This is a genomic window from Lentisalinibacter sediminis, from assembly GCF_040706615.1.
Taxonomy (GTDB): domain Bacteria; phylum Pseudomonadota; class Gammaproteobacteria; order Steroidobacterales; family Woeseiaceae; genus Lentisalinibacter; species Lentisalinibacter sediminis.
This window is the reverse complement of record NZ_JAPDRF010000001.1, coordinates 1-228,266: the sequence shown is the minus strand read 5'-3', so window position 1 is coordinate 228,266 and position 228,266 is coordinate 1. Positions and strand designations below refer to the sequence as shown.

Annotated in this window: 217 protein-coding genes, 2 tRNA genes and 3 pseudogenes (1 of these 222 running past the window's edge); 81 read left to right on the top strand and 141 right to left on the bottom strand. The window is 65.7% G+C overall.

The features are described from left to right. Positions 1 to 90 carry the 5' end (the start) of a lipoprotein-releasing ABC transporter permease subunit gene (locus tag ACJMKX_RS01110; protein WP_405220156.1) on the bottom strand. 1,179 nt of this gene lie to the left of the window's left edge, so the window shows 90 of its 1,269 coding nt (coding positions 1-90); the start codon lies at positions 88 to 90; its stop codon lies off the left edge, out of view. 11 nt (positions 91 to 101) lie between these two features. Next, positions 102 to 836, bottom strand: a complete 735-nt coding sequence (gene sfsA / locus ACJMKX_RS01105) for a DNA/RNA nuclease SfsA (protein ID WP_405220154.1) — start codon at positions 834 to 836, stop codon at positions 102 to 104. 105 nt (positions 837 to 941) lie between these two features. On the opposite strand from sfsA, the gene ACJMKX_RS01100 reads away from it, so the two are divergent. From ACJMKX_RS01100 to ACJMKX_RS01090, 3 genes are all read left to right on the top strand, one after another. After that, entirely contained in the window at positions 942 to 1,241 is a 300-nt protein-coding gene (locus ACJMKX_RS01100; RefSeq protein ID WP_405220152.1) for a hypothetical protein, read from the top strand. Positions 1,242 to 1,386: 145 nt separating this feature from the next. After that, positions 1,387 to 4,830: a transcription-repair coupling factor gene (gene mfd, locus ACJMKX_RS01095; RefSeq protein ID WP_405220150.1), complete on the top strand. Its 3,444-nt coding sequence runs from the start codon at positions 1,387 to 1,389 to the stop codon at positions 4,828 to 4,830. 4 nt (positions 4,831 to 4,834) lie between these two features. Continuing rightward, the gene (locus ACJMKX_RS01090; RefSeq protein ID WP_405220148.1) at positions 4,835 to 5,758 is read left to right on the top strand and encodes a CsiV family protein; all 924 of its coding nucleotides are present in this window, start codon (positions 4,835 to 4,837) and stop codon (positions 5,756 to 5,758) included. 5 nt (positions 5,759 to 5,763) lie between these two features. Here ACJMKX_RS01090 and ACJMKX_RS01085 read toward each other — a convergent pair whose 3' ends face one another. From ACJMKX_RS01085 to ACJMKX_RS00960, 26 genes are all read right to left on the bottom strand, one after another. After that, entirely contained in the window at positions 5,764 to 6,651 is an 888-nt protein-coding gene (locus ACJMKX_RS01085; RefSeq protein WP_405220146.1) for a diguanylate cyclase domain-containing protein, read from the bottom strand. A gap of 6 nt (positions 6,652 to 6,657) precedes the next feature. Further along, on the bottom strand, positions 6,658 to 7,461 hold the full coding sequence (locus ACJMKX_RS01080; protein ID WP_405220144.1) for an S-methyl-5'-thioinosine phosphorylase: 804 nt from the start codon (positions 7,459 to 7,461) through the stop codon (positions 6,658 to 6,660). After that, complete coding sequence (locus ACJMKX_RS01075) at positions 7,461 to 8,030, bottom strand: hypoxanthine-guanine phosphoribosyltransferase (protein WP_405220142.1); 570 nt, start codon at positions 8,028 to 8,030, stop codon at positions 7,461 to 7,463. The genes ACJMKX_RS01080 and ACJMKX_RS01075 overlap by 1 nt, the downstream gene beginning before the upstream one ends. After that, positions 8,023 to 9,066 (bottom strand): beta-N-acetylhexosaminidase, encoded by a 1,044-nt coding sequence (gene nagZ, locus ACJMKX_RS01070; RefSeq protein ID WP_405220140.1) that lies wholly within the window; start codon positions 9,064 to 9,066, stop codon positions 8,023 to 8,025. The genes ACJMKX_RS01075 and nagZ overlap by 8 nt, the downstream gene beginning before the upstream one ends. An 82-nt stretch (positions 9,067 to 9,148) precedes the next feature. Continuing rightward, positions 9,149 to 10,474, bottom strand: coding sequence for a 23S rRNA (uracil(1939)-C(5))-methyltransferase RlmD (gene rlmD / locus ACJMKX_RS01065; protein WP_405220138.1), 1,326 nt, complete (start codon positions 10,472 to 10,474; stop codon positions 9,149 to 9,151). A 22-nt stretch (positions 10,475 to 10,496) separates the two neighbouring features. Beyond that, the gene (locus ACJMKX_RS01060; RefSeq protein WP_405220136.1) at positions 10,497 to 11,279 is read right to left on the bottom strand and encodes a 3'-5' exonuclease; all 783 of its coding nucleotides are present in this window, start codon (positions 11,277 to 11,279) and stop codon (positions 10,497 to 10,499) included. Positions 11,280 to 11,291: 12 nt separating this feature from the next. Then, entirely contained in the window at positions 11,292 to 11,702 is a 411-nt protein-coding gene (gene acpS / locus ACJMKX_RS01055; RefSeq protein WP_405220134.1) for a holo-ACP synthase, read from the bottom strand. Continuing rightward, complete coding sequence (pdxJ, locus tag ACJMKX_RS01050) at positions 11,699 to 12,430, bottom strand: pyridoxine 5'-phosphate synthase (RefSeq protein WP_405220133.1); 732 nt, start codon at positions 12,428 to 12,430, stop codon at positions 11,699 to 11,701. The genes acpS and pdxJ overlap by 4 nt, the downstream gene beginning before the upstream one ends. Before the next feature lie 48 nt (positions 12,431 to 12,478). Further along, positions 12,479 to 13,228, bottom strand: a complete 750-nt coding sequence (gene recO / locus ACJMKX_RS01045) for a DNA repair protein RecO (RefSeq protein WP_405220131.1) — start codon at positions 13,226 to 13,228, stop codon at positions 12,479 to 12,481. Beyond that, positions 13,225 to 14,133, bottom strand: coding sequence for a GTPase Era (gene era, locus ACJMKX_RS01040; RefSeq protein ID WP_405220130.1), 909 nt, complete (start codon positions 14,131 to 14,133; stop codon positions 13,225 to 13,227). The genes recO and era overlap by 4 nt, the downstream gene beginning before the upstream one ends. A 6-nt stretch (positions 14,134 to 14,139) precedes the next feature. Beyond that, complete coding sequence (gene rnc, locus ACJMKX_RS01035; protein WP_405220128.1) at positions 14,140 to 14,826, bottom strand: ribonuclease III; 687 nt, start codon at positions 14,824 to 14,826, stop codon at positions 14,140 to 14,142. 42 nt (positions 14,827 to 14,868) lie between these two features. Then, complete coding sequence (locus ACJMKX_RS01030) at positions 14,869 to 15,258, bottom strand: DUF4845 domain-containing protein (protein WP_405220127.1); 390 nt, start codon at positions 15,256 to 15,258, stop codon at positions 14,869 to 14,871. 74 nt (positions 15,259 to 15,332) lie between these two features. Continuing rightward, complete coding sequence (gene lepB, locus ACJMKX_RS01025; RefSeq protein WP_405220125.1) at positions 15,333 to 16,100, bottom strand: signal peptidase I; 768 nt, start codon at positions 16,098 to 16,100, stop codon at positions 15,333 to 15,335. Between the two features lie 27 nt (positions 16,101 to 16,127). Continuing rightward, positions 16,128 to 17,918: a translation elongation factor 4 gene (gene lepA, locus ACJMKX_RS01020; RefSeq protein ID WP_405220123.1), complete on the bottom strand. Its 1,791-nt coding sequence runs from the start codon at positions 17,916 to 17,918 to the stop codon at positions 16,128 to 16,130. Between the two features lie 92 nt (positions 17,919 to 18,010). Beyond that, entirely contained in the window at positions 18,011 to 18,292 is a 282-nt protein-coding gene (locus ACJMKX_RS01015) for a glutaredoxin family protein (RefSeq protein WP_405220121.1), read from the bottom strand. Beyond that, the gene (locus tag ACJMKX_RS01010; RefSeq protein ID WP_405220119.1) at positions 18,285 to 18,755 is read right to left on the bottom strand and encodes a SoxR reducing system RseC family protein; all 471 of its coding nucleotides are present in this window, start codon (positions 18,753 to 18,755) and stop codon (positions 18,285 to 18,287) included. Before ACJMKX_RS01010 ends, ACJMKX_RS01015 begins: the two co-directional genes overlap by 8 nt. Then, complete coding sequence (locus tag ACJMKX_RS01005) at positions 18,748 to 19,725, bottom strand: MucB/RseB C-terminal domain-containing protein (protein ID WP_405220117.1); 978 nt, start codon at positions 19,723 to 19,725, stop codon at positions 18,748 to 18,750. Before ACJMKX_RS01005 ends, ACJMKX_RS01010 begins: the two co-directional genes overlap by 8 nt. A gap of 7 nt (positions 19,726 to 19,732) precedes the next feature. Beyond that, positions 19,733 to 20,395: a sigma-E factor negative regulatory protein gene (locus tag ACJMKX_RS01000; protein ID WP_405220115.1), complete on the bottom strand. Its 663-nt coding sequence runs from the start codon at positions 20,393 to 20,395 to the stop codon at positions 19,733 to 19,735. 60 nt (positions 20,396 to 20,455) lie between these two features. Beyond that, on the bottom strand, positions 20,456 to 21,031 hold the full coding sequence (gene rpoE / locus ACJMKX_RS00995) for an RNA polymerase sigma factor RpoE (protein ID WP_405220113.1): 576 nt from the start codon (positions 21,029 to 21,031) through the stop codon (positions 20,456 to 20,458). A gap of 196 nt (positions 21,032 to 21,227) precedes the next feature. Beyond that, positions 21,228 to 21,689, bottom strand: coding sequence for a hypothetical protein (locus ACJMKX_RS00990; protein WP_405220111.1), 462 nt, complete (start codon positions 21,687 to 21,689; stop codon positions 21,228 to 21,230). Then, positions 21,646 to 21,897, bottom strand: coding sequence for an FAD assembly factor SdhE (locus ACJMKX_RS00985; RefSeq protein WP_405220109.1), 252 nt, complete (start codon positions 21,895 to 21,897; stop codon positions 21,646 to 21,648). The genes ACJMKX_RS00990 and ACJMKX_RS00985 overlap by 44 nt, the downstream gene beginning before the upstream one ends. A gap of 13 nt (positions 21,898 to 21,910) precedes the next feature. Further along, on the bottom strand, positions 21,911 to 22,693 hold the full coding sequence (locus tag ACJMKX_RS00980) for a succinate dehydrogenase iron-sulfur subunit (protein WP_405220107.1): 783 nt from the start codon (positions 22,691 to 22,693) through the stop codon (positions 21,911 to 21,913). A 49-nt stretch (positions 22,694 to 22,742) separates the two neighbouring features. Continuing rightward, complete coding sequence (gene sdhA, locus ACJMKX_RS00975; RefSeq protein WP_405220105.1) at positions 22,743 to 24,530, bottom strand: succinate dehydrogenase flavoprotein subunit; 1,788 nt, start codon at positions 24,528 to 24,530, stop codon at positions 22,743 to 22,745. Continuing rightward, on the bottom strand, positions 24,527 to 24,910 hold the full coding sequence (gene sdhD, locus ACJMKX_RS00970) for a succinate dehydrogenase, hydrophobic membrane anchor protein (protein WP_405220103.1): 384 nt from the start codon (positions 24,908 to 24,910) through the stop codon (positions 24,527 to 24,529). Before sdhD ends, sdhA begins: the two co-directional genes overlap by 4 nt. Before the next feature lie 13 nt (positions 24,911 to 24,923). Beyond that, positions 24,924 to 25,313, bottom strand: coding sequence for a succinate dehydrogenase, cytochrome b556 subunit (sdhC, locus tag ACJMKX_RS00965; protein ID WP_405220101.1), 390 nt, complete (start codon positions 25,311 to 25,313; stop codon positions 24,924 to 24,926). A 157-nt stretch (positions 25,314 to 25,470) separates the two neighbouring features. Beyond that, the gene (locus tag ACJMKX_RS00960; RefSeq protein WP_405220100.1) at positions 25,471 to 25,644 is read right to left on the bottom strand and encodes a DUF1674 domain-containing protein; all 174 of its coding nucleotides are present in this window, start codon (positions 25,642 to 25,644) and stop codon (positions 25,471 to 25,473) included. A 118-nt stretch (positions 25,645 to 25,762) separates the two neighbouring features. Here ACJMKX_RS00960 and ygfZ point away from each other — a divergent pair, with 118 nt between their 5' ends. After that, the gene (ygfZ, locus tag ACJMKX_RS00955) at positions 25,763 to 26,635 is read left to right on the top strand and encodes a CAF17-like 4Fe-4S cluster assembly/insertion protein YgfZ (protein ID WP_405220099.1); all 873 of its coding nucleotides are present in this window, start codon (positions 25,763 to 25,765) and stop codon (positions 26,633 to 26,635) included. On the opposite strand, the gene lysS is transcribed toward ygfZ, so the two are convergent. The 4 genes from lysS to ACJMKX_RS00935 all read right to left on the bottom strand — a co-directional run bounded on the left by lysS (position 26,605) and on the right by ACJMKX_RS00935 (position 32,007). Beyond that, the gene (gene lysS / locus ACJMKX_RS00950; protein ID WP_405220097.1) at positions 26,605 to 28,182 is read right to left on the bottom strand and encodes a lysine--tRNA ligase; all 1,578 of its coding nucleotides are present in this window, start codon (positions 28,180 to 28,182) and stop codon (positions 26,605 to 26,607) included. The two genes, ygfZ and lysS, sit on opposite strands and share 31 nt — an antisense overlap. Before the next feature lie 34 nt (positions 28,183 to 28,216). Beyond that, positions 28,217 to 29,312, bottom strand: a protein-coding gene (gene prfB / locus ACJMKX_RS00945) for a peptide chain release factor 2 (RefSeq protein ID WP_405220095.1) whose coding sequence is annotated in 2 segments (ribosomal slippage) — positions 28,217 to 29,239 and positions 29,241 to 29,312 — 1,095 coding nt in all. Because the reading frame shifts where the segments join, the coding sequence is not laid out codon by codon here. Positions 29,313 to 29,368: 56 nt separating this feature from the next. After that, the gene (recJ, locus tag ACJMKX_RS00940) at positions 29,369 to 31,090 is read right to left on the bottom strand and encodes a single-stranded-DNA-specific exonuclease RecJ (protein ID WP_405220093.1); all 1,722 of its coding nucleotides are present in this window, start codon (positions 31,088 to 31,090) and stop codon (positions 29,369 to 29,371) included. Then, positions 31,087 to 32,007 carry a hypothetical protein gene (locus ACJMKX_RS00935; RefSeq protein WP_405220091.1) on the bottom strand — a complete coding sequence of 307 codons (921 nt, stop codon included), beginning with the start codon at positions 32,005 to 32,007 and terminating at the stop codon, positions 31,087 to 31,089. Before ACJMKX_RS00935 ends, recJ begins: the two co-directional genes overlap by 4 nt. A 150-nt stretch (positions 32,008 to 32,157) precedes the next feature. On the opposite strand from ACJMKX_RS00935, the gene ACJMKX_RS00930 reads away from it, so the two are divergent. Continuing rightward, positions 32,158 to 32,523, top strand: a complete 366-nt coding sequence (locus ACJMKX_RS00930; RefSeq protein ID WP_405220089.1) for an Mth938-like domain-containing protein — start codon at positions 32,158 to 32,160, stop codon at positions 32,521 to 32,523. Between the two features lie 10 nt (positions 32,524 to 32,533). On the opposite strand, the gene ACJMKX_RS00925 is transcribed toward ACJMKX_RS00930, so the two are convergent. The 4 genes from ACJMKX_RS00925 to surE are packed head-to-tail and all read right to left on the bottom strand — an operon-like array spanning position 32,534 to position 35,223. After that, the gene (locus tag ACJMKX_RS00925) at positions 32,534 to 33,238 is read right to left on the bottom strand and encodes a peptidoglycan DD-metalloendopeptidase family protein (protein ID WP_405220087.1); all 705 of its coding nucleotides are present in this window, start codon (positions 33,236 to 33,238) and stop codon (positions 32,534 to 32,536) included. Next, on the bottom strand, positions 33,238 to 33,819 hold the full coding sequence (locus ACJMKX_RS00920) for a YqaA family protein (RefSeq protein ID WP_405220085.1): 582 nt from the start codon (positions 33,817 to 33,819) through the stop codon (positions 33,238 to 33,240). Before ACJMKX_RS00920 ends, ACJMKX_RS00925 begins: the two co-directional genes overlap by 1 nt. Continuing rightward, positions 33,816 to 34,484 (bottom strand): protein-L-isoaspartate(D-aspartate) O-methyltransferase, encoded by a 669-nt coding sequence (locus ACJMKX_RS00915; RefSeq protein WP_405220083.1) that lies wholly within the window; start codon positions 34,482 to 34,484, stop codon positions 33,816 to 33,818. The genes ACJMKX_RS00920 and ACJMKX_RS00915 overlap by 4 nt, the downstream gene beginning before the upstream one ends. Beyond that, positions 34,477 to 35,223: a 5'/3'-nucleotidase SurE gene (gene surE / locus ACJMKX_RS00910; RefSeq protein WP_405220081.1), complete on the bottom strand. Its 747-nt coding sequence runs from the start codon at positions 35,221 to 35,223 to the stop codon at positions 34,477 to 34,479. The genes ACJMKX_RS00915 and surE overlap by 8 nt, the downstream gene beginning before the upstream one ends. A gap of 132 nt (positions 35,224 to 35,355) precedes the next feature. Between surE and ACJMKX_RS00905 the strand changes: the two genes are divergently transcribed. Further along, on the top strand, positions 35,356 to 35,916 hold the full coding sequence (locus ACJMKX_RS00905) for a Smr/MutS family protein (RefSeq protein WP_405220080.1): 561 nt from the start codon (positions 35,356 to 35,358) through the stop codon (positions 35,914 to 35,916). Between the two features lie 4 nt (positions 35,917 to 35,920). On the opposite strand, the gene truD is transcribed toward ACJMKX_RS00905, so the two are convergent. From truD to rpsB, 21 genes and pseudogenes are all read right to left on the bottom strand, one after another. Then, positions 35,921 to 36,937 carry a tRNA pseudouridine(13) synthase TruD gene (gene truD, locus ACJMKX_RS00900; protein WP_405220078.1) on the bottom strand — a complete coding sequence of 339 codons (1,017 nt, stop codon included), beginning with the start codon at positions 36,935 to 36,937 and terminating at the stop codon, positions 35,921 to 35,923. Between the two features lie 5 nt (positions 36,938 to 36,942). After that, positions 36,943 to 37,218 carry a septum formation initiator family protein gene (locus ACJMKX_RS00895; RefSeq protein WP_405220076.1) on the bottom strand — a complete coding sequence of 92 codons (276 nt, stop codon included), beginning with the start codon at positions 37,216 to 37,218 and terminating at the stop codon, positions 36,943 to 36,945. An 8-nt stretch (positions 37,219 to 37,226) separates the two neighbouring features. Next, a complete protein-coding gene (gene eno / locus ACJMKX_RS00890; RefSeq protein ID WP_405220074.1) occupies positions 37,227 to 38,516 on the bottom strand; it encodes a phosphopyruvate hydratase in 1,290 nt (429 codons plus the stop codon). Between the two features lie 24 nt (positions 38,517 to 38,540). Then, the gene (gene kdsA / locus ACJMKX_RS00885) at positions 38,541 to 39,389 is read right to left on the bottom strand and encodes a 3-deoxy-8-phosphooctulonate synthase (protein WP_405220072.1); all 849 of its coding nucleotides are present in this window, start codon (positions 39,387 to 39,389) and stop codon (positions 38,541 to 38,543) included. Next, the gene (locus ACJMKX_RS00880) at positions 39,386 to 41,032 is read right to left on the bottom strand and encodes a CTP synthase (RefSeq protein WP_405220070.1); all 1,647 of its coding nucleotides are present in this window, start codon (positions 41,030 to 41,032) and stop codon (positions 39,386 to 39,388) included. Before ACJMKX_RS00880 ends, kdsA begins: the two co-directional genes overlap by 4 nt. Positions 41,033 to 41,222: 190 nt before the next feature. Beyond that, positions 41,223 to 42,614 carry a tRNA lysidine(34) synthetase TilS gene (gene tilS, locus ACJMKX_RS00875; protein ID WP_405220068.1) on the bottom strand — a complete coding sequence of 464 codons (1,392 nt, stop codon included), beginning with the start codon at positions 42,612 to 42,614 and terminating at the stop codon, positions 41,223 to 41,225. Beyond that, on the bottom strand, positions 42,592 to 43,551 hold the full coding sequence (locus ACJMKX_RS00870) for an acetyl-CoA carboxylase carboxyltransferase subunit alpha (protein ID WP_405220066.1): 960 nt from the start codon (positions 43,549 to 43,551) through the stop codon (positions 42,592 to 42,594). Before ACJMKX_RS00870 ends, tilS begins: the two co-directional genes overlap by 23 nt. Before the next feature lie 65 nt (positions 43,552 to 43,616). Beyond that, positions 43,617 to 47,171, bottom strand: coding sequence for a DNA polymerase III subunit alpha (gene dnaE / locus ACJMKX_RS00865; RefSeq protein ID WP_405220064.1), 3,555 nt, complete (start codon positions 47,169 to 47,171; stop codon positions 43,617 to 43,619). Next, the gene (gene lpxB / locus ACJMKX_RS00860) at positions 47,168 to 48,364 is read right to left on the bottom strand and encodes a lipid-A-disaccharide synthase (RefSeq protein WP_405220062.1); all 1,197 of its coding nucleotides are present in this window, start codon (positions 48,362 to 48,364) and stop codon (positions 47,168 to 47,170) included. The genes dnaE and lpxB overlap by 4 nt, the downstream gene beginning before the upstream one ends. A gap of 7 nt (positions 48,365 to 48,371) precedes the next feature. Continuing rightward, a complete protein-coding gene (gene lpxA, locus ACJMKX_RS00855) occupies positions 48,372 to 49,145 on the bottom strand; it encodes an acyl-ACP--UDP-N-acetylglucosamine O-acyltransferase (RefSeq protein ID WP_405220746.1) in 774 nt (257 codons plus the stop codon). A gap of 11 nt (positions 49,146 to 49,156) precedes the next feature. Further along, entirely contained in the window at positions 49,157 to 49,567 is a 411-nt protein-coding gene (fabZ, locus tag ACJMKX_RS00850; protein ID WP_405220744.1) for a 3-hydroxyacyl-ACP dehydratase FabZ, read from the bottom strand. Positions 49,568 to 49,595: 28 nt separating this feature from the next. Continuing rightward, a complete protein-coding gene (gene lpxD / locus ACJMKX_RS00845; RefSeq protein WP_405220060.1) occupies positions 49,596 to 50,642 on the bottom strand; it encodes a UDP-3-O-(3-hydroxymyristoyl)glucosamine N-acyltransferase in 1,047 nt (348 codons plus the stop codon). 34 nt (positions 50,643 to 50,676) lie between these two features. Continuing rightward, positions 50,677 to 51,234, bottom strand: a complete 558-nt coding sequence (locus tag ACJMKX_RS00840; RefSeq protein ID WP_405220058.1) for an OmpH family outer membrane protein — start codon at positions 51,232 to 51,234, stop codon at positions 50,677 to 50,679. A 26-nt stretch (positions 51,235 to 51,260) separates the two neighbouring features. After that, positions 51,261 to 53,693 (bottom strand): outer membrane protein assembly factor BamA, encoded by a 2,433-nt coding sequence (gene bamA, locus ACJMKX_RS00835; RefSeq protein ID WP_405220056.1) that lies wholly within the window; start codon positions 53,691 to 53,693, stop codon positions 51,261 to 51,263. A gap of 11 nt (positions 53,694 to 53,704) precedes the next feature. Continuing rightward, the gene (gene rseP, locus ACJMKX_RS00830) at positions 53,705 to 55,063 is read right to left on the bottom strand and encodes an RIP metalloprotease RseP (RefSeq protein WP_405220054.1); all 1,359 of its coding nucleotides are present in this window, start codon (positions 55,061 to 55,063) and stop codon (positions 53,705 to 53,707) included. Between the two features lie 145 nt (positions 55,064 to 55,208). After that, on the bottom strand, positions 55,209 to 56,009 hold the full coding sequence (locus tag ACJMKX_RS00825; protein WP_405220052.1) for a phosphatidate cytidylyltransferase: 801 nt from the start codon (positions 56,007 to 56,009) through the stop codon (positions 55,209 to 55,211). Further along, positions 56,006 to 56,752 (bottom strand): polyprenyl diphosphate synthase, encoded by a 747-nt coding sequence (gene uppS / locus ACJMKX_RS00820; protein ID WP_405220050.1) that lies wholly within the window; start codon positions 56,750 to 56,752, stop codon positions 56,006 to 56,008. The genes ACJMKX_RS00825 and uppS overlap by 4 nt, the downstream gene beginning before the upstream one ends. Positions 56,753 to 56,780: 28 nt before the next feature. Then, on the bottom strand, positions 56,781 to 57,338 hold the full coding sequence (gene frr, locus ACJMKX_RS00815) for a ribosome recycling factor (protein WP_405220048.1): 558 nt from the start codon (positions 57,336 to 57,338) through the stop codon (positions 56,781 to 56,783). Between the two features lie 19 nt (positions 57,339 to 57,357). Further along, positions 57,358 to 58,107, bottom strand: coding sequence for a UMP kinase (pyrH, locus tag ACJMKX_RS00810; RefSeq protein WP_405220046.1), 750 nt, complete (start codon positions 58,105 to 58,107; stop codon positions 57,358 to 57,360). 142 nt (positions 58,108 to 58,249) lie between these two features. Then, a complete protein-coding gene (tsf, locus tag ACJMKX_RS00805; RefSeq protein ID WP_405220044.1) occupies positions 58,250 to 59,119 on the bottom strand; it encodes a translation elongation factor Ts in 870 nt (289 codons plus the stop codon). 325 nt (positions 59,120 to 59,444) lie between these two features. Then, positions 59,445 to 60,296: pseudogene (rpsB, locus tag ACJMKX_RS00800) on the bottom strand (30S ribosomal protein S2); the annotation flags it as partial. 238 nt (positions 60,297 to 60,534) lie between these two features. Here rpsB and map point away from each other — a divergent pair. From map to ACJMKX_RS00775, 5 genes are read left to right on the top strand one after another with little or no spacing between them, the layout of a single operon-like run. After that, positions 60,535 to 61,320 (top strand): type I methionyl aminopeptidase, encoded by a 786-nt coding sequence (gene map / locus ACJMKX_RS00795; RefSeq protein ID WP_405220042.1) that lies wholly within the window; start codon positions 60,535 to 60,537, stop codon positions 61,318 to 61,320. Between the two features lie 11 nt (positions 61,321 to 61,331). Then, complete coding sequence (glnD, locus tag ACJMKX_RS00790; RefSeq protein WP_405220041.1) at positions 61,332 to 64,004, top strand: [protein-PII] uridylyltransferase; 2,673 nt, start codon at positions 61,332 to 61,334, stop codon at positions 64,002 to 64,004. 2 nt (positions 64,005 to 64,006) lie between these two features. Next, complete coding sequence (gene dapC, locus ACJMKX_RS00785; RefSeq protein ID WP_405220039.1) at positions 64,007 to 65,224, top strand: succinyldiaminopimelate transaminase; 1,218 nt, start codon at positions 64,007 to 64,009, stop codon at positions 65,222 to 65,224. A gap of 2 nt (positions 65,225 to 65,226) precedes the next feature. Then, positions 65,227 to 66,045, top strand: coding sequence for a 2,3,4,5-tetrahydropyridine-2,6-dicarboxylate N-succinyltransferase (gene dapD / locus ACJMKX_RS00780; protein ID WP_405220037.1), 819 nt, complete (start codon positions 65,227 to 65,229; stop codon positions 66,043 to 66,045). 30 nt (positions 66,046 to 66,075) lie between these two features. Then, positions 66,076 to 66,435 carry an arsenate reductase gene (locus tag ACJMKX_RS00775; RefSeq protein WP_405220035.1) on the top strand — a complete coding sequence of 120 codons (360 nt, stop codon included), beginning with the start codon at positions 66,076 to 66,078 and terminating at the stop codon, positions 66,433 to 66,435. A gap of 21 nt (positions 66,436 to 66,456) precedes the next feature. Here ACJMKX_RS00775 and pstB read toward each other — a convergent pair whose 3' ends face one another. The 4 genes from pstB to ACJMKX_RS00755 form a co-directional block, all read right to left on the bottom strand. After that, complete coding sequence (gene pstB / locus ACJMKX_RS00770; protein WP_405220033.1) at positions 66,457 to 67,323, bottom strand: phosphate ABC transporter ATP-binding protein PstB; 867 nt, start codon at positions 67,321 to 67,323, stop codon at positions 66,457 to 66,459. A 113-nt stretch (positions 67,324 to 67,436) separates the two neighbouring features. After that, positions 67,437 to 68,726 (bottom strand): phosphate ABC transporter permease PstA, encoded by a 1,290-nt coding sequence (gene pstA / locus ACJMKX_RS00765; protein WP_405220031.1) that lies wholly within the window; start codon positions 68,724 to 68,726, stop codon positions 67,437 to 67,439. Beyond that, positions 68,723 to 70,111, bottom strand: a complete 1,389-nt coding sequence (gene pstC, locus ACJMKX_RS00760; protein ID WP_405220029.1) for a phosphate ABC transporter permease subunit PstC — start codon at positions 70,109 to 70,111, stop codon at positions 68,723 to 68,725. Before pstC ends, pstA begins: the two co-directional genes overlap by 4 nt. Before the next feature lie 98 nt (positions 70,112 to 70,209). Continuing rightward, the gene (locus ACJMKX_RS00755; RefSeq protein WP_405220027.1) at positions 70,210 to 71,256 is read right to left on the bottom strand and encodes a substrate-binding domain-containing protein; all 1,047 of its coding nucleotides are present in this window, start codon (positions 71,254 to 71,256) and stop codon (positions 70,210 to 70,212) included. Between the two features lie 183 nt (positions 71,257 to 71,439). Here ACJMKX_RS00755 and dapE point away from each other — a divergent pair, with 183 nt between their 5' ends. Beyond that, positions 71,440 to 72,612: a succinyl-diaminopimelate desuccinylase gene (gene dapE, locus ACJMKX_RS00750; RefSeq protein WP_405220026.1), complete on the top strand. Its 1,173-nt coding sequence runs from the start codon at positions 71,440 to 71,442 to the stop codon at positions 72,610 to 72,612. Positions 72,613 to 72,616: 4 nt separating this feature from the next. Here the strand turns inward: dapE and ACJMKX_RS00745 are convergent, their stop codons facing one another. The 6 genes from ACJMKX_RS00745 to ACJMKX_RS00720 all read right to left on the bottom strand — a co-directional run bounded on the left by ACJMKX_RS00745 (position 72,617) and on the right by ACJMKX_RS00720 (position 78,747). Next, a complete protein-coding gene (locus tag ACJMKX_RS00745; RefSeq protein ID WP_405220024.1) occupies positions 72,617 to 73,117 on the bottom strand; it encodes a disulfide bond formation protein B in 501 nt (166 codons plus the stop codon). Positions 73,118 to 73,157: 40 nt separating this feature from the next. Then, the gene (phoU, locus tag ACJMKX_RS00740) at positions 73,158 to 73,871 is read right to left on the bottom strand and encodes a phosphate signaling complex protein PhoU (RefSeq protein ID WP_405220022.1); all 714 of its coding nucleotides are present in this window, start codon (positions 73,869 to 73,871) and stop codon (positions 73,158 to 73,160) included. A gap of 208 nt (positions 73,872 to 74,079) precedes the next feature. Continuing rightward, the gene (gene phoR, locus ACJMKX_RS00735; protein WP_405220020.1) at positions 74,080 to 75,420 is read right to left on the bottom strand and encodes a phosphate regulon sensor histidine kinase PhoR; all 1,341 of its coding nucleotides are present in this window, start codon (positions 75,418 to 75,420) and stop codon (positions 74,080 to 74,082) included. Continuing rightward, the gene (gene phoB / locus ACJMKX_RS00730; protein ID WP_405220018.1) at positions 75,420 to 76,115 is read right to left on the bottom strand and encodes a phosphate regulon transcriptional regulator PhoB; all 696 of its coding nucleotides are present in this window, start codon (positions 76,113 to 76,115) and stop codon (positions 75,420 to 75,422) included. Before phoB ends, phoR begins: the two co-directional genes overlap by 1 nt. Before the next feature lie 47 nt (positions 76,116 to 76,162). Then, the gene (gene tsaB, locus ACJMKX_RS00725; RefSeq protein ID WP_405220016.1) at positions 76,163 to 76,819 is read right to left on the bottom strand and encodes a tRNA (adenosine(37)-N6)-threonylcarbamoyltransferase complex dimerization subunit type 1 TsaB; all 657 of its coding nucleotides are present in this window, start codon (positions 76,817 to 76,819) and stop codon (positions 76,163 to 76,165) included. Beyond that, positions 76,816 to 78,747 (bottom strand): ATP-dependent DNA helicase, encoded by a 1,932-nt coding sequence (locus ACJMKX_RS00720; protein ID WP_405220014.1) that lies wholly within the window; start codon positions 78,745 to 78,747, stop codon positions 76,816 to 76,818. The genes tsaB and ACJMKX_RS00720 overlap by 4 nt, the downstream gene beginning before the upstream one ends. A gap of 319 nt (positions 78,748 to 79,066) precedes the next feature. Between ACJMKX_RS00720 and ACJMKX_RS00715 the strand changes: the two genes are divergently transcribed. Together ACJMKX_RS00715 and ACJMKX_RS00710 are read left to right on the top strand one after the other, a co-directional pair. After that, complete coding sequence (locus tag ACJMKX_RS00715; RefSeq protein ID WP_405220013.1) at positions 79,067 to 79,648, top strand: phasin family protein; 582 nt, start codon at positions 79,067 to 79,069, stop codon at positions 79,646 to 79,648. 103 nt (positions 79,649 to 79,751) lie between these two features. Then, on the top strand, positions 79,752 to 81,575 hold the full coding sequence (locus ACJMKX_RS00710) for a phosphoenolpyruvate carboxykinase (GTP) (protein ID WP_405220011.1): 1,824 nt from the start codon (positions 79,752 to 79,754) through the stop codon (positions 81,573 to 81,575). Positions 81,576 to 81,599: 24 nt separating this feature from the next. On the opposite strand, the gene ACJMKX_RS00705 is transcribed toward ACJMKX_RS00710, so the two are convergent. Together ACJMKX_RS00705 and ACJMKX_RS00700 are read right to left on the bottom strand one after the other, a co-directional pair. Beyond that, entirely contained in the window at positions 81,600 to 82,502 is a 903-nt protein-coding gene (locus ACJMKX_RS00705; protein ID WP_405220009.1) for an adenylate/guanylate cyclase domain-containing protein, read from the bottom strand. A gap of 147 nt (positions 82,503 to 82,649) precedes the next feature. Continuing rightward, entirely contained in the window at positions 82,650 to 83,462 is an 813-nt protein-coding gene (locus ACJMKX_RS00700) for a class I SAM-dependent methyltransferase (protein WP_405220007.1), read from the bottom strand. A gap of 151 nt (positions 83,463 to 83,613) precedes the next feature. On the opposite strand from ACJMKX_RS00700, the gene ACJMKX_RS00695 reads away from it, so the two are divergent. Both ACJMKX_RS00695 and ACJMKX_RS00690 read left to right on the top strand, forming a co-directional pair. Further along, on the top strand, positions 83,614 to 85,050 hold the full coding sequence (locus tag ACJMKX_RS00695; RefSeq protein ID WP_405220005.1) for a M28 family peptidase: 1,437 nt from the start codon (positions 83,614 to 83,616) through the stop codon (positions 85,048 to 85,050). A 56-nt stretch (positions 85,051 to 85,106) separates the two neighbouring features. Continuing rightward, positions 85,107 to 88,373 carry a S41 family peptidase gene (locus ACJMKX_RS00690; RefSeq protein WP_405220003.1) on the top strand — a complete coding sequence of 1,089 codons (3,267 nt, stop codon included), beginning with the start codon at positions 85,107 to 85,109 and terminating at the stop codon, positions 88,371 to 88,373. A 9-nt stretch (positions 88,374 to 88,382) separates the two neighbouring features. Here ACJMKX_RS00690 and dusA read toward each other — a convergent pair whose 3' ends face one another. Further along, positions 88,383 to 89,366 carry a tRNA dihydrouridine(20/20a) synthase DusA gene (gene dusA, locus ACJMKX_RS00685; protein WP_405220001.1) on the bottom strand — a complete coding sequence of 328 codons (984 nt, stop codon included), beginning with the start codon at positions 89,364 to 89,366 and terminating at the stop codon, positions 88,383 to 88,385. 466 nt (positions 89,367 to 89,832) lie between these two features. On the opposite strand from dusA, the gene ACJMKX_RS00680 reads away from it, so the two are divergent. The 12 genes from ACJMKX_RS00680 (at position 89,833) to ACJMKX_RS00625 (ending at position 99,782) form a co-directional block, all read left to right on the top strand. Further along, complete coding sequence (locus ACJMKX_RS00680; protein WP_405219999.1) at positions 89,833 to 90,051, top strand: DUF3185 family protein; 219 nt, start codon at positions 89,833 to 89,835, stop codon at positions 90,049 to 90,051. Between the two features lie 326 nt (positions 90,052 to 90,377). After that, positions 90,378 to 91,106 carry a Crp/Fnr family transcriptional regulator gene (locus ACJMKX_RS00675; protein WP_405219997.1) on the top strand — a complete coding sequence of 243 codons (729 nt, stop codon included), beginning with the start codon at positions 90,378 to 90,380 and terminating at the stop codon, positions 91,104 to 91,106. 192 nt (positions 91,107 to 91,298) lie between these two features. Beyond that, positions 91,299 to 92,027: a Crp/Fnr family transcriptional regulator gene (locus ACJMKX_RS00670; RefSeq protein WP_405219996.1), complete on the top strand. Its 729-nt coding sequence runs from the start codon at positions 91,299 to 91,301 to the stop codon at positions 92,025 to 92,027. A 158-nt stretch (positions 92,028 to 92,185) separates the two neighbouring features. Beyond that, positions 92,186 to 92,818 (top strand): class D sortase, encoded by a 633-nt coding sequence (locus ACJMKX_RS00665; protein WP_405219994.1) that lies wholly within the window; start codon positions 92,186 to 92,188, stop codon positions 92,816 to 92,818. 14 nt (positions 92,819 to 92,832) lie between these two features. After that, positions 92,833 to 93,462 (top strand): hypothetical protein, encoded by a 630-nt coding sequence (locus ACJMKX_RS00660; RefSeq protein ID WP_405219992.1) that lies wholly within the window; start codon positions 92,833 to 92,835, stop codon positions 93,460 to 93,462. A gap of 54 nt (positions 93,463 to 93,516) precedes the next feature. Beyond that, positions 93,517 to 94,899, top strand: a complete 1,383-nt coding sequence (locus ACJMKX_RS00655; RefSeq protein WP_405219991.1) for a diguanylate cyclase domain-containing protein — start codon at positions 93,517 to 93,519, stop codon at positions 94,897 to 94,899. A 576-nt stretch (positions 94,900 to 95,475) separates the two neighbouring features. Beyond that, on the top strand, positions 95,476 to 95,688 hold the full coding sequence (locus tag ACJMKX_RS00650; protein WP_405219989.1) for a hypothetical protein: 213 nt from the start codon (positions 95,476 to 95,478) through the stop codon (positions 95,686 to 95,688). A gap of 198 nt (positions 95,689 to 95,886) precedes the next feature. Continuing rightward, a complete protein-coding gene (locus ACJMKX_RS00645; RefSeq protein ID WP_405219987.1) occupies positions 95,887 to 96,636 on the top strand; it encodes a Crp/Fnr family transcriptional regulator in 750 nt (249 codons plus the stop codon). 109 nt (positions 96,637 to 96,745) lie between these two features. Next, complete coding sequence (locus ACJMKX_RS00640; RefSeq protein WP_405219985.1) at positions 96,746 to 97,114, top strand: PA2779 family protein; 369 nt, start codon at positions 96,746 to 96,748, stop codon at positions 97,112 to 97,114. Between the two features lie 63 nt (positions 97,115 to 97,177). After that, positions 97,178 to 98,071: a PA2778 family cysteine peptidase gene (locus tag ACJMKX_RS00635; protein ID WP_405219983.1), complete on the top strand. Its 894-nt coding sequence runs from the start codon at positions 97,178 to 97,180 to the stop codon at positions 98,069 to 98,071. Between the two features lie 162 nt (positions 98,072 to 98,233). Next, positions 98,234 to 98,383, top strand: a complete 150-nt coding sequence (locus tag ACJMKX_RS00630) for a lmo0937 family membrane protein (protein WP_405219981.1) — start codon at positions 98,234 to 98,236, stop codon at positions 98,381 to 98,383. Then, a complete protein-coding gene (locus ACJMKX_RS00625) occupies positions 98,364 to 99,782 on the top strand; it encodes a phospholipase D-like domain-containing protein (protein ID WP_405219979.1) in 1,419 nt (472 codons plus the stop codon). The genes ACJMKX_RS00630 and ACJMKX_RS00625 overlap by 20 nt, the downstream gene beginning before the upstream one ends. Positions 99,783 to 99,885: 103 nt before the next feature. Here the strand turns inward: ACJMKX_RS00625 and ACJMKX_RS00620 are convergent, their stop codons facing one another. From ACJMKX_RS00620 to nhaA, 4 genes are all read right to left on the bottom strand, one after another. Beyond that, positions 99,886 to 100,065 (bottom strand): CsbD family protein, encoded by a 180-nt coding sequence (locus ACJMKX_RS00620; RefSeq protein WP_405219977.1) that lies wholly within the window; start codon positions 100,063 to 100,065, stop codon positions 99,886 to 99,888. An 84-nt stretch (positions 100,066 to 100,149) separates the two neighbouring features. Beyond that, complete coding sequence (locus ACJMKX_RS00615; protein WP_405219975.1) at positions 100,150 to 101,043, bottom strand: OmpA family protein; 894 nt, start codon at positions 101,041 to 101,043, stop codon at positions 100,150 to 100,152. Then, complete coding sequence (locus ACJMKX_RS00610) at positions 101,040 to 101,450, bottom strand: DUF4398 domain-containing protein (RefSeq protein ID WP_405219973.1); 411 nt, start codon at positions 101,448 to 101,450, stop codon at positions 101,040 to 101,042. The genes ACJMKX_RS00615 and ACJMKX_RS00610 overlap by 4 nt, the downstream gene beginning before the upstream one ends. Positions 101,451 to 101,616: 166 nt before the next feature. Next, positions 101,617 to 102,963 carry a Na+/H+ antiporter NhaA gene (nhaA, locus tag ACJMKX_RS00605; protein ID WP_405219971.1) on the bottom strand — a complete coding sequence of 449 codons (1,347 nt, stop codon included), beginning with the start codon at positions 102,961 to 102,963 and terminating at the stop codon, positions 101,617 to 101,619. 172 nt (positions 102,964 to 103,135) lie between these two features. On the opposite strand from nhaA, the gene ACJMKX_RS00600 reads away from it, so the two are divergent. After that, a complete protein-coding gene (locus tag ACJMKX_RS00600) occupies positions 103,136 to 103,273 on the top strand; it encodes a hypothetical protein (protein ID WP_405219969.1) in 138 nt (45 codons plus the stop codon). Positions 103,274 to 103,618: 345 nt separating this feature from the next. On the opposite strand, the gene ACJMKX_RS00595 is transcribed toward ACJMKX_RS00600, so the two are convergent. The 15 genes from ACJMKX_RS00595 to ACJMKX_RS00525 form a co-directional block, all read right to left on the bottom strand. Continuing rightward, positions 103,619 to 104,062 (bottom strand): growth inhibitor PemK, encoded by a 444-nt coding sequence (locus ACJMKX_RS00595; protein WP_405219967.1) that lies wholly within the window; start codon positions 104,060 to 104,062, stop codon positions 103,619 to 103,621. Positions 104,063 to 104,083: 21 nt separating this feature from the next. After that, complete coding sequence (locus tag ACJMKX_RS00590; RefSeq protein WP_405219965.1) at positions 104,084 to 104,353, bottom strand: type II toxin-antitoxin system prevent-host-death family antitoxin; 270 nt, start codon at positions 104,351 to 104,353, stop codon at positions 104,084 to 104,086. 839 nt (positions 104,354 to 105,192) lie between these two features. After that, on the bottom strand, positions 105,193 to 105,735 hold the full coding sequence (locus tag ACJMKX_RS00585; protein ID WP_405219963.1) for a hypothetical protein: 543 nt from the start codon (positions 105,733 to 105,735) through the stop codon (positions 105,193 to 105,195). A gap of 30 nt (positions 105,736 to 105,765) precedes the next feature. Then, positions 105,766 to 106,116, bottom strand: a complete 351-nt coding sequence (locus tag ACJMKX_RS00580) for a hypothetical protein (protein WP_405219961.1) — start codon at positions 106,114 to 106,116, stop codon at positions 105,766 to 105,768. 213 nt (positions 106,117 to 106,329) lie between these two features. Then, complete coding sequence (locus tag ACJMKX_RS00575) at positions 106,330 to 107,370, bottom strand: hypothetical protein (RefSeq protein WP_405219959.1); 1,041 nt, start codon at positions 107,368 to 107,370, stop codon at positions 106,330 to 106,332. 131 nt (positions 107,371 to 107,501) lie between these two features. Next, positions 107,502 to 107,894, bottom strand: coding sequence for a putative toxin-antitoxin system toxin component, PIN family (locus ACJMKX_RS00570; protein ID WP_405219958.1), 393 nt, complete (start codon positions 107,892 to 107,894; stop codon positions 107,502 to 107,504). After that, positions 107,891 to 108,136 carry a CopG family ribbon-helix-helix protein gene (locus ACJMKX_RS00565; protein WP_405219956.1) on the bottom strand — a complete coding sequence of 82 codons (246 nt, stop codon included), beginning with the start codon at positions 108,134 to 108,136 and terminating at the stop codon, positions 107,891 to 107,893. The genes ACJMKX_RS00570 and ACJMKX_RS00565 overlap by 4 nt, the downstream gene beginning before the upstream one ends. Positions 108,137 to 108,360: 224 nt before the next feature. Beyond that, entirely contained in the window at positions 108,361 to 109,560 is a 1,200-nt protein-coding gene (locus ACJMKX_RS00560) for an MFS transporter (protein WP_405219954.1), read from the bottom strand. Beyond that, positions 109,557 to 111,725, bottom strand: a complete 2,169-nt coding sequence (locus tag ACJMKX_RS00555; protein ID WP_405219952.1) for a serine hydrolase domain-containing protein — start codon at positions 111,723 to 111,725, stop codon at positions 109,557 to 109,559. The genes ACJMKX_RS00560 and ACJMKX_RS00555 overlap by 4 nt, the downstream gene beginning before the upstream one ends. Before the next feature lies 1 nt (position 111,726). Continuing rightward, positions 111,727 to 113,331: a tetratricopeptide repeat-containing sulfotransferase family protein gene (locus ACJMKX_RS00550; RefSeq protein ID WP_405219951.1), complete on the bottom strand. Its 1,605-nt coding sequence runs from the start codon at positions 113,329 to 113,331 to the stop codon at positions 111,727 to 111,729. 13 nt (positions 113,332 to 113,344) lie between these two features. Continuing rightward, complete coding sequence (locus tag ACJMKX_RS00545) at positions 113,345 to 115,753, bottom strand: TonB-dependent receptor (protein WP_405219949.1); 2,409 nt, start codon at positions 115,751 to 115,753, stop codon at positions 113,345 to 113,347. Positions 115,754 to 115,788: 35 nt separating this feature from the next. Then, positions 115,789 to 116,661, bottom strand: a complete 873-nt coding sequence (locus ACJMKX_RS00540) for a carbon-nitrogen hydrolase family protein (RefSeq protein ID WP_405219947.1) — start codon at positions 116,659 to 116,661, stop codon at positions 115,789 to 115,791. Positions 116,662 to 116,727: 66 nt separating this feature from the next. Next, positions 116,728 to 118,557 (bottom strand): MocR-like pyridoxine biosynthesis transcription factor PdxR, encoded by a 1,830-nt coding sequence (gene pdxR / locus ACJMKX_RS00535; RefSeq protein WP_405219945.1) that lies wholly within the window; start codon positions 118,555 to 118,557, stop codon positions 116,728 to 116,730. Positions 118,558 to 118,872: 315 nt separating this feature from the next. Next, the gene (locus ACJMKX_RS00530) at positions 118,873 to 120,168 is read right to left on the bottom strand and encodes a hypothetical protein (RefSeq protein WP_405219943.1); all 1,296 of its coding nucleotides are present in this window, start codon (positions 120,166 to 120,168) and stop codon (positions 118,873 to 118,875) included. A 154-nt stretch (positions 120,169 to 120,322) separates the two neighbouring features. Then, a complete protein-coding gene (locus tag ACJMKX_RS00525; protein WP_405219942.1) occupies positions 120,323 to 120,751 on the bottom strand; it encodes a hypothetical protein in 429 nt (142 codons plus the stop codon). 37 nt (positions 120,752 to 120,788) lie between these two features. On the opposite strand from ACJMKX_RS00525, the gene ACJMKX_RS00520 reads away from it, so the two are divergent. From ACJMKX_RS00520 to ACJMKX_RS00510, 3 genes are all read left to right on the top strand, one after another. Beyond that, a complete protein-coding gene (locus tag ACJMKX_RS00520) occupies positions 120,789 to 121,118 on the top strand; it encodes a toxin (protein WP_405219940.1) in 330 nt (109 codons plus the stop codon). Continuing rightward, positions 121,115 to 121,447, top strand: coding sequence for a helix-turn-helix domain-containing protein (locus ACJMKX_RS00515; protein ID WP_405219938.1), 333 nt, complete (start codon positions 121,115 to 121,117; stop codon positions 121,445 to 121,447). Before ACJMKX_RS00520 ends, ACJMKX_RS00515 begins: the two co-directional genes overlap by 4 nt. A 728-nt stretch (positions 121,448 to 122,175) precedes the next feature. Next, entirely contained in the window at positions 122,176 to 123,144 is a 969-nt protein-coding gene (locus tag ACJMKX_RS00510) for an alpha/beta fold hydrolase (protein WP_405219936.1), read from the top strand. Positions 123,145 to 123,344: 200 nt separating this feature from the next. On the opposite strand, the gene ACJMKX_RS00505 is transcribed toward ACJMKX_RS00510, so the two are convergent. Beyond that, complete coding sequence (locus ACJMKX_RS00505) at positions 123,345 to 123,893, bottom strand: GIY-YIG nuclease family protein (RefSeq protein WP_405219934.1); 549 nt, start codon at positions 123,891 to 123,893, stop codon at positions 123,345 to 123,347. 958 nt (positions 123,894 to 124,851) lie between these two features. Here ACJMKX_RS00505 and ACJMKX_RS00500 point away from each other — a divergent pair. The 6 genes from ACJMKX_RS00500 to ACJMKX_RS00475 all read left to right on the top strand — a co-directional run bounded on the left by ACJMKX_RS00500 (position 124,852) and on the right by ACJMKX_RS00475 (position 130,975). Continuing rightward, the gene (locus ACJMKX_RS00500; protein WP_405219932.1) at positions 124,852 to 125,052 is read left to right on the top strand and encodes a hypothetical protein; all 201 of its coding nucleotides are present in this window, start codon (positions 124,852 to 124,854) and stop codon (positions 125,050 to 125,052) included. Between the two features lie 393 nt (positions 125,053 to 125,445). Then, complete coding sequence (locus tag ACJMKX_RS00495; protein WP_405219930.1) at positions 125,446 to 127,179, top strand: peptide ABC transporter substrate-binding protein; 1,734 nt, start codon at positions 125,446 to 125,448, stop codon at positions 127,177 to 127,179. Further along, positions 127,176 to 128,147 (top strand): ABC transporter ATP-binding protein, encoded by a 972-nt coding sequence (locus ACJMKX_RS00490; protein ID WP_405219928.1) that lies wholly within the window; start codon positions 127,176 to 127,178, stop codon positions 128,145 to 128,147. Before ACJMKX_RS00495 ends, ACJMKX_RS00490 begins: the two co-directional genes overlap by 4 nt. Continuing rightward, the gene (locus ACJMKX_RS00485; protein WP_405219926.1) at positions 128,140 to 129,123 is read left to right on the top strand and encodes an ABC transporter ATP-binding protein; all 984 of its coding nucleotides are present in this window, start codon (positions 128,140 to 128,142) and stop codon (positions 129,121 to 129,123) included. Before ACJMKX_RS00490 ends, ACJMKX_RS00485 begins: the two co-directional genes overlap by 8 nt. Beyond that, positions 129,120 to 130,082, top strand: a complete 963-nt coding sequence (locus ACJMKX_RS00480; protein WP_405219924.1) for an ABC transporter permease — start codon at positions 129,120 to 129,122, stop codon at positions 130,080 to 130,082. Before ACJMKX_RS00485 ends, ACJMKX_RS00480 begins: the two co-directional genes overlap by 4 nt. Further along, positions 130,079 to 130,975, top strand: coding sequence for an ABC transporter permease (locus tag ACJMKX_RS00475; protein WP_405219922.1), 897 nt, complete (start codon positions 130,079 to 130,081; stop codon positions 130,973 to 130,975). The genes ACJMKX_RS00480 and ACJMKX_RS00475 overlap by 4 nt, the downstream gene beginning before the upstream one ends. A 107-nt stretch (positions 130,976 to 131,082) precedes the next feature. On the opposite strand, the gene ACJMKX_RS00470 is transcribed toward ACJMKX_RS00475, so the two are convergent. Next, positions 131,083 to 132,459, bottom strand: a complete 1,377-nt coding sequence (locus tag ACJMKX_RS00470; protein ID WP_405219920.1) for an MBL fold metallo-hydrolase — start codon at positions 132,457 to 132,459, stop codon at positions 131,083 to 131,085. Between the two features lie 341 nt (positions 132,460 to 132,800). On the opposite strand from ACJMKX_RS00470, the gene ACJMKX_RS00465 reads away from it, so the two are divergent. The 5 genes from ACJMKX_RS00465 (at position 132,801) to ACJMKX_RS00445 (ending at position 133,886) form a co-directional block, all read left to right on the top strand. After that, on the top strand, positions 132,801 to 132,974 hold the full coding sequence (locus ACJMKX_RS00465) for a DUF1328 domain-containing protein (RefSeq protein WP_405219918.1): 174 nt from the start codon (positions 132,801 to 132,803) through the stop codon (positions 132,972 to 132,974). A gap of 37 nt (positions 132,975 to 133,011) precedes the next feature. Continuing rightward, positions 133,012 to 133,122 carry a DUF3096 domain-containing protein gene (locus ACJMKX_RS00460; RefSeq protein WP_405219916.1) on the top strand — a complete coding sequence of 37 codons (111 nt, stop codon included), beginning with the start codon at positions 133,012 to 133,014 and terminating at the stop codon, positions 133,120 to 133,122. A gap of 46 nt (positions 133,123 to 133,168) precedes the next feature. Next, entirely contained in the window at positions 133,169 to 133,381 is a 213-nt protein-coding gene (locus tag ACJMKX_RS00455; protein WP_405219914.1) for a hypothetical protein, read from the top strand. A gap of 46 nt (positions 133,382 to 133,427) precedes the next feature. Further along, complete coding sequence (locus tag ACJMKX_RS00450) at positions 133,428 to 133,631, top strand: CsbD family protein (protein ID WP_405219912.1); 204 nt, start codon at positions 133,428 to 133,430, stop codon at positions 133,629 to 133,631. 90 nt (positions 133,632 to 133,721) lie between these two features. Then, positions 133,722 to 133,886, top strand: coding sequence for an entericidin A/B family lipoprotein (locus tag ACJMKX_RS00445; RefSeq protein WP_405219910.1), 165 nt, complete (start codon positions 133,722 to 133,724; stop codon positions 133,884 to 133,886). Positions 133,887 to 133,905: 19 nt separating this feature from the next. On the opposite strand, the gene ACJMKX_RS00440 is transcribed toward ACJMKX_RS00445, so the two are convergent. Continuing rightward, the gene (locus ACJMKX_RS00440) at positions 133,906 to 134,352 is read right to left on the bottom strand and encodes an MgtC/SapB family protein (RefSeq protein WP_405219908.1); all 447 of its coding nucleotides are present in this window, start codon (positions 134,350 to 134,352) and stop codon (positions 133,906 to 133,908) included. Positions 134,353 to 134,510: 158 nt separating this feature from the next. On the opposite strand from ACJMKX_RS00440, the gene ACJMKX_RS00435 reads away from it, so the two are divergent. After that, positions 134,511 to 134,699, top strand: a complete 189-nt coding sequence (locus ACJMKX_RS00435) for a type II toxin-antitoxin system ParD family antitoxin (RefSeq protein ID WP_405219907.1) — start codon at positions 134,511 to 134,513, stop codon at positions 134,697 to 134,699. Here the strand turns inward: ACJMKX_RS00435 and ACJMKX_RS00430 are convergent. Then, positions 134,659 to 134,955 (bottom strand): PIN domain-containing protein, encoded by a 297-nt coding sequence (locus ACJMKX_RS00430; RefSeq protein ID WP_405219905.1) that lies wholly within the window; start codon positions 134,953 to 134,955, stop codon positions 134,659 to 134,661. The genes ACJMKX_RS00435 and ACJMKX_RS00430 overlap by 41 nt on opposite strands. Positions 134,956 to 135,455: 500 nt before the next feature. On the opposite strand from ACJMKX_RS00430, the gene ACJMKX_RS00425 reads away from it, so the two are divergent. From ACJMKX_RS00425 to ACJMKX_RS00415, 3 genes are all read left to right on the top strand, one after another. Further along, positions 135,456 to 136,613, top strand: a complete 1,158-nt coding sequence (locus ACJMKX_RS00425; protein ID WP_405219903.1) for a hypothetical protein — start codon at positions 135,456 to 135,458, stop codon at positions 136,611 to 136,613. Positions 136,614 to 136,677: 64 nt separating this feature from the next. Beyond that, positions 136,678 to 137,094, top strand: coding sequence for a DUF1801 domain-containing protein (locus ACJMKX_RS00420; protein WP_405219901.1), 417 nt, complete (start codon positions 136,678 to 136,680; stop codon positions 137,092 to 137,094). Between the two features lie 180 nt (positions 137,095 to 137,274). Then, entirely contained in the window at positions 137,275 to 137,643 is a 369-nt protein-coding gene (locus ACJMKX_RS00415) for a GNAT family N-acetyltransferase (RefSeq protein ID WP_405219899.1), read from the top strand. A gap of 98 nt (positions 137,644 to 137,741) precedes the next feature. Here the strand turns inward: ACJMKX_RS00415 and tsaA are convergent, their stop codons facing one another. Then, positions 137,742 to 138,206: a tRNA (N6-threonylcarbamoyladenosine(37)-N6)-methyltransferase TrmO gene (gene tsaA / locus ACJMKX_RS00410; RefSeq protein ID WP_405219897.1), complete on the bottom strand. Its 465-nt coding sequence runs from the start codon at positions 138,204 to 138,206 to the stop codon at positions 137,742 to 137,744. Continuing rightward, the gene (locus tag ACJMKX_RS00405; RefSeq protein WP_405219895.1) at positions 138,203 to 138,589 is read right to left on the bottom strand and encodes a hypothetical protein; all 387 of its coding nucleotides are present in this window, start codon (positions 138,587 to 138,589) and stop codon (positions 138,203 to 138,205) included. The genes tsaA and ACJMKX_RS00405 overlap by 4 nt, the downstream gene beginning before the upstream one ends. A gap of 460 nt (positions 138,590 to 139,049) precedes the next feature. On the opposite strand from ACJMKX_RS00405, the gene ACJMKX_RS00400 reads away from it, so the two are divergent. The 3 genes from ACJMKX_RS00400 (at position 139,050) to ACJMKX_RS00390 (ending at position 142,211) form a co-directional block, all read left to right on the top strand. After that, positions 139,050 to 140,609, top strand: a complete 1,560-nt coding sequence (locus tag ACJMKX_RS00400; RefSeq protein WP_405219893.1) for an amidohydrolase family protein — start codon at positions 139,050 to 139,052, stop codon at positions 140,607 to 140,609. A gap of 202 nt (positions 140,610 to 140,811) precedes the next feature. After that, positions 140,812 to 141,264, top strand: coding sequence for a hypothetical protein (locus tag ACJMKX_RS00395; protein ID WP_405219891.1), 453 nt, complete (start codon positions 140,812 to 140,814; stop codon positions 141,262 to 141,264). A 56-nt stretch (positions 141,265 to 141,320) separates the two neighbouring features. Continuing rightward, on the top strand, positions 141,321 to 142,211 hold the full coding sequence (locus tag ACJMKX_RS00390) for a DMT family transporter (protein WP_405219890.1): 891 nt from the start codon (positions 141,321 to 141,323) through the stop codon (positions 142,209 to 142,211). A gap of 37 nt (positions 142,212 to 142,248) precedes the next feature. Here the strand turns inward: ACJMKX_RS00390 and cysG are convergent, their stop codons facing one another. After that, on the bottom strand, positions 142,249 to 143,688 hold the full coding sequence (cysG, locus tag ACJMKX_RS00385) for a siroheme synthase CysG (protein WP_405219888.1): 1,440 nt from the start codon (positions 143,686 to 143,688) through the stop codon (positions 142,249 to 142,251). 170 nt (positions 143,689 to 143,858) lie between these two features. On the opposite strand from cysG, the gene cysB reads away from it, so the two are divergent. Beyond that, positions 143,859 to 144,863 (top strand): HTH-type transcriptional regulator CysB, encoded by a 1,005-nt coding sequence (gene cysB / locus ACJMKX_RS00380; RefSeq protein ID WP_405219886.1) that lies wholly within the window; start codon positions 143,859 to 143,861, stop codon positions 144,861 to 144,863. Between the two features lies 1 nt (position 144,864). On the opposite strand, the gene ACJMKX_RS00375 is transcribed toward cysB, so the two are convergent. The 13 genes from ACJMKX_RS00375 to ACJMKX_RS00315 form a co-directional block, all read right to left on the bottom strand. Then, positions 144,865 to 145,596, bottom strand: a complete 732-nt coding sequence (locus tag ACJMKX_RS00375) for a phosphoadenylyl-sulfate reductase (RefSeq protein WP_405219883.1) — start codon at positions 145,594 to 145,596, stop codon at positions 144,865 to 144,867. After that, positions 145,593 to 147,299, bottom strand: coding sequence for an NADPH-dependent assimilatory sulfite reductase hemoprotein subunit (locus ACJMKX_RS00370; RefSeq protein WP_405219880.1), 1,707 nt, complete (start codon positions 147,297 to 147,299; stop codon positions 145,593 to 145,595). The genes ACJMKX_RS00375 and ACJMKX_RS00370 overlap by 4 nt, the downstream gene beginning before the upstream one ends. A 9-nt stretch (positions 147,300 to 147,308) precedes the next feature. Further along, entirely contained in the window at positions 147,309 to 149,108 is a 1,800-nt protein-coding gene (locus ACJMKX_RS00365) for an assimilatory sulfite reductase (NADPH) flavoprotein subunit (protein WP_405219877.1), read from the bottom strand. Positions 149,109 to 149,642: 534 nt separating this feature from the next. After that, entirely contained in the window at positions 149,643 to 150,176 is a 534-nt protein-coding gene (locus tag ACJMKX_RS00360; protein WP_405219874.1) for a cytochrome b/b6 domain-containing protein, read from the bottom strand. A 4-nt stretch (positions 150,177 to 150,180) separates the two neighbouring features. Then, positions 150,181 to 150,453, bottom strand: coding sequence for a PepSY domain-containing protein (locus ACJMKX_RS00355; RefSeq protein WP_405220742.1), 273 nt, complete (start codon positions 150,451 to 150,453; stop codon positions 150,181 to 150,183). 72 nt (positions 150,454 to 150,525) lie between these two features. Next, the gene (locus ACJMKX_RS00350) at positions 150,526 to 151,086 is read right to left on the bottom strand and encodes a TMEM165/GDT1 family protein (protein WP_405219871.1); all 561 of its coding nucleotides are present in this window, start codon (positions 151,084 to 151,086) and stop codon (positions 150,526 to 150,528) included. A gap of 88 nt (positions 151,087 to 151,174) precedes the next feature. Beyond that, entirely contained in the window at positions 151,175 to 151,570 is a 396-nt protein-coding gene (locus ACJMKX_RS00345) for a VOC family protein (protein ID WP_405219868.1), read from the bottom strand. Positions 151,571 to 151,643: 73 nt separating this feature from the next. Next, entirely contained in the window at positions 151,644 to 152,597 is a 954-nt protein-coding gene (locus tag ACJMKX_RS00340; protein ID WP_405219865.1) for an MBL fold metallo-hydrolase, read from the bottom strand. A gap of 25 nt (positions 152,598 to 152,622) precedes the next feature. Next, positions 152,623 to 153,051: a hypothetical protein gene (locus tag ACJMKX_RS00335; protein WP_405219863.1), complete on the bottom strand. Its 429-nt coding sequence runs from the start codon at positions 153,049 to 153,051 to the stop codon at positions 152,623 to 152,625. Positions 153,052 to 153,083: 32 nt separating this feature from the next. Further along, positions 153,084 to 154,094, bottom strand: coding sequence for a DUF3179 domain-containing protein (locus ACJMKX_RS00330; RefSeq protein WP_405219860.1), 1,011 nt, complete (start codon positions 154,092 to 154,094; stop codon positions 153,084 to 153,086). Positions 154,095 to 154,107: 13 nt separating this feature from the next. Next, positions 154,108 to 154,668, bottom strand: a complete 561-nt coding sequence (locus ACJMKX_RS00325; protein ID WP_405219858.1) for a carboxymuconolactone decarboxylase family protein — start codon at positions 154,666 to 154,668, stop codon at positions 154,108 to 154,110. A gap of 78 nt (positions 154,669 to 154,746) precedes the next feature. Beyond that, the gene (locus ACJMKX_RS00320) at positions 154,747 to 155,334 is read right to left on the bottom strand and encodes a TetR/AcrR family transcriptional regulator (RefSeq protein ID WP_405219856.1); all 588 of its coding nucleotides are present in this window, start codon (positions 155,332 to 155,334) and stop codon (positions 154,747 to 154,749) included. A gap of 82 nt (positions 155,335 to 155,416) precedes the next feature. Further along, on the bottom strand, positions 155,417 to 156,037 hold the full coding sequence (locus ACJMKX_RS00315) for an HvfX family Cu-binding RiPP maturation protein (protein ID WP_405219853.1): 621 nt from the start codon (positions 156,035 to 156,037) through the stop codon (positions 155,417 to 155,419). A 106-nt stretch (positions 156,038 to 156,143) separates the two neighbouring features. On the opposite strand from ACJMKX_RS00315, the gene ACJMKX_RS00310 reads away from it, so the two are divergent. The 6 genes from ACJMKX_RS00310 (at position 156,144) to ACJMKX_RS00285 (ending at position 160,933) form a co-directional block, all read left to right on the top strand. Continuing rightward, positions 156,144 to 156,701: a peroxidase-related enzyme gene (locus ACJMKX_RS00310; protein ID WP_405219850.1), complete on the top strand. Its 558-nt coding sequence runs from the start codon at positions 156,144 to 156,146 to the stop codon at positions 156,699 to 156,701. 15 nt (positions 156,702 to 156,716) lie between these two features. Next, positions 156,717 to 157,139 (top strand): hypothetical protein, encoded by a 423-nt coding sequence (locus ACJMKX_RS00305; protein ID WP_405219847.1) that lies wholly within the window; start codon positions 156,717 to 156,719, stop codon positions 157,137 to 157,139. 4 nt (positions 157,140 to 157,143) lie between these two features. Beyond that, complete coding sequence (locus tag ACJMKX_RS00300) at positions 157,144 to 158,544, top strand: esterase/lipase family protein (RefSeq protein WP_405219844.1); 1,401 nt, start codon at positions 157,144 to 157,146, stop codon at positions 158,542 to 158,544. Then, the gene (locus tag ACJMKX_RS00295) at positions 158,541 to 158,711 is read left to right on the top strand and encodes a hypothetical protein (protein ID WP_405219841.1); all 171 of its coding nucleotides are present in this window, start codon (positions 158,541 to 158,543) and stop codon (positions 158,709 to 158,711) included. Before ACJMKX_RS00300 ends, ACJMKX_RS00295 begins: the two co-directional genes overlap by 4 nt. A gap of 73 nt (positions 158,712 to 158,784) precedes the next feature. Beyond that, complete coding sequence (locus ACJMKX_RS00290) at positions 158,785 to 159,351, top strand: TlpA family protein disulfide reductase (RefSeq protein WP_405219839.1); 567 nt, start codon at positions 158,785 to 158,787, stop codon at positions 159,349 to 159,351. Between the two features lie 187 nt (positions 159,352 to 159,538). Further along, entirely contained in the window at positions 159,539 to 160,933 is a 1,395-nt protein-coding gene (locus tag ACJMKX_RS00285) for an L-serine ammonia-lyase (protein WP_405219836.1), read from the top strand. A 30-nt stretch (positions 160,934 to 160,963) separates the two neighbouring features. Here the strand turns inward: ACJMKX_RS00285 and ACJMKX_RS00280 are convergent, their stop codons facing one another. Both ACJMKX_RS00280 and nrfH read right to left on the bottom strand, forming a co-directional pair. Beyond that, positions 160,964 to 162,667, bottom strand: coding sequence for an ammonia-forming cytochrome c nitrite reductase subunit c552 (locus ACJMKX_RS00280; RefSeq protein ID WP_405219833.1), 1,704 nt, complete (start codon positions 162,665 to 162,667; stop codon positions 160,964 to 160,966). A 55-nt stretch (positions 162,668 to 162,722) separates the two neighbouring features. Beyond that, on the bottom strand, positions 162,723 to 163,208 hold the full coding sequence (gene nrfH / locus ACJMKX_RS00275) for a cytochrome c nitrite reductase small subunit (RefSeq protein ID WP_405219830.1): 486 nt from the start codon (positions 163,206 to 163,208) through the stop codon (positions 162,723 to 162,725). 210 nt (positions 163,209 to 163,418) lie between these two features. Here nrfH and hemP point away from each other — a divergent pair, with 210 nt between their 5' ends. The 11 genes from hemP to ACJMKX_RS00220 all read left to right on the top strand — a co-directional run bounded on the left by hemP (position 163,419) and on the right by ACJMKX_RS00220 (position 176,078). Then, positions 163,419 to 163,583, top strand: a complete 165-nt coding sequence (gene hemP, locus ACJMKX_RS00270; protein WP_405219827.1) for a hemin uptake protein HemP — start codon at positions 163,419 to 163,421, stop codon at positions 163,581 to 163,583. Between the two features lie 57 nt (positions 163,584 to 163,640). After that, positions 163,641 to 165,842 carry a TonB-dependent hemoglobin/transferrin/lactoferrin family receptor gene (locus tag ACJMKX_RS00265; protein WP_405219824.1) on the top strand — a complete coding sequence of 734 codons (2,202 nt, stop codon included), beginning with the start codon at positions 163,641 to 163,643 and terminating at the stop codon, positions 165,840 to 165,842. 18 nt (positions 165,843 to 165,860) lie between these two features. Further along, positions 165,861 to 166,907 carry a DUF6607 family protein gene (locus ACJMKX_RS00260; RefSeq protein ID WP_405219821.1) on the top strand — a complete coding sequence of 349 codons (1,047 nt, stop codon included), beginning with the start codon at positions 165,861 to 165,863 and terminating at the stop codon, positions 166,905 to 166,907. Positions 166,908 to 167,115: 208 nt separating this feature from the next. Next, complete coding sequence (locus ACJMKX_RS00255; protein WP_405219819.1) at positions 167,116 to 167,355, top strand: hypothetical protein; 240 nt, start codon at positions 167,116 to 167,118, stop codon at positions 167,353 to 167,355. 80 nt (positions 167,356 to 167,435) lie between these two features. Continuing rightward, positions 167,436 to 168,038: a YceI family protein gene (locus tag ACJMKX_RS00250; RefSeq protein WP_405219816.1), complete on the top strand. Its 603-nt coding sequence runs from the start codon at positions 167,436 to 167,438 to the stop codon at positions 168,036 to 168,038. A 9-nt stretch (positions 168,039 to 168,047) separates the two neighbouring features. After that, on the top strand, positions 168,048 to 169,481 hold the full coding sequence (locus ACJMKX_RS00245) for a Na+/H+ antiporter NhaC family protein (RefSeq protein WP_405219813.1): 1,434 nt from the start codon (positions 168,048 to 168,050) through the stop codon (positions 169,479 to 169,481). Next, positions 169,478 to 171,358, top strand: coding sequence for a potassium transporter Kup (locus ACJMKX_RS00240; RefSeq protein WP_405219810.1), 1,881 nt, complete (start codon positions 169,478 to 169,480; stop codon positions 171,356 to 171,358). Before ACJMKX_RS00245 ends, ACJMKX_RS00240 begins: the two co-directional genes overlap by 4 nt. Positions 171,359 to 171,425: 67 nt before the next feature. Next, on the top strand, positions 171,426 to 172,661 hold the full coding sequence (locus ACJMKX_RS00235) for a permease (protein ID WP_405219807.1): 1,236 nt from the start codon (positions 171,426 to 171,428) through the stop codon (positions 172,659 to 172,661). After that, positions 172,658 to 174,901, top strand: coding sequence for a copper-transporting P-type ATPase (locus tag ACJMKX_RS00230; RefSeq protein ID WP_405219804.1), 2,244 nt, complete (start codon positions 172,658 to 172,660; stop codon positions 174,899 to 174,901). Before ACJMKX_RS00235 ends, ACJMKX_RS00230 begins: the two co-directional genes overlap by 4 nt. A 431-nt stretch (positions 174,902 to 175,332) precedes the next feature. Next, on the top strand, positions 175,333 to 175,569 hold the full coding sequence (locus ACJMKX_RS00225) for an EF-hand domain-containing protein (protein WP_405219801.1): 237 nt from the start codon (positions 175,333 to 175,335) through the stop codon (positions 175,567 to 175,569). Between the two features lie 29 nt (positions 175,570 to 175,598). Further along, positions 175,599 to 176,078 carry a hypothetical protein gene (locus tag ACJMKX_RS00220; protein ID WP_405219798.1) on the top strand — a complete coding sequence of 160 codons (480 nt, stop codon included), beginning with the start codon at positions 175,599 to 175,601 and terminating at the stop codon, positions 176,076 to 176,078. Here ACJMKX_RS00220 and pdxH read toward each other — a convergent pair. Then, positions 176,063 to 176,647: a pyridoxamine 5'-phosphate oxidase gene (gene pdxH, locus ACJMKX_RS00215; RefSeq protein WP_405219795.1), complete on the bottom strand. Its 585-nt coding sequence runs from the start codon at positions 176,645 to 176,647 to the stop codon at positions 176,063 to 176,065. The two genes, ACJMKX_RS00220 and pdxH, sit on opposite strands and share 16 nt — an antisense overlap. A gap of 24 nt (positions 176,648 to 176,671) precedes the next feature. Beyond that, a complete protein-coding gene (locus ACJMKX_RS00210; RefSeq protein WP_405219792.1) occupies positions 176,672 to 177,157 on the bottom strand; it encodes a YhcB family protein in 486 nt (161 codons plus the stop codon). A 152-nt stretch (positions 177,158 to 177,309) separates the two neighbouring features. Between ACJMKX_RS00210 and ACJMKX_RS00205 the strand changes: the two genes are divergently transcribed. Together ACJMKX_RS00205 and ACJMKX_RS00200 are read left to right on the top strand one after the other, a co-directional pair. Next, positions 177,310 to 177,672, top strand: a complete 363-nt coding sequence (locus ACJMKX_RS00205) for an MbcA/ParS/Xre antitoxin family protein (protein WP_405219789.1) — start codon at positions 177,310 to 177,312, stop codon at positions 177,670 to 177,672. Continuing rightward, the gene (locus tag ACJMKX_RS00200) at positions 177,650 to 178,414 is read left to right on the top strand and encodes an RES family NAD+ phosphorylase (RefSeq protein ID WP_405219786.1); all 765 of its coding nucleotides are present in this window, start codon (positions 177,650 to 177,652) and stop codon (positions 178,412 to 178,414) included. The genes ACJMKX_RS00205 and ACJMKX_RS00200 overlap by 23 nt, the downstream gene beginning before the upstream one ends. A 64-nt stretch (positions 178,415 to 178,478) precedes the next feature. Here ACJMKX_RS00200 and ACJMKX_RS00195 read toward each other — a convergent pair whose 3' ends face one another. The 3 genes from ACJMKX_RS00195 to ACJMKX_RS00185 form a co-directional block, all read right to left on the bottom strand. Beyond that, on the bottom strand, positions 178,479 to 179,726 hold the full coding sequence (locus tag ACJMKX_RS00195; RefSeq protein WP_405219783.1) for an MFS transporter: 1,248 nt from the start codon (positions 179,724 to 179,726) through the stop codon (positions 178,479 to 178,481). A gap of 85 nt (positions 179,727 to 179,811) precedes the next feature. Beyond that, positions 179,812 to 182,943 carry a TonB-dependent receptor domain-containing protein gene (locus ACJMKX_RS00190; RefSeq protein ID WP_405219780.1) on the bottom strand — a complete coding sequence of 1,044 codons (3,132 nt, stop codon included), beginning with the start codon at positions 182,941 to 182,943 and terminating at the stop codon, positions 179,812 to 179,814. 227 nt (positions 182,944 to 183,170) lie between these two features. Continuing rightward, the gene (locus ACJMKX_RS00185; protein WP_405219777.1) at positions 183,171 to 184,436 is read right to left on the bottom strand and encodes a putative porin; all 1,266 of its coding nucleotides are present in this window, start codon (positions 184,434 to 184,436) and stop codon (positions 183,171 to 183,173) included. A gap of 230 nt (positions 184,437 to 184,666) precedes the next feature. Between ACJMKX_RS00185 and ACJMKX_RS00180 the strand changes: the two genes are divergently transcribed. Continuing rightward, positions 184,667 to 185,656: a CpcT/CpeT family chromophore lyase gene (locus ACJMKX_RS00180; RefSeq protein ID WP_405219774.1), complete on the top strand. Its 990-nt coding sequence runs from the start codon at positions 184,667 to 184,669 to the stop codon at positions 185,654 to 185,656. 58 nt (positions 185,657 to 185,714) lie between these two features. Here the strand turns inward: ACJMKX_RS00180 and ACJMKX_RS00175 are convergent, their stop codons facing one another. Continuing rightward, a complete protein-coding gene (locus ACJMKX_RS00175) occupies positions 185,715 to 186,362 on the bottom strand; it encodes a VOC family protein (protein WP_405219771.1) in 648 nt (215 codons plus the stop codon). A gap of 137 nt (positions 186,363 to 186,499) precedes the next feature. Between ACJMKX_RS00175 and ACJMKX_RS00170 the strand changes: the two genes are divergently transcribed. After that, a complete protein-coding gene (locus ACJMKX_RS00170; RefSeq protein ID WP_405219768.1) occupies positions 186,500 to 187,825 on the top strand; it encodes an NTP/NDP exchange transporter in 1,326 nt (441 codons plus the stop codon). A gap of 108 nt (positions 187,826 to 187,933) precedes the next feature. On the opposite strand, the gene ACJMKX_RS00165 is transcribed toward ACJMKX_RS00170, so the two are convergent. From ACJMKX_RS00165 to ACJMKX_RS00140, 6 genes are all read right to left on the bottom strand, one after another. Next, positions 187,934 to 189,853 carry a diguanylate cyclase domain-containing protein gene (locus ACJMKX_RS00165; protein WP_405219765.1) on the bottom strand — a complete coding sequence of 640 codons (1,920 nt, stop codon included), beginning with the start codon at positions 189,851 to 189,853 and terminating at the stop codon, positions 187,934 to 187,936. A gap of 127 nt (positions 189,854 to 189,980) precedes the next feature. Further along, a complete protein-coding gene (locus ACJMKX_RS00160; RefSeq protein ID WP_405219762.1) occupies positions 189,981 to 191,123 on the bottom strand; it encodes a carboxylate-amine ligase in 1,143 nt (380 codons plus the stop codon). A gap of 10 nt (positions 191,124 to 191,133) precedes the next feature. Beyond that, entirely contained in the window at positions 191,134 to 192,030 is an 897-nt protein-coding gene (locus ACJMKX_RS00155; RefSeq protein ID WP_405219759.1) for an N-formylglutamate amidohydrolase, read from the bottom strand. Between the two features lie 85 nt (positions 192,031 to 192,115). Then, positions 192,116 to 195,634 carry an EAL domain-containing protein gene (locus ACJMKX_RS00150; protein ID WP_405219756.1) on the bottom strand — a complete coding sequence of 1,173 codons (3,519 nt, stop codon included), beginning with the start codon at positions 195,632 to 195,634 and terminating at the stop codon, positions 192,116 to 192,118. Between the two features lie 266 nt (positions 195,635 to 195,900). Then, entirely contained in the window at positions 195,901 to 196,539 is a 639-nt protein-coding gene (locus ACJMKX_RS00145; protein ID WP_405219753.1) for a hypothetical protein, read from the bottom strand. Between the two features lie 50 nt (positions 196,540 to 196,589). Beyond that, positions 196,590 to 199,181 (bottom strand): PKD domain-containing protein, encoded by a 2,592-nt coding sequence (locus tag ACJMKX_RS00140; protein WP_405219750.1) that lies wholly within the window; start codon positions 199,179 to 199,181, stop codon positions 196,590 to 196,592. Positions 199,182 to 199,458: 277 nt separating this feature from the next. On the opposite strand from ACJMKX_RS00140, the gene galE reads away from it, so the two are divergent. The 5 genes from galE (at position 199,459) to ACJMKX_RS00115 (ending at position 204,569) form a co-directional block, all read left to right on the top strand. Further along, positions 199,459 to 200,469 carry a UDP-glucose 4-epimerase GalE gene (galE, locus tag ACJMKX_RS00135; RefSeq protein WP_405219747.1) on the top strand — a complete coding sequence of 337 codons (1,011 nt, stop codon included), beginning with the start codon at positions 199,459 to 199,461 and terminating at the stop codon, positions 200,467 to 200,469. Between the two features lie 46 nt (positions 200,470 to 200,515). Then, positions 200,516 to 201,982 (top strand): HAMP domain-containing sensor histidine kinase, encoded by a 1,467-nt coding sequence (locus ACJMKX_RS00130; RefSeq protein WP_405219744.1) that lies wholly within the window; start codon positions 200,516 to 200,518, stop codon positions 201,980 to 201,982. Then, the gene (locus ACJMKX_RS00125) at positions 201,975 to 202,607 is read left to right on the top strand and encodes a hypothetical protein (protein WP_405219742.1); all 633 of its coding nucleotides are present in this window, start codon (positions 201,975 to 201,977) and stop codon (positions 202,605 to 202,607) included. The genes ACJMKX_RS00130 and ACJMKX_RS00125 overlap by 8 nt, the downstream gene beginning before the upstream one ends. Next, positions 202,588 to 203,964, top strand: coding sequence for a sigma 54-interacting transcriptional regulator (locus tag ACJMKX_RS00120; RefSeq protein ID WP_405219739.1), 1,377 nt, complete (start codon positions 202,588 to 202,590; stop codon positions 203,962 to 203,964). The genes ACJMKX_RS00125 and ACJMKX_RS00120 overlap by 20 nt, the downstream gene beginning before the upstream one ends. Before the next feature lie 125 nt (positions 203,965 to 204,089). Further along, complete coding sequence (locus ACJMKX_RS00115; RefSeq protein WP_405219736.1) at positions 204,090 to 204,569, top strand: REP-associated tyrosine transposase; 480 nt, start codon at positions 204,090 to 204,092, stop codon at positions 204,567 to 204,569. Between the two features lie 49 nt (positions 204,570 to 204,618). Here the strand turns inward: ACJMKX_RS00115 and ACJMKX_RS00110 are convergent, their stop codons facing one another. Next, entirely contained in the window at positions 204,619 to 205,305 is a 687-nt protein-coding gene (locus ACJMKX_RS00110) for a PEP-CTERM sorting domain-containing protein (RefSeq protein WP_405219733.1), read from the bottom strand. Positions 205,306 to 205,528: 223 nt separating this feature from the next. Beyond that, positions 205,529 to 206,911, bottom strand: coding sequence for a PEP-CTERM-box response regulator transcription factor (prsR, locus tag ACJMKX_RS00105; RefSeq protein WP_405219730.1), 1,383 nt, complete (start codon positions 206,909 to 206,911; stop codon positions 205,529 to 205,531). Between the two features lie 277 nt (positions 206,912 to 207,188). Here prsR and ACJMKX_RS00100 point away from each other — a divergent pair, with 277 nt between their 5' ends. The 3 genes from ACJMKX_RS00100 (at position 207,189) to bfr (ending at position 210,494) form a co-directional block, all read left to right on the top strand. Beyond that, positions 207,189 to 209,495, top strand: coding sequence for a TonB-dependent receptor family protein (locus ACJMKX_RS00100; protein WP_405219728.1), 2,307 nt, complete (start codon positions 207,189 to 207,191; stop codon positions 209,493 to 209,495). A gap of 143 nt (positions 209,496 to 209,638) precedes the next feature. Next, positions 209,639 to 209,860 (top strand): (2Fe-2S)-binding protein, encoded by a 222-nt coding sequence (locus tag ACJMKX_RS00095; RefSeq protein ID WP_405219725.1) that lies wholly within the window; start codon positions 209,639 to 209,641, stop codon positions 209,858 to 209,860. A 151-nt stretch (positions 209,861 to 210,011) separates the two neighbouring features. After that, positions 210,012 to 210,494: a bacterioferritin gene (gene bfr, locus ACJMKX_RS00090; RefSeq protein WP_405219722.1), complete on the top strand. Its 483-nt coding sequence runs from the start codon at positions 210,012 to 210,014 to the stop codon at positions 210,492 to 210,494. 151 nt (positions 210,495 to 210,645) lie between these two features. Here bfr and ACJMKX_RS00085 read toward each other — a convergent pair whose 3' ends face one another. The 7 genes and pseudogenes from ACJMKX_RS00085 to ACJMKX_RS00055 form a co-directional block, all read right to left on the bottom strand. Further along, the gene (locus ACJMKX_RS00085) at positions 210,646 to 211,278 is read right to left on the bottom strand and encodes a PEP-CTERM sorting domain-containing protein (RefSeq protein ID WP_405219719.1); all 633 of its coding nucleotides are present in this window, start codon (positions 211,276 to 211,278) and stop codon (positions 210,646 to 210,648) included. Positions 211,279 to 211,446: 168 nt separating this feature from the next. Next, positions 211,447 to 212,655 (bottom strand): acyl-CoA dehydrogenase family protein, encoded by a 1,209-nt coding sequence (locus ACJMKX_RS00080; RefSeq protein WP_405219716.1) that lies wholly within the window; start codon positions 212,653 to 212,655, stop codon positions 211,447 to 211,449. 12 nt (positions 212,656 to 212,667) lie between these two features. After that, entirely contained in the window at positions 212,668 to 213,804 is a 1,137-nt protein-coding gene (locus ACJMKX_RS00075; RefSeq protein ID WP_405219714.1) for an acyl-CoA dehydrogenase family protein, read from the bottom strand. A gap of 169 nt (positions 213,805 to 213,973) precedes the next feature. Next, positions 213,974 to 214,057: pseudogene (locus ACJMKX_RS00070) on the bottom strand (PEP-CTERM sorting domain-containing protein); the annotation flags it as partial. 870 nt (positions 214,058 to 214,927) lie between these two features. Next, the gene (locus ACJMKX_RS00065) at positions 214,928 to 215,497 is read right to left on the bottom strand and encodes a C-type lectin domain-containing protein (protein WP_405219711.1); all 570 of its coding nucleotides are present in this window, start codon (positions 215,495 to 215,497) and stop codon (positions 214,928 to 214,930) included. 243 nt (positions 215,498 to 215,740) lie between these two features. Next, a complete protein-coding gene (locus tag ACJMKX_RS00060) occupies positions 215,741 to 216,187 on the bottom strand; it encodes a PEP-CTERM sorting domain-containing protein (protein WP_405219708.1) in 447 nt (148 codons plus the stop codon). A gap of 441 nt (positions 216,188 to 216,628) precedes the next feature. Next, on the bottom strand, positions 216,629 to 217,306 hold the full coding sequence (locus tag ACJMKX_RS00055) for a PEP-CTERM sorting domain-containing protein (RefSeq protein WP_405219705.1): 678 nt from the start codon (positions 217,304 to 217,306) through the stop codon (positions 216,629 to 216,631). A gap of 398 nt (positions 217,307 to 217,704) precedes the next feature. Between ACJMKX_RS00055 and ACJMKX_RS00050 the strand changes: the two genes are divergently transcribed. Then, positions 217,705 to 218,841, top strand: a complete 1,137-nt coding sequence (locus ACJMKX_RS00050) for a GNAT family N-acetyltransferase (protein WP_405219702.1) — start codon at positions 217,705 to 217,707, stop codon at positions 218,839 to 218,841. On the opposite strand, the gene ACJMKX_RS00045 is transcribed toward ACJMKX_RS00050, so the two are convergent. The 9 genes and pseudogenes from ACJMKX_RS00045 to ACJMKX_RS00005 all read right to left on the bottom strand — a co-directional run. Continuing rightward, complete coding sequence (locus ACJMKX_RS00045) at positions 218,801 to 219,670, bottom strand: cupin-like domain-containing protein (RefSeq protein ID WP_405219699.1); 870 nt, start codon at positions 219,668 to 219,670, stop codon at positions 218,801 to 218,803. The genes ACJMKX_RS00050 and ACJMKX_RS00045 overlap by 41 nt on opposite strands. Beyond that, complete coding sequence (locus ACJMKX_RS00040) at positions 219,657 to 220,604, bottom strand: formyl transferase (RefSeq protein ID WP_405219696.1); 948 nt, start codon at positions 220,602 to 220,604, stop codon at positions 219,657 to 219,659. The genes ACJMKX_RS00045 and ACJMKX_RS00040 overlap by 14 nt, the downstream gene beginning before the upstream one ends. Next, positions 220,591 to 221,157, bottom strand: a complete 567-nt coding sequence (locus ACJMKX_RS00035) for a GNAT family N-acetyltransferase (protein WP_405219693.1) — start codon at positions 221,155 to 221,157, stop codon at positions 220,591 to 220,593. The genes ACJMKX_RS00040 and ACJMKX_RS00035 overlap by 14 nt, the downstream gene beginning before the upstream one ends. Positions 221,158 to 221,262: 105 nt before the next feature. Then, positions 221,263 to 222,405 carry a radical SAM protein gene (locus tag ACJMKX_RS00030; RefSeq protein ID WP_405219690.1) on the bottom strand — a complete coding sequence of 381 codons (1,143 nt, stop codon included), beginning with the start codon at positions 222,403 to 222,405 and terminating at the stop codon, positions 221,263 to 221,265. Positions 222,406 to 222,714: 309 nt separating this feature from the next. Further along, a tRNA-Glu gene (locus tag ACJMKX_RS00025) sits at positions 222,715 to 222,790 on the bottom strand. A 15-nt stretch (positions 222,791 to 222,805) separates the two neighbouring features. Next, positions 222,806 to 222,881, bottom strand: a tRNA-Ala gene (locus ACJMKX_RS00020). A 110-nt stretch (positions 222,882 to 222,991) separates the two neighbouring features. Continuing rightward, positions 222,992 to 224,407, bottom strand: a complete 1,416-nt coding sequence (gene gltX, locus ACJMKX_RS00015; RefSeq protein WP_405219687.1) for a glutamate--tRNA ligase — start codon at positions 224,405 to 224,407, stop codon at positions 222,992 to 222,994. 136 nt (positions 224,408 to 224,543) lie between these two features. Further along, positions 224,544 to 224,636 (bottom strand): annotated as a pseudogene (locus ACJMKX_RS00010) (PEP-CTERM sorting domain-containing protein); the annotation flags it as partial. 682 nt (positions 224,637 to 225,318) lie between these two features. Then, the coding region (locus ACJMKX_RS00005) for a Calx-beta domain-containing protein (protein ID WP_405219684.1) at positions 225,319 to 228,266 on the bottom strand (2,948 nt) is incomplete at its 5' end.

The window sequence follows — 228,266 nt, the reverse complement described above, 5'->3', positions numbered from 1 at the left end:
GCGGGTCCGCCGGCGCGCACGCAGGTATCGGAGCCCGATCGCGAGTTCCAGCGGTCCCTTCATGCCGGCCATGGCGGGATTAAACCACAACGGCTGCCGCCTCACCCGGCGATGTCCACCTCCAGCGGACGGTCCAGGAAGATGCCCTGCGGCGTGACGCCGGCACCCCAGGCGAGCACCTGCACGCCCTCGGCCGCCGCCGCGTCGAGTGCCTCGCCGTAGGCGGGGTCGATCTCGCGGGCCGGCGCCACGACGTCCACGTCGTCGCGCTGCACGCAGAAAACCAGGGCCGCTGCATCGCCGGCCCGCACGCGCTCGGCCAGCATGCGCATGTGCGCGGACGCCCTCGCGCTGACGGCATCGGGGAAGACGGCGCGGCGGCCGCTGACCGCCGCGGTGACGTTTTTGACCTCCACCCAGCAGGGCGGCTCGCCGGCGAGCAGGAAGTCGGCCCGGCTGCGAGAATCCGGATATCTGGCCTCCCGCCGCAGGCCTCGTTCCCCCGCGGAACGATCCGCGCAATAGCCGGCCAGCTCGGGTATGCGGCCCGCCTCCAGCGCTTCGCCGACGATGGCGTTGGTGCGGCCGGTGTGGATGCCCACCAGGGTGCCGCCGGGCGTCTCCACCAGCTCCCAGGTCCAAGCGTAGCGGCGCCGCGGGTTGTCGGAGTGGCTGAGCCAGACGCGGGAGCCGGGCTCGGCGCAGCCGGTCATGGCGCCCGTATTCGGACAATGCACGGTGCACGCCTCCCCGCTGTCGGCAAATTCCACGTCGGCCAGAAAACGCTTGTAGCGACGCACCAGTCGGGCCTCGCGCAGCGGGCGGTCGAACTCCACGGCCGGCTCCCTACAACAAAAATTCCGGCAAATCTACGCACTACGACATTTTTCCTCAATGCGGCCGGTGCTATATTCGACCCGGTTTCAAAGCGGAGAGCCGCCATGCAGAGCCTGAAACTCACGCTTGCCGCCCTGACGACGGGTCTGTTGCTCGCCCTGGGCGGCACCGCCAACGGGGAGAGCCTCGACATGGACGCCGGCAGTGCCATGCTCACCGGCGGCGATCGGCCCACCCGGGGTATGACCATGCAGAAGGTGCAGTCCGAGTGGGGACAGCCGGCGATGCGCCGGGCGCCGGTCGGCGAGCCGCCGATCACGCGCTGGGAGTATCCCGGGTTCGTGGTCTATTTCGAGCACAACCGGGTGATCCATGCCGTCCTGAAGCGCGAGAGCGCCGGCTGAGGCCACCACCCAGGCCAGAGCGGCGCCGGCAACGACGCGCCGGTTATGAGATACTCACGGGCCGCCTGCAGGCGGCCCGCGCATTTTCCGGGTTGCCTGCGGGCGGCCCTTTTTCATTATGACGGCAACACTACGCAGACCGGATTTGCCTGCAACCGGCGCATCGCCCGTGCGCTGGGGCGGACTCGTGGGCGAGGCGGACGCGCTGGCCATCGCCGAGGCCGCGGCCCGCCATGCGGGTCCGGTACTCGCCGTCGCCGCCTCCGCGCGCGAAGCGGACCGCCTGGAGGCCGCCCTCGGCTTCTTCACCGACGCCGATACCCCGGTACTTCACTTCCCGGACTGGGAGACCCTGCCCTACGACAGCTTCTCCCCGCACCAGGACATCGTCTCTGAACGGCTCGCCACCCTGGCCGGATTGCCGGCGCTCGCGCGCGGCATCGTCGTGGTCGCCGCACCCTGCCTGATGCAGCGGCTGCCGCCAACGGACTACGTGACGGCCCGCGCGCTGTCGCTGCGCACGGGCGAGACCCTCGACCGCGACGAGTTCATCCGCGGCCTGGAGGCCGGCGGCTACCTGCGTGTGCCGGAGGTCTCGGAGCACGGCGAGTTCGCCGTTCGCGGTGCCATCATCGACCTGTTCCCCATGGGCGCACGCGTACCCTACCGCATCGACCTGTTCGACGAGGAGATCGACACGCTGCGGGCCTTCGATCCCGACACCCAGCTCTCTGGCGAGTCACTGGAGAAGATCGAGATCCTGCCGGCCAGGGAGGCGCCGCTCGATGCCGATGCCATCCGCGGCTTCCGCCGCCGCTACCGGGCCCGCTTCGCCGGCGAGGCTGCGCGCTCGCCGATCTACCGGGACGTATCGGAAGGCATCGCCCACGGCGGCATCGAGTACTACCTGCCGCTGTTCTTCGAGGAGACCGCCACGCTGCTGGACTACCTGCCGGGCTCGACGCTGATCGCGGCCGGTGCGGAACTGGACGACTCGCTGGCGGCTTTCCGTGCCGAGATCGAGGAACGCCATGCCCTGGTGTCCCTCGACCCGGATCGCCCCGTGCTGGAGCCGGATGAGGCGTTCCTGCCGGTGGAAGCCGTGCGCGACCGGCTCGCCGGACGCCCCCGCATCCTGCTTTCCGGCAACAAGCCGCTGCCGGGCGAAGGCGAGGACTTCGGCGCGAAGCCGGTGCCCGTGCTGCGACTGGACAGCCGTCGGGAAGAAGCAGCCGGTGCCCTGACCGCCTTCCTGGACGGCTTCGATGGCCGGGTGCTGTTCACGGCGGAGTCGGCCGGCCGCCGGGAAGCGCTGGCCGACCTGCTCACCGACCTTAAAAGGGCGCCGGCCCGTGTGGCGGACTGGCAGGAGTTCATGGCCACGGACGCGCCGCTCGCCATCGCGCTCGGCCCGCTCGAGAACGGAGTCATACTGCCGGCGGCCGGCCTCGCCATCGTGCCGGAGCAGAGCCTGTTCGGCGAGCGGGCCCGGCAGACGAGCCGGCGGCGGCGCGCGAGCCGGGACCCCGAGAACATCATCCGCCAGCTGAGCGACCTGCGCGAGGGAGCACCGGTCGTGCACGAGGAATACGGCGTGGGACGCTACCTCGGCCTGGCGACGCTGGAGGTCGGCGACATACCGGCCGAGTTCCTCACGCTGGAATACGCGGATGGCGACAAACTGTACGTGCCGGTGCACTCGCTGCACCTGATCTCCCGCTATACGGGTGCCTCCCCGGAGAACGCCCCGCTGCATCGCCTGGGCAGCGACCAGTGGGAGCGGGCGAAACGCCGGGCGGCGGAGAAGGTGCGCGACGTGGCCGCCGAACTCCTCGACGTCTACGCGCGCCGCGCCGCGCGGCCGGGTCACGCCTTCCGCCTGGACGAGCACGACTACCGGGCTTTCGAGGCCGACTTCCCGTTCGAGCCCACCGAGGACCAGCAGCGCGTGATCGACGAGGTACTCATCGACATGCGCACCGCCAGTTCGATGGACCGGGTCGTCTGCGGCGACGTGGGCTTCGGCAAGACCGAGGTGGCACTCAGGGCCGCGTTCGTCGCCGTGCAGGCCGGCAAGCAGGTGGCCATGCTGGTGCCGACCACCCTCCTCGCCCAGCAGCACTATCAGACGTTCAGCGACCGCTTCGCCGACTGGCCGGTACGCATCGAGGTCCTGTCCCGGTTCCGCTCCCGCAAGGAGACCGACACCGTGCTGGCCGACGTCTCGGCGGGCAAGGTGGATATCGTCATCGCCACGCACAAGCTGCTGCAGCACACCTCGCTGTTCCGGGATCTCGGTCTCGTCATCGTCGACGAGGAACACCGCTTCGGCGTGCGGCACAAGGAGGCGCTGAAGACGCTGCGCGCGGACGTGGACGTGCTGACGCTGACCGCCACGCCTATCCCGCGCACGCTGAACATGGCGCTGGGCGGGCTCAGGGAGCTGTCGCTGATCACCACCCCGCCCTCGGAGCGCCTCTCGGTGAAGACCTTCGTCAGCCAGTGGAACGACTCCATGGTCCGCGAGGCCTGCCTGCGCGAGATCAAGCGCGGCGGCCAGGTCTACTTCGTCCACAACCGGGTGGAGGACATCGAGCGGGTCCGCGAGAAGCTCGCCGAACTGGTGCCCGAGGCCGACATCCGCGTGGGTCATGGCCAGATGCCGGAGCGCGAGCTCGAACAGGTGATGCTGGACTTCTACCACCGCCGCTTCAACGTGCTGCTGTGCACGACCATCATCGAGAGCGGCATCGACGTGCCGACGGCGAACACCATCGTCATCAACCGGGCAGACCGCTTCGGTCTGGCTCAGCTGCACCAGTTGCGCGGCCGTGTGGGGCGCTCCCATCACCGTGCCTATGCCTACCTGATTGCGCCGCCGGAAGCCGCCATGACCGCGGATGCGGTGAAACGGCTGGAGGCCATCGACTCGCTGGAGGACCTGGGTGCCGGCTTCGCGCTGGCCAGCCACGATCTCGAGATCCGCGGTGCCGGCGAACTGCTCGGCGACGAGCAGAGCGGGCAGATCCAGGAGATCGGCTTCGCACTGTACACCGAGATGCTGCAGCGGGCCGTGGAGAGCCTGCGCCGCGGCGACCAGCCGGACTTCGACAAGCCCCTGCACGGCGGCGTGGAGATCAACCTGCACTGCGCCGCCCTGCTGCCCGACGACTACGTGCCCGATGTGCACCTGCGCCTGGTGCTGTACAAGCGCATTGCCGGCACCGACAGCGCCGACGATCTGCGCGAACTGCAGGTGGAACTCATCGACCGCTTCGGCCTGCTGCCGGAACCCGCCCGCCGGTTGCTGCAGGTGGCCGAGCTGCGCATCGCCGCCGAGCCGCTGGGCATCCGCAAGATCGACGTCGGTCCGGAGGGCGGCTCGGTGCAGTTCGGTCCGCAACCGGACGTCGAGCCAATCACCCTCATCGAGCTGATCCAGGAGCCGGGCAGCATCTACCGCCTGAAGAACGACGACCGGCTGAACTTCCGCACACCGCTGCCGGAGGTGGACGATCGGGTGGAGCACCTGCACGCGCTGCTCGGCCGACTGGCGGCTGGCGCCCGACCGGAGGCGATGGCAAGCTAGCGCGATGACGGGACCGCTCACCGATACACCACGCTCCGGGATCGCCCTCGCCGCGGCCGCCCTCGCGGTCCTGCTGGTGGCCGCAGGGCCGGTCTCGGCCCAGGAGCAAGCGGCGCCCGGCTCGGCGGCTGGCACCGTGCCGGCCGATACCGACGCCGACGAGGCGCTCGAGCAATTCCGGGTGGAGCTGATCGTCTTCGAGTACGGAGACTCTCTCGCGGGCACCACCGAGGACTGGTCCGCGCCGCCCGACCCCGTCGAAGACACCGCAACCGTGGACGGGGCAGAGACCGGGACCGAGGCCGACACCGAGGCCGACACCGAGGCCGCCGAGACCGGCGAGACCGGCGAGACCGGCATCGCCGGCGACCCGCCCGAAGAACCGGTGTTCCGCTTCATGCCGCTGCCGGAAGAAGAACTCGAACTGGGCGAACTCTATCGGCGCCTCGGCAATACGGACGGTTACGAGCCGCTGCTGCACGTCGCCTGGCAGCAACCGGGTTACGATCCGGAGACAGCCCGGTCGCTCGATCTCTCCCGGCTGGCGGAGCTGCCGGACGGGCTGCAGGGCGAGGCCCGGCTGTATCGCTCCCGCTTCCTGCACCTGGAGCTGGACCTGGAACTCTGGTCGGAGCCGCAGAGCGCCCTGCCGGCGCCGCAGTCGGCAACGCCGACGCCACTCTTCCCCGATCGCGGGCGGTCCGACCCCGGCGAGCCGCTGGAGGCGCTGGCACCGGACGTCTACCGGCTCAACGAGCGGCGCAAGCTGCGCAGCGGCGAACTCCACTACTACGATCATCCCCGCTACGGCGTGCTGGCGAAGGTGACGCCGGTGGAAATGGAGGAGCAAGCCGCCGGGGAACCGGACAGCGGCGAGGGGGAACCGGCGGACCCGACGCCGACCGACGCCTCATCCGCGACAGACTGAAGCGCTCAGTCTTCGGCCGACGAGGCCAGAGCTTCCATGACGAAATCGTTCGCGTCCTGTTCGGCATCGGGCAGCGCCGCGGTCACCGTGCAATGGACGGTGACGAACCGACCCACCGGCGAATGCGGGTGATGGATGCCGAGTTCCCGCACCTGTCGGGTGATGGAATCGGCGAAGGCGCGCACCGCGGACTCGTCGCCGCCGTGCACCAGCGCCACGATGCAGTCTTCCTCCAGCCGGGAAGCGATGTCACTGGCCCGGCGCAGGCGCCGGGTGATGCAGCGGGCGACCCGCCGGATCATCGACTCGGTGGCATGCCGGCCGAAGGTATCGAGATAGGCGGGAAACGCCTCGATGCGGAACACGAGCAGCGACAGGCGGTGGCCTTCCCGGCACGCCAGTGCCCAGTCGTGGGTCAGCACGCCGTCGAAGAACGCGCGCGGCGCGAGTCCCGTCGCCGTGTCCCGCCGCTCCGTCGCCGCCAGCGTCTCCGCGGGGCTCGGCGGGCCGTCCGCCGCCTGCGCCTCGCCCTTGCGCAACGACAGGTGGCAGGCGGCGTACTCCTTACCTTCTGAGGCCTCCAGCGGCGTCACGCACAGGGACAACGGCGACGCCGGCTCGTCCGGCATGCCCGGATAGACGGTGAGATAGATCGGCTCGCGGTCCGCCAGCGCCTGCGCCACCCGCGGCCAGTCGTCGCGGCCGCCGACGTTGTGCAGGATGCTCTTCAGGCTCTGGCCTGACAGCTCCCCCGGACTAAGCCGCGCGAGTTCGCCGAACGCCGGGTTGAAGAACACCGCCTGCCAGTCCTGGCCCTGCTTCGCCACCACCATCATCCCCTCGGGCAGACCGAGCAGCAGTGACTCCAGCAGGCTTTTGGACAGTGACTTCATCGGTTCTCAGTCATCCTCCGCTGGCGGCCCGGCGGCGCTGACGATCAGTGCCAGCGCCACGCGACTGGCCGCTTCCGCGCCACGGGCGAGGTTCGCCTCCAGGTCCGCGTGTATCGCCGCCTCACCCCGCCCGGCCGCGCGGTTGACCAGCACCGCCAGGCAAGCGTATTCCAGCGCGAGCTCGCGTGCCAGCACCGCCTCCGGCATGCCCGTCATGCCGATGTACTCGACGCCGTCGCGGGCCAGCCGGTCCACCTCTGCCCGGGTCTCGAGCCGCGGCCCCTGGGTGACGCCGTAGATGCCGCCGGCACGGCAGGGGATGGCCAGGCCGGCGGCGCGGCCGATCAATGCCTGGCGCAGGGCCGCATCGTAGGGCTCCGTGAAATCGATGTGCTCGAGCGGGCCGGACTCGCCGTCGAAGAAGGTGGACTCCCGGCCCCCGCTGTAATCGATGAGCTGATCCGGCACGGCGAGCGTGCCCAGCGGCGGCTCGGCCGGGATGACCCCGACGGCGTTGACAGCGATCACCCGGCACACGCCGAGCTGGTCCAGGGCCCAGAGGTTGGCCCGGTAGTTCACGCGGTGGGGCGCTATGTCGTGCCGGTCGCCGTGCCGGGAGAGGAACCAGAACCGCTCGCCCTCTGCGGCCAGCTCCATGAGCGGCGCGGACGGCGGGCCGAATGGCGTCGTCATCTCCCGGGTGTCGACCACTTCCACGCCGGGCATACGCTCCAGTCCGGAGCCGCCGATCACCGCGATGCCGCTGCCCCGCAACGCCTCGTCCATGACTTCGCCCATTACCTCTTCCATTACAACGGCTCCGCCAGCGCGTACAGGCCCGGCAGCTCCCGCCACCGTCCCTGATAGTCCATGCCGCAGCCGACGATGTAGCGGTCCGGCACCAGCAGGCCGCAGAAGTCCGGGCTGAACGGCGCTGCGCGATCGGGCAGATCCTTGACGGTCAGCACGCAGGTGAGCACCTCTCCGGCCCCGGCCGTGCGGCAATGATCCGCGACCGCCGCCAGCGTGACACCCTCGTCGAGGATGTCGTCGACGACGAGCACCGCGCGGCCCGCTAGCGGCGTCTCCGGCAGCGCGTGCCAGCGCAGCGCTCCGCCTTGTGTCCCGCTGCGATAGCGCCCCACCCGCAGGCTGTCGTTCAGGTGGGGGATGGCGAGCCGGCGGGAGATCTCGTCGGCTGGCATGCGCCCGCCCTCCAGCACCGCGACCAGTACGGGTTCCCGGCCCGCCAGGCGCGCGCTGATGGCGCCGGCGAGCCGGTCGAAGGCCGCGGCCACCTCAGCTGGGCTCGCGATGCGCTCGGCACCCTCGGGGATGCGCACGCCGCTGCCCTGAGCGCAGGAGAGATCGTCAGGCATCGAGTTCCAGCACCGGTCGGTCCATGGCCGCGGCCAGTTCGGCGTGCAGCGCCTGCCAGCGCTCGCTGTCCAGCAGCCGCTGCCGGCCGGTCCGCCGCCGCCCGTGGAATCGGGCCAGGCGGACGAGACTGGGCGGATCGCGGTAGTCGCCGAGACCCTCGGCCGTCGCCTCGGCCCGTGCCCGGTCGTTACAGACCAGCACCATGTCGCAGCCGGCATCCAGCGCCGCCCGGGCCCGGCGCGACATGCTGCCGACGCTTTCGGTGGCCTTCATACTGAGGTCGTCGGAGAACACGGCGCCGTTGTAGCCCAGTCGTCCGCGCAGCTCCTCGCCGATCCACCAGCGTGAGAATGTGGCCGGCCTGGCGTCCACCTCGCTGTAGACCACGTGGGCCGTCATGATGCCCGGGACGCCGGCGCGCACGAGGCGCTCGAAGGGCTTGAGATCCTCCATGATCTCGCCGTAGGGACGGCGGTCGACCGGCAGTTCCTCGTGGGAGTCCGGCACCACCGCGCCGTGCCCGGGATAATGCTTCGCCACCGCCGCCATGCCGGCGTCCTGCATCCCGTGCATGTAGGCCGCCGCGAGTTCGCCGGCCGCCTCGGGCGCGGCGTGGAAGGCCCGGTCGCCGATGACCTCGCTGAGACCCCAGTCGAGATCGAGCACCGGTGCGAAGGAGAAATCGACACCGACGGCACCGAGCTCCGCCGCCAGCAGCCAGCCCGTGTGACGGGCGAGCCGCCGGCCCGTGTCCGGATCGACGTCATAACGCCGCCCGAGCCAGCGGGCGGCCGGCAGCGCCGTGAAGCCCTCGCGGAAGCGCTGGATGCGGCCGCCCTCCTGATCGACGGCGACCAGCAGCGCCGGCGTGCGCAGCCGGTGGATCGCCTCCGTCAGCGCGGTCAGCTGATCCGGCGACGCAAAGTTGCGGCTGAACAGGATCACGCCGCCGACGGCGGGATGCATCAGGAAGTCCCGGTCTGCCGGCGTGAGTTCCTTCCCTTCGATGTCCGCCATCAGCGGGCCCAGTGACATGGCCCCTCCGTCGCTCTGGCCGAAGATATCGCCTCAGATTCACAAAATACTTCAGAACCCGCGCATAAAACTCTGAACTTCATCATATTCTGTCGAATACCGCGACGGATTCCATGTGGCTGGTATGGGGGAACATATCCAGAACGCCGGCCGCAGACAATCGCAGGCGCCCCGGAGCGGTCAGCGTGCCGGCGTCCCGGGCCAGGGTACCCGGGTGACAGGAGACATAGACCAGCCGCCGCGGCGGCCTGTCGGCGAAGTGCCGCGCGAGGGCGTCCGCGCCCGGCCGCGCGGGATCCAGCAGGACCCGGTCCCAGTCCGAGCGCAGCCAGTCCTCTGCCGGATCGGGCTCGGCCAGGTCCCGGTGCAGAAAGGCCACGCTGCCGAGTCCGTTGGCCGCCGCATTCTCCTCGGCGCGCCGCACCAGGTCGGCGCTGCCCTCGATGCCCAGCACTTCGCCCGACCGCCGTGCCAGTGGCAGCGTGAAATTGCCGATACCGCAGAACAGGTCCAGCACGCGCTCTTCCGGCTCGGGCGCGAGCAGCTCCACCGCCCGCGACACCAGCGCCCGGTTCAGCGGCCCGTTCACCTGGACGAAATCCAGCGGCCGGAAGCGGATCGACAGGTCGAACTCGGGCAACTCGTAGCAGAGCGTTTCGGGCAGGCCGCCGTCGGCGTCCGGCAGCGGCTGCACCGTCTCCACCCCGCCGGTCTGCAGGAAGAAACGCAGCGCATGGGTCTCCGCGAAGCCCCGCAGCCGCGCCTCGTCCTCCGCCGACGGCGTCTCGAGCACGCGCAGCACGAGGGCGGTCAGGTTGTCGCCGACCGCCACCTCGATCTGCGGGATCTGCTCGCGCACCGACAGCCCGGCGATGAGCTCCGCGAGTTCGCCGAGCAGTCCGCCGACCGGCTCCGCGAGGACCTCGCAGCGGCCCGTGTCGGTCACGTAGGGCTTGAAACGCTCCCGGAACCCCACCAGCACCCTGCCCTTGCCGTGGACATAGCGCACGCCCAGGCGGGCGCGGCGCCGGTAATGCCAGGCGGGCCCGCGCAGCGGCTCGAGCACTTGTTCGGGCGTGACGCCGCCGATACGCTCCAGGTTATCGAGCAGGACCTGCTGCTTGGCCTCGATCTGGCGCTCGGCGGCCAGGTGCTGCAGCGAACAGCCGCCGCAGATGCCGTACACCGCGCAGCGCGGCTCCACCCGGTCCGGCGAGGCCTCCAGCACGGCCTCCAGCCGCGCCTCGTCGAAGTTCTTCCGCCGCCGCAGCCGCAGGAAGCGCACCCGCTCGCCGGCCAGGGCGCCGTCGACGAAGACTTTCTTGCCCGGCACGTCGGCGATACCGCGCCCGTCGTGGGTAATGCCCAGGATGCCGGCCTCTTCCGGCTCGCGTTGCTTCTTCGCCATTGTCTTCGCGATCGCGCAGGCCTCAGCGCCCGGCGGCGCCGTCCCAGGCCTCGAGGAACTCGGCGAAGTGCGCCTCCCCACTCTCGCCGAGACTCCGGCGCACCCGCTCGTATTCCTGCTCGAGATCGGCCGCCGACATGCGGCCACGCATGAACTCGAAGCGCAGATACACGAGGTAGGTGTTGACGACGTCGGTCTCGCAGTAATTGCGTATGCCCTCGATCTCGCCCGCCTGCCACGCGCCCCAGACCTTGTCGCCGCTCATGCCGAGCTTGCCGGGGAATCCGAGCATCACGGCGATGTCATCCAGGCCCGCCCGGGCGCGCACCTGGTAGCCGGACAGCACGTCCATCAGGTCGATGTGGCGCCAGTGGAAGCGGCCGAGGTAGTTGTTGTAGCGGTAGTCCCGTTCGCTGTCACCGGTCTCCCAGTAGCGCGATGCTGCCACGCCGTGCAGCAGCGCCCGGTAATGCAGCACCGGCAGGTCGAAGCCGCTGCCATTCCAGGACACGAGCGTGGGCGCGAAGCGTTCGATGCCGTCGAAGAAGCGGGTGACGATCTCCGCCTCGTCGGCATCCGGCTCGCCGAGGCTCCAGACCCGGAAGCTGTCGCCGGTCCTGAGCGCCACCGAGATGGCGACGACCCGGTGCAGGTGCAGTGGCATGAACTCGGTGCCGGCGTCCTGCAGCCGCTTGAAGGTCATGGCCGTCGCCACGTCGTCGTCGGACAGGTCACCGAGATCCCAGAGGCGCCGGCCGGCTTCGATGTCCGGTATAGTCTCTATATCAAAGGCAAAACAATGCATTAAGCTATCTTCTTAATTGGAATTATCATCTAGAGTCGGCCCGTCTGCCTGCTCCGCCACGGCGAATGCCAGCACCAGCCCGGCCTCGTCGGTCAGGCTGACGTGGGTATTGCCGACGCCCAGCCGTCGGCAGACGGCCTGCCCGCGCTCCGAGAAGATCACCACGGGCCGCCCCCGGGGATCGGGCACGAAGCCGGCATCTCGGATCCACATGCCGTGGGCGAAACCGGTGCCCATGGCCTTCACCACCGCCTCCTTCGCTGCGAAGCGCATCGCCAGAAACCGCACCGGGCGCTTGTTGCGGCGAAACAGCTCCGCCTCCCGCGGCATCAGCAGCCGGCGCACGAAATGCTCGCCGAACCGCTGGTAGGCATCGGCGATACGGGAGATCTCGACGACGTCCGTGCCGACGCCGAATATCAAGAGCCCCGCGCTCCCTGCATCAGCTCGTGCATGCGGGCCACGGCGGGGCCGAGTCCCTCGATGACGGCGCGCGCGATGATGGCATGGCCGATGTTGAGTTCGACGATCTCCGGGATGGCGGCGACGAGCCCCACGTTGTGATAATGCAGGCCGTGCCCGGCATGCACGGTCAGCCCGTTCTCGGCCCCGAAGCGCGCGGCCTCGCGGATACGCTCGAGTTCCGCGGCCTGCTCCGCACCCTCCGCCTCCGCGTAGGCACCCGTGTGCAGCTCCACCACCGGCGCGCCGCAATCGTAAGCCGCCCGGAGCTGCTCGGGATCCGGGTCTATGAACAGCGAGGACCGGATGCCCGCCGTGGAGAGCTGCAGCACCGCGTCGGTCACCTCGTCACGCCGCGAGACCACGTCCAGACCGCCCTCGGTCGTGAGTTCCTCCCGCTTCTCCGGCACCAGACAGCAATCGGCCGGCCGCAGCTCGAGGGCGATGGCGATCATCTCCTCCGTGACGGCCATCTCCAGGTTCATGCGCGTCTGCAGCGTCCCGGCCAGCAGCCGCACGTCCCGGTCCTGAATGTGGCGCCGATCCTCGCGCAGGTGCACGGTGATGCTGTCCGCACCCGCACGCTCGGCGATGAACGCTGCCTCCACGGGATCGGGATAGCGCGTGCCGCGCGCCTGGCGCAGGGTGGCCACGTGGTCGATGTTGACTCCGAGTTTCAGTGTCTGCATCTCGCTGTCTTCCTGTGCGGCCGGGCGCAGTCCGGGCCCGGCCCCGCCCTAGCGGGCCTCGCCGTCGCCCGCTTCGCTGCGCCGGCGCATCGCGCGCATCACCCGCCGGCTGCTGAGCTCCCTGCCTTCCAGGCAATGCTCCAGAGCCGTCTGCAGGATGCGGCGCGCCCGTTTCAAAAGCGCCGGATCCTCCAGCTGTTCGGCGGCAATGTCGCGGAGTTCGGCGCCGCTGTAAAGGGAGGCATCGGGGCCGTCCGCGGTGACCCGGGCGACGCCCTCTGCCGCCTTCACCCGGTACCAGGCGTCGTCCTCCACCGGCAGGCCGGTAACCATATCATGCTCCAGATCGAGGCCGTAGCCGATGGCACGCAACAGCCTGAGCTCGAAGCAACGCAGCGTGAACTCCACGTCGGCACGGCTGGCCAGTCCGGTCACCGCCGCCTCGTAGGCGGCGTACACGTCGGGCTGGGCGTCGTGGCGATGGGTGAGTTTCAGCACCAGCTCGTTCACGTAGAAACCGGCCATGAGCGCATCGCCGGAGAGGTCGGGCAACCGGCCGGCCGCCTCCACGCCGGTGAGCGTGCCGAGATCGCCCGCGATGGTCCAGGACAGCTCCAGGGGAGCGAAGGGCCGCAGTACCCCGCGATAGCGCGAGCGGGCCGAGCGCACACCGCGCGCCACCAGGCCGATGCGGCCGTGGTCCCGGCTGAAGATCTCGATCAGCTGGCTGGAATCCCGGAACGGCCGGCTGTGCAGCAGGAAACCGGGCTGGGAGGCGATGCGGGAGCGCTGGCTCACCGGGTCTCGTAACCGAACTCGCGCAGGCTCTTCTCGCTGTCCGCCCAGTTCTCGCGCACCTTGACCCACAGCTCCAGGTGCACGGGCGCGCCCAGCATCCGTTTCAGCTCCCGCCGGGCGGAGGTGCCTACCGCCTTCAGGACACCGCCGCCCCGCCCGACCACGATCCCCTTGTGGGACGGCTTGTCCACGTATATGACGGCGTCGATCTCGTAGCCGGTGCGGCTGCGGGCGAACTTCTCGATGACCACGGTGAGCCCGTAGGGCAGTTCGTCGCGCAGCCTCAGCGTCAGCTTCTCGCGGATCAGCTCGGCGGCCATGAAGCTCTCGCTGCGGTCGGTCACGGTATCCCGGTCGTACAGCGGCGGCGAGACCGGCAGGTAACGCGGGATGAGGGCGAGCAGACGGTCTACGTTGTCGCCGGTGCGTGCCGAGAGCGGCACTATCTCGGCGAACTGCGCCTTGTCGGCGACCCGGGCCAGCGTCTCCAGCAGACGCTCCTTCGGCCGGACGAGATCGGCCTTGTTGGCGATCGCGATCACCGGATGACCCGAATCCAGGATACGCTCCAGCACCATCTGGTCGGCCCCGCGCCAGCCCCTGGCGTCGAACATGAACAGCAACAGATCCGCTTCCGCGGCAGCGCCGGTGGCCGCACGGTTCATCGCCCGATTGATGGCGCGAGGCTGATTACCGTGCAGGCCCGGCGTGTCCACGAAGATGATCTGCGCGCCCTCACGCTCGCTGATGCCGTGAATACGGTGCCGGGTGGTCTGTGGCCGGGGCGTCACGATGCTCACCTTGCGGCCGACGATGCGGTTGATCAGCGTGGACTTGCCCACGTTCGGCCGCCCGACGACGGCCACGAAACCGCACCTGTGATCCTGTTGCTGTTGTTGCGACATGGGATCCTATGATGAAGAGCCGACCGTCAGGGAGGCAAGCAGCTGGTGCGCGGCCTCCTGTTCCGCCTCCCGGCGGCTCGCGCCGCTCGCCGTCGCTTCGCCGTCCGGCTGCAGCAGCCGGCAGCGGACCTCGAAGCGCTGCGCGTGTGCCGGTCCGCTGGCGCCGATCAACTCGTAGGCGGGCAGCGGCAGGCCGCGGGCCTGCAGCCATTCCTGCAGGCGGGTCTTCGGATCCTTCAGCGAGTCGCCCTCGGGCAGGTGCTCGAGCCGCCGGGAGTAGAGGCGGTGCACTACCCGCTCGGCCTCCGCGTAGCCGCCGTCGCGGAAGATGGCACCCAGCAGCGCCTCCAGCCCGTCCGCCAGGATGGAGTCCCGCCGGAAGCCGCCGCTCTTCATCTCGCCGGAGCCGAGCTTCAGGTACTCGCCGAGGCCGTGCTGGCGGGCGACCTGCGCCAAAGAATGATCGCGCACCAGGCGAGAGCGAAGCCGGCTCAGCTCACCCTCCTCGGCGTCCGGGCGGAGCGAGATCAGCGCATCGGAGATGACGCAGTCGAGCACCGCGTCGCCGAGGAACTCGAGACGCTCGTTACTGCGGCCCGGCGCGCTGCGATGGGTGAGCGCGCGCTCCAGCAGGGTGGTGTCGCCGAACTCGTAGTCGAAGGTCCGCCGGACCCATTGGGTGATGTCTTCCAAAGCCCGGCGCGTCGCCCCCCGATCAGCTGAGATCAGCTGAGGTCAGCTGCGGACCTCCACCGTCTTCGTGAACTTCACGGCGAACGAGATATTCGAGATGAACGGCGTGCGGTTCTCGTAGTCTGCCTCGATCACGTAGCCATCCGCGATCTTCTTGATGCTCAGGTCCCGCTCGCTGATGATGTTGATGCTCTCGATGTCGAAGCGACGCGACAGGGAACGCATCAGATCCTGACGGGTCGGGCCCTGCCCCTCGAACTCGTCCTTCACCCCGTCGAGCACACTGACGATCTTCATGTGCTCAAGGTAGACGGGCACCAGGCGAATGCCGGCAAAGACGAACAGGCCGACGAAGGCCACGAGGATGAGCATGCCCAGGGTCGTCATGCCCCGCTGCCTGCCGCCGCTGTCGATGTGACGAAGCTCCACCATATCCGCCTCCGGAACCTGCTGGGAAAGCGTTATGTCACGCGATATTAACCGATCACGCAGTGACCTGCGCCACATTATCGGATTTTGTCGCCGATGCGATCCCAGCGCGGCCACTCGCCCCACTGCCAGTTGAGCCAGATGCGGCTGGCCCGGCCCACCAGGTTGTCTTCCGGCACGCAGCCCACCTGGGGGAAGCGGCTGTCCCGGCTGTTGTCCCGGTTGTCGCCCATCACGAAATAGCAGCCGTCGGGCACCTCGAAGCGGTAGATACCGGACAGCGGGCTTCGCTGCAGCAGGACCAGGTGCTCGTTATCGCCCAGCCGCTCGATGAACAGCTGCCCCGTCTCGCCGTCCTCGGTCCAGCGCTCGGCGGCCTCCATCTCGACCGGCTCGCCGTTGATGAACAGCCGATGGTTGCGATAGACGATCTCGTCGCCGGGCAGGCCCACAACGCGCTTGATGTAGTTGATGTCCGGATTGGTGGGCAGACGGAAGACCGCGATGTCGCCCCGCTCGGGCCGGCCGGTCTCCACCACCTCGGTGTGCAGGACCGGCAGCCGCAGACCGTAGGAGTACTTGGAGACGAAGATGAAGTCGCCCACCAGCAGGGTGGGCACCATGGAACTCGACGGAATGCGGTAGGGTTCGAAGGCGAACGAGCGTATCGCCAGCACCAGCAGCAGCACGGGGAAGAAAGAGCGCGAATACTCGACGATCTTCGGCATGCCGGCGCCGTCCTCGGCGCCGGCGCGCCGCCGGCCTCCGGTCAGGGCCCAGACGAGCCAGATCACGCCGGTGATCAGCGTGGCCAGTACCAACAGCAGTGACAGGTCCAATTTCATTTCCGCGCGACGATCCGGTCCAGCACCTTACTTCTCCACCTGCAGTACGGCAAGGAACGCTTCCTGGGGAATCTCCACGGAGCCGAGCTGCTTCATACGCCGCTTGCCCTCCTTTTGCTTTTCCAGCAGCTTGCGCTTGCGGCTGACGTCGCCGCCATAGCACTTCGCGGTCACATTCTTGCGCAGGGCCTTGACCGTGCTGCGCGCGATCACGTGGGCGCCGATCGCCGCCTGGATGGCCACCTCGAACATCTGCCGCGGTATCAGTTCCTTCATCTTCTCCACCAGTTCCCTGCCCCGCGGATAGGCCTTGTCCCGATGGACGATGACCGACAGCGCATCCACTTTCTCCTTGTTGATGAGGATGTCCAGGCGCACGAGATCCGCCGCCTGGAAGCGGGCGAAGTGGTAATCGAAGCTGGCGAAGCCGCGGCTGGCGGACTTCAGCCGGTCGAAGAAGTCGAGCACCACCTCCGAGAGCGGCATCTCGTACTCCAGCGAGATCTGGCCGCCGAGATAGAGCATCCTGGTCTGCACGCCGCGCTTGTCGATACACAGCTTCATGACCGCGCCGACGTGCTCCTCGGGCACCAGGATACCGGCGACGATGATCGGCTCGCGGATCTCGGCGATCTCGCCCGTCGGCGGCAGCGCGGACGGGTTGTCCACGCTGACGATCTCGCCGGTCACGGTCTGCACCTCGTAGACTACCGTGGGCGCGGTGGTGATCAGATTGATGCCGTACTCGCGCTCGAGCCGCTCCTGGACGATCTCCATGTGCAGCATGCCGAGAAAGCCGCAGCGGAAGCCGAACCCGAGCGCCACCGAGGTCTCGGGCTCGAAGTGCAGCGCGGCGTCGTTCAGCCTGAGCTTCTGCAGGGCCTCGCGGAAGGTCTCGTAGTCGTCGGACTGGGTCGGGAACAGGCCTGCGAACACCCGCGGTTGCATCTCGCGGAAGCCGGGCAGTGGCTTGTCGCAAGGCCGCTTATCGATGGTCAGCGTGTCGCCGACGGGCGCGCCGTCGATTTCCTTGATGCTGGAGATGACGAAACCCACCTCGCCCGCCTCCAGCGTTTCCGTGTCGAGCATCTTCGGCGTGAACTTGCCCACCCGATCCACCTGGTGTGCGCGGCCGGTCGACATGACCCGGATCTTGTCCCGGTTCGTCAGCGTGCCGTTCATCACCCGCACCAGACAGACCACGCCCACGTAGTTGTCGAACCAGGAGTCGACGATGAGCGCCTGCAGCGGCGCTTCCGTATCGCCTACCGGCGGCGGTATCCGCGTGACCAGCGTATCCAGCAGTTCGCGCACCCCTTCGCCGGTCTTCGCGCTGACCAGCACGGCATCGTGCGCCTCCAGGCCGATGATCTCCTCGATCTCGTTGATCACCTTCTCCGGCTCCGCGGCCGGCAGGTCGATCTTGTTCAGGACGGGCACCACTTCCAGCCCCTGATCGATGGCCGTATAGCAGTTGGCGACGCTCTGCGCCTCCACGCCCTGGGCCGCGTCCACCACCAGCAGCGCGCCCTCGCAGGCGGCCAGGGAACGGGAGACCTCGTAGGAGAAATCCACGTGGCCGGGCGTATCGATGAAGTTCAGCTCGTAGACGCGGCCATCCGTCGCCGTGTACTCCAGCGATACGGTCTGCGCCTTGATGGTGATGCCCCGCTCGCGCTCCAGATCCATCGAATCGAGCACCTGGGCGGCCATCTCCCGATCACTCAATCCCCCGCAGATGTGGATAATGCGGTCGGCCAGGGTGGACTTGCCGTGGTCGATATGGGCGATGATCGAGAAGTTGCGGATATTCTTCATATAAGCGGAATCGACTCAGGATGGTGCGCGGGGAACCGGCTCGCGGTGCCCGGGCGGGCCCGGATACCCGAGAGCCCCCGGGGCAGCGCGGATTATAAACGGCCCGGGGGCTCCGGTTCGCCGTTTTCAGTGGGCGCGTCGCACTGATCCAGGTATTCCATCACCCTGGCCCGATCCAGCCTGGCCTCGCAGAGCACCCGGCCATCGGCCTCGAGCACCGGCACACGCAGTCCGTAGCGCTCGACCAGTTCCGGGTCACGGTCGACGTCGCGGAGGTGGAGACGGACGCGGCCCCGCGTCAGCGGCATGAGTTCCTCGATGAGGACCTCGCACAGGTGACAGCCGCGCCGGGTGTAGACGGTGAACTCAGGCATCCGCGCCAGTTTCCGCCGATCCGGACACCAGCAGGCGGGGCTGGCAGCAGCCGGCCGCGTCCAAGCGCGACGATACGCTGCGGGCCAGTGGCAGCGCCGCCGCAAAGGCGCCGAACGCGAAAGCGACGGCCGCAGGCTCGCCGAGACCCAGCAGGGTCGCCGCCGCGCTGCCCGCCAGCAGACCCGCGAGCGGGATGCCGTAGACGGCCACGGCCGCGCCGGCCAGGCCGCGCTGCTCCAGGGTCACATGGACGGTGTCGCCCGGCGCCGGCCGGTAATCCGGGGGCCTGGGCAGAAGCAGCCGACTCTCGCCCGCCCGGGCCGCAGCGAAACCGAAACCGCAGCCCTCGCCGCGGGCGCAGCGGGCGCAGGAGCCTGCCGTTGTCACCCGGACCGCGATCGTCTGCCGGTCGACGGCCTCGACCCGGGCTTCGCGCACGAGCAGTCCGGCGTCGTCATTCACCGGCCGGCGCCGCGGCGAGAGAATTGGCGATCATCCGCACCGTATGGCCCGGCACCTCGCCGATCGCCGTGACCTGATGTCCGTTGACCACCGTACCGAAGGCGTAGGCAGCGCCGATACGGGAGGCGCCTTCGAGTTTGTCGGCTGCGTGCTGCCCGGACTCCACGAAGACGGACACGCTGGCGACACCGTCCGAGTAGACGATGTGGGCCACCTCACCTTCGGTATCCGGGAATCGCTCCGTGCCAGCGGAAACCAGCCGGAAACCGCTCGGCACTTCGCGGGCCTCGAAGCCGGTGGGATTGACGTCGTCGCGTCTGGCCGCCTGCCCGGCGTGGCGCACCCAGGTGAAACCCTCGATGTCCATCGACGGGCGCAAAGCCGAGGCCGGTATGGGCTTGCCGATGGTGATCTCGGCGAAGCGCATCTCCTCGACGATGTCGCCGCCGGTGCCGACCACCTGGCGCCGCAGCGGCAGCGCGGAGGCCTTGTCGAGCCAGAGACGATGACCGAAGCGGAAATGATCGCGGGGCCGGATGGCCAGTTGCACCGACGGGCGGCCCACCACGCGCTCGTAATCCTCGATGGTGAGGTCGTAGCTGCGCGACAGGGCCTCGGGCTGCACGGCGAGGCGGCCGAACAGGCCCTCCTGATTGATCTGCTGCTCGACCAGCACCATGCGGCTCTCGGGCAGGATGCAGTGCACCTCGTCACCGGCGCGGATGATCTCCCGGCCGGCGCCGTCCAGGGATTCGAGCTTCTCGCTCACCTCGCCGTCCTCGTAGCGATGGACGACGCGCAGCGTCTGCACCTGGCCGTTATGCACCCGCACGACGGTACCGCTGTAGTTGGCCTGCTCGACGGCCATCGCCATCCGCTGCAGCCAGTCCATGGGCGAGGGTTCCGCCGCCAGCGCGGCGCCGCACAGCGTCGCGGCGGCGAAGCCGGCGAAGAAGCTGCCGCCGCGCATCGCGGACCTACCGGACCGCATCATCCGCCGGGTTCTCTGCCGTTCCCGTCCGTCCGTCTTCAGAAGTCACCGTGGAGTTTTCCGTGGCATATACCGAGGTCCCGTTCGGCTGCGTGACGATGCGACTGTGCATCCCGCTGCGCATGAGTGTACCAGCCCGCTCGCCGTGGCTGATCATGTAGTTGGTCAGTCGCGCCGGCACGGCACTGACCGGCCGGACCATTACGGGCGCGTCCGCCGGAACGGTGTAGGCATAGCCCTCGGCAGTGGCATCCAGCGGTGCCGCGACCGGGACTTCGTCGGCGGTGTCCGCGGTGACCGCGTCGGGCCCGGCCAACTCGCCGGTGTTCTGCAGCCCCATCAGCGCGACCACTGCCACCGTCGCGGCCACCGCGACGCCGGCTGCCGGGCGCAGCCAGCGGGAGCGGACGGGCCCGGCTGCGGCGCCACCGTAGGTGGTCTCGTCGTCGAGCGCCGCCGCGACCCGCCCGGCCAGGTCCGTGCCGGCCAGGCGTTCGCCGCGCAGGGCCTGGCCTATCAGCAGATAGCGCCCGGCGACGCGCCTCAGTTCCTCGTCGCCGTGCAGCCGCCGCAACAACAGCTCCGCTTCTCCGTCGGGCAGTTCGTCGTCCAGGAAGGCCGACATCTGGTCTCGTAGCTTGTCGTTCATGTCACACCGATCTCATCTGCCGATCTCGTCTACCGGTTCTCTTCTAAAGTCCCGCGCGCCTCATGCAAGGAGCGGCTCGATCCGTTTGCTGATGGCCTCTCGCGCCCTGAAGATGCGCGAGCGCACGGTACCCACCGGGCACTCCATGGTCTCGGCGATCTCTTCGTAGGTCATGCCTTCCAGCTCGCGCAGGACAATCGCCGTGCGCAGATCCTCCGGCAGGTCCTGGATCGCCTCGTTGATGGTCTGCTGCACCTCATCCTTCATCAGGACCCGCTCCGGGCTGTCGATATCCTTCAGACGGGCCTGCATGTCGTATTGTTCCGGGTCCTGGAGATCCAGGTCGTATTCCACTGGTCGGCGCTTTGCCGCCACCAGGTAGTTCTTGGCCGTGTTGACGGCAATGCGGTACAGCCAGGTGTAGAACGCGCTGTCGCCCCGGAACCGCGGCAGGGCCCGGTAGGCCTTGAGGAATGCCTCCTGGGCCACGTCATTGGCCTCGTCGGGGTCCCGCACATAGCGCATCACCAGGTTCACGATCTTCGTCTGGTACTTGAGTACGAGCAGGTTGAAAGCCTGCTTGTCCCCCTGCTGTACCCGCTTTACCAGTGCGGCGTCGCTCCGTTTCGCGCTCATCGGTCGGACTCACGCAGGACGGTATCGCGCACTGCCAACGCAATAGACAGGGGGCCGTCTGGAAAGTTCTCGGAATAAGGCATCGGAAAGGAGGAAAATCCCTGTTTGTGATGCGCCTCACGCGACGTGCCGATGCCGCGGCGGGTTGCAGCGCATGATGGACCTGATGAAAGACGCCTGGAAGACAGACTCGATTCTAGCAGTTGGGCGACTTTGCAACCAAAGCACCGCGCCGCGTGCGCCGGAGTATGCGCAGGCGGCGCCAGTCCTCGCCGCTCTGCGACGGCGGCCGTCGCAGCGGCACCAGCCATCGCCGCCCGCCGTCTCCCCGAAACACGGCCAGCGCAGCGCCGCGCGCAAACCAGCTCGCGGGCGATAGCGTGACGGACACCGTCTCGTCGCCGGTGCTGAGCGCCCAGCCCCGGGCCGGATCGTAGCTCACGGCCGCGGGCAGCGGAGCGCAGGCGGCAAGTCGGCGGTGGCAGATCAGCCCTGCTGCCAGCGGCAGGATCCCGGCCAGGCGGCTCCACCCGGTACCGACTGCGGCCAGCGCGACGGCCGTGAGCAGCGCTACCGCCGCCAGGTAGCCATGCAGCCAGCGCCTGTGCGAGCGCTCAACGGGCAGAGAAATCGCGAATTCTGCGGATGATTCCGGCAAGCCCGCGCTCCGGCTCGGCTCTGCCGAGTAGATAAGCCCATATCTCCGGGTCCTGCGACTCGAGTAACGCCGCAAAATCCGCCTTTAAGGGCTCTTCCAGGCGCGGATACTCCTGCTCGAGGAAGCCGCTCAGGAGGACGTCCAGCTCCCGCATGCCGCGCCGGCAAAGCCAGCGCAGCCGTCCCGGCGGCGCCGTCGTGTCGGTCATGACCGCCTGGCCCTCAGAGCCGGCGCTCTGCCAGCATCTTCTTCGTCTCGGCGATGGCCTTCGCCGGATTCAGGCCCTTCGGGCAGGTCTGGGTGCAGTTCATGATGGTGTGACACCGGTACAGGCGGAACGGATCCTCCAGCGCATCCAGTCGCTCCCCGGTAGCCTCGTCCCGGCTGTCCACCAGCCAGCGATAGGCGGCCAGCAGCGTTGCCGGACCCAGGTAGCGGTCACCGTTCCACCAGTAGCTCGGGCAACTGGTCGAGCAGCAGGCGCACAGGATGCAGGCGGACGGGCTGTTGATCTTCTCCTGGTCCTCCTTGGACTGCAGCCGCTCGCGATCCGGCGGTGCCGGCGTGCGGGTCTGCAGCCAGGGCTTGATGGAGGCGTACTGGGCGTAGAAGTTCGTGAGATCGCCCACCAGGTCCTTCACCACCGGCAGGTGCGGCAGCGGGTAGACCTTGATGTCGCCACCCACGTCCTCGTTGGCGGTGATGCACGCCAGCTGGTTGCCGCCGTCGATATTCATCGCGCAGGAGCCGCAGATGCCCTCCCGGCAGGAGCGGCGGAAGGTGAGCGTGGGGTCGATCTCGTTCTTGATCTTGATCAGCGCATCGAGAACCATCGGGCCGCACTCGTCCATGTTCACCTCGTAGGTGTCCATGCGCGGGTTCTCGCCGCTGTCCGGATCATAGCGATAGACCACGAACCGACGCACGTTCTTCGCGCCGTCCTGGGCGGGGAAATGGCGCCCCTTCCCTATCCGTGAGTTCTCCGGTAGTCGAAATTCTGCCACGTCTGCCGATTCCTCTTGGTGTTGCCGTCTCGGGGTATGTCCGCCCCGGTCAGTAGGTGCGTGCCTTGGGCGGGATGGCCTGCACCTCGTCCGTCAGGGTCTGACCGTGCACGGGGCGGTAGTCGATTTCCACGCCCCCGTCCTCGCCGACCCAGGCCAGCGTGTGCTTCATCCAGTTCTCGTCGTCGCGGTCCGGGTAATCCTCGCGGGCCTGTGCGCCCCGGGACTCCTTGCGGTTGGCCGCGGAGTGGATCGTGGCCAGTGCGTTCAGCAGCAGGTTCTCCAGCTCCAGCGTCTCCACCAGGTCGGAATTCCAGACCATGGACTTGTCCGCCACACTCACCCGGCGGTAGTCGCCGAAGGTGTTCTTCAGTTTCTCGATGCCTTCCGCGAGCAGGTCGCCAGTGCGGAACACGGCCGCATGATTCTGCATGAGCTTCTGCATCTCGAGGCGGATCTCCGCGGTCGGGCGCTCGCCGTCGCGCCCCAGCAGGCCGCGGATCTTCTCCACGGTCGCCTTACCCGCGTCGTCCGCCAGCGGCTTGTGCCGGGCACCCCGGTCCATGCTCTCGGCGCAATGCCGTGCCGCGGCGCGGCCGAACACCACCAGGTCCAGCAGGGAGTTCGAGCCCAGCCGGTTGGCGCCGTGCACCGATACGCAGCCGGCCTCGCCCACGGCCATGAGACCCGGCACCACGCTGTCCGGATCGCCGTCCCTGGAGGTCACGACCCGGCCCCGGTAGTCCGTCGGGATGCCGCCCATGTTGTAGTGCACGGTGGGCAGCACCGGGATGGGCTCCTTCAGCACGTCGACGTTGGCGAAGATCTTCGCCGTCTCGGCGATGCCGGGCAGCCGCTCCTCGATCACGTCGCGACCGAGGTGCTCCAGGTGCAGATAGCAATGGTCTTTCTCCGCGCCGACGCCCCGGCCCTCGCGGATCTCGATGGTCTCCGCGCGGCTGACGACGTCCCGGGACGCGAGGTCCTTCGCGTTCGGCGCATAGCGCTCCATGAAGCGCTCGCCCTCCGCGTTGGTGAGGTACCCGCCCTCGCCGCGCACGCCCTCGGTGATGAGGCAGCCCGCGCCATAGATGCCGGTGGGATGGAACTGCACGAATTCCATGTCCTGCACCGGCAGGCCGGCACGCAATACCATGCCGCCCCCGTCGCCCGTGCACGTGTGTGCCGAGGTGCAGGAGAAGTAGGCACGGCCGTAACCGCCGGTGGCGAGGATCACCTGATGCGCGCTGAAGCGATGCAGACGGCCGGTGGCGAGATCCAGCGCCACGACACCCCGGCAGACGCCGTCTTCCATGATCAGGTCGATGGCGAAATATTCGATGAAGAACTCCGCCTCGTGCTTCAGCGACTGCTGGTACAGCGTGTGCAGCATGGCATGGCCGGTGCGATCCGCAGCGGCGCAGGTGCGCTGCGCGGTGCCCTCGCCGAAGTGGGTGGTCATGCCGCCGAAGGGTCGCTGATAGATGCGCCCGTCCTCGGTGCGGGAGAACGGCACGCCGTAGTGCTCGAGTTCGATGACCGCGTTCGGGGCCTCTTTGCACATGTACTCGATGGCGTCCTGGTCGCCGAGCCAGTCGGAGCCCTTCACCGTGTCATACATGTGCCAGCGCCAGTCGTCCTCGCCCATGTTGCCGAGCGCGGCGCTGATGCCGCCCTGGGCGGCGACGGTGTGGCTGCGGGTCGGAAATACCTTGGTGACGCAGGCGGTCGTGAATCCCGCCTCGGCCAGGCCGAAGGTGGCGCGCAGTCCGGCGCCGCCGGCGCCGACGACGACCACGTCGTACTTGTGGTCGATGAAGTCCTTGTCCAGGCTCATGTCTCCGTCCCGAAAGCGATCTTGAGGATGGCGAACAGCGCCGCGACCGCCACCACGACGTGCAGGAAACGCACGGCGAGCAGGGTAATCACACGGGTGGCGCCACCGGTGTAGTCCTCGATCACCACCTGGGTGCCGAGGAACGAGTGGTAGGTGAGGGTCGCGACCAGCAGCAGCAGCAGCACTGCCGTCACCGGCGTGGCGATCCAGCCAGTCACCGTGGCGTGATCCAGCCCTTCCAGACCGAGGAGCGCGATGACGAACCACAGGGTCAGCGGCACCAGCGCCACGGCGCTCACGCGCTGCATCCACCAGTGTTCCGTACCCGACTTGGCCGAGCCGAGCCCGAGCGCGCGGGCCATGGGAGTCTTGATGGTCATGTCCGTACTCCCTCTAGCTGCCCGACGTCAGGATGATGACCCACAGGACCGCCGTCGCCACTATGCTGGCGGCCACCACGGTCCAGCCGGATGCCCTGGCCTGCTCCATCTCGAGGCCCATGCCGGCGTCCCAGAACAGGTGCCGGATGCCGTTGCCGAGATGGAAGAAGAACGCATAACTGCCGCCGAGCAGAATCAGCAGGCCCGGCGGCGAGCCGATGAAGCCGGCAATCGACTGGTAGGCTGCGGCTCCTGAGGCTGCGGCCAGCAGCCAGGCGGCCAGCAGCAGCGTGGAGAGAGACAGCGCCACACCCGTGCCCCGATGCAGAATGGAGAGCGTGGAAGTGATGCGCCAGCGGTAGACACCGATGTGCGGTGACAGTGGCCTGTTGGTGTTGTCCATGTCCCTCTTTTTCGACTGACGAAGCTGTTCCCGATGCCGGCGTCGAACCTGTGTCGCGCACGGGACACGACCACGCACGTTCGTCATCCGGCTCCGGATGACGGCCTCTTCGCGGCGGGTGTGCCCGGCGCCTCGGGCCCGCTGGCCCGGCGGCACCTCAGAAGTCTATGCAACGGCCGCCTTTCTCCCAGTCGCCGTAACGCGTAGGATCGGGACCCTGACGGCCGCCGATCTCTTTCGGCGCGTCGTCACCCGGGAGCGGCGCGTTTCCAGCGTCTTCGCCGGCTCCGTCGTTGGTCTCCGGGGAGGTTTCGGGCGGCTGCTTAGACATGTTCTAAGTATGCCAGAGGCGATCACTCGATGCACCCGCCCGAACTGAGTCAAACCCTTGAAACCCGGCCACTGCGGCGGCGTCCGGAGCGGGCCGGCAGAACGGCCGAGGAGGCGAATTGAGCGAAACGTCGAACCCCGTCAGCGACACCCCGGTCTGCCTTGCGGTGACCGGTGCGGACCGGATCGATTTCCTGCAGGGGCAGCTCACGCAGAACGTCGGGCGGCTCGAGGCAGAGCGGATCCTGACTGCCGCCTGGTGCAACCCGAAGGGCCGCGTGATCGCCCTGCTCACGCTCGTGCACGGCCGCGACCGCGTGCTGCTCTTCCTGCCCGGGTGGCAGGCGGACGACTTCACCGCCCGCCTGCTGCGCTACCGACTCCGCGCCGACGTGGACATTGCATCCGAGCCCGAAACGCGGCTCGTCGCGGTCGACTCCGGACCGGGCGGCATGCAGCTGCCCGAGGGCGAACCCGTGCTGGCCATGCGGGTGCTGCCGGGCACCGAGCCGCGCGTGGTGGAGATCTGCACGGCAGCCGATCATCTCGAGGGGCTGGACGCTGCGCTGCTGCCGGCGGAAGCCTGGCGCCGCGCGGCCATCCGCGCCGGGCGCCCCGCGCTTTACCCGGAGACGGCCGAAGCCTTCACACCCCACATGCTGAACCTCGACCTGCTGGATGCGATCAGTTTCCGCAAGGGCTGCTATACGGGCCAGGAAGTGGTCGCGCGCACGGAGAACCTGGGCCGGCCGTCGCGGCGGATGCTGCGTTTCAGCGCGAGAGCAGAGCCGCCCGCACCCGGCTCGCGACTGCTGGACGAGGCCGGCAGCACGGCCGGCACCGTAGTGCGGAGCGCTGTCGTCGACGGCAGCAGCGAATTCCTCGCGGTGTCGTCCATCAAGCAGCTCGGCGGCGAGTTGCGCCTGCAGGACGGCACGCCAGCCGCGCCCGGCTCGCTGCCCTACTCCGTGCCGGAACTGGAGGCCGGCTGAGAGTCGTCCTTGCCGCGCTCCTGGTCATGTTGCTGGCCATGTTCCTGGCCATGCTCCGGCCGCATGTAGGGGAACAGCAGTACGTCCCGGATCGACGGTGAGTCGGTCAGCAGCATGACCAGCCGGTCGATGCCGACGCCGAGGCCCGCGCACGGCGGCATGCCGTATTCCAGCGCACGGATGTAGTCCTCGTCGTAGGACATGGCCTCCTCGTCGCCGGCACTGCGATTGTCGACCTGGGCGCGGAAACGTTCCGCCTGGTCCTCGGGGTCGTTCAGCTCGGAGAAGCCATTGGCGATTTCCCGCCCCGCCACGAAGAACTCGAACCGGTCGGCGACGAAGGGGTCGTCGTCGTTGCGCCGGGACAGCGGCGACACCTCCACGGGATAGGCGGTCACGAAGGTGGGCTGATCCAGCGTATTCTCCACGGTCTTCTCGAAGATTTCGATCTGCAGCTTGCCGGGCCCGTAGCCGGCCAGCAACGGAATGCCGAGGGACTCCGCCACCTCTGCGAGGTGGTCCCGATCCCGCGCGCGGGCAGGCTCCAGCCCCGGATTCGCGTCGAGGATCGACTGCTCGACGGTGACCCGGCGAAACGCCGGCGCGAAGTCGTAGTTATTGCCCTGGTAATCGACGGCAGTGCCGCCGGTGACTGCCTCGCACACGCCGCGCATCAGGCTCTCCACCAGCTCCATCAGATCCCGGTGATCCGCATAAGCACAGTAGAGCTCCAGCATCGTGAACTCCGGATTGTGCTGGGTGGAGATGCCCTCGTTACGGAAGTTGCGGTTGATTTCGTAGACGCGCTCGAAACCGCCGACCACCAGCCGCTTCAGGAACAGCTCCGGCGCGATGCGCAGATACAGCTGCATGTCCAGCGCGTTGTGATGCGTCACGAACGGACGCGCCAGCGCGCCGCCCGGCAGCGTCTGCATCATCGGCGTCTCCACCTCCAGAAACTGCCGCTCGTCCATGAAGGCGCGGATGAAGGAGACGATCTCCGAGCGCGTGGTGAACACCCGGCGGCTGTCGTCGTTGATGATGAGGTCGACGTAGCGCTGGCGGTAGCGGGTCTCCTGGTCGGTGAGACCGTGCCACTTCTCGGGCAGCGGACGCAGCGCCTTCACCAGCAGCCGCAGGACGTCGACCTTGACGCTGAGCTCACCCGTGCGCGTCCTGAACAGGGTGCCCTCTGCCGCCACGATGTCGCCCAGGTCCCAGCCCTTGAACTGCCCGTAGAGACCCTCGGGCAGTGCGTCGCGCTGGACGTAGAGCTGGATCTGCCCGCTGTGGTCCTGCAGCTTCGCGAAGCTCGCCTTGCCCATCACCCGTTTGGCCATCATGCGGCCGGCGACGGAGACGCGGATGCACCGCTCCTCCAGCGCCTCGCGGTCCTCCTGGTCCCAGGCAGCATGCAGCTCGGCCGCCAGCGCGTCGCGGCGGAAGTCGTTCGGGTAGGCGCCGCCCGTCTCGCGGAGCTCGGCGAGTTTGCGCCGGCGCTCGGCGATCAGCTTGTTCTCGGATTCCGCGGGCTTGTCCTGACTCAATGCTCTTCCCTCAATTGCTCTGCCAGAGGCTCTGCTAGAGGCCCTGCTTCAGGCTCGCCTCGATGAATTCGTCCAGGTCGCCGTCCAGCACCGCCTGGGTGTTGCCGGTCTCGACCCCCGTGCGCAGGTCCTTGATGCGGGACTGGTCCAGCACGTAGGAGCGGATCTGGCTGCCCCAGCCGACGTCTGCCTTGGTGTCCTCCAGCGCATCCGCCTCGGCCCGGCGCTTCTGCAGCTCCAGCTCGTAGAGCTTGGCCTTGAGCTGCTTCATCGCGGTGGCCTTGTTCTTGTGCTGGGAGCGGTCGTTCTGGCACTGCACCACGATCCCCGAGGGCTCGTGGGTGATGCGCACGGCCGACTCCGTACGGTTCACGTGCTGGCCGCCGGCGCCGCTGGCCCGGTAGACGTCGATGCGCAGGTCCGACGGATCCACCTCGATGTCGATGTCGTCCTCCACCTCCGGCGAGACGAACACGGAGGCGAAGGAGGTGTGGCGACGGTTACCGGAGTCGAACGGTGATTTACGAACCAGGCGGTGCACGCCGGTCTCGGTCCTGAGCCAACCGTAGGCGTACTCGCCGACGAACTTCACCGTCGCGCTCTTGATGCCGGCCACCTCGCCCTCGGAGGCCTCGATCATCTCGGTACGGAGGCCGTGCTGCTCGGCCCAGCGCAGATACATGCGCAGCAGCATCTCTGCCCAGTCCTGTGCCTCGGTGCCGCCGGCGCCGGACTGGATATCGACGAAGGCGTTGGCCGAATCCATCTCGCCGGAGAACATGCGGCGGAACTCGAGCCCCTCGACGTCGCTGGCGACGCCACCGATATCCCGGGCGATGGACGACAGGGTGTCCTGGTCTTCCTCCGCCGCCGCCATCTCGAGCAACTCGCCGGCATCCGCGACGCGGGTGCCGATGCGATCGAGGGTGCCGACCACCTTCTCGAGTTCGGCGCGTTCCTGGCCGAGCGCCTGGGCACGCTCGGGGTCCTGCCACACGGCCGGGTCCTCCAGCTCGCGCAGGACTTCGGTCAGCCGCTCCGACTTGCCCGCGTAGTCAAAGATACCTCCTCAGGGCTTCCGCCCTCTCCGCGAGGTCCTCGATCTCCGTTCTGATCTGGTTGGTGTCCATTGCACCCCTCCGAAAGCAAGCGGCGCAGTCTAACATGCGCGGCGCGAACGACGGCGCTACAGCCGATGCATGCTCTCCACCACGAGCTGGGCGCGGCGGATGCCGCCGTACTCGTTCACGTCGAGCCGATAGGCGACGTGCAGCCGCTGCCCCGGCATCACCGTCACCGCGTCGACCTGGTTGAAGGCGATGGCGTCCACCGGCGCGCCGGCGCCGCTGCCGGTCAGTCTCAGCTTCCAGTGCCGCTCGCCCACGACGCGGGCCTCGCGGACGGTGAACACGCCGTCGAACAGCGGTTCCGGGAATGCCTGCCCCCACGGACCCGCCTCCCGCAGCGCCTCGGCCAGCGGCAGGCCGATGTCCGCTGCCTCGAGTTCGCCGTCGGTGAGCAGCGTGCCGCTGAAGTCCGCGTCCGGGAAGCACTCGGCCACCCGGCTCGCCGCCAGCCGGCGGAACCGCTCCAGATTCGAGCGCGGCAGGCTGAGACCGGCCGCCATGGCGTGGCCGCCGTAGCGGCCGATCAGTTCCGGCGCCGACGCCGCCACGGCGGCGAGCACGTCGCGGATGTGCACGCCGGGTACCGAGCGGGCCGAGCCCTTCAGCTCCCCGCCGCCGGCATCGGCGAACGCGATCACCGGGCGATTGACCCGTTCGCGGATCCGGGAGGCCACCAGCCCGACCACGCCCTGATGCCAGCCGGGATCGTACAGGGTGACACAGTGCGGCAGCGCGTTCTCTCCGGCCGGCAGGTCAATGTCCTCGATCGATGACAGCGCCTCCGCCTGCATGCGCGCCTCGATGCGGCGGCGCTCGTCGTTGATCTCGGAGAGACGGCCCGCCAGCGCACGCACCTCGGCCACGGAATCCGATACCAGCGCCTCGATGCCGGTGCTCATGTCCTCCAGCCGTCCCGCGGCATTCAGCCGCGGGGCAACGCCGAAGGCGAGATCGCTGGCCACCGCCCGCCGCGGAACCCGGCCGGCGGCCTGCAGCAGGGCCGGGATGCCGGGCACCGCGGCCCCGGCGCGGATGCGGGCGAGGCCCTGTCGCACCAGCACCCGGTTGTTGCGGTCCAGCGGCACCACGTCGGCCACCGTGCCCAGCGCGACGAGGTCGAGGTAATCGGCGGCGATACGTTCCGCTCCCGCCTGCCCCTCCGCAGCGAGGCGGCGCCCCAGCGCGGCCATTACGCAGAACGCGACGCCCACGCCGGCGAGATACTTGCTCGGGTAAGGGTCGCCCGGAAGATTCGGGTTGACGATGGCCGCGGCCTCCGGCAGCCGCTCGCCGGGCAGATGGTGGTCGGTGACCAGCACGTCGATACCGAGCTCCCGGGCGCGCTCGACGCCGCGCACGCTGGAGATGCCGTTGTCCACGGTGACGATCAGGGAGGGCCCGGCCTCGGCGGCGACCTCGACGATCTCCGGTGTCAGCCCGTAACCGAAATCGAAGCGGTTCGGCACCAGCGAGTCCACGGCCGCGAAGCCGTAACGGCGGAGGCAGCGTATCACCAGCGCCGTGCTGGTGGCGCCGTCGGCATCGAAGTCACCGACGATCGTGACGCGGCCGCCGCGGTGAGCGAGCAAAAGTTCCACCGCCCGCTCGAGATTGGCGAGCCCGCCCACCGGCGCGAGATGACGGAGGCCGAGTTCGAGGTCCTCCGCCGTGCGGATGCCGCGTGCCGCATACACCCGGCGCAGTACCGGATGCAGGGAGGCGGGCAGCGCGGCATCCTCGCCCGCCGTCCGCCGCGCGATGGGCAGCGCGTCCTCGCTCATCGCCGTCTCCAGGCCGCGAGCAGCGCGCGCGGGCCGCGCCGCGGCAATGTGGCGGCAAGGCCGTCCCGGGTGACGATACGGACGCGACCCCGCCGCAGGGCCTTCACCACGGCCGGCCGGGCGAGAGCTTCGCCGGCCAGGGCAAGCACACTACCCGCGGCGAGCGCCCGGGCTGCCGCGTCACCGGCAGGCGGCGCGGCCGTCTCGCCGCCCAGGCGATGCCATAGGCCGGTCAGCAGCGGGTCGTCCGCATAGAGCGGCGGCAGGCGCTGCCCGCCCGCCGCCGGGGCGGCCGCCGCAAGGCCGCCGCCCCAGAACCAGACGGAGTTCACCGGCGGCAGACCCCGCTCCGCACGCGCACGGTTGACCGGATGATCGTGCCACAGCATCTGTATCTCGTTGCCCAGCGCGCGGAACAGACCCGCGTCCGGACCCTCGGGGAGTTCGTCGCGGATACGCCCGGACCGTGCTACCGCCGGCGACGCCGCCGTGAATTCGTACTGCCGCTCCGACCCGACGTACCAGCGACCCGCGCCACCGACGCCGAGGGAGAAACCGCGCTCCGCCAGGCTCGGCAGCGCGTCATCGCGGAGTGCGGCCGCCTCGCCATCGGCGAGCACGGGCGCGTGCTCGAGCATGTGCAGCTCCCGCATGTCGGCGGCCATCGACACCGGATCCATGCAGGCCAGCCAACTGCCTCCCGGCCTCGTGCCGCTCACGGCAGAATCCGGGCCGGTTCGACTGCGCTCGCCGTCCAGCCGCAGACACGCCGGCGGCGCCGGCGGCGTGATCCCGAGCCAGCGGGCCACGGCGTTCGCGGCATCCGGTGCGCGCGGGGCGCCCGCGCCCTGCACGCCGGGCAACACCCGCGCAAGCGCCGGCTGATCGAGGTCCGTCAGGAACAGGAGAGACTTCATCGAGCGTGTCGGGTGATCTGAGGGCGGGCCGTGCGGCATTGACACGACCCGCGGAATCCCTAAGGTCGGGGCCTGGATCGTCGCTTGTGCCGTCGCCCGCATCCGGGCCCGCATGATACGCCATGAAACTGACCCCGGAAAATTGAGACCATGAAATTCACTCTGGACAAACCCGCGGGACTCAGCATCACGGCCTGCTCCGAGGCCGGCATCACCATCAGCGGCACGCTGTACCGATCGAGCGTGCTGCTGCTGCCGGAGGAAGTGCGGGACTGGGATTGTGCGGACGTGGAGACGCTCGACGCCACCACCCTCGAGCCTGCGGTCGACCTGGCGCCGGAGATCCTGCTGCTCGGCTCCGGGCGCAGCCTGCGTTTCCCCGACGCCGCGCTCACCCGCGGTCTGGCCAGGCAGGGTATCGGCCTCGAAGTCATGGACACCCGGGCCGCCTGCCGCACCTTCAATATCCTGACCGCCGAGGAGCGACGGGTGGTGGCGGCGCTGATCGTGGAATAGCCGCAGCCGCCTATCGTCCCCGCGGCAGGAACGGCCGGGGGTCCACCGGTTCGCCATTGCGGCGTATCTCGAAGTGCAACCGGGGTTTGCGGCCCGGGCCCTCGCCCATCTCGGCGATGCGCTCGCCCTGCTTCACCGTCTCGCCCTCTGCCACGTGCAGCGCCCGATTATGGCCGTAGGCGCTCAGGTACGTGGCGTTGTGCTTGATGATGACCAGATTCCCATAGCCGATCAGGCCGCTACCCGCATACACCACCTCGCCGTCGGCGGCGGCGCGCACCTCCTGCCCCATGCGCCCCTCGATCAGCACCCCGGTAAGCGCGGCGTTTTCCTCACCGAAGCCGGCCGTGATCGCGCCGTCGGTGGGCCAGCGCCAGGCCGGCGACGGCAGGTCCGGCAGCACGGGCCGGGGACTGCCATGGCCGCTGCGAGTGCCGTCGGGCGCCGCTCCGGCGGAACGCGAGGTCCCTGCCGCCGTCGGGCGCAGGACGATGCGCTGGCCCGGATGGATCAGCGAACCGTCGCCGAGGCCGTTCCAGCGGGCGACGTCGCGTACCTGCAGTCCGTAGCGCCAGGCGATGGAATACAGGGTGTCGCCGCTGCGCACGATATGGGCGGCGGGGACGTCGGCTTCCCAGTTGAGCGCCCGGCCGCCGCAGGCCGCAAGCAGGGCGGCGGCCAGGCAGAGCGCCAGCGCTCGCGTCAGCCCTCCCATCACCTGACCGCGACGATGGCCACCACGATGAGACAGAGCGCGACGAACAGCCAGCCGAGCAGATCGATGCGACGGCGCAGCCCGTCGGCGAATCGCTGGCCGCCGAGGGCGATCAGCCCGGCCACCAGGAAGAAGCGGGCGCCCCGGCCGAAGAACGAGGCGATCACGAAACCCGGGAAGGCCATGGCGGCCGCGCCGGCGGAGATGGTGAAGATCTTGTACGGGATCGGCGAGAAACCCGCGATCAGCACCGCCAGCACGCCCCACTCGGCGAACCAGTCGCGGCCTTCGAGGTAGGCGTCCCAGTAGCCCACGTTCTTCAGCAGCGGCTCGATGGCCTCCAGCGCGAAATAGCCGATGGCGTAGCCCGCGATGCCGCCCGCCACCGAGGTCAGCGTGGTCAGCGTCGCCAGCGACAGCGCCCGGTCCGGCCGCGCCAGGCACATCGGCGCCAGCATCACGTCAGGGGGAATCGGGAAGAACGAGGACTCGGCGAAGCTGAGTCCGCCCAGATACCAGCGGGCGTGGGGATGGGCTGACCAGGACAGGACCCGGTCGTACAGACCGCCGAATATCCTCACGCCGAGGCTCCCGCCACCAGTGGCACGAAGCTGACCGGGCCGAGCGAGACCTGTTCGTAGCGGTCGTGGCGGTGCACGATGGCCATCAGCTCCTGGCGCCGGGCCGAGCCCACCGGCAGCACCAGCCGGCCGCCCGGTGCGAGCTGGGCGAGCAGCGCCTCGGGCACCCGCTCCGGCGCCGCCGCCACCAGGATGCCGTCGTAGGGCCCGTACTTCGGCCAGCCCTCCCAGCCGTCGCCGCGGCGAAAGCGCACGTTGCCGATACCCAGTTCGTGGATACGCTGCCGGGCCCGGGTCATGAGCGGCATCAGGCGTTCGATCGTGTGGATCTCGTCGACCAGGGGCGCGAGCACTGCCGTCTGGTAACCGCAGCCGGTGCCGATCTCCAGGATGCGCCCGCCCGGCAGCCCCTTCAGCAGCGCCTCGGTCATACGCGCCACGATGAACGGCTGGCTGATGGTCTGGCCGTGGCCGATCGGCAGCGCCGTATCCTCGTAGGCCCGGCTCGCCAGCGCCTCGTCGACGAAGATGTGCCGCGGCACGGCGAGGATGCGCTCGAGCACGCGCTCGTCGCGGATGCCGCCGGCCCGCAACCGCTCGACCAGCCGGTTGCGCGTGCGCGCCGACGTCATGCCGATGCCCCGGTGCGCGGTGCCGTCAATCATCGGCGAGCCAGGTGCGCATGTCGTCCAGCACCTCGTGGCGGGTCAGGTCCACTTTCAGGGGGGTCACGGCCACACGTCCCCGGGCTATGGCATTGAAGTCGGTGCCGGGGCCCGCATCCTGACCGCCGCCGGCCGGACCGATCCAGTAAATGGGCTTGTCCTTCGGGTCGTGGTCCCGCATCACCGGCTCGGAGCGATGACGGAAGCCCAGCCGGGCGATCTCGATACCCTCCAGCTCCTCCCACGGCCGGTCTGGCACGTTCACGTTCAGGATCGTGTCCGAGGGCAGCGGATGACGCTGCATCCGCTCGAGCAGCGACACGACCACCCGCGCGGCGGTCGGGTAATGCTCGGGATTGTTGCCGACCAGCGAGACGGCGATGGCGGGCAGACCGAGAAAACGGCCTTCCATTGCCGCCGCGACGGTGCCGGAATAGATGACGTCGTCTCCGAGGTTGGCGCCCTCGTTGATACCGGACACGACCATGTCGGGCTCCTCCGGCAGGAATCCGGAGACGCCGAGATGGACGCAGTCGGACGGCGTGCCGTTCACGCAATAGCGGCGCTCGCCGGTGGCGATGACGCGCAGCGGGGACTCCAGGGTCAGGGAGTTGCTGGCGCCGCTGCGGTTGCGGTCCGGCGCCATCACGGTGATCTCGCCCAACGACTCTAGTGCGTCGGCGAGCACCCGAACGCCCTCGGCCAGGTGCCCGTCGTCGTTACTGACAAGAATTCGCAAACCGGTGTGAGCCTGTCGTTGGTGCTGATGGACGGCGCTAACTATACTCAATGTTCGCACCGGTACCTAGGGCGAACGAGGTCGTGCGCGGATGCCCGGGCGGCTTCGCGCACCACGGCAGGGAGGCGGTCGATGACGGACGACAGGCAGGGCGGCGACGGCGCCGGGTTGAGCGACGAAGACATCGAACTCTTTCGCACCAGCGTGGGCGACGCGAGGCGCATCCGCCTGGACCGCATCGAGGCGCGCCGCCGCCCGCCGGCGCCCGAGGCGCGCTTCCGCCGCGCCGACGAGGCCGCGGTACTGGCCGAGAGTCTCAGCCACAGCGTGGCCGACCAGGAGCGCCTCAGCGGCGACCAGCTGCGCTTCCATCGACCCGGCCTCAGCTCCCGGGCCATGCAGAAACTGGTCCGCGGGGGCTACCGCATCGAGGCCGAGACCGACCTGCACGGCCTGACCGTGAACGAGGCCAAACAGGCGCTGAACGAGTTCCTCGTCGAGAGCCGCTCCCGCGGTCACCGCTGCGTCCGCGTGATCCACGGCAAGGGCAAGCGCTCGGGACATCGCGGCCCGGTACTGAAGCAGCGTGTCGACGGCTGGCTGCGGCAATGGGACGGTGTGCTCGCGTTCGCCTCGGCGAAACCGGCCCACGGCGGCACCGGGGCGGTCTACGTCCTGCTGAAGCCGCTCTGACGCCTCAGCCGGTCCGCAGCAGCTCGCGGACAAGCGTGGTTGCATACTCCCCGGCGGGCAGCGAGAAACGCAGCAGCAGGCACTCCTCGTCCTCCCAGGACCAGTCGAGCGCCCGTGGCACGAGGCGCAGGCTCCGCCGGGACATTTCCAGGCCCGCCGCCTCCAGACCCGCAACCAGCCATTCCCACTCCGCGGCCACCGCCTGTTCCACGGCCGCCGCCGCTGCCGCCGGCCGCGGCCCGTCCCGGCCCCACAGCGGACCCGTGGGGTGCACCCCGCCCGTCGAGACCCGGGCGGCCAGGGACTCGTCGGTGGCCTCCGCGTGGAACACGCTGCCCCGGCCGTCGAGGATCAGCACCTCGCCGTCCAGTGCGCGGTCCCAGCTGCCGTCCCCGACCCGCCGCGCCAGCACCTGGTTGAAGAGCCAGGCGCGGGCCGCGGACAGGGCGAACTCGCGTTCGCGGCGGCCGAGCCGTTCGCCGTCGAACAGCCGCCGTGCCAGATCCAGGTTGCCGCCGTCGCGGCCGAAGCGCTGGCGGCCGAAATAATTCGGCGCGCCGTCGACGGCGACCCGCTCGAGGCCCGACTCGAGGATCGCCCGGTCGGCCCGCACATCGCGCAGCCGCAACCGGAAGCGGTTGCCCGACAGCGCCCCGCGGCGCAGCTTGCGGCGATTGCGCGTCACGGACAGGAGCCGCACTCCCTCGGCCGCGAAATCCTCCCAGTCGGTGGGCGACGCGTCGCGCAGCGGCACGCTGAACCACTGCCGGGTGCGGGCGTGCCGGTCCTTCAATCCCGCATAGCCCACATCCCGCGCGCGCACGCCGGCATGCTGCGCCAGCCGGGACGCCACCCACTGCGTGTTACAGCCGGTCTTCTCGACGAACAGATAGTGATGCGGCCCGTCGCCGGACGGCTCGAAGCCGAGCTCCTCCTCCACGATGAAATCCTCGGCCGAGGATTTCAGCCGGGCCGCGCCGGCAGCGGAGCCGCCCGCCCGGGGCCAGTCGGGGATGTCCACGGTGCTCAGTCGGCCGGGACAACCTGGTAGAAGGTCTCGCGCGGGCCGATCAGGCCGAGATCACTGCGGGCACGCTCCTCGGCCGCCTCGGATCCCGTCTTCAGGTTCTGCACTTCGGCTTCCAGCGCCGCGTTGCGCGCCGCCAGGGCCTCGTTCTCCTCGCGTGCCTCGGCCACCGCGCTGCGCAGCTCGCGGGTCTTGCGGTAACCATCCTCGGACAGCCACAGGTCCGCCTGGAGACCCAGGAACAGGAACAGCAGCAGGGCGAGGAACCAGCGCACGTCAGTCTTCAGCCTTCTTCAGCCTCCGAAAGCGGGAAGGCCCCGCGACCCGCATAGCTCGCGTGGTGATTCAGGGCCTCCTCGATCCGCAGTAGCTGATTGTACTTCGCGACACGGTCCGAACGCGACATCGAGCCGGTCTTGATCTGCGAGGCACGGGTGCCGACCGCGATATCCGCGATGGTGGAGTCCTCCGTCTCGCCGGAACGGTGCGACACGACGGCGCTGTAGCCCGCCTCCACCGCCATGTCGATGGCGGACAGCGTCTCGGTGAGAGTCCCGATCTGGTTCGGCTTGATGAGGATGGAGTTGGCGATGCCGTTCTCGATGCCGCGGGACAGGATGCGGGTGTTGGTCACGAACAGGTCGTCGCCGACCAGCTGGATGCGGCCGCCCAGGCGTTCGGTCAGCAGCTTCCAGCCGTCCCAGTCGTCCTCGGCCATACCGTCCTCGACGGTGATGATGGGATAGGCGTCCACCAGGCCGGCCAGGTAGTCGACGAACCCTGCGTCGTCGAACTCCCGGTCCTCGGATTCCAGCCGGTATACGCCGTCGCGGTAGAACTCGGAACTCGCAACGTCCAACCCGAGCATGATGTCTTCGCCCAGGCGGAAGCCCGCCTTCTCCACCGCCTCGGCGATCGTGTCCAGCGCCGCCCGGTTGGAAGGCAGATCGGGCGCGAAGCCACCCTCGTCGCCCACCGCCGTATTCAGGCCGCGGCCGTGCAGCACCTTGCGCAGCGCATGGAATATCTCTGCACCCGCGCGCACCGCCTCCGAGAAGCGCGGCGCGCCGACCGGCAGGATCATGAATTCCTGGATGTCCACGTTGTTGTCCGCGTGCGCACCGCCGTTGATGATGTTCATCATGGGCACGGGCATCACCGACTCCTCGCCCATCAGCCGGTACAGCGGCACGCCGGAGGACCGGGACGCCGCGTGGGCGCAAGCCAGCGAGACGGCGAGGATGGCATTGGCGCCGAGCCGGGACTTGTTTTCCGTGCCGTCGAGTTCGATGAGGCGCCGGTCGATGGTGGTCTGGTCGTGGACGTCCATGCTGACGAGCGTGTCGCGGATAGCGCCGTTCACGTTGCCCACCGCCTTGCGCACGCCCTTGCCGCCATAGCGGTCCGGATTCCCATCGCGCAGTTCCACCGCCTCGTGGGCCCCGGTGGAGGCGCCGGAGGGCACGGCAGCACGGCCGATGACTCCGTTCTGCAGGATTACGTCGGCTTCGACCGTGGGATTGCCGCGCGAATCGATGATCTCGCGGCCACGGATATCGGCGATCTGACCCATGCTGTCTCCTGATTTATCTGTATTTTATCCGGCCTGAAGGCCAAATTCGGCCTCGGCGAAGCCGCTTTTCTTGACGGTCCCGTCCAGCGCCTGCAGCACCTCGAGCAATGCCTCCATCCGCTCCAGCGGCCAGGCATTCGGGCCGTCCGACAGGGCGCGCTCGGGGTCAGGGTGGGTCTCCATGAACACGCCTGCTACGCCGGCCGCCACCGCCGCCCGCGCCAGCACCGGCACGAACTCGCGCTGCCCGCCGGAGGCACTGCCCTTGCCGCCCGGCAGCTGCACCGAGTGAGTGGCATCGAATACGACCGGGCAGCCGGTCTCGCGCATGACCGCCAGGCTGCGCATGTCGGAGACCAGGTTGTTGTAGCCGAAGGTGAAACCGCGCTCGCACACCAGGATCTGCTCGTTGCCGGTGGAGCGTGCCTTGTCCACGACATTGCCCATCTCCCACGGCGAGAGGAACTGGCCTTTTTTGATATTGACCGGCCGGCCCTGGGACGAGACGCGGAGGATGAAGTTGGTCTGGCGGCAGAGGAATGCCGGCGTCTGCAGCACGTCCGCCACCGCCGCCGCCTCGTCGAGCGGCGTGTCCTCGTGGACGTCCGTGAGCACCGGCACGCCGACCTGGCGCTGCACTTCGGACAGCACCCGCAGGCCCTCCTCCATGCCCGGCCCGCGGAAGCTGCCCGCCGAACTCCGGTTGGCCTTGTCGAAGGACGACTTGTAGATGAACGGCATGCCGAGGCCGTCGGTGATCTCCTTCAGCCGGCCCGCGGTATCGATGGCGAGCTGCTCGCTCTCCACGACGCAGGTGCCGGCGATGAGGAACAGCGGCCGATCCAGCCCCGCCTCGAAATGGGCGAGCTTCATGCCCGCGCGGCCTCCGGCACCTCGCTTTCCCGGTGGCGCCGCGCGGCGCTGATGAAACCGGTGAATAGCGGATGACCGTCACGGGGATTGGAGGTGAATTCCGGATGGAACTGGCTCGCCAGGAACCAGGGATGGGCTGGCAGCTCCACCATTTCCACCAGATCGTCCAGCGAGGTGCCGGAGAAGCGCATGCCCGCCTCCTCCAGCGCCGGCCGGTAGTTGTTGTTCACCTCGTAGCGGTGCCGGTGGCGCTCGTGCACGGTCGGCTTGCCGTAGGTCTCCCGAGCCAGCGAGCCTTCGGCCAGCTGAATCGGCTGGGCGCCCAGTCGCATGGAGCCGCCCAGGTCGGAATCCTCGTCGCGCTCCTCGACGCGGCCCTCCTCGGTCTGCCACTCGGTGATGAGCGCGATCACGGGATGCGGTGTGCTGCGCTCGAACTCCGTGCTGTGGGCTCCGTCGCGCCCGGCCACGTGACGGGCGAATTCGATCACGGCCACCTGCAGGCCGAGACAGATGCCGAGATAGGGGATACCGTTCTCCCGCGCGAGCCGCACGGCGCTGATCTTGCCCTCGACCCCGCGCTCGCCGAACCCGCCGGGCACCAGGATAGCATCCATGTCCCGCAGGCAGTCCGCGCCGTCCGTCTCGATGTCCTGGGACTCGAAGTAATGGATGTTCACCCGGGTGGAGGTATGGATGCCCGCGTGCAGCAGGGCCTCGGACAGGGAGATGTAGGAGTCGCGGAAGTCCACATACTTGCCCACCATCGCCACGTTGACCTCGCCGGTGGGATGCTGCTTGGCGTGCACCACGTCCTCCCACTCGCCCAGGTCGGCGGGCGGGACTTCCAGGCCCATGTGGTCGACGACGATCTGATCGAGACCCTGGTCGCGCAGCATCATCGGGATCTTGTAAATGTCGTCCACGTCGATGGCCGAGATCACGGCGTTCTCGGCCACATTGGTGAACAGTGCAATCTTGCGCCGCTGCTCGGCCGGCAGCGGGTGCTCGGAGCGACACACCAGGACGTCCGGCTGTATGCCGATGGAGCGCAATTCCTTCACCGAGTGCTGGGTGGGCTTGGTCTTGATCTCCGAGGAAGTGGCGATGTAGGGCACGAGCGTGAGGTGGACGTACACGACCCGGTCGCGTCCTTCCTCCACGCCCATCTGGCGGATGGCCTCCATGAACGGCAGCGACTCGATGTCGCCGACCGTGCCGCCGATCTCCACCATGCAGACGTCGGCGTCGCCCGCACCGCGGCGCACGCTCTCCTTGATCTCGTCGGTGATGTGCGGGATCACCTGCACCGTGGCGCCCAGGTAGTCGCCGCGGCGTTCCTTGGCGATGACGCTCTCGTAGATGCGGCCGGTGGTGAAGTTGCTGTTGCGCCCGGTCGTCGTGCGCACGAAGCGCTCGTAGTGGCCCAGGTCCAGGTCGGTCTCCGTGCCGTCCGCGGTCACGAATACCTCACCATGCTGGAAGGGGCTCATCGTGCCAGGGTCCACGTTGATGTAGGGGTCGAGCTTGATCATGCTGATCTTCAGGCCCCGGGCCTCCAGGATGGCGCCGAGGCAGGCGGAGGTGATGCCCTTGCCGAGTGAGGAGACCACACCGCCGGTAATGAATACATAGCACGTCATGGAAGAACCCCGCGGGGATATCGGCCAATAGCAAGGGGCCGGAGTAAGCACACGTTCTACCGCCCGCAGACAGCGCCCGGGCGTATGCTTACTCCGACCCCCAACTCAAGCCCGACGGATGTTGAAAGACGGTACTCAAAGCTACCAGAAGCCGGCCGGGCAAACAATCGCGACAGTGCCGCAACGACACTCAATACAGCGGCGGATGGCCCTCCCAGACCACGGCGACGCCCCCTTCGCAGCGCCGTTGCGCCGCCATCCAGAGGTCGGCCACGGCCACCAGTTCCTCGCCGCAGTAGACCAGCGGCAGCCGCCCGCGCATCCACGGCACGACGCCCTCCTCCCGCAGCAACTGCTTCAGCCGCCGCGTGGGACGATCGGCCGCCGGCGCCAGACTCTCACCGCCGCTGCGGAAGCGTACCTGGCAGCCGCGCACGGCGAGCGCGGGATCCAGCCCGATCGGGGCGCCCGGCCGCAGCACCAGCCGGCCGAGGCCGCCGGGCAGCTCCAGCGTCTCGCCGGGAGCGAGCGCGAGCGGCCCGGCCGACAGCGCGGGCGGCTCACCGCGAAGCAGATAGAGGCGATCCCGGTAACGGCGGACCTCAGCGTCGCCCAGACTCAGCCGCGGCTGTTCGCCCGTACCGGCCACCACCTCCTCCAGCAGACGATCCAGGTGGCGAGCGTCCGGGGCGCGGCAGCCGTCGCTGCGCAGCCAGTGCCTGAGCGCATTGCCCTGCCGCGCACGCGGCAGCCGCCGTAGCCGCCCGGCATCCAGCCGTCCCTCGCCGGCATCGCAGCGGTCGAGGTCCGCGGAGGCCAGTTGACGCAGCAGCCCTGCCCCCTCCGCGAGATGGCGTGCACTGCGCGCCGCATTGCGGTCTGCCGCGGGCCAGCGGGTGAGCAGCCGGGGCACGATCTCCCGGCGCAGGAAACTGCGATCGAAGCGCGGATCGGTGTTGGCGGGATCCTCCAGCCAGTCGATGCCGCGGGCGCGAAGGTAGTCGCAGAGCTCGTCCCGAGCCCGGTCCAGCAGGGGGCGCAGCAGCCGGCCGTCGCCGAACGGGGCGATGACCGCCGGCATGGCGGCCAGGCCGGGCAGGCCGGCACCCCGCACGAGCTGCAGCAGTACGGTCTCGAGCTGGTCCTGTCGGTGCTGGGCCGTCAGCAGGCACTCCCCGGGCTTCAGCGCTGCCGCCAGCAGACGATAGCGCGCCTGGCGCGCGGCGCCCTCGACCCCTTCCGCATCGATGGCCTGGCGGGTGATGTCGGCCCGTAACACCCGGCATTCCACGCCCAGCGCGGCGGCCGCGCGCTGGCAATGCGCGGCCCAGGCGGCCGATTCCGCCTGCAGTCCGTGGTCGACGTGCAGCCCCCGCACCCGGCCGGCCGGCAGCGAAACGGCGGCATGCAGCAGCGCCGTCGAATCCGCGCCGCCGCTGAAGGCGACGGCCAGAGGGGGCAGCGGCTCGTCGTGCGGTGCCTCGGGCGGTCCGTCGGACGACCGGCCGAGCAGGCCGCGCAGCGTGTCCTCGAGCGCGCCGGGACCGAATGCCGGCGGCTCAGCCGTCCCGGAACTCGCCAAAGGATGCCAGCCGCTGGCGGCGCTTCTCCAGCACCTGGCCGATGTCGCCCGCCTCCAGCTCGTCCAGGTGTCTGAGGAGCGCGTTCTTCAGGGTCTCCGCGGCGGCGTGGGGATCGCGATGGGCGCCGCCGAGGGGTTCGGGGATGATCTCGTCGATCAGCTTGTACTGGTGCAGGCTCTTCGCCGTGATGCGCATCGCCTCGGCGGCTTCCCTGGCTTTCTCGGCGCTCTTCCACAGGATAGAGGCGCAGCCTTCCGGGGAGATCACGCTGTAGACGGCGTACTGCAGCATCAGCAGCCGGTCGCCCACGCCGATGGCGAGCGCGCCGCCGGATCCGCCTTCGCCGATGACCACCGAGATGATGGGCGTCTCCAGTTCCGCCATCACGAACAGGCTGCGCGCGATCGCCTCGCTCTGTCCGCGCTCCTCCGCGCCGACCCCCGGGTAGGCCCCCGGCGTGTCGATCAGCGTGATCACCGGCAGCGAGAACTTCTCGGCCAGCTGCATCAGGCGCTGCGCCTTGCGGTAGCCCTCCGGCTTCGGCATGCCGTAATTGCGCCGTACGCGCTCCTTGGTATCCCGGCCCTTCTGGTGGCCGATCACCATGACCGCCCGCCCCTCCAGCCGTGCGAGCCCGCCCACGATGGCATGATCGTCCGCGTACATGCGGTCGCCGTGCAACTCCCGGAAGTCGTCGAAGACGAGCGGCAGGTAGTCCAGGGTGTGCGGCCGCATGGGGTGGCGGGCGAGCTGGGCGATCTGCCAGGCACTGAGGTCGGAGAATATGCTGCGGGTGAGCGCCTCGCTCTTCGACTTCAGCCGCCCGATCTCCTCACCGATGTTCACCTCGGAGTCGTCGCCGACGAAGCGCAGCTCGTCGATCTTCGCCTCCAGCTCGGCGATCGGCTGTTCGAAATCCAGAAACTTGAGATCCATCGCCATATCCGGTGCCGGCGCCCTCCCCCGCCTACGACCTGCCTGTCACGCGAACGACAAGCGTACTACAAAGACGGCTGATCCGCGGCGTAGACCAGCCGCACGCCGCCGCGTCCGAGCAGATCCTCGAGCTTGTCCCTGAGGTCCCGGGTCGGGCGGATGCACCAGTCTTCTCCCAGATTCAGCCGCACGGTGGCGTCGCTGCCGACGTACTGCACCGCCACGTCGCAGCGCGCCCGGTTGCCCTGGCCGTCGCCCGGACCGCCGGCAGGCCCGTTGCCCGGCCCGTTACGATAGGGGAGCAGAATCTCGTGCAGGCTGTTCAGCACCTCCCGACCGCTGCCGTTCACGTCCAGCGAGAGCACCAGATGCCGGGCCCGCTCCTCGATCACCCGGTCGATGTCGCGCACGGTCTTCGCCACCACGGTCCAGCCGTCGATGAACTCGTCGTAGCGCATGCGACCCTCGACCACGATGATGTGGTCCTTCACCAGCAGGTGCCGGTTCTCCATGAAGGCCTCGGAGAACAGGCTCGTCTCGATGCGGCCGGTGTCGTCGTCCAGCACGACCGTGACCCGGTTGCCACGCTTGCGGATATCGATGATCAGGCCGGCCACGACGACTTCCCGGCGGGACTGGGAATAGTCCCGCTCGCCGTTGTCCGTGCTGGGCGGCCGGGCGGAGGCGATGTCGCGCAGGGTGCCGGAGGTGAAATGGCGGGCGTCGCCGGCGACCGAGTGGAAGGGGTGGCCGGTGAGATACAGGCCCAGGCTCTCTTTCTCCGCCGCCAGTCGTTCCTGCTCGTTCCACTCCGCGAGCTGCGGGCTCGCCTGCGGCGTCGGCCGCGGCGGCGCGGCCGTCGGCAGCCCGAACAGGTCGTCCTGGCCAGCGGCCGACGCGCGCGCCTGCTGCTCGGCGCTCTTCACCGCCTCCGGCAGCTGGGTCATCAGCGTGCGGCGATTGGCACCGATGACGTCCAGGGCGCCCGACTTGACCAGCGCCTCCAGCGTGCGCCGGTTCACCCGTTCCAGATCCGCCCGGCGGCAGAACTCCATCAGATCCCGGTATGGGCCGTTCGCCTCGCGCTCCGCGACGATGGACTCCACCGCGCCGCGGCCGACGCCCTTGATGGCGCCCAGGCCGTAGCGGATGGCTTCGCCGCGGGAGACGCCGAAGGCGAATTCCGAGCGGTTCACGTCCGGCGGCTCGATCTCGATGCCCAGCTCACGGCAGTCGTCCTTCAGCGAGACGAGCTTGTCGGTGTGGTCCATGTCCGTGGACATCACGGCGGCCATGAAGGCCGCCGGATAATGGGCCTTCAGCCACGCCGTCTGGTAGGACAGCACCGCGTAGGCGGCGGAGTGGCTCTTGTTGAAGCCGTAGCCCGCGAACTTCTCCATCAGGTCGAAGATGTGGGTGGCCGTGGCGGTCTCGACGCCGCGGGCCTCCGCGCCGCTGACGAACACCTCCCGCTGCTTGGCCATTTCCTCGGGCTTCTTCTTGCCCATGGCGCGGCGCAGCAGGTCGGCGCCGCCCAGCGTATAGCCGGCCAGCACCTGGGCGATCTGCATGACCTGCTCCTGGTACAGGATCACCCCGTAGGTGGGCTTCAGCACCGCCTCCAGGTCCGGGTGCAGGTAGTCGATCACCGCATTCTGATCGCCGTGCTTGCGCGCGATGAAGTCGTCCACCATGCCCGACTGCAGGGGCCCCGGCCGGAACAGCGCCACCAGCGCCACGAGATCCTCGAAGGAGTCCGGCTGCAGGCGCTTTATGAGGTCCTTCATGCCGCGGGATTCGAGCTGGAACACGGCGGTGGTGCGGCAGGCGCGCAGCAGCTCGAAGGTCTGCGCGTCGTCCATCGCCATCTCGCCGATGTCCACAGGCGGCTCGCCCACGCGCCGCCGTTCAGCATTCACGTTATCCACGGCGCGGTCGATCACGGTCAGGGTGCGCAGCCCGAGGAAGTCGAACTTGACCAGACCCGCCGCCTCTACGTCGTCCTTGTCGAACTGGGTGACGACGTTGTGTCCGCCCTCCTCGCAGTACAGCGGGGCGAAGTCGGTGAGTGTGGTGGGGGCGATCACCACGCCGCCGGCGTGCTTGCCGGCGTTGCGCACCAGGCCCTCGAGTTTGCGCGCCAGATCGATGACCCCGCGCACCTCCTCGTCGTCGCGATGGAGCTGGGCCAGTTCCGGTTCCTGCTCCAGCGCCTTGTCCAGTGTGATGCCGAGCTCGAACGGGATCAGTTTGGCGATGCGGTCCACGAAACCGTAGGGATGACCGAGCACCCGGCCGGCGTCACGCACGACGGCCTTCGCGGCCATGGTGCCGTAGGTGATGATCTGGGAGACCTGATCGCGGCCGTAGCGCTCGGCCACGTAGTCGATGACCCGGTCGCGGCCCTCCATGCAGAAGTCCACGTCGAAGTCAGGCATGGAGACCCGTTCCGGGTTCAGGAAGCGCTCGAACAGCAGATCGTGTTCCAGCGGGTCCAGGTCGGTGATGCCGAGCACCCAGGCCACCAGTGAACCGGCCCCGGAGCCCCGGCCGGGCCCGACCGGCACGCCGTTCTCCCGCGCCCAGCGGATGAAGTCCGCCACGATCAGGAAGTAGCCCGGGAAGCCCATGCTGCAGATGACTTCCAGTTCGCGCTCGAGCCGCGCCTCGTAGTCGGCCCGGCTGCCGCCCCGCAGCGCGCCTGCAGCCAGCTTCTCCTCCAGCCGCGCGGCCGCCTCCAGGCGCAGGTGCTCATCCGTGGTCCGACCCGCCGGCACCGGGAACTCCGGCAGGAAACTCTCGCCCAGGCGCATCTCCACGTTGCAGCGCCGCGCGATCTGCACGCTGTTGGCGAGCGCCTCGGGCAGGTCGGCGAACAGTTCCGCCATCTCCTCCGCGCTGCGCAGGTACTGGCGGTCGCTGTAGTCCTGGGGACGGTCGCCGTCTTCCAGGGTGCGGCCCTGGTGTATGCAAACGCGGGCCTCGTGGGCATCGTAGTCGTCCGCGGCGAGGAAACGCACGTCATTGGTGGCCACCAGCGGCAGTCCGAGGCGGTCACCCAGGCGCACGGCCTCCGCCAGGCAGGCGTCCTCGCCCGGCCGCCCGGTGCGCGTCACTTCCAGGTAGAAACGATCCGGGAACAGCCGCGCCCAGTGCTCGCTGCGCTCGGCCACCAGGTCCTCGCGGCCCGAGATCACGGCGCGGCCGATGTCGCCCTGGATGCCGCCGGAAAGCGCGATCAGACCGGCGGTCGTGTCCGTATCCAGCCACTCGCGCCGGGCCATGGGCACGCCCCGGTACTGACCCTCCAGGTAGGTACGCGTCACCAGGCGCGTCAGGTTGCGGTAGCCGGCCCGGTTCTGGCACAGCAGCACCAGGTGGCTCGGGCGCTGCGGATCGTCCTCGTCGGCGAGCAGCAGGTCCAGACCGATCAGCGGCTTGACGCCCCGGGCGAGCGCGCTCCGGTAGAACTTCACCAGCGCGAACAGGTTGCTCTGGTCGGTGAGTGCGACCGCCGGCATGCCGTGGTCGGCGACGGCGGACATCAGCGGCGCGATCCGCACGACGCTGTCCACCAGCGAATACTCGGTATGCAGATGCAGATGGACGAACGGTTTCACTGGCCACACCCCGCGCCCGGCAACATCTCCAGCACCGCCTGCGCTGCCAGGCCGTCGGCTCCCCGGGCGAGTTCTGCGTGGATTCTAGCAAACTCGCGTTCGGCCACGGTGCGGCGCTCCGGATCGTCCAGCCAGGCCGCCAGCGCCGGTCCCATGCGCTCCGCCACGGCCTCTTCCTGCAGGAATTCGGGCACCAGCGTGCGCCCCGCCAGCAGGTTAGGCAGCGCGAAATTCTCCACCCGGATGAGATTCAGCGACCGCACCAGTGCCAGCGTGGTCGGCGACAGCCGGTAGGCCACCACCATCGGGCGGCCGTACAGCGCCGCTTCCAGGGTAGCCGTCCCCGAGGTCACGAGGGCGGCGTCGCAGGCGGCCAGCGGCAGGTCCACGCCGCTGTCGCAGAGCGTCACGGGCAGGTCGGGCGCCACCTCCGCCAGTGCCGCCTCGAACGCCGAGCGGGCGCCGGCGCCGGCCAGCGCGGCCACGAAGCGGATGCCCGGCCGCCGGCGGGCCAGCCATTGCGCCGTACGGATGAAGTGCGGCGCCAGCCGCCCCACCTCGCCGGCGCGGCTGCCCGGCAGCAGCGCCACCACCTCGCCGCGGCCTTCGCCATTGCCCCCGCCATTCGTCAGCCCGAGCTCGCGGCGGGCGGCGGCGGCATCCGGCTGCCGCGGAATGGTCTCGGCCCGGGGATGGCCGACGAACACGGCATCCAGGCCGCGTTCGTCATAGAAGCGCTTCTCGAACGGCAGCAGGCAGAGGACCCGGTCGCAGGCCTTGCGGATCTTCTTCAGCCGCCGTGGCCGCCAGGCCCAGACCGAGGGGCTGACGTACTGCACGGTGATGACCCCGCGGCGGCGGAGCTTCTTCTCCAGTCCCAGATTGAAATCCGGCGCGTCGATGCCCACCAGCAGATCCGGAGGTGCGGCGGACCAGCGGCGCACCAGCGAGCGGCGGATGGAGAACAGGCGGGGCAGATGGCCGAGGACCTCGGCGATGCCCATCACCGCCAGCGCGTCCGTGTCGAACAGTACCTCGCAGCCGGCCTCGCGCATGGCCGGCCCGGCCACGCCCTCGAAGCGGGCGTCGGGGCAGCGTTCGCGGATGGCGGCGATCAGTCCGGCGCCGAGCCGATCCCCCGAAGCCTCGCCGGCGACGACGGCGATGAGCGGGCTGCCTGACTCGCGCGCCACGCCCCGATCAGCGGATGATGCTCCGCTCCGAGGAGCGGATGGACTCCACCATGGGCAGGAGTTCCGGCTGTTCCGCGGCCAGCGTGCTGAGCGTCTCCAGCGCCTCGGCGAGTTTCTGCCCGCTGCGGTAGAGGATGCGATAGGCCTCGCGGATGTTGCGGATCTGCTCCTTCGTGAATCCCCTGCGCTTCAGTCCTTCGGCGTTGATGCCGCGGGGCTCGCCCGGCTGGCCCATCACCATGACGTAGGCCGGCACGTCCTTGGAGACGCCGGCGTACATGCCGAGGAAGCAGTGGGCGCCGACGCGGCAGAACTGATGGGCGCCGGAGAAGCCGGCGAAGATGGCCCAGTCGCCCACCTGCACGTGACCGGCCAGCGTGGCGTTGTTGGCCATGATCACGTTGCTGCCCACCTGGCAGTCGTGGGCGATGTGGACGTAGGCCATCAGCCAGTTGTCGTCACCGATGCGCGTCACACCGACGTCCTGGGCCGTGCCCCGGTTGATGCTGCAATACTCGCGGATGGTGTTGCGGTCGCCGATCTCGAGCCGCGTGTCCTCGCCCGCGTATTTCTTGTCCTGGGGATCGTCGCCCAGCGAGGCGAACTGAAAGATACGGTTGTCCCGGCCGATACGGGTGGGGCCGCGGATGACCACGTGCGGACCGATGTGCGTACCCGCGCCGATCTCCACGTCCGGACCGACGATGCTGTACGGTCCGATCTCCACGTCGTCGTCGATGCGGACCGACGGATCGATGATGGCGGTCTCGTGGATGCCCATCCCCTGGTCCGTCAGCGCCCCGGTGCGCACATCAGCTCCACCTCGGCCGCGGTCTCCCCGTCCACGGTGGCGGTGCCACGGAAGCGCACCACGTTGCGGATGCGCCGCGTCAGGCTCACTTCCAGGCGTAGCTGATCCCCGGGCACCACCGGCCGGCGGAAGCGGGCCTTGTCGATGCCCACCAGAAAATACACGTTGCCGGAGTCCGGGGAATCGAAGGAGGTGAACGTCAGCAGCCCGGTGGCCTGCGCCAGCGCCTCGATGATCAGCACGCCCGGCATGACCGGCCGGCCCTGGAAGTGGCCTTCGAAGAACTCCTCGTTGATGGTGACGTTCTTCACCGCCACGAGCCGCTTGCCTTTGTCGTTCTCCAGCACCCTGTCTACCAGGAGAAACGGATAACGGTGGGGCAGCAGCTCCATGATGCCGCGGATATCGATCCGCGAGAACTCAGTCGGATCCTTTTCTTCCAATGCCTTTTCCAATGCCGAGCGCCTTCTCTAACTGCTTGAGCCTGCGCGCCATACGGTCGAGCTGGCGGAAGCGGGCCACGTTCCTGCGGTATGTGCCGATCTCCTGGTGCGGCATCGCGCTGCCGTACATGCCGGGCTCGCGGATGTCGCTGGTGACCATGCAACGGCCGCCAAGGATTACGTCGTCGGCGATTTTCACGTGCCCTACCGCGCCGGAGGCCCCCCCGAACAGGCAGCGCTTGCCGACTTCCGTGCTGCCGGCGATGCCCACCATCGCGGCCAGAGCGGAGTGTTCGCCGATGCGAACATTGTGCGCTATCTGCACCAGGTTATCGATCCTGACGCCGTCGCCGATCACGGTGTCCTCGATGGCACCCCGGTCCACGCAGCTGTTGGCGCCGATCTCCACATCGTCGCCGATGGTGACCGAACCCACCTGGGGCACCTTGATCCAGCCCTCCGGCGCGCGGGCGATACCGAAACCGTCGGCACCGATTACCGCTCCCGGGTGGATCAGGCAGCGGGCGCCGAGGCGCACCCCGTGGCAGAGCGTAACGCTGGCAAGCAGTCGCGTGCCTTCGCCCAGCCGGCAGTCGGCTTCCACGACCGAGTTGGGCCCGACGGCCACGTGCTCGCCGAGTACGACGCCCGGGCCGATGCGCGCGCCCGGCCCCACCGCGGCGGAAGCGGCTACGACGGCCGAATCATCCACCGTGGCCGAGCCGCTCACGCCGGGCTCTGGCAGCCGCGGCGGATACAGCAGCGACGCCACCCGGGCATAGGTCACGTAGGGATCGGCGCAGACCAGTGCCGGCACCGGGCAGCCGTCGGCCTCAGCGGCGGCGAGCAGCACGGCGCCCGCGGCCGTGCCGGCCAGGGCGGAACGATAGGCGGGGTTGGCGAGAAAAGAGACGGCGTCCGGCCCGGCGTTGGCCAGGGTGGCCACCCGGCCGACGGCGACGTCCGGGTCGCCGTGCAGTTCGCAGCCGAACCGGGCAGCGATCTCGCCGAGCGACAGGCTCACGCCGTCGGCCCCGTCACCGTGCGGGCCGCCGCGCCTACTCGGAAGCGGAGCCGGCGTCGAAGTTGGCCTGCAGCTTGCGCAGGATCTCGTCGGTGATGTTCACCACGTCGCTCGCATACAGCACGCCGTCGCCGACGATGAGATCGTAGCCGGACGCGCGGGCGTAGTCCTGCACTTCCTTCAGCAGCGAGCGCTGCAGCTTGCCGAGTTCCTCGTTCACGCGCAGGTTGTAATCCTCGCGGAACTCCTCCAGCAGACGCTGGCTGTCACGCTGGGACTCCCGCAGCTCGCGCTCGGCCGCGCGTCTCTCCTCCTCGCTCATCACCGCGAGGTCGCGCTGCACCTGCTCGCTGCGGCTCTGGAACTCCTCCTGCTTGGCACGGATGCTGCGCTCTCTCGGCGCGAACTCCTGCTGCAGCTCCGCCATGGATGCCTGTGCCTGGGGCGCTTCCTTCAGGAGGCGCGGCAGTGAGACCACCCCGATCTTGAGGCTGGACTGCGCCCAGGCGTGGGACAGGGGCGTCGCCAATGCGAGGAGTGCCAGTGCGAGGATGGAGAATCCCAGGGGTCCTTGGTGGGTCTTGAATTTCATACCGTTTCCCATGCTTGAAAGAGGTGTCAAAATGCGTTTCCGATCGAAAACTGAAAGCGCTCGACCCGATCACCGAAGAGGCGATCGGTGGCCGAGACCTCGTTCAGCGGCAACGCATAACTGAAGCGGAAGAGGCCCAGCGGTGCCAGCCACTCGGCAGCGATGCCGACGGACTGCCGCAACTCGCCCGATTCGAAGTCATAAGTGATCGGGTCGCCGAGCCTGTCGGTGAAGCCGACCTCTCCCGTGTTGAATACGTTGCCGATGTCATAGAACAGGCTGAAGCGCGTGCGGCCACGAAGGGCCTCCGGCGCCGGAATTATAAGCTCAAGCTGGCTCGTGACCAAAAGGTTGCCGCCGTAGGGATTGCCGAAGCTGTCGATCGGGCCCAGGTCCGACTCGGCGAAGCCGCGCACCGAGCCCGGCCCGCCGGCGTAGAACTGCTTGTAGGGCGGCAGCGCCGTCGTCTCGTTGATGCCCTCGCCGAAGGCGAACTCCGAGGCGAAGGAGACGATCCAGTTGCGCGTGATCGGGAAGTACTTCAGCAGGTCGTAGCGCGCGGTGTAGTACTCGACGTCACTGCCCGGCACCGCGGCGGAGACGATGAAGCGCTGGCGCGTGCCCCGGTCGGCGAAGATGGCCCGGTTGCGGCTGTCATAGGTCCAGCCGGCTACCAGTTCCACCGTCTTGAAATCGGTCACGAACAGGGCGCTGCCGTTGCCGAGATCCTCCACCCGCGGATTGCCGTTGTTCAGCACCCACTCCTGGGCCTGCCGGGTGCTGAAACTGGAGGCGACGAGCTCGGCGTCCTGCAGCGCCAGGCCGAAGGACAGCGTCTGATACTCGGTGATCGGGTAGCCGTAGTCGATGCCGGCCGTGAGCGTCTCGGTGGAGAAGTCCGACGCGGACGAGGTGAACTGGGTGATGTCGCGGTAGCCCACGGACAGCGTGCGCCGGACGCCGTCGATGGTCCGGTAGGGATCCGTGTACGAGATGCTGTAGGCCGTGCTGAACCGCCCCGAGTTGATCTCGGCGGCCACCCGGTTGCCGGTGCCGAGGAAATTCGAGTGCACGAAGTTGCCGTTCAGGATCAGCTTCTGGGCTTCGGAGTAGCCGACGCCGCCGCCGAACTGGCCCGGCAGGCCGTACTTCAGGTCGTAGTTCACATCCACCAGGTCCGGGGTGCCGGGCACGGGCGCGGTATCGACCTGCACTTCTTCGATGTAGGGCAGTCGCTGCAGGCGGACCTTCGAGCGGTCCACCAGGGTGTTGGAGAGATAGCCCCCCTCCATCTGGCGCATCTCCCGGCGCAGCACCTCGTCGGCCACGCTGTCGATGCCGTTGAAGTTGATGCGCCGGACATAGACCCGGTTGTTGGGTTCGATGTAGATCGTGACGTCGGCGAGCTTGTTCTCCCGGTCCAGGTCCGGCACGGGCTCCACCTCCGCCTGGGCATAGCCGTCGGCGCCCAGGCGGAAGGAGATCAGCTCCGAGGTCTGGGTGAGCCGCTGCAGGTTGAAGGTCTCGCCGGGGCTCGCGAGGATCAGCCGCTCCAGCTCCTCCCGCGGCACCACCATCTCGCCCGCCAGCTTGATGTTCGAGATCTCGTAGCGCTCGCCCTCACGCACGTTGATCGTGATGTAGATGTCTTTCCTGTCCGGGCTGATCGCCACCTGGGTGGACTCCACCTGGAAGTCCGCGAAGCCCCGGTCCATGTAGAACGAGCGCAGGCTCTCCAGGTCGCCGGACAGCGATTCCTTGGCGTAGCGGTCGTCCTGACGGATGAACGAGAGCCAGTTCGGCGTCTGCAGTTCGAACTGGTCGCGGATTTCCTCGTCCCTGAATTCCTCGTTGCCGACGATGTTGATCTGGCGGATACGGGCGCGCTCGCCCTCCTTCACGTCGATGGAGATGGCCACCTGGTTGTTGGGCCGGTCCGCCACATTCGCGACGACCGAGACGCCGTACTTGCCGCGGCTGTAGTACTGCTCGGTCAGGAAGCGGGTCACCTCGTCCAGCACGGAGCGGTCGAAGGTCTTGCCACGTGCGAGCCCCACGCCGCGCAGCGACTCCATCAGGTCCTCGGTCTTGATGTCCTTGTTGCCCTCGATGGTGAACTCGGCGATGGAGGGCCGCTCCTCCACCTCGATCACCAGCGTGTCGCCGTCGCGCCGGAAGGCGATGTCCTCGAACAGCCCCTGCCGGTACAGGGCGCGGATGGCCTCGCGCACCCGCTGCGGCGTCAGCATGTCGCCGAGATTGATCGGCAGGTAGTTAAACACGGTGCCCTCGGAGATGCGCTGCAGGCCTTCCACCCGCATGTCGCGCACCACGAACTCCTCGGCCCTCGCCGTCACAGCTGCCGTCGACAGCAGGGCCAGCGCGAGAAAGAGCCAGCCGCCGCGTAGCCGCGGGCGGGCGGCGCGATCCGGAGTCGAATGCCGATCGGACGAGAACAAACCGTGATTCCTTATGGCGCGAAGATACGCGTTAGGTCGTTGTAGAAAGCGAGGCCCATGATAGCGATTAGCGCGAGTATTCCAACCTGCTGGCCGATCATCTGTGCCCGTTCGGACAACGGGGTGCCCTTCACCCACTCTACCGTCTGGTAGACGATCTGGCCGCCGTCCAGCATGGGGATCGGCAGCAGGTTCAGCACGCCAAGGCTGATGCTGACCACGGCCAGGAAGCCGATGAAGTATTCGCTGCCGGCGCTGGCGGACGAGCCGGCGTACTGGGCGATGTTCACCGGTCCGCTGATGTTCTTCAGAGAAACGTCGCCGACCACCATGCGGAACAGCATGCGGACGGTGAACACCGTGGTGTCCACCATCTTGCCGGTGGCCTCGGCCACGGCCTCGAGCGGCCCGTACTCCTGGATGCTGATGCGCCGCTCGGAGGGCTCGATACGATTGCTGATGCCGAGGATGCCGCGGCGCTCGCCGTCGCTCTCCATCTCGCCCAGCGTGGTCTCCACCGTGCGCGTGTCACCGTCGCGGCGATAAGTGATGGCCACCGTCTCCCCCGGCCGTGGCGACAGGGCGTCGGTCAGCTCCCGCCAGCTCACCACCGGCTCACCGTCGACCGCCTCGATCCGATCTCCCGATTCGAGCCCGGCTGTCTCGGCGGCACTGTCCGGGTTGACCTCGCCCACGACCACCGGCGGCGACCAGGGGCGGAACCCGAGTCCGTCGAACAGCACCCCCGGCTCCGTCAGCCGCGCCGCATCCCGGCCCACGTCGATGGTCAGCCGCTCGGTCGAGCCGTCCGCGCGCTCCACCGTAAGCGGCACGCGGCCGTCGTCGACCATGTCGCCCAGCAGCGTGATCAGCGTGTCCTCCCAGCCGGATACCTCCTTGCCGCCGACCTGCAGGATCCGGTCTTCGTAGGCAAGACCCGCCTCGGCAGCGTAGGAGTCGGGCTCCACCTCGCCGACCACCGGCGCCATCACGGCGACGCCCTGGACGAACAGTATCCAGTAGGCGGCGATGGCAAACAGGAAATTGAAGGCAGGTCCGGCGAACAGGACGGCGATGCGCTGGGGCACCGGCTTCTGGTCGAAGGCGCGGCCCTGGTCCTCCGGGGCGATCTCGGTCTCACGGCCGTCCAGCAATTTGACATAGCCGCCAAGCGGCAGCGCGGAGATGCAGTACTCGGTGTCATCCGCGCCGCGCCGTATGCTCCACAACGGCTTGCCGAAGCCGATGGAGTAGCGCAGCACCTTGATGCCGAAGAGCCGCGCGACGATGTAATGGCCGTACTCGTGGATGGCGATCAGCAGGCTGATCGCCACGATGAAGGCCACGAGCGATGTCAGTATGGTGCCCAAAGACCGGTTCCCCGCGCGCAAAGTCCGCCAGTATAAAGGATGACCCCGCGCCTGCGGACGCCGTCCCACCCACACAGACAGACAGCGCCGGCGTGGCGGGGGTTCCCCGCCGGTTGCCAGGCGCAGGTGCTGCCCCTGACCTGGCTCATGGCAGCCCGAGCAGTCTCAGCATCAACAGGAACAGGGGCGAGGCGGCTGCCAGGCTGTCCACCCGGTCCAGTACGCCGCCGTGACCGGGGAACAGGTGGCCGCTGTCCTTCACGCCGGCGCTGCGCTTGAACAGGCTCACGGTCAGATCGCCGATGATCGAAAGCAGCGTGGCCGCCAGCGACAGCGGCAGCAGGATAGCCAGCGAGATGCCGAACCACCAGGCGCCGGCGAGGCAGACCAGCGTGGCGGCGGCCAGCCCGCCGAACACCCCTTCCCAGGTCTTGCCGGGACTGACCTTCGGCGCGAGCTTCACCCGGCCGAAGCGCCGACCGGCGAAATAGGCACCGATGTCCGCACACCAGATGACGGCGAGCACGAACAGCACCACCTGCGCTCCCCGCGGCTCGCCCATGTACAGCGTCCCCAGTGCCAGATAAGCGGGCACCAGGGTGGCGAGCCCGCCGACCCAGATTAGCCAGCGCGGCACGCGGATGGGATAGCGCACCACCAGCACGGCCGCCACCAGCCAGAAGGCCAGCGAGGCCAGCAGCACGGGCAGCAGCGGCAGGAACTGCGGAACCGCCCACCACACCATGGCGATCGCTGCCGCCAGTACGGCGGGGAAAATGCCGCGTGCGGCACCCTCGGCACCCAGGAAGGCCGACCATTCCCAGCCGCCGGCGACGATCAGCACGCCGAGCAGCACGAGAGTCAACGGCGGCGGAAATACGAACAGCGCGAGCAGGATCAGCACGACCGCGATCACCGCGGTGATGACACGCTGGCGCAGCATCATCCGACCTCGAGCTGTTCCTGGGTACGGCCGTAGCGCCGCTTGCGCTGGGCGAAATAGGCGAGTGCCTCGTGGAACTCCGCGGCGTCGAAATCGGGCCACAGCGTGTCGCTGAAGTACAGCTCGGTGTAGGCCAGGTTCCAGAGCAGGAAATTCGAGATACGCCGCTCGCCGCCGGTGCGGATCAGCAGGTCCGGGTCCGGACAGCCGGCCAGTGCCAGCCGGGAGGCCAGCGCCTCCTCGTCGACGGATTCGACGCTGCGTCGGCCCTCCGCCACCTCCGCAGCCAGCGACCGCGCCGCCTGACCGATGTCCCAGCGCCCGCCGTAGGCCGCGGCGATGACCAGCCGCAGGCCGGTATTGTCGGCCGTGCGGCGCTCGGCGTCCTCCATCTGTCGCACCAGGCCGCCGGGCAGCCGCTCGCGCGCGCCGACGAAGGTCAGTTTCACGCGGTTTTCGTGCAGTTCCGCCACCTCGCGCTTCAGTGACTCGACGAACAGTCGCATCAGCCCGGTGACCTCCTCGCGGGGCCGCGACCAGTTCTCGCTGGAGAAGGCGAACAAGGTGAGATACTCGATGCCCAGCTTGCCGCAGGTCTCGACGGTGGTGCGCACCGGCCCGATGCCCGAGCGGTGGCCGAGCTGGCGCGGCAGCCCGCGGCGTCGCGCCCAGCGCCCGTTGCCGTCCATGATGACGGCCACATGGCGCGGCAGGGTCGCGGTCGGGCTGTCAGGAGTGTTGCTCATCGGCGGGCCATGGGGAGACGGGCGTCTCTCAGAACTCGAGGAGTTCCTTCTCTTTCTCGGCCAGTTCCTCGTCCACTTCGGCCACGTACTTGTCGGTGAGCTGCTGGATGGCCTCTTCCCCGCGACGCTCGTCGTCCTCGCTGATCTCCTTCTCCTTCAGGAGCTCCTTGAGGTCGTGCATGGCATCGCGGCGGATGTTGCGGATGGCGACGCGGCCGCCCTCCGCCTCGTGGCGAACGATGCGGATCATGTCCTTGCGCCGCTCCTCGGTCAGCGCCGGCAGCGGCACGCGGATGACGGTGCCGGCCGTCGCCGGATTCAGGCCGAGGTCGGAATTCATGATGGCCTTCTCCACCACCGGCACCATCTGCTTCTCGTACGGCGCCACCGTCAGCGTGCGCGAATCTTCCACGCCCACGTTCGCCACCTGGTTAAGCGGTACGTCCGCGCCATAGTACTCCACGTGGATGTGGTCCAGCAGGCTGGTGTGCGCGCGCCCGGTACGCAGCTTGGTGAATTCCTGCTTCAGCGACACCACACTCTTTTTCATGCGCTCCGCCGCGTCTTTCTTGATGTCCTCTATCACTCCGTGTCTCCGCTGGTCGTTAGCCCTGGTTGGTGACGAGGGTGCCGACGTCCTCGCCGCGCACCACCCGCAGAAGAGCGCCGGGCCGCGTCAGGTCGAAGATCCTGAGCGGCAGGCCGTTGTCACGGCACATGACAATCGCCGTGGCATCCATGACATTCAGCTTGTCGGTCAGCACCTGGTCGAAAGATACCGTCGAGTAGCGCCGGGCATCCGGAACCGTGACCGGGTCTGCGCTGTAGACGCCGTCCACCTTGGTGGCCTTCAGCAGTATGTCCGCGCCGACCTCGATCGCGCGCAGACTCGCCGCAGTATCGGTCGTGAAGAAGGGATTGCCGGTACCGGCCGCCAGGATGACCACGCGACCCTTCTCCAGGTGGCGGATGGCACGGCGCCGGATATAGTCCTCGCAGACCTCGTGGATCTTCAGCGCGGACATCACCCGGGCGTAGACGCCGAGACGCTCCAGGGCGTCCTGCAGCGCCAGCGCGTTGATGACCGTGGCGAGCATGCCCATGTGATCGCCGGTGACCCGGTCCATGCCGGCCCGGGCCAGCCCCGCGCCGCGGAAGATGTTGCCGCCGCCGATTACCACGCCCACCTCGATGCCCAGCTCACGCACGTCGTGCAACTCGCCGGCGATGCGTTTGATGATCTCGGGATCGATGCCGTAATCGAGGCTGCCCAGCAGCGCCTCACCACTCAGCTTCAGCAGGATGCGCTTCAGACCTGGCTCGGCTTCAGACATAGGCGGAGCGACTCCGGGCATGGCCGGGACCGGACACCGCGGAGGCGGCCCCTGACCCGGCGTACGACAAGGCGTACCATAAGAACTGCCCCGCGCGAGCGGGGCCGCTCGATTCTATCCTACCGGGCAGCGCCGAGGCCATCGGCGGAATCCGGCGCAGGTCTCAGCTGCCCTGAATCTGGGCCATCACCTCTTCGGCGAAGTTCTCTTCCTTCTTCTCGATACCCTCGCCCACCTCGTAGCGCACGAAGCGCTTCACGGTGGCGCCCGCCTTGTCCAGCAGCTTGCCGACGGTGACGTCCGGGTCTTTCACGAAGGGCTGGCCCACCAGCGTGATCTCCGACAGCCACTTGCGCAGCCGCCCCTCCACCATCTTCTCGATGATCTCGGCCGGCTTGCCGCTGTCCCGGGCCTGCTCGGTCAGAATGCGTCGCTCGGAGGCGAGCTGCTCGGGGTCCACGTCCTCCTCGCTGATGCAGGCGGGATTGGACGCGGCCACGTGCATGGCCAGATCCCGGGCCAGTTCGGCATCGCCGCCGTCGAGCACGACGACGGAGCCGATGCGGGCACCGTGACTGTAGACGCCGGTGTTGCCGTCGGCCGGCACCACCTCGAAGCGGCGCACGCCGATATTCTCGCCCACCTTGGCAATCAGCGCCTTGCGGGCCTCCTCGACGCTCTGGCCGCCCAGCTCGGCGGCCATCAGCTCGTCGAGACCGGCGGGACGCCCGGCCAGCACCAGCGCGGCTACCTTGTCGGCGAAGGCGGAGAAGTTCTCGTCCTTGGCCACGAAGTCGGTCTCGGAATTCACCTCGACCAGGGCCACGACGTCGTCGCCGGTCGCGATGACTATCTTGCCGTCGGCGGCCACGCGGCCGGCCTTCTTGTCCGCCTTGGCCTGGCCGGACTTGCGCAGCTGCTCGACCGCAGCCTCCAGATCGCCGTCCGTCTCCACCAGTGCCTTCTTGCACTCCATCATGCCTGCGCCCGTGCGTTCGCGCAGTTCCTTGACCATCGCTGCAGTTACCGCCATCTCGCTACCTCGTAGTCCTTGCGGACGGGACCGCGACAACGCGGCACGTCCATGATCCTTCAGTCAAATCGCCCGCTCGGCCGGCCGCGGCCCGGGCGCGCAGGAAGGCTCAGCCCTCCTTCTTCGGCTCCTCGGCTTCGCTCCCGGCTTCGTCGCCGGCCGGCTCGGGCGCCTCGGCGGCAGCCTCGGGCTGCGGCGCGCCGGCTCCTGCCTCGGTACCCGGCTCGTCGGCGACGGCCTTCGCGGCCGCCTCCGCCTCCGGCTCCGGCTCCTCGCCGGGGGCGGGCTCTTCGGCCGGCTGCGACTGCTGGGCCTCCGCCACGTCCGGCGTCTCGGGCGCCTCGGCGGCCTCGTCCGCCTTTGCCACGGCTTTCTTCTTCGCCGTCTTCTTCTTGGCCTTCTTCTTGGCGGGAGCCTTCTTGCGTGTGGCCTTCGTCGGCCGACCCTGCTCGTCCAGCTCGACGAATTCGTCGTCGCCCAGCACCGCCTCGGGGGCAGAAGCCTTGCCGTCCAGCACCGCATCGGCGATCACCGCCGTGTAGAGCTGGATCGCGCGCATGGCATCGTCATTACCCGGGATGATGTGGTCGATCTCGTCGGGCGAGCAGTTGGTATCCACGACGGCCACCACCGGGATCCCCAGCTTGCGCGCCTCGGCCACGGCGATGTTCTCGTGCATCACGTCGATCACGAACAGCGCATCCGGCAGGGAGTTCATATTCTTGATGCCACCGAGACTGCGCTCGAGCTTCTCGCGCTCGCGCTCGATGGTCAGGCCCTCTTTCTTGGTGAGCTGTTCGATCGTGCCGTCTTCCTTCATGGCCTCGATATCGCCGAGGCGCTTGATCGAGCCCTTGATGGTCTTGAAGTTGGTGAGCATGCCGCCCAGCCAGCGGTAGCTGACGAAGGGCATGCCGCAACGCTCGGCTTCGCTGCGGACGGCCTCGCGCGCCGAGCGCTTGGTGCCGACGAACAGAACCGTGCCGCCGTCGGACACCAGATTTTTCACGTAGCCGGTCGCCTCCCGCAGCATCGGCAGCGAGCGCTCCAGGTTGATGATGTGGATCTTGTTGCGTTCGCCGAAGATGTAGGGGGCCATCTTCGGGTTCCAGTAACGGGTCTGATGCCCGAAATGCACACCAGCCTCCAGCAGCTGGCGCATGTTCACGTCAGTCATGTCGTCTCCTCGGGTTGAGCCTCCATACACCCTCGGACCGCAACCCCTTTTTCGGCGGGGCACCCGGCGGACCGTGTCGGTGCATGTGTGGATTAAGTTTTCGGATTGCCTGTCAGGCGCGCGCTTTATACCATAGGTCGCTTTGTCCAACAACGCAGCGGCGGAGAAACCCGACGGAGAGCGGCCCCGCCCGTGATCCCCCGGTAACCCCGGCGCTCATCCGGCGCGCCCCTTTGCCATGAATGTGACCATAAAGACACCCGACGAGCAGGAGAAGATGCGCGTGGCCGGCCGGCTGGCCGCCACCGTGCTCGACATGATCGGCGAGCATGTGCGCCCGGGAGTGACCACGGGCGAGCTGGACGCCATCTGCCACCGCTACATCGTCGAGGAACTGGACGCCGTGCCCGCGCCACTGAACTACCGCGGCTTCCCGAAATCCATCTGCACCTCCGTGAACCACGTCGTCTGCCACGGCATCCCGGGGGACAGGCAGCTGAAGTCGGGTGACGCCCTAAATATCGACATCACGGTGATCAAGGACGGGTTCCACGGCGACACCAGCCGCATGTTCCACGTCGGCAAGCCCTCCGTGCAGGCGGAGCGGGTTGCCGCGGTGGCCCGCGAAGGCATGCTGCGGGGCATCGCGCAGGTGGTGCCCGGCAAGCATCTCGGCGATATCGGCCACGCCATCCAGAAATACGTCGAGTCTCAGCGCTGCTCGGTGGTGCGCGAATACTGCGGGCACGGCATCGGCCTGGGCTTCCACGAGGATCCCCAGGTGCTGCACTACGGCAAGCCGGGCACCGGGATGGAGCTCGTGCCGGGCATGAGCATTACCGTCGAGCCCATGGTGAATGCCGGCAAGCGCCACGTGAAACTGCTCCCGGACGGCTGGACGGTGGTCACCAAGGACCATTCGCTGTCCGCCCAGTGGGAGCACACCGTGCTGGTCACCGAGACCGGGCACGAGATACTCACCCTCGGGGCCGCGGAGCGCGAAGCCGCCGCCGCGGGCGGCTGAGGCAGGCCGGGGTGAGCGCAGGGACCGGCGGGATCCGGGAGACAGGCGGCACCGACCCGGCCATCACCGTCCTGGAGCGGCATCTGGGCGACTGCCGGCCTGACGTCGAGCCCCTGGCCCTGCGGGACGGACTCGCGGAGGCCGGCGAAAACCTGGTGGAGCGATTCCGCGCCGGCGAAGCCGTGGACCGGCTCGTGGTGGCCCGGGCCTCCCTCATCGACCGCCTGCTGCGCCACCTCTGGGACTGCTACGCCGACAATCCGGCGGCCGCGCTGGTGGCCGTCGGCGGTTACGGCCGCGGCGAGCTGCATCCCTGCTCCGATATCGACGTCATGATCCTGCTGGCCGACGGGGAACAGGAGACCGGCTGGCTCAGCGACTTCCTGACGGCGCTCTGGGACGTCGGCCTGGAGATCGGCCACAGCGTGCGCACCGTCGCCGACTGCGAACGGGAAGCCCGGGCCGACGTCACGGTCATGACCACGCTGATGGAGGCGCGGCTGCTCGCGGGTCCGGCGGCGAACTTCGACGTCATGCGCGAGTGCATCGGACCCGACCGCATGTGGTCGTCCCGCGAGTTCTTCGAGGCCAAGCGCAACGAGCAGATCGAGCGCCACCACCGCTACCACGACACCGCCTACAACCTGGAACCGAACGTCAAGGGCAGCCCGGGCGGGCTGCGGGACATCCAGATGATCGGCTGGATCGCGAAGCGCCACTTCGGCGCCGAGCGCCTCGCGGAGCTGGTCGACCACCGGTTTCTCACGCCGGGCCAGCTCGACCGGCTCATCGAGGGCCGCAGCTTCCTGTGGAAGGTGCGCTTCGCCCTGCACGTGCTGACCGGGCGTCGCGAGGACCGGCTCCTCTTCGACCACCAGGTGAAACTCGCGCAGATGCTGGGCTACGAGGACGCCTCCTACACGCTCGCAGTCGAGCAGATGATGCAGCGCTACTACCGTACCGTGATGGAGCTGTCGCGCCTGAACGAGATCCTGCTGCAGCTCTTCCAGGAGGCCATCCTGCTCGACCCGGACGCCGAGCCGGAGCCGCTGAACGAGCGCTTCCAGGTGCGGAACGGCTTCCTGCAGACCGCCAACGACGAGGTCTTCGAGCGCGACCCCTCCGCCCTGCTGGAACTGTTCACGCTGCTGCAGAAGCACAGCGACATCAAGGGCGTCAGCGCCTGGACCGTGGGGCTGATCAAGCGCAGCCTGCACCTGATCGACGAGGAGTTCCGGCAGAGCCCGCGCAACCACCGGCTGTTCCTGGAGATCCTGCGCGCGCCCCGGGGCGTCACCCACGAGCTGCGGCGCATGAACCTGTACGGCGTCCTCGGGCTGTACATCCCGTCCTTCGGGCGCATCGTCGGGCGCATGCAGTACGACCTCTTCCACGCCTATACCGTGGACGCCCACACCCTGTTCGTGGTCAGCAACCTGCGCCGCTTCCGGTTGCACCAGTTCGACCACGAGTACCCGCATCCGAGCGCGGTGATGCAGGCGCTGGAGAAGCCGGAGATCGCCTACCTGGGCGGCCTGTTCCACGATATCGCCAAGGGCCGCGGCGGCGACCACTCCGAACTGGGCGCGGTCGACGCCGAGGCCTTTTGCCTGGAACACGGCCTGTCCCGCTACGAGGCCCGCATGGTCGCCTGGCTCGTGCGCCACCATCTGGCGCTGTCCACCACCGCGCAGAAGAAGGACATCAGCGACCCGGCGGTCATCAACGAATTCGCCGCGCTGGTGGGCGACCAGACCCACCTCGACTACCTGTACGTGCTGACGGTGGCAGACGTGCGCGGCACCAACCCGAAGCTGTGGAACTCCTGGAAGGGGAGCCTGTTCGAGGATCTGTACGAGCTCACCAAGCGGGCGCTGCGGCGCGGGCTGGAGAACCCCATCGATAAGGACGAGCTGATCGCCGAGACCCAGCGCGAGGCCCGCGCGGCGCTGGCGGCCGCAGGCGTCGCCGACGCGGACACCGACCGGGTCTGGGCTCTGCAGAATCCGGAGTACTTCCTGCGCCACGGCGCCGACGAGATCGCCTGGCAGACCGAGTTCATGGCCGCACACCGGGACGAGCTGGACCAGCCGCTCATCGCCGTGCGCGCGCTGGAGGACACCGGCGGTATCGCGCTGTTTCTCTACACGCCCCAGCGCTACCACACTTTCGCCAACGCGACGGCGGTGATTGACGAGCTCGGACTCAGCATTCTGGATGCCCGTATCACGCCCACCCGCAACGGCTACAGCATGGATACCTACATCGTCATGGAGGTCGGGCAGGCCGAGCAGGCGCCGGACGGCGACCGCCTCGAGGAGATACTGACCCGGGTGACACAGGTGGTGCGCCGGGGCGACGACTGGGATGCCCGCGTCACCCGCCGCGCGCCGCGGCAGGTGCGCATGTTCCGCACGCCCACCCAGATCAGCTTCGCCGACGACACCGCCGGCGGGCGCACCATCATGGAACTGGTGGCCGGCGACCGGCCGGGTCTGCTGCTGGCGGTGGGTAAGGTCTTCCGCGAACTCGGGGTGGAGATCAAGGCGGCGAAGATCCTCACCATCGGCGAGCGGGCCGAGGACGTGTTCTACCTCACCGGGCACGACCAGCGGCCGCTGGACGCCACCGTGCGCGAGGCAATCAGCCGCACGCTCGACCAGCGACTCGGCGAGGCGGCCTGACCGTGAACCCGCGCATCCGGCGCCTGCACCCCTACCCGTTCGAGCAGCTTGCCGAGCTACTCGCGGGGGTCGAGCCGCCGGACGGCCTCAGCCGCATACCGCTGTCCATCGGCGAGCCTAGCCACGAGACGCCCGCTTTCATCCTGGAGGCCCTGAAGGCGGCGCTGGCGCAGGGGGCCGGCGTCTATCCGGTCTCACCGGGGCTCGACGAGTTGCGCGAGGCGTGTGCCGACTGGCTCGCGCGGCGCTTCGGCGTTCGGGTGGACCCGGGCAAGGCGATCCTGCCGGTGAACGGCACCCGGGAGGGCCTGTTCTCCTTCGCCCAGGCCGTGGTCGACCCGGCCGCGGGCAGCTACGTGGCCATGCCGAACCCGTTCTATCAGATTTACGAGGGCGCGGCGCTGCTCGCCGGCGCCGAGCCCTGGTATCTCCCCACCCTGCCGGAGACCGGCTTCCGTCCGCGCCTGGCGGACGTACCCGAACGGGTCTGGGCGCGGACGGCCCTGGTATACGTCTGCTCGCCCGGCAATCCCACCGGCGCGGTGCTGGACGCCGCCTTCTACCGGGAACTGCTCGAACTGGCCGACCGGCACGACTTCGTGATCGCGGCCGACGAGTGCTATGCGGACATCTACCTGGACGAGGCACCGGTCTCGCTGCTGGAGGTCTGCCGCGACCTGGGCCGCGACGACTACGCCCGCTGCATCGCCTTCCACAGCCTGTCGAAGCGCTCCAATATCCCGGGCCTGCGCTCCGGCTTCGTCGCCGGCGACGCCGGGATCATGGCCGACTACCGCCGCTACCGCACCTATCACGGCTGCGCGATGCCCGTGCCCACCCAGCGCGCCAGCGTCGCGGCCTGGGCCGACGACGCCCACGTCGAGGCGAACCGCCGCCTCTACGCCCGCAAGTTCCGGGAGGTCACCCCGTTGCTCGCCGACGTCCTCGACGTGGAGGCGCCGGCGGCCTCGTTCTACCTCTGGGTCGGCATCAACGGCGACGACGAGCACTACGCGCGGGAACTCTACGCCGCCACGAACGTGGTGACGCTGCCTGGCTCCTACCTGGGGCGCGAGGCCGGCGGCGCGAATCCGGGGGCCGGACGCCTGCGGCTGTCGCTGGTGGCGCCACCTGGCGACTGCGTGGAAGCGGCCCGCCGCATCCGCGCGTTCGCCCTCGCCCGGCAGCACCGACGAACAGAAACGACGCAAGAGGAATGACGATGAGCGATATCCGCGACACCATCGAGGGGGCGTGGGAGCGCCGCGGCGAAATCCGTCCCGGCGATACGGCGGTGGCCGACGCCGTCGAAACCGCACTCGCCGAGCTGGACAGCGGCCGCGCCCGCGTAGCCGAGCCCGGCCCGGAGGGCTGGGTGGTGAACGACTGGCTGAAGAAAGCGGTGCTGCTGTACTTCCGCCTGTCGGACAACCGGGTGGTCGAGGGCGGCCACACCCGCTACTACGACAAGGTGGGTCTGAAATACGCCGACTACGACCTGGAGCGCTTCCGCGCCGACGGCGTGCGCGTGGTGCCGGACGCCCAGGTGCGCCGCGGCGCCTACGTGGCCCCCGACGTGGTCCTCATGCCCTCCTACGTGAACATCGGCGCCTGGATCGGCTCGGGCAGCATGGTGGACACCTGGGCCACCGTCGGCAGCTGCGCCCAGATCGGCGCCAACGTGCACCTGTCCGGCGGCGTCGGCATCGGCGGCGTGCTGGAGCCGCTCCAGGCCGCGCCGACCATCGTCGAGGACGACTGCTTCGTCGGCGCCCGCTCGGAGATCGTCGAGGGCGTCATCGTGGAGCGCGGAGCGGTGATCTCCATGGGCGTCTACATCGGCCAGAGCACCCGCATTTACGACCGCGAGACCGGCGAGATAAGCTACGGCCGCGTGCCGGCCGGCAGCGTCGTCGTGCCCGGGAATCTGCCGGCGCAGGACGGCAGCCATTCGCTGTATGCCGCCGTGATCGTCAAACGCGTGGACGAGAAGACCAGGGCCAGGGTCGGGCTGAACGAGCTGCTGCGCAATCTGGACTAGGCCATCCGGACGGGCCATTCTGACAGAGCCATGGGAGAGGCGACCATCGACATCTACGGACTGAAGAGCTGCGACAGCTGCCGCAAGGCCCTGCAATGGCTGCGGGAGCACGATATCGAACACCGCTTCCACGACGTCCGCGACGACGGCGTCACCATCCAGATGCTGGAACGCTGGGCGGACCGGGTCGAATGGGAGGCGCTGCTGAACAAGCGCAGCCTGACCTGGCGGCGCATACCGGAACTCGACCGGCAGAATCTGACCCGGGCGGGCGCGCTCGCGCTGATGCTGGAGAATCCGACGCTGATCAAGCGGCCCGTGATCGAGAGCCGCAAGCGGATGGTGGTGGGTTTCGACGCCGAGGCCTACGGCCGCATATTCGGCACCTGAACCGGCCGCGGGCGGATCCGCTCAGCCGAAGCGGCCGGTGATGTAGTCCTCGGTGAGCTTGTGCTGGGGGTTGGTGAAGACCCGGTCGGTATCGTCCACCTCGATCAGCTTGCCCAGGTGGAAGTACGCCGTGCGCTGTGACACCCGCGCCGCCTGCTGCATGGAGTGGGTGACGATGACGATGGCGTAGTTCTCGCGCAGCTCGTCGATCAGATCCTCGATGCGGGCGGTGGCGATCGGGTCCAGCGCCGAGCAGGGCTCGTCCATCAGGATCACCTCCGGGCTGACCGCGATGGTGCGCGCGATGCACAGCCGCTGCTGCTGACCGCCCGACAGGCCGGTGCCCGGCTCGTCCAGGCGATCCTTCACCTCGGCCAGCAGACCTGCGCGCTCGAGGCTGTTGTGCACGATCTCGTCCAGCTCCGCCCGGTTCGCCGCCAGACCATGGATGCGCGGCCCGTAGGCGACGTTGTCGTAAATGGACTTCGGGAACGGGTTGGGCTTCTGAAACACCATGCCCACCCGCGCTCGCAGGGCCACCACGTCCATGCTGCGATCGTAGATGTCCTTGCCGTCCAGTGTGATCTTGCCCGTGACCCGTGCCGACTCGATGGTGTCGTTCATGCGGTTGAGGCAGCGCAGATAGGTGGACTTGCCGCAACCGGACGGACCGATCAGCGCGATCACCTCGTTCTGGCCGATCTCAAGGCTGACATCGATGATCGCGTGATTGTCGTCGTAATAGACGTCGACGTGCTCGGTGCAGAGGAACGGCCGCTTCGCACGGGGGTTCCCGACGGTATCGTAGGCGCGCTCGTCCTGCTCGCGGCGGTGCTCCTCGACGACGGGTGCCGCAGAAGCGCTCGGGGTCAGTTGATCGTCAGCCACTGGGGAGATCGGTCCTTGTTGAGCGCGGCCTGCGGCCGCCTTGGGGTCGATGTCGGTTCTGAATTCCGGCTTCATTCTCTTACAGTTCCCTGCCCGCCTCAACGGCGGACCGTCTAAAAGCTGCGCTCGAAACGCCGCCGCAACAATACGGCGGTGAGGTTCATCACCAGCAGGAATCCGAGCAGCACGATGATCGCCGCGGAGGTCCGCTCGACGAAGGCGCGCTCGGGGCTGTCGGCCCACAGATAGACCTGCACCGGCAGCGCGGCCGAGGGGTCCAGCGGCCCCTGGGGGATGTCGACGATGAAGGCCACCATGCCGATCATGAGCAGCGGCGCCGTCTCGCCGAGGGCGCGGGCCATGCCGATGATGGTGCCCGTGAGGATGCCCGGCAGCGCCAGCGGCAGCACGTGCTGGAACACCATCTGCATCTTCGATGCCCCCACGCCGAGGGCGGCCTCCTTGATGGACGGCGGCACGGCCTTGATGGAGGCGCGCGCCGCGATGATGATCACCGGCAGCGTCATCAGCGACAGCACCAGCCCGCCGACCAGCGGCGAGGAGCGCGGCAGCGACGCCCAGTTGATGAACACGGCTAGCCCGAGCAGCCCGAACACGATGGAGGGCACGGCTGCCAGATTGTTGATATTCACCTCGATGAGGTCGGTCCAGCGGTTGCGCGGCGCGAATTCCTCGAGATAGACCGCCGCCGCCACCCCGATCGGGAACGCCAGTGCCACGGTGACCAGCAGCATGTAGAACGAGCCCATGAGGGCGCCGCGGATGCCGGCCAGTTCCGGATCCCGGGAATCGCCGTTCGTGAACAGCGCCGTGTTGAACTTGAGCTGCAGGCGCCCGGTCTCGGTCAGCCGGTCGATCCAGACGAGTTCCCGGTCTTTTACGGGCCGGGACTCTTCCGGCAGCGTGCGGTCGATACTGCCCTTGACCACCATGTCCACGTCGGCACTGGCCGGCACCCACACGCGGCGGGACTCGCCGATCACGCTCGGGTCGGCCGCCACCAGATTCTGCAGCTGATAAGAGGCGCCCACGCTGACCAGCTGCGCGAGCGCGCGGCGGTCGCGCCGGCCGCTCACATCCGGGAACAGGTCATACAGGCTCTCTCTCACCAGACCGGAATAGTCGCCCAGTGCCAGCGCCTCGGAGTTCGTCGCCCCGGTGGGCGAGATCAGGGCCGGATCCAGGTAGACGTCCAGCGCCACCTCGGACTGCGCGAACGCCTTGTAGCCGCTCGCGACGATGCTGGCGAAGAACAACACCAGGAAAGTCAGCCCCACGGAGACAGCCAGCATGCCCAGCACCCGGAACCGGCGCTCGCGGCTGTAGCGCCGGGGCAGCCCCGCCTCCATGAGCTGCCTTGCCGTCTTCCTGCCGTCGCTCATTCGTACTGCTCCCGGTATTTGCGCACGACCCTGAGGCCGATCACGTTCAGCACCAGCGTCACCAGGAACAGCACGAGGCCGAGGGCGAAGGCCGCCAGGGTCTTGGCACTGTCGAATTCCTGGTCGCCCACCAGCAGGGTCACGATCTGCACGGTGACGGTGGTCACCGCCTCCAGGGGATTGCCGGTGAGGTTCGCGGCGAGACCGGCGGCCATCACCACGATCATGGTCTCGCCGATGGCCCGGGAGACCGCCAGCAGGATGCCCCCCACGATGCCGGGCAGCGCTGCCGGGAGTATCACCAGCTTCACCGTCTCGGAGCGTGTCGCGCCCAGGGCGAACGAGCCGTCGCGCATGGCCCGGGGCACCGCCGTGATGGCGTCGTCGGACAGGGACGAGACCAGCGGTATGATCATGATGCCCATGACCAGGCCGGCGGCCAGCGCGCTCTCCGAGGCGACGTCCAGGCCGATGCCGGTGCCGACTTCGCGTATCAGCGGCGCTACGGTCAGTGCCGCGAAGAAGCCGTACACCACCGTCGGGATGCCCGCGAGCACCTCGAGCAACGGCTTGGCTGTGGAGCGGAAGCTCGACCGCGCGTATTCGGTCAGGAAGATGGCCGTCATGAGACCGATGGGCACGGACACGAACATGGCGATGGCGGTGATAAGCAGCGTGCCGGTGAACAAAGGCACGGCGCCGAAGGCACCGGAGGAGCCCACCTGGTCGGCGCGGATGGCGGTCTGCGGGCTCCACTCCAGCCCGAACAGGAACTCCGTGATCGGGACCTTGCGGAAGAACAGGATGGACTCGAACAGCACCGAGAGGACGATGCCGACCGTGGTCAGGACGGCGATGGTCGATGCGGCGAGCAGGGCACTCTGGACCACCCGCTCCACGTGATTGCGGGCGCGGAATCCGGGCGAGATGCGCCGCCAGGCCAGCGTCGCCCCGGCCACGGCCGCCGCCAGCACGAAGATCGTGAGCAGCAGCCGGCTCCTCGCCCGCGTCTCCAGATAGAAATCAGCCGCCGCCCGCATCTCCGCGTCGACCTCGGTGCTGACCACGTCCCCGGCGGCCAGATTGCGGATGTCGTTGACGGCGAGATCGAGCGCGCCGGCGGACATGTCGCGCACCGACTCGGGCAGCCGGTCGACCATCAGCGCGGTGATCACCCTGGGCTCCAGCGTGACCCACAACAGGATGACGGCGAGCCCCGGCAACAGGCACCAGATGGCGGTGAAATACCCGTAGTAGCTCGGCAACGAATGCAGGCGCGCCATCGGCCGGTCGCCGCCCGCCGCGGTCAGGGAACGGCCGCGGCCGAGACGGTAGGCTGCAGCGCAGAGGAACAGCAGGATCAGCAGCAGTGTCTCGGGCTGCATTCGGTCACCCTTCCATCGTGGCGTGGGTCTCGCACGGCGGCCGGCGGATCGCCGTGCGTCCCTCGTCTCTCGTTATTGTCGTCCGCTTCGACGCCGGCTCAGAGTCGGATCGGCGTCAGCGATTCCACGGCAGCCAGCACCCTGGCGCGCTCCGGCTCCGGCATGGGGATAAGGCCGCGCTCGGACAGATAGCCATCGTCGCCCCACGCGCGCTCGCTCGTCATTTCGCGCAGGAATTCTCTCATACCGGGGATCACGCCGACATGGGCCTCCTTGGCGTAGGAGTACAGCGGCCGGGACACCGGGTAGTCGCCGGAGGCGATCTTCTCGAAGGTCGGTTCCACGCCGTCGATGAACGAACCGTGCACCTTCTCGATGTTCTGATCCAGGAAGCTGAAGCCGAAGATGCCGAGTGCATCCGGGTTGGCCTCCAGCTTCTGGACGATGAGGTTGTCGTTCTCGCCCGCTTCCACGTACACACCGTCCTCGCGGATGGAGTGGCAGATCGTCTTGTAGCGGGTCTCGTCCTCGTCCTCGATGGCCGCGATCCAGTCGAAGGTCTGGCAGCCGCCCTCCATGGCGAGTTCAACGAACGCGTCGCGCGTACCCGAAGTGGGCGGCGGGCCCAGCACCTCGATCTCGGTGTCGGGCAGGTTAGGGTCCACCTCGTTCCAGACCGTATAAGGGTTCGGTACCAGCTTTTCGCCACCGTCCGGATCGGGCACCTCCTTGGCGAGTGCCAGGAAGATATCGCGGCGGCTCAGCTGGTACTGCTCGGACTCCACGGCATTGGCCATCACGATGCCGTCGTAGCCGATCTTGACCTCGACGACGTCGGTGACCCCGTTCTCCGCGCACATGTCGAGCTCCGATGCCTTCACCCGGCGCGACGCGTTGGTGACGTCCGGGTGGTCCACTCCCACGCCGGCGCAAAACAGCTTGAAGCCGCCGCCGGAGCCGGTCGACTCCACCTTCGGCGTGCGGAACTGGGTGGTCTTGCCGAACCGCTCGGCCACCACCGTAGTGAACGGATAGACCGTCGACGAACCGACGACGTAGATGTAGCTGCGGCCGCTCTGGGCGATGGCGGTGCCGGCCACGAGCAGGCCGATTCCGATGCCGGCGACGGTTGCCATCCTGGCCATGGTTGCGATTCGGCCCGGAGCTGTGCTTCTCTTGCTCACGATTTACTCCCGCAGTTCAGGCGATGTTCGGGGACGCAGAGGATAGTCCTGCAATGTTACGGAAATATTGCAGGCGGTTCTCTTTGTCGGGAACTCGGTTCAAGATTAGTATTATTTTTATCAACTAGTTATAAGATATTTTTGATGTCCGATATCACCGCCGTTCACGACGAAAATGCGTTCGCTGCAGAGGAACCGGTACGCCTCGCCTGCGAACTGATCCGCCGCCGGTCGGTGACACCCGAGGACGCCGGCTGTCAGCCTTTCATGGCCGAGCGCCTGGCCGCCCTGGGTTTCAGGATAGAGCATCTGCGCTTCGCTGACACGGACAATCTCTGGGCCCGCCGGGGCGAGTCGGAACCCGTGTTCTGCTTCGCCGGCCATACCGACGTGGTCCCGCCGGGCGACCTGGATGCATGGTCCAGTGATCCCTTCGAACCGACCTTCCGCCGCGGCTTGCTCTACGGCCGGGGAGCGGCCGACATGAAGTCGAGCCTGGCCGCCATGCTGGTGGCGACCGAACGCTTCCTGGCGGCGCATCCGGACCACGGCGGCTCCATCGCCTTCCTCATCACCAGCGACGAGGAAGGACCGGCACGGGACGGCACGAAGCGGGTGATCGAGACGCTGCAGGAGCGCGGCGAACAGATCGACTGGTGCGTGCTGGGCGAGCCGTCGAGCCAGGCGGCGCTCGGCGACATCGTGCGCAACGGGCGACGCGGTTCACTGAGCGGCATTTTGAAGGTCCGCGGCATCCAGGGCCACGTGGCCTACCCTCAGCTGGCGGACAATCCGATCCAGCGTTTCGCCCCGGCGCTGGCCGAACTCTACGCCACGCCGCTGGACGACGGCAACGACCACTTCCCGCCCACCAGTTTCCAGGTGGTGAACGTGCAGGCCGGCATCGGCGCCCCGAATGTGACTCCCGGCGAGCTGAATGCGCGCTTCAACTTCCGCTACTCCACCGAATGGACCCACGAGAGCCTGGCGGCCCACGTGGAGTCGATACTGGACCGCCACGGCCTGGACTACGAGCTCCGCTGGCATCTGTCGGGCAAGCCTTTCCTGACCGAGGAAGGCGCCCTGACCGACGCCGTCACCGCCGCCGTGCGTGACGAGCTGGGCGTCGCGCCGGAACTCTCGACCGGCGGCGGCACCTCGGACGGGCGCTTCATCTCGCCGGCGGGGGCGCAGGTGGTGGAACTGGGTCCGGTGAATGCCTCGATCCACAAGATCGACGAGCACGTGCGGGTGGAGGACATCGTCCGCCTGGCGGCGGTCTATGAGCGCGTCCTGGAGCGTCTGCTGGCCGGCTGAGCCCTCAGCCGGCGCCGCGGCGCGCGGGCAGCCTGAGATTCGCGATGAGGCCGAACAGGCCGAGGATGGTCAGGCAGATCAGCACCCAGGCCGGCATGCTGAGCCCCAGGAACGACCATTTCAGCTCCGCGCATTCCCCGGAGCCGGAGAGGACCTCGCGGATCACCTCGGTCAGGGGCACCGTGTTCATCAGGTAATCCAGCCCGGCGCCGCAGGCAGGCACCTCGTCGGCGGGCAGATTCTGCACCCAGACGTGGCGCCCGGCGATGCCGGCGCCGGCGGCGGCGGCGGCGAAGACCAGCACACCGTAGACCCGGGCGCCCCAGCCCGCGGGATTGTGCAGGAAGGCGAGCAGGAAGACCGCCCCGAGCCCGATCGTGGCCACCCGCTGGAAGACACACAGCGGACAAGGCTCCAGCAACAGCACGTACTCCGAATACAGGGCGAATCCCATCATCGCCACGCAGGCGAGCAGGCCCGCGAGATTGGCATAGCGGCGCGTCATGAAATCCGAGACGGTCATGCTGGCGGGAGCGGAGCGGCGGTCAGGCGGGCTGCTGCTCGTCCAGGGCGTCGATATCCGTGTGCCGGATATCCTTGCCATGGACCATGTAGATCACGTACTCGCCGATATTCTTGGCGTGATCGCCGATGCGCTCCAGCGCACGGGCCGCCCAGGTGACGTTCATTACCCGCTTGATGCTGCGCGGGTCTTCCATCATGAAGGTGATGCACTGGCGCTGGATGGTCTCGTATTCCTCGTCCACCATCTCGTCGTCCTTCACCACCGCCAGCGAGGCCTGCACGTCCAGCCGGGCGAAGGCGTCCATGGCCTGGCGCACCATCCGGCTCACCTGACCGCCCATGTTCTTCAGTTCCCGGTAGGAGCCGGCCGGGCGGTCCATCTCGGCGAGCTTGGAGGCCAGGAAGCCGATCTTCTCGGCCTCGTCGCCGATGCGCTCGAGGTCCGTGATGGTCTTGATGATGGCGACGATCAGGCGCAGATCGCTCGCGGTCGGCGCGCGGGTGGCGAGGATGCGGCTGCATTCCTCGTCGATGCTCACCTCGAGATGATTGACCTTGTAGTCGTCATAGGCCACCTGCAGCCCCAGTTCGCTGTCACCGCTGACCACGGCCTCCACCGCGCGCTCGAGCTGCGACTCCACCAGCCCCCCCATGGACAGGACGTTGTTGCGCAACGCCTCCAGGTCCTTGTTGAAGCGGCGGGATATGTGATGGGTCAGATCCGTCGTCTGCATGCGTTTCGTCCTCTCTCGAGCCGGCACCATGAACCATGGCAGAGACGTTTCCACGTCTGCAGCCGTGACTCGGCCACGTCGCAGAGTGTACCAGTTCTGCCATGCTCCTGGCGATATTTTGTAATTACTTTACTCATACAATGGCAATGCATTGTGCATACATTGCCATACATCGAAATTCGCTCGCCGCCGTCCCGCCGGCGATCGATCAGCCCGTCGCCGAGCGATCGCCCCCCGCCGTTCCCCGCGGGATCGGGACCGCCTCGGCACGCACCAGCCGGGCGCCGGGAAACCGGCAGACGAAGCGGCTGCCCTCGCCCGGCCGGCTCTCCACCTCCAGGGTGGCGTCGTGGCGCCCGAGGGCGTGCTTGACGATGGCGAGGCCGAGGCCCACGCCGCCGTCCTCGCGGCTGCGGCCCCGGTTCACCCGGAAGAAGCGTTCGGTCAGCCTCGGGATGTCCTGCTCCGCAATGCCGACGCCGGTATCCTCCACCGTGAGTGCGGCGCTGTCGCCGTCGGACTGCCAGCTCAGCGTCACGCTGCCATCCGCCGGCGTGTAACGCACGGCATTGGACAGGAGATTGGTGATGATCGAGCGGATCTCCACCGGATTGCCGTACAGCTGCGCCCGTGACTCGAGCCGCAGCGCCACGGCCGGGCCGCCGTCCGGGCGATCCAGCTCGGCCACGGCCTCGGTCAAGAGCGCCGCGACGTCCACGCGCGTATCCGTGCGGGCCTCGCTGCCCGACTCGAGCCGTGAAAGCTCCAGCAGCGAATCCAGTATCTCCTTCATCCGGGCGGCCTGGCGCTGCATCTCCGCGACCGGCCGCTGCCAGGAGGATGGCATCTCCGTGTCCTCGGACATGGCCTCCAGGTAGCCGCCGATCACGGTGAGCGGCGAACGCAGCTCGTGCGAGGCGTTCGCCACGAAGTCCCGGCGCATGCGCGCGAGCCGTGCCTGCTCCGTAACGTCGCGTACCAGCAGCAACCGCTGTCCCTCGCCGTAGGGCACGATGCGGCAGGTGAGCCATCCGTCGTCGCGCAGCGGTGACGGGATGGTCACCGAGTCCGAGTAGTCGCCGCTGCGCAGGTAGCTCACGAAGGCCGGATGCCGTATCAGATTGTCCACACGCTGGCCCCGGTCGCGCCGCGGCCGCAGGCCGACCAGATGCTCCGCGGCCGAGTTGTAGCGGGTGATCTCCGAGTCCTCGTTAAGCACGATGCCGCCGTCGGGCATGGCGTTGGTGGAGGCGCGGATCTCCTTGAGCGTGCGGTGGTGGCGGCGCTTGTGCTTCTTGGCGCGCTGCTTCAGGTAATCGATGCGGGCGAGCACCTGGGGCCAGATGCCCGTGCCATCCGGCACCTGGATACGGCTGCGGGTGCGGAGCGAGCGCTCCAGGCGGAACAGCATGTTGAGGTGGACCGCGATCACGGCCAGCGCGCCGATGAGGGCACCGGGCATGGCGTAACCGTACAACCAGCCGACGAGGGTGCCGAGCCCGATGACGGCGGCGGCCTTGAGCAGCGCATTGGTCCAGGCCGAGGGCATCAGCCTTCCCGCGACGAGAATCGGTAGCCGGCCCCGCGCACGGTCTGGATGTAGTGTTCGGCGTTACGGGCCGACAACGCCTTGCGCAGCCTGCGGATGTGCACGTCCACGGTACGCTCCTCGACATAGACATTCGCGCCCCAGACCCGGTCCAGCAGCTGGCCGCGACTGTACACCCGCTCCGGATGGGTCATCAGGAATTTCAGCAGCCGGTATTCCGTGGGGCCGAGCTGGATCTCCGCGCCGCCGACGCTCACCCGGTGCCCGGCCACGTCCAGCTCGAGTTCGCCGACGCTAACGATCTCGTCACCCGAGACGCCGGAACGGCGCAGCACCGCATTGATGCGCGCGATGAGCTCGCGGGAGGAGAACGGCTTGGTGATGTAGTCGTCGGCGCCGCCTTCCAGCCCGCTCACCTTGTCCTGCTCCTCCGCCCGGGCCGTCAGCATGATGACGGCCAGGTCCTCGAAGGTGGAGTCCCGTTTCAGCGAGCGCGTCAGCTCGAGTCCACTCATGTCCGGCAGCATCCAGTCGATAATGGCCAGATCCGGCCGATGGTCGGCCAGAAGCTCGCGCGCCTGGCGGCAGTCGGCGGCCTCGTCCACCTCGAAGCCGGCCCGCGACAGATGAAACGCGATCATCTCCCGAATGGGGGCTTCGTCTTCGACTACCAGTATACGGCGCACTGTCGTCATATCGGCTCCATGGAGCGCGATTACAGCAATTCTACATTACAGTCCGGTTACGGCGCCTGCTGCGCCACGCTGCGGCGCAGGTACGTGGGCACGGCGTCCCGGGGCGCCAGCGTGTCGCCGGCAGCGAAACGGGACGCGGCCAGCGCCGCCACTTCCTGGGCGCGGGGAAAACGCAGACCCGTATCCACGCCGCCGGCGGGCACCATCTCCGGATAGCGCTCCCAGCCGCCGCCCGCCAGCCACCAGTCTCCCGGCGCAGGCCGTACGCCGTCCGGCGCCGTCAGCCGATCGGCGACCAGCGTGCGCAGACCCTCCGCGCCAGTCTCCCAGGCGCCGGCATAGACCTCGCCCATGCGCGCGTCCTGGGTGACGTACACCCGGCGCGCCTCTGCGGCCAGCGCGCGGGACGCCAGTGCGGCCAGCGAGGAGACCGCCACCAGCGGCAGCCCGGCCGCGAGGCCGAAGCCCTGCGCCGCGGACACGGCGATGCGCACCCCGGTGAACGAACCCGGCCCCGCGCCGAAAGCGATGCCGTCCAGTGCCGCCATGCGCAGACCCGCCTCCGCGAGGAGGCCGCGCACCATGGGCAGGATCAGCTCCACATGCCGGCGGGGCTGCTCCTCGTAGACGCCCGTCACCTCGCCGTCGACCCACAGGGCGGCCGAACAGGCATCGGCCGAGGTCTCGAGGGCGAGTATCTTCACGAGACCGCCGCCTCGCCCGTCGTCTCGTGGCGGGCATAGAACTCCGCCAGGGCCTCCGCCTCGGTCACGGTCGCCATCGGGGCGAGCGCCTGCAGGAAGACGGGGCCGTAGCGCCGCGTGCCGATGCGCGGATCGCACAAGACAATCGCGCCGTAGTCGTCATGGTCGCGGATCAACCGCCCCACCCCCTGCTTCATCGTCAGCACCGCCTCCGGCAGCTGATGCTCCATGAACGGGTTGCCGCCCTGACGGCGGATGAACTCCGTGCGGGCCATCAGCAGCGGGTCGCCCGGCGAGGTGAACGGCAGCTTGTCGATCACCACGCCTGTGAGCGCCGTGCCGCGCACGTCGACCCCTTCCCAGAAAGTGCCGGTGCCGAGCAGCACCGCGTTGCCCGCCGCCCGGAAGCGCTCCAGCAGGTCCGCCCGCGGCGCCTCGCCCTGTACCAGCAGCTCGCGGCCGCCCAGACGCTCGCGGCGCTCCCGCCACCAGTCGGCCGCGATGCCGAGCGCGCGATAACTCGTGAACAGGAAGAACAGGCCGCCGGCAGTCATCTCCAGCAGCGGGGCGGCCGCCTCCATGGCGGCCTCGGTGTAGCCCCGGGCCGACGGCTGTGGCAGACCCCGCGGCAGGTAGATACGCGCGCGCTCCGCGAGCCGGTAGGGACTGGGGAACTGCAGCGTGCGCGCGTCGTCCAGGCCCATCCGGCCAAGGAAGTGGCTGAAGTCTTCACCCACCGCCAGGGTGGCCGATGTGAATACCCACGGCGCCTCGCTCATGTCGATCAGCGCCCGCAGCCGGCCGGCGACGTCCAGCGGCGTCAGGTGGAAACGCAGCGAGCGGCGGCTGACGTCGAACCAGTACAGGCCGGCCTCCTCGTCCTCGTCGGTGGCGGTCGTGAGGCGCGCGTGCAGGTCGTAGAGCTGCTCCGCCACGGCCTCCACTTCCGCCGATTCGCCCGCCACGTCCTGCAGCGCCTCGTGCAGTTCGGAGAGCCGTACCCGCAGCGTGCCGAGAGGCCCTGCCAGCGCGCCGCGCTGGCCGCCCAGCTCGTAGCGCCCGGCTTCCCGCGGTGCCGCGGCCACCAGGCCCCGCACCGCATCCGCCACCGCACCGATCGCCTGGCGCAGCTCCGACCCGCCCAGCGCGAAGGTGAACGCAGCGGCGTCGTCCAGCAGGTTCTGCACCTGGCGGGTACCCGCCATGATGCCGAAGAAACGGGTGGCCAGATCCGGGATCTGGTGGGCCTCGTCCAGGACGAGCGCTTCGGCACCCGGCAGGAAATCCACGAAGCCCTCCTCCTTCATGGCCAGATCCGCGAGCAACAGGTGATGGTTCACCACCACCACGTCTGCCTTCTGGGCCGCCCGGCGGGCATGTACCACGAAGCAGTCGTCGAAGAACGGGCACTTCTGGCCGAGGCAGTTCTCGGCGGTGGAGGTCACCAGCGGCCACACACCCGACCCCTCCTCTATCTCCACCACCTCGCGGCGGTCGCCGCTGCGAGTCTCGTGCTTCCAGCGCTCGAGCACGGCCAGTTCACGCGGGAAGCGCGCGGCCGCGGGCGTGCCCGCCGCCTGATCCAGCCGATGCAGGCAGAGATAATTGGCCCGACCCTTCAGCAGAGCCGTCGACAGCGGCTGGCCGATGGCCCGGGTCACCGTGGGCAGATCCCGATGGAACAGCTGATCCTGCAGCGCCCGGGTGCCGGTGGAGATGATCGTGCGGCGGCCGCTGCCCAGTGTCGGGATGAGGTAGGCGAAGGTCTTGCCGATGCCGGTACCGGCCTCGACCACCAGTGGTTCCTTCGCCGCCAGCGCATCGGCGACCGCCTCCGCCATCATGGCCTGGGCGGCGCGCGGTCGGAAACCCGGCACCGTCCCGGCGAGCGGACTCTCGTCCCCGAAAAGATCACGGAAGCTCTGCATGGGCGCAGACTATACTCGCTGCCGCGCGCAGCCTGCACTGCCCGCTTCGCGGCCGGAGGGGCCACAAATCGGCCGTCGGACCGGGCCGTGCCTGCGCATCCCGTGCGGCTGCCGGCCGTCGCGCAAGGCGCCCCGGCGCCGGCCCCGGCGCAGGCCGTTTTACAGCTGAATTATTCACATCTCTTTCAATAAGTTACGAACCCGAAAAAACGGACTGTGAAGTCTGCATTTCAGGCTTTGCAGGTGCTTGACAAGCCCGCTGACATGGCTTATTGTGCAATGCAACAATGATGCAGCGCAGCAACCGAGGAGGTGCCCAATGAACATCAGTGTCGAGAACATTTTCAATCGCGCCGCGGAAGACGCCCGTGGTCGCGTCGAGTCCGTGATTTCCGCAGCTCAGGACGGCGTCGAGCGCGCCGGTGACTGGGTCACGAAGGGCAAGACCCCGGTCCGTCGGATCTCCGACATGACCCTGCGTCTGGCCAACATCTCTCACAAGACGACCGAGAAGCTGGTCAAGCACCAGACGAAGACGGTCGAGTCTACGCTGGACGCCGCCGGTGCCCGCCTGAAGGCCGCTGCCCGTGCCGAGAGCCTGGGCGCGCTGGTCAAGACCCAGGCCAACCTCATCCCGGCCACCACGTCGCGCGTCGTCGATAACGTGCGCGGCACCGTGACCATCTTCGGCGACGCCGCCGAGGACGTGGGCGAGGTCGTGAAGAGCACCGTGACGGACTTCCGCCAGAAGGCAGTGAAGCCCGCCAAGAAGACGGCCAAGAAAAAAGCGGCCAAGACCAAGAAGAAAGCCGCCAAGAAGACCCGCCGGACGGCAACCAAGGTTGCCAAGAAGGCACGCAAGGTCGAGACGGGAGGCACGAGCTCGGCAGCCGCCGCGTGAGCCCCGTCTGACATAAGTCTCTTACGCCGCCGGATCGCCCGATCCGGCGGCGTTTTTGTTTCTGCGGGCGGAGTTCCGCAGAGGGAATGCACTCCGCGGTCGCGTGGGTATAATACCGGCCCTCTCCGGGAAAGGACTCCGGGATTCCCCCCAGCCGCCAGCGCAAGAGAGCACGATGAGCACGACGTTGAAGAGCCTCAGTGACTGGGTCGACGAGGTGGCCCGTCTGACCCGGCCGGACGACATCTACTGGTGTACCGGCAGCGATAGCGAGTACGAGAATTTCGTCCAGAAGATGCTGGAGTCCGGCGATCTCGTGGAACTGAACCAGGACTCCTACCCCAACTGCTACCTGCACCGCTCCGACCCCTCGGACGTCGCGCGGGTCGAACACCTCACCTTCGTCTGCACCCGCCACGAGGCCGATGCCGGCCCCAACAACAACTGGATGGATCCGGCCGAGGCGCACGAGAAGCTCGACGCACTGTTCGACGGCTGCATGCAGGGCCGCACGATGTATGTCATCCCCTACTGCATGGGACCCGTGGACTCGCCCTACGCGCGCTGCGGCGTGGAGATCACCGACAGCCCCTACGTGGTCGCCAACATGAAACTCATGACCCGCATGGGCGACGCGGCGCTCGCGCGGATCGAGCGCGACGGCACCTTCGTCAAAGGCATGCACTCCACCGGCGACCTGGACCCGGACAACCGCTACATCATGCACTTCCCGGAAGAGCTCGCCATCCGCAGCATCGGCTCCGGTTACGGCGGCAACGCGCTGCTCGGCAAAAAGTGCCATGCGCTGCGCATCGCCAGCTGGCAGGCGCGCCAGGAGGGCTGGCTGGCCGAGCACATGCTCATCGTCGGCGTCGAGAGCCCGGACGGCGAGGTGCACTACCTGGCCTGCGCCTTCCCGTCGGCCTGCGGCAAGACCAACCTGGCCATGCTGATCCCGCCCGCCTCGCAGCCGGGCTGGAAGATCTGGACCCTGGGCGACGACATCGCCTGGCTGCACCCGGACGAGGACGGCCGGCTGCGGGCCATCAACCCGGAGGCGGGCTACTTCGGCGTGGTGCCGGGCACGAACGCCAGGACCAACAAGAACGCCTACGACATGATCCACAGCGACACCATCTATACCAACGTCGCAGTGACGGCCGACAACGAGCCGTGGTGGGAGGAGAAAAAGCAGGGCGAGCCCGCCGTCGACTGGCGCGGCCGCGACTACGATCCGGAGCACGGCCCCGCGGCACACCCGAATTCCCGGTTCACGGTGTCGGCTCAACAGAACCCGAGCTATTCCTCACTCGCCGAGGCGCCGGAAGGCGTTCCGATCTCGGCCATCGTCTTCGGCGGCCGCCGCCGGGAACTGGCGCCGCTGGTCTACGAGGCGAAGGACTGGACCCATGGCGTGCTGGTGGGCGCCAGCGTGGCATCGGAGACCACCGCCGCGGCCACCGGCAAGGTGGGCGTCGTGCGCCGGGACCCGATGGCCATGAAGCCGTTCTGCGGCTACAACTTCGCCGACTACTGGGCGCACTGGCTGTCGCTGGCCGACCGGCCGCTCGAACTGCCCCGCATCTTCCACGTGAACTGGTTCCGCCGCGACGGCGACGGCCGCTTCCTGTGGCCGGGCTTCGGCGAGAACCTGCGGGTGCTGCGCTGGATCATCGATCGTTGCGAGGACCGGGCCGATGCCGTCGAGACGCCGGTGGGGCTGCTGCCGAAGAAAGGCGACATCGACACGGAAGGCCTCGACATCGACCCGGACGTCATGGAGGCACTCCTCACCGTCGACCCGGCACAATGGCAGGCAGAGATGGAAGCGGTCGGCGAGTATCTTCGCTCGTTCGGCGAACGCGCTCCGGAGCGTCTGCTGGCCGAACACGGTGCCGTGATGGAGAAGCTGGCGAAGGCTTCCTGAGCGGCGCCGGCGGCGCCGCCGGACTCAGCGCACCAGCATGTAGTGGATGGCCAGCGGGCTGCCCGGCTTGGCGACCCGTCCCAGGCCGATGATGCCCTCGCCGGCCAGTTCGGCGGAGTCGCGGCGGACGAAGATCTCCTCGCCCTGCATGGTCTGGATGAAGGTGCCGTTGGTGCTCTCGTCGACCAGGAAATAACGGTGCCGGCGCTTCTCCACCCGGGCGTGGATGCGCGAGATCAGATTGCCCTTCACCACCAGGTCGTTCTCGTCGGCGCGGCCCATGGAGATGCTCGTGCGCTTCGCGTCCATTTCCACCTCCGTGCCGTTATAGGACAGAACGAGCTTCGCCGGCTTGTCGGCGCCCTGCTCCTCGAAACCGATCGTGGGCAGCATGCTGGTGGCCTCTTCGGGCTGCCACAGCACCTCGTAGAGTGCCACCTCGTCGCGCTTGCCCTTCACGGTGGCGATGTCGATCTGGCGGACCAGCGCCTGCCACTCCTCGTCCAGCTGCTGCACCATCGTGTCGGTGGTGATGATCTGGCGCGCCTTCGCCTGGGAGGTCATGCGATTCGCCGTGTGCACCGCCGAGCCGAAGATATCCCGGTTCTCCTGCACCACGGGGCCGAAATGACAGCCGATGCGGATGGAGACCTTGTGGCCTTCGCCGATCAGCTCCTCGTTGTCGCTGATGCGCTTCTGCATGACCGCGGCCGCGCCGATGGCGGCGTTGGCCGTGGGGAAGGTGGCCATCACCTCGTCGCCCATGGTCTTGATGACCGTGCCACCGGTCTCCTCGGTGGCGGCTTTCATGATCTCCAGGCACTCGGCCACCGTCTCGCGGGCGCGGTCGTCGCCCAGCGTTTCGTAGAGCTGGGTGCTGCCGACGACGTCGGCGAAGAGTATTGCGACTTCAGCGTCTGTGGTCATTCGATGTCCGAAAGCCTTTGCTGCCGGCGGGATACGCGAGGAACCTTACCCGGTTTCCCGTTCGATTATACGCAGACCCGGGCGCCGACCGACACCCATTATGTCTAATCCGCGCGGCCAATCCACCGGCACCGGGAATCCCCCGCCCTACTTCTCGGCGACGATGTAGACGATCCAGGCCGGATCGGGTTCGCCCTCGGACTCCGGCGTGAACTCCCCGTTACCCTCGCCGTCCTCATCCTCGCCCTCCCAGTAGACGGTGGCTTTGCTGAAGCCGGCCTCCAGCAGCAGCTCGCGGATCTCGGGCAGCGTCCACAGACGCCACTCGTAGCTGAAAGCCTTCTTCATCTTCGAGCCGTCCGGGAACTTGAAGTGGATGTGACACTTCATGTAGCCGGTCACCGGGTGGTAATCGGCCTGATGCCACACGTAGGTGAAGTCGTCGTGTTCCGTCTCCTCCTTCACCACATCCATGGTCTCGGAGCCGCCGAAGGCGTCCAGGAACAGGATGCCGTCGTCCGCCAGGCACTCCCGGCAGCGCTCGAAGTAGCGCCGCATCTCGTCCCGGGTATCGAAGATGAAGTAGCTGAAGTTGAACGCGCCGATCAGGTCGACGATCCCCGTGTTGGCGGCGAGCACGTTGTCCTCGATCAGGGTGACCCGGTCGCGCTCGTCGTGCGTCAGGCGGGAGAGCCGGTTCTGGCGCCCCCAGTCGAGCACCTCGGGATCCAGGTCCACCCCGACCGCGCGCCGGTCGCTGCCCCGCCGCACCCACTCGCAGCAGGCGCTGGCCGTGCCGCAGAAGTCCTCGCGGAAGATCTGCGGCGTGCGCCCGCGGAGTTCGCCGAAAGTATCGAGGAGGAAGTCCACCTCCACCTCGACATCCTGGACGGATTCCTCGTAGAGCTCGTGCCGGTCGGCGAGCTCGGCCATTGTCTGCTTGCGCTGTGGCTTGCCCATGGGCTGTCTGTACCTTTCTTATCAGGAGCGGACGCGGTCCTGCCGCCGCTGAATTGTATAGGCTGGGGCCGTGGGCGGCTATGCGTACTGCCCGGCAGCTTTCGGTACAATCCGGCGCAAACCGTTTCGGCAAACTGTCTCGGAGCCATCCATGTCGTCATCCGCGCTGACGCGACGCGCCGGCCTGCCGGCGATCGTCGCCACTGCCCTGTCCGCCTTTGCTGCCACAGCCGCGGCGCAGCCATTGTCCGACGATCTGAAAGAGAGCGCCGCCGCAGTGCGCGACGCCGCGCTCACGGGCACGCCGGCCTATGACATCGTCGAGTCCCTGACCCTGGAGGTGGGACCGCGCATGGCGGGCTCGCCCGGCGACCGCGCCGCGGTGCGCTGGGCGGTCGCCAAGCTTCGCGCGCTCGGCCTGGAGAACGTGCGCACTCAGGAAGTGGAAGTGCCCCACTGGGACCGGGGCACGCTCTCCGTCACCCTCGTCGCCGAGAACCCCGTTGCGCTGGCCGCGACCTCGCTCGGCGGCAGCGTCGGCACCGGCGAGGCCGGCATCGAGGCAGGCGTGATCCGCGTGACCGGCCTCGAGGACCTGCGGGACCGCGATGCAGAGGACATACGCGGCCGCATCGTCTTCATCGACCAGCGCATGCAGCGCGCGCGCGACGGCCGGGGCTATGGCGAGACCGTACCCATCCGGCTGTACGGCGCGCGGGAGGCGGCGAAGCTCGGCGCCGAGGCCGTCGTCATCCGCAGCGTCGGCACCAGCGACAACCGGGCGCCTCATACCGGCACCCAGCTGTACGATCTTTCCATCCGCCGTATCCCCGCCATCGCCCTCTCCGCACCGGACGCCGACCTGCTCGCCTACCGCATCGCCGCCGGCGCCCGGCCGGTGCTGCGCATCCACTCCACCGCCCGCCAGCTGCCGCCCACCACCTCCGCGAACGTCATCGGCGAGATCCCCGGGCGCGAGGCGCCGGAGGAGATCGTGCTGCTCGGCGCGCACCTCGACTCCTGGGATCTCGGCACCGGCGCGCTGGACGACGGCGCCGGCGTCGGCATCGTCACGGCGGCAGCCCACCTCATCGGGCAGCGGGAAAAGCCACCCCGCCGCACCATCCGCGTCGTGCTGTTCGCCAACGAGGAGTTCGGCCTGTCCGGCGCGCGCAAGTACCGGCAGATGAGCGACGAGGAATTCGCCAATCACATCGTGGGCACGGAGGCCGACTTCGGCGCCGGGCGGGTCTGGCGCATCTCCTCGAACGTGGCGCCGGAGGCGCTGGACCTGGTGACCGGCATCCACGAGGTGCTGGCACCGCTCGGTATCGAGCGCGGCGACAACGACGCCGGCGGCGGCGCGGACCTGAGGCCGCTGCGCACCGGCGGCATGCCGGTATTTTCCCTGACCCAGGATGGCACAGACTATTTCGACTATCACCACACGGCCAACGACACCATCGACCGTATCGACCGCGAGGCCATCGACCAGAATGTGGCTGCCTACGCCGCCTTCGCCTGGATCGCCGCCAACCTGGAGCGCGACTTCGGCCGCCTGGCCGTCGAGCCGCGCGAGTCCCGCTGAGCGGGCCGACACGCCTTGCCCCACTCACGACCGGGGTCATCATCACGGACGAAACCATGAGAAAGACACTGACACTCTGCCTTACCGTCCTCGCCTCCCTCGCCGCCACCGGCGTGACGGCGGAGACACTGATGCTGCGCTACCCGGACATTCACGGCGACCGGGTGGTGTTCACCTACGCCGGCAACCTCTGGACCGTCTCCACCGACGGCGGCCGGGCCCGCCAGCTCACCAGCCACCCCGGGCTGGAGATCTTCGCGGAATTCTCCCCGGACGGCGGCGCGATCGCCTTCACCGGCCAGTACGACGGCGCCGAGCAGGTCTACGTGATCCCTGCCGAGGGCGGTGAACCGCGCCAGCTCACCTGGTACCCGTCCCAGGGCCCGCTGCCCGCCCGCTGGGGCTACGACCACCTGGTGCAGGGCTGGACGCCGGACGGCAAACGGGTGCTGTTCCGATCGCTGCGCGATGCCTGGGGCCTCGGCGACGGGCGCCTTTTCACGGTCAGCCGCGAAGGCGGCCTGCCGGAACCGCTGCCGCTGCCCAGAGCCGGCGCCGCCACCTTCGCGGGCAGCGCCGACCGTCTCTTTTATTCACCGCTGATGCGCGACTTCCGCACCTGGAAGCGCTACCAGGGCGGCTGGGCCCAGGACCTGTATCTGCTCGATATCCCGGGCCGCAAGGCCACGCCGGTTACCACTCACGAACGCTCGGACCGGGATCCCATGTGGATCGACGGTGCGGCCTACTTCGCCTCCGACCGGGACGGCCGCTTCAACCTCTACCGCCACGACCCCGCCACCGGCGAGACCACCCAGCTCACCCGCTACACGGACTGGGACGTGCGCTGGCCCGGCACCGACGGCGCGGGCCGCATCGCCTACGAGCTGAACGGCGCCATCCACGTCTACGACACGACCACCGGCGAAGACCGTCGCCTCACCATCACGGTGCCCTCCGACCTCCTGCCGGCACGGCCGCGCCAGGTCAGCGTGGCCGGACAGATTGAGGGCTTTGCGCTGTCGCCGCAGGCCCGCCGGGCGCTCTTCGTCGCCCGGGGCGATCTCTTCAGCGTGCCGGTGGAGAAAGGCCTGGCGATCAACCTGACCGGCACCTCGAATGCCCATGAGCGCGAGGTGGCCTGGTCGCCGGACGGCAGCCATATCGCCTACGTGTCCGATTTCTCCGGCGAGGAAGAGGTCTACGTGGAGGATTCCGCCGGCGGCGACCCGGTGCAGCTCTCGGAAGGCTATCGCACCCGCTACTCCGCACCGGCCTTCTCGCCGGACGGCCAACGCCTGGCCTGGCACGACGCCGCGGGCCGCATCTTCGTGGCGCGCACCGACGGCCGCGGCGAACCCGTGATTGCCGCCGACGAGGCCCGGGGCGACACCGCCGACTACGCCTGGTCGCCGGACAGCCGCTGGCTCGCCTTCAGCCTGAGCGAGCCGTCGGGCCTGCGCTCCATCCACGTCTGGGACGCCGAACGCGAGAAGCGGCACCGGGTCACCGACGAGTTCTTCAACGACCGCACGCCCGCCTGGTCGCCGGACGGCAAGGCGCTGTACTTCCTCGGCGACCGCATGTTCCAGCCCCAGATCGGCACCCGGGAGTTCAACTACACGCTCGTCGACCAGGTGGGCATCCTCGCGCTCGCGCTGACCGCCGATGCCGGCAATCCCTACGCGCCGGAAAACGCCGACCCGGTCATCGAGGTGGAAGAGAAAAAGAAGGAACAGAAGGACAAGGAGGCCGAGGCGCCGGAAGTCCGCATCGACTTCGACGGCCTGGCCGGCCGCTACTTCCGCGTGCCGGGCATTACGCCGACCAACATCCAGGGGCTCGCCGTCACCGGCAAGCATCTCCTGTACGTGGTCACGGACTCTTTCTATTACGGCCGCGAACCGCTGCAGCAGCCGCGGCTCATGACCTACAGCATCGAGGACCGGGAAGCGAAGGAACTGGCCGGCAGTGTACAGGGCATGAACCTCTCGCCGGACGGCGGTTTCGTGATGGTGCGCGGGCAGGACGGCTACAAGGTCTACGACGTCGCCAAGGGCGCGGAACAGGAGACGAAGGCCGTCGCCACCGACAAACTGGTGGCCGACATCGACCCGCGCGCCGAGTGGCGCACCATCTTCGACGAGGTCTGGCGTCGCTTCCGCGACTACTTCTACGTGGAGAACATGCACGGCCTCGACTGGCAGGCCGTGCGCGAGCAATACGAACCGCTGCTCGAGCACGTATCGCACCGCGCCGATCTCAACTACCTCATCGGCGAGATGATCGCCGAACTCAATGCCTCCCACGCCTACATCGCCGGCGGCGACGAGGGCCTGCCGGCCCGACCGAACGTGGCGCTGCTCGGCGCGCGCTTCGCCCTGGATACCGACGCCGGCCGCTACCGCATCGCCGATATCTTCCCGGGCGAGAACGACAGCGAGCGTTACCGGTCACCTCTCACCGAGACCGGTGTAAACGTGCGCGAGGGCGACTACCTGCTGGCCGTGAACGGCCGCGAGCTGACGGCGGCCATGAACCCGTACGCGCTGCTGACCGTCCCGGCCGGACAGCCCCTGCAGCTTACCGTCGGCGCGACGCCCGACCTCGAGGAGGCGCGCACGGTGCTGGTCGAGCCGCTCGCGGGCGAGTCGGATCTCATCTACCTGAACTGGGTGGCGGAGAACCGGCGCAAGGTGGCCGAGGCCACCGACGGTCGCGTGGGCTATCTCCACATCCCGGACATGGGCGCCAACGGTATTCGCGAGTTCATCAAGTGGTACTACCCGCAGATCCGCAAGGACGGCATCGTCGTGGACGTGCGTTCCAACGGCGGCGGCAATGTCTCGCAGATGCTGATCGAGCGCCTGAGCCGTAACATCCTGGGGCTGTCCTATGGCCGCCACAACGACCGACCGAACACCTATCCCTTCATCGTGTTCCCCGGACATCTCGTCTGCCTCGTCAACGAGACTTCGGCTTCGGACGGCGACATCTTCCCCTGGATGTTCCGGGAGGCGGGCCTCGGCCCGCTCATCGGCAAGCGCACCTGGGGCGGCGTCATCGGTATCACCAACCATGGCCCGGTGCTGGACGGCGGCGAGGTCTACGTACCCCAGTTCGGCTACGCCAACGCGCAGGGCGAGTGGGACGTCGAGGGTGAGGGCGTCAGCCCGGACATCGTCGTGGACAACGACCCGGTCGCGCTACTCGAGGGCCGCGACCCGCAGCTCGCGCGCGGCATTGCCGCGGTAATGCAGCGCATCGAATCCGATCCGCCGCGCATCCCGCAGCGCCCGGCAGACCCGGTGCGTACCGACTGATCGGCGCGGTCAGGCGGCCCGCGGCAGCGCCGTCAGGGCCTCCTCCACCACTTGCACACCGGCATCGTGGCGGTGGGCGTTCTCGCTGAGCGTCCGCCGCCAGTGCTTCGCGCCCGGGCAGCCGGCGAACAACCCGATCATGTGCCGGGTCACGTGATGCAGCCGGCCGCCGGCGGCCAGATGCGCCTCGATGTAAGGCAGCATCCGCTCCACCACGGCGTGACGGCTGGCGGGTACCGCGGCCGGATCGCCCAGTGCGCGCTCGAGTTCCGCCAGGACCCAGGGTGTGTGGTAGGCCGCGCGGCCGAGCATCACGCCGTCCACGCGATCGAGCTGTGCGCGGGCTTCTTCCACCGACGTAATGCCGCCATTGATCACGATCTCGAACTCCGGGTAGCGCTCCTTCAGCCGATACACCCGGTCATAGTTCAGCGGCGGCACCGTGCGGTTCTCCTTCGGGCTGAGACCGGCCAGGATCGCGATTCGTGCATGCACGATGAACGAGGTGCAGCCAGCCCCGGCGACCGTCTCGATGAAGCGCAGGAAGAAGTCGTCGCTGTCCTTGTCGTCGATGCCGAGACGGGTCTTCACCGTCACCGGCATATCCACGGCCTCTGACATCGCCCGCCAGCAGTCTGCCACCAGCTCCGGCCGATCCATCAGGCAGGCGCCGAACTGTCCGTCCTGTACCCGGTCGCTCGGGCAGCCCACGTTGATATTGACGGCGTCGTAGCCTGCGTGGACGCCGAGGCGTGCAGCGCCTGCCATCTTGGCCGGGTCGCAGCCACCGACCTGAAGCACCACGGGTTTCTCGGCGGGGTCGAAGGCCAGCAGGCGGTCGGCGTCGCCATGGGCAAGGGCTTCCGCTGTCACCATCTCCGTGTAGAGGAGCGCCGAGGGAGACAGCAGGCGGTGGAAGTACCGGCAATGGCGGTCCGTCCAATCCATCATCGGCGCAACCTGTATTTCTCGGCGATGTGGGCAATTATTCATTTGGCTATTTTATTAGGAATGGCACAGGGATGCGTAGCGAACAGGCTCTTGTCCAGTACCCGTTCGTCGAATACACGATACGGCGATCCACATCGCCCGTGTCTTGCCCTACCTACGGTACGTTTGACCGCAGACTTCGCGCTCATCTGACCACTCCAACTTCCGGTCAAAACGAACAGGCAATCGGGTGAATCCAAAATGGCCGCGCCTGATCTTCGGCGATTTCCCTGATGCCAGTGACCCCGGATATGTTGGACACCGTACCGACCGGATTTCGCGATTTGACTATCTTGTAGTTTCACCCTGCATCTACCAGAGTTCATCGCAAGAGGCAGACTCCAGAATCGGCAATCCTTTGGGAATCCGCTTATGGACAGGAATCAGTTCGAATGTCATGCGCTTGAATAACGCAATGGGCTTCAAAAGAGATTAATGATCCGTCCTCAGCCAACAGGAGATTGGAACGATGAATAACAGAATCTTGGCTGCTGCCTTGCTTGTCGTCGGCTTAATTCTGCTTTTCTTCGCGTATCAGTCATCCCAAAGCCTGGGCGACCAGGTAACGGAGGCCCTCACCGGACGCTTCACTGACTCCACCACCTGGTTGCTGATCCTCGGCGCGGCTTCCGCGGTGGCCGGTGTTGGGCTACTGCTGCTTGGTAAATCGGCTAACAAATCAGGCTAATGGGCATGCATGACGGGCCCTTGCGGAGCCAGGATACCAGTAGCAGGGCGTCCAGATAGCAGACGCGACTCGTCTGAACATATTGTTCAAACGCCGGACAGGGTTGCCGGATGGCCCACGGCCATTTGGACTTCTGAGGGAGCTTCCCGCAAACGCCGATCATACGCCCTCCATCGAGCGCATCATGTCAATTGCTGCTTGGTGCTCTAAGGCACAGACAGACCAGCGCGATTCATACAGAGTCAGCGCATCGAGAGTGCCAGGGGACGATCCCGGGCGACGGATAGTCGCAGGACGTGTCTGGCAGCACGAAGAAGGAACCCGTCTTGGCCACTCTGCCGCACCCACAACACCCGAACGACCTGATCGCCGCGCTCCCGCGCAGGCAGCAGGCCGTTTTTGTGAGCGGCTGTGAACCCACCGAATTGCTGCTCGGCGACGTGCTGTGCGAGGCCGGACAACGCTCACGCTACGCCTATTTTCCACACAGCGGCTTGATCTCCCAGGTGACGGCGCTGGACGGACACAAACCCCTCGACATGGGACTGATCGGACGGGAGGGCATGCTGGGCGCCACGGTGCTGCTCGGCGTTGACGAGGTGCCGATGCGGGCTGTCGTCCAGAGCCCGGGCATTGCCATGCGCATTCCGGTTGGCCTGCTGCGTCGGGAACTGCACAACAGCCGGGGACTGCGAAAAGTTTTGGGGCGATATCTGTATCTCCGGCTGCTGGAAGTTTCGCTGAATGCGGCTTGCACGCGTTTTCACCAGATCGATCAGCGGCTCGCCCGCTTGCTCCTGCTAACCCATGATCGCAGCCGCACCGGAAGTTTCCACCTCACTCACGAGGCCCTGGCCGATATGCTGGGGGTCCGTCGGAGCGGCGTGACCGTGGCGGCCGGAACGCTGCAGGCGGCCGGGGTCATCGGCTATTCCCGGGGGGAGATCACGATCCTCGATCGTCCCGCCTTGGAATCCGCATCGTGCGAGTGCTTCGGGAAGCTGAACGGGCGCCGGGACCAGCTTCAGGGACGTAACCTTCAGGGGCAGTCCTGATCGGGGATATCAGGGCGAGGGTCGAATCAGCGCAATCAAGGGCAGGGTCAGGGAGAATGCCGGGCATTGAGACTCCGGCAAGGATCGCTCGCCGTATCGTGACGGCGCGGTCAGGGACACTTCTGTACGTCAGCGTACACAGGGAGTCCGAAGATCGTACAATAGAGGGCAGGTATCGACCGGAGCCGCTCCATGCCCGCTGGCCGTACCGTCCAGCAGAATTCTCTTCTGGCCGCCCTCCCCGCGCCGGTGCGGGAGCGATTGGCTCCGAACCTGAAACTGGTGGTCATGCCGCTGGGCAAGGTCCTGTACGAGTCGGGAGACAAAGTCCGGGACGTCTACTTTCCGACAGACTCGATTGTCTCCCTGCTGTACGTAATGGAAAGCGGTGCCTCGGCGGAAATCTCGGTGATAGGCAACGAAGGGATCACCGGCGTGGCGCTGTTCATGGGTGGTGAGTCCACGCCGAGCCGGGCGATCGTGCAGAGTGCCGGCCACGCCTATCGGCTCCCCGGGCCGGCGCTCATGGCCGAGTTCAATCGCCATGGCGAACTGCAGCACTACATGCTTCGTTATACGCAGGCGCTGATCACCCAGATGGCACAGACGGCGGTGTGCAATCGCCATCACAAAATCGACCAGCAGCTATGCCGCTGGCTGCTGCTCTCCCTGGACCGCCTGCCGGACAACCGGCTGGTCATGACCCAGGAACTGATCGCCAATATGCTCGGCGTACGTCGTGAAGGGGTCACCGAAGCCGCCCACAGACTCCAGGAGCTGGGCATCATCGACTACCACCGTGGCCACATCACCGTGCTGGACAGGCCCACGCTGGAGCGCCATTGCTGCGAGTGTTATGCGGTGGTGAAGAAAGAAACCGACCGGCTACTGCCCTACTCCGCCGCCCCCTCCGGCAACTGAACCGGACCCGACCGTGCGGCACCGTCCCGGTGGCCGTCCGGGATCCGTCCCTGCGCCGCCCCGGCCTGCGTGCGCTTTCGCACAGACGGCTAATCGCCTTGTGCCCGACACTGACAGTTGCTCCCCGGGGGTCATACAACCGGCGGCGGGCAAGGGCTATGAAAATTTTGGAAACGTTACTGTGGGTCGCCGGCATAACCCTGCTCTGCTCCTACGTTGGCGCTCTCTTCTGGGGCGAGCAGCAGCGCCAGGAAGGGCTGGCCTCATTTGCAACGGCAACGGCAACGGCGCATCAGCCCGCAACCGAACAGTGGCTCGTTCCCCCGCCGGCGAACAAGCCGCGGCCCCGCGAGATTCCGCTCACTGCCGCAGCAACTCCGGCTGCGGATGCGGTGATCGCCGTGCTCCGGATCCCCGGCATCGCGCTGGAGGTGCCCGTCTATGAAGGCACTACGGCAGACGTGCTCCGTCGCGGTGCCGGGCTCGTTGAGGGCACGGCCTTTCCCGGCAGCTCTGGCAACGTCGGCATCGCCGCGCATCGTGATACCCATTTCCGGGCCTTGAAGGACGTAGCAGTCGGCGATCTCGTTGAGCTGAACACGCCGGAGAAGACCCGCTTCTATCGAATTACCGCATTGGAGGTCGTCGACCCGGGTGACGTGCATGTGCTCGACGATACTGGCGAGTCGATGCTTACGCTGGTGACCTGCTATCCATTCTATTTCGTCGGCAATGCACCACAGCGCTTCATCGTACACGCCGTTGTGACTATGCCGAGTGGTTTCATGTAGACAAGGAGGACGTGATGAAGATTACACACAGCAAAACTTTTGTATGCCTGACGGCAATGGCGCTCACCGCCTCATTGCCCGGTGTGGCCAACGCACAGCAAGAGCAGTTCCCGAGGGAACGGGAACAGGCGAAGAGCTGCGCCGAGGTGGACTGGAACGCGGACATGCTCCGCAACCACCCCCGACTGACCGAGGCGTGCCGTGAAGTCGTCATCGCCGGTGGCGAGAACTGGGCGCGGTTCGAGGCGAAGTTCGTGCGTGTCGAGCCGGACGGTAAGGTCACCTTCAGCATCCGCGACAGGCGCGACCGCCCCATCGAGGCCGTGACGTTGCAGCCTGCGATGAATCAGGTCGCCTACATCGACAATCGGGCTACCCCGTTTTCGCGGCTGCGTCGTGACCAGCTCGTCAATCTCTATGTCCCGGAGGGGACGTACGGTTTCGTGACCCAGCCCGGGGCACCGCCCGAGCAGGTCGCCGAGGTGACAACACCGGTAACGCCGCCGGCAGCGACTCGCGTCGCCGCTGCGGAGAGCCGTGCGGAAATGCTGCCGGCCACCGGCGGCCCGCTGCCGTGGTTCGCTCTTGGCGGACTCCTGTCGCTGCTGGGAGCCCTGGCCGTGCGCACCGGGCGCAGGACCTGAAGGCGGCCGTGGCGAGGTCATGACGAGCGGCACGCCGGGAGGTACAAGCGGCACATGAGCGAGACAGGGACGGTTCGAAGCCTTACGCCCGCCCCGGCTGCCAGCTCCGGGCCGAATCTGTTCGGCACGGAGCTGGCACTCCGGCTGTGCGAATTCTCCCCGCTGGGCGTCTGCGTGTCCGACACGGAGGGGCGATGCCTCTACGCGAACGCGGCATACCTCGCGATCACGGGACTGACGCAGGCACAGGCTCGCGGCGCGCGCTGGAGTGCGTCGCTGCAAGCGGATGACCGCGAACGGGTGAATACCAGGTGGCTGCATGCAGTCCGGACCAGGCAACCGTTTCAGACGGAGGTCCGCATCAGTCGACCGGATGGTCGCGCCATGTGGACGCGGCTGCATGCCTCGATCGCGCCGGACCGGCACGATTCCGACGCCATGCTTTTACTTTTTGAGGATATTGCGGAGCGCAAATCTGCCGAGGCTGTGTTGCAGCGGGCGGAAGCTGCGCTGTTCGCCGAGAAAGAGCGAGCGCTGGTGACGCTCGATTTCATTGGTGACGCCGTGCTGGTGACCGACCTGGCCGGAAACCTCACCTTCCTGAACCTGCAGGCAGAGACTCTGACCGGCTGGCCGCGCGAAGAGGCGCTGGGCCTGCCTCTGGAGCAGATCTTTCGCCTCATCGACGGGACGTCACGTGATACCGCTCCCAACCCGGCAGAGCGTGCCATCGCGGAAGACCGCACGGTCGGCCTGGCGATCGGCTGCGTGCTCCTGAGGCGCGATGGTACCGAGCTCGGCATCGAGGATTCTGCGGCCCCCATCCACGACCGTGACGGTGCCGTGACCGGCGCCGTGATCGTCTTCCGCGATGTGGTCCGGTCACGGCTGATGTCCGAGCGCATGGCCCACCTCGCGCTGCACGACCATCTGACCGGACTGGCCAATACGGTGCTGCTGCAGGAACGCCTGAACCAGGTGGTCAGCCTCGCACGCCGTCATCGTCAGAAGATCGCTCTCTTGTTCATCGACCTGAACTTGTTCAAGGCAGTCAATGATAGGTACGGCCACGATTTCGGCGACGAGGTGCTCAGGATGATCGCCCGCCGCCTCGAGGCTTGCGTGCGAGACAGCGACACCGTCTGCCGGCGGGGCGGTGACGAGTTCGTAATCCTGTTGACGGAGATCGCATGCCGGCGGGACGCGGCGCGGGTAGCCAGGTCGGTTCTGGCCGCCATTTCCGCGCCACTAACCATCGGTCACGAATGCGCCAGGGTCAGCGCCAGCATAGGCATCAGTTTCTATCCCGACCACGGTCACCACATCGACGCCTTGATGCGACGCGCCGATCTCGCCATGTACGACGTCAAAGCCGGCGGTCGTCAGGAGGGTTTCCGCTTCGCCCGGCGAACAGACACCCGAGCCTGGCCACAGTAGATTGCCGTTTTGGCCGAGCGCAGAGATTGCCCTACGTGTTCCAGGTCCGCATCACCACATCTCGCAGGAATGCATATGACGCACAGTAACCGAGACGCTAGCTATCCAGGCAAGACATCCACAATTATTGCGGAGCGGCTTGTCGGTCCAGCGAGACCTCCCGTTGAGCATTTTTCCGCGGCATTCGTCGCGTCGGCAAAGTTCATACTCTTATCTCCGCCTCATGCCAATCGCGCACGCTACGTGGCGAGGTTGAACGCGGCGCTGGTCGAGAAACCTGCCCCACCTGCCCTCCCGGCCATACAGGACTGGGAGAACGAGGGAGGGGCGCTGCCGTATTCCCAGGGGACTCCGAAGATTTCGGCGGACCGGTTGCGCCGCCGCAATCCGCCGCCCACTGGCGTTGTGCGCTCCAGCGCACCGATCGCGGAAGTGCCGCTGGGCCATGCTTGATCCGTGGCCGCGCCGGCAATGATCCCGCAATTCATGTGAGTTGATGATCGGCGAGGACCGTGCTGGTCGTCCGGTGCGCTCCCCCGGCCAGTGCCAGTTCCCATATTTCCCCAAGATAATCTTATGAACATTGCGAAATTGCTACTGCTTCTGACCGTGGTTTCGTTCGCGGTCACAGCCTGTGATACGAGTGACAGCGCGGCTGAGAATGCCGGCGAGGCTATCGACGAAGCGGGAGAAAATATGAAAGATGTCGCAAAAGACACCGGCAGCGCGATTGAAGATGCCTGTGAAGACATCAGGGACTCCGTCAACGCAGACGATGCCGATTGCTGAAGAACGGCCATTTCCCGGACTTGCGGTGGCGAGCGATTGGAGCGCGGCGGCGATACAGGAGCCGCAGACCGCCCAGTTGCGCACCGGCAATTAAGATACACTTCACCGCGGTGCGCGCTGTATGTACGATGGCGCACGGACGGGAACATGCCCGGGCAATAGCCTGTCAGGATCGCACGCAGCCCACGGGTAATCTCAATGCCGACCTGCCCTGCCCCGGAACAGAACCACCTGCTCGCCGCCTTGCCGAAGGAAGCGCAGGTACGCCTGTTTTCGCATCTCGAACTGATGGAGATGCCCCTCGGCAAGGTTCTCTACGAATCGGGCGAGTCGTCGCGGCAGGTCTATTTTCCGACTGACTCGATCATATCCCTGCTGTACGTGATGGAAAACGGCGCATCGGCCGAGATCTCCGTAGTCGGCAACGAGGGTATCGTCGGCATCGCGGTGTTTATGGGCGGCGAGAGCACCACCAGCCGCGCAATCGTCCAGAGCGGGGGCCACGCTTATCGGCTGGCCGGCCAGCTGCTAAAGGACGAGTTCAACCGACATGGCGACCTGCAGGTGCTGATGCTGCGCTATACCCAGGCGCTGATCACGCAGATGGCGCAGACCGCCGTCTGCAACCGCCATCACAGTATCGACCAGCAACTCTGCCGCTGGCTGCTGCTATCCCTCGACCGGTTGAGGTCGAGTGAATTGACCATGACGCAGGAACTGATCGCCAACATGCTCGGCGTGCGCAGGGAAGGCGTTACCGAAGCCGCGGGCAAGTTGCAACGACTCGGCGTCATCGCCTATCACCGCGGGCGCATCGAAGTGCTGGACCGTGAAAGACTCGAGGGGCTGAGCTGTGAATGCTATGCGGTGGTCAGGAAAGAGACCGACCGCCTGCTGCCGCACCCAAGAAACTGGACGGCCCCGTTAGGTTCGACAGCGCACAGATAGCGGCCGTCGATACGGTTATCTTCAACGCTGAAGGCAGTCGAACACTGCGAGCCCATTGCCACGCATGGCGCGTGGCGCACCTCGCAGCCACCCCTCCAGGAGTCGGATCATGAAGAATACGAACAGCGTCGTAATAGCCCTCACGCTCGCAGCCATGCTGGTGAGCTCACTGCCCGCCCGTGCGGGGATTGTGGGCACGGAACAGATGGTGGCGCAGGAAACCCGGGCGCATACGCTGGACCGAATCGAGTTGATACTCGCGCAGGAGACGGTCGCCTCCCAGCTCTCGGACTGGGGCGTGGCACCCGAAATGGTCCGGGCGCGAATGGCGGCAATGTCGGACGTCGAGCTGCAGCAGCTGGCGACCAGCATGGAGACTGATCCCGCCGGCGGCGTACTGGCCGTGATCGGCGTGGTATTCGTGGTCCTGTTCATTCTCGAACTGACAGGCGTCACCAATATTTTCACCCGAATCTGAATTCCTGGTTCGCGACAGCCGCTGCAGCGGGCAAACGCTGCAGTGGCCCGGTCGCGCTTTGCCGTGCGTGCCAAATCCCAGATAATCCTGATACTGGCGGCCATCACCCAGCTTATGCTGAGCGCCTGCGCTGTCGGCCCCGAGCGCCAGGTACTCCGCGAGGCCGGGTCCCCGGTCGAGGTCTTCCGGGTACCCTTCTTCCCGCAGGATGAATACCAGTGCGGCCCGGCGGCGCTCGCCACCGTGCTGAACCACAGCGGCGTCGATGTGACGCCTGCGCAACTGGTTTCACACGTCTACGTACCCGAGCGCCGCGGCAGTCTTCAGGCCGAAATGCTCGCGGCGGCACGAACTCACGGGCGCGTCCCCTACGTGTTACCCCAGTCCCTCGCACCGATACTCGCGGAGCTGCGCGCCGGGCACCCCGTGCTGTTGCTGCAGAACCTCGGCCTGGATCGGTGGCCGGTGTGGCATTACGCAGTACTGATAGGGTTCGACCCAGCAGCGGAGAAACTCCTGTTGCGCTCCGGCATTACCCGCCGCGCGGAGACAGGAGCCGTTCCGTTCCTCACCAGCTGGGACCGTGGCGGGCGCTGGGCCATGATAGCGGTCGAAGCCGGCGAACCGCCCGCCAGCGCCGATGTGCTCGGCTGGCTCCGCGCGGTGGCACCCTTCGAGTCGACGGGGCACCTCGAGCTCGCCGCGGAGGGTTACACGGCGGCCGTTGCGCGCTGGCCGGGAGAGGCCATGGCTTGGACGGCGCTGGGAAACGTGCGCTACCTGCAGCGCGACCTGGCGGCGGCCGCATCCGCCTACCGGCATGCGCTCGAGTTGGAACCGGACTTTCGCACGGCCCGCAACAATCTTGCGCAGACCCTTGCCGAACTCGCGAACGCGGGGGATGGGGCCAGGCAGGAAACGAATGCCGGTTCAATGGAATCCGCCGGCAGTCCCTAGGGCCTTCCCCGCGGGCAGAGTACCTGACTCCGAAAGTCCACCTGCGGGCGAAGCCATCGGTGCGAGACCGCACAGAGGGAAAGGCGGAAAAGGAACACAATTTCAATCTGGGGGAGGCCATAAACGCACTCCCACCGGACACACATCTAACGGAGCACAAGCATGCTGTACACAATTGCCGTCATCCTTCTCGTACTTTGGCTGCTCGGCTTGGTCTCCGGTACCACCATCGGCGGTTTCGTGCACGTGCTGCTGGTGATCGCGGTGGTCGTGGTGTTGTTACAGATCATCAGTGGCCGACGGTCCTTGTAGACTGGCCAACCGGAGCGCGCAGCTCGCAGGTGGCCTGCTGGCGCTCGGCCTGGCTGGCTGCGCGGCCTTGCCGATGGTGGAATTGGACGCACCCGTTCCCGCCGAAGTCGAGTTCCAGGGTGAGCACGGCACCGTCTCGGATGCGCGCGGCGAGCAGTTGCTCGGGCAGCTTGAACGGGAAACCCGAGGCCCCGATTTGTTGCGTAAGCACCTCGCCTACGAGCAGTCCATCGCCGTCGGCAGCCCGCTGGTGCTCGGGAACAAAGTCACGCTGCTGCAGAATGGCCCGGATACCCACGAGGCGATGCTGGAAGCAATCGGGGCGGCCGTCGACCACGTCAATCTCGAGACGTATATCTTTGACGATGGCGAGTTCGGCCAGGAGTTTGCCGCGTTGTTGCTGAAGAAGCAGGCCGCCGGTGTGCACGTCAACGTCATGTACGACAGCGTCGGCGGCCTCATGACGCCGCAGTCATTCTTTGACACGCTGCGCGAAGCCGGCATCGCGGTGCTGGAGTTCAATCCCGTGAACCCCCTTGCGAAAGACCCGAAGACCTGGCGGGTGAATAACCGCGATCATCGCAAGCAGCTGGTGGTCGACGGCCGCATCGCTTTTATCGGCGGCGTGAACATCAGCGTCGGTTACTCGAGTGTGCCGCTGGGCAAGCCGGCGTCGGGGCTGAAGGCCGCCGTTGCGCCCGACGATGGCAAGGGCTGGCGCGACACGCACATCCAGATCGAGGGGCCCGCGGTGGCCGAGTTCCAGCGGCTGTTCCTCGACTCGTGGACCCGGCAGGCCGAAGCCCCGCCGACGCCGAGGGACTACTATCCGGAGCTGTCCGCCGAGGGCGACGAGATCGTGCGCGCCATCGGCAGCCGATCGGACGAGCAAGCCAGCCCCATTTACATGACGCTGGTGTCCGCGATCTCACGCGCGGAGGCCGAGGTCCACCTGACGGTTGCCTACTTAGGGCCCGACCCGGTGCTGCGCAAGGCGCTGACCGACGCAGCGCAACGCGGCGTAAAGGTCAGGCTGGTATTGCCCAGCCATACCGATTCGGCGGCGATCTTCCACCTCGGCCGCTCGTATTACACGACGCTGCTGAAGGCCGGTGTGGAGATCCACGAGCGCCAGGGCGCGGTGATGCACGCCAAGACCGCCGTCATCGACGGCGTGTGGTCGACCATCGGTTCGAGCAATCTCGACTGGCGCAGCTTCCTGCATAACGACGAGATCAACGCGGTGGTGCTGGGCGGAAAGTTTGCCCGGCAGATGAACGCGATGTTCGCGGAAGACCTGGCGGAGTCCGAGCAGATAGTGCTCGCGGAGTGGCGGCGCCGCTCCCTGTGGCTGCGTATCAAGGAGCGCTTCGCGCGACTCGGCGCCTACTGGCTGTAGCAGCGCCCGGCTCAACCAATCCCCCGGGCGCGTGGTTTCTCGTCTGCGTCCCGGATCCAGGGTGCTGCCCCTCAACCGCGTCGCGGCGAGACGGGCTCAGAGCTTACTTTGCACCCTTCTTGACCTTGCCCTTGAGCTTGCCCCAGGCCTTCTGAATGGATCCCTTGGCCTGCTCGCGCTCGCCCTCGCGCTCCATTTTATGATTGCCCGTGGCACGACCGGTCACTTCCTTGACCTTGCCTTTGCCCTTGTGCAATTCGCCTTTGACCTGTTGCTTGTTCATGATTACTGCCTGTTTGCGGTGGTGGTTGGTAAAAAAACGGCCCGCCGGGCCTGCGCCCGACGGGCCCGAACATTGCCAGAAGACTCAACTGGTGCTGGAAAGCGTCGTTGCATTCGAGATGATCACCTCTACGCGGCGATTCTGCTGCCGGCCCGTAGCGGTATCGTTGCTGGACACCGGCGAGCCCTGACCGAGCCCGAGGGTGGTCAGGCGATTCGCCTGCACGCCGCGGCTGACCAGGTAGCTCTTCACCGACTCCGCACGACGCTGCGACAGAAACTGGTTCGACTCCTCGCTGCCCACGCTGTCGGTGTGGCCTTCGATCAGAACGGTCCGATCGTCGTACTCGTCGAGGAAGGCCGCCAGCTTGTCGAGGTTTGCCCCCGCGCCACCGGTCAGATCGGACTTGCCCGTGGCGAAGAGAAGATCGCCCAGGGTGACGACCAGGCCGCGATCGGTCTCACGGGCATTGAGCTCAGTGATCTGGCGCTGCAGTTCCTGGCGCGCTGCCCTGGAAGCAGCAACCTCGTCGCGTGCGCTGGATGCGTCCGCCCTGGCCGACTCGGCGTCGGCGCGAGCGGACTGCGCATCACTGCGCGCGCGGTCGGCTTCCTGTGTACGGGCCTCGAGACGGGCGCGCTCGCTCTTCTCGCTCAGGGACTGACGCTGGTCCTCGTACTGACGGCTCTGGGCGCGCGCGCGGGCAATCTCGACCTTCTGGTCGGCCAGCAATACCAGGTGGGTAGCGTACTTGCCGTCCGGCGGAGGCGCTTCGGCTGCTTTGACCGCTGCCTCCGCTGCTCGCATCTCAACCGGCGCACGGGTGGCGAGTTGGGAATCGGACTGGAGTGCGGTCAGCTTGACGCGGGAATCGAGCGGTGCTTTCGGCGCCTCCGGCGTCGTCGCACAGGCAGACAGAAGGAAGAAACCCGCGACGACCAGCGCCGCTCGGCTTGATGTCATGGCTGTGGCGTTCATTGACTTTCTCCTGTGGCGCGCTGCATTTCCTGCTTCAGAGTGTCAATGCTCTGCTGCATGTCGTCGTTGACGGCCTTGGCCTTCAGCTCCTCGGCCCGGGCCAGGGCGACTTCGGCATGCGTGCGCGACTCGATGGCCAGGTATTCGGCATCGATCATCCGCTCTTCGCGCGCCGCGGTGTTGGCCGAAGCCAGCTTCGTGCGCGCCGTCGTGAGTTCGGAGGACGCATAATCGGCGACGCGGGCCTGTTCGGCATTGGAAATCGCCGACTCGGCTGCCTGCAGCGCCTGGGTTGGAGGCACAGGTGCCGTGGCACAGCCTGCCAGCACAAGAAGGCCGGCAGCGGACAGTGCAATGAAGAAAGGCGATCCGCGGATCGCCCGAATGGCGGGATGTTGTTTGTGCATGTCTGGTGTCCTGTGAAGAATGCGGGATGCCAGAGCATCCTCCGCCTTTGACACAGGGAGTTCTGTGCGGTGGCGCACCCGCGCCGGCCGCTCCGCGCAGGTCACACAGTGCCAGGCTCCGGCATCGGCCTTGTCGAAGCGACTTTCCGGCGGCTACGGTGGGCGCTCACGCCGGCCGCGCGGTCCGGGCCTTGCCGGTGGTCACCCATGTCAGCACCGCAAGTCCCGCCAGCGCGGAAACGATCGACCCCAGGAAGATACCGAGTTTGGCGCTGTCGATGAGGTCATCGCCAAAGGAAAGACCGGCAATAAACAATGCCATCGTGAAGCCTATCCCGGCGAGCAGAGCGCCGCCGGCGACCGTCGCCCAGCCGAGTTCCGGCGGGCGTATGGCAATCCCCGTGTGCACGGCCAACCAGCTGAACGCAAGGATACCGACGGGTTTGCCGACGACGAAGGCGACAATCACGGCGATCATGACGGCGCCGTCAAGACTGTCGAGAGAGAGTGTTACTCCAGCGTTGGCAAACGCGAACAAGGGCATGACGACAAAGCCGACCCAGGGATGCAACGCGATCTCCAAACGCTCGACAGGAGACAGTGTTTCGCGTGCCGCGACCTCCGCGACCTGGAGCGTCTGACGATCTTCAGTGCCGCCAACACCCTCCCCGCTGTCAGGATGTGCTATGACCTGATCGAGAATGGCGTACAACCGCTCGTCGCTGACCCATCTGCGCGCCGGCGTCATCAAACCGAGCACCACGCCGGTGATCGTCGGGTGAACTCCTGACGCGTCGACGGCAAGCCAGATCAGGGCGCCGATCAGAAAGTAGAGCGGAAAACCGCGGAAGCCTGAAAGCGCCATTGCACGCACCACGGCGATGCCAAGAGCAGCCAGGCCGAGGGGCAGGACAGCGATTTCACTGCTGTAGCCGACGGCAACAACGAGAATGGCACCTATGTCATCCACGATAGCCAGCGACAACATGAAAACCCGCAGAGACTGCGGAACGCGTGAGCCCAGCAACGCGAGACAGCCGATGACGAACGCGGTGTCGGTGGCCATCACCGTGCCCCAGCCGTGCTGGCCCGGTTGCCCTGCCTGCATCGTCAGATAGAGCAAGGCGGGCACCAGCATTCCTCCCAGTGCGGCCGATATCGATAGCGCTGCCATGCGCGGATTGCGCAATTCGCCGAGTACCAGCTCGCGCTTTAGCTCCAGTGAGACCAGAAAGAAGAACAGCGTCATCAGCGCATCGTTGATCCAATCTCTCAACGTGCGGGCGAACTCCCAGGTGCCCACCCGGAACCCGATCTGTGCTTCCCATAAATTGAAGAACGAATGGGCCCAGGGCGAATTGGCGAGGACGAGAGCGGCAACGAGGAAAACCAGAAGAACCGCGCCGCTTGAAGCCTCAATCGCCAGGAATTGCCTGACCGGCCTTGCGAGGCGATCGAGGAGTACGCTCGGAAGGCGATTCGTGTCGACGTCGCGATGCGGATGGCTTTTCACGATACCGGCCTGATCAGGCGATGCAGCGATTCAATGTGATGCGACCATGGCTAGGGGTGCAATCTGGGTAGTGTTCCCGGGAGTGATGTAAATCGAGGGCGGTGGTAGCGGCCATCGCGGGTCTCCGAAAACTGGATGTTGCGACACATTCAAAGAACGGAGAGGCACCACGATGACCGAGGATAGGATGGCATTGCTCGAGCTCGGTGAGAAGCACGCAGACGGAGATTTTCTGAGGGAGCTGGGGCAGTGGACGCTGCAGCGGCTGATGGAGCTGGAGGCTCAGATTTCGATTTATACAGAGAACTGACCCGGAACTTGCACTTAGTATTCGCCCGGATAATCTGCGCCAGGCGGCTGAGGCAGAACGTCAATTTGGCTAGCCATTCGGGCCAATCGGCGATACAAATATTCGGTGAACTCGGCTCAATACTCGGCGCAATTCAACAGCGTATTCGACTTGAGCCGCCTCCCGTGTTCGAGAAACTACCTCCGTGAGTCAGGCGACAGAGCGGATCTTTATCGCTCCGGCAGGATCATTAGTCGCCCGCGGATTCATCCAAAAAATCGGGGAGGTCGGCAAAGCCTTGGCGACGTCCAGTGATATCGAATATCAGAACTCTTTGCGTGCCCACCCTAAACGTTATCCCACCGATCAAGCTTCGTCATCACGAGACGTTTCGGTAATCCGCCCACTTCGCCTGAGTTGCGCGAACCGCTTCACGATCCTTTCGAAGAACCGCGGCGGCAACAAGCCATAGTCGTAACGGCCGGGTTGACCGGAAATTGGCCGCAAGTCATAGCCCGGCCAGGTAAAGACATTGACGTCATCGAGTACGACCCAGCAGGGATCGCTGTCCAGCCCCAAGTGTGCGGCTACTGGCCGGGGAATCTCAATCGCCGTTTCCGGATCGGAGTGCGGACTGTGCGTGATGGGTAACACGGCAACAAACGGTCGATCTTCCTCGGCGCGTTTCACAGCCATGACGACCGCGCAAGGTCGAGGCTTGCGACCCTCTGCGTGGCCGGCGGCTGCCTCATCGCTCCAGAGATAGGAATAAGAAACGACGAGGCCGACCTCCGGATCGGGGTATGCCATCGTCGCCGCTTCGCCTGCCGATCAGTCTTCGTTCAGGAGTTCGTTGAGATGATCATGGGCCGAATCCATCTGAGCTACCTCGATGGCATCGGCAATCTCAGCCGGCAAATTATCGAGCCTGTAGACGCGCCGCTCAAACGCACGCAGGCGCTCCAATTCGGCATATTCGCGGGCCGATACGAAATAGCCGCTGATCCGCCCGTGGCTCGTGATAGCCACCGGTTCCCGCTGTGCCTCTTCCTTGTAGCGCCCGAAACGTTTGGCAAATTCTGTGGCTGTGGTCGCGATCATAAAGGCGTCCTGAGTATCCGTATATTGCGGATAATACGGAATTTACGGCATAACGTCAATTATGGCTGATCTCACTCGAACAGCCCAGGTCGCAGCTGCTGACGATCTGACGCACACCTCAGTGCGATTCCGCAGACTCCACCCCGGCCGGATCGGCGAAGCCGTCCCATAACGTGCCCTGCCACCCCGTAATCATCCCGTTATCGTGACAGACCGGGCAATGCCAGTGGATGCTATCAAGGTCGTCCACGGCCGGATACGAAACCACGATACCAGGGCACGGACGATGCCCGGGCCGGCGACGGCAGCGGACTGTGGGCGGGCCGTCGATACCCGTCGTAGCATCCACAACGATGCTGGCAAAGTATTCTGCGAGCCGTCGAGCGCGAGGCAGCATCTCCGCCATGGCGCCGCTGGCCGTCAGGTAGTGCCGAAGATCGGTGACCCAAGTGTTACTCATAAGCGTAGCGTAATACGACCGTGTGGGGCGCAGCCCTCAATAATCTCATCGCCGGCGGCAGCGGCGATACCAGGGCGCTGTGGTCCTCGCTCGCCGATACAGTGAAGTTACCGCGAATTGCAATCAAGAAATTGGGGGACAAATTTGAACCGAGCTCTGCAATCCCTTTTTCCCGGTAAAACGTCGAGGAAGTCGGGTGCGACATCGGTGCGACTTCCGGATAGACTGAATTCGTAACTTTCTGATCCTAGATCGCTTTTCCGATCCCTTCCGTCCAATCCCTCATCGGTGCAACCTGAATTTCTCGGCGATGTGGGCGATTATTCATGTGGCTCATGGCATAGATCAAATCGTGGATGAATACATGAGCGCGACCCCATCACGTTCGCACAGTTGCCGTTCGCTCCAGAAAGAGCCTCACCTCCGGCGCGATTTCGATACCCTCCTTCTTCAGCCAGCTTGCCAGTGCCGACCAGTCTATGTTCTTCGACTGCTCTATTGCGACGAGCACAGCCTGCTCCAACGACTGCGGTTCCGACCAGACTACTGCCGCGATCAGTCTATCCATTACGGAATGTGTAGGCGTGATGATTCTCAGACGCCCGACAGAAGTCTCGAGGACTGTGCATTGCGACGGATCCACATAAGTACTGCCGAATCCGAGTGGGCCAGGCGGGAACTCGAGATACCAAGCGGTACGATGATGTTCGAACACTGAGAGCCGAGGCCTGCCTCTCCTTGCAAAGCCCAACGGCGACAGCGCACGCTCGGGGTCGTCGACCAGCGCATTCGTAACGAAATCGAGATCCTCGGACAGGTAGCGATTCGCCGAATAGATCGACACTGCTGCACCGCCCGACAGCGTCGCGACGATACCCGCATTCTCCAATGCCTCGGAGACAGCGGTCGCCAGCTCCGTCAAACTCGTGTCCTCCGAGATCATCGGACAAGCCTACCGCTTCCCATGCCTTCGGGGGCGGCGCCTTTCCCGGTAATATTTTCTGATTGTCTCTTCCGGGAGCCGCTCGAGCATCTCCCGCAGAAAGACTCTGAGGGCGTCGGAAACCGGACCCTGCTTGAAGTAGAAGACCCGCGTCGGGCCCTCCATTCGGCTGACCAGAAGTCCCAATTCCTCGAATTTGCGCAGCTGATTCTGAACCTGATTCAGAGAAATGCCGTAGGTTCTCGCCATTTCGGACGCGTAACCCCTGCCGTAGTTTTCCAGGTACATCAGTACTCGGTAGGCGGACTCGCTGCCGAACAAGCCGACTAAAGGACGTTCTGAGATCCGGGGTTGCTGCATGATACTCACCTACTTGTTGGGTGATTATACCTATTTCTTTGGTGGAATCTTCCCCGACCCATTTACCGACCACCTGTAGCGGAGCGCGGGATTTTTTCCCAGAGAAGTCGCGAGGCGAATTTTTCTATGCTGTCCCGGACCAGTCGGTCCTCTATCCCGCGAATTCGTGGATGAGCAGGTCACACCGCCGTCCCAAGAGGCGACGAGACTGGACTATGAGAGATCATCCAGAGCACCGTCTGCCACGATTATTCTCCTCTTCTTACGAAACGGCACCACGGACGGATCGTAGTTCTTCTGAATATCCCGAAATTGCTCTTCCAGGAACCGAAAAGCCGCCTGTTCTTCCTCGTCGATCAACGCGGCAAGCTCTGCCGAATCACCGGCAATACGCTGGCAGTCGGCGCAATACCGCCGAAACCTTACCGCATCGAGGGCGCGCTGGTCGGAGAAAACAAACTCGATGTTGCGCTCAACGCCCCGCTCTGTGCGCTGGATATACACCCTTTGTATTCCCTGGTCGTCAAATCGTTCCAGAAGTCGCGAATGACAGTTCCGAAGATACTCGTAATACCGACGTTGCAGCTCATCCAATTGAGGTTCCATGCCTCGTGCTTCCACACGCATATCCCAAAGCGATCCGCCTTTCTCCCGCTTGCCGTGATCGCTCCCCGCAACGTATCGATGCGGTATCAGCGACCGGATCCTCTCCGATCCGGCATTATCGAGCCTATCCGTCAGATATCTCGCGAGCGAGACAATCGTGGCATAGTGAAACTCCCCATCGATATTCAGTCTGGCCCAGCATGGGTACAGATCACCCTGAAAGGGACGTATCTCATACGCCGGATCCTCCGTCTTTCGCGCCTGCTCCTGGAACTCATGATCATGGCGGGCATATTCACCCACCGTCGCAAAATCCAGCAGCGTGACACCTTCTGCAAAGCACTCATTCAAAAAGAAATCATTGTCACCAATGCCTTGAAAGGGCAGAAGCGTGCTATTCAGCAGTAGATATTTTTCGTCATCGAATCCCTCCAACATTTCTCTCATTGCTTCCTCTGTATCGACGTCAAGTCCAAACAGGGAACGCAACACGGATTGGCGAACAAGAAACTTTCGCTCTTCGGGGATGCTCAGTCGATACTGCTCTTGCTGCGCAGGCGACCACGCGTAGTATTCGGGCTCGGCGCGGATGATCGCCCTGCGAAGGATTGCTTGGCGATCAGTCGAAGACAAGTTGCGGGTTTTCATATCTCAGTCGGGTTTGGCCCCATTGTCTCGGACGACCTGATCAGGCACATGGACTGACCTGGGTTTCCGGATACAGGCTGCTTCACATAGCAACAGTCGCATTCCTGTAATCCAATCAGTGATTCTGAAAGCTATAACGCCACACACTCGCGGAGCGACTTGATTTCGATATCCCGATAGCGCCCAAGTGCGAGCATCCCCCCGTCCGTGGTGACGATCAAATCAACGCGCCCCGTGCGAGCGCACTCGAGAATGCGATTGTCTGCTTCGTGGGCCAGAATCGTGATCGGACGCCGTGGACGAACCACACTACTCAGATCGCTCAGCAATAGTGCGATGCGCCCCAATTCGTCGGCGTCTCGCGCAAACTTTCGGGCCAGGACGGTCAGGAGTTCGTCGATGATCGGTCGGGAGATAACCAACTCACCCACGCCACCAAGTACTCGCCTGATCGCGGCATCCGCGTGGCTCCCGGGAAACACGAAAGCCGAAACGGATATGTTGGTATCGAAGACGACCCTCAATCGCTGAGGTACCGACGCAGGTCTTTCTCAGTAAGGACGCCCTTCTCACGCGCCTTCCTGCTCCAGAAACCCTGAACCCCGGCATACTCCCGCTTTAGGTACTCCCGATGCGCCAGTCGCAGCGCGTCCTGGACGACGGCGCTGACCGACTTACCCTCAGTTGCGGCGATCTCTTCGACCTGCTTCGCCAGGTCCGGTGGAAGTGAGATGGTCTTCTTGACTGCAGAACCTATGGTGACCACCCTCAGGCAGGGTATGAACGATTCATACTAAAGGACAATTATGCCAGAAGAGTCCAGTTGCCAGAAGAGTCCAGTTGTCTGTTGACCTGTAGAGAAAACTGACCCTGGATTTGCATTGGCTCTTTAGCCGGATAATCTGCGGCAGGAGACTCTGGCAGAACGTCTCTTTGGCGAGTCATCCGGGCCGGTCGACGATGCCAATATTCGGTGAATTCAGCGCAGCCCTAGTCCGACACGCTCGGGACGTGATCCTGCCGCCACGCCGGCACGATACAGGCACCGAGGCTCGCGCTCATCGTGACTATCCCGGCGATGATGAGTAACGTGTAGTTCCCGTTCCCGCCGATCAGCAGTCCCCCGACGAGCGGCCCGCTCGCGAGACCCATTTTCGAGGCGAATCCGCCGAGTGCCGCCATTCTGCCGGTTCGATCGAATTCGGCGGCGAGGCCGAGCAGATAGGGGATCACGAACGCCCAGGTAATGCCCATGGCGCAGTTCGCCAGCAGATAGATGCTGGCCACCTCGCTGTAGTTGAGTACCCAGAAGCCTGCGATCGTAAGAATCATGGCTACCACCAGGGGCATGGTGCGGCCGTAGCGCGTGTGTAGCACTATCACGAGGCCGGCGCCGACAATACCGATCCAGCCGGACAGCGCGAGCGTCCAGGTAATAAAATCCACGGTAAGTCCGGCCGCCTTGCCGAGACCGATGATGAACGCGAATAGGCCCATATTCGCGGCCTGGAACAGGAACGTAGCAAGGAGCGTCAGCGCCATCGGAATCAGCGCAGCCCCCGCGACTCCTTTCGCGCTCTGCAAACCCTGCGCTTCTGTTACTTCGTATTCATCCAGGAAGGGCACCATCGCCGCCGTGACCAAACTGAAGGCGATCAGCGAGAGGAACAATACATCCGTGCCGAAGATTGGCACGAGGCGCGGCAGATAGAGGTTTCCAAGCCCACCTAACCCGAACTGGATGACGAGAAGGACACCGAAGGTGCGATCCGGTGACGTCGCCCTGGCGATGACCGCAAAGCCAATGCCGACAAGCGCACCACCGACAACGCCATGCACGAAGCGCGTACCGATCATCAGTGCAGGCTGCTGCACGAGAATGGACAGGAGATCCATGGCGATCAACACGGCAAGCAGGGCATAAGCCACGGGCCGCCATCGGATCCTTCCAACAATGAAAACGATAATCAGCGCGCCCGCCGCAGCCCCGTACACATTGGCCGAACCGACAAAGCCCGCCTCCCCGTTGCTGAAACCGAGCCCCTCGATCAGCCCGTCGACGATCGCCGGCATAATGTTGACGTAGAACAGGCCGGCCGTTGCCAGAAAGGACATGAAGATCCTGGCGGCAGCGCCGTTCGGTTCCACCCTGCGAATGCCGGACCGCGTATTCGGGTCGGCGGTTGTCATCGACACATCGCTTCGATGGTGTCTGCCGTGCGCACGGCAGACCGCCAGCGGTGTACGTAGCCATCGGATGCGTAGTAGAAAATAACTCCGTTCGGCATCATCGCGATAGTGATCCCGCCAAAGCCGGACATGAACGGTATCCAGATGTCATGCTCGCAATCGATCACCTCGCGCACATTGAACGCCCACATGCTGTTGTTGTAGCGCAGCGTCGGGTTTCCGGCGAAAACACCCCTGTCGTCGGGATCACGCTGCAATGCGGCATCGAGCATCGCGGGATCCAGCATCGGTTCACCATCGATGCTCCCTCCCCGGTTCGCCAGCCAATCTGCGATTCGCAGCCAGTCATCGGCCTCAACGGTCAGGCCATAGCCGGCGAACGGCTGGGAGGTTTGGTCGTAAGTGCGCTTCGTAACGTCCAGCAGCGGACTCAGTCGCAGCCGACGCCACAGCGGTGTCAGTAGGTCTGCATAGACGTCGCTACCCCCCTCGACGACCTCGTCGAGCAACCGCTGAAGAGCGACACCCACGAGATAAGTATCGGACGTATGGTACGCAAACGTCGTTCCAGGCTCGGCACGCCGCTCGAAGTAGCCGCAGGAGAATTCGAGCTTCTCGCCGTGGCTGTCCGAGAAGACGAACTCCAGGTGCGGCGCCGAGTCCTCGTCGGCAGTGGGCCCTGGCTCGCTGAAGTTACCCGTCGCCATGTCGAGAGCATCCTCGATCGTCACGTCTTCCCATCGTGGAAGGTCGCATTCCGGGATCACCGAGGCGATCGTTCTTTGGCTGATCCCGGGGGCCAGATGCTCGGCCCGCATCAAGCCGACTCCCGCAAACATGGTCTTGGCGGTTGAGTAGGACGGCAGTGGCAGGACGTCGCAGTACGGGTAGATGCCGTGGCGGGTTTCACAGCCCCCGCGGTAGTGCACGCCGTCGACGAGGAAACCATAGACGCTGACGTCGGCCGGATTGACGCCATCCGCTAACAACAAGCCCTCGGTATTGCTGCCCGGCCAGGCCTCCGCGAGCGCGGCCAGCGGCCGAATCGGAAGCCGGGCCGCGGCGTGTCTGTCGACCCGCGCGATGGCGGCCGCCTCATCCTCGCCGGCCGTGGTCGGACTATACGCCGCCCGAGCTTTTCCCCAGAGGTCGAACTTGAAATAGGCGCAGGTCTCGCTGCTGATCTGGAACGCTACATTGGAGACTCGGCCGTCTCCGTCGTACAGCCATGTCATCACGCCGTTATGCGTACAGTTGGCGCTTCGCTCCTGGAGCGCAAACGGGATGGCCGCCCGGCTCCAGGGCCCGTCTTCCTTCCGGCGCCAGACCTTCCCCGGCTGCAAAGCAATTTCCCAATACGGATGCTCACGCCGGATGACACCCTGTCGGAGCGGTATCAGATCGCCACCCCGGCTCACGAATCCAAAATCGAACTCGGGCAGACGCCGGATCACATCACCCACGGTGTCCATGCGCCCATGCTCATCGTAGATCAGCTCGAACCCGTCGGCCACGACCGGACCATACAGTTGCAGCCGGCCGACGAATGCGTGTGGCTCTGCTCCCGTCGGTCCGCCTGGCCCGAACTCGCTCATGGACATCGGCGCCCGGATCGGCGCATCGCTCGTGAGAAGCTGCCGCGACACCCGCGGCTTCGGGGTCTTCCGGGCATCGCTGACGACGCTGCGCACGAACACGTTGTCGAGGTAGCAGGTGTCATCGGCACCGTCTCCGGCAACGCGGGCCACGAGCAGCATCATGCCGGCATCCGCCGGCACTTCCGCGGTGAAGAAACCCGCATGCAATGTGAAATTATCGTCCTGCCCGTCAACGACACGAACGGTGGTCTGCCAGCGATCTCCGCCATTAAACGACAGCTGCAGGAGGCATCGATCCTCGCTTTCGAGATCGTTTGCGGCGAACGCAGCGCCAACCGTCACGCGCCGCAGACCGGCCACATCGATCTCGGCGACGGCATAGGCCGATCGGGTCAGCCGCAAGGTGCGACTGCCCTGATAGTCGTTTATCGCAACATCTCCCTGCCCGCCGCCCGACCATCCCTCGGCGTCCCCGTCCTGGAAATCGTCGAAAAAGACGGTCTCCTGGGCTGCGGCGAGGAGCGGCACGCACACGAGTAGCACCAGGGACGGTAGGGAACCACGCATGTCAGACTTCGACTCCGCCGGAGGCGAGCACACGTCGCAATGGTTCCAGTTCGCTCTCGTATTGCCGCCAGAGGTCGCGCGCACGCCCGTAGAGTGGCTCGCGGACCTGTGCGGCGCTGGCCGTGGCCGTCGGCGTGCGGTTCTCGTGGAACCGAAGACAGTCATCCGACCAGTCCAGCCCACAGTGCGACAGGATCTTGCGGCTCACCCCCTCCTGGTCATCGACGAGTGCCTCGTAGCTCACGTCCAGAATGCGCTCACCGAACAGCGTGTTCCAGTGCGAGAGCAGCCGTTCGTGGGCCAGCCAGTAATGGCCGATGGACTCCAGATCGTAGGAGAAGGGATAACCCATGCGAAAGAGGGTCTTGTACATCGCATAGCCCGCGGCCATCGGGTGACGGCGAACATAGACGATGCGCGCCCCAGGTAACGCCTTGGCGATCAGCCCGAGGTAGAGCACATTGCCCGGCGTCTTGTCGATAAGGCAGGGGCCCGGCTCGCCGTAGCCGCGGATGGCCTCCAGGTATTCCCGCCCCATCGCGCTCATATCCGCGCTCGCGACCTGCCGTATTAGCTCGTCCTTGCCGGAAGCAGGGGCACCGAATCGCATCACCGCGTACGCGAAGTCGTTGATCTCGCCAAGACTGCTCACCTGCGGATGGCTGGCGAGGATCCTGTCGACCAGGGTCGTGCCGCTGCGTGGCAGGCCACAGACGAATATTGCGCCCGGTTCGTCTTCACCGCTCGACGTCTCTTGCCACCAGCGCTCGTCGAAAGTCCTGGCAATATCCCGAAGGGCCGCGGTATCGATCGTGACGTCGTAGGAAAGACGTTGCTGACGGGCCTTCGCTCCGCGCTGGAAGTAGCCGAAGGCACTCTCATAAGCACCCACATCCTCGCATTCCTTACCCAGGGCATAGCAGAGCGGGACCTCCGCAGGATCTCCGACTGGCCACCCGTCTAGTCTCCGCTCAAGCTCATCGATGTGATTCGACGCCGCCGTCTGCCGGCGCACGGTCGCGCGGGTATGGTAGGCCTCCGCTTCGCCGGGATTCTCCGCGATGATCGCCTCAAGCTGCTGTTGCGCCTCGTCGAAGCGCCCGACCGCTATCGCCGCGCTCGAAAGCGCGAATCGCGCAGCAGTCTCGTGGCCAGCGCTGCTCGCCAGTCGTCTCGCGGCATCATACGCCTCCCCATGCCGACCGAGCTGCGTGTACACGACTACGAGCTGAGACAGTGTATTCCGATCCTCACCACACCGCGCGGCGGCATCGGCAAGCTGCGCGAGCGCATCCCTTATGGCACCGCTGGCGATGGATGCCTCGGCGGTGGCGATGATCAGATCGACGCGATCCGGTGCGAGGGTGCGCGCACGTGCGATATGCTGACTCATCGCAGCGAAGTCGGAGACCTGCTGGCGGGCTCTGGCCAGCAGCAGCCAGCCGTCGACGGTCTCCGGCGCGCGTTGCAGGATCGACCGGGCGCATCGTTCGGCCAGCCCCTGCTCGCGCCGCGAGAGCGCGCGGAAGCCCTCCCCGATCAGTCGCCGTATCGGCTCCGCATCCGGATGCCGGTGCACCGCCGCAGTCGTCGTTCCTTCGCTCATCCTCGCCAGCTACTTAGAAGTCGTAGCGGATCGAGAGGCCTACGGTGCGCGGCAACACGATGAACTGCCTGGCGTTGCTGCCGTAAAACTCCGCACTTGCCAACGGATTCACGGGATCGACTACCGGCCCGAAGGCATCGGGTGTGAAAGCACCGGTAGTGCCCTCCTCGTTCGCGATATTCTTGACGAACAGTGCAACCGTCCAGTTGTTGTTGTACCAGGCAGCGCTCGCATCCCATACCCAGAAACTCGGGAACTTCTGTGACTGCAGGATGCCCTCATCCAGCACGTTTTGTGTCGACGACTGATAGAAGCCGTCTATGCGTATTGTCACGTTGCCGCCCTTTCCGACCGCCGTCGTGTAGTCACCCGCTACGTTGAATGCGTGCTCCGGTATGCCCGGCAATGGGGCACCTTCGCTCGCCACGAGCGTAGGCGTGCCGGTAGCGATATTGACGGGCTCGAACAGATCCTTGGACAACTTCGCATCGACATAGGCGTAGCCGAGCGCGTAGCCGAAATTATCGGAAAGCGCACCGCTCACCTGGGCCTCGAAGCCCGACGTCTCCGCCTCGTCGCCATTGACCACCGCGAAGAATGCGCCGACTGGCGCCGACGTGTTGAACTGCGGGTCTTGCCAGTCGATATAGAAAGCGCTCAGGTCATAGCGAATATTGCGAAAAGTCCCCTTCAGTCCGACTTCGTAGTTGGTCACGCTGTCGGAATTGTACACCTGCCAGCCCGGGGCGTTCGCGAAGCGGCCGATGGTTGGCACTCCGTTGTTGCCGCCCCGCCGATAGCCCTCCGACACCGTAGCGAAGAGGAGATCGTCATCTCCAAAATCGTAGGCCACGTTGGCCTTGAACAGCAGGTCGTCCTCGCTGCTCTCGAACGGCGTGCTTACCGCGCCCGCGATCCCGTCGTAGGCGCCCGTCCGTACGAAGGTACTCACGTCCGACTCAATATCGAACCAGCGCAGCCCGCCCGTAAAGTGCAGGCGATCCGTCGCGTGCCAGGTGAGTTCGCCAAAAACCGCGAGGTCGGTGAAATCCTCGTCGCGTTCGTAGGTAAAGACGTTGTCCGTGGAGACGAAGTCGAGCGGGAAGAACAATGCGTCCGCGAACGCCTCGAAGCCGACCAGATCGCTGACCTGGAAATTGCCTCGGTTCTGCTCGCGGTAGAACGTCCCGACGACGTAATCCACCGTACGCTCACCGCTGGACACCAGCCGGAACTCCTGCACCAGCGCACGGTCGTTGAAGCCACGAACGGCTGTGTACAACGGGCGCGGATAGTTGTAGTAGAAGAAGGCGAAATTATTAGCGTAGAAGCCCGTATTGTCGCTTTCGGTGCCGCCTTTGTTGTCATAGTAGGAGGTGGCCGATGTCAGCGTCGCAAATCCGAAATCGACATTCAGCTCCAACGAACCCATATTGAACTCGCGCTCGGCGGGCTCGGCAATAACGGCTCCGTTACTGTAGTCCGGATAGTCCTGTCCGAATCCGTCCTCGCCCTGGGTCTGCTGGCGGCGACCTCCGATATCATCGTCTTGGTAGATATAGTTCAGGGTCAAGTCGAACGTATCGGAAGGCTGATACCGGTATGAGAGCCGACCGTACAGGCTCTCGAAGCTGTCCATGTCGTCTTCACGGCGGTAGCTCGTCGAGTCCGGCCCGCGCGCGAACAGGCCGTTCGGCTGCACCGGCACGCCGTTCTCGTCGAGTTCGTAGAGATTGATGTAATCCGTTATGCCGGGGTAGTCGCGGAAGTACAGATTGGCGCGAAACGCCGAGCTGTCGCCCAGCGGGAGATTCAGCGTACCCTGAACCCCGTACCCGATACTGTCCGAACCCTCCACGCTCGATACCTCCGTCGCGGCCCCACCCGTCGTCTCACCGAGCTGCGGCTGTCGCAGGAAGTACTTGAGCGTACCGCCCAGCGCGCCGGATCCGTACAGCGTTCCCTGGGGACCCCGCAGTACCTCTACCCGCTCCAGATCAGTGAGCGCCAGATTGGCGTAGACGGGTGTCTCGTTGACGTAGGTCGACACGGTCGCCACCGACGGTACCGCATAGTCACCGAGTGCGGAGCTGTCGACGTTCAGTCCGCGGATGCGGATACTCGAGAACTGGGCATTGTTGCGCGGCCCCTGATCGATCTGCGTGATGCCGGGGATCGAACGGAGCAGTTCCTCGTTGTCCAGCGTGAATGCCGCTTCGATCTCATCACCCGACACTGCACTGATGTTGTAGGGCACGTCGAGGATGTTCTGTTCACGACGGCTCGCCGTGACGGTGATTTCCTCGATGGCTTCGGTCTTATCCGTGTCCGCGGTCTGGGCCAGAACGGGACCCGATGTGCCCGCGAGTATCCCGCTGATCGCTGCCGCGAGTGGGTTCATAAGACGATGTCTGTTATTCATGGCGATTCCCCACTATCCAGTAGATTTTTCCGAGTTCATGAAGACCGTTTCGGGTCTCCGATCCCGCGGCCCGGCATTTCGAGCGGACCCAGGGCTTCGAGTGATGCCGATGCATAGCCCTGCGTATACGGTGGGAACTCGATCCCGCAATCGCGGAAGCTCTTCAGAGGCTGGCCGAGGTTGTGCCAGCCGTGGCGTCTTACGTCTCGCACATGCCCGAGGTCGAGCTTGAGCGGTATGATCTCCCGCCCCCGGCCCGCTTCGTAGATGACCTCGCCACCGGGGCCGGCGATCAGGGATTGCCCGCAACCCACCGATGGTCCGAGATTGACGTCGAAGAAATAGCATTGGTACATCGCGGCGCTCGCCCTGATGATGCAATGCTCGGCCGCCCGGTCTATAGTGCTTGTGAGACTGGGATGAAGAATGACTTCGGCACCCATCCAGGTCAGTGTCCGCAAGGTCTCCTGAATCCACATGTCGTAGCAGTTCGAAATCCCGAAGCAGCCGACGCCGGGGACTTCGAAGACGAAAGACTCTTGCCCGGGCTTCGTATCCTTCTCATAGGGCAGCCACGGGAACTGCTTGCGATAGCGCCCGACAACATTGCCGTGCGGGTCGATCACCGGGACCGTGTTGAAGGCCGCACCATCGGCAGCCTCGAACATCGAGCCGGGAATGAGCCAGATCGAGTGTCGGTCGGCAATCTCGCAAAACCGCTGCTCACGCGGGCCGGGCATCGGCTCGGCGGTCTCGGCATTCGTGCCGCAGCAGTTCAGTTCGGCGGCAACGATCATCTCGATCCAGGGAAATCGTCGCATTGCCGCATCGATCTCCTGGGCCATGAGGTCCATGTTGTCGCCATTGCCACCGGTGAGCTGCAACCCGGCTACTGCTATGGTGCTCATACACACGAAGCTAGCCCGCCGGGGGCGATATACATAGGTCCAGTTGGGGATGGCCGATTGGGCCAGTCAGGCTGCCGGCTCACCGGCGAGGCGGATGACCGCCGTGTCGACAATCTGGCGATCACTGTTGAAATACTTGATCTGATCGCCATCGATCACAATGTAATAGCCTGCCTCGGCGGCATAATTCCAGCGGTCCCAGCGTCGGTAGAAGCGTTCTCCGTCCGTGCGCCAGGCCCCGCTGTCCCGGTCACCAGAGGCGTCGTCCATCTGACCAGTCATCCTGCCGTCCGGGTGCAGCCGAATCGTGCAAAGCGTCCCGTACACCTCCCGGTACAGGACTGTCGCCCCGGCCATTGTCTGTTCCAATGCGTCGCCGCGCAGCCACAGTCCGGCGGCCGACTCGAGGTGCTCCACCTGGTCGCGCACCAGATAGCGAATCAGTTCCACCAGCCTTCGTACGCCCGGGACAATGCGTTCCTCCGGGATACTCGTCACGCCCATGCGAAAGCAGTTCTCGGCATTTGTCGGATTGGAGTAGTATCGCTCCACCGGCTCGAGAAGGATGCCGTGCTTCGCGGCCTCATCGATGAAGTACCGGACATTGAACTGTCTCGGCGCCTTCACCCAATAGGTGGTGCCCCCGACTTCCGGCGAAATCTGCAGTGGTACACCTCGCATGTTGGACAAGGCGTCCCGTAGTGCGATGCGGCGCTGGTATAGAGTGCGGCTTAGCCTACGCAACGCCGCTTCGTAACTGCCTGTGGACAGAAGAAAGGCGGCGGCACGCTGATTGTTGCGCGGCGGGTGATTGAACATCGCGTGCCTGAGGTCACGAGCTCGACCTATGAACGCCTCGTTCGCGACGATGAAGCCAAGGCGAATCCCCGGCGAGAGCAGTTTGGAGAGTTCGCCGACATAGATCACACGGTCCCCGGAATCCATGCTCCGTAGCGCCGGCTGTGGTTGATCCAGATAGTTGATCTCGCATTCGTAATCGTCCTCGACGATCAGGAAATCGTACTTCCTCGCGGCCGCCACCAGCTCCCTTCGGCGAGTGGGAGACATCGTCACGGCAGTCGGAATCTGGTGGCTCGGTGTGGTGTAGACCAAATCGCAGTCGGCGAGGTGAGGACCGACCGTGATGCCCTCGGCATCGACGGGTTGGGACATTATCCGCGCACCACGCTCTTCGACGAGATTACGCATGCGGAAATTGCCGGGTTCCTCGATTGCGACAGAACTCCGCTCATCCGCAAGGAGTTGGGCAATGATATAAAAGCTGTTCTGCGTGCCCAGGGTTATGAGGATCTGCTCGGGTCTCGCGTTGATGGCCCGCCGGGTAAGAAACTTCGTGCGGATCTGCTCGATCAGCTGTTCGTCGTCGGCGTCACCGCTGCTGGTGGACCATTGCTCGACGTCCGCGACGCTCAAGGCATGCTTGCTAGCTTCGCGCCACTCTGCCAGAGGAAAGAGGGAAGCATCGAACTTTCCGTCCAAGAACGGGAAGGGAGATTCGGTCCAATTCGAGTAGTCCCGATCGCTACGGTTTGTGACAGAAACCACCTCCAGGCGGTTTCGCCAAACCAGCAGTTCGGCTTCCGACTCGGTCTCGTTGGCGTCTGTCGGTAATACCCGGCTCTCCCGCCATGATTCTGCTACGAACAGCCCGCTCCGTTGCCGGCTCTCGACATATCCGTCGGCAATCAGCTTCTCGAAGACGGCAACGACCGTGTTCCTAGAGACGCCGAGTTGTTTCGCGAGCTTGCGCGACGAGGGAAGCCTCTTCCCGGCAGGAAGCGATCCGAGAACGATCCCCTCGACGAGACGCTGGCGTATCTGGGTCTGCAGGCTCAGACGGCTGTCTTTGTCGAGATAGATCAGTACTTGAGTCACAACTCGCACCCCGGAGGAAGATCACGTACTGAGTAGTTCTACCTGAATTTCGACATTGAGTGGCGTCCGGCTGCAAGGAGCAAGTCGAGTATCCACGCGATTCTCGCAGAAAACGGGGGCGACTTTCGTGCGACCTGCCGATACACTGGATACATAAGCGGCGTATATCGAATCGCTATTCAGATTCCTTCCGTCCAATCCATCATCGGCGCAACCTGGTTTTCTCGGCGATGCGGGCACATTCATGTGGCTAGTCTTGCACAAGTGCCGTTTCCCTAACGGCTTGGCCATCGCGCCGACCGGATCGACCTCCGATCAAAGGCACTCGGGATACACCTTGCACACCAATATCGAGTAATTGACCGTTGCGTATGGCTTGTTCTCACCTTCAAGCAAGTCCGTGTACTGGGCCCTGCGGTAACCGATGTCCAGTTGCAGGTCCGCTTCCGTAATCTCGGACGGGTTCTCGTAGTAGATCAGGCTCCAGTAGCCGCCGCCCTCTCTTCCCCGTTCTTTGTGAGGCTTCCCCAATTTCCGAACTGTCTCAGCCCTTAGAGTATCGACCTCCTCGAGACTCGATCCGGAAACCGTCAGGCGAGCGAGCTGTCCCTCAAAAATCTCGATATTGAATTTCTTGGTCTTCAACGCATCGATGGCGAGGCTTGTCTGATAGGCTCGACTCTCCTCTTTTGTCATTTTTCCTCCCGGGAACGGCGTGACCTCATCGATTGACAGGGTGACGGCGTCCACGGGGTATTTCTTGACAGGACTGAGCCTGAGCAGGCTGGTAGAACGGCGCTCCACCTCGTAACCCTTTTCCTTCAAGTGAGCGATCGCTTGCTCAGGATGCATGCCGAGATGGACTCCCTCGAACCGCGTACGCCGCAGGTCCGGACCTGCGGCGATGGTTGGGGGATCCAGCTCTAGGCCTGCGCCCTTCGCGTTCCGGGTGTTATTGCCGCTCGCGGTACTGGTGTCCGACTCCTGTGGCGCGGGCTTCGATTGAGCCCGATACTCCTCGGACAGCCGAGCGGCGTACTTGTCCACGTAATCTACGGGCAGGTATCGCCTCGCATCGTCGATCGCCGAGATGCTCGCCTGGGCATGCTGAGGCAGGCCGCTCAGCTTGCGGCGGTCGAACCTGCCTTTCAGACTCCTTTCTGCCTGGTGAATGGCCTCCTTCTTCTTTGCAGAGTCGGGCAGACCGATAAGTTCCCTCACAGCATCGCCGGCTTTGTCGATAGATTTGTCTATTCGCTCGACGTATCCGGCTGCGTTAAACACGGCGCGGCGGGCATTATTCAAGACGGGGATTGCCGCAAACCGCTGTTGCTGCTGCGCTTCATTTCGGCAGGTAGCGATTCGCTCATTGAACGTCGCGAAGTCCTCGCTCGACCATTTCAATAATGACTGGCCGAACAGCGGCTCCATGTGCTCATCGCGGGTAATCCCGGCGATACGCACATATGGAGTGACCTGCCATCGATCGCCGGCATCGTATTGCCCGGCCCATCCCTCTATCCGCTCGCAAGACGGAGCCTTGAGATCTGAGTGCGCAGGAAAGCCGGCAAGGCACAAGAGGAGTACGACCGCGATACGAGTGGTTTTCACACCATTACCTCCTTCACTCAGCGAGCCTGCGGGACTCTCGTGCTGCAGCACCGATTGCCGGAAATCGAGCCCGGTTATTCTTCGGAGCGCCCCCCGCATGGCTGATAGTACCGGTTGACCGATGTTCCGGGAGAGTTACCCCTCGTACTCTCACCTAATATATCGGCTCTGTCTTGTAGGCTGTCTCGATCACTGTACGGTCGCCCTCGATGCCCGCCACCACGGTAATACCACGGTCATTCTTCTCGTAATGATAGACACGCGCCCCTGGCGCGCTGGTTTCGGAGAGTGCCTCGATAAGGCTCCAACCGTGCTTCTCAAGGGAGTCCGTGTAGAAGGCGTGGACCTGCTCCAGGCTGTCGCCGGTAGCCCCGCTCACCTCGAAGCCGTCCCCCAGCCGGGTAACATCTGGCGCGGCCATTCCCGGATAAACAGGAACGTCTTCGGGAAAGTCTTGCGGCAACTGGCTTCGTACTTGCTCGCTGGCGTCAATTCCGTCTCCGGGGACGGTGTCACCACAGGCAGTAAACAGGGCAATACCCGAGCAAGCCATTAAGGTGATGAAGAATGTTCTCGTGCGCATGACGGTCCTCTAGCGGACTCTTTTTGTTGAGGCTACCTTGATGCTGATGCGCTGTGCAAGGCCCACCGTGACTGCGAAGTTCGAAGCATTTGAGATGTGGGGGTTCTACGTTCTCCTGGGAAACACGAGTATGGACCGGATACCGGGCACGGACGGCTTTCGGAAGATCCGCTGGGAAGACGCCCGACGCGGCAAAGGTGAGCGTGGCGGATTGAGAATCATCTACTACTGTTTCACAAGCGCTCACCAGATCTGGTTCTTCACGATTTACGGAAAGAACGAGGTAACCGATCTTACGACCGATGAGAAAAGAGCACTGAGAATGGCCATCCATGCCGAGCTCGACGCCAGGAGGCAGCAATCATGACCAAGAAGCGCAAGTTGTTCGACGAACTGATGGAGGGCGTCGATGCCATGCGGCGCGAACGAGAGGGCAAGATCACGCTCCGCTCGCACGAGGTCGAAGATCTGCCCCCGCTGGAAGTGGACGCCGAACTGATCCGCGAAACCCGGGAACGTCTGAACGTCTCCCGTGCCGTGTTCGCCCGGCGTCTGCGGGTTTCTACTCGCACCCTGGAAAACTGGGAACAGGGACGGGCTCGCCCCAATGCCCAGGCTGCTGCACTGATCTTAATGGTAAGAAAGTTCCCCGATACGCTCGACAAGCTCAGTGAACTCGGGAACCAGGCTGCATAGCAAGCAGAGATTCTGGTCGCGGGTGCAACCCGAATTTCGTGGCAAAAAGACTGAAAACAGGGAGCGACATCGGTGCGACTTCACGATAGACTGAATCCGTAAGCCGCTGATCCTAAATATTTATTTAGATTCCTTCCGTCCAATCCATCATCGGCGCAACCTGTATTTCTCGGCGATGTGGGCAATTATTCATGTGACTATATTGGCAGGAATGTCATGGGGATGCGCGACCGGCGGGATCTGGCCCGATACCTGTTCTTGCCCGTTCCAAGCCGAAAACGACCAATGTCGCACCGTGACGCACCAGCAATGACGCACTTTTGTTTTGTGGCTGGTTAATTTTTTGGTTGATATCGAGGTCACGCATCCCGAAATCGCGTTCGCCCTCCTCTTCCCGAAAGATGTTTTCCCTTACGAAATATTCGCATTTTCGACCGAGACATCTAACCTAAAGCCGCTTGCGATAAAATGACCGCTTCCGACTCAAGCCGACCTGCAATTTCTAAGTAATTTTCCGAATAACAATTCTCGTTGTTCTATGGTGCTTTCTGCTTATGCGGAATTGTTCTCGGACTTCGTGAGAATTAGCCGCAAACGCTCGCGACTCAAGCCCTGCAAGAGTCATGGATGCCTCCTCGAATGACGCGAGATCGCAGTGCGGTTGGTATGCATTGGCTGAGCAGGTAATCCATAAATAGGAAACCGCGTATCGGCGGCAGAGGTGTCCGATGAAGTATCAACGAAATTCCGAGATAGAGCAGCATAGAACCGAGATTCTGAATTGTCTGCTTCTTCTCTTGGTAGTGACGTTTTTCGGGTCGAGCTTTCTCGACTCGGGTGCCGCTCATGCAAAATCAGCAGACGACTTCTTGGTCAGCGAGCAACTGGTCACGCGCTTTGATGGCTACAAGTCCCATGTCCGTGTCTACGGTCCCAACAAGCGTGCTGAACGCGGTGAGTACGTCGTTCTACTCCCATCGCTCGGTCGTGGTGTTGAGGACTTCACCGAGGACTTCGGTTCGAATCTTACGACTCGCTTGGTCCGGGCAGGCTATCAGGTAGCCCTGATCCAACCCCGGGGGATTGGTAAGAGCACCGGTGACATCACTCCAGGCGTTGTAACGCTGCAAACGCTGGTCAGCGACATCAAGCAGGTGTTGGATACGTTAGGGATCGAACAAGCACATTTCGTCGGCCATGCTTTCGGAAACCGCGTGGCACGTAGCTTCGCGACATTACATCCGGACAACGTTTCCGACGTGACACTTTTGGCCGCAGGCGGTCAGAAGCCACTGACTCCCGACCAGCGGAATACGCTCTTGGCGATCTTCCTCACTCAGGATGACCAAGCGCGCCTTCCGTTCATCGAGAAAGCATTTTTCGCACCGGGCGGCGACGCGAGTGTATGGCTCTACGGTTGGAACACGCCTGCTGCGTTAGCGCAAGGTTTCGCAGCGGAAAATCCCAACGTGGATTTTCTTGCGGCTGGCAGCAAGCCTATTCTGCTGATCCAGCCGGCGGAAGATTTCATCGCTCCGCCTGATGATGCAGGTCGGCTTCTTGCCGATCAGCTAGGTGATCAAGTCACGTACTTCGAGTTGCCGAACACTGGGCACGCTCTGCTCCCCGAAAGGCCAAATACGGTCGCAGCTCGCCTCATTGCCTTTTTTGCATCCTCTCAGTCGAGGGCAAACTGACAGAGACGCCTTGGGGTCTGCCAACCGTCGCTCAGCGCGGTTGAGCAGGCCCCTCCGACGCATCCGCCATTCAATCTGCATTTCGCCTTCTCCAGTGGCACGCCGGATAACTTAGCGGATGCCATCCGCTTCTGGCCGGAAGGCGACGAGAAAGCCAGTCTGCTGGTCAGAGACAGGATGCGTCAGGGGAGCTACGCGCCTCAGACCTTATACGCTGGATACCACTCTCCTTCACAGAAGGGACAATACTTCATATTCGCGACCAGACCTGGTGACGCTTTGAAAGTGTGGCCACCCATACACTCAAACTCCACTTGCGTCTGCAGTCCACGATAATGCCCGATCATGGCCAGATTGGTTCCTTCCAATTGCCCATTCATCCATTCTCGATTTCGTATTGGCTTGTCTCGTGGCTTTGGGTCTGGGCGCACTCCCGCGTTCCTCGCTGCTGCCAAGCCTACTTCGACCCAGCCGTCCCCCATCAGCATCACTTCAATTTTGCCTCGAAACGGTGCCGGATGTGCCGCTTGCCAGAATGCCTTTTCAGCGTATGACGTATCGGGCACTTCGATGAACTGTTCCAGCGTCCACTCCTGACCTGTTTCTTGGACAATCTTTCCCGCTTCTGAATTGAAATTGCGATTGTGTTGGGCGAGTCGACGCTCGGGGGGCAACGTGGTTTTTCCCACCTTGACCAGGAACGGGTCAGATGGATGCCTTAACACGTACAAATAACCGGGTTTCGCCATTCCTATGGTCTGTCCGGTTTGGGTCGAAAGCGGAAACGCTACCTCAAAACCGCCAAGGGTCGCTTTCCGGCCAGAAGGCGGCGCAATCTAAGCGCGGCGACGGCAATATGCACCTACGACCCACCCTGCGAATACACCAATCAGTATGGCCGTACCGTGATACTCGACAAACTGGAAGGAAAAGTAGGTCGCGGAAGCAGCTGCCAATGCGGGAAACATCGGAGACTTGAGGTTTTCACGCCGTCTTGCAGTTCTTTCCCGTCTGTCATCTATCCTCCGGCCCGCATGCTCTAGGCTCTCCTCAGTGCTTTTCGTTGCTTGATCGCTCGAAGTCATAACCTATCTCACACACTGTCAACGCCGACCGCTCTGTGGGTCGAAAGCGGACCATAGGTCCGAGTCACCTGAGATTACCAGCGAATTTCCGGCTCGCCAGCCTTTGTGCAATAGCCAAATCAGCGAGATTTGCCTAGAAAACAGGGTGCGTCATCGGTGCGACTTGGCGATACACTGAAGTCATAAGTAATTGATCGAAAAACGCTATTCTGATCCCTTTCGTCCAATCCATCATCCGCGCAACCTCAATTTCCCGGCGATGCGGGCAATTATTCATCTGGCTATTTAATGGGAATGTCATGGGGATGCGTGGCAGATGGGCCTCGGGCGCAGAACTGTCATCGCTCGTTTAGCGCTGAGAATGACTAATGTCGCACCGAGTCACACGGGCAACGCCGCGCCTTCCTTTTCGCGGCGGCATGGAATCGCGGCTGCACTATTTAGCCGACCGGTGTAGTGCAAAACCAGTATTGGCGACACGGCGATCACTGGAATCCCTCAAGCCTGGCCCTGACACGGAAGGCATTCCACGAGCGGCCCTGCTCACTCCGCATTCTTGGGAGGTCATGATCTCCTCTGCCCGGAAAGCCCGTTTTCCGTCAATAACGGAAACGACTCGACAATGGCCAAGCGCACCAATCGGGGGCGCGCGGAGATGGACCTGCACTTCTGCGGTGCGGTTACGGTTCGTTCTGATCAAGATGGCGGATATTCAGGACGGTCCGGCTGCTTCGTTACTTGGCCCGGATTTTGCTTCGGGTCACGCAGTCTTTTGCTGGTCGACGAATTCGTGAGCGTGATCGATACGATGATCACGCACTGATTATCGCGGGATCACATGGCGGTGAGGTCAACAAGGAAGCCGTTCTCTTTTCGAACCGGGCATAAACGTCATTACACGATGTCATTGTCCCGATACGCCACGGAGTCGCTATCAGTTCACTGGCCTGGCTTCTGTGTCTTCCATATGCAGTCGCAATCCTGTCTCAGACGCATGTTGACGACATCGTAATGAGTAAAGTCGGAACAACAGGCATTCGGTGGGAGTCGCTCGCCGATTTCAGCAGGCCCGGGCACCTTGTCTTCCGTTCGCGCTGGACATGATTCAATCAATAAACTAATTTCGCGTTGGCCCTGTCGCAGGGCCCCGGGAAACATCGGACGCGCCAAGCGCCCGGCGCCGTAGAATGACAACCGCAGGAAGCGGGAGGTTTGGATGAGACGTAAGCTATGGTGCCTGGTACCGATCATTTTTCTCCTCGCCCTCGGTGGCTGCGCGGACGATTCGGTATCCGACAGCGGCCCGACCACCGGCGTCGGCACGGCGGATTCACCGAGCCAGAGCGGCACCGACCAGCGCCGTCTTGTCTTCGGCATCACCCAGTATCCCTCCACGCTGAACCCGAACGTCGAGAGCATGACGGCGAAGAGCATCGTGCTCGGCATGGCAGTCAGGGCACTGACTACCGTCGACCATGACTGGGAGACGGCCTGCTCTCTGTGCACGGAGCTGCCGACCCTCGAGAACGGCCGCGCCGAACTGATCGTCCTGGATGATGGCAGCCAGGGCATGCGTCTCAGGTGGGAACTCAAACCCGGCCTCAGCTGGGGCGACGGCTCGCCGCTCACCACTGGCGATTTCCGCTTCGCGTGGGAGGTGGGAAGACACCCTCAGTCGGGCGCCGTCGCCATGGAGATGTGGCGTGCCATCCGGGACATCGAGATCATCGATGACCGGAACATGCACTTCACGATCGATCGCCGGGCCTACAACTACAACAACTTATATCCCTTCACGCCTCTTCCCGAACACCTCGAGCGATCCGTGTTCGAGGATGCCCCGGCCGAGTACATGAATCGCTCGCTGTATCAGACCGAGCCGACCAACCCCGGCCTGTACCACGGTCCCTATGTCATTGCCGAAGTGGAACGCGGCTCACACATCGGTCTTGTACGAAACCCTCACTGGGCGGGTAAGGCGCCCTACTTCGACGAAATCGTGGTGCGCGCGCTCGAACGCACGACGACGCTCGAAGCCAACCTGCTGTCCGGCAATCTGGACATGATCTACGGAGAACTGGGTCTGTCCATCGACCAGGCACTGGCGTTCGAGCGCCGCCATGGCGATGCCTATCAGGTCGTCTACGAGCCGGGACTGCTCTATGAACATATCGATCTGAACCTCGACAACCCCATCCTGAAAGACCGCAGGGTGCGCCAGGCCCTGATGTACGCGATCGATCGGGAACAGATGGCCGAGGAACTCTTCGGCGGTCGGCAGCCCGTGGCTGCGACCTTTGTTCATCCGATGGACCCGCCCCATACGACCGAGGGCGTACGCACCTACAGCTACGACCCGGAACGGGCCGCTGCACTACTGGAGGATGCCGGCTGGACGCTCGGCGAGGACGGCATCCGCCGCAACGCGGAAGGCCAGCGCCTGCAACTGGAGATCATGACGACGGCCGGGGCCAAGCTGCGTGAACTGGTGCAGCAGGTGTTACAGAGCCAGTGGCGCGCCTCCGGCATAGACGTCCGCATCAGGAACGAGGCTCCGCGCATCTTCTTCGGTGAGACGACCCGCAAGCGCGAATATGACTCCATGGCCATGTTCGCCTGGGCAAGCGCGCCGGAGTCAACGCCGAGGCCGGTGCTGCATTCCTCGGAAATACCGACGCCCGAGAATAATTTCGCCGGCCAGAACTACACGGGCTACGCCAACCCGGAGATGGACGAACTCATCGTCGCGATCGAGAGTGAGCTCGACCCCGAAGCACGCAGGGACCTGTGGAAGCGCGCGCAGCAGATCTATGCGGAAGACCTTCCGGTGCTGCCGCTGTATTACAGATCCAACGTGCATATCATGCCGAACTGGCTCGAGGGCCTGCGGCCCACCGGCCACATCATCTCGGCCACCACCTGGGTGGAAGACTGGACGCGCGCCGAGTGACCGAGCCGGTACTCGCGGTCGACGGCCTGAGCGTCGGCTTCGATAGCGATAACGGGTATACGCCCGTGCTCGAAGACGTCTCCGTCTCCCTGCAGGCCCACCGGACACTCGCCGTGGTGGGCGAGAGCGGCTGCGGCAAGTCGCTTACGGCGCTGGCCATCCTCGGTCTCCTGCCACCGTTCGCCCGAATCACCTCGGGGCGTATCGGTTTCGATGGCCACGATCTGACCGCACTCGACGACGCCGCCATGACCGACATCCGCGGCAACCGCATCTCCATGATCTTCCAGGAACCGATGAGCGCCCTGAACCCGGTGTTCAGCATTGGCCGGCAGATCGGCGAGGCGTTGCGGCTGCACAAAAACCTTGACGCGAAAGCCGCGCGGGAAGTCACCATCCGCGCGCTGACGGCGGTGGGCATTCCCGACCCCGGTTCGCGGGTCGATGACTACCCTCATCAACTGTCCGGAGGCATGCGCCAGCGCGTGATGACTGCCATGGCGCTTGCCTGCGACCCCGACGTGCTGATCGCCGACGAGCCGACCACCGCTCTCGACGTAACCATCCAGGCGCAGATCATCGACCTGATGCTCGATCTGCAGGACCGTCTCGGCACGGCCATCTTCTTCATCAGTCACGATTTCGGCGTGGTCTCTCATATGGCCGACGACATCGCCGTGATGTATGCCGGCCGCGTGGTGGAACAGGGCAGCGCGGCCGACGTGATCGACGGTGCGCGGCACCCCTACACGCAGGCACTGCTTCGCACCACGCCACGCATAGAGAAGAAAGTCGACGTACTGCCGGCCATCCCGGGCCGCGTTCCCGGGCCGGACGAACGCGGTACAGGCTGCCCCTTCCAGCCCCGATGTTCGCTCGCGCGGGATGCATGCCGTACCCAGCGGCCGGAACTCGTCGCCGTCAGCCCCGGTCATCGGGCCGCCTGCCATGAGATCGAGCGTGCCTGAGGCTCTGGTCACCGCGCGGCAGTTGACTCGCAGCTTTGCCACGGGTCATGGCGCGAGGGCTGCGCGTGTGAAGGCAGTGGACGGCGTGGATCTCGATATCTTCCCCGGTGAGACGCTGGCCCTGGTGGGTGAATCGGGCTGCGGGAAGACGACGCTCGGGCGTCTGTTGTCGCTACTGCTCACGCCCACCAGCGGCAGTCTCACGATTGGCGGGACCGCCACCGCCGCACTGAAGCGGCGCCAGCGGAAGCCACTGCGCCGCCAGGTCCAGATGGTGTTCCAGGATCCCGTGTCCGCACTGAATCCGCGACATCCGGTGGAGACCATACTCACCGAACCGCTGCAAAATTTCCGCGTCGGCAACAGCGTCTCGCGACGCGAGAAGGCGGCAGAGTTGCTCGAGGCAGTGGGCCTCGCACCCGGAGACTTGCGGCGCTATCCCCACGAGTTCAGCGGCGGCCAGCGCCAGCGGATTACGCTCGCGCGCGCGCTGATGTTGAACCCCGAGTTCATCGTCGCTGACGAACCCGTCTCGGCGCTGGACGTCTCCGTCCAGAGTCAGATCCTGAACCTGCTTGCCGATCTGCGTGGCCGTTTCGGACTCACCTATCTGTTTATCAGCCACGACCTCGCCGTCGTGCACCACATCGCCGACCGGGTGGCCGTGATGTATCTGGGACGCATCGTCGAGATCGCCGATCGCGACACATTGTTCTCCGGGGCACGGCACCCTTACACTCGCGCGCTGCTCAGCTCGGTGCCCGAGATTCGCGCGGGCAAACGCCGCATCGGACGCATCCTGCCCGGTGATCCTCCCAGCCCGCTGAATCCACCGGCGGGTTGCCGCTTCCATCCCCGCTGCGCCCACGCTACCGAGATATGCCGCAGGGAGACACCCGTGCTCGAGGCGCAGGATGCGGCCGGGCACGAGGCCGCGTGCCACCATGCCCGCGAGCTCGAGGTGACGGCAGCATGAGGCGTTTCCTGCTGTCCCGTCTGGCGCAGTCCCTGGTCGTGCTGGCCCTGATGTCTTTCGTGATCTACGCGTTGATCGGCCTGATGCCGGGCGACCCCATCGACCTGATGATCAGCGCCGACCCGATGATGACGCCGGCCGATGCGGAGCGACTGCGCGCCCTCTACGGCCTCGACCAACCCATCGTCGAGCGCTACTGGAACTGGTTGCAGGCGGCCATCAGCGGCGACCTCGGCTACTCGCGCCTGTACGCGCAGCCCGTGCTCTCGGTGATAGGGCCTGCGCTCGGGAACACCGTCCAGCTCCTTGCCCTGGCGCTGTTCGGTTCCGTCTGTATCGCGATTCCGCTCGGTGCCATCGCCGCCTCGCGTCCGCGGTCGACCTTCGACTACGCGGTGAATCTGTTCGCATTCGCCGGCATCTCGGTGCCGCAGTTCTGGCTGGGACTGGTCTTCATGCTCACGTTTGCGGTAGTCCTGGGCTGGCTGCCCGCCGGAGGCATCGCCCCGGAGGGCGCGTCGGCGGGCGAGCAAATCCGCTACATGATCCTGCCGGCCGTAACCCTGATGCTGGCAAGCGTGGGTGGACATGCGCGCTACATACGCTCTGCCATGCTGGAGGTCATGCGCCAGGACTACATTCGCACCGCGCGCGCCAAAGGGGCCAGCCGCGCCCGTGTAATCTGGCTGCACGCCCTGCGTAATGCCCTGATCCCGTTTATCACGATCCTTGCCCTGGACTTCGGGTTCCTGTTCTCGGGCGCCTTGATCACCGAGACGATCTTCGCGTGGCCGGGCATGGGTAAACTGATCTACGACGCCGTACTCGGCAACGACTTCAACCTGGCGCTGGTGGCACTGCTGTTTGCCACCGGACTGGTACTGGTAGCCAACCTGCTCGCCGATCTCTGCTATGGCCTGCTCGACCCCCGCATCGTGGTGGGAGGCCGGAAGTCGTGAACTCCAACGCCCCGCTCGCGCTCGCGCTGCGCCGTTTCAAACGCCATCGCCTCGCGATGGCGAGTTTCGTCGTTCTGGTGATCCTGATCACATTGGTGCTGCTGGCCGGCGTCATCGAATCGCTGCTGGGCGTCGATGCCACGAAGGTCAACCTCATGAACCGCATGGCGCCAGCCGACAGTGTTCACTGGCTCGGTACCGACGAACTCGGCCGCGATGTCGCCGTACGCCTGCTCTACGGTGGTCGGGTATCGCTCTTCGTCGGCCTGACGGCTGCGCTGATCGCCGCCACCATCGGCACCGTAATCGGTCTTTGTGCCGGCTATTTCGGCGGCCGTCTCGATGCTTTGCTGATGCGCACCACCGACAGCGTGCTCACCCTGCCGACGCTGCCGCTGCTGATCGTGCTCGCCGCCATCGATCTGGAGAAAGTGCTGCCGAGCAATCTCGCCAACTCCGAGAACGTGAGCTTCGTGCGCATCGTGCTCATCGTCGCCCTGCTCGGCTGGACCATCGTCGCACGGCTGGTCCGCGGTGCGACGCTGTCGCTCAAGGAACGGGACTTCGTGCTCGCCGCCGAAGGGCTCGGTGGCGGCCATGGCCGCATCATGTTTCGCCACATCCTGCCGAATCTGCTCTCGCCGATCATCGTCGCGGTGACGCTCTCGGTCGGCAATGTCATCCTGCTCGAGTCGGTGCTGTCGTTTCTGGGATTAGGCATCCAGCCGCCCATGGCCAGCTGGGGGAATATGCTCACCAACGCTCAGGAGACGATCTGGGAAGCCCCGATGCTCGCCATTTGGCCAGGATTGTTCATCTTCATCACGGTGATGTGCTTCAACTTTCTGGGTGACGGGCTGCAGGACGCCTTCGATCCGAAAGCCGAGTACTGAGCCTCCCGCAGGTAACGGACTGGGCGCCGACCCTCTTGTTCACTCGAGTCACTGCAAGTCGCACCTCCGCATCGGGCTGACGTCTTTAGTGGCTCGATCCGGCCTGTTCAACCGGCATCGTCGATTGGAAAACCCTCACTCGTCCAGGCGCCCATCGAGCCAAGGAACAGATCCACTTCGTCGAACCCCGCGCGCAACAGCAGGCTCGCGGCAATCGTCGCGCGCGTGCCGCTACCGCACATGACCGTGTAGCGCCGTTTTCGGTCGAGTTCGTCGAGCGCGTCTGGCAGTTTGCCCAGGTAGATGTGCTTCGCGTCCGGAATCTCCGCCGATTTGACTTCGTCGAGCGCACGTACATCGAGCAGGGTCCAATCATCGTTTCCCGCATCGAGACGCTTGCGGACGATGTCCGCATCCACCACCGGCACCGCCGTAAAACACTCGCCACTAGCCGCCCAGGCTGCGAGCGAGGGCGCGAGAAACCCCTCCAGATTGTCGTAACCGATACGCGCGAAGTGACGAGCGGCCGATTCGGCCTGCGCGGCATCGTCGGCGACAAGCACCAATCGCTGCCGAGGCTCGAGCAGCCAACCAGCATAGGCAGCGAACGTGTCGGCCGGCAATGCGAGACTGCCCGGCAAGTGCGCGCCCAGGAATCCCGAGGCGCTACGCACATCGACGACTACGGCATCATCACGAGAGGTTTTGAGCGCCTCGGAGGTCAGCGGCATCGGCAACAGCGGTTGTGGGACGGCCGACGCTCCACGCAGATTCAGTGCCTCCATGTGCCTGAAATAGGGCGGGTACTCGTGGTGCTCGGCGAGCTTCGCCTTTACGAATGAGTCGCGATCATCAATCGCAAGCCGGGGGTTGTTAATGCGCTCATAGCCAATGGTCGAAACCTCACGATCGGCCATCCCGGAGCCGCACACTGATCCGGCACCATGCGCGGGGTAGATGACAGCCTGATCGCCAAGGGCAATCAGTTTGCGCAAGCTATCGAAAAGCAGCCCCGCCACCTCTTCGGCGCGATCAGGATAGAAGTCGGTGCGCCCGACGTCACCAATAAACAGTGCGTCACCGGTAAAAACGGCGACGGCTTCGTCGCCGAAATCGGTGTCGTAGACGGCATACGAAACGCTGTCATCTGTGTGTCCCGGCGTTTCCATGACATCGAGTCGTAGCTGCCCGATGTCGAATCGAGCACCCTCCTTTACCGTTTCAGCATAAGCAACGTCACCATCCGCATTGGGCCCATGGTAAACGCCGGCACCGGTGCGTTCAGCCAGTATGGCCGCACCGGAGAGCAGATCTTCATTTCGATGCGTTTCGAAGATATGCGTAACGCGGCAGTTTTGCGCTGCTGCCATCTCGATATACACGCTGCAGTCTCGACGCGGGTCGATAACGGCAGCCTTGCCGTCACTGCCAATGAGGTAAGAGAGATGGGCTAAGCCGTGACTTTTCACCTTCTCGATAAACACCTTCTTCTCCTCCTGTAATCCCTTCTTCAGGGGTCGGATGACTGCGCTTGCGACGGCGGCCCGCCGATTGCTCCCGAGAGAATCTGACTGGCGCCAGCCGCAGTCAATCCGCATTTCTTGCTAGACCGAGCGGACTACACCAGGTCCATTTAACGGCTCGGTAACCTGTCTCCGTCCTCTGTACGGAAGAGCCACGAATGAGGTCAGCTCACAAAAGCCCCCGGCGTTATCTGAAATAAGTATCTGATTATGTTAAGCTTTAGAAATAGAGTTCTGGCGGTCGCGGCTAATTCGAGTCAATTGCTCTAGTGCTAGCGACCAACGCCACGGAGGTAAGAATCATGCTTAGCTGGGCAATCGCCTTTTTCATCCTCGCCATCATCGCCGGTTTCCTCGGATTCGGAGGAATCGCCGGCACTGCGGCGAGCATTGCAAAAATCCTTTTCTTCATTTTCCTTGTGTTGCTGGTTGTCAGTGCAATCGCTCATGCGGTGCGCGGGCGTCCACCGGTGTAACTCGGACGACACGCACCGGCGGTAACGTGACCGTTTATTGGGCACTGCTGGCGCCCCGATTGCCGGTATTCTGATACTGGTGACTCCCGGACTCATCAACTACGTGGTTGCCGGCTACCTGATACTGATCGGTCTGTTCGGCTGGTAACGGGAACACTCCCTAATTTCACAACACCACCGCAAAAGGAAACGATATGAGTCAACTTCAGAGAATCACAAAGTTATTTGCGATAGCCCTCATCACAGGGTTCCTCGGCGTCGGGCTGACAGCCTGCGAGAACGAGGGACCTGCCGAGGAGGCCGGCGAGGAAGTCGACGAGGCATTCGAAGAGGCGGGTGACGCTATCGACGAAACCGCGGACGAGGCTGAAGACGCCGCAGACGAAGTTGAAGACGAGCTTCCGTAGGAAATTGCGATATTAAGGAAGAAAACAATCAACGAGGAGATTATTGATGAGCCAGGATGAGATGAAAGGCCAATGGCGCGAACTCAAGGGTCAGATCAGACAGCGTTGGGGCAAGGTGACGGACGATGATCTCGAACGCATCTCGGGAAAGACGGATGAGCTGATTGGCACGCTGCAGCAACGCTATGGGGAATCCAAGGAATGGGCCCAGGATCAGGTCGAGAAATGGCAAAAAGAATTAGGCGATTGACGACAGGATGGGCGCGTCGGTCGCGGCGCCACCATAACTGCAGAATTAGTTTAGAAGCGGCTTTCAGGCCGCAACGAGGAATCTGAACTCATGGGTTATCGTTCAAGGGTACTCACCACCATCGGTATGCTGGTTTTCATGATCGGTGCGCTGACGGCATGTAATACGACCGAAGGTCTTGGCCAGGACGTCGAGGCTGCAGGCGACGCAATCGAAGAGGCAGCCGAGGAGACTGAGGAAGAATTGGAGGACTGACGACCTGGTTGCTGGTCGGCTAGTTCTTGTCGTCGTCAGTAATGCGTGCTTCCACGCTGCGCACATACCGGAGTGTCAGGAAATTGATCAGGGACATGACCAACGCCACCTCATAGCGCTGAAAGGCAACCGCCATTCCAATCAGGCCGGTATTCCAGATGCTGGCAGCTGTCGCCGTTCCACTCACGCTACCCTTGGTCTTGAGGATGGCGCCTCCACCGATGAATCCGATGCCGGTGATTAACCCCTGCAGGATACGGGACTCCGCCTCGGTAGAGTCGAGGACGGATATGCCGACCAGCGTATACCCGCATGCGGCGATTGCGACGAGGGGAAACGTGCGCAGACCTGCCCCGCGGCTGGAGCGTTCACGATCCCACGCGACCGGAAGAGCAATGAGCCAGGCAATCGCCAGGTGGAACAGGTTGGACCAGACTTGCTGCCAGGTGATGCTGAGATCAGTCATTCCCGCACCTCATTTTTTTGAGAATATCGCGATTCAAGTGCAGCCCGCCTCGCCAGACGAAATATAAGGGCTGAACGTTCACACTCGACGCCGGTTTCCACAGCAAGCGTATCACGCCATCCCAAAAACAGATGCCACGGGTTATCGCCCCGTATCGAGTGAAATCCGGCCCGGTTACCTTTGAGGACTGGATCAAGGCGCAGGTTGCCAGCGGTGATTACACCAATGACAGCGCGTATCTCCGTGACCTGATCCGGCGGGAGCAGGAAAAGGCCAGTGCGCTGAAAGCCGCCATCGACGAAGGTCTCACCAGCGGTCCGAGCGACCGCAGTCTGGACGATATCTGAGCCGCGTCTCGAAATATTTCGTTCCAGCGAAGTACGACATTGCCAGTGACTGGTCGCGAGAAAGCGCTGCAACTCCGGTTTCAACGACAAGGTCGAGCATGACTGCGACATATTTCAAAGCCACCGCTTCGTCGCGCTGCTGCGCAATCCGCTTGAAGACTTCCAGCAACATGATCGATGGCACGACCAGGGCAGCCGTATCCTCGATGGCCCCGGCAAAGTACTCCAGCCACGCCGAGGAGTCGACGATATTCACTGCGTCCTAGGCACAGTCCGCAACTCGCGGAACATCAGTATCCAGTCCGTGGAGAGATCCCCGAAGGCTCTTGGCATTGCGTAACGGAATCAACCTCGATGCGGTCCTCGAACTGGGCGACCTGGTGTCGTGTGCCGGGCTTAAGGTTGAGCGATTCGCGCACTTTCAACGGAGAACTCGTTCGCGGGCGAATTCAGCTGATCCAGCTTCGGATCGAAGGCGGTCGGCAGCGAGATCGCAGTCAGCAGTATCACGGATAGCATCGGGTCCCCCTTCTGAACCGTATTCTAGAGAACGGGCGACCACTGGAGACTCCGGTTCGTCGTACCGGACGCACCACTCGCCGCAGCGGCCTCGTTTCAGCAGGATGGGACACGGCTTTCTGATCGATACACCTGGCGGTGGAAATCACCGTTGCGCCACCTCATTGCGCAGCGTACCCCAATGGCATACGCTCATCCCCGACTTCGGTCTCTCTGGCCAGCCGGGCACCGGAGAAGGTGCAGCACCCGGACCAGGAAATACGCAACCTGGCAGGTATGAGCATGTACGTTTTCTTACTCGTGCTGATGTGGGTCACACCGGCGGTCATCGCCGGCACACTCGGCTGGACCGGTATCTGGGGCACGAACCCGGCGTTTCTGGATTACCTGATCCCGTCCACTGTGACCGGTGGTCTCCTCCACCTCCCGTCATTCGCCGTGGGAGCGCTCGCGGTACGTTACTTGCGGGATTCGAACGAAGGGTCACGCGCAAGCTGGGTCGGCGCCATCGCTGCCATGGTGATGCTCTCGGCGCTGGTCCTTCAGATCGATTTCCGTGACTTGAATCTCTGGCTGTACACCGATTATCAGCCACACGGTTTCCCGATCGAATTCGAGGGAACGGCCCTCTTCCTGTTCATCGCAAGTGATGCCTTCTGGGTGCTGTTCTACGCCATCGCCATCGGGGCCGCACCGGGCCTCGCCCAGAGCGCCCTTGCGCCGCTAATACCCGCCGCCATCATTGCCTTCAATGTGCTCGGATACCAGTCTCAGGGCGTCGAATCGCGTCACGTGTTCCATTACGGCTACAGTATGCGGGGAGAGCAGCAAGGCCAGGACCAGGCCTGGGTTTACACACCCACCGCTTACGACGAAACGCTCTTTCGGAACTGGCTGGAAGAGAGCGACGAGGTGCAGGCTCCCTGGAACAGTTCGACAGCGCAGCACCTCGCCGTGTACTTCGTCGACAGCATGGATAGCATCAAGCGGCTCCGCCGCGATGATACCGAGCACGTAGTGGCGACCCTGTGTCTGTACGAGGAGGATCGCTCGGTCGTCGCGCACGAGGGCATGGCGGATTGTTTCTCCACGCGGCCAACGCTGGTTCAGCGTGTCGCACACCTCCGCGATCAGAACCCGACCGGTCTGGGACCGGAAATCGATCAGTGGTACGCATACGCTGTGCTGTGCGCCGATGTCAGCGTGCCGGAGGAGCGGGACGAGGTGGCCCTGCATTCCGTCTGCCGGCGCTTCCTCGAGCGGCAGGCGGACTTCATCGGCCGCATGCAGACGCAGTTCGGTCCCGACTCGGAGCCTGCCCGGTTCGTGCGCGAGGAATCGGCCGCGTTGGGACTTCCGACAGAGCCCGGGCAGAGTCCCGCGAGAACGCCATAGTCTGGAATCCGCGTCTTGCACTATCGTATGGATCATACACGGCATCTGCAGGGGGTAATCCGCCATGGCCGAACTGAAGACCAGGAAGAATCAAGCGAGCGTGCAGGCGTTCCTCGACAGTGTAGAGAACGACAAGCGAAGAGACGACGCGCGGGTCGTGCTGCAGCTGATGCAGGAGGTCACCGATGAGACGCCGATCATGTGGGGCACCTCCATCATCGGCTTTGGCAGCTATCACTATCGCTACGAATCCGGCCGCGAAGGAGACTGGATGCTCACCGGGTTTTCACCCAGGAAGCAGGCGCTCACGCTCTACATCATGGACGGGTTCCGTGGGCATGGAGAGCTCATGGATAAGCTGGGCAAGTACAAGACTGGCAAGTCGTGCCTCTACGTCAAAAAGCTCGAGGACATCGACATGGATGTGTTGCGTCAGCTGGTAGCCGAGTCCGTGGCCTATATGCGCAAGACCTACGGCTAAGGCAACTGTCGTGCTTCTCCCCGGCCATCCGTCACTGTTTGTTGCGAACCCGTACTGCCGTTGAATGGCCGGCACATGCCTGGTGCCCTGTCGATAAGAGCAGCACGGTCCGAAGAGGCACGATACCTGTCGGACCTCGCTCTGCGCTCCAAGGCGCATTGGGGTTACTCGGCGGAGTTCATGAATTCCTGCAAATCGGAACTGACGCTAGAACCGGCCCGAATCGACGCAGACCAGTACCACTGCTTCGTGGCGGTGGATGAAGGAGAGACCGCAGGATTCTATGCCCTGGAGCGTCTGGCCGGTGGCGAGTACGAGCTGGAGGCCCTGTTCGTCGAGCCCGGACGAATTGGTTCAGGAATCGGGCGCGCCTTGATTGACCATGCCAAACGGACGGCATCTCGATTCGGCGCCACGCGACTCGTCATCCAGGGCGATCCCCACGCCGATGACTTCTACCTGGCCGCCGGAGCTCGGCAAATCGGTCACCGGGAATCCGACAGCATACCCGGGCGCTATTTGCCCCTGTTCGAGATAGTGCTCGAGTGATCCGGCTTCCCGGCTACCGGCCGTCGACAAAGAGCATGTTCTTCGATCCGATCCGCAGCGGCAGCTGCCTCAAGCAGGCACGCAGGCCCGGATTCGCCTTATCCGGCCTTGCCCCCATGCGGGCAGCGGTGGGGCTTGATATCGAGCAGCGGCGTGCCGTCGACGCAGTCGAGGCCGCGTACCGTGACCACCCCGTCCTCGATCCCGACCAGCTGCACCAACGACGTGCCGATGGGATTGGGACGGTTCGGTGAGCGCAGCGCGAAGGTCCCTTTGGTCCGGCCGTCATCGCCGGGACTCTGGGCGACGAGGTCGCGGCGGCTGCGATCGAGCCAGTACAGCACCTCGAGCTTCTCGTTGAGCTCCAGCCCTTCGAGGGCGGGACGCCAGATCGGCGCGACCACCAGGCGACACTCGGGACCATCGTAACTGCCCTGCCGCGGGCACGAGTCCCGGTCGGGCCAGGGAGTCCGGATCTCGCCGATGAAGCGGACCCGGGCGTCGTCGGCTTCGCCCGCGTCTACGGTGCGCTCGTTTCGTCGAATCTCGTCACGGCTGCTCATGTCTTCTGCTCCTTGTTCCCCTCGCTGTGAGACGGTCGGCGGGTCGTTTCCAGACCATACATCCGCTTCATCGTCCCGGTCTGGAAGAGAAGCGCCGAACCGACCGTAACGAGGATAACGACTCCAATGATGGCGCCCATCCGCGCGGTGGGCGCGCCTTGCGCCAGACGTATCTGCGTGAGCTCATACAGAATGTGCGCCCATTCGACCGCGCCCAGAACCAGGGCCGCCTGGATGACGCGGGCGGCCCAGGCGCTGCGCACGAACAAAAGGCCGATGAGTGCCAGCGATACCGCAACGCCGAACACATTGCCGTAACGCAGGTAATGCGCACCGAGTACTGCGAGACTGAGAACGATGAGCAGAAGAAATACGGCTCTCATGTCCTGAAGAACATCCCTATTCGCGATGAACCGCCGACGGCGCCGATGGCGAGAGACGTCAGGCCAGCCACCAGCCAGAAGGTTCGTACGCCTGTCCTCACGATGGCAGTTCATCACACGGGAATCGGTACCGACAAGGGTCCGCGCACTCTACGGGGCCCATCCCTCGCCCGCTTCCCCCGACTGCAGGGCCCGCACCTCGGCAAGGTCGGCGGGTGGCTTCAGCCACATGGGCTGCTCCGCTCTCGCCCACGCGAGCAACGCGGCCTTTTTCTCCTAACAACTGTTATCAGTATCAGACACAATAGCCCCACCGGTATCCCCGGCCCGGAGAGCACACTATGAGTACCCCTCGGATGACCCGCCCACACCCCGACTCGCGCTTCCGGAACTTCATCGCGTCGCACTATGCACGCCTCGTCGCCGACTTGCCGCGTATCGAGAGCGAGGTCGGCTAGACGTGCGCGTAGTTCTGCGCTACGCCGCGCTCTCGCTCTCCGCGCTCGTGGCAGCGGCACTGCTGGTGCTGGCCGCCCTGGTCCTCCGCCCCCCGCCCGCGATGCCGCAGCCCGGGCATGCCGGCGATGTCGTCGTACGAGACGTGCGCGTCATCGATGTCGAGACAGGCATGGCGCGGCAGGCCGCCGATGTCGTGGTGCAAAATGGCGTCATCACGGCGATCGGCAGAGACGCGGAGGCGCCGCCGGGCGCTCGCGAGATTCAAGGTACCGGCAAGTATCTGATGCCCGGGCTGTGGGACATGCACACCCACTCCAATGCCTTTGCCGACCAGTACCAGCATCCGCTGTTCATCGCGAACGGCGTCACCGGCGTGCGGGAATTGTGGGGCTGCCTGTCGCGGTCGGATTCTTTCATCGCCTGCATCGAGGATCGCCGGCGCTGGAACCGGGCGCTGGCATCCGGCGCGGGACTGTCGCCGCGCTACGTCGGCCAGTCGAGCTTCCAGATCAACGGCGGCGACGAGGTGCCGGCGGGGTTCGAGCCGTTCTTCAGCCTGCGCACCGCCGCAGACGCCGATGCGCTCGCACGCTTCTACCGGCAGGACGGTGCGGACTTCCTGAAGGTCTATTCGGCCGTCTCGCCCGCCGCCTACGACGCGCTGGCCGATGCCGCCGCGGTACACGGGCTCGCCCTTGCCGGGCACCGTCCGCTGAAGGTGTCGCTGCGCCAGGCGATCGAGGCGGGGCAACGCAGCATCGAGCATGGCCGATTGTTCGCTCTGGAGTGTTATTCACAGGCGGAGACCTTCCGCGCCCTGCCGGATCCGCTGGCGGCATACGACACCGGGTTCATCGCCAACCTCGTCGATGGTCAGGACCCGGTCCGCTGCGACGAATTGATGGCGGCGATGGCACGCTCACAGACGTGGTGGACACCCACGCTGCAGACGTTACGCATGGGTGCCATGGCCCACGTCCCGGCGTTTCGCAATGATGACAGACGGCGGTATGTCCCGGGGCTCCTGCGCCGACTCATGTGGAGCCCGGATGCTGACCGCAACGCCGCGACCGCGCTCGATGCCTCGGGGCGCAACGTTCGCACTGCCCTCTATAGCCTGGCTTTGCGCCACGTCGGTGAAGCCCATGCGGCGGGCGTGCGATTGCTGGCCGGCACGGATGCCTTCGACACCTATGTCTATCCGGGCTTCAGCCTGCACGACGAGCTGGGGCTGCTCGTGGACGCAGGACTGACGCCCGCCGCCGCGCTGCGCACCGCCACCCTCGATGCCGCAGTCTTCATGGAACTCGATCACCGCTACGGCTCGGTCAGCATCGGCAAGGCGGGCGATCTGCTCTTGCTGGGCGCGGACCCCCTGCAGGACATTGGTAACACCCGGCGCATCGATGCGCTGCTGTTCAACGGACACTACTACGACCGCGATGCCCTCGATACGTTGCTCGCATTCGCAGAACGTCGTGCCGGCAGCGTGCATCAGAATGTCCAGATCCTGTGGCAAGCCGTGCGCAGCCCGCTGGTGCGCCGACAGTTCGCCGACTGACAGTCACTCCCGAGACCACGCCTCTGTACGCCGCGGCAGCGCCTAATGCGTCGTCGGGACCGTTGTCGCTGCCTCCGCAGGTTTGACGACGATCAGGTCCGACCCTAGCATCTATAAGAGAATGATTCGCATTACTGTTTCTGCTTATCGTGTCTCCCGCACTCTTGCCGGGAGACCCCGGAACCCGACACCGAGGAACACCATGCAGACACGTCACTACACGCTCTCCGTACTCGCCGCGCTTTTTCTGGCGGCGCAACCCTCCGCGCCTGCGCTTGCCCACGGCGAGGTGGACTCGCAACATCTGGCACAATTCCACTTGCATCTGGACGATTATGAGGAAGAGATCGAAGCTTTGATTACCGACGCCCGCAACATCGCAAACGCCCGGGCCGACGGCCGAGGCGACGGATCGGGCGTGGACGAACTGATCGAGCACTGGGAAGAGGTGGGCGTCCATGCCGCCATCGAAACGAAGGCCACCGTGACCTATCCGGATATCTGGCAGGCTCTGGTGGCCTTCCGGCAGGCCATCGAGAAGAATCGGAGTGCCGATGCGCTGGCAGCCGCTGCGCGGGACCTCGAGGCGGCCCTGTGGCAGGGCTACGGCGCGCTGCGGCTCGCCGCTGCCGACGCCGACGACGAAACGGGCTAGGGGGCGAACGTTCTGTCTTCCGCGACCTGCCCCGTCCGACCGTCGGCAGGCCGTCCGTGACCGGCGAACAGGGCAGCACGACGATCACCGCCACGGTATTCGTGGTGCTGGCCGCCTTCTGCTGGGGCCTCTCGGGCGGGATCGGCGGCATGCTCATCGCCGCGGGCTGGGATGCCTACCTGGTCTCGTTCTACCGGGGAGCGATCGGCCTGCTGTTCGTGCTGGGCTGGCTCGTGGTGCATCCGCGGCGCACCGGCCTGTCCGACCCGAGCCTGTGGCTCTGGTCGGCGGTCGCCGGTCTGGGTGTCGCCGGTAACTTCACTTTCTATTTCCTCAGCATCGCAGAGGGCAGCGTCGCGGTCGCGGCCACATTGATGTACTGCGCGCCGGTGTTCGTCTTCCTGGTGTCATTCGCGCTGAGGCTCGAGACACCCAGCATGCGCAAGTGGATCGCCATCGCACTGGTAATGGTCGGCATCGTGCTGCTCACGCGCGTCTACGATGCCGGCGCAGCCGACGTGACGCTCCTGGGCGTGGCGGCCGGATTACTCGCCGGGGCCTGCTATGCCCTGTTCATCTTCGGCTTCAAGTACGCGGCACCCCACGGCAGCCCGCCCGCGATCCTCGTCATCGCATTCGCGGTCCTCGCCGCCGCCCTGATCTGGCCAAGCGACGCGGGTCAGGTCACGGCCGTCCTGGCTGCGGAGGAGTTACCGCTGTTCGTCGCCCTCGGCGTGCTCGGCGCCGGGCTGTCGTTCATTCTCTATGTGGTCGGCCTGAGTGAGACAGCGCCGGCGGTCGCTGCCATCGTTGCCATGATCGAGCCGGTTACGGCATCGCTGTTCGGCGTGCTGGTGCTGAGCGAGCGCCTGACGGCCACGCAACTGGTCGGCATGGCGCTGATCCTCCTCACCGTGACCGCACTGAGCGTACGCGCGACCCGCTGACCCCGGATCACGCTCGATGAGCCCGGGGCGCCACCGCTCATGCCGACAGCGCCAGCGGCTCCGGGTTCGACGGCGACACGAGCCCGCTCCCCTCGAACCAGCTGAGCCGTCCCGCGAGCGCAGCCACCTCGCCCACGAACAGGATCGCCGGCGCCTGCACCTCATAGCGCTCCGCGAGCGTGGCCAGCTCGGTCAGCGTCCCGCGCAGCACGCGCTGGCCCGGCAGGCTGCCGTTCTCCACTATTGCGACCGGCGTCGCCGGCGCGCGTCCGTGTTGAAGGAGTCGCGCGCGGATCGCGCCCAGCCGTCCCACACCCATGTAGAACGCCAGCGTCTGCCGGTCCCGGGCGAGAGACGGCCAGTCGAGCCGGTCTATGGATTCCTTGCCGTGGGCGGTGATCATCACCACCGACTGGGAATGTTCCCGGTGTGTCAGCGGGATGCCTGCGTAGGCGCCGCAGGCCGCAGCAGCCGTGATGCCGGGGACCACTTCGAAGGGCAGGCCCGCTGCCACGAGCGCCTCGGCCTCCTCGCCGCCCCGCCCGAAGATGAACGGGTCTCCGCCCTTCAGGCGGCAGACCTTTCTGCCCTCGCCCACCAGGCGTACCAGCAGCGCGGAGATCTCCTCCTGACTCACGCAGTGTCCGCCGGGCGTCTTGCCCACCGGTATGCGCTCGGCATCCCGTCGGGTGAGTTCGAGCACTTCCGGGGAGACCAGCCGGTCGTAGAGGACGACGTCGGCCTCTTGCGCGACCTGCAGGGCACGCAATGTCAGCAGACCCGGATCGCCGGGACCTGCGCCCACGAGCCAGGCGATGCCGGCAGCGGGCCGGTCGCTGCCCGCGGCCGCCGAAGCGAGTGTCCGGGCGATGAGACGGTCGGCCTCCTCCGCGCGTCCCGCCAGCGCGGCGTCCGATGCGGGCCCCGAGAAGACGCGCTCCCAGAATCGCCGTCTCGCGCCACCCTCGCGCAGGCGCCCGACGACCCGTGATCGCCAGCGCCCCGCCAGCGCTGCCAGCGTGCCGATGCGCGCCGGCAGCAGCGTCTCGATCTTCTCGCGCAGGCGGCGAACGAGGACGGGCGCGGTGCCGCCCGACGAGATGGCTATCATGATCGGCGAGCGGTCGACAATCGCGGGCATGATGAAGCGGCAGGCCTGCGGGTCGTCCACGACGTTGCAGAGCACGCCGCGGCCGTCGGCGAGTTCCGCCACCCATCGATTGAGCGACCGATCGGCAGTGGCAGCGATCACCAGTTGCTGAGCGTCGAGATGCGACGGCTCGAATTCGCTGTCGATGTGTACGAGCGCCTCGTCGCGCCGTGTGCGGTCCAGCTCGGCCGTCAGGGTCGGCGCCACCACCGTCACGCGCGCGCCCGCTGCTGCCAGCAGCCGGAACTTGCGGCTGGCGGTCTCGCCCCCGCCCACGATCAGGCAGGGCACGTCGTGCAATCTCAGGAATACGGGCAGGAAATCCATACGTCGCTCGCGCCTCGCAGTACGCCCCGACTATAGCGAGCGAGTGCGCGCCCCAGAAATAATGAAAGGGTCTGGAAACATGCCGAGCCGTTATAACGGAGCCGCCGGCGAGCCCGTATGATTCGGCCGCAGGAGATGCGGATCGATGCGGAGATGACCGAGGGCGATTCATGACACTGCGACAGCTGCGCTATCTGCTGGCCATTGTCGACAACGGGCTGAACATCACGGCCGCCTCCGAGAAGCTGTACACGTCGCAGCCGGGCGTGAGCAAGCAGATCCGGCTGCTGGAGGAGGAGCTCGATCTGCGGCTGTTCGAACGCAAGGGCCGGAGCCTGGCGAGCGTCACGCCGGCCGGCGCAGAGGTGGTCGCGCGGGCGCGCACCGTCCTGCAGGAAATCGAGAATATCCGCACGCTGGCGTCGAACACCCGCCACGAAGCGGACGGCACGCTGGCAATCGGCACCACCCATACCCAGGCACGCTACGTGCTCCCCGACGTCATCGCACGCTTCCGCGAACACTATCCCGACGTCGCACTCGAACTCCATCAGGGCACGTCCGAGCAGCTCGCCGACATGGTGGAGGCCCGCCAGATCGACTTCGCCATCGCGACCGGCGGCCGGGACCTGTTCGCCGACCTCGTGATGCTGCCCTGCTATCGCTGGGACCGCACGATCCTGGTGCCGCGCGAGCACGAACTCGCCCGCCTCGAAGGGCCGCTGACCATCGAGGCCCTGGCCCGCCATCCGCTGGTCACCTACGTGTTCAGCTTCAGCGGCGAGTCGTCGCTGAAGAAGGCCTTCGCCGCCGAGGGCCTCACGCCCGACGTCGTCTTCACCGCCCGCGACGCCGACGTCATCAAGACCTACGTGCGAATGGGCATGGGTGTTGGCATCGTGGCGAGCATGGCCCACGACTGCGGCGACGACCTGGTCGCCATCGACGCCGAGGGCCTGTTTCCCCGCTCCACCACCTGGATCGGCTTCCGTCGGGACACCGTGCTCAGACGCTACATGAGCCATTTCATGGAACTGTTCGCGCCGCACCTGACCGACGCGCTGGTGCAGCGTTGCCTGACGGCCGCAGACCAGTCCGAGGTGGATGCCATCTTCGGCGACGTCGAGCTGCCGCTGCGTGGCGGCTGCGGCGAGGCCCCGGCGCACCCGGACTGACTCAGGCCGTCTTGCCGAAGTCCATCTCGTGCAGGCCGCACTCGCGCTTCAGGCCGAAGAAGCGCGTGCCGGCGGCATCTCCCACTTCGTGCAGCGGCCGGGTGGTGTGGACGTCGCCGATGGACACATAGCCCTGCTCCCACAGCGGATGGTAGGGCAGCCGATGACGGGTGAGGTAGCGGTGTACGTCCCGATCGGTCCAGTCGACGATGGGATGCAGCTTCCAGCGCTCACCGTCGCCGGAGACCACCGGGAGTCTGCCGCGGGAGTCCGACTGCTGGCGCCTGAGACCCGCGATCCAGGTGCCGGCGCCGAGTTCCGCGAGCGCCTGCTCCATCGGCTCCACCTTGTTCTGCCGGTTGTAGTCGTCTATGCCGCTCGCGCCCTGCTCCCAGCGGCGGCCGTAACGCGCCTCCTGCCAGGCGGCGCTCAGCGCCGGACGATAGACATGCAGGCGCAGTGAGAGACGCTCGGCGAGTTCGTCGACGAAGCGGTAGGTCTCGGGGAAGAGATAGCCGGTATCGATGAGGATGACCGGGATGTCGGGATCGATGCGCGTGGCGAGGTGCAGGCTGACGGCCGCCTGAGCGCCGAAACTGGAAGTCAGGACGTGGCTGCCGGGCAGATACTCCAGCGCCCACTCGATGCGCTCAGCGGCCGCCAGCGGCGCGAGCCTCGCGCTCGCCGCCTCGGCGGCGACGCGGCGGCTGTCGTTCTCGCCGAGCGCTCTCATGCCACCTTGTCCTCGTCGGCGCGGAAATCCGGCCCGGAGGTCACGGCCCGGATCACGCCCGCCCGCACCAGGAAGTCGCCGAAGCGTTCACCGCTGTCTCGCTCCGCGGCATAGCGGGCGAAGAGCCCGTCCAGCTCCGACAGGATGGTCTCCTCGTCGATGTTCTCGCGGTGCAGCCGGTTCAGCCGGTCGCCGCTGAAGCCGGCGCCCAGATACAGGTTGTAGCGGCCAGGGGCCTTGCCCACGAGGCCGATCTCGGCGAGGTAGGGCCGGGCGCAGCCGTTCGGGCAGCCGGTCATCCGTATCACGATCGGCTCGTCGTCGAGCCCGTGTGCCGCCAGCCGTTCCTCGAGCCGCCCCACCAGGTCGGGCAGATAGCGTTCGCTCTCGGCCATGGCGAGCGCGCAGGTGGGCAGTCCCACGCAGGCCAGGCTGTGGCTGCGCAGGACCGACGGCGAGCCGGCCCCGTCCACGCCATGCCGTCGCAGGATCTCCGACACCCGTTCCCGGTCGCCGTCGTCGAGTCCGCTCAGGGTCACGTTCTGATTCGGGGTCAGAATGAACCGGCCGCGACCGAGTGCCGCCACCTCGCGCAACGCCGTCATCAGGGAGAGAGAGTCCCGGTCCGCAACGCGTCCGTTCTCGATGAACAGCGTGCGATGCCACAGCCCGTCGTCGCCCTCGATCCAGCCGTAGCGGTCCCCGGTGCTGGTGAAGCGGAACGGCCGCGGCGGCGCGAGCTCGAGACCGGCCCGGCGCTCCACCTCGCCACGGAACCAGTCGACGCCGCGGTCCTCGATGGTGTATTTCAACCGCGCGTGCTTGCGATTCGTGCGGTCGCCGAAATCCCGCTGGGTGGTGACCACGGCCTCGGAGACCGCGACCACCTGCTCCGGCGTGCAGTAGCCGATGACGTCGCCGAGCCGCGGCCAGGTGTCCGGCTCGCCGTGGGTCGTCCCCATGCCGCCGCCGACCACCACGTTGAAGCCGGCCAGCTCGCCGCTTTCCTCGATGGCGATGAAGCCGAGGTCCTGGGAGTACACGTCGATGTCGTTTTCCGGCGGCACCACGAAACCCATCTTGAACTTGCGCGGCAGATAGGTGGCACCGTAGATCGGCTCCTGCTCGTCCCGGTCGGATTCGAGTTTCTCGCCGTCCAGCCAGATGTCGTGGTAGGCGCGGGTCGCCGGCGTCAGGTGAGCGCTGACCTCGTCGGCCATTGCCGCCACCCGCGCATGCAGCGCCGAGCGCCACGGGTTCACCCCGGCCATCACGTTACGATTGACGTCGCCGCAGGCGGCGAGCGTATCCAGCAGGCACTCGTTGATGCCGCGGATGGTGGCGCGCAGCCGTGTCTTGATGACGCCGTGGAACTGGAAGGCCTGGCGTGTCGTGAGACGCAGCGTGCCGTTGGCGTGGGTCCGCGCGAGTTCGTCCATGGCGAGCCACTGGGCCGGCGTGCAGACGCCGCCCGGCACCCGCGCGCGGATCATGAACGAGTACGCGGGTTCCAGCCGCTGGCGCCGCCGCTCGCTGCGCACGTCGCGGTCGTCCTGCTGGTAGATACCGTGGAACTTGGACAGCTGGGTGTCGTCGTCGGCAATCGCGCCGGTCAGCCGGTCCTCCAGGCTCTGCTCGAGAGTGCCCCGCAGATGCCGGCTGCCGGCCTTGATCCTCTCCACGTCGCTCGGTGTGCCGCTCATCTCGTCTCCTCAGTACACGTCGCGCTGATAACGGCCGGCGCGGCGCAGTTCCTTCAGATATTCCCCGGCCTGCTCGGAGCTACGGCCACCGGCTTCCGCGACCACGTCGATGAGCGCGGCATGCACGTCCGGAGCCATGCGAGCGGCGTCGCCGCAGACGTAGACGTGTGCGCCCTCCTCCAGCCAGGCGTACAGGTCGCGGGCCTGCTCGCGCAGGCGGTGCTGGACGTAGACCTTGTCCGCCTGATCGCGCGAGAACGCGACGTCCATGCGGTCCAGGACGCCGCGCTTGCGGAACCGCGCCCACTCGATCTGGTACAGGAAGTCGCTCGCGGAGTGGCGGTCGCCGAAGAACAGCCAGTTCCGTCCGTCGGCACCGACGATCTCACGATGTTCGAGAAACGTCCGGAATGGCGCCACGCCCGTGCCGGGGCCGATCATGATGGTCGGGGCGGAGCCGTCCGCCGGCAGGCGGAAGCGGGGGTTCGGTTCGATGCGCGCCTCCAGCGTCTCGCCGACCTCCAGCGCGGCGAGCGCGGTGGACGCCGAGCCGTAATGCCGCCTGCCCCAGGCGTCGTACTCCACGGCGGCCACCGTCAGGTGCACCTCGTCCGGGTTCGCGAGCGGACTGGAGGCGATCGAATAGAGCCGCGGCTTGAAGCCCCGCAGGCAGGCCACGAACTCGTCCGCCGACAGCGCCGCCGGGTGCTCGTGCAGCACGTCGATCACCTGCCGGTCGGCGAGATAGGCCGCGAGTTCCTTCCGGCGCCCGTCCGCCAGCAGCGCGGCGAGTGCGGCCGCATTGCTGGCTTCGGCGTAACGTTCCAGGAAGCCGGCGCTTGCTTTCGTGATCTCCAGATCGGCAGCGAGCGCGTCGGCGAGCGTACGACCGTCGCCGAGGATTCTGCCGTCCTCGAGCCCGGCGGCCTCGAGGACAGCCTCCACGACGGCAGGCGGGTTGCGCGTTTTCAGCGCTACCGAGTCGCCCGGCTCGTACGCCAGGCCTTCGACCGCCAATTCGACGTGATGGACCCGCTTGTCGGAATCGCGGCCCGTGATGCGCTGATTGGTGACGACCTCGGCCGTGATCGGGCCGGGCGCGACCGCCGGCGGCTCGGACGGCACGGCGTGCAGATGCGGCGCCGGTGCCGCCTCGCCCAGTCGCTCTCGCACCGCATCGAGTACGGCTTCACTCCACCGAGCCGCGGGGTCCTCGTAATCGACATCGCAGTCGACCCGCTCGCCGTAGCGGCTGGCGCCGAGTGCGGCCAACCGCTCGTCGAAATCCCGACCCGTGCGGCAGAACTCGGCGTAGCTCGAGTCACCGAGCGCGAGCACGCTGTAACGCAGCGAGCCGAGCTTCGGCGCCTTCGGCCCGAAGAGGTACTCGTGCAGCATCTCCGCGTCGTCAGGCGGATCGCCCTCGCCGTGGGTGCTGACCACCACCGCGAGCCAGGTCTCCCGCCGCAGTTCGGCCGGGCGGTACTCCGCCATGCTGACGACCCGCGACGCCAGGCTGCGGCCGGCCGCTTCTGCCTGCATCGCCTCGGCGATACGCCGTCCGTTCCCGGTCTGCGAGCCGTAGAGTATGGTCAGCCGCTCACGAGCGTCCGGCCCGGCGCCGGCCGACGGGGCCGCGGCCGGATTCGCATCGCGCCCGGCGGCGGCAAGCCCCGCCAGATAGCCGCTCGCCCAGGTCAGCTGCGTCTCCGAAAGGTCGGCCACCGCGGCTTGCAGCCGTTCCCGACGCTCGTCCGTGAGTGGAGGCTCTACCCGACTTGCTGCCCGATCTGCTGCGACTCCGGTCATTGGCTCCCGCCTCCTGTTGACACTCTTGCCCGACGGCCAGCGTGGCCGGCCGAGATCGCACAATAGGGAGTCTCCGCAAGCCCGGGAACGTATTTGTTGTTATTGCGTTATATCGCGCCGCGCATATGCGGGGCTGTCGCGATCGACAGGCCGGGTTCCGGGGCCCGTCTGCGGAGAATCCCGCCCTTTTCTGTTACGAGCGGGTTACCGAGGTCACCCCGCGACCGCCAGAAAACCCCAAAAACAGGAGGTTGCCGACCCGCGCGGTATACCCCCATTTTCGGGACCGGAGAACTGGACTATTCTCGGGCGGAAATACCGGCGGAACGGCAATGAAGAACCAGAATACAGAGAGCGTAAACGGAGCCGGATCGGTCGAGTCCTGGGACGCGGCGTTCTCCCCGGTCGATCTCGTAGACCAGATCCAGCGCAGGGCTTTCCGGGAACGATTCAACCGGGCACCCGGGCAGGCCTATCCGTCCCTCGACACCGTGCGACGGGCGATTACTGAATCGAATTAGGCCGGATCGGACTTTACGGCTTCAATCGGCGCCGCCCGGTGATCATTGGCCGCACCAGTTCGATGCGTCCGGTGTATTGCACGACGAAAACGGCAGCGACATGGACGAGTGCGCCTATCCACAGTGTGTGCGCCGCATAGGCGTGCACTTGCTGTAGCAGTTCGTTGCCGTACAGCGCATCCACTTCCTCGTGCAGCCAACCGGTGCACGCCAGCACGGCCACCAGCAGGAACATCAGATAGACCATGATCGCGCCGAGCGGGTTGTGGCCCGAATCGACCGGGAGCTTGCGGGCAGCCAGCTCTCGAAAGTGCTCGCGTATACGGGCCAGGCTGACGGGGAAGTCGGCAAAGCGGGCATGCTTCGTGCCCAGAAAGCCCCAGACGACGCGCGCCAGTACCGCCGCCGCCGCGGTATAGCCTAGCCAGGTATGGATGTCCTCACCCGATTCTGTCAGCCAGTAATTGGCGACGACGATAACGGCCAGCGTCCAGTGGAAGACCCGCACGAGCGGATCCCAGATGACGACAGACGCCGGCCGGGTCACCGGATCAGCCTTCTTCCCGCTTGACCACGCTGCCATCGACCGGGTTGAAGTAGATCTCCACCTTGGTTTGCTGCGGGTCGAACCCGTAAATCTCGTAACAGTTGCCTTCGGTGACCTTGAAGGCGTTGATCTTGTAGCCCTGGTCAATGAGATTCTGCTGGAACGCATCGGCATCCTGCCAGGCCGAGCGCGGCTCTGTGGTGCACTGGGTGGTTTCGCCGCCGGCGCAACCGGCCAGCACCGCGGTAGCTGCCGACGCGAGCAGCAAATTGCGAATATTCATAGCATCCTCCATTGCCGTTGAGAGCGCGACGGAAGCGTAGCACATGCTTCCTTTGTGCCGGACCGCTCAGGACGTACCGCTGAACAACACCACCACACCGATGGCAATGAACACGGCGGCAGCGATCGCGTTAATGAGACGCATTGGCAGACGGTCGGCGCTGAAGTGCCCGAGCAACACCACCGGCACGTTGGCCGCCAGCATGCCGAGCGTCGTGCCCACCACGACGAGCCAGACCGCCTCGAACTGCGCAGCGAGCACGATGGTGGCGATCTGCGTCTTGTCGCCGATCTCCACCAGGAAGAAAGCGATCAGCGTCGTCAGGAAGGCACCGTAGGGGTAGCGGGCGGCCGCATCGTCCTCGTTATCCGGGACGAGGACCCACAGGCCCATCAGGATGAACGCGCCGGCGATCAGCCAGCGGCCGACGTCCGGCGGCAACCAGTCGGCGATCAGCGCACCGATCTCGGCGGCCACCCAGTGATTGGCGATCGTCGCCAGCAGGATGCCGGCGATGATGGGGGCGGGCTTGCGGAAGCGGGCGGCGAGGACGAGGGCCAGGAGCTGCGTCCTGTCGCCGATCTCCGCCAGCGCCACCGAGAAAGTGGATATGAGGAGTGCTTCCACGCGGGCGTCTCTGAAATCGGGCGTGTATGTTAGCGATCATGCACAGACTCGGCCACGTCCCGGGCCGCCGTTCTCGCGAACTGGGGAATCAAATCCGCCAGGGCGGAAATCGGCGATTCCCCCCCGCGAACATGAGGCAGACCTCGTTGCCGGCCGGGTCGGGGAGGCGTGCCTCCCGCCACCCCCACCGTTGATCCGTCGGTGCCGTGTCGAAGCTCATGCCCCGCGCCTCCAGTTCCCGTACGTGCCGGTCCAGCCCCTCGGCCGAATCGTGATCGAAGTAGATCACGGTGCCGGCGGCCGACAGTGGACCGCTGGCCGCGTCGGCCGCGTGCAGCGACAGCGTGGCGCCGTCGCCGCTCTCGCTCTCGAAGCGCGCGTAGCGTGGCGGCGCATCGACGATCTGGACCAGGCCGAGCGCCCGGTAGAAAGCAACCGATTCCGCGTAATCCACGCAGGGGATGGTGATCTGGTTAAGTCTCATCTCTCGATCTCCGTGTTTCGAAGTTCCGCGCCACCCGCGACCATATTGGTCGGTTCATGCGGCACGCCGTCGCTCAGGGCAAGGGGAAACAGTCGAGGTCGTCGGCCGCAATCACAGGGCCGTCGTAATGCTTCCGCACCCGGTCGACGTTGCCGTCCAGATCGCGCAGACTGCGCGCCATGAAATGGCTGAGAACCAGCTTGCGGGCCCCAACCCGGCCGGCCACCCGGCCGATCTCGCGGGGCGTCGCGTGGAGCCAACTCGCCGGCCCGCCGACGCCCTCGGGAATGGCCATGTGCATCACCAGCAGATCGGCCTTCCGGGCGAAGTCGACGAAGGCGTCTTTCGCGCCGTTCTGGTCACCGGCGAACACGATCGACATCTCGCCGATCCGCACTCGGAACGCCAGCGCCGGCACGATTCCGTGGGGCACGTGCATGGCGTCGATCACGAGGCTGTCCTCGCCATCGAACACGCGCGTTGTACCGGACTGGTCGGTAACCGTCACGGTGTCGAGGGCCGGCAGCCCGCCGTCGCCGTCGAGATACCCGGAAAGATAGCGGTACGCTCCCGCTTCCGGACTCAGCAGGCCGCGGAGAAACCCCTCGAGGTCCGGGAAGCGGTCGCTGCCCGAGGGCCCCGCCAGCCGCAGCGGGACGGAGCGATCCGAGAAGAAGCCGGATTTCAGCAGCGCCGGGAAGTCTGCGGAGTGGTCGGTATGGAAATGGCTGAGGCCGACGAAACCCAGCTGCGCGAAGTCGGCGCCGACCTCGCCGAAGCGCAGGAAGGCGCCGGCTCCCGCGTCGATCAGGACCCGGGATTCGCCGTTCATCCAGACAATGTAGCCTGTGGAGGCGCGGGCGTCGTCTGCGATGGGTCCGCCCGAACCGAGCACCTGCACGGCGATTCCTTCTCCGGGGCAGGACGCCGCAGCGGCATTGCCCGCCACCAGCGTCAGGCATGCGAGAAGCAGGCCGGCACCGAGCCCGGCCGGGGCCGCAGCGCGGGAAGTCTCTGGTCCGTTCAAGGATCTGCGCCTTCCATGAAATTTCTCAATCGAGATCGGCCAGCGCCTCCAGCGTTTCGTCCCGGAGCCGGTCGATAGCGGCGGTAATTCGCGCCTCGGCCTCGGCCTCGCTGCCCAGCGACGCCCAGTCCTCGTTCCAGGTCGTGCGCAAGTCGTCGGTGGCCTCCTCGACGTGGTCCGGCATGATCTCTGAGAGATCGTCCAGCAGCAGCACACGGGTCCAGCCAGCCTTCGGGTTGCCCCGGTACTCGTCCCGATCGTAGTGACTGAAGAAGACGATCTGCTGCAGCTCGCCAACGGTGAGAATCATCTCGAAGCCCGCCGCACGCAGGTTGCGGTTGTGCTCGGTGAGCTCGTTGCGCCAGGTATTGTAGGTGAGCCCGACCAGCGCGACCACCAGGCTGATCAGGGCGACCAGATTACGTTTGACTTGGGCGCGTATACCGTCGTTCATCTCGTGCGGTTTACCGGCGCGACGGCCCGTACTCAAGGCTCGCTCGTGGAACCCGAGTGTATGCGCGTCGTCGTGTGGAAGCTGTACCAGGCGAACCAGAACATCCGGTGGGTGACCAGCCGCTCGCCGGTATCGCCCCGCACGGCGACCACTTCGCCGCCAGGCCGCATCTCCCAGCGCACGCCGGGATCGCCGGCCTGCTCCAGTTCGCCGTGTGCCTGCAGGACGCTCTCCGTCACCGCATAGGAGGCATCGCCCACCTCGACGCCGTGCACCACGGTCTTCGGATGCAGGCTACGGTCATAGTCCACCGGGAAAAGCAGACGCCGGCTCTCGTCGTAGTCGCCGTAGGGCGTCTTGTTCGAGTACGGTCGCTCGAACCCGGTGTCCGTGGACAGAACCCGGGTGTCCGGGTGGGCATCGCGCCACCGCACCCAGCGTGTGATGGAGACCGGGATGGGCTCCAACTCTTCCCCGCGCATCGGCCCGGCGAATGCCCTGCCGGTAATCTGCTGCCACAGTGACTCCGTGGCCCGATCGTAGAGGATCAGGTCACTCTTGCGCAGGAGCCCTGACACGCCGAACTCCACCACCCGGTCGCCGAACGTGCGGTCGAACGCGATCCCCGACCCGCACAGCGGACAATAGGTGATCGCGACGGGCCGCCCGCCGATCTCGTCATTCACGATCTCGTGAAAATTCAGGATGGAGATCGGATACGCCCGCGCATCGCCGTCGATCTCGATGCCCATCACGACGTCAGCCGGGGAGAGGAATTCCGCCTCGTCGGCGGCAACGAACCGTGGCTCGTCGATGGACGGGATGCAATCCCGCGCGCCGCAGCCCTGCTCGATCGCGTCCCAGTCGACATCCGCCGGGGTGCCTTCGCCGTAGCCGAAGGTATCGCGCAGGATGTCCGTCTCCCAGCCCTGCGCGCCGACAGCGTCGGCGAGGGTGAGCAGAAGCAGCGCAGTCAGCGCGCACAGGGATAACCCGGGGACAGGGGGTCGACGCTGACCGCGCTGCACTGCTCGAACGCTCATCGGCAGGACCCGGTCAGGCGGCGTGGCGGCCGCCGTCCCAGGCCTGGCCGGCGAACGCGTCGTCGACGGGCGTGCCGGCGAGATGATTGGTGTAATTGCTGAGGGTTTTCATCGCCAGGATGGTGATGACGTCCAGCACATGGCGTTCGCCATAGCCTGCATCGGCGAAGGCCTTCAGTTCGTCCTCCGGCACCCAGCCCATGTGATCGCGCATCGCTGCAGCGAACCGCGCCACGGCCTGTAGTCGCTCATCCGGCAACTCATCGCCGTTGCGCAGGGCCTCGAGCACGTCGTCGGACATCGAAGTGGCCTTCGCGAGCGTGCTGTGCGCCGCCACGCAATAGTCGCAGCCGTTCTTCGTGCTCACGGTCAGGAACACCACCTGCTGCTCGGCGGGGTCGAGCGCCGCCTTTTCCAGTGCCTTGCCGATCGAGGCATAGGCCTCGGCGGCTGACGGCGAGTGAGCGAAGACGCCGAACAGGTTGGGCAGGAAGCCGTACTTCTCCTTCACCGCCTCCATGACGGGACGTGACTCCTCCGGTGCGCTCTGCGTGTCGTGGACGCGAAACTGCATGATCTCTCTCCTCGGTTACTCGTGTCGGTTCCCGCAACACCTCGCGGTGCCGTGCGGGACGAATGGTTGTCGCTTGGGTCAGCGGAGCGACTGCATCGCCAGATCGGCGATGGCGATCAGCTCCCTGCGTCGAGCCCCCGCCTTGGCCAGGGTGCGCAAACCGCTCATGTTGCAGACGACGTGGCGGCCGAGCAGCTTCGGGTCGCGCTCCGGCGGGACCTCACCCTCTTCCTGGGCGCGACGCACGGCATCGGTGAAGACCCGGGTGAAAGCGTCGATGCTCGCCGCCACACGGCCGGCCACCTCGGGATCTTTCTCGCCGAATTCGGCCGCCGAATTGAAGACGAGGCAACCACGACGGCCGTCTGCGCACTTCGTATCCTCGGCCACGGATTTGAGGGTGCCCTCGATGAATGCCAGCCCCGAGTCCGCGCTCTCCATCGAGGCGCGCAGCTCGCCGACGAGATAGTCCCGATAACGCTCCACAGCCTGCAGGAAGACTTCCTGCTTGCTGCCGAACGCCTGGTAGAAACTGCTGCGGGCGATGCCCATGGCATCCAGCAGGTCCTGTAGTGACGTGGCCTCGAAACCGCGGCTCCAGAACAGCTGCATCGCCGCTTCCAGCGCGGTATCGGGATCGAATTCGAGTGGTCGTCCTCTGTTCATGCCGTCAATTTAGTACTGATCAGTTCATAATGCAAACAGGAGGCCCGGCCAGCCCGGCGACTCCTCGCTGCGCCTGGCTGACTCACACCGCCTCGCGGGGGCCGCCCGTCGCCCGGGCAATCCAGTAGTCCAGGCTGAAGAAACGCCCGCCGCCGGTGAACAGCAGCGCGATCACCATCACGAAGTAGGTGGCCGCGAATTCGATGCCGTTGTTCAGAATCGTGATGGAGCCTCGTGCCGTCAGCCAGCTGTAGTTGCCGTGTGCCTTCAGCAGCTCGATCGCCATCTCCTTGCGCTCCGCCGCCTCCATGACGCGTTCGTTGGCCAGCCAGCTGGAGGCATCCGAGATGGCCAGCCACCCGTTCTCCCAGTGGACGGCGAACATCGCCACCAGCATCGTGAAGGCCAGCGGTATGGCGATGAGGCGCGTGGCGAGGCCCGCGATCAGCAGAATGCCGCCGAAGAACTCGGTGCCGGCCGCGAGCGCCGTCATCAGCGACGGGAAAGGCAGTCCCAGGCCCCAGTCGGGATTGCCGAACCACTGGGCGGTCTGCTCGAAATTGGCCAGCTTGTTCCAGCCCGCCTGCATGAATACCGGCGCGAGGTACAGCCGCAGCAGCAGCGGCCCTATTCCGTCGATGGGACCGAGCGCTGCAACGAAACGGTCGTAGAGGGAACGGGTTGCGGTCAGTACGTCGGCCATCGGGGACTCCTTCTGATTGAATGTCTCGTGTTCGGCGTGGTAATTTAGTACCGATCAGTTCAGAAAACAAGCATCAGGTCGCAGAGACGTAGCGGAGCGAGCAATCATGAGCTGGATACACATGCATCCGGAAGACGGGGCGGAGGGCGAGATAGCCGAGCTGTACGACCGCCTGCGAGAGCAACGGGGCCGCGTGTCCAACATCCTCAAGGTCCACAGTCTGCGGCCGTCCGCGCTGGCCCATCACCTGGACCTCTACATGGGGCTGCTGTTCGGCTCGGGCGGACTCTCCCGCGCCCAGCGCGAGATGATCGCGGTGGTGGTATCGCGTGAGAATCAGTGCGAGTACTGCGTCAGCCACCACCGCGAGGCGCTGGCGAAGTACGTCAGGGACGAGGATCTGCTGGCCCGGGTCTGCAGCGACTACCGGGACGCCGACCTGCCGCCCGGCGACCGCGCACTGCTCGACTACGCCAGCAAACTGACGGCCTCGCCCGCAGCCGTCGAGGAAAGCGACGTGGTGACGATGCGCCGCAGCGGCTACACCGACGAGGACATCCTGCTGGCCAACCTGATCGTCGCCTATTTCAACTTCGTCAACCGCATCGCGCTCGGCCTGGGTGTCGAGCACAGCGAAGACGAGGTCGGCGGCTACAAAGTCTGAGGAGGAACTCCGAACATGGAATCAGCTAACCGCAATCTGCCGATCTCTTTGCTCGCACTGCGCATCGGCGTCGCCATCGTCATGCTCGTATGGTCGGTGGACAAGCTGCTTCGCCCCGAGCATGCAGCCGGCGTATTCGGCACCTTCTACGCCATGCCCGGGCTGGGTGAAACCGTTTTCTACGTCCTCGGCGGGCTGCAGCTGATCGTGGTCCTGGCTTTCCTCGCCGGCGCGTGGCGCACCTGGACCTACGGCGCCATATTGGCCATGCACACCGTCTCCACGCTGTCTTCGTTCCGGCAGTATCTCGCGCCGTTCGAGGGACCCAACATCCTGTTCTTCGCCGCCTGGCCCATGCTGGCGGCCTGCCTCGCCCTCTTCCTGCTCCGCAGGGACGATACGCTGCTGAGCGCGAAGGTCGGCAACCCCGGCGCTTAGCGCCATGCGTCGGCTCGCAGTCATTGCGGCAGCTCTTGCGCTCGGCGCCTGCGCCGGGCCCGCGCCCGACCTCGGGCGGCTCTATTCCATGCAGTCCAATCCGGACATCCAGCCGCCGGTGGTTCTCATCCCGGGAGCGCTCGGCTCGCGGCTCGCGCACGCGGACACCGGGCAGGAGGTATGGCCGGGCCCCGTCTGGAAGATCATGTTCGCCGACTATTCGGAACTCGCGCTCGAGATCGATCCGGAGACGCTCGAGCCGCTTCCCGACGAGCTCATGGTGTCGGGCCTTACGGACAAGGCGGCAGGACGGGATTTCTACTCCGAGATACTCCGTGTGCTCGAGCGCTATGGCGGCTATCGCAGAGCCACCGCCGGCGAGCCTCCCGGCCAGGCCGCGAAGCACTACTACGTGTTCACCTACGACTGGCGGCAGGACAACGTGCACACGGTGCGCAAACTCGATGCCTTCCTCGACCAGATCCGCCGGGATCACCGCGACCCGCAGCTCAGGGTCGACATCATCGCGCACAGCATGGGCGGCCTGATCGCCCGCTACTACGGCCGCTATGGCACGCAGGACGTCCTGGACGACAACGACTTCCCCGTGAGCAACCGTGGCGCAGAACACATGCGGCGCGTGGTGCTCCTGGGCACGCCCAATCTGGGCACGGTAAAGGCTTTCCGCACGCTGAGGGAGGGCTCGAAGGTGGGGCTGAACCGGATTCCGCAGCATGTCGTCGCCACTTTTCCCAGCACCTATCAGCTGCTTCCGCACCCGCTCAATACCTGGCTGATCACCGCCGACGGCAAGCCCCTGGAGCGCGACGTCTTCTCCAGCGAGTTCTGGCGCCGCTTCGGCATGTCGGTCTACGACCAGGGAGTGCGCGAGCGCATCTGCGCCGGCATCGAGGACCCGGAGCGCGCCGACAAGCGTCTGCGCACCTACGAGGCTTACTTCGAGAAACGAATCGAGCGCGCTCGGCGCTTCGTCTGGTCGCTCACCGTGCCCGAGCCAGAGCCGACGGTGCGCTTCATCACATTCGGCGGCGACTGCACGCTGACGCCCGCCCGCATAATGGTCGAAGAATGGGACGGCGACTCCAGGCTCCGGTTCGAGCCATCCGAGATCCGCGACCGCCGTGCGGGCATGGACTACGAGCAGTTGCTGCTCGAACCCGGCGACGGCGTGGTCACGAAACCCTCGCTCATCGCCCGCCAGACACTGGATCCGACAGTGTCACGGCACCGCTACATCTACTTCCCGCTGGACTACTCGTTCTTCCTGTGCGAGGACCACGACCAGCTGACCGGCAATATCCACTTCCAGGACAATCTGCTGCACGTGCTGCTGTCCGCGGACGGCGCCCGCATCGGCCCCGATACCCGGCAGGCTGAGCCGTGAGCAGCGTCGGCCACGGGCCCGGCGCCTGGCTGCGTACGGCACTCAGTCCCGACATCGTCCGCGGCGCGCTGACCGTGGCGTTCGTGGTCGGTATTGCCCTGAATCTCATCAATCAGAGCGAGCGGGTCACACTCGGCCAGGGGTCTCGCTGCCGCACCTCTTGCTGAACTTCCTCGTACCCTACCTGGTCGCAACCTGGAGCGGCGCACGCGCCGCACTCCGACAGAAGGACTCCGATGTATGAAAGCAATCTGCACCTCACTGGCCCTGACCATCCTGCTTGCCACGTCCTCTCTCGGCGCGAGGGAGGCGGCCCCGCCGCTGCCGCAGGGTGCGAACGCACCGGCGTGGACGCTGCCTTCGCCCTCGGGCGAGCCGGTGGAATTCCCGGCCGACGCCGACAGCCGGCCGGCAGTGGTGCTGTTCTGGGCCACCTGGTGCCCCTGGTGCAAGGCGCTCATGCCCCATCTCCAGTCCATCCGCGAGGACTACGCCGACTGGGACGTGCAGGTATTCGCCGTCAGCGTCTGGGATGACGGCGACCCGGTCGGTTTCATCGCCCGCAACCACTATGATTTCGTACCGGCGCTGCAAGGCAACGAGATCGCCTACGGCTATGGCGTCACCGGTACGCCGGGCCTGTTCGTCATCGACGGCGAAGGCAAAGTGGCCATGAACCGCTTCCTGATCGACCTGACCGAGTTCGTGTCGCCGCCGCCGGGACGGGACAGCCTGCCGCCGGCACAGTCCGCGGAAGCCTGGGCCGACCTGGTGCGCGAGACGCTGGATGGGCTGCTGGCGGAGTAAGACCGTCGTGTCATGAGCGACTGCGGCTGCGCAAACACGATAGAGACGGCGACCCTGCAGCGCCGGCAACGCCGCGTGCTGGCGGAACTCCGCCAGCCGGGGCCTCAGCCGTCCGTCTGACGCCGGCCCTTGTATCGGGCGGCGGCGGGATCGATGATACGGGCACATCCCTCGACGGTGACCGCCCATGGCCATCAGCGTATTCGACCTGTTCAAGATCGGCATCGGCCCTTCCAGCTCCCACACCGTGGGGCCGATGAAGGCGGCCGGTCAGTTCGTCGCGCGCCTGCGCGAGGCAGGTGCGTTCGACCGTGCGGCGCGGGTCCGGGTGGAGCTGTACGGTTCGCTCGGCGCCACCGGCCGCGGCCACGGCTCCGACAAGGCGGTCATCCTCGGGCTCGAGGGCGAAGACCCGGAAGACGTGGACGTCGAGTCCATCCCCGACCGCGTGGAGCGGGTGCGCGAGGGCGGCCGGCTGCGGCTCGGCGCCGAGCGCGAGATCGACTTCGATCACCGGGAGGACCTGACATTCGACCGGCGCCAGAAGCTGCCCCACCATCCCAACGGCATGCGCTTCAGCGCGCTGGACGAGTCTGGCGGGACGCTGCTGGAAGCCGCGTTCTACTCCGTCGGTGGCGGTTTCGTGGTGGACGAGGAAGACGCCGAGAACGGGCCGATCAAGAAGGACGACACGAAACTGCCTTACCCCTTCACGACCGCCGTCGAACTCCTCGGCCACACGAAACGCACCGGGCTCGCCATCAGCGACATCATGCGGGAGAACGAGACCGCATGGTGCACGGCGGCCGAGACCCGCGAGCGGCTGCTGAAAATCTGGCGGGCGATGGACGAGAGCATCGACCGCGGTTGCGCCACCGAGGGCGTGCTGCCCGGGTTGAAGGTGGAGCGGCGCGCGGCAGCGCTGCACGCCCAGCTATCGTCTCAGGCAGAGCGCTCGCTGAGCGATCCCCTGACCGTCATGGACTGGGTGGATCTCTACGCGCTCGCCGTAAACGAGGAGAACGCCGCCGGCGGCCGGGTGGTCACCGCGCCGACCAACGGGGCGGCCGGCATCATCCCGGCGGTGCTGCGCTATTTCGTGCGCTTCCGCGGGGCGGATGACGACGACATCGTGCGTTTCCTGCTGACCGCCGGCGCCATCGGCGTGCTATTCAAAGAGAACGCGTCCATCAGCGGTGCCGAGGTCGGCTGCCAGGGCGAGGTCGGCTCCGCCTGTTCCATGGCGGCCGGTGCCCTTGCCGAGGGTCTCGGCGGCACCCCCGAGCAGGCGGAGAACGCGGCCGAGATCGGCATGGAGCACAACCTCGGCCTCACCTGCGATCCCATCGCGGGCCTGGTGCAGATCCCCTGCATCGAGCGCAACGCCATGGCGGCCATCAAGGCCATCAATGCGGCACGGCTCGGCCTCCGGGGCAGCGGCCAGCACTTCGTCTCGCTGGACAAGGTGATCAAGACCATGCGCGACACCGGCCGCGACATGAAGACCAAATACAAGGAGACCGCCCGCGGCGGTCTCGCGGTGAACGTGATCGAGGTGCCGGTTAACGTTATCGAATGTTGAGTCGGGATCGGGCCTGAAGGCCCTCCTGCATCAGATTTCCGGGTCGTAATCCTCCGGTACCGGTGCCTTGTCCGTCGGCGTCACGCCCTGCACGTCCTCCGTGGGCAGGTCCTTCGTCGACGGTGCCGCGGGCGCGCGCATCCGCAGCGCCGCGGCCTGGGCCTGACGGCTGTAGTCCATGGACTCGGCCAGGATGCGCGCGGCCTCCTGGTCGGCGTGGAAGCCCTTGGAGTTCTCGCTGCTGATGTAGTCGAGGCGCCACATGGCCTTGCGCTGCAGGGCGTAGACCGGCTGCAGGTCGGCCTCGCTCGCGCCCGCAGCCTTGGCCTCCATGATCGCATCGAGCATGTCGGTCATCGCCCGGCCGGCGCGCTCCGTCATGGCGACGGTGCGGGACTGGATCGCTTCCACCCGCGCCCGCAGCTCGTCCTCCGGGACGTTGTGGCAGGTCTGGCATGCGCTGTTCACGAACTCCATCGGGCTCTGCACGTTGTGGTTGCTCACCTTCATGGCGCCTTCGCGCTCGTAGGGCATGTGGCAGTCAGCGCAGCTGACGCCGCTGCGCGCATGGATGCCCTGGCTCCAGAGCTCGAACTCCGGGTGCTGCACCTTGAACACTTCGGCGCCGGTCTCGCCGTGTTTGTAGTCGTAGAAATCGCTGCCGTCCGGGAAGGTGGTCTCCTCCCACACCTTCTCCAGGTTCTCGGCCTTGAGTCCATCACCCCACGGGAACGTGAGCGTAGTCTTGTTGGCGCAGTAGTACTCCACGTGGCATTGCCCGCAGGTGAACGAGCGCATCTCCTGGCGGGTGGCGTATTTGTTCGGATCGTAGGGCTCGGCTCGCTTGCCGTTGCGCCACTGCTCGATGCTCGGCAGGTGCGGCACCGGCGCATCGCTCGCGGCCAGGTCGGCGATGCCCTGCATGAAGCCCGGCCGGGTGACGCGGATGCTCATATCGTCCGGGCTGTGGCAATCGATACAGGTCACCGGGTGGGCCTCGCCGACCATCGCATGGCCCTCGGGCACCTCCTCGCCGGCGTACTCGCCCGTGAAACCCCCGGTCGGCGCCTGCGGGAAGACCGGCTCGTTCTCGCCCGGCGTGCCGTCCGGCGTGGCATAGAGCACGTCGAGCACCTCCGCGTAAGGCATGGTGCTGAGTTCCTCGAAGCCTCTCCGCACGGCCGGCATGTTGAAGTCAGCGGCGAGTTTCTCCTCGGTCACCTCCTCGCCCATGGCCTCCAGACCTACCATCCGATACAGGACCGTGGTCGAGGCATGGCAGTGCAGGCACGCGCCTGCCTGGGGCTTCTTGGTCACCCGCTCGGTGACACCCTGGTCGTAGAGCATGTAGGCGTGGCCGCGGGCCTCCCGGTAGTCGATGCTGAATGCATAGCCGGCATACAGGCGCTTCAGCCACGGATGGGTGTCGAGCTTGCTCTCGGGCATGGCGCTGCTGCCGCCGTAGAACTCGTCGCCGGCAGTGGACTTCCAGCCGTCGAACTGGCGCGGCCAATTTTTACCCCATGGCTCGGGGTCTGTACTGATCTCGCTGACCTCCACGACGCGCACGAACGGCTGCTTGGCGTCCTGCTTGTGCGCGAACATGGTGATCAGCACGTAGGTCACGCCTGCGGTTGCCGCGACTGCGACCAGGAAGACGACGGCGAGCAGCACCGCGGCGCCTCGCTGACTCCCTGCCCCGCTCCGGCCGAACAGGCCCGGGCGTTGTCGCATTCTATTTCTCATCATCGATCTCCCGTGGCTATCTCGCGTAGGTATCTCGCGCAGGTCAGCGCCGGCCCGTGTGACCGACGTCGCTATGACAATGGACGCAATTCTGTACTTCGCCGCCATGTTCGACGGGCAGCATGGAGTCCACCAGATCGGAGTGGCAATGCAGGCAGGCCTGCTGGGTCACGCGCCGGTTCCGGGGCTTGATCTGAATGGGCTCGTGGAAATTGCCGGTGGTGAAGGCCAGGGCGTGGAAGAAGCCGTTATCCGCCTTGGTGAGCCACTTGCCGACGAAATCGTGCCGCAGATGACAATCGCCGCAGGCTGCGACGTCCCGGTGACTGGAGGTGACCCAGGAATCGAAGTGGCCCTGCATGATATGGCAGTTCGCGCACGCTTTCGGGTCGTTGGTCAGGTACGAGAAACCGTTGCCGTACCCGATTGTGAAGGCACCGAGCCCCCCGAGGACGCCCACCGCGATCGCGACGGCGAAGGAGAGTACCCGGACACGGCGGCTCGTGGGGGTCTTGGTGGGTTGTTCCATATTGCTCTTCGAGAGATTCCGGGGCCGGCCGGTCTGAGTGGCGCGAATCAAGCGTCCCCGAAACTCGTTGTCACCAGTGTAGATGAAATTGTCAGGGCGGCCGACGCCTGCCGCATTGATCCATGTCAAACAGACTGACGATCTGCCTGTGGTTTATACGGATGACAGGACCCTTGCAATGCAAATGTAAATCATTATCATTTAGATCCAATGGAACGGGGATCGGATAAACAACAGCCGCGTCCGGCCGACCCGAATCGGCCGCTGCAGGCCTCCGACCTGTTCCGGGGCCGCCAGGAGATCGTCATCGAGTTCCGCGACGAGACCTACCGACTGAGGATCACGCGCAACGACAAGCTGATACTGACCAAGTAAACCCCGCCAGCCAGCCAGCTCGACGCCAGCACGCCAGCGACAAACATCAGGAGGACCATGATGTCGTCTGAAATGCTGTGGCTGCTGGCCGCAACGGCTGCCGTCGGCGATGCGCCGGCCGACTCTCCCCGGGATGCCGACGCCGGGATCGAAGTGATCACCGTCGAGGCCTCCAAGCTCCCTGCTCCGGCTGCGGACATCGCGAGCCGCGTCACCGTGATCGACGAACGGCGCATCGAGCAGGAGCTCGCGCAGAACATCGACGACCTCGTCCGCTACGAGCCGGGCGTCGAGGTCGCCGATCAGGGCAGCCGCTTCGGCCTCTCCGGCTTCAGTATCCGCGGCATCGGCGGCAACCGGGTACAGATCGAGGTGGACGGCGTGCCGACCTCCGACGCCTTCTCCATCGGCAGCTTCTCCAACGCCAGCCGGGACTTCGTCGACGTCGCCAATCTCAAACAGGTGGAGATCATCCGCGGCCCCTCCTCCGCGCTGTTCGGCTCCGACGCCCTCGGCGGCGTGGTCAGCTTTATCACCAAGGGCCCCGCCGACTACCTGCGCGGCCGCAACAGCTACCACGACGTGAGCGGTGGTTTCAACAGCGTGGACGAGAGCACCGTGGCCGGCGGGACCTTCGCCTGGCGCATCGGTGAGGTCGGTGCCATGCTGCGCGCCACCCGCCGCGACGGCGCCGAGCGAGACGTCCCCGGGGCCGATCCTCTCGACGAGGACAGCCTGAACGCGCTCGCCCGGTTCAGCTTCGGCGAAGCCGGCGCCGGCGGCATCGAGTTCTCCCTCGAGCACTTTCGTGCTGCCGGCGAGACCGAGGTCGATTCCCTCGAGCGCATCCAGGATTTCACGGCCGACTTCGGCTTCCCCTTCGTCATCGACACCTCCGTCGTCGCGGGCGACGACGAGCGCGAGCGCAATCGCGTGAGCCTGGGCCAGGAATGGGTCGACGGCCGTTTCGGCGCCGATTACCTGCGCTGGCGTCTGTACCGGCAGGACAGCGAGACGCGGCAGGATACCTTCGAGGCCCGGCAGAGTTTCATCGCCGGCCGCCCGTCCGCCGCCGAGCGCCAGCGCTCGTTCCGCTTCGAGCAGGAACTCACCGGCCTGGAAGTCAACGCGGCGAACCGCTACTCACTCGGCGCAACGGCGCAGGAGCTGGCATACGGACTCGAGTACGAAGTCACGGACACCGCCCAGCTGCGTGACGGCACGGAGACCGATCTCGCCACCGGCGAGACCTCCAGCCAGGTCGGGCCCGATCTGTTCCCGCTACGCGACTTCCCGTTGTCGCAGACCACCCGCACCGGCGTCTATCTGCAGAACCGCATCACCCTCGGCGCCGTCTCGCTGGTGCCGGGGCTGCGCTGGGACCGCTACGAACTGGAGCCCGAGCCCGATGCGATATTCCTCGCGGACAACCCGGGCATCCAGCCCGTGTCCCTGCAGGAGGACGAGTTCTCGCCGAAGCTCGGCGCCCTCTGGGACATCGGCGAGCGCTGGCAGCTGTACGCCCAGTACGCCGAGGGCTTCCGCGCGCCGCCCGTCAACGACGTCAACGTGGGTTTCACCAATTTCCAGTTCGGCTACACGACCCTCCCGAATCCGGACCTGCAGGCGGAATCCAGCCGCGGCTATGAGGCGGGCGTGCGGTATTACGGTGAAACCTCGTCCTGGGAAGTAGCAGCTTTTTCAACGAGATATGACGACTTCATCGAATCGTTCCAGGTCGTGGACTTCGACCCGATCAACTCCCTGATCGTCTTCCAGTCCGTGAACGTGGACGAGGTCGAGATCCAGGGTGCCGAATTCCAGGGCCGGTTCGCCCCGGCGCTGCTGCCCGAAGGCCTGAGCCTGAACATGTCCGCGGCCTGGGCGGACGGCGAGGACCGCACGAGCGGTGCGCCGGTGAATTCGGTCTCCCCGCTGAACGCGGTCCTCGGTCTGGAGTACGCCGAGCCGAATGGCGCCTGGGGGGCGAGCTTCATCGTCCGTGGTGCCGCCGCCCAGGACGACCTCGACGAATCCGCCGGCGCATTGCTGAGCCCGGCAGGCTACGTCGTCTACGACGCATTCGGCTACTGGCGGCCTCGCCCGGCCGTGCGTCTGCGGGCCGGCATCTACAACCTCACCGACCACGAGTACTTCAGCTATCTCGACGTGCAGGGCGTACCCGCCGACGTCGCCGACCCGGAGCGCTTCCGGCGCCCCGGCCGCCACTTCAGCGTGGCTTTCGACTGGAATTTCTGATGTCCAAGGGAGGATCCCATGAGAACCGGACGACTGCTTTTCATCCCGCTGGCGCTGCTCGCCTCAGCCTGTGCCAGTACCGGCATGCAGACCGCGGGCGACACCGCCCCGGCAACCGCACCCGCATCGCCGGAGTACCAGGAAGTCGCGAACCCGCGTTTCGCCGCCATCCGCGACGCGGACACCAAAGCCGAGCGTGACCGGCTCGCCATCCTCGCGATGCAGGGCGAGTACGTGGTCGACTTCCACTTCGCCGAGACCGTGCCTCTGGCGGCCGGCTACGAGCGCCGCGACGACAAGGACAGCGGCGGTTTCGAGGTGGTCTTCGTGGTCGAGGACGGCGACCAGCGTATCGTCCTGCAGCACCTGCTGGTCATGCCGGGCGGCCACGTCATCAAGCACTGGCGCCAGGACTGGGTCTACGAGGCCGACGAGCGCTTCGAGTTCGTCGCCGACCAGACCTGGCAGGTGCGGGCGATCGAGCCGGATAAGACCGCCGGCGCCTGGACCCAGTGCGTCTACGAAGTGTCCGACGCGCCGCGCTACTGCGGCACCGGCCAATGGAATCACCGCTACGGCGTCTCCACCTGGACCAGCGACCGCAGCTGGCGCCCGCTGCCCCGCCGCGAGTACACCAAGCGCGACGACTACAATGCCCTGAATGCCGAGAATCGCCACACGATCACACCCCACGGCTGGACTCACGAGCAGGACAACACGAAGACCGTGCGCGACGGCCGCGAAACCGCGGCGACGCTGGTGCGGGAATTCGGCTTCAACGACTATCGCAGCATCGCCGGCTTCGACTTCGAGCCGGCAAGAGAGTACTGGCAGAGGACCGGGGACTACTGGGCGCGGGTGCGCGAGGCCTGGGACCGGCGTCTGGCGAGCGGTACCACCCTGGTACTGACGACGGAGATCGACGGCATGCCGATCATCCAGGGCACCTTCGCACAGGCCGCGAAGGCCGACGAGATGAGCGTCGACGAGCAGGTGGACGCCATCGAGGACCTGCTCGCGAAGTGGACCAGCAGCGACAGCGACGCGACTCTGGCGGCCAACTGAAGGCCGGCTGGTTCCTCGGCGGCCTGCCATGGGCCGCCCAGGCCGCCCACTGGCTGCACGCCCTCGGCGCCCGACAGCGTTCGAGGGCGGCGGCCCGTACGCGCAACCCCTTACCCCTGGCGGTGGCGTCCGTGCGTATCATGCAAGTGCGAGCGGTCGGCCAAGACCGGCCCGACCGATGCAGGCGACAGCAACAGGAGGTCCATCCATGAGCGACGGTGCCATCGACGTAGGCGCACAGGATCCGGAACTCCGGAACTCCCCCATCGCGGACGAGAGCGACGAGGATACGGAGACCCTGCGCGAGAGCATCCCCGGCGAGGACTTTTGCTACTTCAACGGCACGCCCTACGCCCACGGGACCGAGGTCAGGAGCGGCACGACCTACCTGCGCTGTGACTACGGCATCTGGGTGCCGTCCGGACCGGGCGACCCCGATAACCCCTGAGCGGCGACGCGGGGTCCACCGGCTTAAGCCCTCGCCAGCCACGTGCTAGCATGCGAGCGGTTCCCACAGCGGAGGAATCCATGCGACGCACGACATTCATCACCGCCGCAGCGCTGCTGGCGGCAGGCGGCCCCGCCGCCGCGGCCGATCTGACCCAGGTGCCTTCCGGCACCTACCAGGAAGACGACCAGCACGCCTACGTGATCTTCTCCTACACCCACCTCGGCTTCTCCAACCCGAAGGTGCGCTTCGACGACTTCGACGTCACGCTGAAACTCGTCAGCGAGGACCCGGAGGCGAGCGAGATCGACGTCAGCATCGACGTCTCGAGCGTCGACAGCGGCGTGGAGGTATTCGACGGCCATCTGATGGGCGCGGAGTACTTCGATCTGGAGAATCACCCGACCATCACTTTCGAATCCACGGACGTCGAGAAGACGGGCGAGAACACCTACGATATCTCCGGCGGACTCACGATCAAGGGCAAGACGGTCCCGGTCACGCTGGCGGCCACGATCAACGGCGCCGGCGAGCATCCGCTGAAGAAGGTCCCGGCAGTGGGTGTCTCTGCCACCGGGACCATCCTGCGCTCCGACTGGGGCCTGGACCCGTACGTGCCGGCAGTGAGCGACGAGGTAACACTGACCATAGAGGTCGAGCTGACTCACGGCGACGCACAGTAGGGCCGCGGCGTGACCGCAGACGCCGATACACTCGCCTTCCGCGGCGGGCGCCCGGGCGCCGCCGTCCCCCTGCTCTTCTTCGTCGTCTGGGCCGTCGCCATCTCGGTGGCGGGCGCGCCCGACGAGCAGGGCCTCATCCTCGGCATGATCGGCGGTCTGACGCTGGGCATGCTGCTCTGCCGCAGCCGCTGGGCGGATTACGCCAACGCGGTCTTCGAGGGCATGGCCAACCCGGTGGCTGCGGTCACCATCGTCGCCTGGTTCTGGGCGGGCATGTTCGCCCAGGTGCTGCGGGTGGGGGGTCTGGTGGACGGCCTGGTCTGGGTGGGCGCCCAGTCCGGCGCCACCGGCGGGCTGTTCGTCGGTGCGACGTTCCTGCTGGCCGCCACCTTCGGCACCGCGGTGGGCACCGGCTACGGCACCGCCGTCGCTTTCTGCACGCTCATGTTCCCCGCCGGGGTGGCACTGGGCGCCGACCCGGTGTGGCTGTTCGCCGCCATCCTGTCGGGTGCCGCCTTCGGCGATAACCTGGCGCCCGTGTCGGACACCACCGTGGTCTCGGCCACCACGCAGGAGACGGACATCCCGGGCGTGGTGCGCTCGAGGGTCAAGTACGCGCTGATCGCGGCGGTGCCGGCGCTGGCACTGTTCACGCTGCTCGGCGGCGACGGCGATCCCGTGAATGCGGCGCGGGCGAACGCGCTGTTCGCGGAGAGCGCGTCGCCGGAAGGCCTCGTGCTGCTCGCCCCGTTCGCACTGGTGATCTTCCTTGCGCTGCGTGGCCACCACATCCTGGTGGCACTCACCTGGGGCATCCTGGGCGCGGTCGCGCTGGAACTGGCGCTGGGCCTGGCTGCGCCATCCGACATCCTGTTCATCGACCCGGACCGGGATCGGGTCGGCGGCGCGCTCGTGGACGGGGTGGCCGGCTACGTCGGCCTGGCCATCCTGATCCTGCTGATCGTCGCCGGCGGCCACATCATGCGCCTCGGTGGCGCGCTGGAGGCGCTGATCGACCGGCTGCGGCGCTTCGCCCGTGACTCTGTCGCCCGGGCGGAGACGGCCATGTGGGGCATCGTCTTTTCCCTGAACGCGTTCATCACCATCAACACGGCGGCCGAGATCGCCGCCGGCCCGGTGATCTCCCGGCTGGGCAAGCGCTTCCGCCTGCATCCCTACCGGCGCGCCAACATGCTGGACGCGGTGACGTCGGCCATCGGCTACATCTTTCCGTGGGGCGGCGGCGTGCTGATCGGCTATCAGACGCTGCGCACGCTGGAGCCGCAGTATGACTTCGTGGAGGCGGTGGCGCCCACCGACGTGTGGGCCTACGTCCTGCACGGCTGGTTCCTGGCGGCCGTAATGCTGATGGCTGCCATCACCGGCTTCGGACGAACCTATGAGGCGGACGACGGTTCCGAGACGCGGCAACCACCGCCGTGAATAACGGTGATGAAGAAAGCGCCAAGCGGCTCGCGCCGCTGACCCTCGCCGCTCTCGGCGTCGTCTACGGCGACATCGGCACCAGTCCGCTGTACGCCGTGCGCGAGTGCTTCTACAGCGACTACGGAGTGGCGGCGACCGCGGCCAACGTCCTCGGCGTGCTGTCGCTGGTGTTCTGGTCGCTGATCCTGGTCATCTCCGTGAAGTACCTCGTATTCGTGCTGCGAGCCGATCACTACGGCGAAGGCGGCATCCTCGCGCTGATGGAGCTCGTGCGCCGCCCGCTCAGGGGCAGGACGCGCAACGCCGTGATGGCGCTCGGGCTCTTCGGCGCCGCCCTGCTCTATGGCGACGGCATGATCACGCCGGCCATCTCGGTACTGAGCGCCATCGAGGGTCTGGAGGTGGCCACACCGGTGTTCGAGCCTTATGTGGTTCCGATCACCATCGCCATCCTGTGCGGGCTGTTCGCCGTGCAGCGGCTGGGTACGGGCGGAGTCGGCATCATCTTCGGCCCGGTGATGCTGGTCTGGTTCGCTTGCATCGGCCTCGCCGGCCTCCCCGGCATCGTCGCCAACCCCGCGGTGCTCGGCGCCGTGAACCCGGGCTATGCGGTCGCCTTCTTCGGCGACAACGGGCTGCATGCGTTCGTCATCCTCGGCATCGTCTTCCTCGTGGTCACCGGCGGCGAGGCGCTGTACGCCGACCTGGGGCATTTCGGCCGGACGCCGATCCGGCTCGGCTGGTACCTGGTGGTGCTGCCCGGGCTGCTGCTGAACTACTTCGGCCAGGGCGCGCTCATCCTGCGCGAGGGCGATGCGCTGGTGAATCCGTTCTACGAGCTCGTGCCGGGCTGGGCCTTGTATCCGATGGTCGGCCTGGCCACTTTCGCCACCATCATCGCCTCGCAGGCCATCATCTCGGGCGCGTTCTCTCTCACGTTCCAGGGCCAGAACCTGGGCTACCTGCCGACGGTGAAGATCGTGCATACCTCGTCCCGGCAGCGCGGCCAGATCTACGTGCCGTCCGTGAACTGGCTGCTGCTCGTGGCCGCCGTCGCGCTGGTGGCCGGCTTCCAGCGCTCGGGCAATCTGGCCGCCGCCTACGGCATCGCCATCAGCGCGACCATGCTCGTGACCACCATCCTGCTGTACTTCGCGGAACGACGGATCTTCCGCTGGGCACTGCCGGTCTCGCTCGCCGCCACGGTCCTGTTCATCCTGCCCGACGCTGCCTACTTCGCGGCCAATGCGGGCAAGTTCACGGACGGCGGCTGGCTGCCCGTCGGCGTCGCAGCCGCCGTCTACCTCGTGATGACCACCTGGCGCCGGGGCCGCGCGACGGAACAACGCCACATGCGCAACGAAGCCACCCCGGTCCGGGAATTCCTGGCGGCCCTGGGCGGCGGCTACTACCGCCGGGTGCCGGGGCAGGCGGTCTATCTCGCCGCCAACGAGCGCGGCACGCCCCACGGGTTGATCCACAACCTCCACCACAACCGGGCGCTGCACGATCTGGTGGTGATCTACACGGCCAAGACGCTGCGCCGACCCCGCATCGGGCGCCGCGAGCGGCTGAAGGTGACCAAGCTTCGCGACGACATCCACCGCATCGTCGCCTACTACGGCTACATGGAGGAGCCGCGGCCCCGTGAAGACCTGGAACAGGCCAACGAAGAACACGGCATCGGCCTGGACCCGGAGCGGGCCACCTATTTCCTGGAGCAGGAGACGGAGTATCCGGCGAGCGCGACCGGCATGGCGTGGTGGCGGTCCTGGCTGTACGTGCTCATCCGGCGCAACACACGCCGCACGACGCTGTATTTCGATCTGCCGCCGGACCAGGTGTTCGAGGTGGGCGTGCGCATGCGCATTTGAACTCGCTCGTCAGGGGTATAAGGTAGAGGACTGATGACGACGAGCCCGAATCGCTGCGCGGCCCGGCATGAGTGAGTTCTGGATCACTTACGGCGAGGCCGCCAGGACGGCGGCGGGCTTCTTCTGGAAGTCCGGCTGGGCCTTCGTACTGGGCTACACCATCAGCGCCGCCATCCAGGCCTTCGTACCGAAGAAGCGCCTGACGGCCCATATGGGCGCGGCGGATGCCGGCAGCGTCAGCCTGGCGACCCTCTTCGGCGCCATTTCGAGCTCCTGCTCTTTCGCCGCCCTGTCGGCCGCCCGCGCCCTGGTACAGAAAGGCGCGCATTTCGTCGCGGCCGTAGCCTTCATGTTCGCCTCCACCAACCTCGTCATCGAGCTCGGCATCCTGATCCTGATCTTCCTCGGCTGGCAATTCCTGGCTGCCGAGGTGGTGGGCGGCATCGTGCTGATCGCGATCAGTTCGATGCTGATCCGGCTCACCTACCCGCGCCGCTGGCTGAAAGCCGCCCGGGAAAAGGTGAAGGAGGAAACCGACACCGAAGAAGAGGACTTCGACTGGAAGCAGCGCATCGCGAGCTTCCAGGGCTGGTGCCGCGTGGGCAACAACTTCGCCAACGAGTGGGGCATGGTGTGGCAGGAGATCCTGGTCGGCTTCACGCTGGCCGGCTTCATCGCCGTCTACGTACCGGACAGCTTCTGGCAGGCCCTGTTCCTCGCCGAGGCGGCCGCCGCCAATCCGGACAACTTCTGGATCGTGCTGCAGAACGCGGCAGTGGCGCCGTTCGTGGCCGCGGCGACCTTCATCGGCTCCATGGGCAACATCCCGCTCGCCACCGTGTTGAACTCGGGCGGCGTGCTGTTCGCCGGCATCATGGGCTTCATCTACTCCGACCTGATGGTACCGCCGCTGGTGAAGGTGAACGCCAAGTACTACGGCTGGCGCGTGGCCCTGTACATCGCGGGCATCATGTACGTGAGCATTATTGTGACGGCAGTCATCCTGCACTACGGCTTCCTCTGGCTCGGCATGATGCCGGAGAGCAGCCGCCAGGCCGGCGACGTGGCTCAGTTCAAGCTGGACTACACTTTCTACATGAACCTGATCGCCGTCGCCCTCACCGCGGTGATGCTGTGGCTGCGGCGCCGGCACCGTCGCATGGCCGGCGGCGACGGCGGGCACGACCACGATCATGACCATGGCGGCAGCGGCATCGGCATGCAGGACGTCGTCACCGGTCTTTTCATCCTGTTACTGCTGGGCGGCGGCGCCGCCCTTCTCTTCAGCGGAGTTCTCGCATGAGCGACAAGTGCGACCACCATAGCGATCATCAGGCGAAAACGGACTGCCATGAGCCGTCTGCGGCCCGGGCGCCGCAGGCCGACGGCGACAACCCCTACGACACCGTGCCTCCCGGCTACGAGGGCACCGTCTACATCTGCCCGATGTGCGCGCCGGTACGCCAGACGGAGCCCGGCGCCTGCCCCATGTGCGGCATGGCGCTGGAACCCGAGGGCGTGGTGACCGGAGAGGAGGACCAGAGCGAGCTCCGGGACATGACCCGCCGCTTCTGGATCAGCGCCGCCTTCACACTGCCGCTGTTCCTCTACGCCATGGGCGAGATGCTGCCCGGACAGCCCCTCCACGGCCTGGTGCCGGCCGGCCTCTCCCAGTGGCTGCAGCTGGCGCTCGCCACGCCGGTGGTGCTGTGGGGCGGCTGGCCCTTCCTGGTGCGCGGCGTGCAGTCGGTCCGCACCATGAACCTGAACATGTTCACGCTGATCGGACTCGGCGTCAGCGTCGCTTACGGCTTCAGCGTGGTCGCCACCGTCGCGCCCGGCCTGTTCCCCGCCTCGTTCCGGGATGCGAGCGGGCGGGTGGGCGTGTACTACGAAGCCGCCGCCGTCATCACCACGCTGGTGCTGCTGGGCCAGGTGCTCGAGCTGCGTGCCCGCCGGGCCACCTCCGGGGCCATCCGGTCGCTGCTGGAGCTGGCGCCGGCGGACGCACGGCGCATCCGCGAGGACGGCACGGAGGAGGACGTCCCGCTGGACGAGCTGGCCGTCGACGACCGGTTGCGCGTGCGCCCGGGCGAAAAGGTGCCGGTGGACGGCATTATCGAAGAGGGACGCAGCACCCTCGACGAGTCCATGATCACCGGCGAACCGCTGCCGGTGGAGAAGAGCGGCGACGACCCGGTCACCGGCGGTACCGTGAATCAGACCGGCGGCTTCATCATGCGGGTCACGCGGGTGGGCGAGGATACCCTGCTCTCCCGCATCGTCCACATGGTGGCCGAGGCCCAGCGCAGCCGTGCGCCCATCCAGCGCCTGGCCGACGTGGTGGCCGGCTGGTTCGTGCCGACCGTCGTCGGCGTGGCCATCCTCGCGTTCATCGCCTGGTCGATCCGGGGGCCCGAGCCCGCCATGGCCTATGCGCTGGTAAACGCGGTCGCCGTACTCATCATCGCCTGCCCCTGCGCGCTGGGACTGGCCACGCCCATGGCCATCATGGTGGGCACGGGCAAGGGCGCGCAGAGCGGCATCCTGGTGAAGAACGCCGAGGCCCTGGAGACGCTGGAGAAAATCGACACGCTGGTGGTGGACAAGACCGGCACGCTGACCGAGGGCCGCCCCCGCCTCACCGCCGTGGAGACCGGCGGAGGCCTGGCCGAGGAGGAACTCCTCCGCCTGGCGGCATCCCTCGAGCGGGCCAGCGAGCATCCGCTGGCGGCCGCAATTGTCGAGGGCGCACGCGAGCGCGGCGTCAACCTGGCCGAGGTCAACGAATTCGGCTCGGTGACCGGCAAGGGCGTGTCCGGCACGGTCGACGAACGACACGTCGCCGTGGGCAACCGGGCCATGATGGACGAAGTCGGGGCGGGCGACGACGGGCTCGCCGACCGCGCCGACGCGCTCCGCAGCGAGGGCCGCACGGTGATGTTCGTCGCCGTCGACGGCGCTCCCGCCGGGCTCGTCGCGGTGTCCGACCCGATCAAGGAGACCACGCCGGAGGCGCTCCGCTCCCTGCACGAGGCGGGCATCAGCGTGGTCATGCTCACCGGCGACAGCCGGGCGACGGCCGAGGCGGTGGGCCGGGAACTCGGCATCGACGAGATTCACGCCGAAGTACTGCCCGAGGACAAGAATCGCATCGTGACGGAACTGCAGGAGCGCGGCGCGATGGTGGCGATGGCCGGCGACGGCATCAACGACGCGCCCGCGCTGGCGAAGGCCCACGTCGGCATCGCCATGGGCACCGGCACCGACGTCGCCATGGAGAGCGCCGGCGTGACGCTGGTGAAGGGCGACCTGCGCGGCATTGCGAAGGCCCTGACGCTCTCCCGCGCCACCATGCGCAACATCCGCCAGAACCTGTTCTTCGCCTTCGTCTACAACAGCCTCGGCGTACCGGTGGCCGCCGGCGTGCTCTATCCCTGGTTCGGCCTGCTGCTGAGCCCGATGATCGCCGCGGCGGCCATGAGCCTGAGCTCCGTCTCGGTAATAGGCAACTCCCTCCGCCTCCGCCGCCTGAACCTGTAGGAGGGCCTTCAGGCCCGATCCCCTTCTTTCCTGGCCGCCCTGCGGGGGTATCCATCTTGCTCCCGACAAAAGGTCGCGGCGATGGATACCCCCGCAGGACGGCCGTGCTCGCGGTAGCGTGAAGAAAGCGCCAGTCAGCGGCGCGTGCTGACTGGTGCCAATCCTCTCGGCTAAGGGCCCGTCATCGGGTGGAAAAGGGTTGCGGGGTCGTCCGGGCCGACTGGAGCCATGACGGCGGGAAGGAGGCCCGGCCGAAGCGAGCGAGGACAGGACGTCCGAGTGAGCGTCCCTGCGACCCTTGTCCACCCGATGATGGGCCAACGCCAGTAGAACGGGGCGCCATTCAGGAAGGGCGGATCGGGCCTGAAGGCCCTCCTACACATTCCGTGCGAGAATCGGGGGCAGGAACCGTCACAGAGGAGGAGTCGAGCATGGACGAACCCCAGTCGCTCCGCGAGGAGGAAGCCCGGGAACTCCGCGAGAGTTTCGATTACAACGACCGGGACGGCGACGGCCGCATCAAGTTCGACGAGTTCGTGAAGATGCTGGAGGAGCTCGAGGCCGGCGCCAGCGAGGAGGAGGCCCGCATCGGCTTCCGCGAGATCGACAGCCACCGGGACGGATCCATCGCGTTCGACGAGTTCGTCGACTGGTGGCTACAACGCTAGCGGCGCGCCGGCACACCCGGGAGGATGTTATGAATGGCTATCGCTTACTGATCGCGCTGATGCTGCTCGGCACGGGATTCGCCGCGGGGGTGACCACCTCGGTCGCCGTCGCCGAGCGCGACGATCCGCTCATCTACGTCGTGGACTTCATGAAGGTCGAGCCGGCGGACAAGGCCGCCTACGAGCGCCTGGAGCGCGAGACCTGGAAGGTCGTGCACGCCGAGCGCATCGAGCGCGGGCTGATGCGCGGCTGGGGACTGTACGAGGTGCGCTATCCGCTCGGCACGGCCAAAGCGTACGACTACGCAACCGTCAACGTCTACGATTCCTTCGAGGACGCCGAGCGCGACCCCGCCCTGCTCTTCCCCGACGTGCATCCGGAGCGCTCCGTCGAGGACGTGATCGCCGAGACCCGTGCGGCCCGCGAACTCGTGCGTGGAGAGATCTGGTATCGGCTGGATCACCTGGGCCAGGCGGATCTCGCTCCGGTCGGTCACGGGAACAGGTAGCGCGACTCCCAGCCCTCGTCGCTCGGCCGGTATTCCAGCCGGTCGTGCAGACGGAAGGCGTACTGGCGCCAGAACTCCATCCGCTGTGGATGCAGCCGGAACCCCGACCAGTGCGGCGGCCGCGGCACCTCGCCTACGTTGAACTTCGCGGTGTAGCGGGCCACCTCCGCCTCCAGCTCGAAGCGCCCCGAGAGCGGCCGTGACTGCCGTGACGCCCAGGCACCGAGCTGACTCGTGCGCGGCCGAGTGGCGAAATAGGCATCGGCCTCCTCCGCGCTCACCGGCTCCACCGGACCCTCGATGCGCACCTGCCTCTCGAGGCTCTTCCAGTGGAAGCACATCGAGACCACCGGGTTCCCGGCAATCTCGCCGCCCTTGCGGCTCTCCAGATTGGTGAAGAAGACGAAGCCCCGCTCGTCATAGCCTTTCAACAGCATGATGCGCACCGACGGCACACCGTTACGGTCGGCGGTGGCCAGGGCGAATGCCTCCGGGAATGCGGGTTCGGCCTCCTCGGCCTGCGCGAACCAGTCCCGGAAATGCTGATACGGATCCCCGTAGCGCTTCACGAGCCGCGCTTCACGAGCAATGCTTCACGTTCGGCGCGAGTCGGCGACCTCGCCGCCGTCGCCACCCGTTCGGCCCTTGCCGGCGCCGCCAGCTGCGCCAGCCTCGCCGGGCCGTCCGGTCTCGCCGGATTCACGCTTCTCGCCGGACTCCCGCTTCTCGCCGGCCTTGCGGCCATCGCCGCTCCCGGCGTAGCCGATGCGCTGCAGCGTCACCTTCTCGTCGTCGCGGTGGGCCAGACGCTCGCGCAGTATCTCCTCCTCCACGAGGTGACCGGCACCCTCGCGCAGATGGTCGAACACTTCCTTGTAACTGTCCGTCAGCTGATTTACCAGTTCGGCCGTCTTGACGAAATGGTCTGCCACCTCCTCGCGATAGGCCTCGTCCCGGCGCCGAGCCGATGTGGCGCCACCGGCGCCGCCGTAGCGGAACCAGACGAACAGACCGCCGGCGCCCAGCGCGAGGCCGATGGCGGCGCCGATCAACAACGATACGAGTGAAAACTCCTCCATGGATTCCTCCTGCAAAGCCTGCGCCGACCATACCACGACGGCGCACCGTGCCCCATCGTGGCATGCAACGGTGCGATAGCGAACGCATTTGCACGTTCTTGCAATATTTCTTGCAATTGCAATCTACGCTGAATACGTCTACCATGAAATCCGTGAAGACACCGCATGCACAGGCCTCTCCCGATCCGGCCGCCGTCCTCGGCAAGGCCACGCTGCGCGCTGCCGCCCGCATGGGGCTGTCGCGGGACGAACTCTCCGCCGTCATCGGCCGGGACCGCTCCAGCATCTCCCGCTCCGGCATCGGTCCGGACACCAAATCCGGCGAGCTGGCGCTGCTGCTGCTGCGCTGCTACCGCTCGCTCGCCGTGCTGGTGGACGACAACGAGGATCAGGTCCGGGAGTGGCTGGGTACGCCCAACACGCACACGGGCGGCGTGCCGCGCGAGCAATTGCGCGACGTCGCCGGACTGGTCAGGGTCACGGGCTACCTGGATGCCATCCGCGGCAAGCTATGACGAGTCGTTCTGGCGCCGGGTCGTCGCCCGCGCGCCCGAGACGGCACTCATGGGTACGCTGCTGCGCGTCGTCGAGAACCAGGAGCAGAAGGTCACCGTCCCGCTGGTGGATGACTTCGACGAGCACGAGATACTCGAGGGGCTGCTGGAGCATTCCAAGCCCTCGCCCGCCGACGGCACCGCGCGCTTCGACTATCTGCTGCGTGCCCCCTGGCGCTACCCGCCCCTGCCCTGGGGGTCGCGCTTCGGGCGTCGCTACGAGCCCGGCATCTTCTACGGCTCACTGAGCGAGACCGCGCTGCTCGCGGAAGTCGCCTACTACCGACTGGTCTTCCTGGAGGGCATGCAGACCCCGTTCGCCGATCGGGTGATCAGCCAGCACACCCGCTTCGAGGCCCGCTACCAGACCGACCACGGCCATCGTCTCGAGGCCCCGCCGTTCGCGCGCCACGAGGCGGTGCTGCGCCACCCGGCCGAATACGGTCCCTGCCAGGCGCTGGGGACGGTGCTGCGCGGCGCGCATACCGCGGCGTTCACCTATCTGTCGGCCCGCGCCTCGGGGCGCGAGTGCAACATTGCACTCCTGCGGCCGGATGCCCTGCGCTCGCGCCGCCACCGCAATCCGGTCAGCGGGCTATGCGAGACACGGCCGGAGGGGGTCCAGTTCCGCTTCGGCCAGCGGCGCACCTGGTTCCCCCGGGAGCAGTTCCTGGTGGAGGGGCGCCTGCCGCAACCCGCCTGAGCAACCGGCCTTAGCAACCTCCCCTAGTAACTTCCCCCCTTAGCAACCTTTCCGGGCAACGAGGTCAGCCGGCGGCGATGCGCTCCAGCCGGCCCTGCAGCAGCACCGTCCACAGGGACGCGGCGAAGCAATAGACACCCATCACGCCGAGCTGCAGCTCCAGCCCGACGCCGCCGTCCATCAGGATGCCCACCAGCCCGGGCGAGAGGGCCGTCGCGAAGACGGCCAGCGCCGTGGTGACGGCCCGGATGGCGCCCAGGTGGCGGGCGCCGTAGAGCTCCGGCCAGACGGCACCATGGGCGGTGGACGCGAACCCGAGGCTCGCTCCCAGCAGGATCATCGCGGCGGGCAGGACGAGCCGGCTCTCGGCGAACACCAGCAGCAGGATGCCGGCGCCCATGGGCAGCAGGTAGACCGTGAGCAGCCGCCGCGCGCCCAACCGGTCAGCGAGTCGTCCCGCCGCCAGCGCGCCCACTACATGAGCCCCCGCCAGCACGGGAAAATTGGCGGCGAACCAGGCGAGGTCCCAGCCTTTCAGTTCCACCAGCGTCACCTGGTTGATGAACAGCGCCGTGATGATGAACGGCGTCGCGAGCAACACCGGCATCAGCGCGTAGAAGACCGGATCGCGCAGCACCTCGCCGCGGGTCCAGTGCCGGCGCGTGCCCTCCTCCTCCGGCGCGGTTGCGGCCGCCGGCCCGCGGGTGGGATGGCGCTCGTGGCGCAGCAGCACGCCGAAGACCGGCAGCGCCACGGCCACCAGCAGGACGGCGCCCGCAATCCATGCCTGGCGCCAGCCGAACAGCCCGATGGCGGCGACGGCCAGCAGCGGCAGCACACCCTCGCTGGCCGGCAGGCCGAGGGCGGCGATGGACACCGCCCTGCCACGCTTGCGATTGAACCAGCGGCCCATGGCGGTCATCGCCACGTGGGTGAGCATGCCCTGGCCGAAGAAGCGCAGCCCGAAGAACGCGAGCGCCAGTGTCCAGGCGGACGAGACGGCCGACATGCCGACGCAGGTCGTCGCCAGGCCGGCGATCACGCCGGCGCCGAGCAGGCGTATGGAGACCGTATCCGCCAGCTTGCCCGCCCAGGTGAGGAGCGCGGCGCTGGCCAGCGTGCCGATCGTATATAGCGTGCCGAACTCGCCCTCGGTCAGGACGAGGTCCGTCTTCAGGTGGCCCGCGAACAGCGCCACGTAGTAGGTCTGGCCGAAGCCGGAGAAGAAGGTCAGCAGGAAGCCGCCGGACAGCCAGGGCAGGTCGGGTCGGAGGTCTTCGGCAATCAGGCGCACGGGCAGAGTATGCCGCATACCGGACGGCGTCACCTGACGCAAAAAAAACGGCGGCCCGAAGGCCGCCGTTCATTCCCCTCGAGGGGATGGTCGGTTAGTCGTCTTATTCGAAGCTCACCTTGAGACCCAGCGTATAGGTCCGGCCCATCGTGTCGTACAGGCTCGGGAACGTATTACCCGAGTTGAACGACGTCGAGCCGGTGTTGTTACCCAGGATCGGCGGATCCTCGTCGGTGATGTTCGTGACCAGAGCCGAAACGCGGATGTTGTCCCGGAACGTGTAACCGAAGGTCACGTCGAAGTAGTTCTGGGAATCCACGCTGCGGAAATCCTGGAACAGCGTCGGAGCCTCGTTCGGCTGCGCGTCCATGCTGCCGATATGACGCCACAGCAGGGAGCCGTCGAAGGCGTCCAGCGCCCAGCTGGTCCGGAAGACCGAACGGAACTCGGGCACCGGATCACAGGACGTGCCATAGCGGCCCTTGCAATCGACAACCGGTGAGGCGGCCGTGGTCTGGAACTCATTCGTCAGATAACGATGAGCGGTCCAGCTGAAGCCGAGGGTGCCGTAGCGACCGATATCATACCCGTTCGAGGTGATATTGAGGTCGATACCCTCTGCGGCAAACTCCACGAAGTTCGTGAAGAACGTCGGCGTACCGGTCCCACTCTCGCCGAGTGCCCCGCCGATCCGCACGATGCCGCTGCAGGTGGCCGGATCGCCCAGCACGTAGCAGAGATCGAGCGACTCCTGACCGGTGGGCTGATCAATGTAGTCATTGATCTGGATGTCATACCAGTCCAGAGAGATCGTGGTGGCCGCGTTCAGGAAATCGAACTCCGGCTGCCAGACCAGACCGACCGTGGTCGTACGAGCTTCCTCCGGTTCCGGAAGGTTGTTCGGATCCGTACCGGCAAACACGTTGACCTGACCCGAAATGATATCCGGAACGGTGCCCACCTGGCTCGGCAGCATGCCCGTGCTCACACAGCGCTGGAACAACTCCGTTCCGGGCTGGGGAGGATTCGGGTTGCCGATCGAGCAGGGATCCAGCGTCGCGTTATCCAGCGCGGTCGTGACCGGGCTGAACAGCTCGCCGATATTCGGCACGCGCACGGCTTGCTGCTCCATCACACGGAACCGCAGGCCCGGCGTCACTTCCCAGCTCATGCCGGCCTTCCAGGACTCGGTGGATCCCTGGATGTCGTAGTCGGAATAGCGGAAACCGAGTTCCAGGCTGAGGCTCTCGACGAAGTCCCTACCCTGCACCAACGGCAGGATGGTCTCTACGAAGAACTCGTCCGAGTTGTACTCACCCGCGATCGGCAGTCGATTACCGCCGGCACCACCCTGACAGCTGGCAGGCGCCAGTTTCAGGCACTCGTCGGGAGACGAGAATGCCGAGTAGCTCATGAAGTCGACACCGAATGCCAGAGCGACACCCTCGTCAGCCCAGGGCAGACGCATCTGATCGATCACGCCGTCGATCTGGGCCGAGACGATCTCGAGTTCGGACTTGCGGATATCGCTCGCGATGGCGATAAAGTACCCGGACTCTCTCTGCGCGTCGGTGATCGAGCCGACCGGCCCGAACACGTTGATCGGCGTACAGGGAGCAGCCGTCACAACGCCGGTGGCGCTGATGCACTGATCAGGATCCACGGTGTTGATACCGGCCGCGAGGTTGGTCAGATTCGTGAAACCATCCCGGGTCTCGACGAAATCAGACACACCGCGCTGGTAGGACACGTCGAAGTTCCAGTTGTCGTAGTCGCCGGGCAGATTGCCACGCGCTCCGATCGCATACTGGAAGAAGTCGGTGTCGAAAATACCCGTACGCGGTCCCAGTTCCAGCGTGCGCCGCCGGGCCGTGGACGTGAACGCGTCCTCCTCGTCGAAGACACCGTCGCCGTTGATGTCCTGGATGCCCACCTGGCTGAACCCGAGCGGGTCATTGGCCAGTGCGTCCTGCAACGCGGCGAGTTCGTCCAGGTCGTCCTGCGACGGGTTCGGGAGACCCTGGATCTCGTTGATCCGAGTCGTCGTATCGGTGACGAAGGTCGAGGCGCCGGCATTCAGATCACCGATGATCGTCTGACGAGCCGCATCGTTGAGGAACGGATTCATCACCGGGATCGTGAACGCCTGTCCGAACGTACCGGAAGGTGCGATCTGGAAGGCGGATTCGTTGCTCGAGAAAATCGCCTGTGCGTACAGTTCAACGTCGTCCGAGACTTCATAACTCGCGATCGTGGTCGCATTCACACGATCCTGCGGCGTCTGATAGTAGTTGAACGGGTTGAAGTTGAAGCGCGCGCACTCGCCCTGGATCAGGCTGCCGTCGTCGCGGAACTGGTAGGAGTTACCGCTCCGGAGGTTCAGGGTGCCCGGGATAGCCGTGGTCGAACCCACGCCGGAAGAGTGTGCCGTCGTGAAAGACGTATTGCCCGAACAGGCAGGATCCGGCTCCGGCGGAGGTGAGCCGAGACCCGAGCCGGTCGTCGAGGACACACCGAACAGGCCGTACTCCCGCTCACCGAGCAGCACCGCACCACGCTTCGTGCGTCCGCCGCCGATGGTGATGTTGCCCCGGTCGTCGTCGAAGTTGATACCGAAGAGGGCATTGACCCAGGTGGTGTGCTCGCCGCCGCCGTTGACTTCGGCACTGGAATTCATGTCCGAGTAGCCGACGTCGATCTCGACGCCCTGAAAGTCGTCGCGGAGCACGAAGTTGACCGCACCGGACATGGCGTCAGAGCCGTACACCGCCGAGGCGCCGCCCGTGACGATGTCGACCCGCTCCAGCATGTTCACGGGGATCACGTCGGTGGTCACGATGCCGTTGATGTCATAAGGCGTCAGACGCTTGCCGTTGATCAGGATCAACATCCGCTCGGGCCCCAGCCCGCGCAGATCGAGAGTTGCCTGACCGGCGGTGCCGTTATTCACGTTCTCGCCGTCGCCCGGAATGGTGATCGGCAAGTCACGCAGCACACGCTCGATGTTCGGCGTCTGCTTCAGGGCAATCTCTTCAGCCCCGATAGTAGTGACCGGGCTGGCTGCGATGACGTTCGTGTCCTGGATACGCGTACCCGTGACAACCACTTCCTCGATCAGCTCGCCCGCTTCGATGCCGTCGTCTTCCTGCGCAGTCGCCGGAATGGCTAGCCCGGTGACGGCGCCCGCCACCAGGAACGTTTTAATTATCTTCTTTAAGTCACGATTGCTAGTCATAACCCCCGTGCTCCTCATAGTTGTAAACCCAACGGTTCGACGTTATACGCCAATCGATGTAGTGCTGCAACAACAATCCACCGAGGATTTTATTGGACTTCCCGGTGAGCGTTGTAGTTTTGCAACAGACAGGGCCGGCCGGTGGCCATAGCGAACCGCGGTGCGACCCGCGCGGGCGATCGTGTCGGTCGCCACGAGTCCCGGGATTTCGGCCCCAGATATGGCATTCAGTATTTGTAGCGGAAGTCGAGAATCAGCCGGTCGTAGTCCAGTTCCTCGGCGCCGGGATCGCCGCGGTCCACCGCATCCTCGTTGATGACGTCGCGGAAATAGCTCAGCCGGAATACCCAGTTGGGCGCGAGAGCGTAGTCCGCTGACAGAAAGTGCCCACGGGCGTCCGTGCCGCCGCCGCCGAAGTTGGAGTCGGTGAGCAGCCCGAGGACGGCATCCGCCTCCAGTTCCTGCCAGGTATAGCGCACACGCCAGGTGCCGGGCGCACCGGCCTTGCCGAGCGCGCCACCCACAGCCCAGCCCGTGTCGTAGTCGCCGGCATCCAGGTTTCTCACGTAGTCCGCGAACAGGGCCACCGGCCAGCCGCCGACCTGCGTGGCGTACTCGGCGGCGAACTCCACCAGGCTGAAATCGTAGCGATAGGTCCCGTCCGGGTTGACGCTGTTGCCGAAGGCGTCGGCAGGGTCGAAGAGCGTCTCGCGGCCGGCGAGGTTCATGCGATAGTGGCTGGCGCTCAGGGTCAGCGTATCGTCGCCCCGCAGGCTTGCGGCGTAGCCGCCCTGCAAGCCAATGGCCAGCTCGTCGCCGTCCCGGCTGTCGCTCTCCAGCCAGGTGGCCAGCGCGGTGGCGAAGAAATCGCCGGTGGCATAGTCGAGCGCGAGGCCTTCCGGGCGCCAGTCGTCGTCCCAGACGAGGCCGTTGCCGCCGGGACGGCGCAGCGGATTTCTGAACTTGCCGCCGACGAGCCGCGTACCCGGCAGACCGGTCCACTCGAACCAGGCCTGGTCAAGGCCGATATCCTTCCGCGAGCCGCCGTCGCCGAGGGTCTGGTTGCCGGAGACGGGGTTGTCGCCGCCGGTGGCCAACCCGACACCCACGCGCACCGTGTCGTTCACCCGTGCCGTGAGCGTGGGCCGCACCCGGATGCGATGGCGTTCCCGGCTGTCGCTGCCCTCCTGGTCGATGGTCTCCCAGCGGTAGCGGAAGTCGCCGCTGAACGCGACCCGGTCCGTCCAGTGCTCCTCGCGGGGTGCGGCAACCGGCGCCGGCTCGGGGGCAGGTGCGGGGGCCGCCGCCACGTCGCGGCCCGTGCCGCCCTCCTCGATCCCGGCGCGCTCTTCCAGTTCCGCCAGCCGCTCGCTGAGGGCGGCGATCTGCGCCCGCAGCTCGCGGATTTCCTCCTGGCTCACGGCGGCCGCGCCCGAAAACGCGGGCGCAAGCACCACGCCGAGCACGATGCACGCTCTCAGCAAAGCTCGCATATCTGATCTCCCCATTGGATTGTCTGCAGTTGGGTTGTCTGGAGTTAGTGTCCCGGAGCCGGACGACCCGCTGCCGGCGCGGCGCCATTTGTCACGAAAAGGTTTCGTTATTATTGCAGTTTTGTGACACCCGGTGGGGTGCGATATCCGGGCACCCGGGTCCGCGCCGGGAAGGTTCTGCTACGATCCGGCGGTCGCGGCGCGCCCCGTCGCCGCAGGAGGCACAACGCATGCGCATCACCACTCTCCCGGTCTCGGTACTCAGTGCTTTCACGTTGGTCGTGCTCCTCGCTGCGCCGACCGCCCGCGGCGGCGAGGCCCTGGACCTGTACGTCGAAATGACCACCGGCAGTTTCAGCTCCGCCGCCCAGGCCGCCGCCGACGATCGCTACGGCACGGCCGTCTGGCACATCGCAGAAGTCTGGGAAGGCCGGAACGACGGCCGCTGGCTGTACGCCGAGAACTGGTTCGGCGAGGCCGAGCAGCCCTACCGGCAGCGCATCACGCGCCTGACGGTGGCGGAGGACGGCAGCCTCCTCGCGCGCGGCTACCGCCTGCCGGAGACCGAACCCTACGTCGGCGCCTGGGAAGACCCGTCGTTGCTCGAGGGTCTGTCGCCGGACGACCTGGAAGCCGTGGCGGGCTGCGACGTCACCCTCGTTCGCGCCGGCGAGCGCCGCTTCGAGGGCGACACCCACGGCCGCGAGTGCGAGAACAGCTACAAGGGCGCCGCCTACGTCGTCTCCCGCTCGGTGCTCACCGACGAGGTCATGATCAACTGGGACCGGGGCATCGCGGCCGACGGCCGGGTGGTGTGGGGACCGGAGGCCGGCGGCTACCGTTTCCGCCCGGTCGGTGCGGACGGCAGCACGGAGGCCTGCAACAAGCCGGTGCGCATGGTGGTCTTCGGCGAGATCCACGACCGCGAGGCCTTCGCCGCCTATCCGCGCGCCATCTTCGCCTCCGGCCTGTACGAGCAGGTGCAGGGCTACTACGAGGCGATCACGCCGGCGCTGGAGGTTTTCGAGGGCGAGCCGCCGCCGGGACGCGGCGTCGTCATCTCCCGCTTCCCCTGCCTGGCGGCCGCCCGGGAGTTCTGGTACTCGGACACCTACCAGAACGAGATCCTGCCGCTGCGCGAGGGCGCCGCGGATTTCGAGGTGCTGGTGCTGCCCGGCCTGCCGGTGCCGGACTATATCGAGCCAAGCTATATCGAATAGGTCCCGTCGGCAGCCCGCGGTTGGCGCTGCCCGTGGGCGGCGCCACCCTGCAACGCGGTCAGCGCAGCTCGCCGAGGAGCTGGTTCAGCTCGATGACGAAACCGTCCGGATCGGTGAGGATGCTCACCAGCACGGGGATGGTGCCCTTGCCGTCGTAGGAGGGGTAGCTGATCTCCCGCGGCTCGCTCAGCACCCGCACGCCGATGACCTTGCGCGCCGCCTCGAATTTCGCCGTCAGGTCGCTGGTATTGAACAGGAGCACCATGCTGCCCGGTGTGAACGGCTCCAGGCCCTGATTGGCCGGCGGCTTGGCGGGCTTCACGTACTGCAGCAGCCCGACGATGCCCACGTAGTCGTCGTTCGCCCGCAGGAAGACCAGGCGGCGGGCGATGTCGGCCTCCTCGTCGGTGGCGGCGTCCCGGGGCGTGCGGATGGCGCGGTCGTAGATCACCTCCATGCCCAGCGCGTCGCGGTAGAAGGCGAGCGAGGCGTCGATGTCGCGGACCACCAGGGTGGTGCGGCGCAGGTCGATGTCCACCTGCTCGGACTCGGGCACCGGGGCGGCGAGCGCGGCGGCGGACAGGAGCAGACCGGCGAGGAATGCCATTGCGAGAGTTGCGGGCAGGCCCGGAGGCGAGGCGGACTTGTGGATCCGCGGGGCGGCGATCCCGCGGGCGGCACGGGTATGCGGATGGCGGCGGCTCATGACGGTCACTCCTGGCTTGGTCGGCCCACAGTTTAGCGCGGAGCGGCCGGGTGCGGAGCCTGTGACGGGCGGCGGGGATGCGCTAGGCTTGCCCGGTTTCGACGCGTTGCCGTGCACGCGCAGGGGGTAAGCGACCGATGGCGGGAAATCCGAGGGAGAGACTGGGCGCGGCGATGCGCTTCGCCATCGGCGCGCAACCGGGGGAGCTCTCCGCCTGCCTGGCCGCGTTCGTCTATATCTTCTGCCTGTTCACCGGCTACAGCGTGCTGCGGCCAGTGCGCGACACCATGGGCGTCGCGGGCGGCGTCGAGAACCTGCCCTGGATGTTCCTGGCGACGTTCCTCGCCACGCTCGTCGCCGTGCCGTTCTACGGCTGGCTGTGCTCGCGCTATCGCCGCGGGGTGTTCCTGCCCTGGGTGTATCTGTTCTTCATCATTAATCTGGCGCTGTTCTACGCGGCCTTCAGCGCGGATCCCGACGACCCGGTCGTCGCTCGCGTCTTCTTCGTCTGGCTGAGTGTGTACAACCTGTTCGTGGTCTCCGTGTTCTGGAGCTTCATGGCCGACATCTTCTCCGGCGACCAGGCCAAGCGGCTGTTCGGCTTCGTCATCGCCGGCGCGAGTTCGGGTTTCATCGTCGGGCCGGCGTTCACGGTAAGCCTGGTCGAGACGCTGGGCACCGGGAATCTCATACTGGTCACCGCCGGGCTGCTCGCGGTCACGCTGATCCCCATCCGCTATCTGTTGCACTGGTCGCGGACCTCGGCGGCCAGCAGCGACGTGAAGGTGGACGGCAGCCCGGCGCGGCGGGAGGAAGCCCTGGGCGGCAATCCGTTCGCGGGCTTCACGCTGCTGTTCCGCTCGCCGTATCTACTGACGCTGGCCGCATTCATCTTCCTCTATACCGCGGTGGGGACCTTCATCTACCTGCAGCAGGCGGAACTCGTCCGCGACGCGTTCGCCTCGTCGGAGGAGCGCACGCAGATCTTCGCCTTCATCGACCTCGCGGTGAATGTCATCTCGCTGGGCACGCAGGTCTTTCTGACCGGGCGCATCGTCAAGCGCGTGGGGATGGTGGTGACACTCGCGGTAATGCCGGTGTTCATGATCGGCGGCTTCATAGCACTCGCAGCAGTGCCGACGCTGACCGTGCTGGTGATCGTCCAGGTGCTCCGGCGCTCAGGCAACTACGCCATCACCCGCCCCGCGAGGGAGATGCTCTACACGGCCGTGGACCGGGAGAGCCGCTACAAGGTGAAGAACGTCATCGACACCGTCATCTACCGCGGCGGCGACGCAGCGAACGCGGGTCTCTACAACGGGATGAAATCTGCCGGCATGGGCCTGGCCGGCATCGCCAGCGTCGGTGTAGTGGTGGCAGCCATCTGGGCCGTCTGCGCCATAGCCCTGGGCCGCCTCTACAACAAGGTGCCGGACCGAACTATTGAAACTTCTGATAGTTAATCAACAAATTTGCGTTTCGAGTGTCCGGCACCCGAATCCGAACTTTTGCAACTTTTGATCGTTATTTGCAGTTCCAGTGACCGGCACCTGATCACCTGATCAGCCTGATCAGCTGGCCTGGACTTGCTCCAGGAGCTGGGAGTCGGAGAGCCGGTCGTTTTCGCGGCTGCGTTGCTTGGCGCGATACATGGCGTGGTCGGCGGCGCGCAGCAGCTCGTTCAGGTGGCGGCCGTGCTCCGGGTAGAGCGCCATCCCCACGCTCGCGGGCGAACCGACGGCGACGTCCCGAATACGGTAGCGCTCGGCCAGCGCCAGCGTGAGCCGCCGCGCGAGCTGTTCGGCCTCCGGCTTCGAGATGCCGGGCGCCAGTGCCACGAACTCGTCCCCGCCCCAGCGGCCGATCACGTCCTGCGGCCGCAGGTTCGCCCGCAGCCGATCGGCGAAGCTCTGCAGCAGCGAATCACCCAGCCGGTGGCCGTGCTCGTCGTTGATGGCCTTGAAGCCGTTGATGTCGAGGAAGATCACGGCGCCGTGGCCCGGCCCCGCCTCGCGGGCGAGCAGCGGCCGAGCGTGCTGCTCGAACCCGCGCCGGTTGTAGAGCCCGGTGAGCGAGTCGGAGAGCGCATAAGTCTCCATCTGGCGCTCGCGCTCCTTGCGCTCGGTGATATCGATGAACGTCACCGCCACGTCGTCGTCCACCGGCTCGGCGATCACCCGCATCCAGCGGCGGCGCGTGCCCTCGCCCACCTCCATCTCGTCGTCGCAGCGCGCCCCCTCGGTGGCCGAGCGCACCACCAGCGCCTGCAGCTGGCCGTCGCCGGGCAGCTCGAAGGTATCGATCTCCTGACCCACGATGCGCCGTGACGGCAGACCCAGGTAACGCTCGGCGGCCCGGTTGGCGAACACGCAGCGGAACACGTCGCGGTCTTCGGTCTGGCGCAGCCGCAGGATGCCGTTGGACGAGTTGTCCACCAGCGTGCGCAACAATCGCTCGCTCTTCGCCAGCCGGTCCTGCGCCTTGTGCCGTTCGGTCACGTCCCGGCACACCACGATCTGGCCGCGCTGGTGACGCTTCGCCGTGCGGATGGCCGAACGGCGCACCTCGTAATGGCGGCCGCAATCCGTCGAGAGATTCTGCATGATGCCGCTCTCGACGCACTCCCGGATGGCCTCCACCACCGGCGTCTCGCCGCGCAGCCGGCGCGCCACCAGCGCCGCCTCACGGGCGCCCAGCAGCTTCTCGGCGGCGCGATTCGCGCCCACCACCCGGTCCTCGTTGTCCAACAGCAGCACCGGGTCCTTCAGCTGCTCGAAAACGCCCCGGTAGGCGACGACGCTCAGCTTCGTCACCTTCATGCCCAGCGTCATCCAGGCGTAGATGGGGATGAACGCCGACAGCGTCAGCGTGGTCACCGGCACGTCCTGGGGCCCGAAGCCCAGCACCGACAGGCCGCTTATCGTCAGCGGCACCATGCCGGAGATCATCATGACCACCGCCGGCAGCCGCTGCGACGGTGGCACCGACGGCAGGTGGAAGCCGAACACCGTGAAGGCCACCAGCACCATGCCGTAGCTGTAGGGACCGTGCACGAACGCGAACCAGGGACCCCAGTCCAGCGACAGCAGGATCCGCCCGTCCGACATCGGCGGCGGGTAGTCCCACATGAGACCGTGCCAGGGGTTGGTCGCCGTCATCAGCAGCGTGAGCGTGGGCACCACACACAACCCGGCCAGCAGATTGGCACGCACCCCCTGCGCCGTGTAGCCCATGAGGAAGGCGACGATGGCCACCGGCGCGAAGCACGCGCCGACGAACACGAGCACCCGGGCGACATAGTGCACGGCGAGCGTGGGAAACGCGGTCTCGAGCCCGGCGCCCAGAATCCAGACGGACAGCAAGCCCAGGAATACCACCAGCGAGACGGAACGGGCGTCCGGTTCCCGGCGGCGATACAGCGCCGCCGCCATGACCCCGTAGCCCACGCCGGCAGAGAGCTGGATTAACAGGAAGAAGGTCGTCTTATCCAATCGGCCCGTCCGTCTGCCGCCCCCACCGGCGGCGATTCGAGCACTGTAGCGGCGGGCGGCGCCGGTTTCTGTTAACCGGTACTCAGTTGCCCCCGGCGCCGGACGGGATTATGTCTCAATCAGGGTCTCACTCGGGCGCCTCCAGCCCCGTCGCCGTCTCCTCGATGAGGTGGTCGACGACGGCCTGCAGGGCCCCCTGGTGATCGGCACCCTCGGACAGCGCATCCCGGTAGGTCTCGAGCTGGCGATGCGCGCTGGTACCCCGCTCGATGATATGGCGCACCGAGCGCACCTCCGCCACGCAGTCCAGCGCCTCGGCGTCCTCGGCGACCAGCTCCAGGAGCTCCTCCAGCAGAGACTCGAAGGCGATGACCCGGCCCTTGGCGAGATCGATCATGCCCTCGTCGAAACCGTAGCGCATTGCGCGCCAGCGGTTCTCGTGGATGAGCATGTTCGGATAGATGCGCCAGCGCTGGTTGTCCACCCGCAGGCGAAACAGCATGCGCAGGATGCACACCACCAGTGCCGCCAGCGCCATGGTGTCGTCGATGAGCGTACACACGTCCATCACCCGCGTCTCGAGCGTGGGGTAGCGCGCGCTCGGGCGCTGGTCCCACCACAGCTTGGTGGCGTCCTCCATGATGCCGGCCGAGACCAGCACGTCCACGTGGCGCTGGTATTCGCCGAAGCTCGAGAAATGCTCCGGCAGCCCGGTGCGCGGCAGCGCGTCGAACACGGTGAGCCGGTAGGATTTCAGCCCGGTGTCCTTGCCCTCCCAGAACGGCGACGAGCAGGACAGCGCCAGCAGGTGCGGCAGGAAATAACTCATCTGCGACATGAGATCGATGCGCATCGCATCGTCCTCGATGCCCACGTGCACGTGCATGCCGCAGATCAGCAGCCGCCGGGCGGCCGCCTGCATCTCGGTGGCCAGCGCCTGGTAGCGGGTCTTGGGTGTGTGCTTCTGCTCGGTCCAGCGGCTGAACGGATGGGTGGAGGAGGCAATGGGCGCCAGCCCGTGTTCGTCCGCCACGTCCGTGATCACGCCGCGCAGCCGGGCCAGGTCCCGGCGCGCCTCGCGGATGTTCCGGCACACCCGCGTGCCCACCTCGATCTGGGAGCGCATGAACTCCGGGCTCACCTGACCCTTGCAGCGCTTCTCGCACTCCTCGAGCATGGCGGTGGGCGGGTCGTCCGCCAGTCCCCGGGTCTCCCGGTCCACCAGCAGATACTCTTCCTCGATACCGATGGTAAAGGCAGGCTCTTTCATGGGGCGGGTGTCATGGGCCGGGTAGCGGGTTGTCCCCCGAGCGGCCCGGGGCATCGTGCTCCGGCACCACGGGCAGGCGGCGGTAGAGATTCGGGTTGTCCAGGAGGGGCGCGAGCAGGTGCACGAGCCGGTCGGTCCAGAGCTCCAGACCCTCCTCGCTCATCAGGTGATCCTGGCGGATCTCGAAGGCGGCATGGGGCAGCCCCGTGCGCTCCGCGTGGTAGTCCACGGTGAAGTCGGCGGGCGCCCGGCCCGAGTAGGGTTCGTTGTCCCCGATCACCAGCCCGGGGATGCGGTGCAGTCCCTCGAGGATGGGGCGCGGCAGACGCGGATCGGTGTCCCAGAGGATCCCGGCGTCCCAGTCGCGGCCCTGCCCGTCCAGTACCGGCGTGAAACTGTGGATGGAGATGAACGCCGGCACCCGGTCGCCGTCGGTCAGGCGGCGGATCTCCTCCTCGATGGCCCGGTGATAGGGCCAGTAGAGTGCGTCCGCCCGGCAGGCCTTCTGCTGCTCGGTCAGCCCCTCGTTGCCGGGGATGATGTGCCCGTCGCCCCGGCTCAGGAAAGCCGTCGGATCGGTCAGGTGGCGGTTGTAATCCACCACCAGGCGGGAATAGCAGGCCAGCACGGCATTGGCCTCGAGCCTCGCCGCCACCCGCCGGGTGAGTTCGCCGGCACCGATGTCGCAGGCCAGATGGGTGGACAACCCCTTCTCGTCCATGCCGAGATCGCCGAGGGTGCGGGGGATGCGCCGGCTGGCGTGATCACAGACGATCAGCACCGGCGGGTCGCTGCGTCCATGCACGATGTCGAACGGCGGCGGCTCGTCCGGCGCCAGCAGTGCCCGCTGTGCGTGTTCCATGGCGGCCTGGGCGGGTATGTGTACCGGCTCGGGTGCGTCTTTCATACGCCTCCGAGTGTAACCCATTCGCCGAGAGGTCGGCAGGCGCGGCCCGTCCGTCGGACGGTCGGCAAGACAACCGCTCCGGCCCTCAGGCCAGCGCGCGGTCTTCGCTGTCGCGACCCGTCTCGCCCCAGGGCACGAAACGGCGCACCGATTCCGGCCGGGCGATGTGGAAGCCCTGGGCGTATTCCACGCCGATCTTGCCGAGGATATTCAGCACCGCTTCGGTCTCCACCCGCTCGGCGATCGTGGCGATGCCGAGCGCCTTGCCGATGCGGCTGATGGCATCGACGAGGCTCTGGTCCTTCACGTCCTCGCCCACGTTGTGGATGAAGGCGCCGTCGATCTTGAGATAGTCCACGGGCAGGTGCTTGAGATAGGTGAACGAGGACAGGCCGCTGCCGAAGTCGTCCAGCGAGAAGCGGCAGCCGGCGTCCTTCAGCTCCTTCATGAAGTGGATGACCCGGTCGAGATTCGCGATGGCGGCCGTCTCCGTGATCTCGAAGCAGATGGCGCCGGTCGGCAGCTTGCGGCTGCGCAGCTCGTGGATCACCCAGGCGCGGAAGCGATCGTCGCTCAGCGAGGTGCCGGAGAGATTCAGCGCCAGCGTGTAGGCGGCCTGTCCGTCGACGCCCACCCGGTCGGCCAGGTTGTCCAGCGTCTCGCTCACCACCCAGCGGTCCAGCATGGGCATCAGGTTGAAGCGCTCCGCCGCCGGGATGAACACGTTCGGCTGCACCAGTTCGCCGTCCTCGTCGCGCATCCGCAGGAGCAGCTCGTAGTGACTGCAGTCGGCTGCGTAACCGCCCTCTTCGCCAATCGCCACGATGGGCTGGAAGTACAGCTCCAGGCGGTCTTCCTCCACCGCGCTGGTGATGCGCGAGACCCACTGCATCTCGCGGTGGCGCATGGAGGCGTCGCCGTCCTGGTACAGGTGCACCTTGTTGCGGCCGAGATCCTTGGCCGAGTAGCAGGCCACGTCGGCGGCGCTCATCAGCGCGCCTACGCTCACCGTTTCGTGGGTCACCATCACCACGCCCATCGAGGCACGCACGCTCTGCACGCTGTCCTGCCAGACGAAGCGGTGGTTCTCGACCGCGCCGCGGATGGTCTCGGCCACGCTCACGGCCCGCTCGCAGTCGCAGTTCTGCAGCAGGATGCCGTACTCGTCGCCGCCCAGCCGGGCCACCACGTCGCTGGAGCGGATGCAGCCCTGGATGCGCTCGGCCAGCTGGCGCAGCAGCTCGTCGCCGGCGGTGTGGCCGAAGGTATCGTTGACCACCTTGAACTGGTCGAGGTCGAGGTACAGCAGGCCATGGGAGACACCCGTGTCCAGGCTGGCCTCCTCCAGCGCGGCGGTCAGCCGGTTCTCGAACTCGCGGCGGTTGATCAGACCGGTCAGGCTGTCGTGGGCGGCCTGGTAGGAGAGCTGGCGGGAGAGCCGGCTCTCCTTGCTCACGTCGTGGAACACCATCACCGCGCCGATGACGTTGCCGACCCGGTCGCGGATGGGCGCCGCCGAATCCTGGATGGGGATCTCGTTGGACAGCCGGTTTATCAGCACCGAGTCTTCCGCCAGCGCGATCACCCGGCCTTCGCGCAGGCAGCGCTCCGCCGGATTGTCCACGGCCTGGCGACTGTGGGCATGCACGATGGACATGATCTCGCCGATGGGCTTGCCACGGGCGGCCCGGAGCTCCCAGCCGGTGAGATCCTGTGCCACCGGATTCAGGTAGTCCACATTGCCGTCCGCATCCGTGGTGATGACGGCGTCGCCGATCGACTTCAGCGTGACCTGCGCCTTCTCCTTCTCCTCGAAGATGCGGGTCTCGGCGAGCTTGCGCTCGGTGATGTCGGTGATGGTGCCCTCGTGGGCGATGATCTGCCCGTCGGCGTCGAGCACTGCGCGGGAGTTCTCCAGCACCACGATCTCGCTACCGTCCCGGCGCTTCATGCGCGCCTCGAAGTTGCGCACCACGCCGTCGCGCTCCAGCTTTTCGCGGAAACGCACGCTGTCGTGGGGGTTCACGTAAGCGGTGGACGACTTCACCTCGCGCTTCAGGTCTTCCTCGTCCTCGTAGCCGAGGATCTGCATCAGCGCCGGGTTGGCCGACTCGATCTCGCCCTCGGTATTGGCGATGTAGACGCCCTCCACCACGTGCTCGAACAGGCCGCGGAAGCGGGCCTCGCTGGAGCGCAGCGCCTCCTCGTCGTAGCGGCGCTTGATGGCGATGCCCGCGAGACGCGCCAGGCCGGTGATACGGTCCAGCTCTGCCGTGGAGGGCTCCCGGATCTCGGCGAAATACAGCGCGAGCGTGCCCAGCACATCGTCCGCGCCGCCCACCAGCGGGAAGGCCCAGCAGGCACGCAGCTCGTGTGCCTCGACGAAGTCCGCCAGCGACGCCCAGCCCGGGTCGCGGGCGATCTCGGGCGTGATCACCTGGGTGTTCTCGGCTACCGCGCGGCCGCAGGAGGTGGTCGCGGAGTCCACCTGGAAACCGTCGATGACGTCCAGCACCGCATCGGGCAGGCCGGTGGAAGCGGCCACCCGGAAGCTCTCGCGGTCCCGGTCCAGCGTCGTCACCAGCACGCGGGCGCCCGGCGTCACCTGTTCCATGGTCCGGCAGAGCGCCTTCAGCGTGCTCTTCAGGCTGGCGCCGGAGGCCACCATCTCCAGCACCTTGTGCTCGCCGAAGGCGATCAGCTCGTTGCGCTTGCGCTCGGCGATGCTGGTGATGCTGCCGCGCAGCAGCTTGCGGTTCGCCGAGGGCAGCCGCACGAGACGCACCTCGCAGGGAATCTCCCGGCCGTCGGCGTCGATATGCAGCCATTCGAAGCAGGGCTGCTCACCGTTCAGCGCGCGCTCGACGAAGCCACGCGCCTTGCCGAAGGAGAGCGAGCCGTCCAGCTGGTATTCCGGCGAGATGCCCTCCGGGCCCATCGCCAGCAGCCGCTTCCTCGACAGGTTGAAGAAGCTGAGCGCGTTCTCGTTCACGTCCACGAACCGGCCGCTGTCGACGTCCAGCACCACGATGGCCTCCGCGGCGTGGTCGACCAGCGCCCGGTAGCGCTCCTCGTTCTCCCGCAATGCCCCCTCGGCTTCCAGACGCCCGGAGATGTCCCGCAGGCACAGCACGAAGGCGCCGCTGGTCTTCTCCGACAGCCGGGTGGTGTTGATCTCGGCGGTGAAACCGCTGCCGTCGGCGCGCAACGCCTCGGTCTGACCGGTCTCCAGCTCCAGGTAGGTATCGTCCAGATTGGTGATGTAGGCCTGCAGGAACATCTTCACCGGGATCTTGCCGGCCTGGGGCAGCAATGCCGGCAGCATCACGCCCGGCAGGGCGCCGGTCTCGTAGCCGAAGAGCTGGTGGGCGACCCGGTTGGCGTAGCGGATCATGCCGTCGGGATCGACGGTGAGGACAGCGTCGGCGACGCTGTCGAGCACCACGCGCAGGTCGGCGTTGCGGCTCGGCTCGTCCTGCGGGGTCGTGACCAGACGGTCCAGCTCGGCGTAGCGCGCCTCCACCAGCTCCAGCAGGCTCGGATAGTCGAGTCGCTCGCCGTCGGCGGTTGCCTGCCGAATCTGTTCTTTGAGGGTCGGGTGCATGGGTGGCCGGTCCATTCCTCCGAGACCCCCTGGGCGCGCTCGCGGCGAGCGTCGGACCAGAGCTTCTCCCAGAGCTTCACCTGATGCGCCGGCAACACCGGCACTAATGAACCGGACGATAGTCGGCGTCACCAGAGGTGTCTGTGATCCAACTCTCGTTTCGATCAGGGCGGTGGGAAAATTTTCCCGCTTACGTTCGAGCGCCCGTCAAGGCTTATAGACAGCGCTCTGATTCCCATGCGATTTCCAATTCTCAATTGCCGACTTCAGTTGCCGCCGCTCTCCTTCGCCGGCAGCGACCGGACCGTCTCCCCCTCCGTGGTCCGCAGCTCACCGTTCTGCTGCAGGGTCGGCGGCTGGTCGCCCACCTGCACGGGGATGGACACCGCGCGGATCTGCTCGCCCTCCGCCGTGGCCACGCTGACCAGCACGGAGAGATAGAAGCGGCCCTCGGCCGACGGGATCACCACCACCCGCTCGGTCGCGGGCTCGGACGACGCCTCGACCAGCGGCCGCAGCGTCTCGCGCCGGACTTCCGCCGGCTGGCTGGCGCCCATCTGCAGGCCCTCGCGGGGCTGGAGCTGGACGGTCACCGGTCCCTCGAGGCTCGAGCGGAGCTTCAGCTCGATCTCCACCGGCTCGCCGGGCCGGGGCTCGCCGAGCACCTCGTAGTCGATGTCGATGGGGGCCACCGGCTTGCCGGGGGAATCGCCCTGCCGGGCCGCGATCTCCGCCGTGGTGGCCTTCTTCGGCACATCCTCGGCCCCAGTCGAGGAAGTTTTTGCAACCACCTGATCCGTAGACTGATCCGAAGACGCAGGCTCTTCGCTGCCGCAGGCTGCCAGCAGGAGCACGGCCAGCGCCATTGCCAGGCCGGCGGGGTTGATCGATGTTCTGTGGGTCATGGCTGTTCCCTTGCGGATGTAGTGTGGGCGCGATGTGGTGGGGGTCGCGCCTAGAACTGGCTCAGAGAGACGTCAAAGCACATGGTGTCCTGGGTGAAGTCGGCGCTGCCGGTGACAAAACCGTAGACGTTCGGGAAGCCGGCCTCGAAGAGTTCGATGACGTAGGTACCCGGCGGCAGACCGGTCAGGTCGAGGGACTCGGCGTTCTGGGTGCCGGTAGCTCCCAACCAGCTCAAGTCGTCACGCGTCAGACCACTGCGATAGACCCAGAAATCCGGATCCGAGAACTGCGCGGGCTCGCCCTGCGGAGCACTCGGCGGGTTCGTCGTCGTCACCGAGATGCGGTAGTCGCCGGTCACGCCGACGGTGAAACGCAGGTAGCGGAACAGGCCGAGCTTGTTGCCGTCCTCGCTGGGATCGAACTGGCGGGTGACGCACAGGTCCGTCACCGGACTGCCGAGCTGCAGCTCGGCATGGACCGGCAGCAGGTCGGTGGCGCCGGGGTTGTTGCCGGCCTCGCTGTCGCCCCAGATGTCGCCGATGACATCGATATTCTGCGCGCTGACGATATCGTCGATTGCCGCGGATTGCGACGCATTGGCCTGCTTCAGCTCATGGATGAAGCTGAACAGCGTCGTGAAGGCCGGCGTCACCCGCTGCGGTCCGGTCAGCACCTCGTGCAGCGGCGCGAAACCGAGCGACAGGCCGTCACTGCCGTCTGCCGCATCGTCGAACAGGTCCCACAGGATGAGCTGCACCGAGGTCTCGTTGTACCAGCCGGAGGCGAAGGTACCGTCGGTCTCCACACTGAAGCCGAAACTCGTCTGACCCGTCACACGGAAGAACGTATCGAAGTACTGCGGGTCACTCATGATCATGCCGGCGACGGCGTTGCCCCAGCCCTCGCCGAAGGCAAGCCGGGCATCCAGCCGGTCGTCCAGCCCGTGCCTGCCACCCGTGCTGTCCGCGCGCGCCAGTACGTCCTCGTAGTAATGGCCCCACTCGTGTGCCACCACGTGGGTATCGAATTCCTCCGTGTCCGCGCTGGCGTCGCCGAGCAGGAACAGCGAGTCGAGGTCACCGCGATAGAACGAGGTGCCGATCTCGCCGGTATCCAGGTTCCTGGTACTCACGTTCGGCGTGTTGTTCACGCTCCAGAACGCATCCAGCGGCGCGAACTGAGCCGCCGGATTGACGCCGGTGACCAGTTGCATCGCCTGATAGATGATGTCGAGCACGGAGAACGGCGCCGCTGCCCGCGGCTGCGTGTAGCCCGAACCCGTCCAGCCCGTCTCTGCCAGAAGATTCCGTACCGAGTCCGCACCGCCGCTGTCGGCGACACTGCCCTCCAGCACGTAGAGCGGACGCTGCGCGAGAGGCACACCGATATTGCTGGTGTTGTCGCGGACCTCCACATCCCACGCCGGCGATCCCGTCCGCTTCAGTTCCGCGCGGATGCGGATGAAGACATCCGTCAGCGACGGCACGGTCAGCGCATAGTCGCCGTTGCCACTCGCCACCGTCTCGGCGAGCACGGCGCCATCCGATGCGGCGATGGCCTGCACCGTGGCACCGCGGATCGGCCGGACCTCCGTGCCGGAGAAATCAAGCCCTGTCCCGATCGGTCCGCGCGGCACGAACTCGAACTGCACTTTGCCGCTGATGGTCACGGTCGCCGGGGCCTCCCGGACCGTGAGTACCACGAGGTCCGTGTCGCTGGCCCCGTCGCTGTCGGTCACCGTCAGGCGGAAGGTCAGCGGGGTATCCGCCGTCACGTCCGGGGCGGTGAAACTCGCCTGGGCCTGACCGGCACCGGTGATCGTGACGGCGGGACCGGCGGTCTGCTCCCACAGAAAGTCGAGGCTCGAGGTAGACTGCTCCGCATCGCTGCTGCCCGACCCGTCGAGGGTCGCCGTCTGCGCCTCGAAGACCGCGCGGTCCGGGCCTGCGTCGGCCACCGGCGGGACGTTGACGCCGGCCACGGCATTCACCGTGATGGTCGCCGCAGCCGTGTCGGTGGCGCCGTTGTTGTCGGTCACCGTGAGTTCGAAGGTCACGGTCAGGGTATCGCCCAGCGCCAGGTCCGGCGCATCGAACGTGGCCGTGGCCGTGTCCGCACCGCTCAGCGCGATGGACGCGCCGCCGACCTCCACCCAGGAGTAGCTCGCGATGGTGCCGTCCGGGTCCGTGCCGCTGCCGGCCAGCGTGACCAGGCTGCCCTCGTTCACCGTCTGGTCGCCGCCCGCATCGGCGGTGGGCGCCTCGTTCGGTTCGATGGTGACGGCCACGGCATCGCTGGCGCTGGCGCCGTCGTTGTCCCGGACCGTCAGCGTGAACTCCAGGGTCTCGGCGACGTTCGGCGCGGTGAAGCTGGCGCTCGCCGTGGAGGCGCCCTGCAGGGTCACGGATGTACCGGCCGTCTGGGACCAGGTATAGGAATTGATGGTCCCGTCGCTGTCGGAGGAACCCGCCCCCGAAAGGCTGACCGTGTCCCCGCCCCGCACCTGCTGGTCCGCGCCGGCATCGGCCACGGGCGCCTCGTTCGGCGGGGCGATGGTGCCCCCGCCACCGCCTCCTCCGCCGCCACAGGCGGCCAGCAGCGAGACGAGGGCGATGAGGGTGAACTTCCTGTATAACTGCATGTTCCCGTATCCGTTCTGCAGGTGCCGGCCGCGCGGCGTTTCCGGCTGGCATTGGTGGCCGATGGCGCATGGCGAGGAGCGAAGATAATAGCGTCCGACGGGCCGCCCCGCGAGCGCCGGGTCCCCGTCACCGGTATCCGACGCTACCGTTCATCGGACCCGTGCCGCGCCGACGGGTTCACGTTTTTTCAACAAGTTGCCTGCTAGACTTTTCGCTGGACGGGTGCGCCCGGATGCCCCGGCCCTGTCCGCAGACTCACGCAGCCCAGGTAACGATATGAGTAAAGCGAACATTCTGGTCACCGGCGGTGCCGGTTACATCGGCAGCCACGTGGTGCGCCAGCTCGGCGAGGCCGGGGAGCGCCCGGTCACGCTGGACAATCTGTGCACCGGTTTCGCCGACGCCGTCCTGGCCGGCGAGCTCGTGCAGGGCGACACGGGCGACGAGGCCGTCCTCGACCGGCTGTTCGCCGACAACGAGATCGAAACGGTGATGCACTTCGCGGCCCACACCATCGTGCCGGAGTCCGTCGCCGACCCGCTCAAGTACTACCGCAACAACACCGCCTCCAGCCGCACCCTGCTGGAGGCCTGCCAGCGCCATGGCGTGAAGCACTTCGTGTTCTCCTCCACGGCGGCGGTCTACGGCATCCCGCCGGAGGGCCGCGCGGCGGAGACCACGCCGACCGCGCCCATCAACCCTTACGGCACCTCCAAGCTCATGACCGAGTGGATGCTGCGGGATCTCGCCGCCGCCGGCGGGCCGAGCTACGTGGCGCTGCGCTATTTCAACGTGGCCGGCTCCGACCCCGAGGGCCGCATCGGCCAGTCGACCGCCAGGGCCACCCTGCTCACGAAGGTGGCCTGCGAGGCGGTGGTGGGCAAGCGCTCCCACGTCTCCATCTTCGGCACCGACTACGGCACCCCGGACGGCACCGGCGTCAGGGACTACATCCACGTGGAAGACCTGGCCCGGGCGCACGTGGACGCCCTCACCTATCTGCGCGCCGGCGGCGACTCCCGGGTGCTGAACTGCGGCTACGGCCACGGCTACAGCGTGCGCGAGGTGCTGGACGCCGTGCAGCGGGCCGCGGGCCACGCCATCGAGATCCGCGAGGAGCCGCGCCGGGCCGGCGATCCGCCCAGCCTCGTGGCCGTCGCCGACCAGGTGCGCGAGGTGCTCGGCTGGCAGCCCCGCTACGACGATCTCGACACCATCGTCACCCATGCCCTGAACTGGGAGCGCAAGCTCGCGGCGCGCGACGCCCCGTCCCGGGCCACCGGCTGACCGGGCCGCAGCACTCCGGGCAGAGGGATTACGTTAAACTCCCGCCATGAGATTCCCGCGCCCCCGATCACTGAACGGCCTGCTCTTCATGGGTTTCGGTCTGGTCACCATCCCGCTGATGGTGGCCGTGGTGTGGGCGCTGGTGCAGCTGGAGCGCTACGCCGACGAGAGCGAGAGCCTGGTGCTGGAGAGCGTCACCGCCACCCAGAACACCCGCCTGGTGCTGGAGCGCCTGCGCGAACTCGAGCGCCTGGCCAAGCTGTATCAGGTGCAGCAGACCGAGGATTACCTGGACCTGATGACCCAGGACGCGGCCCGCTTCGAGTCGCGCCTGACCGCGCTGGCGCCGCTGGCCGAGCGGGCGGGCGCGGCCGAGGCGGCGGATGTGCTGGGCCGGCGCACCAGTTCCGCCGTGTTCACCATCCGCACCCAGCCGGCGGATTCGGAACGCGTGCTGCAGGCCACCCGTGAGCTGGAGGAACTCTCCCGCCAGGCCGGCGAGTTCAGCGTGGCCGTCAACGACTTCATCGGCCGCGAACTCGCGGCCCTGCAGCAGGACGCCAGCGACTTCCAGGCCACACTCGCCTGGCAGGCCGCCGCGCTGATCCCGATCGTCCTGATCCTGGTGCTGATCTTCGCCCTGCTGGTGACCCGGCCCATCCGCCAGATCGACAGCGCCATCAACCAGCTCGGCCAGGGCGGCTTCTCCCGGCCCATCCGCGTGGGCGGCCCCACCGACCTGCAGGCGCTCGGCCGCCAGCTCGAGTGGCTGCGCGTGCGCCTGCTGGAACTCGCCCAGGAGAAGAACCGCTTCCTCCGGCACATGTCCCACGAGCTGAAGACCCCGCTCGCCAACATCCGCGAGGGCACGGACCTGCTGCTCGACGGCGCCGTCGGGCCGCTGGAAGACCCCCAGCGCGAGGTCACCGACATCCTCCGCTCCAACGGCCTGAAGCTGCAGCGTCTCATCGAGAACCTGCTCTCCTTCAGCGCCTGGCAGACCAAGAGCGAGATGCTGATGCTCTCGGACTTCTCGCTGAAACCGCTGATCGCCGGCGTGCTGAAGGACCACCGGCTGGCCATCAAGACCCAGGGCATCAAGCTGGCCCTGGACGTCGAGGACATCCGGGTGAACGCCGACGAGGAGAAGCTGCGCACCGCGCTCGACAACCTGATCTCCAACGCCATCAAGTACACGCCCCGGGGCGGACACATCCAGGTGCGTGCCATCGAGACCAACTCGAGCTTCGTCATCGACGTGGCGGACTCGGGCCCGGGCATCCCGGCCGAGGAACGCAGCCGCATCTTCCAGGCCTTCTACCAGGGGGCCAACCAGCAGCACGACGGCCCGGTGGCCGGCACCGGCATCGGCCTGTCCGTGGTGCTCGAGTGCGTGCAGGCCCACGGCGGCAGCGTGGAACTGGTGGATTCGCCCTGGGGCGGCGCGCACTTCCGCCTGCACATCCCCCAGGAACAGATCAGCCTGACCGACAGGATGGCGGCCAATGCGTAGCGCAACACCCGGCTGGATGCCCGCCCTGCTCGCCGTGCTCGCCGGCCTGGCACTCATCAGTGGGTGTACTTCTACCACGGGCTGGCTCGACCGGGGCGGCGACGAGGGAACTGCGACCCGCGACGTTGATGGCGCCGACGTCTCCGGCTACCTTCGGACCATGCGCGACCTCGCGGCCGGGGATCCCGCGACCAAGGCCGAGGTGTTCGCCCGGGTGGACGACGCCTTCCTGCAGGCGCCGACCACCACCAACCGGCTGCACCTGGCACTGGCACTCGCGACCCCCGGACACGCCGGCGCCGATGCGGAGCGGGCCCGGGAGATGCTGACCGAGATCCTGGCGCGCTCCGAACTGTTGCTGCCGGCCGAGGTCACACTGGCCGAGCTGCAGCTGGAGGTGGTGGAGCAGCGGCTGCTGCTGAAGACGGAGAACCGCCAGCTGCGCTCGCAGTACGAGCGCGCCGCGGACGACGACCGCCAGCGGCTCGCGCAACAGCTGGCGGCGGCCCGGGCGGAGAACCGGGAACTCGCCCGGGCACTCGAGGAGGCGGAGGAGAAACTCCGCGCGATTACTACCATCGAGAGATCAATCAGGGAACGCTCCGATGCCGACGAACAACGCTGAGCGCAAGGAAGAACCAAAGTCCGGTAACAAGGGTCGCATCCTGCTGGTCGACGACGACCCGGGACTGCTGCGCCTGCTCTCCATCCGGCTGCGCGCCGAGAAGTACGAGGTGGAGGCCGTCGAGAGTGCCCACCGGGCGCTGGCGGTGCTGAACCGGTTCGAGCCGGACCTGGTCATCACCGATCTGCGCATGGACAAGATGGACGGCATCGGTCTCCTGAAGGAGCTGCAGGAGCGCTCGCCCGGCCTGCGCGTCCTGATCATCACGGCACACGGCACCATCCCGGACGCGGTCGCCGCCACCCAGAGCGGTGCGTTCGGCTTCCTGACCAAGCCCATCGACAAGAAAGAACTCCTCGACCACGTCGAGCGCGCGCTGAAGGTCTCCGCCAAGGCGCCGCCGGAAGACGACTGGGCGGACGAGATCATCACCCGCAACCCGCTCATGCGCGAGCGCCTGAACCAGGCCCGCATGGTCGCGGACAGCGGCACCCGCGTACTCATCACCGGCGAGAGCGGCACCGGCAAGGAACTGATGGCGCAGGCCATCCACCGCGCCAGCAACCGCCGTGACGCTCCCTTCGTCGCCATCAACTGCAGCGCCATGGCCGAGCACCTGCTGGAGTCCGAACTGTTCGGCCACGAGAAAGGCGCCTTCACCGGCGCGAGCCGCGCCCACAAGGGGCTGTTCCAGGCGGCCGAGGGCGGCACGCTGCTGCTGGACGAGATCGGCGACATGCCCATGCGCCTGCAGGTCAAACTGCTGCGCGTCCTGCAGGAAGACCAGGTGCGCCCGGTAGGCGCCACCGAGTCCATCCCGGTCGACGTCCGCGTCATCTCCGCCACCCACCGGGATCTGCGCGAGATGATGGCCGAGGGCACTTTCCGCGAGGACCTCTACTACCGCCTGAACGTGGTCAACATCCACGTCCCGCCCCTGGACGACCGCCGCGACGACATCCCGCTGCTCGTCTCCCACTTCCTGAAGACCGTCGCCGAGGAAGCGGGCGGCGATCGCAAGGTCTACGCGCCCGAGGCCGTCGAGCTGCTGGTCACCGCCGAGTGGCCGGGCAACGTCCGCCAGCTCTACAACGTGGTGCGCCAGAACGTGGCGCTGTCCCGCTCGCCGGTCATCAGTGCGGAGCTCGTGCGCTCGTCGCTCGGTGAGCACGGCGGCAAACTGCCGTCCTTCTCCGAGGCCCGGGACGAGTTCACGCGGAACTACCTGAGCCAGATCCTGCAGATCACGGCCGGGAACGTGAGCCAGGCGGCAAGGCTGGCGAAGCGCAACCGGACGGATTTCTACAAGCTGCTGGCACGGCATGAATTGAACCCGGACGCGTTCAAGCCGCACTAATGTAGGAGGGGATTTATCCCCGATTTCTTGATGAATCGGGCCTAAAGGCCCTCCTACATTTTTCTCAGGCAATCCCTCAGAAAACCGCGTGGCTGCCATCGGTCGTCCCCGCCATGCTCGTCCCCATGGCAAGGACGCAACACAGAGGTCACGCCCTGCGCCTCGGCCGCTGGTCAGAAGCGCAGCGCATCTACCTCGTCACCACGTGTTGCCACGCCCGGCGCACGATCTTCACCTGCCTCTTCTGCGGATCGATCGTGGTGGACGAGCTGCGCCGCTCCGACGAGACCGGCGGCACCCGCACCCTCGCCTACACGGTGATGCCGGACCACCTGCACTGGCTGTTCGAGCTGCAACCGGGACGAACGCTGCAATCGGTGGTGGCTCAGGTGAAAGGCCGCTCGGCGCTGCGCATCAACAAGGCGCGCAACACCTGCGGTCGCATCTGGCAGCCGGGCTTCCACGACCACGCGCTGCGGAAGGACGAGGTGGTGGAGGTGGTCGGCGACTACGTCGTCCACAACCCGGTGCGCGCGAAGCTGGTGGAACGGCCGGAGGATTATCCGCTGACCTACGCGGTCTGGTGGCAGCGCAAAGAAATGTAGGAGGGGCTTTAGCCCCGATTCATCAGACGAGTCGGGCCTGAAGGCCCTCCTACATGGAAATCGTAGCGCGCCGGCGCGTGTGCCAGACGAAGCCGAGAGCCAGGAGGCCGGCGCCCAACAGACCGAGCGAGCCCGGCTCGGGGACGGAGACGGCGCAGGGGTCACCGGTCGCAATCCGCATATCGCCTATTCCCCAGAGGAGCGGAGGGGGGTCGACCACTATCCGATCGATGTTCGCGCAACGGTCATTGCCCGTGACAAAAACCCCGAACTCCTGCGAGTTTTGGTCACTGATACCGTAAAACCAATCCGTCCAAAGTGAGCCCTCAGTACCGTCACCGGCAGTATAGAAAGCTTCGATCCATGCCTTTACAGGCTGATTCGCACCAACCGTGAAACTGAAGCCGACGACATGCAAATCCCCGAAATCTATATCCATCCAATTGGTGGGTGTCGTGTATACGAGGTCGGAATCTCCGAGCCACCAGGAGTAGTCCTCCTTTGTGCCCTCCTTCAGCGGGTCACCCTTCCCGTCCTTAAAGACAATCGTCTCATCATCGTAGTGTGTGGTGGACAGAGCCCCGTCGACCGGTTCGAGATTGAGCATTTCGAGACCTGACGTATCGGGATCCCAATCGATAATCAGCGGTTCTTCAATGATATCGGCCCGCGCCACAGTACAAGCAAAGAACACAGCCACCAGAGCGAGTTGGAGGAATCTGAAAGTAGTACTCATGGCGTAATCCCCAGAAGAAAATGTCTGCCTATTCGGAGTTAGCACGTTCCGTGCCAATCAACCAACTATCTGAATTTAATAGGATTTTACAAACAACGGGCATAATGGTGTAAATGACGTCGACAACACCGCGCGACGACTCGTCCCATATGCGTTGATAGCGGCGCAGGAGCGGCTTCAGCCGCGATAGTCAGTCGGGCCTGAAGGCCCTCCTACATTGATTTTACCCGCTCTTCTTTCTTGCAAACCCATCCGCCGACAACCCGTATTTATCCAGCAGGTCGTACAGCGTCGGCCGCGTAATTCCCAGCAGTTCTGCCGAACGCGAGATGTTGCCGTAGGTCTGGATCAGCGCCAGCCGGATGGCCTTGGTCTCGGCCTCCTGGCGCACTTCGCGGAGATTCAGCGTCTGCTGTGCGCCCACCTTGTCGCCCAGGCCCATATCGGCGGCGGTCACCTGCTTGCCTTCGGCCATGATGACCGCGCTCTTGATCTTGTTCTCGAGCTCGCGGACGTTGCCCGGCCAGTTGTGGCTCTGGATGGCTTCCTGGGCGTCCTGGCTGAAGCCGCGCAGCGGGCGTTTGTGCTGCTTGGAGTATTTCTCCAGCAGTTTGCGCGCCAGGATCAGCCGGCCGCCCTCGCGCTCGCGCAGCGGCGGGATGTTCACGGTGATCTCGCTGATGCGGTAGTAGAGGTCCTCGCGGAAGCGGCCCTCCTCGATGAGATTCGAGATCTTCTGGTTGGTGGCGCAGATCACGCGCACGTCCACCGGGATCTCGTCGCGGCCGCCCACGCGTTCCACCACCCGTTCCTGCAGGAATCTGAGCAGCTTCGCCTGCAGCGGCAGGGGCATGTCCCCGATCTCGTCCAGGAACAGCGTGCCGCCGCTGGCGGTCTCGATCTTGCCGGGGGTGGTCTTGTGAGCACCGGTGAAGGCGCCCTTCTCGTGGCCGAACAGCTCGGACTCGAGCAGGTTCTCCGGGATGGCCGCACAGTTGATGGCAACGAAGCGCTCGTCCTTGCGGTTGCTGAGCGAATGCAGCGCGCGGGAGAGCAACTCCTTGCCGGTGCCGCTCTCGCCGAGCAGCAGCACGGAGACGTCCGTGGGCGCCACCTTCTCGATCATGCGACAGACCTGGAGCATGGCCTCGCTGGCCGCGACGATCCCGTCCAGCGGCGAGACGCCCTCCTGGCTCATCAGGCGGCGGTTCTGGGCCTCCAGCTCGTAGATGTGGAAGGCGCGGTCGACCAGCAGGCGCAGCGTGTCGGTGTCCACCGGCTTCTGATAGAAGTCGTAGGCACCGATGCCCACCGCCTTGACGGCGTTCTCCTGGTCGCCGTGGCCGGTTACCACGATCACCTTCGTATGAGGCGCCAGGCTGACGATCTCCTCCAGCGTCGCCATGCCCTCGCTGACGCCCTCGGCGTCCGGCGGCAGGCCGAGATCCTGCAGGACGACGGCGGGCTCGTGGCGGCGGAGCTCCGCGATGGCGTCCGAGCGGTTCTCCGCCGTTAGCACCTCGTAGTCCTCGAAACACCACTTGAGCTGGCTCTGCAGCCCCGGGTCGTCCTCTACGATCAATAGCTTGCGCGGCGTGTCGTTCACGGCTCAATCGGTCTCCGTCTGACTGTGTGCCTCCGTGCCCATCACGCATAGTGCCACGGCACCGCGGGCCTTGGGAGTGGCCAGATCACACTCGGGGCTGCGAAGTGTCGGACAGACGACCCGATTGAGGGCCGCGCTGAGCGTCAGCGAAAACGGTAGGTATAAATGCTTACGATTTACGGTTGCGAATGATTCTCATTTGATCTAGTTTACGCCCAATCGACAGGGCCGAGAGGCCCGGGGACATACGACCGCACAGAACGGAGCGAGAACCGAAATGGCACGAATGACGTCTTCGAAGCATGCAGGAGGGGCTGTAGGAGGGGCTTTAGCCCCGATTCATTTTTTCAAATCGGGCCTGAAGGCCCTCCTACAGGGTGCCATCGGCGCAGTCATCCCCCTCGCTCTGATCGCCACTCCCGCGATCGCGCAGGAAACCACCGACGAGGGCGAGGTCATCGACGTCGTCACGATACTCGGTAACCCGAACCAGGTCTCCGACATCGCCGGCTCGGCCAAGTATTTCAGTCCGGAAGACCTCGAGGTTTTCGCCAACGCCGACATCATGCGGGTGCTGCGCGCCGCTCCCGGCGTCTACCTGCAGGAAGAGGAAGGCTACGGCCTCAGGCCGAACATCGGCATCCGCGGCTCCGGCCTCGACCGCTCCGGCCGTATCGCGCTGCTCGAAGACGGCGTGCTGATCGCCCCGGCCCCCTACTCGGCACCCTCTGCCTACTACTTTCCGACCCAGCAGCGCATGCACGCGCTGGAAGTCCTGAAGGGCCCCTCCTCCATCGGCGTGGGCGCCCGCACCATCGGTGGCGCGATCAACATGATCTCGACCCCCATCCCCTCAGCCACCGGCGGACGCCTGGAGGTGCGCGCTGGCGAAGACACCACGCTGCAGGGCATCGCCCGCTACGGCTACCGGGCCGAGCGCTACGGCTGGCTGCTGGAGACGGCCCAGCAGTACACGGACGGCTTCAAAACCATCGATGCGCCCCGCGACTTCGACGCCGGCTACCGTCTGCAGGACTACATGGCGAAGTTCCGCGTGAACAGCGCTCCCGGGTCGGACCTTTACCAGTCCCTGGATCTGAAGCTCGGCTACACCGAACAGGCCTCCGACGAGACCTACCTCGGCCTCACCGACGAGGATTTCGCAGAGGACCCCTACCGGCGCTACGCAGCGTCCCAGAACGACGTCATCGACACCAACCACCGCCAGGTGCAGCTGTCCTGGACCATCGACCCCACCGGCCCCTGGTACGGCGAGGTGACGGCGTACCGCAACGACTTCGAGCGCAACTGGTACAAGCTCTCCAGCGTCAATGACATCGGCATCAGCAGCATCCTGTCGGACCCCGGCACCTATGCCGCCGAGCTCGCCATCCTGGAGGGCGCCACCAGCGCCGACGATGCGCTCGAGAAGCGCAACAACAACCGGGAGTACTACTCCCAGGGCCTCCAGGCCCGCGTGGGCTATGACTGGGCCGTCGGCGGCGCCGACATCGGCCTCACCTTCGGCCTGCGCATCCACGAGGACGAGGAAGACCGCTTCCAGGACGACGACGGCTACCGCATGGAAGACGGCCTGCTGGTGCTCACCACCGACGCCGAGCCCGGCACGGCCACCAACCGCGTGAGCACCGCGGAGGTGCTGGCCGGCTTCGTCAACGCCGAGATCTCGGTCGGCGACTGGGTGCTCAGCCCCGGCTTCCGCTACGAGACCATCGACCTCGTCCGCGAGGATTACTCCACCGACAACACCGACCGATCCATCGGCCCGACCCGGGTGCGCGAAAACAGCGTGGACGTCTTCATCCCGGGCATGGGCGCGCTCTACCACATCGGCGAGAACTGGCGGCTGCTGGCCGGCGTGCACCGCGGCTTCAACCCGCCGGGGCCGGGATCCACGGCCGACGAGGAAGAGAGCTGGAACTACGAGTTCGGCGTGCGCTGGGGCGAGAACGGCCGCAGCTTCGAGGCGATTGGGTTCGTGAACGACTACGAGAACCTGGTGGGCACCGTCACCGCCTCCACCGGCGGCAGCGGCAACATCGGCGACCAGTTCGACGGCGGCGAGGCCACCGTCAGCGGCCTCGAGCTCACCGGCGCGTGGAACCTGTACGAGCCGTTCGGTAACCGCTTGGGTAACGGCATCCAGATGCCGCTCTCGCTCGCCTACACCTGGACCGCCACCGCCGAGTTCGACAACAGCTTCGAGAGCGGCTTCGACCCCTGGGGCGAAGTAGAGGCCGGCGACGAGCTGCCCTACATCCCCGAGCACCAGCTGCGGGCGACCGCCGGCCTGGCCGCCGAGCGCTGGAGCCTCGACATCGCCGCCAGCTACACCGACGAGACCCGCACCACCGCCGGCAGCGGCGACCTCGGGCCCCGCGAAGGCGTCGACAGCTTCGTCATCTGGGACCTCGCCGCCGGCTGGCAGGTGCGCCCCGATCTCCGCGCCACCTTCCGCGTCGACAACCTGTTCGACAAGGAATACGCGGTGGCGCGGCGGCCGGCGGGGCTGCGGCCGGGGCGGTCGCGGACGGCGTTTATTGGGTTTACGTGGGATATTTGACGTTTGGCGCACGGCTCCCTTCCGCACCCGGTTCTGCTGCTACCTCGCCGGGTGCGGGAGGGGGTCACCCTCACATTTCGGTATGTACGTAATTGACAATCATTCGCATTCGCGCTTAGTATCGCGTTTAGAGGTGTAAAAGCATGTATGTCTGCATCTGCCAAGCCATCACCGATCGCCAGATCGAAAAAGCCGTCAAGGACGGCGCGCAGACGTTCTATGACCTCAAGGACCACATCGGCGTAGGCTCCTGCTGCGGCAGCTGCCAGGAAGACGCCGAGGCCATCATCGCCCGCTGCGCGCCCTCCACCGCCGCTCCTGCGCCGGTGGGGCGCTGGCGTCCCGAGCCGGCGCCTGCCGGCTAGGCTGTGGGAGGGGCTTTAGCCCCGATTCATTCCAACGATCGGGCCTGGAGGCCCTCCTACATTCCCATCTGCGCCTCTCGAATCGCGCCCGGGCCGTCGTTTCGTTAGAATCCTCGCCTGACACAACGCCAACCTAAGGACGAGGAACATCATGAAGGGCGATACCACTGTCATCCAGCATCTGAACAAGACGCTGAAGAACGAACTTACGGCCATCAACCAGTACTTCCTGCACTCCCGCATGCTGAAGGACTGGGGCCTGCACCGCCTGGGTGACTACGAGTACGGCGAGTCCATCGACGAGATGAAGCACGCCGACACCCTCATCGAGCGCATCCTCTTCCTCGAGGGTCTGCCGAACCTGCAGGACCTGGGCAAGCTCAGGATCGGCGAGAACGTGCAGGAGATCCTCGAGGCTGATCTCGCGCTGGAGATGGACGCCATCCCGGACCTGCGCGAGGCGATCGAATACTGCGAGGGTGTGAAGGACTACGTCTCCCGGGAGATCTTCGAGCGCATCCTCGAGTCCGAGGAGGAGCACGTGGACTTTCTGGAAACCCAGCTGGGGCTGATCGAGAAGACCGGGCTGCAGAATTACATCCAGAGCCAGATCGGGGAAGGCGCGGAAGGTTGAACCTCACGTAGGGCCTTTAGGCCCGACTGAATAATGGATCGGGCCTGAAGGCCCTCCTACAAGAACCCCGGCCGAGAGCCGGGGTTTTTCGTTCGGCGAACGAAAAAGGCGGCCACTTGGGCCGCCTTTCCCGCAGATCAATCGACTCGATTCAGCCAGCCGCGCTTCGCCGCCTCGCAAACCCAAGACCGACCAAGCCAAGACCAAGCAGGGCTAGCGTCCCGGGCTCCGGTACACTCGCGGTCCTTATTCCGGCCAAAGCGAAATCGGAGTGGCTGGGATCCAGCGCGTAGAATTCGATCGAAGTCACGTTGCCGAACTCATCCGTGCCAGCGAAAAAGCCGATACCATCGTCGGACGCGGTACCAGCATAAGAGCCAGTGTCACCACTGCTGTACACGGTAAAACCCACGAACTCCGGAGTCGGATCGCTGCCGCTGTAGGCGAACAGATCAAGAAAAATCAGCTCTACAATATCCACCGACTCGGAGAAGCTGACGACCAGTCGCTCAGTATCCCCAAACGTAACTTCGTCATCGCGGATACCGATGCCATCTGATCTGCAGACCAAACCGTAGGCGTCACAGTCGTCCTTATCGCCACCGTCGTACGGGTATTGCCTGAGAGTGCCACCGCTCGCCACGATAGTGACGCCCAGTCCATCGATGTCCCGCTCAGCACCGGATGACCACCCGCCATCTGTAAAGTCGATAATGTCTGCGTGCGCGACGCCCGTCAGTCCTAAACAGACCATGGCTGAGACAGCCAAAAGTTTCGATTTCATGTCCATCAATCCTTTGATCAATCGGGGAAGCAGGTTTACAAGCGTTCATCACAAACAAAGCAAATCCCGTGCCAATAATACAAGATATTGTTTTTCTTATTTTTTTAATGATTTCAGATCAGGTGCATCCCAGGAATGTCATATTTTCCGACACTCTAACCGCGGCACCTACCCCGTCGGAATCTCACTAAACGGCACGTCCTTGTCCACCCGCACATCCGGCGGCAGACCGAGCACCCGCTCGCCGATGATGTTCAGCAGGATCTCGTCCGTGCCGCCCTCCACCCGATTGCCGATCGAGCGAAAGAACGAGCGCTGGAACAGCGCCTCCAGCGGCGCCTGCTCCGGGTCCGTGATCATCCCCGCCATGTCCTGCAGATCCATGGCGAACGACGCGATATCCTGACGCCCGCGGCCGAGCACGAGCTTGGTCATCGAGGCCTCCGCACCCGGCGTCTTGCCCGAGGACAGCGCCGAGATCATCCGGTAGCCGGTGTACTCGAGTCCGTTCGACTTCACGAACCAGTCGGCGAGCCGATCCCGCACAGCGCCGTCCTCGATCAGCGCGCCGTCGGCGCCTTCCATCCGGTTGGCCATCTCCAGGATGTCGTCGAAGTTCGACGGGAAGGCCGCGCCCACGCTCAGCCGCTCGTTCAGCAGCGTGGTCATGGACACCTTCCAGCCCTCGCCCACGTCGCCGAGACGATTCGCATCCGGGATACGCACGTCGGTGAGGAACACCTCGTTGAAGTCCGACTCGCCGCTCACCTGCTTGATGGGCCGCACCTCGATGCCCGGCGACTTCATGTCCAGGATGAAATACGTCAGCCCCTGGTGCTTAGGCACCGTGGGGTCCGTGCGCAGCACCAGGATGGCGAAGTCCGCAACGTGCGCGAACGAGGTCCAGATCTTCTGGCCGCTCACCACCCATTCGTCGCCGTCCTTCACCGCGCGGGTGCGGATGCCGGCGAGGTCCGAGCCCGCCGCCGGCTCGGAGAAGAGCTGGCACCAGATTTCGTCGCCCCGGGCCATCGGCTTCAGGTACCGCGCCTTCTGCTCGTCGGTGCCGTGGCGCATGATGGTAGGGCCCGCCATGCCGATGCCGATGATGAACGGCCCGGAGAGCATGGAGATGTCGCCTTCCTCCTGGGACCAGATCACCTGCTCGATGGGCTTCGCGCCGCGGCCGCCGGCCGCCTTCGGCCAGCCGAGGCAGGCCCAGTTGGCGTCGAACTTGGTCGCCTGCCAGTCCTTGAACGGCGTCAGGTCACGCTTGTAGTGCACCTTCGACAGGTCGAGGTCCGGCCGGTTGGCCTTCAGCCACTCGCGGGCCTCGGCGCGGAATTCCGCTTCCTGGGGTGTGTCGTTGAAATCCATGTCGCTCCCTCCTCAGGCCGCGTTCAGCGTCGTAGCCTCCGGCTCGCGCCGGGCCTGCAGCCGCTGGATGAGTTTGTCCTTCCACACGCGCTCGCCGCCCAGCACCAGGTTCAGGAGCTTCGCGCGCCGGTAATAGAGGTGGCAGTCGCCCTCCCAGGTGAAACCCATGCCGCCGTGCACCTGGGTATTCTCCCGGGCGCACTCGTAGAAGGCCTGGGAGGCCGCTACCCGCGCCGTCGCCGCCGCCACGGGCAGCTCGTCCGCCCCCGTAGACAGCGCCCAGGCGCCGTAATAGGTGTTAGAGCGCGCCAGCTCCAGCGACACGAACATCTCCGCCAGGCGGTGCTTGATGGCCTGGAACGAACCGATGGGCCGGCCGAAGGCGAAACGCTCCTTCGCGTAGGTCACGCCCATCTCCAGCGCCGCCTGCGCCCCGCCCAGCTGCTCGAACGCCACCAGCACGGCGGCCCGGTCCAGCACGCGGCCAAGGTACTCGAGGCCCTTGCCGGGCTGGCCCAGCGGCTCCACGGGCACGTCCTCGAAGGTGAGCGCCGCCGCATCCCGCGCCGGGTCCACCGTGGCGAGCGTCTCGCGGGTCACGCCGGCGTCGGAGAGATCCGCCAGGTACAGCGATGCGCCCTGCCCATCCTTTGCCGCCACCACGGCGTAGTCCACGATACTGCCGTCCGGCACCGGCGTCTTAGTGCCGGTGAGCTTCCCGTTCTCGACCTTCGCCCGGGTCTTGCGAGCCGTGACTGCGCCGGGCGTCTCCGCCAGCGCCAGAGTGCCGATGGACTCGCCCGAGGCAAGCTTCGGCAGCCACTCGCCCTTCTGCGCGTCGCTACCGGCGGCGAGGAGACTCTCACCGGCCAGATACACCGCGCTCGAGAACGGCACCGGCGCGACCGCCCGGCCGAGTTCCTCGGCGATGACGCAGAGCTCCAGATAGCCCATGCCGAAGCCGCCGTAAGCCTCGGGCAGCGCCGTCGCGGTCCAGCCCATCTCCATGATGGATTGCCACAGCTTCTCGTCGTGGGTGGCGTCGCCGTCGAGCACGCCGCGAACCGTCTCAGGCCCGCACTGCTCGCTCAGGAACTTGCGCGCCTCCTGGCGCAGCATTTCCTGGTCTTCGGAAAACTCGAAATTCATGGTGCTTCCTCCCCGTTGGCTGGGGAGGAATGTAGCAGATTGGGGATGGGGGATGTAGGAGGGCCTTCAGGCCCGATTCCTCAAAATAATCGGGCCTGAAGGTCCTCCTACACAAAAAGAAGCCCCTCGATGCGGGGCTTCAAGACAGCAAATATCGAGACGATGCCGATCAAGCCTTACGTCGCCGAGCGACCCCGACACCAAGGAGACCAAGCCCCAACAGCGCAAGAGTGCCAGGCTCGGGAACACTGGCGACGTACTCGATGGTCAGAACCGACCGTACGAGGTAGAAGTCCCCCAGCAGCGATCCTACTGTCACGCGATAGCTCCCGTCCGCGAGATGTCCTACAGCGACATCGAAATCGTACGACCCGGTGTCGACTTCGCCTATCGCCCACTCACCGGTTTCGTCGAATCCGAATGCGAACTCGCAACCAGACAAGAACAAGCCGCAGTCCTTTCGCTCGTCATCACGAATCGTCACGGTAAGGAGGCCAGACAGAATCTCCTCAGCCGCAGGATCGAACTGGAAGAGGTGATCCCAGGTAACGAAATCTCCCGTCCCAAGCAGCCCGCAACCGATGTAGTTGACGTCCCCGCACTTGTGGTCAACGTAGTCTTCCGGCGAATCTGTTCCAGTCGGTGTGAATTCGGTTTCGTCCTCAAGGGTAATGATGTCCGCGTTCGCGGTGCCGAACGCGCCGATCATCATGAGGACCGCCACCAACACCGCGTTCTTAACATTCAACAACGGCTTTCTCCCTTACCAAAGCCCAAGCAACCGAGGGTTACAAGACCGATGACCCTGATAATCGCTTGGTCATCCCGTTGGTACCCTTCTATCAACCCAAGTAAAGCAAGGATCATGCCAGTCTGTATTTGGGAACTCTAAACCCACGCGGGCAATTGTTTGCAGACCCGTCGAATCGCTCGGCCCAACGATCCGACGGGTCTGTAAATCTGTTCGACAACATACCCACGCATCTTGGTCCGGTTTGTCCCATCGACGGCGAGCATCGAAGCGTAGCGGGATCGATCTCCTTTTCCCGTCGAAGCAACAAGACCAAAAAAAGCCCCGCAGTGCGGGGCTTCGAAGCAGCAAATACCAAAACAGTGGTTGTCGTCAAGCCTTGCGGCGACGGGCTACACCCACTCCGACGAGGCCGAGACCGAGAAGGGCAAGCGTACCGGGCTCAGGGACAGAGCGCTTGACCACAAAGCCTCCGACGGGAACGATAGAAGACACACCATCAGGCGCATCGTTCCAACCCCAGCCACTAGGACTATCACTCCTGAAGTCCATAGCGAGATAGTCCTCGTCACCGGAGTTGTTCGGCTCGCCGCCCCACCAGGCTTCGTACGGGCCAAATGACTCACCGTCGATCCAGACCCACGTCCCTTCGTCCGCGAAATCGGTACCACCGATCCAGTAATGGGTGCGGTTCGCAGGCGCAGACGGCAGCAGCGACACAATCAGATCGAACTCGTCCTGCGAAGTGATGGACGCGAGAGTCCATCCATCACCGAGGCTATCGGCCGCTGCATCTGCGCCGCTCCAGGTAATACCCTCGGCATCGACCACACCGAACTCGAAGCCTCCCTCAACGCCTGTCACGATGGGATCCGCCTGCGCTGAAAGCCCTATCAGTCCGAACGCCGCACCCACTGAAATACGCCTGAGCCACTCTGTCATAGTCGTCAACCTCCCTGTCGGCGCATCACACGCACCGAATTATGGTAATCGATGCAAAGCACATGCCAATCTCTAACTATCTGATTTCATTGATCGCGCGAGGGTTCGAATGATTTTCCTGTAAAGAAAGCTGACATCCGGGGCCTTGTCTATCAGGGCTACCGACAACCTTTGCCTCCTGCAATTCATTCTTGGTGAAGAAAAAAGTCCTTCGCGGAACCGTCCCCCCGTCAGGCGTTATCGCTAACAAAAAAGCCCGCGATGCGGGGCTTTGCGAGAATATGGAAGAGAGATCTCAGACCTTTCGCCGTCTCGCGACGCCCCGAACAGCCCGAGACCGAGCAGAGCCAGGGTGCCGGGCTCCGGTACGCTTGCCGTGATCCGCACCAGGTTATAGTCGGATTGGTTCGTGCACTTGCTGCCCGTCTCCTCGAAGCAGGGCCCCTGCGTCGCTCCGAACGTCAGGCTGGACATGGCCGCATTACCGAACGCGTCGGTAATGCTCCAGACGGCGGCTCCGTTAATGACCGCGGGATCGATCGCAGTTATCGTCGTCTCCCCGCCAAAGTCCCAAATGGCAATGCCGTCGTCAGCGGTGGTTCGCAGTTCGCCGGTGACCAGGTCGTTGCCGATCAGCGCCGAGATTACCGCAATCTCGCCGAAATCCTCGAATTCATCACCGTCAAACAACAGAGATACGACAATCTCGCCGATGACAACTGCGTTATTCGAATTGCAGACGATACCCTGCCCGATATCGATCTCGCCGGTAGTCCCCCTGTGACGCCGACGCCCGTAACACTATTGCCGTTCGTATCGTTAACGGTGCGTATCGAGAAAGTACCGATCTCCTCCTCGCCGAGATCGGAATACGCCGTATAGGGCGTTCCGCCACCGAAACCGGCAAAGTCAGCCGTACTACCGCCGCCGAAGTCACCAGCCTCTATCGGATCTGCCATTGCCTGGCCGCCGAACGCCAAAAGGCTACCAGCCGCTGGTCCGAGCGACATGTATATTACCTCGACAACCTACAGATGGTCCTTGGGCCACTTCGCCCCAAAAAGAAACGGCCGGCCCCTGAAAGGGACCGGCCGACAAAACGCAAAAGGCGAACGAGAAGCTCGCGTGCTGCTAACTACTGGTAGCACGGCGCCGACGACGCGCGATACCCATACCAATCATGCCCATCCCCAGCAGCGCCAGCGTACCTGGTTCGGGCACTGAGCTAACGGTGCCCGTGTAGAGAACGCCGAACGGGTTATTGGTCGTGGTCTCGCCGGTCCCGACCTGGAATATCTCCATCGTGATCTGGTAACTGCCAGCCGAGAGGTCCGCCAGCAACTGACCCCACTCATCTTCTTCGCAGCCAATCGAGCCGTCCGCGCAAATATTCTGGCTGAAGTTCGGGTCGATACTTGCGATGACGCCATCCACGCCACTCAGAACGACTCTCGCCGTGTCGTCAGCCCAGATCAAGAAATCCAGCACGCTGTCAGACGCCACCTCAAACTCCTCGACGAGGATAAACACCGGGTTGTCTGTCGAGTCGTCCGGCGTGGTGGCGTCGCCCTGATAACCGGTGTCGGCGTAGGAAACCCAGACAGCAGCGCTGCCTTCCGGCCCGTTCTCCTGCCAAAGAGGGTGCGCATCGATTGCTACGGTCTCGCACGCGGTGTCCGTTGCAAAGACCAGGCATTGCTCCTCGTTGCCCGGACCTGAGTCGATGTTGATTACGTCTGCTCTGGCGGCGCCGGCCAACGCCGTTGCGAGAATGGCGGCAGCGGCCAATCCGAAAAACCTGTTATCCATTACATAAGTCCTTTGCGATGCCCTTATCCAACGATGCATGTGCAAGAGCGATGCCAAGATTAGAAAAAATTTGTTGAATCATAAAGTTAACGACTTTCCCCAATAACCATGGTCATTCAACAGTAAAGAGCATCGACACTCGGAATACTCTCCTCAACACGCGGGTGAATCTCCTGGCATGCAGCTGATAGAAATCTTCCAGCTCCTCGTCCGTGATTGAGTGAATATGGTCAATCCGCTCATTACAATCGAGCGAGCGGCCCTTCCAGTCACTGAATCCAGTCAAGTGCTCTACAATCACGGATGCGGCGGCAGCCTTTCTGGTTCGTGGCAGGAGCCCAACCGCCGGCGAGCAGACTTCAGCAACCAGCCCCTGAACACTGAGCAAATTCACAAGAATGAGACATCGGATCGTCGAGCGCGACGATGATTTCGCAGACCTGAAGCTCGCCTGGGGATCGCTGCTGGCGACTCAGCCACGTCCCCAGCTACCGCTCAGTTGGGAGTGGTTCTCGGCGTGGTGGTACGCGTTCGGCGACTCGACGCGGAAAGACCACACGCGCCAGCTCTGTATTCACGTTTTCGAGACCGACGAAGGACTACGCGCGATTGTGCCGATGTACGTCGAGCTCAGGCGCATCCGGGGTGTGTCTACCCGCACGCTGGTCACGATGGCAAACGGCCATTCACCATGGTGGAACGCCCTACTCCACGGAGAATTGACACCTGCTGAACTGGATGAAATTGGCCGGGCTATTCTGGCCACGCCGGACATCGAACTAGTGCTGGTCCTGCGCATTTCGGCCGATAGCCGCCTGCTGGCGTGGCTGGAAGGTGCTGGCCGGCAGTTCGGTCGGGTAGGCATCAACGAGACAGTCCGAACACCAATGCTCTCCGCCATGGGCAATTGGGAAGAACACCTCAAGGGTCGATCACGCAAGTATCGACGAAATACGCTGAGGAAAGTCCGTAAATTCGAAGCAGAGCCCGGTGCAACGGTCGAGCGCATGCCGCTCAGGTCCGGCACGGATCCCCTATTCGACGAGATAGTCACCGTCTCACGGAACAGCTGGAAGGTGCAGGTCGGCAACGACCTCGGCTCTAACCAGGTTGGGCAAACATTCCTGAGACGCCTCCTGGACTACCTTGGCCCCCGTGGCGACGCCGAAGCGTGGCTGGCCCGCGTGGACGGCCGCCCGGTGGCCTATGAACTCCACATCCAAGCCGGCGGCATCACCTACCCGATACGCGCGGATTTCGACGAATCATGGCGTGAGCTGTCACCCGGCTCCGTAGTCGAATACCGTGCCCTGGAAGCGATCTTCACCGATCCGACTATCGAGACTTACGACAGCTGCGCCGACAACTACTGGTACCTTAACAACCTCACGGACGATGCACGCATCACCTACGATGCGGAATTCTATCCCCGCGGGCTGAAGGGACGAGCCCTGTATCATCTCGAGTACAACGTGCTTCCGCCGCTCAGGAAAGTCAGGTCGTTGCTTCGCGGCGACGATCGATCGCGTGCTTGACGCGACGCGCCATGTCGAGCCCGTCGATGGCACGCCGCTTGAACCAGAAGTCGATCAGCGGCCGCTGCATCCAGTCCCGCAGCCGATTCTCTAGCCAGAAAAAATTCACCGAGACGTTGAGGCCCTCGGCCTCGATGTAATGCCAGGTACCCGCCGGAATGAAGAGTGCCTGACCGTCCTCCAGCCAGCCCGCTATGCCCCGTGCACGCTTCAGCCCGGGGAAGCGCTCGAAATCGGGCGCCGAACAGTCAACACGACTATCCACTACCCTGTTCTCGAGTAAGGCACGGACATTAAAGAAGCTGTAGGGATACATCAGCCCGCTCTGGCTCGGCGGAAACAGGATGAAGCGCTTGCGGCCCTCCATCATCATCAGCAGGCTGTGGGTTTCGTCGTAGTGCAGCAGGGAGCGGTTACCCCCCGGCCCTACATACAGGTTGGACACCCGGAATCCTTCCTCGGGCACGAATGCAGGCAGATCCACCCGCAGATCTTCCGGGAAAGACTGCGCTACGCCCCGCCCCTTCAGAGGCTCGAGTGCGTACCCGTCTCCGGTGCCATGCAGCAGCTCGTCGAACTCCGCCAAGGGAATGCGCTGAAAGCCCAGATAGTGGTAGATTCCGTCCGCGGACGGGCGCTGAATGCGGATGCTCTCGAGCCGTCGACGGAAATACTCATAATTCCAATCACGCGCACAGGGCAAATGCTCCCGTACGCCATTCAGCAACACAGGCTTGCGCGCACGCAGGTAAGGTAGCAGCCCATCCCGCTCGGTCGGGAATTCTGCCAGCTCGATCTGCTCGGGTCCGGCCAGATCAAATAGATCCATTCGTTCTGCCTCCGGCGGGTTTCTCTTCAGACCACTCAACTCGATTCACCGATTCCTCGAAGGGATTGATCAGCGAATCAGCGACCGACGCATCCCGCCGTTGCTTGTCTGCATCATATGTTGCCATGACGCGGCGCCACTGTCGCCAGAGCCGGCGGTGGTTGGCATATGTAAAATCCCTGGCGCGGCACAGGCGCCCGCGTGGCGGCTCCGGACAGGGATGCAGCTCGCCGTTCGCGATGGCACGGATGGCCGTGCTCATCATCTCGACGCCCAGTTTCACCACTTTCTCGTAAGCCCGGTTGGGGTGGTCGTCAAGCTCGAGGTGCGGCCGGCCCTGAAACACGACGCCACCATCGTCGATGCCTGGCGATACGAAGTGCACCGTCGCGCCGACCTTCTCCGGTTCATTCTCAAGGATGGCCCAGTCGGTAGTGAACAGCCCCCGATAATACTGAGCGAGCCCGCCATGAAGATTCAAAACCCCATGAGATGGCACGGACAGCATCTCCGGCTTGAGCAACGATGCACCACATACTGCCACCAGATCCGGACGTCGCCCTCGCAGCCATTCGACGCATTCGGGGTCGTTCAATCGACCTGTGCCCTCGATACGCTTTACCGGCACGTCGAGCGCCGGGTCGAGGCGCCGCCCTTCCTCTCCAAAGTCGGACGACTGCACACCCAGCAGGTTCCGGGAGACCCAGCGATGCCAGCGGCCGGATACGAACTCCACCAAGCGAGCGGACAACTCCCGGGGCCTCCCAAGCAGGCCCAGAAGCTTCCGCCACCTCGGCCGACGGTCAGGCGCATCCCGCTGGTGCTCGAGCAGAATCCCGGCCAGCGCGAAGCGCCGCGCGAGTTGGTTGGCGAAGAACAGGTCCGACGGATCGGTGCTGACGATTACGACAACGCGCAATTCACGCATTTCCATGCACAGAATCCATCCCGGCAGCTTTCGTCCCAATATGGTCAAACGCCGACTGCGCTCGGAGGATGCGGCCATCGTCGTAAGCCAGCGCAAACACCGGGCTACCGAACAGTTTCATGCCGAAGTACTTGAACAGCGGGCGAAATCCGACTCTCTCCAGCGCCCGTCGCGATGCCGTATTACCCAGATCGACCGCGACATAGGCAGTCCCCGCCTCAGGCACCGTCGAGAGCATCCCGCGGAGCAGCGCCTTGTACCGACCGCGATTCCGCTCCTCGGGCAAGGTGAGGCAATCCCAGATGTAGATGCACCGCGGGGGTACGGTGAATGTCAGCGCATGCAGAACCCGAACCTCCTGCCCGGGGCCCGACACCCAGCCGTAAGCGCAGACTCGCCCCTTGTCCGCGATAGCGTACAGTCGGTGGTCATTCCCTCGCCTGCGGGCCACGAGCGACGGCGATAGTGCAGCCTGTTCGGGCGCAACGATCTCCGTGAACCCGGGCACGGACTGGACCTCACTGACGGAAGCATCAGATTCGGCGGTTGAGCCAAGCATGAGACCGCCCTTGAACTCGAAAACGCGGCCCCAGGCGCGTCTCGCCCTGCCTGCCAGACTTCGCAGCGTACCCAATCGAGGCCCTTCAGATCGCACCAGGGCCAACTACAGCAACCGCTCTCGCACGCGGCGCGCCTCGTTGCGCACCACCGCCGAGAAAGGCCGATGGACGAATTTCAGGCTGCAGTGGTCGCAGATCGGCAGTTCGTGGCGCTGCTGAAGCCGTGCGAAATCCCGATGTGCCACATTTCCCCAAGTCTGCGCCAGCGACACGTCGCGGAGATTACCAAGCGCGTAATTACCATAGTAGGGACAGGGCATCACATCGCCATACGGTGAGAGCACGACGACATTAGTGCAGGACACACACTTCTGCCGCGGAAACTCGAGGCTTGCGAGTGCAGCCGGGTCCAGGTGCTCCATGGTCTCCATCTTCACGTCCATCGGCGCGTACTGGTCACTGTTTGCGCGAATCTCGCGGAGCATCTGCCACAGCTCTGCGGCATCCGCCCGTGACAACCGGTGCGAGGTGCCATCCGAGGACATGAAATACGGATTCGGTACGACACCGTTGACGGGAGAAGCACTCACGGCCTTCTTAGTAAACTCGCTCATCGCCCAGAGATGATGGGCATCCGCGCCGCGCTCACTCGACAATGCAAGCAGTGCCGGCAAGCTGCGCCAGTTGCTCGCTGAAACCGTGGTAATGAAATCGAGCCGCGGAAACCGACCGTCGCCTCGCGCCGCACGCAGCCATTCGAAAGCTCGCAGGACTTTGTCGGAATGACGCTTGATGCCCCGGATCGCACCGTCGAACTCCGGCAATTCATCCAGCGAAAGATAGACATGGTTCAGGCCGGCCTCAACCAGGTCCCGTGCGGTCTTCTCGGTCAGGCCGAGCGAATTGGTGGGGAAGAAAGTGTAGATGTCATGCTTACGGCAGAATCGCACCGTCTCGATAAGCAGTTCTTTGCGTAGCAGGGCGTCCCCGCCGAACAGCTCGACTTTCCGTATGCCGGAATCCGCGAGGTCCGCCAGAATCGGCTGCCATTCGTCCCAGCTCAGTTCATCGCCGGGCTCCTCACAGCGCTGCCACATGTTGCAGCCGACACAACGGCTGGTGCAGCGGTAAGTGAGGAAAACCAGCGCGTCCCGGGCCTGGAACGAGCGCGACCTCAGGGACTCACCCGCGCCTTCCTTGAGTAGCTGCGAGGTCGAGTACAGCACGTTCTTGAGCTTTGTATACATTGCTCTTACGCTCCGTCAGGACTCGGACTCAGCAGATCCCGAGCGGAAATCCAGTTGGCACGCCATAAAAATCCATGCGCTGTCCGACTTAAGTATAGGAAATTTCTTCCCGACGGGGAGGCCGAAGGAGTCGCAGATTTGAGTAAGAACCCGTGCCGGTGAGCACTGCCGGACTTGCTTCCGGCTGCTCTGCAGGATGAGCGGTCCGCTGGGTGAGATGGATTGTCCCGGTCTCTAACGCTGATCTACAGAGGCAGGCATCACACTGGCTCGCGTTTCCCACCAGACCGGAATACACCCTGTAAGGGATGGCGTCCCCACGGGGATTCGAACCCCGGTTGCCGCCGTGAAAGGGCGGTGTCCTAGGCCTCTAGACGATGGGGACACTCGGAAGTGACTTTGGTGGAGCCAGGCGGGATCGAACCGCCGACCTCTTGCATGCCATGCAAGCGCTCTCCCAGCTGAGCTATGGCCCCACGAAGCGCGGAACTTTAAGGCACCCCTCACAGCGTGTCAAGGAAAGCCGCCGAATCAACACCTTAGCCCGAAAAAACGTCGAAAAATCAAGACCGACTCAGTCCTCAAGCTAGGCTTGCGCGGCCGCCCGAGCTTCGATCAGATGGATGGCGTGATCGAGCCGCGCCAGCGTCCGCTCTTGGCCGATCAATGCCACCGTCACGTCGATTGGCGGTGACACCGGCACGCCGGTCACGGCTACTCGGATCGGCTGCCCCAGCTTACCCATGTTGATGCCATGGGCCTCCGCACTCTCATTAATAACCTGACTGATCGCGTCCTCGGTCCAGTCCAGGAGCTCCGCCAGACGGCTCCGTGCTTCCTTCAACGGTTCCAGCACGACCGGCCGCAGGTGTTTTCTGGCCGATTTCGGCTCGATCTCCTCGAAGTCCTCGTAGCAGTAACGGGCGCTCGCGGCCATGTGAAGCAACGTGTCTGCCCGTTCGCGGTACGCCCTGGCGACGTTCACGGGATCCGGGCCATTCTCGACGTCCAGGCCGGCCTGCCGCAGATACGGCAGCAATCGATGTCCCAGCTCCTCCGGCCGCATGGCGATGATGTGCTGCTGGTCCAGCCACCGCAGCTTCTCCGGATTGAAGGCGGAAGCCGAGTGATTTACGTCGGCGATGTCGAATAGCTCGATCATCTCATCGACAGTGAACACTTCCTGATCGCCATGGGACCAGCCCAGGCGTACAAGGTAATTCAGCAGCGCCTCGGGCAGGTACCCCTCGGCCCGGTATTCCCGTACGTCCACCGCCCCATGGCGCTTGGAGAGCTTCGCCCCGTCCTCGCCCAGGATCATGGGCAGGTGGGCATAGACCGGTGGCTCCACGCCCATGGCCCGGAGCATGTTCATCTGCCGGGGCGTATTGTTCAGATGATCGTCGCCGCGGATGACATGGGTGATCTCCATGTCGTGGTCGTCGACGATCACGGTGAAATTGTAGGTGGGGCTGGCGTCGGAGCGGGCGATGATGAGATCGTCCAGCTCGGCATTCTGGAAGACAACCCGGCCGCGAACCTTGTCGTCGACCACAACCACGCCCTCAAGGGGATTCCTGAAGCGGATGACCGGGTTTACCCCCTCCCGGGGCTCCGTCCGGGACCGGCAGCGGCCATCGTAGCGGGTCTTGACGCCCTTGCGCGTCTGCTCCGCCCTGAGCTCCTCCAGCTCCTCTTTCGTGCAGTAGCAACGGTAAGCATGGCCCTCGTCGAGGAAGCGCTCGATCACCTCCTCGTAGCGCTCCGTGCGCTGGCTCTGGAAATACGGCCCCTCGTCGGCGTTCAGGCCGAGCCAGGCCATGCCGTCCAGGATGGCGTCCACGTTCTCCGGGGTGGATCGCTCCTTGTCCGTGTCCTCGATGCGCAGCACGAACTGGCCAGCGTGGTGGCGAGCGTAGAGCCAGCAAAAGAGCGCCGTACGGACACTGCCGATGTGTAGGGTACCGGTAGGGCTGGGGGCGAAGCGGGTGCGTACTTTCATAACGCCCGGATTCTACACGTGCAGCTCGCCGCGAAAACCACATAGAAAGCTCTTCGTACCCCACCTGCATACGAAAACAAAAAAAAGCCCCGGCGCTGCCGGGGCTTCGAGCAAATCGAGTTAGTGCTGGTAGCTGTCAAACAACCATTTTGCGCCTGCGGACTATCCCGACGCCAACCAACCCCAGTCCCAACAATGCCAACGTACCAGGCTCCGGCACAGATCCATTGAACTCGGTCACATGGCTGATCGTAAACTGGCCCTCGCCGGTTGTCCTGAGGTTCCACCCCTCGAGTTCAAGACTACTAGCATTAAAGGCACCGTATTCATTCGAGTCATTATTCAGAAACAGTGCCCAGTTGTCAGACGTGTTTTTTATTATGTAAAACTCTGGAGAGCTTAGGAGATCGAAAAATATTACACCATTGTCAGCATCGTACTGATAGGTGACAGTCTCTTCCTTGATCGTAAAGTCCAACGATCCCGCTTCGAGGCCAAGGACCGTCTCGGCCCAGCACGCCTCAGCTTTCGGATTGGAGCCGTTACCGCAATCGAGATCGTTAGTCTCGCCCTTTAAAGTGTCCTCCCCGCCGTAGATCGGGTCTCCGGCCGCTGTTCCTGCCAGACAGAAAAGCGCCAAGAGACTTATAGCTTTCGTTATTACGTTCATGGTTTTCACTCGCTCAATTCTTCCTAACCGCGCTATTCAACTGAACTCAGATGACTAACGCTCTTACGCTCCCGTGAAGCAATGTCCGTGCCAAAAACTCAATCGCCTGAAATTGAACGGTTTTTTTTCTCCCATATATGCTGATCAATATCTTTGTGTAAAGCTTGCCGACACTTGGCGACCCGGAGAACAGAAGTTTATCCAGCGCTGCCGACCGTCCCCATCGCTACCGCATCAGCACTCAGGGACACGCGGTAAGAGAATTAATCCAATTGCTCAATAGCTCAACTCCCTGAATATCGACCTCATTGCTCCCCAACGGCGGCATCCCATGCACATCCCGCCGATTGGCCCGCACCACCAGAATCGACCGTGCAGCATCCCCCGGCGCGATAATCCGCGCATCGGCGATACCGAGATCACCCTGCAGCGGCACAACGTCACAGGTATTCGTGTCGGCCAGCGGGGTCGAATAGCGCAAGTCCATATTGGACGGCGTGGGCCCATTCGGCTGGTGGCAATTCGCGCAATTCGTATGCAGATATGCCCGCACCCGCTCGTCCAGCGGCGCCGAGGGGTCCGCCGGATCCGCCAGGCGCGGGAGGTTCGCCGGCGTGGCGGCCAGCGGCGCCGTCAGCACGTCGATCTCATCCGCCGTGACCAACTGGTTCGCAGTTATCCCGGTCGAGGGATAGGTCAGCTCGCTGTTCAGCTGAGCGTGCTCCAGCCCAAGCGTGAACCCGGCAACCTGAGTATGGCACTCCAGGCACTCCGCCTCGCTCGGGTAAATCCAGGTCTGACCGCCGATGTCCGTTGTCTTGCCACCGACCACGCGCGTGGCCTCGGTCTGGGTGTCGTTCCACTCGTAGGTGTAACCGGCCCAGCCGCCGCCGTTATGGCGCATGAAGAGCCGGGTCTCGATGAGGTCGCCAGCCAGGCGGAAGTTCTTCACAATCACAGAGCCGATCGGGAATACCCAGTCGCTCTCGGTGTCCACGTCGACGGTCGCGCCGTCCGGCAAGGAATACCAGCGCTCCTTGGCGGCCCCGTCAGACCAGAACGGCGCAATCGGCGCATAGGGAATCAGCGCCGATGCCGGCTGGGTGGGGTCCGTCGGATCCACACAACCCGTCTGCGAGAGCTGGTCCGCTACCGTCCCGGTTGAGCTGCCGCCGGCCTGGACGATGCGCCGCACGGTACTGGCGCCATAGTCCAGGTACAACAACTCGCCGTTCTCATCCTCCGCGAAGGAGACGATGGAGTTGCCCGTGGCGAGCAGAGTCTCGTAGCCGTAGCCGCCGGTACCATCCGACACCGAGGCAAAGATCTTGCCGTTCAGATCGGCGAAGACGTAGCGGCCCACCAACTCGGGAATCGCACTGCCCCGATAGACATAGCCACCGGTGATTGAATTCCCGACGCCATGGTCGTACTCGATCACCGGGTCGATGAGGCCGTCCGGACAAACGCCGGATGTATTGTAGTCGTGGGCGCCTTCGCGACAACGCCAGCCGTAGTTACCGCCCAGCTCAACGATGTCCACTTCCTCCCAGGAGTTCTGGCCGACATCGCCCACCCAGAGCTCGCCGGTGCCCGCATCGAAGCTCCAGCGCCAGGGGTTACGGAAGCCCCAAGCGTAGATTTCCGGGCAGGCGTCGCTGCCCGAACCGATGGTGCAGCTCGCGTTGGCAGCAAATGGATTATCCGAGGGGATGCCATACGGGCTGCCAGTGTCCACGTCGATGCGCAGCATGGCGCCGAACAGATTGGTCGTGTTCTGGGCGCGATCACCCGGATCGCCGCCGCTGCCGCCGTCCCCGAAGCCGATGTACAGGTAACCGTCCGGGCCGAACAGGATATTGCCGCCGTTGTGGTTGCTGTACGGTTGGTTTAGCGTCAGGAGGATGTCCTCGCTGTTCGGATCGAGCGTCACGCCGCCGTCCGGGCTGGTGAAGCGGGAGATGCGGGAGGTGAGTCCGCTGGCAGTGTAGGAGAGATACACCTCGCCATTGGTCGCAAAGTCCGGATGGAAGGCCATGCCCAGCAGGCCGGCCTCGTTCGCGCCGGAACTCACCCGGGCGTCGATGTCCACGAATGTCGTCAGGCTGGCCACATCCGCCCGGTTCTCGAAGCGGACGATGACCCCGCCCTTCTGGGCGAGATACCAGTGACTCGTGTCGGCGGGCAGCTGGCGCAGTGCGATCGGCTGGCTGATGGCCGGCAAACTCGGGAACGCGACGGCGGTGTCAATAACCGTCAGCTGGGACGGTGCGTCCCCCGCCAGGCAGGTGGTGTTGGCAGGTCGCTGGCTTAAGCCGGAGACAGGACCACCGCCGCCATCCTGGTCGTCCTGAATAGTGCCCGTCGCCTCGGCATCGACCAATGTCACGTTCGCAGGAGCGGACAGCGTGACGGTGAAGGTCTCGTCGCTCTCCGCCACCGTATCGCCGATGACGGGCACGTCGATCGTCTGATCTGTGATGCCCGGGTCGAAGGTCAGCGTCCCTGCTGTCGCGGTGTAGTCCTCGCCGGCGGTGGCGGAGCCGTCGGCCGTCGCGTAATTCACCGTCACGGTCCGGCCCGATGCCGCATCGAGAGTAACGGTGAAGATCATCGGGGCCGAACCGAAGTCACCCTCGACGAGAGAGGCATCGGCGATGGAAACCGTCGGCGAATCATCGTCATCCTGGATGGTGCCGGTGGCCTCGGTGTCCGCCAGCGTGACCGCATCCGGGTTGCTCAGGGTGACGGTCAGCGTCTCGTCCGCTTCGTCGAGCGTGTCCGCGAGAACCTCGACCTCGATCGTCGCCGCAGTCTGACCCGGATCTATGGTCAGAGTACCCGAGGCCGCCGTGTAGTCGTCGCCGCCAGAGGCCGTCCCGTCCGCGGTCGCGTAGGCAACAGAGATCACCCGGCCTGAAGGAGCATCAAGGTTCACGCCGAAGCTCAGAGCCACACTGCCGGCGTCTCCTTCGCTCACCGCCGCGTCGGCGATAGTGAGCGCCGGCGGCGCGTCGTCATCCAGGATGGTGCCAGCGCCGTCGGCATCGCCCAGATCGGCGTTGACCGGGCTGGAGACCGCGAGCGTAACCGTTTCGTCGACCTCGTCGAGCGTGTCCCCGACCACGACTACCGTGACCGTCGCGGCGGTCTCGCCGGGCGCGAAGTCGACGGTCCCGGCGACACCGG

Bases quoted from the DNA above. Each gene is read 5' to 3' on its own strand.
- ACJMKX_RS00170 (WP_405219768.1), top strand. From the start codon at position 186,500: ATGGCGGGAAATCCGAGGGAGAGACTGGGCGCGGCGATGCGCTTCGCC.
- ACJMKX_RS00285 (WP_405219836.1), top strand. From the start codon at position 159,539: ATGGCCATCAGCGTATTCGACCTGTTCAAGATCGGCATCGGCCCTTCC.
- ACJMKX_RS00150 (WP_405219756.1), bottom strand. From the start codon at position 195,634: ATGCACCCGACCCTCAAAGAACAGATTCGGCAGGCAACCGCCGACGGC.
- ACJMKX_RS00130 (WP_405219744.1), top strand. From the start codon at position 200,516: ATGAGATTCCCGCGCCCCCGATCACTGAACGGCCTGCTCTTCATGGGT.
- ACJMKX_RS00610 (WP_405219973.1), bottom strand. From the start codon at position 101,450: ATGCACAAACAACATCCCGCCATTCGGGCGATCCGCGGATCGCCTTTC.
- ACJMKX_RS00620 (WP_405219977.1), bottom strand. From the start codon at position 100,065: ATGAACAAGCAACAGGTCAAAGGCGAATTGCACAAGGGCAAAGGCAAG.
- ACJMKX_RS00720 (WP_405220014.1), bottom strand. From the start codon at position 78,747: ATGCAGAGCTTCCGTGATCTTTTCGGGGACGAGAGTCCGCTCGCCGGG.
- pstA (WP_405220031.1), bottom strand. From the start codon at position 68,726: ATGAGCGACGGCAGGAAGACGGCAAGGCAGCTCATGGAGGCGGGGCTG.
- ACJMKX_RS00375 (WP_405219883.1), bottom strand. From the start codon at position 145,596: ATGAGAGCGCTCGGCGAGAACGACAGCCGCCGCGTCGCCGCCGAGGCG.
- ACJMKX_RS00045 (WP_405219699.1), bottom strand. From the start codon at position 219,670: ATGGATCTATTTGATCTGGCCGGACCCGAGCAGATCGAGCTGGCAGAA.
- ACJMKX_RS00365 (WP_405219877.1), bottom strand. From the start codon at position 149,108: ATGACCGGAGTCGCAGCAGATCGGGCAGCAAGTCGGGTAGAGCCTCCA.
- ACJMKX_RS00395 (WP_405219891.1), top strand. From the start codon at position 140,812: ATGCAGACACGTCACTACACGCTCTCCGTACTCGCCGCGCTTTTTCTG.
- phoU (WP_405220022.1), bottom strand. From the start codon at position 73,871: ATGCAGACGACGGATCTGACCCATCACATATCCCGCCGCTTCAACAAG.
- ACJMKX_RS00315 (WP_405219853.1), bottom strand. From the start codon at position 156,037: ATGGCCGACGTACTGACCGCAACCCGTTCCCTCTACGACCGTTTCGTT.
- ACJMKX_RS00985 (WP_405220109.1), bottom strand. From the start codon at position 21,897: ATGACCGACACGACGGCGCCGCCGGGACGGCTGCGCTGGCTTTGCCGG.
- ACJMKX_RS00755 (WP_405220027.1), bottom strand. From the start codon at position 71,256: ATGGCCAGGATGGCAACCGTCGCCGGCATCGGAATCGGCCTGCTCGTG.
- ACJMKX_RS00085 (WP_405219719.1), bottom strand. From the start codon at position 211,278: ATGAAATCGAAACTTTTGGCTGTCTCAGCCATGGTCTGTTTAGGACTG.
- recJ (WP_405220093.1), bottom strand. From the start codon at position 31,090: ATGAGCGAGGACGCGCTGCCCATCGCGCGGCGGACGGCGGGCGAGGAT.
- ACJMKX_RS00590 (WP_405219965.1), bottom strand. From the start codon at position 104,353: ATGATCGCGACCACAGCCACAGAATTTGCCAAACGTTTCGGGCGCTAC.
- ACJMKX_RS01075 (WP_405220142.1), bottom strand. From the start codon at position 8,030: ATGCCTGACGATCTCTCCTGCGCTCAGGGCAGCGGCGTGCGCATCCCC.
- ACJMKX_RS00660 (WP_405219992.1), top strand. From the start codon at position 92,833: ATGAAGATTACACACAGCAAAACTTTTGTATGCCTGACGGCAATGGCG.
- ACJMKX_RS00595 (WP_405219967.1), bottom strand. From the start codon at position 104,062: ATGGCATACCCCGATCCGGAGGTCGGCCTCGTCGTTTCTTATTCCTAT.
- ACJMKX_RS00050 (WP_405219702.1), top strand. From the start codon at position 217,705: ATGAGACATCGGATCGTCGAGCGCGACGATGATTTCGCAGACCTGAAG.
- ACJMKX_RS00480 (WP_405219924.1), top strand. From the start codon at position 129,120: ATGAGGCGTTTCCTGCTGTCCCGTCTGGCGCAGTCCCTGGTCGTGCTG.
- ACJMKX_RS00630 (WP_405219981.1), top strand. From the start codon at position 98,234: ATGCTGTACACAATTGCCGTCATCCTTCTCGTACTTTGGCTGCTCGGC.
- nagZ (WP_405220140.1), bottom strand. From the start codon at position 9,066: ATGTCACTGGGCCCGCTGATGGCGGACATCGAAGGGAAGGAACTCACG.
- fabZ (WP_405220744.1), bottom strand. From the start codon at position 49,567: ATGGAGCTGCTGCCCCACCGTTATCCGTTTCTCCTGGTAGACAGGGTG.
- ACJMKX_RS00905 (WP_405220080.1), top strand. From the start codon at position 35,356: ATGACGGACGACAGGCAGGGCGGCGACGGCGCCGGGTTGAGCGACGAA.
- lepB (WP_405220125.1), bottom strand. From the start codon at position 16,100: ATGAAATTGGACCTGTCACTGCTGTTGGTACTGGCCACGCTGATCACC.
- ACJMKX_RS00140 (WP_405219750.1), bottom strand. From the start codon at position 199,181: ATGCAGTTATACAGGAAGTTCACCCTCATCGCCCTCGTCTCGCTGCTG.
- ACJMKX_RS00515 (WP_405219938.1), top strand. From the start codon at position 121,115: ATGACCAAGAAGCGCAAGTTGTTCGACGAACTGATGGAGGGCGTCGAT.
- ACJMKX_RS00160 (WP_405219762.1), bottom strand. From the start codon at position 191,123: ATGAAAGAGCCTGCCTTTACCATCGGTATCGAGGAAGAGTATCTGCTG.
- ACJMKX_RS00445 (WP_405219910.1), top strand. From the start codon at position 133,722: ATGGGTTATCGTTCAAGGGTACTCACCACCATCGGTATGCTGGTTTTC.
- ACJMKX_RS00925 (WP_405220087.1), bottom strand. From the start codon at position 33,238: ATGGGAGGGCTGACGCGAGCGCTGGCGCTCTGCCTGGCCGCCGCCCTG.
- ACJMKX_RS00670 (WP_405219996.1), top strand. From the start codon at position 91,299: ATGCCCGCTGGCCGTACCGTCCAGCAGAATTCTCTTCTGGCCGCCCTC.
- cysB (WP_405219886.1), top strand. From the start codon at position 143,859: ATGACACTGCGACAGCTGCGCTATCTGCTGGCCATTGTCGACAACGGG.
- ACJMKX_RS00560 (WP_405219954.1), bottom strand. From the start codon at position 109,560: ATGACAACCGCCGACCCGAATACGCGGTCCGGCATTCGCAGGGTGGAA.
- ACJMKX_RS00115 (WP_405219736.1), top strand. From the start codon at position 204,090: ATGGCAAGGACGCAACACAGAGGTCACGCCCTGCGCCTCGGCCGCTGG.
- ACJMKX_RS00250 (WP_405219816.1), top strand. From the start codon at position 167,436: ATGCGACGCACGACATTCATCACCGCCGCAGCGCTGCTGGCGGCAGGC.
- ACJMKX_RS01015 (WP_405220121.1), bottom strand. From the start codon at position 18,292: ATGCCTGAGTTCACCGTCTACACCCGGCGCGGCTGTCACCTGTGCGAG.
- ACJMKX_RS00305 (WP_405219847.1), top strand. From the start codon at position 156,717: ATGGAATCAGCTAACCGCAATCTGCCGATCTCTTTGCTCGCACTGCGC.
- sdhC (WP_405220101.1), bottom strand. From the start codon at position 25,313: ATGGACAACACCAACAGGCCACTGTCACCGCACATCGGTGTCTACCGC.
- ACJMKX_RS00930 (WP_405220089.1), top strand. From the start codon at position 32,158: ATGAAATTCACTCTGGACAAACCCGCGGGACTCAGCATCACGGCCTGC.
- ACJMKX_RS01060 (WP_405220136.1), bottom strand. From the start codon at position 11,279: ATGCATTGTTTTGCCTTTGATATAGAGACTATACCGGACATCGAAGCC.
- kdsA (WP_405220072.1), bottom strand. From the start codon at position 39,389: ATGAAGCTCGCCCATTTCGAGGCGGGGCTGGATCGGCCGCTGTTCCTC.
- ACJMKX_RS00345 (WP_405219868.1), bottom strand. From the start codon at position 151,570: ATGAGACTTAACCAGATCACCATCCCCTGCGTGGATTACGCGGAATCG.
- dapD (WP_405220037.1), top strand. From the start codon at position 65,227: ATGAGCGATATCCGCGACACCATCGAGGGGGCGTGGGAGCGCCGCGGC.
- ACJMKX_RS00775 (WP_405220035.1), top strand. From the start codon at position 66,076: ATGGGAGAGGCGACCATCGACATCTACGGACTGAAGAGCTGCGACAGC.
- ACJMKX_RS00440 (WP_405219908.1), bottom strand. From the start codon at position 134,352: ATGACTGATCTCAGCATCACCTGGCAGCAAGTCTGGTCCAACCTGTTC.
- ACJMKX_RS00145 (WP_405219753.1), bottom strand. From the start codon at position 196,539: ATGACCCACAGAACATCGATCAACCCCGCCGGCCTGGCAATGGCGCTG.
- ACJMKX_RS00825 (WP_405220052.1), bottom strand. From the start codon at position 56,009: ATGATGCTGCGCCAGCGTGTCATCACCGCGGTGATCGCGGTCGTGCTG.
- ACJMKX_RS00415 (WP_405219899.1), top strand. From the start codon at position 137,275: ATGAATTCCTGCAAATCGGAACTGACGCTAGAACCGGCCCGAATCGAC.
- nrfH (WP_405219830.1), bottom strand. From the start codon at position 163,208: ATGGAACAACCCACCAAGACCCCCACGAGCCGCCGTGTCCGGGTACTC.
- ACJMKX_RS00265 (WP_405219824.1), top strand. From the start codon at position 163,641: ATGATGTCGTCTGAAATGCTGTGGCTGCTGGCCGCAACGGCTGCCGTC.
- ACJMKX_RS00600 (WP_405219969.1), top strand. From the start codon at position 103,136: ATGACCGAGGATAGGATGGCATTGCTCGAGCTCGGTGAGAAGCACGCA.
- ACJMKX_RS00540 (WP_405219947.1), bottom strand. From the start codon at position 116,661: ATGAGCACCATAGCAGTAGCCGGGTTGCAGCTCACCGGTGGCAATGGC.
- ACJMKX_RS00065 (WP_405219711.1), bottom strand. From the start codon at position 215,497: ATGACAGAGTGGCTCAGGCGTATTTCAGTGGGTGCGGCGTTCGGACTG.
- ACJMKX_RS00655 (WP_405219991.1), top strand. From the start codon at position 93,517: ATGAGCGAGACAGGGACGGTTCGAAGCCTTACGCCCGCCCCGGCTGCC.
- ACJMKX_RS00335 (WP_405219863.1), bottom strand. From the start codon at position 153,051: ATGAACGACGGTATACGCGCCCAAGTCAAACGTAATCTGGTCGCCCTG.
- ACJMKX_RS00110 (WP_405219733.1), bottom strand. From the start codon at position 205,305: ATGAGTACTACTTTCAGATTCCTCCAACTCGCTCTGGTGGCTGTGTTC.
- hemP (WP_405219827.1), top strand. From the start codon at position 163,419: ATGGAACGGGGATCGGATAAACAACAGCCGCGTCCGGCCGACCCGAAT.
- ACJMKX_RS00080 (WP_405219716.1), bottom strand. From the start codon at position 212,655: ATGGATTTCAACGACACACCCCAGGAAGCGGAATTCCGCGCCGAGGCC.
- ACJMKX_RS01000 (WP_405220115.1), bottom strand. From the start codon at position 20,395: ATGAACGACAAGCTACGAGACCAGATGTCGGCCTTCCTGGACGACGAA.
- dapE (WP_405220026.1), top strand. From the start codon at position 71,440: ATGTCCGATATCACCGCCGTTCACGACGAAAATGCGTTCGCTGCAGAG.
- ACJMKX_RS00915 (WP_405220083.1), bottom strand. From the start codon at position 34,484: ATGATTGACGGCACCGCGCACCGGGGCATCGGCATGACGTCGGCGCGC.
- ACJMKX_RS00040 (WP_405219696.1), bottom strand. From the start codon at position 220,604: ATGGAAATGCGTGAATTGCGCGTTGTCGTAATCGTCAGCACCGATCCG.
- ACJMKX_RS00175 (WP_405219771.1), bottom strand. From the start codon at position 186,362: ATGAGCCGCCGCCATCCGCATACCCGTGCCGCCCGCGGGATCGCCGCC.
- lpxA (WP_405220746.1), bottom strand. From the start codon at position 49,145: ATGGGCATCCACGAGACCGCCATCATCGATCCGTCGGTCCGCATCGAC.
- sdhD (WP_405220103.1), bottom strand. From the start codon at position 24,910: ATGACCATCAAGACTCCCATGGCCCGCGCGCTCGGGCTCGGCTCGGCC.
- ACJMKX_RS00575 (WP_405219959.1), bottom strand. From the start codon at position 107,370: ATGAAAACCCGCAACTTGTCTTCGACTGATCGCCAAGCAATCCTTCGC.
- ACJMKX_RS00665 (WP_405219994.1), top strand. From the start codon at position 92,186: ATGAAAATTTTGGAAACGTTACTGTGGGTCGCCGGCATAACCCTGCTC.
- ACJMKX_RS00450 (WP_405219912.1), top strand. From the start codon at position 133,428: ATGAGCCAGGATGAGATGAAAGGCCAATGGCGCGAACTCAAGGGTCAG.
- ACJMKX_RS00525 (WP_405219942.1), bottom strand. From the start codon at position 120,751: ATGCGCACGAGAACATTCTTCATCACCTTAATGGCTTGCTCGGGTATT.
- ACJMKX_RS00200 (WP_405219786.1), top strand. From the start codon at position 177,650: ATGCCATCCGCGGCAAGCTATGACGAGTCGTTCTGGCGCCGGGTCGTC.
- ACJMKX_RS00310 (WP_405219850.1), top strand. From the start codon at position 156,144: ATGAGCTGGATACACATGCATCCGGAAGACGGGGCGGAGGGCGAGATA.
- ACJMKX_RS00300 (WP_405219844.1), top strand. From the start codon at position 157,144: ATGCGTCGGCTCGCAGTCATTGCGGCAGCTCTTGCGCTCGGCGCCTGC.
- uppS (WP_405220050.1), bottom strand. From the start codon at position 56,752: ATGAGCAACACTCCTGACAGCCCGACCGCGACCCTGCCGCGCCATGTG.
- rpoE (WP_405220113.1), bottom strand. From the start codon at position 21,031: ATGAGCGCGAAACGGAGCGACGCCGCACTGGTAAAGCGGGTACAGCAG.
- ACJMKX_RS00055 (WP_405219705.1), bottom strand. From the start codon at position 217,306: ATGGATAACAGGTTTTTCGGATTGGCCGCTGCCGCCATTCTCGCAACG.
- ACJMKX_RS01080 (WP_405220144.1), bottom strand. From the start codon at position 7,461: ATGGAAGAGGTAATGGGCGAAGTCATGGACGAGGCGTTGCGGGGCAGC.
- ACJMKX_RS00320 (WP_405219856.1), bottom strand. From the start codon at position 155,334: ATGAACAGAGGACGACCACTCGAATTCGATCCCGATACCGCGCTGGAA.
- ACJMKX_RS00455 (WP_405219914.1), top strand. From the start codon at position 133,169: ATGAGTCAACTTCAGAGAATCACAAAGTTATTTGCGATAGCCCTCATC.
- ACJMKX_RS00255 (WP_405219819.1), top strand. From the start codon at position 167,116: ATGAGCGACGGTGCCATCGACGTAGGCGCACAGGATCCGGAACTCCGG.
- cysG (WP_405219888.1), bottom strand. From the start codon at position 143,688: ATGGATTTCCTGCCCGTATTCCTGAGATTGCACGACGTGCCCTGCCTG.
- sdhA (WP_405220105.1), bottom strand. From the start codon at position 24,530: ATGAGCCTGGACAAGGACTTCATCGACCACAAGTACGACGTGGTCGTC.
- ACJMKX_RS00645 (WP_405219987.1), top strand. From the start codon at position 95,887: ATGCCGACCTGCCCTGCCCCGGAACAGAACCACCTGCTCGCCGCCTTG.
- ACJMKX_RS00230 (WP_405219804.1), top strand. From the start codon at position 172,658: ATGAGCGACAAGTGCGACCACCATAGCGATCATCAGGCGAAAACGGAC.
- tsaA (WP_405219897.1), bottom strand. From the start codon at position 138,206: ATGAGCAGCCGTGACGAGATTCGACGAAACGAGCGCACCGTAGACGCG.
- ACJMKX_RS00545 (WP_405219949.1), bottom strand. From the start codon at position 115,753: ATGAATAACAGACATCGTCTTATGAACCCACTCGCGGCAGCGATCAGC.
- ACJMKX_RS00155 (WP_405219759.1), bottom strand. From the start codon at position 192,030: ATGAAAGACGCACCCGAGCCGGTACACATACCCGCCCAGGCCGCCATG.
- ACJMKX_RS00210 (WP_405219792.1), bottom strand. From the start codon at position 177,157: ATGGAGGAGTTTTCACTCGTATCGTTGTTGATCGGCGCCGCCATCGGC.
- ACJMKX_RS00100 (WP_405219728.1), top strand. From the start codon at position 207,189: ATGGCACGAATGACGTCTTCGAAGCATGCAGGAGGGGCTGTAGGAGGG.
- ACJMKX_RS00640 (WP_405219985.1), top strand. From the start codon at position 96,746: ATGAAGAATACGAACAGCGTCGTAATAGCCCTCACGCTCGCAGCCATG.
- ACJMKX_RS00260 (WP_405219821.1), top strand. From the start codon at position 165,861: ATGAGAACCGGACGACTGCTTTTCATCCCGCTGGCGCTGCTCGCCTCA.
- phoB (WP_405220018.1), bottom strand. From the start codon at position 76,115: ATGACGACAGTGCGCCGTATACTGGTAGTCGAAGACGAAGCCCCCATT.
- ACJMKX_RS00125 (WP_405219742.1), top strand. From the start codon at position 201,975: ATGCGTAGCGCAACACCCGGCTGGATGCCCGCCCTGCTCGCCGTGCTC.
- galE (WP_405219747.1), top strand. From the start codon at position 199,459: ATGAGTAAAGCGAACATTCTGGTCACCGGCGGTGCCGGTTACATCGGC.
- ACJMKX_RS00745 (WP_405220024.1), bottom strand. From the start codon at position 73,117: ATGACGCGCCGCTATGCCAATCTCGCGGGCCTGCTCGCCTGCGTGGCG.
- ACJMKX_RS00370 (WP_405219880.1), bottom strand. From the start codon at position 147,299: ATGAGCGGCACACCGAGCGACGTGGAGAGGATCAAGGCCGGCAGCCGG.
- ACJMKX_RS00330 (WP_405219860.1), bottom strand. From the start codon at position 154,094: ATGAGCGTTCGAGCAGTGCAGCGCGGTCAGCGTCGACCCCCTGTCCCC.
- ACJMKX_RS00935 (WP_405220091.1), bottom strand. From the start codon at position 32,007: ATGAAGTCTCTCCTGTTCCTGACGGACCTCGATCAGCCGGCGCTTGCG.
- ACJMKX_RS00420 (WP_405219901.1), top strand. From the start codon at position 136,678: ATGGCCGAACTGAAGACCAGGAAGAATCAAGCGAGCGTGCAGGCGTTC.
- map (WP_405220042.1), top strand. From the start codon at position 60,535: ATGAATGTGACCATAAAGACACCCGACGAGCAGGAGAAGATGCGCGTG.
- ACJMKX_RS00500 (WP_405219932.1), top strand. From the start codon at position 124,852: ATGGCCAAGCGCACCAATCGGGGGCGCGCGGAGATGGACCTGCACTTC.
- ACJMKX_RS00580 (WP_405219961.1), bottom strand. From the start codon at position 106,116: ATGCAGCAACCCCGGATCTCAGAACGTCCTTTAGTCGGCTTGTTCGGC.
- ACJMKX_RS00880 (WP_405220070.1), bottom strand. From the start codon at position 41,032: ATGACGTGCTATGTATTCATTACCGGCGGTGTGGTCTCCTCACTCGGC.
- ACJMKX_RS01005 (WP_405220117.1), bottom strand. From the start codon at position 19,725: ATGCGCGGCGGCAGCTTCTTCGCCGGCTTCGCCGCCGCGACGCTGTGC.
- ACJMKX_RS01090 (WP_405220148.1), top strand. From the start codon at position 4,835: ATGACGGGACCGCTCACCGATACACCACGCTCCGGGATCGCCCTCGCC.
- ACJMKX_RS00700 (WP_405220007.1), bottom strand. From the start codon at position 83,462: ATGGGCAAGCCACAGCGCAAGCAGACAATGGCCGAGCTCGCCGACCGG.
- ACJMKX_RS00690 (WP_405220003.1), top strand. From the start codon at position 85,107: ATGAGAAAGACACTGACACTCTGCCTTACCGTCCTCGCCTCCCTCGCC.
- ACJMKX_RS00510 (WP_405219936.1), top strand. From the start codon at position 122,176: ATGAAGTATCAACGAAATTCCGAGATAGAGCAGCATAGAACCGAGATT.
- ACJMKX_RS00190 (WP_405219780.1), bottom strand. From the start codon at position 182,943: ATGACTAGCAATCGTGACTTAAAGAAGATAATTAAAACGTTCCTGGTG.
- ACJMKX_RS00195 (WP_405219783.1), bottom strand. From the start codon at position 179,726: ATGCGGCATACTCTGCCCGTGCGCCTGATTGCCGAAGACCTCCGACCC.
- ACJMKX_RS00550 (WP_405219951.1), bottom strand. From the start codon at position 113,331: ATGAGCGAAGGAACGACGACTGCGGCGGTGCACCGGCATCCGGATGCG.
- ACJMKX_RS00095 (WP_405219725.1), top strand. From the start codon at position 209,639: ATGTATGTCTGCATCTGCCAAGCCATCACCGATCGCCAGATCGAAAAA.
- ACJMKX_RS00035 (WP_405219693.1), bottom strand. From the start codon at position 221,157: ATGCTTGGCTCAACCGCCGAATCTGATGCTTCCGTCAGTGAGGTCCAG.
- ACJMKX_RS01085 (WP_405220146.1), bottom strand. From the start codon at position 6,651: ATGAAGTCACTGTCCAAAAGCCTGCTGGAGTCACTGCTGCTCGGTCTG.
- ACJMKX_RS00705 (WP_405220009.1), bottom strand. From the start codon at position 82,502: ATGACCACAGACGCTGAAGTCGCAATACTCTTCGCCGACGTCGTCGGC.
- bfr (WP_405219722.1), top strand. From the start codon at position 210,012: ATGAAGGGCGATACCACTGTCATCCAGCATCTGAACAAGACGCTGAAG.
- ACJMKX_RS00120 (WP_405219739.1), top strand. From the start codon at position 202,588: ATGCCGACGAACAACGCTGAGCGCAAGGAAGAACCAAAGTCCGGTAAC.
- ACJMKX_RS00555 (WP_405219952.1), bottom strand. From the start codon at position 111,725: ATGCGTGGTTCCCTACCGTCCCTGGTGCTACTCGTGTGCGTGCCGCTC.
- ACJMKX_RS00870 (WP_405220066.1), bottom strand. From the start codon at position 43,551: ATGGATCTCAAGTTTCTGGATTTCGAACAGCCGATCGCCGAGCTGGAG.
- ACJMKX_RS00960 (WP_405220100.1), bottom strand. From the start codon at position 25,644: ATGTCTAAGCAGCCGCCCGAAACCTCCCCGGAGACCAACGACGGAGCC.
- ACJMKX_RS00715 (WP_405220013.1), top strand. From the start codon at position 79,067: ATGAACATCAGTGTCGAGAACATTTTCAATCGCGCCGCGGAAGACGCC.
- eno (WP_405220074.1), bottom strand. From the start codon at position 38,516: ATGGGTCAGATCGCCGATATCCGTGGCCGCGAGATCATCGATTCGCGC.
- dusA (WP_405220001.1), bottom strand. From the start codon at position 89,366: ATGAATAATTGCCCACATCGCCGAGAAATACAGGTTGCGCCGATGATG.
- ACJMKX_RS00495 (WP_405219930.1), top strand. From the start codon at position 125,446: ATGAGACGTAAGCTATGGTGCCTGGTACCGATCATTTTTCTCCTCGCC.
- ACJMKX_RS00185 (WP_405219777.1), bottom strand. From the start codon at position 184,436: ATGCGAGCTTTGCTGAGAGCGTGCATCGTGCTCGGCGTGGTGCTTGCG.
- ACJMKX_RS00465 (WP_405219918.1), top strand. From the start codon at position 132,801: ATGCTTAGCTGGGCAATCGCCTTTTTCATCCTCGCCATCATCGCCGGT.
- gltX (WP_405219687.1), bottom strand. From the start codon at position 224,407: ATGAAAGTACGCACCCGCTTCGCCCCCAGCCCTACCGGTACCCTACAC.
- ACJMKX_RS00225 (WP_405219801.1), top strand. From the start codon at position 175,333: ATGGACGAACCCCAGTCGCTCCGCGAGGAGGAAGCCCGGGAACTCCGC.
- ACJMKX_RS00075 (WP_405219714.1), bottom strand. From the start codon at position 213,804: ATGAATTTCGAGTTTTCCGAAGACCAGGAAATGCTGCGCCAGGAGGCG.
- tsf (WP_405220044.1), bottom strand. From the start codon at position 59,119: ATGGCGGTAACTGCAGCGATGGTCAAGGAACTGCGCGAACGCACGGGC.
- ACJMKX_RS00405 (WP_405219895.1), bottom strand. From the start codon at position 138,589: ATGAGAGCCGTATTTCTTCTGCTCATCGTTCTCAGTCTCGCAGTACTC.
- ACJMKX_RS00290 (WP_405219839.1), top strand. From the start codon at position 158,785: ATGAAAGCAATCTGCACCTCACTGGCCCTGACCATCCTGCTTGCCACG.
- ACJMKX_RS00280 (WP_405219833.1), bottom strand. From the start codon at position 162,667: ATGCGACAACGCCCGGGCCTGTTCGGCCGGAGCGGGGCAGGGAGTCAG.
- pstC (WP_405220029.1), bottom strand. From the start codon at position 70,111: ATGCAGCCCGAGACACTGCTGCTGATCCTGCTGTTCCTCTGCGCTGCA.
- ACJMKX_RS00680 (WP_405219999.1), top strand. From the start codon at position 89,833: ATGAATAACAGAATCTTGGCTGCTGCCTTGCTTGTCGTCGGCTTAATT.
- ACJMKX_RS00840 (WP_405220058.1), bottom strand. From the start codon at position 51,234: ATGAAATTCAAGACCCACCAAGGACCCCTGGGATTCTCCATCCTCGCA.
- ACJMKX_RS00505 (WP_405219934.1), bottom strand. From the start codon at position 123,893: ATGGCGAAACCCGGTTATTTGTACGTGTTAAGGCATCCATCTGACCCG.
- ACJMKX_RS00220 (WP_405219798.1), top strand. From the start codon at position 175,599: ATGAATGGCTATCGCTTACTGATCGCGCTGATGCTGCTCGGCACGGGA.
- lepA (WP_405220123.1), bottom strand. From the start codon at position 17,918: ATGAAGAATATCCGCAACTTCTCGATCATCGCCCATATCGACCACGGC.
- ACJMKX_RS00615 (WP_405219975.1), bottom strand. From the start codon at position 101,043: ATGAACGCCACAGCCATGACATCAAGCCGAGCGGCGCTGGTCGTCGCG.
- era (WP_405220130.1), bottom strand. From the start codon at position 14,133: ATGTCGCAACAACAGCAACAGGATCACAGGTGCGGTTTCGTGGCCGTC.
- rlmD (WP_405220138.1), bottom strand. From the start codon at position 10,474: ATGGCGAAGAAGCAACGCGAGCCGGAAGAGGCCGGCATCCTGGGCATT.
- pyrH (WP_405220046.1), bottom strand. From the start codon at position 58,107: ATGCCCGGAGTCGCTCCGCCTATGTCTGAAGCCGAGCCAGGTCTGAAG.
- phoR (WP_405220020.1), bottom strand. From the start codon at position 75,420: ATGCCCTCGGCCTGGACCAATGCGCTGCTCAAGGCCGCCGCCGTCATC.
- ACJMKX_RS01100 (WP_405220152.1), top strand. From the start codon at position 942: ATGCAGAGCCTGAAACTCACGCTTGCCGCCCTGACGACGGGTCTGTTG.
- ACJMKX_RS00695 (WP_405220005.1), top strand. From the start codon at position 83,614: ATGTCGTCATCCGCGCTGACGCGACGCGCCGGCCTGCCGGCGATCGTC.
- ACJMKX_RS00650 (WP_405219989.1), top strand. From the start codon at position 95,476: ATGAACATTGCGAAATTGCTACTGCTTCTGACCGTGGTTTCGTTCGCG.
- ACJMKX_RS00180 (WP_405219774.1), top strand. From the start codon at position 184,667: ATGCGCATCACCACTCTCCCGGTCTCGGTACTCAGTGCTTTCACGTTG.
- pdxJ (WP_405220133.1), bottom strand. From the start codon at position 12,430: ATGCAGACACTGAAACTCGGAGTCAACATCGACCACGTGGCCACCCTG.
- ACJMKX_RS00235 (WP_405219807.1), top strand. From the start codon at position 171,426: ATGAGTGAGTTCTGGATCACTTACGGCGAGGCCGCCAGGACGGCGGCG.
- ACJMKX_RS00030 (WP_405219690.1), bottom strand. From the start codon at position 222,405: ATGTATACAAAGCTCAAGAACGTGCTGTACTCGACCTCGCAGCTACTC.
- ACJMKX_RS01030 (WP_405220127.1), bottom strand. From the start codon at position 15,258: ATGGTGGAGCTTCGTCACATCGACAGCGGCGGCAGGCAGCGGGGCATG.
- ACJMKX_RS00325 (WP_405219858.1), bottom strand. From the start codon at position 154,668: ATGCAGTTTCGCGTCCACGACACGCAGAGCGCACCGGAGGAGTCACGT.